General features: G+C 45.8%; 215 protein-coding genes, 2 tRNA genes, 1 other RNA gene, 11 pseudogenes and 1 riboswitch (2 of these 230 running past the window's edge). Of the genes and pseudogenes, 116 read left to right on the top strand and 113 right to left on the bottom strand.

Annotation, left to right across the window (positions count from 1 at the left end; all coding sequences use genetic code 11):
• The 3 genes in view from A9236_RS01745 to purN are tightly spaced (at most 28 nt apart) and all read right to left on the bottom strand, a layout consistent with a single transcriptional unit that may run on beyond the window.
• Positions 1–1,107 carry the 5' portion of an acyl-CoA desaturase gene (locus A9236_RS01745; RefSeq protein WP_071466040.1) on the bottom strand. The gene continues 87 nt to the left of window position 1, outside the view, so only the first 1,107 of its 1,194 coding nucleotides appear in the window; its start codon is at positions 1,105–1,107; its stop codon lies beyond the left edge, outside the window.
• Between the two features lie 28 nt (positions 1,108–1,135).
• Positions 1,136–2,695 carry an RsmB/NOP family class I SAM-dependent RNA methyltransferase gene (locus tag A9236_RS01740; RefSeq protein WP_071466041.1) on the bottom strand — a complete coding sequence of 520 codons (1,560 nt, stop codon included), beginning with the start codon at positions 2,693–2,695 and terminating at the stop codon, positions 1,136–1,138.
• Positions 2,692–3,321, bottom strand: coding sequence for a phosphoribosylglycinamide formyltransferase (gene purN, locus A9236_RS01735; RefSeq protein ID WP_071466042.1), 630 nt, complete (start codon positions 3,319–3,321; stop codon positions 2,692–2,694). The genes A9236_RS01740 and purN overlap by 4 nt, the downstream gene beginning before the upstream one ends.
• A 39-nt stretch (positions 3,322–3,360) precedes the next feature.
• Here purN and A9236_RS01730 point away from each other — a divergent pair, with 39 nt between their 5' ends.
• The 5 genes from A9236_RS01730 to dut are packed head-to-tail and all read left to right on the top strand — an operon-like array spanning position 3,361 to position 9,381.
• Positions 3,361–4,311, top strand: coding sequence for a bifunctional riboflavin kinase/FAD synthetase (locus A9236_RS01730; protein ID WP_071466043.1), 951 nt, complete (start codon positions 3,361–3,363; stop codon positions 4,309–4,311).
• Positions 4,286–7,165 carry an isoleucine--tRNA ligase gene (gene ileS / locus A9236_RS01725; protein WP_369821186.1) on the top strand — a complete coding sequence of 960 codons (2,880 nt, stop codon included), beginning with the start codon at positions 4,286–4,288 and terminating at the stop codon, positions 7,163–7,165. The genes A9236_RS01730 and ileS overlap by 26 nt, the downstream gene beginning before the upstream one ends.
• A 13-nt stretch (positions 7,166–7,178) precedes the next feature.
• A complete protein-coding gene (lspA, locus tag A9236_RS01720; RefSeq protein ID WP_071466045.1) occupies positions 7,179–7,667 on the top strand; it encodes a signal peptidase II in 489 nt (162 codons plus the stop codon).
• A 9-nt stretch (positions 7,668–7,676) separates the two neighbouring features.
• The gene (gene coaBC, locus A9236_RS01715; protein ID WP_071466046.1) at positions 7,677–8,888 is read left to right on the top strand and encodes a bifunctional phosphopantothenoylcysteine decarboxylase/phosphopantothenate--cysteine ligase CoaBC; all 1,212 of its coding nucleotides are present in this window, start codon (positions 7,677–7,679) and stop codon (positions 8,886–8,888) included.
• 43 nt (positions 8,889–8,931) lie between these two features.
• Positions 8,932–9,381 (top strand): dUTP diphosphatase, encoded by a 450-nt coding sequence (gene dut / locus A9236_RS01710; protein WP_071466047.1) that lies wholly within the window; start codon positions 8,932–8,934, stop codon positions 9,379–9,381.
• 68 nt (positions 9,382–9,449) lie between these two features.
• On the opposite strand, the gene A9236_RS01705 is transcribed toward dut, so the two are convergent.
• Genes A9236_RS01705 through clpS form a run of 3 tightly spaced genes read right to left on the bottom strand, consistent with a single transcriptional unit; the run spans position 9,450 to position 12,374 of the window.
• Entirely contained in the window at positions 9,450–9,683 is a 234-nt protein-coding gene (locus tag A9236_RS01705) for a hypothetical protein (RefSeq protein WP_071466048.1), read from the bottom strand.
• Positions 9,684–9,714: 31 nt separating this feature from the next.
• The gene (gene clpA, locus A9236_RS01700) at positions 9,715–12,021 is read right to left on the bottom strand and encodes an ATP-dependent Clp protease ATP-binding subunit ClpA (RefSeq protein WP_071466049.1); all 2,307 of its coding nucleotides are present in this window, start codon (positions 12,019–12,021) and stop codon (positions 9,715–9,717) included.
• The gene (clpS, locus tag A9236_RS01695; RefSeq protein ID WP_068949325.1) at positions 12,018–12,374 is read right to left on the bottom strand and encodes an ATP-dependent Clp protease adapter ClpS; all 357 of its coding nucleotides are present in this window, start codon (positions 12,372–12,374) and stop codon (positions 12,018–12,020) included. The genes clpA and clpS overlap by 4 nt, the downstream gene beginning before the upstream one ends.
• A 275-nt stretch (positions 12,375–12,649) precedes the next feature.
• Between clpS and A9236_RS01690 the strand changes: the two genes are divergently transcribed.
• Positions 12,650–12,853 carry a cold-shock protein gene (locus tag A9236_RS01690; RefSeq protein ID WP_011903586.1) on the top strand — a complete coding sequence of 68 codons (204 nt, stop codon included), beginning with the start codon at positions 12,650–12,652 and terminating at the stop codon, positions 12,851–12,853.
• An 84-nt stretch (positions 12,854–12,937) separates the two neighbouring features.
• A complete protein-coding gene (locus tag A9236_RS01685; protein WP_071466050.1) occupies positions 12,938–13,387 on the top strand; it encodes a DUF192 domain-containing protein in 450 nt (149 codons plus the stop codon).
• A gap of 54 nt (positions 13,388–13,441) precedes the next feature.
• On the opposite strand, the gene A9236_RS01680 is transcribed toward A9236_RS01685, so the two are convergent.
• The 3 genes from A9236_RS01680 to argF form a co-directional block, all read right to left on the bottom strand.
• The gene (locus A9236_RS01680) at positions 13,442–13,747 is read right to left on the bottom strand and encodes a pyrimidine/purine nucleoside phosphorylase (RefSeq protein WP_071466051.1); all 306 of its coding nucleotides are present in this window, start codon (positions 13,745–13,747) and stop codon (positions 13,442–13,444) included.
• Between the two features lie 36 nt (positions 13,748–13,783).
• Positions 13,784–15,016 carry an argininosuccinate synthase gene (locus A9236_RS01675; protein ID WP_071466052.1) on the bottom strand — a complete coding sequence of 411 codons (1,233 nt, stop codon included), beginning with the start codon at positions 15,014–15,016 and terminating at the stop codon, positions 13,784–13,786.
• 65 nt (positions 15,017–15,081) lie between these two features.
• Positions 15,082–16,032, bottom strand: a complete 951-nt coding sequence (gene argF / locus A9236_RS01670; RefSeq protein ID WP_201721701.1) for an ornithine carbamoyltransferase — start codon at positions 16,030–16,032, stop codon at positions 15,082–15,084.
• 152 nt (positions 16,033–16,184) lie between these two features.
• On the opposite strand from argF, the gene A9236_RS01665 reads away from it, so the two are divergent.
• The gene (locus A9236_RS01665; protein ID WP_071466053.1) at positions 16,185–16,499 is read left to right on the top strand and encodes a DUF3579 domain-containing protein; all 315 of its coding nucleotides are present in this window, start codon (positions 16,185–16,187) and stop codon (positions 16,497–16,499) included.
• A 75-nt stretch (positions 16,500–16,574) separates the two neighbouring features.
• Here A9236_RS01665 and rpsT read toward each other — a convergent pair whose 3' ends face one another.
• Positions 16,575–16,841, bottom strand: a complete 267-nt coding sequence (rpsT, locus tag A9236_RS01660) for a 30S ribosomal protein S20 (protein WP_071466054.1) — start codon at positions 16,839–16,841, stop codon at positions 16,575–16,577.
• Positions 16,842–16,992: 151 nt separating this feature from the next.
• Between rpsT and murJ the strand changes: the two genes are divergently transcribed.
• Both murJ and A9236_RS01650 read left to right on the top strand, forming a co-directional pair.
• Positions 16,993–18,546 (top strand): murein biosynthesis integral membrane protein MurJ, encoded by a 1,554-nt coding sequence (murJ, locus tag A9236_RS01655; protein WP_071466055.1) that lies wholly within the window; start codon positions 16,993–16,995, stop codon positions 18,544–18,546.
• Positions 18,547–18,551: 5 nt separating this feature from the next.
• Positions 18,552–19,394 carry a SirB1 family protein gene (locus A9236_RS01650; protein ID WP_071466056.1) on the top strand — a complete coding sequence of 281 codons (843 nt, stop codon included), beginning with the start codon at positions 18,552–18,554 and terminating at the stop codon, positions 19,392–19,394.
• Between the two features lie 6 nt (positions 19,395–19,400).
• Here A9236_RS01650 and A9236_RS01645 read toward each other — a convergent pair whose 3' ends face one another.
• The gene (locus A9236_RS01645; RefSeq protein ID WP_071466057.1) at positions 19,401–20,045 is read right to left on the bottom strand and encodes a VTT domain-containing protein; all 645 of its coding nucleotides are present in this window, start codon (positions 20,043–20,045) and stop codon (positions 19,401–19,403) included.
• 58 nt (positions 20,046–20,103) lie between these two features.
• On the opposite strand from A9236_RS01645, the gene miaA reads away from it, so the two are divergent.
• Positions 20,104–21,108: a tRNA (adenosine(37)-N6)-dimethylallyltransferase MiaA gene (gene miaA, locus A9236_RS01640; RefSeq protein WP_083393527.1), complete on the top strand. Its 1,005-nt coding sequence runs from the start codon at positions 20,104–20,106 to the stop codon at positions 21,106–21,108.
• Between the two features lie 14 nt (positions 21,109–21,122).
• Here the strand turns inward: miaA and purM are convergent, their stop codons facing one another.
• Positions 21,123–22,175: a phosphoribosylformylglycinamidine cyclo-ligase gene (gene purM / locus A9236_RS01635; RefSeq protein WP_071466058.1), complete on the bottom strand. Its 1,053-nt coding sequence runs from the start codon at positions 22,173–22,175 to the stop codon at positions 21,123–21,125.
• A 72-nt stretch (positions 22,176–22,247) separates the two neighbouring features.
• Between purM and A9236_RS01630 the strand changes: the two genes are divergently transcribed.
• The 6 genes from A9236_RS01630 to panB are packed head-to-tail and all read left to right on the top strand — an operon-like array spanning position 22,248 to position 27,530.
• Positions 22,248–23,237, top strand: coding sequence for an AI-2E family transporter (locus A9236_RS01630; protein WP_071466059.1), 990 nt, complete (start codon positions 22,248–22,250; stop codon positions 23,235–23,237).
• 24 nt (positions 23,238–23,261) lie between these two features.
• Positions 23,262–24,017 (top strand): DnaA regulatory inactivator Hda, encoded by a 756-nt coding sequence (hda, locus tag A9236_RS01625; RefSeq protein WP_083393528.1) that lies wholly within the window; start codon positions 23,262–23,264, stop codon positions 24,015–24,017.
• A gap of 19 nt (positions 24,018–24,036) precedes the next feature.
• On the top strand, positions 24,037–24,717 hold the full coding sequence (locus tag A9236_RS01620; protein WP_071466060.1) for an HAD family phosphatase: 681 nt from the start codon (positions 24,037–24,039) through the stop codon (positions 24,715–24,717).
• The gene (gene pcnB / locus A9236_RS01615) at positions 24,714–26,117 is read left to right on the top strand and encodes a polynucleotide adenylyltransferase PcnB (RefSeq protein WP_071466061.1); all 1,404 of its coding nucleotides are present in this window, start codon (positions 24,714–24,716) and stop codon (positions 26,115–26,117) included. The genes A9236_RS01620 and pcnB overlap by 4 nt, the downstream gene beginning before the upstream one ends.
• A 52-nt stretch (positions 26,118–26,169) precedes the next feature.
• Positions 26,170–26,697 carry a 2-amino-4-hydroxy-6-hydroxymethyldihydropteridine diphosphokinase gene (gene folK, locus A9236_RS01610; protein ID WP_071466062.1) on the top strand — a complete coding sequence of 176 codons (528 nt, stop codon included), beginning with the start codon at positions 26,170–26,172 and terminating at the stop codon, positions 26,695–26,697.
• Between the two features lie 17 nt (positions 26,698–26,714).
• Positions 26,715–27,530, top strand: coding sequence for a 3-methyl-2-oxobutanoate hydroxymethyltransferase (panB, locus tag A9236_RS01605; RefSeq protein ID WP_071466063.1), 816 nt, complete (start codon positions 26,715–26,717; stop codon positions 27,528–27,530).
• Here the strand turns inward: panB and dnaJ are convergent, their stop codons facing one another.
• The 5 genes from dnaJ to hrcA all read right to left on the bottom strand — a co-directional run bounded on the left by dnaJ (position 27,531) and on the right by hrcA (position 33,647).
• Entirely contained in the window at positions 27,531–28,649 is a 1,119-nt protein-coding gene (dnaJ, locus tag A9236_RS01600; RefSeq protein ID WP_071467732.1) for a molecular chaperone DnaJ, read from the bottom strand. It abuts the gene before it with no gap.
• A gap of 118 nt (positions 28,650–28,767) precedes the next feature.
• On the bottom strand, positions 28,768–30,699 hold the full coding sequence (dnaK, locus tag A9236_RS01595) for a molecular chaperone DnaK (RefSeq protein WP_071466065.1): 1,932 nt from the start codon (positions 30,697–30,699) through the stop codon (positions 28,768–28,770).
• A 190-nt stretch (positions 30,700–30,889) separates the two neighbouring features.
• Positions 30,890–31,438 carry a nucleotide exchange factor GrpE gene (gene grpE / locus A9236_RS01590; protein ID WP_071466066.1) on the bottom strand — a complete coding sequence of 183 codons (549 nt, stop codon included), beginning with the start codon at positions 31,436–31,438 and terminating at the stop codon, positions 30,890–30,892.
• Positions 31,439–31,504: 66 nt separating this feature from the next.
• Complete coding sequence (gene hemH / locus A9236_RS01585) at positions 31,505–32,596, bottom strand: ferrochelatase (RefSeq protein WP_071466067.1); 1,092 nt, start codon at positions 32,594–32,596, stop codon at positions 31,505–31,507.
• A 40-nt stretch (positions 32,597–32,636) separates the two neighbouring features.
• Entirely contained in the window at positions 32,637–33,647 is a 1,011-nt protein-coding gene (gene hrcA / locus A9236_RS01580) for a heat-inducible transcriptional repressor HrcA (protein WP_071466068.1), read from the bottom strand.
• Positions 33,648–33,684: 37 nt separating this feature from the next.
• Between hrcA and A9236_RS01575 the strand changes: the two genes are divergently transcribed.
• Positions 33,685–34,590: an NAD kinase gene (locus A9236_RS01575; protein ID WP_071466374.1), complete on the top strand. Its 906-nt coding sequence runs from the start codon at positions 33,685–33,687 to the stop codon at positions 34,588–34,590.
• Between the two features lie 26 nt (positions 34,591–34,616).
• The gene (recN, locus tag A9236_RS01570) at positions 34,617–36,287 is read left to right on the top strand and encodes a DNA repair protein RecN (protein ID WP_071466069.1); all 1,671 of its coding nucleotides are present in this window, start codon (positions 34,617–34,619) and stop codon (positions 36,285–36,287) included.
• Positions 36,288–36,293: 6 nt separating this feature from the next.
• Here the strand turns inward: recN and glnE are convergent, their stop codons facing one another.
• A complete protein-coding gene (gene glnE / locus A9236_RS01565; protein ID WP_071466070.1) occupies positions 36,294–39,092 on the bottom strand; it encodes a bifunctional [glutamate--ammonia ligase]-adenylyl-L-tyrosine phosphorylase/[glutamate--ammonia-ligase] adenylyltransferase in 2,799 nt (932 codons plus the stop codon).
• 78 nt (positions 39,093–39,170) lie between these two features.
• On the opposite strand from glnE, the gene A9236_RS11215 reads away from it, so the two are divergent.
• Genes A9236_RS11215 through A9236_RS01540 form a run of 5 tightly spaced genes read left to right on the top strand, consistent with a single transcriptional unit; the run spans position 39,171 to position 46,796 of the window.
• Positions 39,171–40,724 carry a hypothetical protein gene (locus A9236_RS11215; RefSeq protein ID WP_071467711.1) on the top strand — a complete coding sequence of 518 codons (1,554 nt, stop codon included), beginning with the start codon at positions 39,171–39,173 and terminating at the stop codon, positions 40,722–40,724.
• On the top strand, positions 40,666–43,290 hold the full coding sequence (locus tag A9236_RS11210) for a YhdP family protein (RefSeq protein ID WP_236638655.1): 2,625 nt from the start codon (positions 40,666–40,668) through the stop codon (positions 43,288–43,290). The genes A9236_RS11215 and A9236_RS11210 overlap by 59 nt, the downstream gene beginning before the upstream one ends.
• A gap of 18 nt (positions 43,291–43,308) precedes the next feature.
• Positions 43,309–44,130, top strand: a complete 822-nt coding sequence (locus A9236_RS01550; RefSeq protein ID WP_236638654.1) for a carbon-nitrogen hydrolase family protein — start codon at positions 43,309–43,311, stop codon at positions 44,128–44,130.
• Between the two features lie 20 nt (positions 44,131–44,150).
• On the top strand, positions 44,151–45,641 hold the full coding sequence (tldD, locus tag A9236_RS01545; protein WP_071466375.1) for a metalloprotease TldD: 1,491 nt from the start codon (positions 44,151–44,153) through the stop codon (positions 45,639–45,641).
• A gap of 30 nt (positions 45,642–45,671) precedes the next feature.
• On the top strand, positions 45,672–46,796 hold the full coding sequence (locus A9236_RS01540) for a 3-deoxy-7-phosphoheptulonate synthase (protein ID WP_071466073.1): 1,125 nt from the start codon (positions 45,672–45,674) through the stop codon (positions 46,794–46,796).
• 47 nt (positions 46,797–46,843) lie between these two features.
• On the opposite strand, the gene A9236_RS01535 is transcribed toward A9236_RS01540, so the two are convergent.
• On the bottom strand, positions 46,844–47,413 hold the full coding sequence (locus A9236_RS01535) for a cob(I)yrinic acid a,c-diamide adenosyltransferase (RefSeq protein ID WP_071466074.1): 570 nt from the start codon (positions 47,411–47,413) through the stop codon (positions 46,844–46,846).
• Positions 47,414–47,440: 27 nt separating this feature from the next.
• On the opposite strand from A9236_RS01535, the gene A9236_RS01530 reads away from it, so the two are divergent.
• The 5 genes from A9236_RS01530 to proC are packed head-to-tail and all read left to right on the top strand — an operon-like array spanning position 47,441 to position 52,975.
• The gene (locus tag A9236_RS01530; protein WP_201721699.1) at positions 47,441–48,946 is read left to right on the top strand and encodes an FAD-linked oxidase C-terminal domain-containing protein; all 1,506 of its coding nucleotides are present in this window, start codon (positions 47,441–47,443) and stop codon (positions 48,944–48,946) included.
• Positions 48,946–50,100, top strand: coding sequence for a glycolate oxidase subunit GlcE (glcE, locus tag A9236_RS01525; RefSeq protein WP_071466075.1), 1,155 nt, complete (start codon positions 48,946–48,948; stop codon positions 50,098–50,100). Before A9236_RS01530 ends, glcE begins: the two co-directional genes overlap by 1 nt.
• Before the next feature lie 8 nt (positions 50,101–50,108).
• The gene (gene glcF / locus A9236_RS01520) at positions 50,109–51,386 is read left to right on the top strand and encodes a glycolate oxidase subunit GlcF (RefSeq protein ID WP_071466076.1); all 1,278 of its coding nucleotides are present in this window, start codon (positions 50,109–50,111) and stop codon (positions 51,384–51,386) included.
• 15 nt (positions 51,387–51,401) lie between these two features.
• Entirely contained in the window at positions 51,402–52,109 is a 708-nt protein-coding gene (locus A9236_RS01515) for a YggS family pyridoxal phosphate-dependent enzyme (RefSeq protein WP_071467709.1), read from the top strand.
• The gene (gene proC / locus A9236_RS01510) at positions 52,106–52,975 is read left to right on the top strand and encodes a pyrroline-5-carboxylate reductase (RefSeq protein WP_071466078.1); all 870 of its coding nucleotides are present in this window, start codon (positions 52,106–52,108) and stop codon (positions 52,973–52,975) included. Before A9236_RS01515 ends, proC begins: the two co-directional genes overlap by 4 nt.
• Here proC and ubiA read toward each other — a convergent pair.
• A complete protein-coding gene (ubiA, locus tag A9236_RS01505) occupies positions 52,972–53,835 on the bottom strand; it encodes a 4-hydroxybenzoate octaprenyltransferase (protein ID WP_071466079.1) in 864 nt (287 codons plus the stop codon). The genes proC and ubiA overlap by 4 nt on opposite strands.
• A gap of 7 nt (positions 53,836–53,842) precedes the next feature.
• On the bottom strand, positions 53,843–55,912 hold the full coding sequence (recG, locus tag A9236_RS01500; RefSeq protein ID WP_071466080.1) for an ATP-dependent DNA helicase RecG: 2,070 nt from the start codon (positions 55,910–55,912) through the stop codon (positions 53,843–53,845).
• Between the two features lie 30 nt (positions 55,913–55,942).
• Between recG and queA the strand changes: the two genes are divergently transcribed.
• The 5 genes from queA to secF all read left to right on the top strand — a co-directional run bounded on the left by queA (position 55,943) and on the right by secF (position 61,466).
• Positions 55,943–56,989, top strand: coding sequence for a tRNA preQ1(34) S-adenosylmethionine ribosyltransferase-isomerase QueA (gene queA, locus A9236_RS01495; RefSeq protein ID WP_071466081.1), 1,047 nt, complete (start codon positions 55,943–55,945; stop codon positions 56,987–56,989).
• A complete protein-coding gene (gene tgt, locus A9236_RS01490; protein ID WP_071466082.1) occupies positions 56,986–58,143 on the top strand; it encodes a tRNA guanosine(34) transglycosylase Tgt in 1,158 nt (385 codons plus the stop codon). Before queA ends, tgt begins: the two co-directional genes overlap by 4 nt.
• Positions 58,144–58,276: 133 nt before the next feature.
• Positions 58,277–58,603 (top strand): preprotein translocase subunit YajC, encoded by a 327-nt coding sequence (gene yajC, locus A9236_RS01485; protein ID WP_071466083.1) that lies wholly within the window; start codon positions 58,277–58,279, stop codon positions 58,601–58,603.
• Positions 58,604–58,628: 25 nt separating this feature from the next.
• A complete protein-coding gene (gene secD, locus A9236_RS01480) occupies positions 58,629–60,488 on the top strand; it encodes a protein translocase subunit SecD (RefSeq protein ID WP_071466084.1) in 1,860 nt (619 codons plus the stop codon).
• A 3-nt stretch (positions 60,489–60,491) separates the two neighbouring features.
• Entirely contained in the window at positions 60,492–61,466 is a 975-nt protein-coding gene (secF, locus tag A9236_RS01475; RefSeq protein WP_071466085.1) for a protein translocase subunit SecF, read from the top strand.
• A 13-nt stretch (positions 61,467–61,479) separates the two neighbouring features.
• On the opposite strand, the gene A9236_RS01470 is transcribed toward secF, so the two are convergent.
• Together A9236_RS01470 and purB are read right to left on the bottom strand one after the other, a co-directional pair.
• Complete coding sequence (locus A9236_RS01470; RefSeq protein WP_071466086.1) at positions 61,480–62,841, bottom strand: 3-deoxy-D-manno-octulosonic acid transferase; 1,362 nt, start codon at positions 62,839–62,841, stop codon at positions 61,480–61,482.
• A complete protein-coding gene (purB, locus tag A9236_RS01465; protein ID WP_071466087.1) occupies positions 62,838–64,217 on the bottom strand; it encodes an adenylosuccinate lyase in 1,380 nt (459 codons plus the stop codon). The genes A9236_RS01470 and purB overlap by 4 nt, the downstream gene beginning before the upstream one ends.
• A gap of 95 nt (positions 64,218–64,312) precedes the next feature.
• Here purB and A9236_RS01460 point away from each other — a divergent pair.
• A pseudogene (locus tag A9236_RS01460) lies at positions 64,313–64,928 on the top strand (glutathione S-transferase).
• Between the two features lie 13 nt (positions 64,929–64,941).
• Here A9236_RS01460 and mnmA read toward each other — a convergent pair.
• Positions 64,942–66,055, bottom strand: a pseudogene (mnmA, locus tag A9236_RS01455) (tRNA 2-thiouridine(34) synthase MnmA).
• A 175-nt stretch (positions 66,056–66,230) separates the two neighbouring features.
• Here mnmA and A9236_RS01450 point away from each other — a divergent pair.
• From A9236_RS01450 to A9236_RS01435, 4 genes are all read left to right on the top strand, one after another.
• The gene (locus A9236_RS01450; protein ID WP_071466090.1) at positions 66,231–67,361 is read left to right on the top strand and encodes a Re/Si-specific NAD(P)(+) transhydrogenase subunit alpha; all 1,131 of its coding nucleotides are present in this window, start codon (positions 66,231–66,233) and stop codon (positions 67,359–67,361) included.
• Between the two features lie 26 nt (positions 67,362–67,387).
• Positions 67,388–67,729, top strand: coding sequence for a proton-translocating transhydrogenase family protein (locus tag A9236_RS01445; protein WP_071466091.1), 342 nt, complete (start codon positions 67,388–67,390; stop codon positions 67,727–67,729).
• 29 nt (positions 67,730–67,758) lie between these two features.
• Complete coding sequence (locus tag A9236_RS01440; RefSeq protein ID WP_071466092.1) at positions 67,759–69,126, top strand: NAD(P)(+) transhydrogenase (Re/Si-specific) subunit beta; 1,368 nt, start codon at positions 67,759–67,761, stop codon at positions 69,124–69,126.
• A 112-nt stretch (positions 69,127–69,238) separates the two neighbouring features.
• Complete coding sequence (locus tag A9236_RS01435) at positions 69,239–70,216, top strand: tripartite tricarboxylate transporter substrate binding protein (protein ID WP_071466377.1); 978 nt, start codon at positions 69,239–69,241, stop codon at positions 70,214–70,216.
• Positions 70,217–70,279: 63 nt separating this feature from the next.
• Here A9236_RS01435 and A9236_RS01430 read toward each other — a convergent pair whose 3' ends face one another.
• The 8 genes and pseudogenes from A9236_RS01430 to A9236_RS01395 all read right to left on the bottom strand — a co-directional run bounded on the left by A9236_RS01430 (position 70,280) and on the right by A9236_RS01395 (position 78,599).
• A complete protein-coding gene (locus tag A9236_RS01430) occupies positions 70,280–70,705 on the bottom strand; it encodes a hypothetical protein (protein WP_201721695.1) in 426 nt (141 codons plus the stop codon).
• Between the two features lie 190 nt (positions 70,706–70,895).
• Complete coding sequence (oxlT, locus tag A9236_RS01425) at positions 70,896–72,140, bottom strand: oxalate/formate MFS antiporter (RefSeq protein WP_071466093.1); 1,245 nt, start codon at positions 72,138–72,140, stop codon at positions 70,896–70,898.
• Positions 72,141–72,356: 216 nt separating this feature from the next.
• Complete coding sequence (gene groL / locus A9236_RS01420; protein WP_071466094.1) at positions 72,357–74,009, bottom strand: chaperonin GroEL; 1,653 nt, start codon at positions 74,007–74,009, stop codon at positions 72,357–72,359.
• Between the two features lie 28 nt (positions 74,010–74,037).
• Entirely contained in the window at positions 74,038–74,328 is a 291-nt protein-coding gene (locus A9236_RS01415) for a co-chaperone GroES (RefSeq protein WP_071466095.1), read from the bottom strand.
• A 453-nt stretch (positions 74,329–74,781) separates the two neighbouring features.
• On the bottom strand, positions 74,782–76,182 hold the full coding sequence (locus tag A9236_RS01410) for a carbohydrate porin (RefSeq protein WP_071467708.1): 1,401 nt from the start codon (positions 76,180–76,182) through the stop codon (positions 74,782–74,784).
• Positions 76,183–76,271: 89 nt separating this feature from the next.
• Complete coding sequence (locus tag A9236_RS01405; protein ID WP_071467707.1) at positions 76,272–76,622, bottom strand: DUF3147 family protein; 351 nt, start codon at positions 76,620–76,622, stop codon at positions 76,272–76,274.
• A gap of 9 nt (positions 76,623–76,631) precedes the next feature.
• Positions 76,632–77,205: pseudogene (locus tag A9236_RS01400) on the bottom strand (TMEM165/GDT1 family protein).
• Positions 77,206–77,211: 6 nt separating this feature from the next.
• Positions 77,212–77,388: riboswitch (yybP-ykoY riboswitch) on the bottom strand.
• Positions 77,389–77,612: 224 nt separating this feature from the next.
• Positions 77,613–78,599: a helix-turn-helix transcriptional regulator gene (locus tag A9236_RS01395; protein ID WP_071467706.1), complete on the bottom strand. Its 987-nt coding sequence runs from the start codon at positions 78,597–78,599 to the stop codon at positions 77,613–77,615.
• A 155-nt stretch (positions 78,600–78,754) separates the two neighbouring features.
• Between A9236_RS01395 and A9236_RS01390 the strand changes: the two genes are divergently transcribed.
• A complete protein-coding gene (locus A9236_RS01390; RefSeq protein ID WP_071467705.1) occupies positions 78,755–82,327 on the top strand; it encodes an autotransporter outer membrane beta-barrel domain-containing protein in 3,573 nt (1,190 codons plus the stop codon).
• Positions 82,328–82,427: 100 nt separating this feature from the next.
• Here the strand turns inward: A9236_RS01390 and A9236_RS01385 are convergent, their stop codons facing one another.
• Positions 82,428–82,922, bottom strand: coding sequence for a hypothetical protein (locus A9236_RS01385; protein WP_071467704.1), 495 nt, complete (start codon positions 82,920–82,922; stop codon positions 82,428–82,430).
• 149 nt (positions 82,923–83,071) lie between these two features.
• Between A9236_RS01385 and A9236_RS01380 the strand changes: the two genes are divergently transcribed.
• Positions 83,072–84,649, top strand: coding sequence for a diguanylate cyclase domain-containing protein (locus A9236_RS01380; protein WP_071467703.1), 1,578 nt, complete (start codon positions 83,072–83,074; stop codon positions 84,647–84,649).
• A 75-nt stretch (positions 84,650–84,724) separates the two neighbouring features.
• Positions 84,725–85,030: a hypothetical protein gene (locus tag A9236_RS01375; RefSeq protein ID WP_143070562.1), complete on the top strand. Its 306-nt coding sequence runs from the start codon at positions 84,725–84,727 to the stop codon at positions 85,028–85,030.
• A gap of 162 nt (positions 85,031–85,192) precedes the next feature.
• Here the strand turns inward: A9236_RS01375 and A9236_RS01370 are convergent, their stop codons facing one another.
• The 3 genes and pseudogenes from A9236_RS01370 to A9236_RS11510 all read right to left on the bottom strand — a co-directional run.
• Entirely contained in the window at positions 85,193–85,816 is a 624-nt protein-coding gene (locus A9236_RS01370) for a tyrosine-type recombinase/integrase (RefSeq protein ID WP_071467701.1), read from the bottom strand.
• Positions 85,817–86,007: 191 nt separating this feature from the next.
• Positions 86,008–89,835 (bottom strand): autotransporter outer membrane beta-barrel domain-containing protein, encoded by a 3,828-nt coding sequence (locus tag A9236_RS01365; RefSeq protein ID WP_236638663.1) that lies wholly within the window; start codon positions 89,833–89,835, stop codon positions 86,008–86,010.
• Positions 89,836–89,883: 48 nt separating this feature from the next.
• Positions 89,884–89,979, bottom strand: a pseudogene (locus A9236_RS11510) (ESPR domain-containing protein); the annotation flags it as partial.
• Positions 89,980–90,272: 293 nt separating this feature from the next.
• On the opposite strand from A9236_RS11510, the gene A9236_RS01360 reads away from it, so the two are divergent.
• The 3 genes from A9236_RS01360 to A9236_RS01350 are packed head-to-tail and all read left to right on the top strand — an operon-like array spanning position 90,273 to position 92,335.
• Entirely contained in the window at positions 90,273–91,313 is a 1,041-nt protein-coding gene (locus tag A9236_RS01360; RefSeq protein WP_071467699.1) for a hypothetical protein, read from the top strand.
• Between the two features lie 2 nt (positions 91,314–91,315).
• Positions 91,316–91,558: an acyl carrier protein gene (locus tag A9236_RS01355; protein ID WP_071467698.1), complete on the top strand. Its 243-nt coding sequence runs from the start codon at positions 91,316–91,318 to the stop codon at positions 91,556–91,558.
• Between the two features lie 9 nt (positions 91,559–91,567).
• Positions 91,568–92,335, top strand: a complete 768-nt coding sequence (locus tag A9236_RS01350; protein WP_071467697.1) for a hypothetical protein — start codon at positions 91,568–91,570, stop codon at positions 92,333–92,335.
• Between the two features lie 208 nt (positions 92,336–92,543).
• Here the strand turns inward: A9236_RS01350 and A9236_RS01345 are convergent, their stop codons facing one another.
• Positions 92,544–93,281, bottom strand: a complete 738-nt coding sequence (locus A9236_RS01345) for a hypothetical protein (protein WP_071467696.1) — start codon at positions 93,279–93,281, stop codon at positions 92,544–92,546.
• Between the two features lie 422 nt (positions 93,282–93,703).
• Between A9236_RS01345 and A9236_RS01335 the strand changes: the two genes are divergently transcribed.
• The 11 genes from A9236_RS01335 to dacB all read left to right on the top strand — a co-directional run bounded on the left by A9236_RS01335 (position 93,704) and on the right by dacB (position 105,427).
• Positions 93,704–94,063, top strand: a complete 360-nt coding sequence (locus tag A9236_RS01335) for a hypothetical protein (RefSeq protein ID WP_071467694.1) — start codon at positions 93,704–93,706, stop codon at positions 94,061–94,063.
• Between the two features lie 201 nt (positions 94,064–94,264).
• Positions 94,265–94,963 (top strand): TnsA endonuclease N-terminal domain-containing protein, encoded by a 699-nt coding sequence (locus A9236_RS01330; RefSeq protein WP_071467693.1) that lies wholly within the window; start codon positions 94,265–94,267, stop codon positions 94,961–94,963.
• Entirely contained in the window at positions 94,960–95,487 is a 528-nt protein-coding gene (locus A9236_RS01325) for a hypothetical protein (RefSeq protein ID WP_071467692.1), read from the top strand. The genes A9236_RS01330 and A9236_RS01325 overlap by 4 nt, the downstream gene beginning before the upstream one ends.
• Before the next feature lie 121 nt (positions 95,488–95,608).
• Positions 95,609–96,967 (top strand): Mu transposase C-terminal domain-containing protein, encoded by a 1,359-nt coding sequence (locus A9236_RS01320; RefSeq protein WP_071467691.1) that lies wholly within the window; start codon positions 95,609–95,611, stop codon positions 96,965–96,967.
• Positions 96,954–97,814, top strand: a complete 861-nt coding sequence (locus A9236_RS01315; RefSeq protein ID WP_071467690.1) for a TniB family NTP-binding protein — start codon at positions 96,954–96,956, stop codon at positions 97,812–97,814. Before A9236_RS01320 ends, A9236_RS01315 begins: the two co-directional genes overlap by 14 nt.
• Before the next feature lies 1 nt (position 97,815).
• The gene (locus A9236_RS01310) at positions 97,816–98,808 is read left to right on the top strand and encodes a TniQ family protein (RefSeq protein ID WP_071467689.1); all 993 of its coding nucleotides are present in this window, start codon (positions 97,816–97,818) and stop codon (positions 98,806–98,808) included.
• A complete protein-coding gene (locus tag A9236_RS01305) occupies positions 98,784–99,596 on the top strand; it encodes a TniQ family protein (protein ID WP_071467688.1) in 813 nt (270 codons plus the stop codon). The genes A9236_RS01310 and A9236_RS01305 overlap by 25 nt, the downstream gene beginning before the upstream one ends.
• Before the next feature lie 357 nt (positions 99,597–99,953).
• Entirely contained in the window at positions 99,954–100,796 is an 843-nt protein-coding gene (locus A9236_RS01300) for a diguanylate phosphodiesterase (protein ID WP_071466115.1), read from the top strand.
• A complete protein-coding gene (locus tag A9236_RS01295; protein WP_071466116.1) occupies positions 100,796–101,419 on the top strand; it encodes a response regulator transcription factor in 624 nt (207 codons plus the stop codon). The genes A9236_RS01300 and A9236_RS01295 overlap by 1 nt, the downstream gene beginning before the upstream one ends.
• A 19-nt stretch (positions 101,420–101,438) precedes the next feature.
• Complete coding sequence (locus A9236_RS01290) at positions 101,439–103,847, top strand: ATP-binding protein (protein ID WP_236638653.1); 2,409 nt, start codon at positions 101,439–101,441, stop codon at positions 103,845–103,847.
• Positions 103,848–103,894: 47 nt separating this feature from the next.
• A complete protein-coding gene (gene dacB, locus A9236_RS01285; protein ID WP_071466118.1) occupies positions 103,895–105,427 on the top strand; it encodes a D-alanyl-D-alanine carboxypeptidase/D-alanyl-D-alanine-endopeptidase in 1,533 nt (510 codons plus the stop codon).
• Here the strand turns inward: dacB and A9236_RS01280 are convergent.
• The 7 genes from A9236_RS01280 to A9236_RS01250 form a co-directional block, all read right to left on the bottom strand.
• Positions 105,373–106,461, bottom strand: coding sequence for an L-threonylcarbamoyladenylate synthase (locus tag A9236_RS01280; protein ID WP_071466119.1), 1,089 nt, complete (start codon positions 106,459–106,461; stop codon positions 105,373–105,375). The two genes, dacB and A9236_RS01280, sit on opposite strands and share 55 nt — an antisense overlap.
• 2 nt (positions 106,462–106,463) lie before the next feature.
• Positions 106,464–107,648, bottom strand: coding sequence for a 5-(carboxyamino)imidazole ribonucleotide synthase (locus A9236_RS01275; protein WP_071466120.1), 1,185 nt, complete (start codon positions 107,646–107,648; stop codon positions 106,464–106,466).
• 4 nt (positions 107,649–107,652) lie between these two features.
• On the bottom strand, positions 107,653–108,147 hold the full coding sequence (purE, locus tag A9236_RS01270; RefSeq protein ID WP_071466121.1) for a 5-(carboxyamino)imidazole ribonucleotide mutase: 495 nt from the start codon (positions 108,145–108,147) through the stop codon (positions 107,653–107,655).
• A 51-nt stretch (positions 108,148–108,198) separates the two neighbouring features.
• Entirely contained in the window at positions 108,199–109,095 is an 897-nt protein-coding gene (locus tag A9236_RS01265; RefSeq protein WP_071466122.1) for a phosphoribosylaminoimidazolesuccinocarboxamide synthase, read from the bottom strand.
• Between the two features lie 7 nt (positions 109,096–109,102).
• Positions 109,103–110,167: a class II fructose-bisphosphate aldolase gene (fba, locus tag A9236_RS01260; protein ID WP_071466123.1), complete on the bottom strand. Its 1,065-nt coding sequence runs from the start codon at positions 110,165–110,167 to the stop codon at positions 109,103–109,105.
• 63 nt (positions 110,168–110,230) lie between these two features.
• Entirely contained in the window at positions 110,231–111,667 is a 1,437-nt protein-coding gene (pyk, locus tag A9236_RS01255; RefSeq protein ID WP_071467686.1) for a pyruvate kinase, read from the bottom strand.
• Positions 111,668–111,669: 2 nt separating this feature from the next.
• Complete coding sequence (locus A9236_RS01250; protein WP_071467685.1) at positions 111,670–112,881, bottom strand: phosphoglycerate kinase; 1,212 nt, start codon at positions 112,879–112,881, stop codon at positions 111,670–111,672.
• Positions 112,882–113,090: 209 nt separating this feature from the next.
• Here A9236_RS01250 and A9236_RS01245 point away from each other — a divergent pair, with 209 nt between their 5' ends.
• The 5 genes from A9236_RS01245 to A9236_RS01230 are packed head-to-tail and all read left to right on the top strand — an operon-like array spanning position 113,091 to position 116,381.
• On the top strand, positions 113,091–114,014 hold the full coding sequence (locus A9236_RS01245) for a branched-chain amino acid transaminase (protein WP_071467684.1): 924 nt from the start codon (positions 113,091–113,093) through the stop codon (positions 114,012–114,014).
• Between the two features lie 24 nt (positions 114,015–114,038).
• On the top strand, positions 114,039–114,221 hold the full coding sequence (locus tag A9236_RS10830; protein ID WP_083398909.1) for a zinc-finger domain-containing protein: 183 nt from the start codon (positions 114,039–114,041) through the stop codon (positions 114,219–114,221).
• A 46-nt stretch (positions 114,222–114,267) separates the two neighbouring features.
• Complete coding sequence (waaF, locus tag A9236_RS01240) at positions 114,268–115,302, top strand: lipopolysaccharide heptosyltransferase II (RefSeq protein ID WP_071466127.1); 1,035 nt, start codon at positions 114,268–114,270, stop codon at positions 115,300–115,302.
• Between the two features lie 20 nt (positions 115,303–115,322).
• A complete protein-coding gene (locus A9236_RS01235; RefSeq protein WP_071466128.1) occupies positions 115,323–115,757 on the top strand; it encodes a nuclear transport factor 2 family protein in 435 nt (144 codons plus the stop codon).
• A gap of 6 nt (positions 115,758–115,763) precedes the next feature.
• The gene (locus tag A9236_RS01230) at positions 115,764–116,381 is read left to right on the top strand and encodes a DUF2946 family protein (protein ID WP_071466129.1); all 618 of its coding nucleotides are present in this window, start codon (positions 115,764–115,766) and stop codon (positions 116,379–116,381) included.
• On the opposite strand, the gene A9236_RS01225 is transcribed toward A9236_RS01230, so the two are convergent.
• Complete coding sequence (locus A9236_RS01225; RefSeq protein ID WP_071466130.1) at positions 116,374–118,074, bottom strand: M48 family metalloprotease; 1,701 nt, start codon at positions 118,072–118,074, stop codon at positions 116,374–116,376. The genes A9236_RS01230 and A9236_RS01225 overlap by 8 nt on opposite strands.
• Positions 118,075–118,097: 23 nt before the next feature.
• On the opposite strand from A9236_RS01225, the gene moaC reads away from it, so the two are divergent.
• Entirely contained in the window at positions 118,098–118,571 is a 474-nt protein-coding gene (gene moaC, locus A9236_RS01220) for a cyclic pyranopterin monophosphate synthase MoaC (protein ID WP_071466379.1), read from the top strand.
• Between the two features lie 57 nt (positions 118,572–118,628).
• Here moaC and A9236_RS01215 read toward each other — a convergent pair whose 3' ends face one another.
• From A9236_RS01215 to A9236_RS01175, 9 genes and pseudogenes are all read right to left on the bottom strand, one after another.
• Positions 118,629–119,150, bottom strand: coding sequence for a pilin (locus tag A9236_RS01215; protein ID WP_071466131.1), 522 nt, complete (start codon positions 119,148–119,150; stop codon positions 118,629–118,631).
• Between the two features lie 124 nt (positions 119,151–119,274).
• Positions 119,275–119,973 (bottom strand): TerC family protein, encoded by a 699-nt coding sequence (locus tag A9236_RS01210; RefSeq protein ID WP_071466132.1) that lies wholly within the window; start codon positions 119,971–119,973, stop codon positions 119,275–119,277.
• Positions 119,974–120,064: 91 nt separating this feature from the next.
• Positions 120,065–120,959: pseudogene (sucD, locus tag A9236_RS01205) on the bottom strand (succinate--CoA ligase subunit alpha).
• 15 nt (positions 120,960–120,974) lie between these two features.
• Positions 120,975–122,144, bottom strand: coding sequence for an ADP-forming succinate--CoA ligase subunit beta (sucC, locus tag A9236_RS01200; protein WP_071466134.1), 1,170 nt, complete (start codon positions 122,142–122,144; stop codon positions 120,975–120,977).
• A 187-nt stretch (positions 122,145–122,331) separates the two neighbouring features.
• Positions 122,332–122,712, bottom strand: coding sequence for a regulatory protein RecX (locus tag A9236_RS01195; RefSeq protein ID WP_236638652.1), 381 nt, complete (start codon positions 122,710–122,712; stop codon positions 122,332–122,334).
• 143 nt (positions 122,713–122,855) lie between these two features.
• Positions 122,856–123,947 (bottom strand): recombinase RecA, encoded by a 1,092-nt coding sequence (recA, locus tag A9236_RS01190; RefSeq protein WP_201721694.1) that lies wholly within the window; start codon positions 123,945–123,947, stop codon positions 122,856–122,858.
• A 119-nt stretch (positions 123,948–124,066) separates the two neighbouring features.
• The gene (locus A9236_RS01185) at positions 124,067–124,600 is read right to left on the bottom strand and encodes a DUF2878 domain-containing protein (protein WP_071466136.1); all 534 of its coding nucleotides are present in this window, start codon (positions 124,598–124,600) and stop codon (positions 124,067–124,069) included.
• 61 nt (positions 124,601–124,661) lie between these two features.
• Positions 124,662–124,738, bottom strand: a tRNA-Met gene (locus A9236_RS01180).
• 54 nt (positions 124,739–124,792) lie between these two features.
• Entirely contained in the window at positions 124,793–125,200 is a 408-nt protein-coding gene (locus A9236_RS01175; RefSeq protein WP_201721781.1) for a hypothetical protein, read from the bottom strand.
• 50 nt (positions 125,201–125,250) lie between these two features.
• Between A9236_RS01175 and A9236_RS01170 the strand changes: the two genes are divergently transcribed.
• Positions 125,251–125,862 (top strand): MOSC domain-containing protein, encoded by a 612-nt coding sequence (locus A9236_RS01170; protein ID WP_071466138.1) that lies wholly within the window; start codon positions 125,251–125,253, stop codon positions 125,860–125,862.
• Between the two features lie 63 nt (positions 125,863–125,925).
• Here the strand turns inward: A9236_RS01170 and A9236_RS01165 are convergent, their stop codons facing one another.
• A complete protein-coding gene (locus A9236_RS01165; protein WP_071466139.1) occupies positions 125,926–127,596 on the bottom strand; it encodes an MFS transporter in 1,671 nt (556 codons plus the stop codon).
• A 174-nt stretch (positions 127,597–127,770) separates the two neighbouring features.
• On the opposite strand from A9236_RS01165, the gene ggt reads away from it, so the two are divergent.
• Positions 127,771–129,369 carry a gamma-glutamyltransferase gene (gene ggt / locus A9236_RS01160; RefSeq protein ID WP_071466140.1) on the top strand — a complete coding sequence of 533 codons (1,599 nt, stop codon included), beginning with the start codon at positions 127,771–127,773 and terminating at the stop codon, positions 129,367–129,369.
• On the opposite strand, the gene A9236_RS01155 is transcribed toward ggt, so the two are convergent.
• A complete protein-coding gene (locus A9236_RS01155) occupies positions 129,356–129,985 on the bottom strand; it encodes a trimeric intracellular cation channel family protein (RefSeq protein ID WP_071466141.1) in 630 nt (209 codons plus the stop codon). The two genes, ggt and A9236_RS01155, sit on opposite strands and share 14 nt — an antisense overlap.
• 89 nt (positions 129,986–130,074) lie before the next feature.
• Between A9236_RS01155 and maiA the strand changes: the two genes are divergently transcribed.
• Positions 130,075–130,767 carry a maleylacetoacetate isomerase gene (gene maiA, locus A9236_RS01150; protein ID WP_071466142.1) on the top strand — a complete coding sequence of 231 codons (693 nt, stop codon included), beginning with the start codon at positions 130,075–130,077 and terminating at the stop codon, positions 130,765–130,767.
• Here maiA and A9236_RS01145 read toward each other — a convergent pair.
• Entirely contained in the window at positions 130,735–131,664 is a 930-nt protein-coding gene (locus A9236_RS01145) for an AEC family transporter (RefSeq protein ID WP_071466143.1), read from the bottom strand. The two genes, maiA and A9236_RS01145, sit on opposite strands and share 33 nt — an antisense overlap.
• A gap of 12 nt (positions 131,665–131,676) precedes the next feature.
• Positions 131,677–132,201, bottom strand: a complete 525-nt coding sequence (locus A9236_RS01140; protein ID WP_071466144.1) for a gamma carbonic anhydrase family protein — start codon at positions 132,199–132,201, stop codon at positions 131,677–131,679.
• Between the two features lie 103 nt (positions 132,202–132,304).
• On the opposite strand from A9236_RS01140, the gene A9236_RS01135 reads away from it, so the two are divergent.
• Both A9236_RS01135 and A9236_RS01130 read left to right on the top strand, forming a co-directional pair.
• Entirely contained in the window at positions 132,305–132,667 is a 363-nt protein-coding gene (locus tag A9236_RS01135) for a Rap1a/Tai family immunity protein (RefSeq protein ID WP_071466145.1), read from the top strand.
• Positions 132,668–132,714: 47 nt separating this feature from the next.
• Positions 132,715–133,002 carry a glycine zipper domain-containing protein gene (locus A9236_RS01130; RefSeq protein WP_071466146.1) on the top strand — a complete coding sequence of 96 codons (288 nt, stop codon included), beginning with the start codon at positions 132,715–132,717 and terminating at the stop codon, positions 133,000–133,002.
• Positions 133,003–133,046: 44 nt separating this feature from the next.
• Here the strand turns inward: A9236_RS01130 and A9236_RS01125 are convergent, their stop codons facing one another.
• Positions 133,047–133,436 (bottom strand): OsmC family protein, encoded by a 390-nt coding sequence (locus A9236_RS01125; RefSeq protein WP_071466147.1) that lies wholly within the window; start codon positions 133,434–133,436, stop codon positions 133,047–133,049.
• A 43-nt stretch (positions 133,437–133,479) separates the two neighbouring features.
• Positions 133,480–133,890, bottom strand: a complete 411-nt coding sequence (locus A9236_RS01120) for a rhodanese-like domain-containing protein (RefSeq protein WP_071466148.1) — start codon at positions 133,888–133,890, stop codon at positions 133,480–133,482.
• Between the two features lie 58 nt (positions 133,891–133,948).
• Here A9236_RS01120 and A9236_RS01115 point away from each other — a divergent pair, with 58 nt between their 5' ends.
• The 10 genes and pseudogenes from A9236_RS01115 to A9236_RS01075 all read left to right on the top strand — a co-directional run bounded on the left by A9236_RS01115 (position 133,949) and on the right by A9236_RS01075 (position 143,896).
• Positions 133,949–135,211, top strand: coding sequence for a putative Na+/H+ antiporter (locus tag A9236_RS01115; RefSeq protein ID WP_071466149.1), 1,263 nt, complete (start codon positions 133,949–133,951; stop codon positions 135,209–135,211).
• Positions 135,212–135,278: 67 nt separating this feature from the next.
• Positions 135,279–136,625 carry a tRNA (N6-isopentenyl adenosine(37)-C2)-methylthiotransferase MiaB gene (miaB, locus tag A9236_RS01110; protein ID WP_071466150.1) on the top strand — a complete coding sequence of 449 codons (1,347 nt, stop codon included), beginning with the start codon at positions 135,279–135,281 and terminating at the stop codon, positions 136,623–136,625.
• A complete protein-coding gene (gene ybeY / locus A9236_RS01105; RefSeq protein ID WP_071466151.1) occupies positions 136,615–137,094 on the top strand; it encodes an rRNA maturation RNase YbeY in 480 nt (159 codons plus the stop codon). The genes miaB and ybeY overlap by 11 nt, the downstream gene beginning before the upstream one ends.
• 37 nt (positions 137,095–137,131) lie before the next feature.
• Positions 137,132–137,968: an HlyC/CorC family transporter gene (locus tag A9236_RS01100; RefSeq protein WP_071466152.1), complete on the top strand. Its 837-nt coding sequence runs from the start codon at positions 137,132–137,134 to the stop codon at positions 137,966–137,968.
• A gap of 8 nt (positions 137,969–137,976) precedes the next feature.
• Positions 137,977–138,336 (top strand): hypothetical protein, encoded by a 360-nt coding sequence (locus tag A9236_RS11200; protein ID WP_236638651.1) that lies wholly within the window; start codon positions 137,977–137,979, stop codon positions 138,334–138,336.
• 10 nt (positions 138,337–138,346) lie between these two features.
• Positions 138,347–139,504, top strand: a complete 1,158-nt coding sequence (gene lnt / locus A9236_RS01095; RefSeq protein WP_236638650.1) for an apolipoprotein N-acyltransferase — start codon at positions 138,347–138,349, stop codon at positions 139,502–139,504.
• A gap of 59 nt (positions 139,505–139,563) precedes the next feature.
• The gene (gene glyQ, locus A9236_RS01090) at positions 139,564–140,448 is read left to right on the top strand and encodes a glycine--tRNA ligase subunit alpha (RefSeq protein ID WP_071466154.1); all 885 of its coding nucleotides are present in this window, start codon (positions 139,564–139,566) and stop codon (positions 140,446–140,448) included.
• Positions 140,445–142,585: pseudogene (gene glyS / locus A9236_RS01085) on the top strand (glycine--tRNA ligase subunit beta). Before glyQ ends, glyS begins: the two are co-directional and overlap by 4 nt.
• Positions 142,582–143,154, top strand: coding sequence for a D-glycero-beta-D-manno-heptose 1,7-bisphosphate 7-phosphatase (gmhB, locus tag A9236_RS01080; RefSeq protein ID WP_071466156.1), 573 nt, complete (start codon positions 142,582–142,584; stop codon positions 143,152–143,154). The pseudogene glyS and the gene gmhB overlap by 4 nt, the downstream one beginning before the upstream one ends.
• 7 nt (positions 143,155–143,161) lie before the next feature.
• A complete protein-coding gene (locus tag A9236_RS01075) occupies positions 143,162–143,896 on the top strand; it encodes a 1-acyl-sn-glycerol-3-phosphate acyltransferase (protein ID WP_071466157.1) in 735 nt (244 codons plus the stop codon).
• Positions 143,897–143,901: 5 nt separating this feature from the next.
• Here A9236_RS01075 and rsmA read toward each other — a convergent pair whose 3' ends face one another.
• From rsmA to A9236_RS01055, 4 genes are read right to left on the bottom strand one after another with little or no spacing between them, the layout of a single operon-like run.
• The gene (gene rsmA / locus A9236_RS01070) at positions 143,902–144,678 is read right to left on the bottom strand and encodes a 16S rRNA (adenine(1518)-N(6)/adenine(1519)-N(6))-dimethyltransferase RsmA (RefSeq protein ID WP_071466158.1); all 777 of its coding nucleotides are present in this window, start codon (positions 144,676–144,678) and stop codon (positions 143,902–143,904) included.
• Between the two features lie 3 nt (positions 144,679–144,681).
• A complete protein-coding gene (pdxA, locus tag A9236_RS01065; RefSeq protein WP_071466159.1) occupies positions 144,682–145,692 on the bottom strand; it encodes a 4-hydroxythreonine-4-phosphate dehydrogenase PdxA in 1,011 nt (336 codons plus the stop codon).
• Positions 145,664–147,118, bottom strand: a complete 1,455-nt coding sequence (locus tag A9236_RS01060; protein ID WP_236638649.1) for a peptidylprolyl isomerase — start codon at positions 147,116–147,118, stop codon at positions 145,664–145,666. The genes pdxA and A9236_RS01060 overlap by 29 nt, the downstream gene beginning before the upstream one ends.
• Entirely contained in the window at positions 147,115–149,634 is a 2,520-nt protein-coding gene (locus tag A9236_RS01055) for an LPS-assembly protein LptD (RefSeq protein ID WP_071466160.1), read from the bottom strand. Before A9236_RS01055 ends, A9236_RS01060 begins: the two co-directional genes overlap by 4 nt.
• A 33-nt stretch (positions 149,635–149,667) precedes the next feature.
• Between A9236_RS01055 and A9236_RS01050 the strand changes: the two genes are divergently transcribed.
• The 10 genes from A9236_RS01050 (at position 149,668) to ruvB (ending at position 159,242) form a co-directional block, all read left to right on the top strand.
• Positions 149,668–150,669 (top strand): aminoglycoside phosphotransferase family protein, encoded by a 1,002-nt coding sequence (locus A9236_RS01050; RefSeq protein ID WP_071466161.1) that lies wholly within the window; start codon positions 149,668–149,670, stop codon positions 150,667–150,669.
• 12 nt (positions 150,670–150,681) lie between these two features.
• The gene (gene murU, locus A9236_RS01045) at positions 150,682–151,398 is read left to right on the top strand and encodes an N-acetylmuramate alpha-1-phosphate uridylyltransferase MurU (RefSeq protein ID WP_071466162.1); all 717 of its coding nucleotides are present in this window, start codon (positions 150,682–150,684) and stop codon (positions 151,396–151,398) included.
• Positions 151,391–152,755, top strand: coding sequence for an aminopeptidase P N-terminal domain-containing protein (locus tag A9236_RS01040; RefSeq protein ID WP_071466163.1), 1,365 nt, complete (start codon positions 151,391–151,393; stop codon positions 152,753–152,755). Before murU ends, A9236_RS01040 begins: the two co-directional genes overlap by 8 nt.
• A gap of 3 nt (positions 152,756–152,758) precedes the next feature.
• Entirely contained in the window at positions 152,759–153,916 is a 1,158-nt protein-coding gene (locus A9236_RS01035) for an FAD-dependent monooxygenase (RefSeq protein ID WP_071466164.1), read from the top strand.
• Positions 153,917–154,069: 153 nt separating this feature from the next.
• Positions 154,070–155,086, top strand: coding sequence for a tRNA dihydrouridine synthase DusB (gene dusB, locus A9236_RS01030; RefSeq protein WP_071466165.1), 1,017 nt, complete (start codon positions 154,070–154,072; stop codon positions 155,084–155,086).
• Positions 155,087–155,132: 46 nt separating this feature from the next.
• Positions 155,133–155,372, top strand: a complete 240-nt coding sequence (locus A9236_RS01025; protein ID WP_071466166.1) for a helix-turn-helix domain-containing protein — start codon at positions 155,133–155,135, stop codon at positions 155,370–155,372.
• Positions 155,373–155,409: 37 nt separating this feature from the next.
• Positions 155,410–156,990, top strand: a complete 1,581-nt coding sequence (gene purH / locus A9236_RS01020; RefSeq protein ID WP_071466167.1) for a bifunctional phosphoribosylaminoimidazolecarboxamide formyltransferase/IMP cyclohydrolase — start codon at positions 155,410–155,412, stop codon at positions 156,988–156,990.
• A 30-nt stretch (positions 156,991–157,020) separates the two neighbouring features.
• The gene (ruvC, locus tag A9236_RS01015; RefSeq protein ID WP_071466168.1) at positions 157,021–157,539 is read left to right on the top strand and encodes a crossover junction endodeoxyribonuclease RuvC; all 519 of its coding nucleotides are present in this window, start codon (positions 157,021–157,023) and stop codon (positions 157,537–157,539) included.
• Between the two features lie 29 nt (positions 157,540–157,568).
• Positions 157,569–158,150: a Holliday junction branch migration protein RuvA gene (ruvA, locus tag A9236_RS01010; RefSeq protein WP_071466169.1), complete on the top strand. Its 582-nt coding sequence runs from the start codon at positions 157,569–157,571 to the stop codon at positions 158,148–158,150.
• 27 nt (positions 158,151–158,177) lie between these two features.
• Positions 158,178–159,242 (top strand): Holliday junction branch migration DNA helicase RuvB, encoded by a 1,065-nt coding sequence (gene ruvB / locus A9236_RS01005; protein WP_071466170.1) that lies wholly within the window; start codon positions 158,178–158,180, stop codon positions 159,240–159,242.
• A 13-nt stretch (positions 159,243–159,255) separates the two neighbouring features.
• Here the strand turns inward: ruvB and tyrS are convergent.
• A pseudogene (gene tyrS, locus A9236_RS01000) lies at positions 159,256–160,489 on the bottom strand (tyrosine--tRNA ligase).
• Positions 160,490–160,577: 88 nt separating this feature from the next.
• Here tyrS and A9236_RS00995 point away from each other — a divergent pair.
• Entirely contained in the window at positions 160,578–161,705 is a 1,128-nt protein-coding gene (locus A9236_RS00995) for an anhydro-N-acetylmuramic acid kinase (RefSeq protein WP_071466172.1), read from the top strand.
• A 20-nt stretch (positions 161,706–161,725) separates the two neighbouring features.
• Here A9236_RS00995 and erpA read toward each other — a convergent pair whose 3' ends face one another.
• The 4 genes from erpA to rplM all read right to left on the bottom strand — a co-directional run bounded on the left by erpA (position 161,726) and on the right by rplM (position 164,179).
• Positions 161,726–162,100, bottom strand: a complete 375-nt coding sequence (gene erpA, locus A9236_RS00990; protein ID WP_071466173.1) for an iron-sulfur cluster insertion protein ErpA — start codon at positions 162,098–162,100, stop codon at positions 161,726–161,728.
• Between the two features lie 68 nt (positions 162,101–162,168).
• Positions 162,169–163,227, bottom strand: a complete 1,059-nt coding sequence (gene argC, locus A9236_RS00985; RefSeq protein WP_071466174.1) for an N-acetyl-gamma-glutamyl-phosphate reductase — start codon at positions 163,225–163,227, stop codon at positions 162,169–162,171.
• A 112-nt stretch (positions 163,228–163,339) separates the two neighbouring features.
• Positions 163,340–163,741, bottom strand: a complete 402-nt coding sequence (gene rpsI, locus A9236_RS00980) for a 30S ribosomal protein S9 (RefSeq protein WP_071466175.1) — start codon at positions 163,739–163,741, stop codon at positions 163,340–163,342.
• 9 nt (positions 163,742–163,750) lie between these two features.
• Positions 163,751–164,179 (bottom strand): 50S ribosomal protein L13, encoded by a 429-nt coding sequence (gene rplM / locus A9236_RS00975; RefSeq protein ID WP_071466176.1) that lies wholly within the window; start codon positions 164,177–164,179, stop codon positions 163,751–163,753.
• 408 nt (positions 164,180–164,587) lie between these two features.
• Here rplM and A9236_RS00970 point away from each other — a divergent pair, with 408 nt between their 5' ends.
• The gene (locus A9236_RS00970) at positions 164,588–165,010 is read left to right on the top strand and encodes an OsmC family protein (RefSeq protein ID WP_071466177.1); all 423 of its coding nucleotides are present in this window, start codon (positions 164,588–164,590) and stop codon (positions 165,008–165,010) included.
• On the opposite strand, the gene rnpB is transcribed toward A9236_RS00970, so the two are convergent.
• The 13 genes from rnpB to A9236_RS00905 all read right to left on the bottom strand — a co-directional run bounded on the left by rnpB (position 165,011) and on the right by A9236_RS00905 (position 180,847).
• Positions 165,011–165,317: RNase P RNA component class A (gene rnpB / locus A9236_RS00965), an RNA gene on the bottom strand.
• A 56-nt stretch (positions 165,318–165,373) separates the two neighbouring features.
• Complete coding sequence (pyrC, locus tag A9236_RS00960) at positions 165,374–166,432, bottom strand: dihydroorotase (protein WP_071466178.1); 1,059 nt, start codon at positions 166,430–166,432, stop codon at positions 165,374–165,376.
• A gap of 1 nt (position 166,433) precedes the next feature.
• Positions 166,434–167,777, bottom strand: coding sequence for a glycerate kinase (locus A9236_RS00955; RefSeq protein WP_071466179.1), 1,344 nt, complete (start codon positions 167,775–167,777; stop codon positions 166,434–166,436).
• A gap of 9 nt (positions 167,778–167,786) precedes the next feature.
• On the bottom strand, positions 167,787–169,610 hold the full coding sequence (locus tag A9236_RS00950) for an ABC transporter ATP-binding protein/permease (RefSeq protein ID WP_071466180.1): 1,824 nt from the start codon (positions 169,608–169,610) through the stop codon (positions 167,787–167,789).
• Positions 169,611–169,634: 24 nt separating this feature from the next.
• Positions 169,635–170,078, bottom strand: a complete 444-nt coding sequence (nudB, locus tag A9236_RS00945) for a dihydroneopterin triphosphate diphosphatase (RefSeq protein WP_071466181.1) — start codon at positions 170,076–170,078, stop codon at positions 169,635–169,637.
• Between the two features lie 26 nt (positions 170,079–170,104).
• Positions 170,105–171,907: an aspartate--tRNA ligase gene (aspS, locus tag A9236_RS00940; protein ID WP_071466182.1), complete on the bottom strand. Its 1,803-nt coding sequence runs from the start codon at positions 171,905–171,907 to the stop codon at positions 170,105–170,107.
• Positions 171,908–171,923: 16 nt separating this feature from the next.
• Positions 171,924–172,577, bottom strand: a complete 654-nt coding sequence (locus A9236_RS00935) for a DUF502 domain-containing protein (RefSeq protein WP_071466183.1) — start codon at positions 172,575–172,577, stop codon at positions 171,924–171,926.
• A gap of 52 nt (positions 172,578–172,629) precedes the next feature.
• Positions 172,630–174,216 carry a ubiquinone biosynthesis regulatory protein kinase UbiB gene (gene ubiB / locus A9236_RS00930; protein WP_071466184.1) on the bottom strand — a complete coding sequence of 529 codons (1,587 nt, stop codon included), beginning with the start codon at positions 174,214–174,216 and terminating at the stop codon, positions 172,630–172,632.
• 2 nt (positions 174,217–174,218) lie between these two features.
• Entirely contained in the window at positions 174,219–174,839 is a 621-nt protein-coding gene (locus A9236_RS00925) for an SCP2 domain-containing protein (protein ID WP_071466185.1), read from the bottom strand.
• A gap of 53 nt (positions 174,840–174,892) precedes the next feature.
• A complete protein-coding gene (locus tag A9236_RS00920; RefSeq protein ID WP_083393535.1) occupies positions 174,893–175,810 on the bottom strand; it encodes a Tim44 domain-containing protein in 918 nt (305 codons plus the stop codon).
• Positions 175,811–175,878: 68 nt separating this feature from the next.
• Positions 175,879–176,622: a bifunctional demethylmenaquinone methyltransferase/2-methoxy-6-polyprenyl-1,4-benzoquinol methylase UbiE gene (ubiE, locus tag A9236_RS00915; protein WP_071466186.1), complete on the bottom strand. Its 744-nt coding sequence runs from the start codon at positions 176,620–176,622 to the stop codon at positions 175,879–175,881.
• Positions 176,622–177,008, bottom strand: coding sequence for a gamma-butyrobetaine hydroxylase-like domain-containing protein (locus A9236_RS00910; RefSeq protein WP_071466187.1), 387 nt, complete (start codon positions 177,006–177,008; stop codon positions 176,622–176,624). Before A9236_RS00910 ends, ubiE begins: the two co-directional genes overlap by 1 nt.
• The gene (locus A9236_RS00905; RefSeq protein WP_071466188.1) at positions 177,008–180,847 is read right to left on the bottom strand and encodes an FAD/FMN-binding oxidoreductase; all 3,840 of its coding nucleotides are present in this window, start codon (positions 180,845–180,847) and stop codon (positions 177,008–177,010) included. Before A9236_RS00905 ends, A9236_RS00910 begins: the two co-directional genes overlap by 1 nt.
• Before the next feature lie 134 nt (positions 180,848–180,981).
• On the opposite strand from A9236_RS00905, the gene ilvA reads away from it, so the two are divergent.
• The 3 genes and pseudogenes from ilvA to queF all read left to right on the top strand — a co-directional run bounded on the left by ilvA (position 180,982) and on the right by queF (position 184,276).
• Positions 180,982–182,502, top strand: coding sequence for a threonine ammonia-lyase, biosynthetic (ilvA, locus tag A9236_RS00900; RefSeq protein WP_071466189.1), 1,521 nt, complete (start codon positions 180,982–180,984; stop codon positions 182,500–182,502).
• Positions 182,503–182,517: 15 nt separating this feature from the next.
• Positions 182,518–183,432, top strand: coding sequence for a 5'-nucleotidase (locus tag A9236_RS00895; protein ID WP_071466190.1), 915 nt, complete (start codon positions 182,518–182,520; stop codon positions 183,430–183,432).
• Between the two features lie 15 nt (positions 183,433–183,447).
• A pseudogene (gene queF / locus A9236_RS00890) lies at positions 183,448–184,276 on the top strand (NADPH-dependent 7-cyano-7-deazaguanine reductase QueF).
• Positions 184,277–184,360: 84 nt separating this feature from the next.
• On the opposite strand, the gene ssb reads toward queF, so the two are convergent.
• On the bottom strand, positions 184,361–184,816 hold the full coding sequence (ssb, locus tag A9236_RS00885) for a single-stranded DNA-binding protein (protein WP_071466192.1): 456 nt from the start codon (positions 184,814–184,816) through the stop codon (positions 184,361–184,363).
• A gap of 80 nt (positions 184,817–184,896) precedes the next feature.
• Entirely contained in the window at positions 184,897–186,081 is a 1,185-nt protein-coding gene (locus A9236_RS00880) for an MFS transporter (protein WP_071466193.1), read from the bottom strand.
• Positions 186,082–186,118: 37 nt separating this feature from the next.
• Between A9236_RS00880 and uvrA the strand changes: the two genes are divergently transcribed.
• Positions 186,119–189,007, top strand: a complete 2,889-nt coding sequence (gene uvrA / locus A9236_RS00875) for an excinuclease ABC subunit UvrA (RefSeq protein WP_071466194.1) — start codon at positions 186,119–186,121, stop codon at positions 189,005–189,007.
• Positions 189,008–189,025: 18 nt separating this feature from the next.
• On the opposite strand, the gene A9236_RS00870 is transcribed toward uvrA, so the two are convergent.
• Entirely contained in the window at positions 189,026–191,008 is a 1,983-nt protein-coding gene (locus A9236_RS00870) for a monovalent cation:proton antiporter family protein (protein ID WP_071466195.1), read from the bottom strand.
• Positions 191,009–191,019: 11 nt separating this feature from the next.
• Between A9236_RS00870 and A9236_RS00865 the strand changes: the two genes are divergently transcribed.
• The 9 genes from A9236_RS00865 (at position 191,020) to rapZ (ending at position 197,460) form a co-directional block, all read left to right on the top strand.
• Positions 191,020–192,012: an SIS domain-containing protein gene (locus A9236_RS00865; RefSeq protein WP_071466196.1), complete on the top strand. Its 993-nt coding sequence runs from the start codon at positions 191,020–191,022 to the stop codon at positions 192,010–192,012.
• Between the two features lie 24 nt (positions 192,013–192,036).
• Positions 192,037–192,609 carry an HAD family hydrolase gene (locus A9236_RS00860; protein WP_071466197.1) on the top strand — a complete coding sequence of 191 codons (573 nt, stop codon included), beginning with the start codon at positions 192,037–192,039 and terminating at the stop codon, positions 192,607–192,609.
• A 3-nt stretch (positions 192,610–192,612) separates the two neighbouring features.
• Complete coding sequence (gene lptC / locus A9236_RS00855; protein WP_071466198.1) at positions 192,613–193,254, top strand: LPS export ABC transporter periplasmic protein LptC; 642 nt, start codon at positions 192,613–192,615, stop codon at positions 193,252–193,254.
• Positions 193,255–193,264: 10 nt separating this feature from the next.
• Positions 193,265–193,816 (top strand): LptA/OstA family protein, encoded by a 552-nt coding sequence (locus A9236_RS00850; RefSeq protein WP_236638648.1) that lies wholly within the window; start codon positions 193,265–193,267, stop codon positions 193,814–193,816.
• Entirely contained in the window at positions 193,813–194,580 is a 768-nt protein-coding gene (lptB, locus tag A9236_RS00845) for an LPS export ABC transporter ATP-binding protein (RefSeq protein ID WP_071466200.1), read from the top strand. The genes A9236_RS00850 and lptB overlap by 4 nt, the downstream gene beginning before the upstream one ends.
• Positions 194,581–194,764: 184 nt before the next feature.
• Positions 194,765–195,088, top strand: coding sequence for a ribosome hibernation-promoting factor, HPF/YfiA family (gene hpf / locus A9236_RS00840; protein ID WP_071466201.1), 324 nt, complete (start codon positions 194,765–194,767; stop codon positions 195,086–195,088).
• A gap of 33 nt (positions 195,089–195,121) precedes the next feature.
• Complete coding sequence (locus A9236_RS00835; RefSeq protein WP_071466202.1) at positions 195,122–195,583, top strand: PTS sugar transporter subunit IIA; 462 nt, start codon at positions 195,122–195,124, stop codon at positions 195,581–195,583.
• On the top strand, positions 195,580–196,566 hold the full coding sequence (gene hprK / locus A9236_RS00830) for an HPr(Ser) kinase/phosphatase (RefSeq protein ID WP_071466203.1): 987 nt from the start codon (positions 195,580–195,582) through the stop codon (positions 196,564–196,566). The genes A9236_RS00835 and hprK overlap by 4 nt, the downstream gene beginning before the upstream one ends.
• Before the next feature lie 3 nt (positions 196,567–196,569).
• On the top strand, positions 196,570–197,460 hold the full coding sequence (gene rapZ / locus A9236_RS00825) for an RNase adapter RapZ (protein ID WP_071466204.1): 891 nt from the start codon (positions 196,570–196,572) through the stop codon (positions 197,458–197,460).
• Here the strand turns inward: rapZ and mutY are convergent.
• Both mutY and mutM read right to left on the bottom strand, forming a co-directional pair.
• Positions 197,405–198,547 carry an A/G-specific adenine glycosylase gene (gene mutY, locus A9236_RS00820; protein ID WP_071466205.1) on the bottom strand — a complete coding sequence of 381 codons (1,143 nt, stop codon included), beginning with the start codon at positions 198,545–198,547 and terminating at the stop codon, positions 197,405–197,407. The genes rapZ and mutY overlap by 56 nt on opposite strands.
• A pseudogene (mutM, locus tag A9236_RS00815) lies at positions 198,532–199,369 on the bottom strand (bifunctional DNA-formamidopyrimidine glycosylase/DNA-(apurinic or apyrimidinic site) lyase). Before mutM ends, mutY begins: the two are co-directional and overlap by 16 nt.
• Positions 199,370–199,404: 35 nt before the next feature.
• Between mutM and A9236_RS00810 the strand changes: the two are divergent.
• The 6 genes from A9236_RS00810 (at position 199,405) to pth (ending at position 204,349) form a co-directional block, all read left to right on the top strand.
• The gene (locus tag A9236_RS00810) at positions 199,405–200,892 is read left to right on the top strand and encodes an outer membrane lipoprotein LolB (protein WP_071466207.1); all 1,488 of its coding nucleotides are present in this window, start codon (positions 199,405–199,407) and stop codon (positions 200,890–200,892) included.
• On the top strand, positions 200,885–201,769 hold the full coding sequence (ispE, locus tag A9236_RS00805) for a 4-(cytidine 5'-diphospho)-2-C-methyl-D-erythritol kinase (protein WP_071466208.1): 885 nt from the start codon (positions 200,885–200,887) through the stop codon (positions 201,767–201,769). Before A9236_RS00810 ends, ispE begins: the two co-directional genes overlap by 8 nt.
• 5 nt (positions 201,770–201,774) lie before the next feature.
• Positions 201,775–201,851: transfer RNA gene (locus tag A9236_RS00800), tRNA-Gln, on the top strand.
• A 54-nt stretch (positions 201,852–201,905) separates the two neighbouring features.
• Positions 201,906–202,871: a ribose-phosphate pyrophosphokinase gene (locus A9236_RS00795; RefSeq protein ID WP_071466209.1), complete on the top strand. Its 966-nt coding sequence runs from the start codon at positions 201,906–201,908 to the stop codon at positions 202,869–202,871.
• A gap of 134 nt (positions 202,872–203,005) precedes the next feature.
• The gene (locus tag A9236_RS00790) at positions 203,006–203,653 is read left to right on the top strand and encodes a 50S ribosomal protein L25/general stress protein Ctc (protein ID WP_071466210.1); all 648 of its coding nucleotides are present in this window, start codon (positions 203,006–203,008) and stop codon (positions 203,651–203,653) included.
• A gap of 105 nt (positions 203,654–203,758) precedes the next feature.
• The gene (gene pth / locus A9236_RS00785; RefSeq protein WP_071466211.1) at positions 203,759–204,349 is read left to right on the top strand and encodes an aminoacyl-tRNA hydrolase; all 591 of its coding nucleotides are present in this window, start codon (positions 203,759–203,761) and stop codon (positions 204,347–204,349) included.
• Here the strand turns inward: pth and A9236_RS00780 are convergent.
• Genes A9236_RS00780 through A9236_RS00760 form a run of 5 tightly spaced genes read right to left on the bottom strand, consistent with a single transcriptional unit; the run spans position 204,346 to position 208,472 of the window.
• Positions 204,346–204,612: a YfhL family 4Fe-4S dicluster ferredoxin gene (locus A9236_RS00780; protein ID WP_071466212.1), complete on the bottom strand. Its 267-nt coding sequence runs from the start codon at positions 204,610–204,612 to the stop codon at positions 204,346–204,348. The genes pth and A9236_RS00780 overlap by 4 nt on opposite strands.
• A 17-nt stretch (positions 204,613–204,629) precedes the next feature.
• Entirely contained in the window at positions 204,630–205,127 is a 498-nt protein-coding gene (gene coaD / locus A9236_RS00775; RefSeq protein ID WP_071466213.1) for a pantetheine-phosphate adenylyltransferase, read from the bottom strand.
• Positions 205,128–205,163: 36 nt separating this feature from the next.
• Positions 205,164–205,760 carry a 16S rRNA (guanine(966)-N(2))-methyltransferase RsmD gene (gene rsmD / locus A9236_RS00770; RefSeq protein WP_083393536.1) on the bottom strand — a complete coding sequence of 199 codons (597 nt, stop codon included), beginning with the start codon at positions 205,758–205,760 and terminating at the stop codon, positions 205,164–205,166.
• 10 nt (positions 205,761–205,770) lie between these two features.
• A complete protein-coding gene (locus A9236_RS00765; RefSeq protein WP_071466215.1) occupies positions 205,771–207,108 on the bottom strand; it encodes a pitrilysin family protein in 1,338 nt (445 codons plus the stop codon).
• Positions 207,105–208,472, bottom strand: a complete 1,368-nt coding sequence (locus A9236_RS00760) for a pitrilysin family protein (protein WP_071466216.1) — start codon at positions 208,470–208,472, stop codon at positions 207,105–207,107. Before A9236_RS00760 ends, A9236_RS00765 begins: the two co-directional genes overlap by 4 nt.
• Positions 208,473–208,535: 63 nt before the next feature.
• Here A9236_RS00760 and ftsY point away from each other — a divergent pair, with 63 nt between their 5' ends.
• Both ftsY and rpoH read left to right on the top strand, forming a co-directional pair.
• Positions 208,536–209,426: a signal recognition particle-docking protein FtsY gene (gene ftsY / locus A9236_RS00755; RefSeq protein WP_071467681.1), complete on the top strand. Its 891-nt coding sequence runs from the start codon at positions 208,536–208,538 to the stop codon at positions 209,424–209,426.
• 92 nt (positions 209,427–209,518) lie between these two features.
• Positions 209,519–210,439, top strand: coding sequence for an RNA polymerase sigma factor RpoH (rpoH, locus tag A9236_RS00750; RefSeq protein ID WP_071467680.1), 921 nt, complete (start codon positions 209,519–209,521; stop codon positions 210,437–210,439).
• 32 nt (positions 210,440–210,471) lie between these two features.
• Here rpoH and A9236_RS00745 read toward each other — a convergent pair whose 3' ends face one another.
• The 5 genes from A9236_RS00745 to A9236_RS00725 are packed head-to-tail and all read right to left on the bottom strand — an operon-like array spanning position 210,472 to position 214,506.
• Positions 210,472–211,062 (bottom strand): SCO family protein, encoded by a 591-nt coding sequence (locus A9236_RS00745; RefSeq protein ID WP_071466219.1) that lies wholly within the window; start codon positions 211,060–211,062, stop codon positions 210,472–210,474.
• A 1-nt stretch (position 211,063) separates the two neighbouring features.
• Entirely contained in the window at positions 211,064–211,957 is an 894-nt protein-coding gene (gene cyoE / locus A9236_RS00740) for a heme o synthase (RefSeq protein ID WP_071466220.1), read from the bottom strand.
• The gene (locus A9236_RS00735) at positions 211,954–213,057 is read right to left on the bottom strand and encodes a heme A synthase (protein ID WP_071466221.1); all 1,104 of its coding nucleotides are present in this window, start codon (positions 213,055–213,057) and stop codon (positions 211,954–211,956) included. The genes cyoE and A9236_RS00735 overlap by 4 nt, the downstream gene beginning before the upstream one ends.
• The gene (locus A9236_RS00730) at positions 213,057–213,713 is read right to left on the bottom strand and encodes a hypothetical protein (protein WP_083393537.1); all 657 of its coding nucleotides are present in this window, start codon (positions 213,711–213,713) and stop codon (positions 213,057–213,059) included. The genes A9236_RS00735 and A9236_RS00730 overlap by 1 nt, the downstream gene beginning before the upstream one ends.
• Positions 213,706–214,506, bottom strand: a complete 801-nt coding sequence (locus tag A9236_RS00725) for an SURF1 family protein (RefSeq protein ID WP_236638645.1) — start codon at positions 214,504–214,506, stop codon at positions 213,706–213,708. Before A9236_RS00725 ends, A9236_RS00730 begins: the two co-directional genes overlap by 8 nt.
• Positions 214,507–214,520: 14 nt before the next feature.
• On the opposite strand from A9236_RS00725, the gene A9236_RS00720 reads away from it, so the two are divergent.
• Positions 214,521–214,733, top strand: a complete 213-nt coding sequence (locus A9236_RS00720; RefSeq protein ID WP_071466223.1) for a twin transmembrane helix small protein — start codon at positions 214,521–214,523, stop codon at positions 214,731–214,733.
• A gap of 67 nt (positions 214,734–214,800) precedes the next feature.
• On the opposite strand, the gene A9236_RS00715 is transcribed toward A9236_RS00720, so the two are convergent.
• From A9236_RS00715 to A9236_RS00690, 7 genes are all read right to left on the bottom strand, one after another.
• A complete protein-coding gene (locus tag A9236_RS00715; protein WP_071466224.1) occupies positions 214,801–215,655 on the bottom strand; it encodes a cytochrome c oxidase subunit 3 in 855 nt (284 codons plus the stop codon).
• Positions 215,656–215,684: 29 nt separating this feature from the next.
• Positions 215,685–215,858, bottom strand: coding sequence for a DUF2970 domain-containing protein (locus A9236_RS00710; RefSeq protein ID WP_369821183.1), 174 nt, complete (start codon positions 215,856–215,858; stop codon positions 215,685–215,687).
• A gap of 23 nt (positions 215,859–215,881) precedes the next feature.
• Entirely contained in the window at positions 215,882–216,472 is a 591-nt protein-coding gene (locus A9236_RS00705; protein ID WP_071466226.1) for a cytochrome c oxidase assembly protein, read from the bottom strand.
• Between the two features lie 15 nt (positions 216,473–216,487).
• Complete coding sequence (locus A9236_RS11195) at positions 216,488–216,619, bottom strand: cytochrome oxidase small assembly protein (protein WP_236638644.1); 132 nt, start codon at positions 216,617–216,619, stop codon at positions 216,488–216,490.
• Positions 216,603–218,222: a cytochrome c oxidase subunit I gene (gene ctaD, locus A9236_RS00700; protein ID WP_071466227.1), complete on the bottom strand. Its 1,620-nt coding sequence runs from the start codon at positions 218,220–218,222 to the stop codon at positions 216,603–216,605. The genes A9236_RS11195 and ctaD overlap by 17 nt, the downstream gene beginning before the upstream one ends.
• Before the next feature lie 40 nt (positions 218,223–218,262).
• Positions 218,263–219,420 (bottom strand): cytochrome c oxidase subunit II, encoded by a 1,158-nt coding sequence (gene coxB, locus A9236_RS00695; RefSeq protein ID WP_071466228.1) that lies wholly within the window; start codon positions 219,418–219,420, stop codon positions 218,263–218,265.
• A gap of 180 nt (positions 219,421–219,600) precedes the next feature.
• Positions 219,601–220,401: a methyltransferase domain-containing protein gene (locus A9236_RS00690; protein ID WP_083393538.1), complete on the bottom strand. Its 801-nt coding sequence runs from the start codon at positions 220,399–220,401 to the stop codon at positions 219,601–219,603.
• Between the two features lie 23 nt (positions 220,402–220,424).
• On the opposite strand from A9236_RS00690, the gene A9236_RS00685 reads away from it, so the two are divergent.
• Together A9236_RS00685 and trmL are read left to right on the top strand one after the other, a co-directional pair.
• The gene (locus A9236_RS00685) at positions 220,425–221,168 is read left to right on the top strand and encodes a ComF family protein (RefSeq protein WP_071466229.1); all 744 of its coding nucleotides are present in this window, start codon (positions 220,425–220,427) and stop codon (positions 221,166–221,168) included.
• Positions 221,169–221,182: 14 nt separating this feature from the next.
• Positions 221,183–221,653, top strand: a complete 471-nt coding sequence (trmL, locus tag A9236_RS00680; RefSeq protein ID WP_071466230.1) for a tRNA (uridine(34)/cytosine(34)/5-carboxymethylaminomethyluridine(34)-2'-O)-methyltransferase TrmL — start codon at positions 221,183–221,185, stop codon at positions 221,651–221,653.
• Positions 221,654–221,670: 17 nt separating this feature from the next.
• Here the strand turns inward: trmL and A9236_RS00675 are convergent, their stop codons facing one another.
• Genes A9236_RS00675 through A9236_RS00660 form a run of 4 tightly spaced genes read right to left on the bottom strand, consistent with a single transcriptional unit; the run spans position 221,671 to position 223,950 of the window.
• Positions 221,671–222,693 carry an NAD(P)H-dependent glycerol-3-phosphate dehydrogenase gene (locus A9236_RS00675; protein ID WP_071466231.1) on the bottom strand — a complete coding sequence of 341 codons (1,023 nt, stop codon included), beginning with the start codon at positions 222,691–222,693 and terminating at the stop codon, positions 221,671–221,673.
• Positions 222,694–222,717: 24 nt separating this feature from the next.
• Positions 222,718–223,242, bottom strand: coding sequence for a protein-export chaperone SecB (secB, locus tag A9236_RS00670; protein ID WP_071466232.1), 525 nt, complete (start codon positions 223,240–223,242; stop codon positions 222,718–222,720).
• 29 nt (positions 223,243–223,271) lie between these two features.
• Positions 223,272–223,526: a glutaredoxin 3 gene (gene grxC, locus A9236_RS00665; RefSeq protein WP_071466233.1), complete on the bottom strand. Its 255-nt coding sequence runs from the start codon at positions 223,524–223,526 to the stop codon at positions 223,272–223,274.
• A 10-nt stretch (positions 223,527–223,536) separates the two neighbouring features.
• A complete protein-coding gene (locus A9236_RS00660) occupies positions 223,537–223,950 on the bottom strand; it encodes a rhodanese-like domain-containing protein (RefSeq protein ID WP_071466234.1) in 414 nt (137 codons plus the stop codon).
• Between the two features lie 22 nt (positions 223,951–223,972).
• Between A9236_RS00660 and gpmA the strand changes: the two genes are divergently transcribed.
• From gpmA to A9236_RS00645, 3 genes and pseudogenes are all read left to right on the top strand, one after another.
• Entirely contained in the window at positions 223,973–224,662 is a 690-nt protein-coding gene (gene gpmA / locus A9236_RS00655; RefSeq protein WP_071466235.1) for a 2,3-diphosphoglycerate-dependent phosphoglycerate mutase, read from the top strand.
• A 9-nt stretch (positions 224,663–224,671) separates the two neighbouring features.
• Positions 224,672–226,106, top strand: a pseudogene (locus A9236_RS00650) (S41 family peptidase).
• A gap of 21 nt (positions 226,107–226,127) precedes the next feature.
• Positions 226,128–226,880, top strand: a complete 753-nt coding sequence (locus A9236_RS00645; protein ID WP_071466237.1) for a HesA/MoeB/ThiF family protein — start codon at positions 226,128–226,130, stop codon at positions 226,878–226,880.
• A gap of 4 nt (positions 226,881–226,884) precedes the next feature.
• On the opposite strand, the gene ptsP is transcribed toward A9236_RS00645, so the two are convergent.
• From ptsP to gshA, 5 genes and pseudogenes are all read right to left on the bottom strand, one after another.
• Positions 226,885–228,636, bottom strand: a complete 1,752-nt coding sequence (ptsP, locus tag A9236_RS00640) for a phosphoenolpyruvate--protein phosphotransferase (protein ID WP_071466238.1) — start codon at positions 228,634–228,636, stop codon at positions 226,885–226,887.
• A gap of 2 nt (positions 228,637–228,638) precedes the next feature.
• A complete protein-coding gene (locus A9236_RS00635) occupies positions 228,639–228,908 on the bottom strand; it encodes an HPr family phosphocarrier protein (RefSeq protein ID WP_071466239.1) in 270 nt (89 codons plus the stop codon).
• Positions 228,909–228,924: 16 nt separating this feature from the next.
• Positions 228,925–229,347: a PTS sugar transporter subunit IIA gene (locus tag A9236_RS00630; RefSeq protein WP_071466240.1), complete on the bottom strand. Its 423-nt coding sequence runs from the start codon at positions 229,345–229,347 to the stop codon at positions 228,925–228,927.
• Between the two features lies 1 nt (position 229,348).
• Positions 229,349–230,290, bottom strand: a complete 942-nt coding sequence (gshB, locus tag A9236_RS00625) for a glutathione synthase (RefSeq protein WP_071466241.1) — start codon at positions 230,288–230,290, stop codon at positions 229,349–229,351.
• Positions 230,291–230,320: 30 nt separating this feature from the next.
• Positions 230,321–230,686 (bottom strand): annotated as a pseudogene (gene gshA / locus A9236_RS00620) (glutamate--cysteine ligase); it runs 934 nt beyond the window's last position.

The raw sequence follows: 230,686 nt of genomic DNA, 5'->3' as shown, positions 1-230,686 counted from the left end.
TGACACCAACTGCTCTCTGCTTGCACTAGAGCGACCCCAGATTGCCTGTAGGTCACGACGCATCTCAATCATCTTGCGCAACTGAGCATTACTTGCCATCAACTCTTCTAGCTTAGCTTTCTCTTCCTTGCTTAAGCGAGACTCATCTTTGGAAAGCCAAGTACGAGCATCACTCAAATGAGACGCCAGAACTTGCATATGTTGTACTTCGTTACTAAAGAAGCTGCGCAATGTCTTGCTATAGCGCGCCATGATTTCATAACGGTTAGCAATGATGGCTTCAAGCGTATTCTGATCAGCAGGACGTAGATCGCTCAACACTGGTTTAGGTGGAGTCTTCTTCACTTTTGCCAGACCGACTGCACTCATCATCCGAATGTAGAACCAACCTATATCAAACTCGTACCACTTATTTGACAGCTTAGCGCTCGTTGCAAAAGTATGGTGATTATTATGAAGCTCTTCGCCACCAATCAAAATACCCAAGGGAAAAATATTCCTAGACGCATCTTCGCAATCGAAGTTGCGGTAGCCCCAAAAGTGACCGATACCATTAATAATGCCTGCAGCAGTAATAGGGATCCATAACATCTGGACAGCCCATACGGTTAAGCCAATGCCGCCGAATAAAAAGACGTCGATGATGAGCATGATGGCGACACCCTGCCAAGAAAACTTGGAATAAATATTGCGCTCGATCCAATCATCAGGTGTGCCGTGACCGAACTTATCCATCGTCTCTTGATTCTTAGCTTCATTTTTATAGAGTTCTGCGCCGCGCGAGAGAACGGTGCCGATACCCAAAATTTGTGGGCTATGGGGGTCGTCTACAGTTTCACATTTGGCGTGATGCTTGCGGTGAATCGAAGCCCATTCTTTGGTCACCATTCCGGTAGTGAGCCAAAGCCATAATCGGAAGAAGTGTGAAACGATTGGATGGAGGTCTAAAGCCCGATGTGCCTGGCAACGGTGCAGGAAGATCGTGACTGCCGCAATCGTAATGTGCGTTACAGCCAAAGTGAACAGCGTGATCTGCCACCAAGACCAATCTAAATATCCATTGGCAAGCCAATTGAGGAATACATCAAAACCTGAAACTGTGTTCAAAAGGGAATCCCTAAAGAGGTCTAAAGCTCTATTTTAGTTCTTTAGGGGTCTTCTTGTTTTTGACCTTAGTCTCTTTTTGATCGTCTTTTTCTGCTTCAGGGGCAGGGTCGGCAGCCTTCTTCTGGAATACAGCTCCAAAAAAGCCATCTGTGCCGTGAATATGGGGCCACAACTGCCACCAAGGATTATCTGTAGAACAACCTAAAGGCAATTTATCCTTTGGAAACAATGGCTTAAGAACCTCAGCAGCTGAAACAGCCTCAAATTGAGGGTGTTTTGCCAGAAAATCCTCTGCAATTGCTTGGTTTTCCTGAGGCAAAAGGCTGCAAGTGGCATAAACCAAACGTCCGCCAGACTTAAGCAAGCGGGCAGCAGAGGCCAAGATACTCATCTGCTTCTGATTTAGCTCCAAGACCCCAGCTGGGGTTTGACGCCACTTCAGATCAGGATTACGGCGCAATGTACCCATGCCACTGCAAGGGGCATCCACTAGGACTCGATCAATCTTGCCAGCCAAGCGCTTGATCTTGGCATCGTTCTCACTATCAATCCAAACGGGATGAACATTTGAGAGGCCGCTACGGGCCTGTCTTGGCTTTAAATTAGCCAAGCGACGCTCTGATGTATCAAAAGCATAAAGACGGCCTGTAGAGCGCATCAAGGCGCCAATTGCCAAAGTCTTACCTCCGGCACCGGCACAGAAGTCAACCACCATCTCGCCACGTTTAGGGGCAAGCAAATAGGCCAAAAGCTGACTGCCTTCATCTTGCACTTCAAACATGCCAGCCTTAAAACCGGCGGTATTCTGCAAGGCAGGTTTACCCATAATGCGTACACCATCAGGTGCATAGGGAGTTGGTATTGCTTGATAGCGACCACCCAATGCATTCATCTGCGCCAGCAATTCTTCGCGATTGGTTTTCATGGTGTTTGCACGCAAGTCGAGAAGCGCTGGATGCATTAATGATTTCGCAAGCTCTTCACGCGTTTCTTCACCAGGATATTTTCCAAAAGCATCCCACAACCATTCTGGCAAATTATTGCGAACCAAAGGATTTAAAGCAGTAGGGTCAACGGTAGCAAATCGTTGCAGCCATTCGTATTCTCCAGCCTTGAGAACGTGAGCGAGGTCCGCAATTGCGCTCTCTGCACGGTTCGCAGAACCTAACCCGCCTTCCGATAGTGCGGACAGCAAACCCAATAGGGCTAAGCGTCTAGACTGGGAACCTTCACCGCTCACCGCAAATTGAGAGAACTCATTTTTACGACGCAGAATTGCAAATGCACTCTCCGCAATGAGTGCGCGATCACGATTGCCGAGCTGAGGTTCAGCACGGAAATAACGACTCACTACGCGATCGGCTGGCTGCTCAAAGCTGAGCAATTCTGGAAGCAAACGCTCTAAATGAATTGCATGTTGAGGCAATGCTTTGGCATTAGAAAAATTCTTTTGACCTTCGGGTGCAATGAGATTGCCGCTAGCATTACGTCGCTCCGGGCGACGCAAGGGATCTTTAGATTTGGTTGCGTAGCTTTTATGTGGCGCTAATCTGTTGCCAGATTTCCGGGGTGGGCGTTCTGCACTCATAATTTAAAAAATTGCGACTCTGGGGGTTGTAACTTCACTTGATTACCTTCTATTCGCAATCGTCCATCAAGGAACCATTTTACGGCCCGCGGATAAATCTGATGCTCGGCAGTCAAAACACGTGCCGCCAAAGTATCCGCATTGTCGCCAGCGAGCACTGGCACAGAGGCCTGGCAAATGATTGGACCCTCATCTACCCCCTCATTTACAAAGTGAACTGTCGCCCCATGCTCCTTGACGCCAGCTTCTAAAGCCCGCTCATGGGTATGCAAACCGGGGAATGCCGGCAATAGAGCCGGGTGAATATTGATCAATCGACCCTCGAAATGGCGAATCAAGCCTGGGGTCAGAATTCTCATAAAGCCCGCCAAGACCACCAAATCAGCCCCCAGTTCATCGATTTTCTGAATGAGGGCGGCATCAAAGGATTCACGCGTAGCATGCTGCTTGTGCTCAATAGCAAAGGCAGGAATACCCTGCGAGCGAGCAAAATCAAGGCCCTTGGCTGCAGAGTGATTGGCTATAACCCCTGCAAACTTGACTGGCCATTGCTCTTTTTGAGCAGTTTTAACGATGGCCTCGAAATTTGATCCGCGGCCTGAGATTAAGGTAACGATAGAAAGCATGCCCACAATATAATTGATGGCTACCCTGAAAGCGATTTTGTGAACGTATTCCGTGGCCCGACCCAGTTTTCTGCAGGACCAGCTTGTGCCCTAAGCATCGGTAATTTCGATGGTGTGCACAGGGGTCATCGCGCCCTACTCAAACAGCTCGTGGATGGCGCCAAAGAAAGGGGTCTGGTGAGCTGTGTCATGACCTTCGAACCACATCCCAAAGAATTTTTCTCTCCTGAGCAAGCACCCCCTCGTATTCTGAATCTGCGCGACAAATTAGCGGCGCTATCTGAACTGGGAATCGATCGTGCAGTAGTCGAACATTTCAATGCTGCTTTTGCGCGCCTCTCTCCCGACGAGTTTGTTTCTGAGATTATTGTTAAGCGTCTGAATGCTAAATGGATTTTGATTGGCGATGATTTTTGCTATGGTGCAAAACGGGCTGGTAATTTTGCAAGCCTTAAAGCGGCCGGTGAAAAATACGGCTTTGAGGTATCTAGTATTCAAACCATCTTGGAAGATGGTGAGCGCATCTCGAGCTCAGCATTGCGAACTGCACTTGCTAATGGTGATATGACGCATGCAGAAAAATTATTGGGGCGTCCTTATGCCATTTCTGGTCACGTTATTCATGGACAGAAACTCGGCCGCACACTTGGCTTTCCGACTTTGAATTTAGCAGTTGCCAATCACTTGCATCACCGCAAACCAGCGACTACTGGCATCTTTACTGCGCAGGTTTTGGGTTTAAGTGATAAGCCCCTGCCAGCCGTAGCCAGCCTAGGCGTAAGACCTACAGTAGAAGACGAAGGTCGGGTACTACTTGAGACCCATATCTTTGACTATCAACAAGATGTTTACGGAAAAATTATTACCGTTGAACTCTTAGAAAAAATTCGTGACGAGGCCAAGTATGACGGTCTTGATGCCCTAACAAATGCGATTGCATCAGATGCAAAGCATGCCAGAAATTATTTCCAGAAAAAAGCGTATGTCTGAAAAAGAAAATTCTTACCCCGTCAATCTGCTTGATACCTCATTTCCAATGCGAGGGGATCTAGCTAAGCGTGAGCCACAATGGGTTGCTCAATGGCAGAAAAATAAGCTGTACGAAAAAATTCGTGCGGCACATGCCAATCAACCAAAATTCATTTTGCATGATGGCCCTCCCTATGCAAACGGTGACATTCATATTGGCCACGCGGTCAACAAGATTCTGAAAGACATGATTGTGAAGTCCCGCTGGCTCATGGGCTTTGATTCTGCTTACGTGCCAGGTTGGGATTGTCATGGGATGCCAATTGAGATTCAAATTGAAAAACAATTTGGCAAGAACCTGCCAACTGCGGAAGTACAGGCCAAAGCCCGCGCATATGCCCAAGCCCAAGTAGACAAGCAAAAGATTGACTTTGAACGCTTAGGTGTCTTAGGCGACTGGAATAATCCTTACCTCACCATGAACTATCGCAATGAGGCCGATGAAATCCGCGCCTTAGGCAAGATCTGGGAAAAAGGCTATGTGTTCCGCGGCTTAAAACCAGTGAATTGGTGTTTTGATTGCGGCTCAGCGCTCGCTGAAGCTGAAGTTGAGTACCAAGATAAAACGGATCCAACGGTCGATGTCGGCTTTGGCTTTGATGAGGCCCAGCGCCCACAGCTTGCCAAAGCATTTGGACTTTCTGAGCTGCCAAACAAGCCCGGTCAGATTGTGATTTGGACAACGACCCCGTGGACCATTCCTGCCAACCAGGCAATGAACGTTCATCCAGAAGTTACTTATGCATTGGTGGATGTTGGTGACAAGCTTTTGATCCTGGCTAAGGATCGTGTGGAAACTTGTCTACAAGACTATGGCCTAGAAGGTAAAGTGATTGCAACTTGTAGTGGTGCTCAATTAGCAAACATCTCTTTCTGGCATCCGCTAGCACCATTGCATGAAGGCTATAAACGCCTGTCCCCAATTTATCCAGCTGAGTACGTCACACTCGATACAGGTACCGGCATCGTTCACTCTGCCCCCGCCTATGGTGAGGAAGACTTTAAGTCCTGCAAAGCAAATCAATTAGCCGACAAAGATATTCTCAATCCAGTCATGGGCAACGGTGTGTATGCCTCTTGGTTGCCACTCTTTGCCAATGAATATATCTGGAAAGCCAATCCAAAGATTGTAGAAGCTATGCGTGAGGCGGGAAGCTTATTGCGTGATAAGACCTATACCCACTCATACATGCATTGCTGGCGCCATAAGTCCCCAATTATTTATCGCGCTACTTCACAGTGGTTTGCGAGCATGGATAAGAAGCCAGCTGATGGCAAAACTAGCTTGCGTGAGACTGCTCTAGCAGGTATTGACGGCACTGAATTCTTCCCTGCTTGGGGCAAGCAGCGCTTACACAGCATGATTGCCAACCGTCCTGACTGGACCTTGTCTCGTCAACGTCAGTGGGGCGTGCCGATGGCCTTCTTTGTGCACAAAGAAACTGGTGATCCACATCCGCGCACCGTTGAGTTACTCGAAGAAGTCGCTAAGCGTGTAGAAAAAGGCGGTATAGAAGCCTGGCAACAACTCGAAGTTTCTGAATTACTTGGTGATGAAGCCGCTCAGTACGAAAAAAATCGCGACACACTAGATGTTTGGTTTGACTCTGGCACAACGCACTGGCATGTGATTCGCGGCTCACACCGCAATGAATTGCTGACTGCTGACGCCGAAACACCTAATGGCCGCTTGGCTGATTTATACCTTGAGGGCTCAGATCAACATCGTGGCTGGTTCCACTCTTCCTTGCTAACTGGCGCCATGCTCGATGGTAAGCCACCATACAAAGCATTGCTCACCCACGGATTTACTGTGGATGGCCAAGGTCGCAAGATGAGCAAGTCTGTAGGAAATGTCATCGCCCCACAACAGGTCGCCGACAAACTCGGCGCTGAAATCATTCGCCTTTGGGTCGCCTCAACCGACTACTCTGGTGAGATGACCATCTCCGATGAGATTCTCAAGCGCGTTACTGAGAGCTATCGTCGTATTCGTAATACTTTGCGCTTCTTGCTAGCCAACCTCTCTGACTTTGATCCAATCGAACATGCGATGCCTGCGGAGCAATGGCTCGAAATTGATCGTTATGCAGTGGCACTCGCAAATCAATTACAAGGTGACATCGAAGCGCATTACAAGGCTTATGAATTCCACCCAGCGGTTACTCGAATGCTCAATTTCTGCTCAGAAGATTTAGGTGGTTTCTATTTAGACATCCTGAAGGACCGCCTCTATACCAGCGCAGCAAATTCACCCGATCGTCGTGCCGCCCAGAATGCGCTCTTTCACATCACCAAGAATCTCTTGAAGTGGTTATCACCCTTCCTCTCCTTCACTGCCGAGGAAGCATGGCAATCATTACCGTATGGCTCAGGTAGCAAGCCCTCTGAATCCATCTTCATGGAAGAGTTTGGCGCTTTACCTGCTATTAATAATGCTGATGAATTGCTTGCCAAGTGGCATCGTATTCGCGAGATTCGCTCAGAAGTCACGAAAGCAATTGAAGTGGAACGCGAAGCTGGCAATGTTGGCTCATCCCTACAAGCCGAGCTCACAATTAAATTAGGCGATGTCGACTTTGCTATCTTGCATTCACTGGAAGATGACTTACGTTTTGTCATGATCACCTCAAGCGCTAATATTGAGTTAAGCAATGCGGGCTTAGAAGTTCTCGTGCGCGGCAGTCAATACAAGAAGTGTGGGCGCTGCTGGCATCACACCCAAGATGTTGGTGCCAATACGGATCATCCAGAACTTTGCGGGCGCTGCATTAGCAACCTATTTGGCGATGGTGACCATCGCTTGTTTGCCTAAATATTAAACCTTGATGAGCATAACTTTTTTACGCTGCCTAGCGATTGCCACAGTAACTTTGCTGCTGGACCAATCAACCAAGTGGATAGCACTGAGTCACTTGCAGATGGGCATACCAGAGCAGGTACTTCCCTTTCTCAATTGGTTGCTACTGTTTAATCCAGGCGCAGCATTTTCTTTTCTGGCTCAAGGTTCTGGTTGGCAGCGTTGGTTTTTTACTATTCTCGGTTTAGCTGCCTGTATTTACATTGTGATTGTTTTACGGAAACATCAAAAAGACCGTCTGCTTTGTGTGGCCCTGAGCCTCATTCTTGGCGGAGCCATAGGCAATGTATTGGATCGGCTGATGTATGGCGCAGTGGTCGACTTTATTGATGTGCACTATGCCCATTGGCATTGGCCAGCATTTAATGTGGCCGATAGCGCTATTTGCATCGGGGCTGTACTAATCATTTTCGGTGAATTGCACAAGTCATTTGGCAAATCCCCTCAATCCCATTAAGCTGGCGCCATGCAATCCCTTTTAAATAAGAAAATCGTTCTTGGTATCTCCGGTGGTATTGCCGCCTATAAGACGCCAGAGCTCGCGCGCCTCTTGATGCAAGAAGGTGCATCAGTGCAGGTAGTGATGACAGAAGCAGCTCAGCAATTTGTAACTCCTGTAACTATGCAAGCCCTCACCGGCAACCCGGTTTACTTGAGTCAATGGGATAGCACCATTCCAAACAACATGGCACACATTGAGCTGTCTCGCTCGGCAGATGTCATTCTGATCGCACCTGCAAGCGCTGATCTCATGGCGAAGCTTTCTCTAGGCCTCGCAGATGACTTATTGACTACACTTTGCCTAGCAAGAGATTGCCCCCTCCTACTCACACCAGCAATGAATAAGCAGATGTGGGAACATGCGGCCACCCAAAGAAGTGCTGAGCGACTCGAAAAAGATGGTGTGACATTACTTGGTCCCGCTAGCGGTTTTCAGGCATGCGGTGAAGTCGGCATGGGTCGCATGCTAGAACCCGCTGAAATTACAGAGCAAGTCATTGCCTTTTTTCAGAAGAAAACGCTACTCGGGAAAAAAGTACTGATTACTGCTGGCCCAACATTTGAAGCAATTGATCCAGTTCGAGGCATTACTAACCATAGCTCTGGCAAGATGGGTTTTGCTATCGCGAGAGCAGCCCTAGAGGCTGGTGCAGAGGTTCATCTGATTGCAGGCCCTTGTGATCACTCTACTCCACTAGAAGCTACCGGTAATATTACGCGCACGAATGTAGTAAGCGCTCAAGAGATGCATGTTGCGACATTAGCGGCAGCGGATTGTGATCTATTCTTTGCAGTGGCTGCAGTAGCGGACTGGGGTGTTGCCAAGCCCGCGAAGGAAAAGATTAAGCGCAATGGCAAAGAAGCTCCAAGCATCGAATTTATAGCCAACCCAGACATTCTTCTTGATGTTGCCAAAACAGTCAAAACTAAAAGTGGCAAACCTTACCCATACTGCGTAGGCTTTGCAGCTGAATCGACTGATCTAGAGCATCATGCTGATGAAAAAAGAAAGCGTAAAGGCATTCCGATGATTGTTGGCAATATTGGTCCCGACACCTTTGGTAGCGATCTAAATCAATTACTCGTAATAGATGCTAGTGGAAGCAAAAAACTTGCCAAGGCTGAGAAACTACATTTGGCTCGCCAATTGATTCAGCTAGTTGCCAAGAAAATTTAACTTCAAAGTTTTCTCATTTTCACCTCCAGTTTTAGGACATTCCATGCAAGCTCTTCAAGTCAAAATTCTCGATGAACGTATGCGCGATCAGTTGCCTAGTTATGGCACACCAGGAAGTGCCGGTCTAGATCTGCGCGCTTGTATCGATGAAGCCATTGAGATTGCCCCGGGCCAAACTGTATTAGTCCCAACCGGGCTTGCCATTTACGTAGAAGATCCTCGCTATGCCGCCTTTATCCTGCCACGTTCAGGCCTGGGACACAAACACGGCATTGTGTTGGGCAACTTAGTTGGCCTAATTGACTCGGACTACCAAGGTCAACTCATGGTGAGCACCTGGAATCGTGGATCCACCCCATTCAAACTCGAGCCAATGGAGCGTTTGGCTCAATTGGTAGTGATGCCAGTACAGCAGGTTGAACTCAAAGTAGTGGAAGAGTTTACTGAAAGTAGTCGTGGTGCTGGTGGATTTGGCAGCACAGGTCGTAGCTAATAATCAATTCAGCAATAGCCAATAAAAAAGCCACCCGTAGGTGGCTTTTTCTTTTTAGAAACTCCGCCTTACTTACGAATATGCGCATGACGAGCAGCGTCTTGCGACATGCCAGCACCAGCACCTTCACGAGATTCTTTTTCAGCAGTGATTTCTTTGCGACGCTCTTTGCATGAGCCAGCAATTTCTTGCAAGGCCTTGCGAGCACGCGCTGCAGATGCTTTGATTCCTTTACCTTGAAACTTTTCGTTCTCCGCTTTGTAAGTTTCAAAAGCTTCCAGCAATTTATCGTGATGAGACATGTTTTCCCTTTATTAGTAAATCTAGTGTGGATTAAATTTCTTCTGCAGGAGCTATATCAGCCTTAGCAGCCTTACCTGGTAATTTTGGGGTATCAAAGTTCAACAGCACTTTGCCATCTGCATCGATATCCACATCTACATGACCGCCCTGAGCCAACTTACCAAACAGTAATTCATCAGCAAGGGCCTTGCGTACAGTATCTTGAATAATCCGCTGCATTGGTCTCGCGCCCATGAGTGGGTCGAAACCATGTTTAGCCAAGTGTGCACGTAATGCTGGGCTAAAGGTAGCGTCGACCTTCTTCTCATGCAATTGCTCTTCTAGCTGCATCAAGAACTTATCAACCACACGCATGATGATGGTTTCATCAAGTGCCTTGAAGGAAACGATAGCATCTAAACGGTTGCGGAACTCAGGCGTGAAGAATTTCTTAATATCAGCCATTTCATCACCAGTCTCACGGACATTGGTAAAGCCCATGGTGGATTTCTGCATCGCTTCAGCACCAGCATTCGTGGTCATGATGATGATCACGTTACGGAAGTCAGTTTTGCGACCATTGTTATCCGTCAAAGTACCATGATCCATGACCTGCAAGAGGATGTTGAAAATATCTGGATGGGCTTTTTCAATCTCATCGAGCAAGAGGACGCAATGCGGCTTCTTATTGACGGCTTCAGTAAGCAGACCGCCTTGATCAAAGCCAACATAACCTGGAGGGGCGCCAATTAAACGGCTAACGGCATGACGCTCCATGTACTCAGACATATCAAAACGTAGAAGCTCAATACCTAGGATATAAGCCAGCTGTTTTGCAACCTCAGTCTTACCAACACCTGTCGGCCCTGAGAATAAGAATGAGCCAATTGGGCGATCAATCTTGCCAAGACCGGCACGAGTCATCTTAATGGCGCTAGCCAAAGCCTCAATGGCAGGATCTTGACCAAAAACCACGCTCTTAATATCGCGATCTAAGGTTTGCAGCTTGCTACGATCGTCCACAGTGACAGATTGGGGCGGGATACGAGCAATCTTGGCAACAATCTCTTCGATCTCGGGACGACCAATGGTTTTCTTCTGCTTGGACTTCGGCAAAATACGTTGAGCAGCACCTGCCTCATCAATTACATCAATTGCTTTATCAGGCAAGTGACGATCATTGATATAGCGGGCAGAAAGTTCTGCTGCAGCCACTAAAGCGCCAGCTGCATATTTCACGCTGTGGTGTTCCTCGAAGCGAGATTTCAGGCCGCGCAAAATTTGCACAGTCTGATCAACGGTTGGCTCCACTACATCTACTTTTTGGAAGCGACGTGATAGGGCTGCGTCTTTTTCGAAGATGCCACGGTATTCAGTAAAGGTGGTTGCACCGATACATTTGAGTTGCCCATTAGACAGGGCTGGCTTTAATAAATTACTTGCATCTAAAGTGCCACCCGAGGCAGCGCCTGCACCAATCAGAGTATGAATCTCATCAATAAATAAAACGCCATGAGCGTGATCTTTTAGTGACTTAAGAACACTCTTTAAACGTTGCTCGAAGTCACCACGGTATTTGGTGCCAGCCAGTAATGCACCCATATCTAATGAATACACAGTGGCGTCAGCCAAAATGTCGGGCACATCTCCCTTAACGATTCTCCAGGCTAAGCCTTCAGCAATGGCAGTTTTACCAACACCAGCTTCTCCAACTAACAAAGGATTGTTCTTTCGGCGACGGCAAAGCACTTGAATCACACGCTCTACTTCGCTCTCACGACCAATCAGTGGGTCAATCTTCCCCTGGCGAGCCAAGGCATTTAGGTTCTGGGTGTACTGATCCAGAGGGCTCTCTTTGCCTGACGAGGCTGCCTCTTCTGTCTCTTGCGTAGTGTCAGCAGGCTTTACATGCTCAGTTTGGTCTTTACGAACGCCATGGCTAATGAAGTTCACGACATCTAAGCGAGTAACGCCTTGCTGTTGCAAGAAGTACACCGCATGAGAATCTTTCTCGCCAAAGATGGCAACCAATACATTTGCACCAGTCACTTCTTTCTTGCCATTGGATGTCGATTGCACGTGCATGATGGCACGTTGAATCACTCGCTGAAATCCTAATGTAGGTTGTGTATCTACTTCATCATTACCAGGGACTACTGGTGTGTTGTCATTGATAAAGTTTTTCAGTTGAGCGCGTAACTCTGCGATATTGACAGCGCATGCCTTGAGTACTTCTACCGCGGTAGCGTTGTCAAGCAAGGCGGCCAGCAAATGTTCCACGGTAATGAATTCGTGTCGGGATGCCCGTGCGTCAACAAACGCCATGTGCAGACTTACTTCTAGTTCTTGGGCAATCATGCTTCCTCCATAGTGCACTGTAGTGGGTGACCCGCTTCACGGGATAATTCAATAACTTGATGCACCTTGGTGGCAGCAACATCACGGGTAAATATTCCGCAAACGCCTTTACCAACCAAATGAACTTGCAACATGATGCGCGTTGCTGTTTCGTGGTCCTTATTAAAATACTCCTGAATGACCATCACTACAAATTCCATCGGCGTGTAATCGTCATTCAGTAACAAAACTTTGTACATGGAAGGAGCCTTAACTTGCTCGACCTGTTTTTCGAGCAAAAGGGTGTCTTCAACGTAGGGATTGGCGGGGACGCCAGTAGTGGGATTTTTGGGAGTGCGGCTCATGAGAAACATTCTAAACACAGATATCCAAACTTATTTAAGGAGGGTCTTGTTGCGAAAAACACGCAAAATGCCCCATTTAAACCATATTGGGGCATTTTTCGATAAAAAAAGGGGTCATTAATAGGGGGTAAGTGCATATAACTCCTTGACACCCCTACAAAAAGGGCAAACAATCAGGGGGTAGGCTTCAAAAGAGGTTCTATTTAGGCGTGTTGTGGATTGAGACTGATTAAAAAGTATTTACCCTCATCACGGTTGTTTTAAGTTTATGTAATGGAGTTCGCATGGCGACCGGAATTGTTAAGTGGTTCAATGATGCAAAAGGTTTTGGCTTTATCAAACCTGATGATGGTGAAGAAGAGTTGTTCGCGCATTTCAGCGCAATTACTATGCCTGGGTTCAAAACCCTTAAGGAAAACCAAAAGGTAACGTTTGATATTACCCAAGGTCCTAAAGGCAAGCAAGCTACCAATATCCAAGCGGCTTAATAGTCCTTAGATCATTATGGAAAACCCAGGATTCGTTCCTGGGTTTTTTTTCGTCTAAAAATTGGTTCACTTAAAATACAAGCGATGAACACAACTACTCAATTTTTCTGCAAGCTCATTGCAGCTACCTTTTTTATCGGATCGTCGCTGGCGTTAGCGCAAGTGAACGTAGGCTTACCGACTATTGAACTCAAGACCAGCATCTATCGCATTCAGGCAGAGCTTGCTGATACCCCTAAAGCAAGAGAAGTTGGCCTCATGAATCGCGCTAGCATGCCTACAAATTCTGGAATGCTGTTTATCTTTGAACAAAAAGCTGGTCATTGCTTCTGGATGAACAATACCAAGATTCCATTGTCGATTGCATTCATCGCAGACGATGGCAAGATTGTGAACATCGAAGAGATGCAAGCAGAGACAACCAACAATCATTGCCCAAGAGCCAATGTTCGTTATGCCCTCGAAATGAATAAGCAGTGGTTCTCCGACAGGGTGATTGTGCCGGGCAGTGTGATTACTGGATTACCCAAGTAAGTCACCATAAAAAACGCAGACCGAGGTCTGCGTTCTCTTTAAGCGATGTAGTACTTATTCAAAGTGGCAGACATAGTGCACTGGTTGCTCAGCGCGAATAATAAAGTAACCACCTTTTTCTACTTCCCAGCTTTGACCAGCCTTGAACTCTTGCTCTGGAGCGCCGTTGATGCTGACAAATGCGTTGCCATCAACCACTTCCATCACTTCTTTAGTGCTGAGGTCAAAGCGCAGAGTGCTTGGCAATACCACGCCAACAGACTTGCGTACGCCATTAGGCAAGGTCACTGTGTGTGAAACACATTTGCCATCAAAAAATACATTGGCTTTTTTGCCAACTGAAACTTGATCAAATTGCATCTGAGTTCTTTCTATTTCGTTTGGTTCTAATTGGGATTATTTCTGAGCACGCTTGCGCTTAGCAATTTCAGCAATACGCATACGCAATGCATTCAGCTTGATAAAGCCACCAGCATCTGCTTGGTTATACGCACCACCATCATCATCAAAGGTTGCAATATTTTGATCAAACAAAGTATTAGCTGAGTCACGTGAAATCACGGATACAGAACCTTTGTAAAGCTTGAGACGGACAACACCATTCACCATCTGTTGAGTATGATCAATTAATGTTTGCAGTGCGAGACGCTCAGGAGACCACCACAAGCCGTTGTAAATCAAGCTAGCGTAGCGAGGCATGAGGTCGTCTTTTAAGTGAGCTACTTCGCGATCTAGAGTAATACTCTCGATTCCGCGATGGGCCTTCAAAAGAATGGTGCCGCCAGGAGTTTCATAGCAACCCCGGCTCTTCATACCAACAAAGCGGTTCTCAACCAAGTCAAGGCGACCAATTCCATGCATGCCGCCAATACGATTGAGCTCTGCTAACAATTCATGTGGCTTATAAGCTTTGCCATTAATTGCCACAGGGTCGCCAGCTTTAAATTCAATCTCAATGATCTCTGGGGTATCTGGCGCCTTCTCAGGAGAAACTGTCCAGCGCCACATTGACTCTTCAGCCTCGGCATTTGGATTCTCAAGATGACGGCCCTCATAGCTGATATGAAGCAAGTTAGCGTCCATTGAATAAGGGGAGCCGCCTTGCTTATGCTTCATCTCAACTGGAATGCCATGCTTCTCAGCGTAAGCCATTAACTTCTCGCGGGAGAGGAGATCCCACTCACGCCAGGGTGCAATCACTTTAATTCCTGGCTCAAGAGCGTAGTAGCCCAATTCAAAGCGAACCTGGTCATTCCCTTTGCCAGTAGCACCGTGAGATACAGAGTCAGCACTAGTTAAGCGAGCAATCTCAATTTGACGTTTAGCGATCAATGGGCGAGCAATTGAGGTGCCCAATAAATACTCGCCCTCATAAATAGTGTTGGCACGGAACATTGGGAATACAAAATCGCGCACAAACTCTTCACGCAAGTCATCGATAAAAATATTCTCTGGCTTGATACCAAACTGCAGGGCCTTAGCACGCGCAGGCTCAAGCTCTTCGCCTTGGCCCAGGTCGGCAGTAAAAGTGACGATTTCACAACCATAGGTGTCTTGAAGCCACTTCAAGATCACACTGGTATCGAGTCCACCTGAATAGGCTAGTACGGCTTTTTTAATATCAGACATGATTTCTTATTCGATCAAAAAAATTTAACTTAAAAATGACTAAATACTTCTTTATTACTCTTTATTTATTTGTCCAAGCGACCACAGAGCAAATACTCCATCAGCGCTTTTTGAACGTGCAGGCGATTCTCCGCCTCTTCCCACACAATACTTTGTGGACCATCAATCACGCCCGCTGAAACCTCTTCACCACGGTGCGCTGGCAAGCAGTGCATAAATAAAGCATCTGGTTTTGCTACTGCCATCAACTCTTCATCAACCATCCAGTCTTGGAAAGCATTCATACGCAAAGTATTTTCAGCCTCATAGCCCATGCTGGTCCAAACATCGGTTGTGACTAAATCTGCGTCCTTGCAGGCATCCTTAGGATCAGTACAAACTGTTAAGTGTTTTGCTGCATTCTGCGTCAAACGCGCAGGATCTAATTGGTAGCCTGCAGGCGCCGAGAAGCGCAATTGGAAATCTAAGCACTCAGCCGCCTGAATCCAGGTGTAAGCCATATTGTTGGCATCGCCAACCCAGGCGACTGTTTTTCCTTGAATCGGACCACGTGCCTCTACAAAGGTAAAGATATCGGCCAAGACCTGACAAGGATGGTATTCATTTGTTAGGCCATTGATGACTGGGACCCGTGAGTTCGCAGCAAAACGCTCAATAATCTCTTGGCCAAAGGTGCGAATCATGATGATGTCAGTCATGCGTGAGATCACCTGCGCTGCGTCCTCTACAGGCTCACCACGACCTAATTGAGTATCGCGAGTGTTCAGGTATACCGCATGACCACCAAGCTGATGTATGCCCGCCTCAAAGGACAGGCGAGTGCGCGTGGAATGCTTTTCAAAAATCATCGCCAAAGTACGGTCATGCAAAGGATGCCAAGTCTCATAACTCTTGAACTTGGCTTTGAGCCAGGCTGATCTTTTTAGTAAGTATTCATATTCCTCACGAGTGAGGTCAGAAAACTGCAGGTAGTGCTTTACCTGACCAGGCACTTGAGGCTTTGCCAGAGATGTCATAGTTGAGCTTTCTACTAAAGTTTTGGCTTGCATTTTTTTCTTAAACCATTCAACTGCACGAAAATAGAACATAAAGCCATCTTACGGCCACCTCAGGCTGTTAAGCTAGAGGGCTTAGTAATACTGATTCTTACGAACTTCTTTACGCCAACTTGAACCACAAAAAGCTTTTCATTCAAGGCATTACCACTTCTGGCAAACCATTTCGGCCCAGTGATTGGGCGGAGCGTCTTTGCGGGGTGATGGCTACCTTTCGCCCTCCAGGAGATTCTGGAGACCCTCGCTTCACTTATTCGCCCTATGTCAGACCAGTGCTTATTGCCAAAGTGAAATGCGTTGTTATCGATACTAGACTGCGCGATCTCGATCCTCGGGCGCTAGACTTTGTCATGAACTTTGCCAAAGACAACGACCTACCAATCGAAGAGGCCTGCGAGTTCAACCCAAGACCCTCAGCTCAGCCTTAAAAACAAAAACCCGCTCTGATAAGGAGCGGGCTTAGGTCGAAATGATGATTCGACCAGCCTAAAACTTTTGCTAAATTACGCTGCCATCGCCTTGATAGCTGCAGACAAACGTGACTTTTGACGTGCTGCAGTATTTTTATGAGCAATCTTCTTGTCAGCAATCTTGTCGATTGTTGCTTGAGTTGCTGCGAATACTTTCGCTGCAGAAGCTTTGTCACCAGTTTCGATTGCTTTACGAACTGCCTTAATGGAAGTGCGGAGCTTAGAACGCAAACTGGAGTTATGCTCGTTCTGTTTTACTGCCTGGCGTGCGCGCTTGCGCGCTTGTGCTGTATTGGCCATCTTTAAACCTTGCCTCTATAAATTGCAAAATGCGATTAGTTAAAAATCTCGCGGACTTGCTAGATTCATAAGCAAGCTCGCCAAAACCCAAGATTTTACCTTAAAGGGGCAAAAAAGCCCAGTCCACCCACAAATAGGTGAAAATCGGCTCATGAATCTGCTTTCTGCCGCCGCCAAGGTTAGCTCCCTCACTATGCTTTCCCGTATTACGGGCCTGCTACGGGAGACCCTGATTGCCCGTAGTTTCGGGGCTTCAGAGTGGACTGACGCCTTTAATGTCGCTTTTAGGCTACCCAATTTACTTCGCCGACTCTTCGCTGAGGGGGCCTTTTCCCAGGCATTTGTCCCTATTTTGGGCGAAATTGCCACCCAAGAGGATCAAAGCAAGGCCAAAATCCTCATTAATGCGGTCGCCACGCTCTTATTCTGGGCTTTGCTCCTAACGGTACTACTGGGGGTTATTGGCGCGCCCTTGCTCATTTTGGTGATTGCTACAGGCTTTCAAGGTGGGCCGGCCTACGATGCCAGCGTTGTGATGACCCGCATCATGTTCCCTTATATCGGGCTGATTTCCATGGTGTCTCTCTCAGCAGGGATTTTGAATACCTACCATCGCTTTGCGCTTCCCGCCTTTACGCCTGTCTTGCTCAATCTCGCTTTGATTGGTAGTGCCATCCTTTTAGCGCCTCACTTAGAGCAACCGATTTATGCGTTAAGCATTGGTGTTCTTTTGGGCGGCATTCTGCAACTGGTAATTCAGGTTCCAGCACTCTCTCGCCTCGGTCTTTTGCCGCGGATTGGTTTATTGCCTGGAGCCATCAAAGCAGCCATCACCAATCCTGATGCAAGACGCGTCTTGAGACTCATGGGGCCAGCTGTATTTGCCGTGTCAGTTGCGCAAATCTCTTTGATCATTAATACCAATATCGCATCGCGCTTACAAGCCGGTAGCGTCTCATGGCTTTCATATGCAGATCGCCTGATGGAATTCCCAACGGCACTACTCGGGGTTGCACTCGGCACCGTTCTGCTACCAAGCCTGAGTAAGGCCAATGCAAAAAATGATTTAGTACATGCTGGTGAACTGTTGGTATGGGGCTTGCAACTGACTTTCTTGCTTGCAGCGCCTTCTGCAATTGCACTCTTTATTTTTGGTGAGCCATTAGCTGCAGTCTTGTATCACTATGGAAAATTTAATGCGCTTGATGTGTTGATGACGCAACGCGCATTAGCTGCCTATGGAGTGGGTCTCATTGGATTAATCCTAGTGAAGATTTTGGCACCGGGCTTCTACTCGCGCCAAGACATTCGCACCCCCGTCAAAATTGGCCTATTGGTTCTAGTCGCCACTCAGCTGGCAAACCTAGTATTCGTTCCTTGGCTTGGTCATGCTGGTCTGGCCTTATCCGTGGGCACCGGCGCCTGTCTCAATGCCGCCCTGCTCTGGTTTGGCCTACACAAACGAGGAGCTCTTCCAGGCGCTTCATGGGCCAAGTATTTGGGGCAACTTCTTGTAGCTTTAATTCCCTTTTCGGCAGTCCTTTTTTATGCCGCAGGCGCCCACAATTGGATTGCCCTTCAAGCGCAACCTTGGCTGCGCATTGGCCTAGTTGCTTTATGGTTGGCTGCCGCAGCCATTGTTTACTTTGGTGCCCTAGCTTTAGTTGGAATTCGCTGGCAAAAATTCCTGCGTCATGCAAAATAGGATGTATGCCAACACAACAACTTGACTACTTCACTTCCCTGGTCACTGAGGACGAACACTTCCCATTAACGGAAGCTGCCATCGCTGTAGCGCAGCATGCTTATCCAGATTTGGATGTTCAAGGCGTTCTCGATCATCTTGATGAGCTGGGCAATAAATTAAAAACACGTATTACACCCGATACTTCACCAGTTCAGCGCTTGCAAATTCTGAAGCACTTTTTTTATACCGAACTGGGTTTTGGTCCCAACCCAAATGATTTTTATGCCCCTGAAAATTCTTATTTGCACTATGTGCTTGAGAATCGTAGAGGCATTCCTATCTCCCTAGCAATTCTGATGATGGAATTGGGCCAACAGATTGGTCTGAAAATTCGAGGGGTTTCATTTCCGAATCACTTCATGATGCGCATCTCCTTGCAACAAGGTGAAGTGATCATGGATCCTTTGACTGGAGAATCCCTCTCGAAGAATCAACTGCAGGAGATGCTTGATCCCTATCTCGATGCCAAAGGCTATCGTGGTGAGCTCAGCCTCCCGCTAAACGTCTTCTTAAGGGCCTCAAGCGCCCGTGAGATCTTGTCTCGATTCCTGCGAAACCTCAAGGTGATTTACTCAGAGCATGAACGCTGGGAGCGCTTGCTAGGCATTCAGGAACGTTTGGTGATTCTGCTGCCAGACTCTATTGAGGAGATCCGAGATCGTGGCCTCATCTTTGCACAGCTAGAGTATTTACGTCCCGCCTTGGAAGATATGCATCGTTATCTCAGCGAATCTCCTGAAGCAGAAGATGCTAGCGACATACGTGAGCATATCGCTACTTTAGAAAGTCAAACTAAGCTGCATTAATTCAGCTTAGATTTTCTTGCGCTGAAATAATTTATAGAGTGCAGCAAATACTACTGGCACTGCTGCCGCACCGATACCTATCAGTACGATCACATTTAAGTTTTGACGAATAACAGGGATATTTCCAAAAAAATATCCGGCGATCACTAATCCAAAGACCCACAGTGCTGCACCCGTGACATTAAATAACTGAAAGCGTGTGAAGTTCATCTCCGATACACCAGCAATGAATGGCGCAAAGGTTCTGATGATAGGAAGAAAGCGCGCCAGAATAATGGTTTTGCCACCATGCTTTTCATAAAAGGCATGCGTTTTAAGCAAGGCGCCCTGATCAATCCAACGCGATTGACTGCTAAAGATCTTCTTCCCAATCCAACGACCAATGAAATAATTTACGGTATTACCCCCTACTGCGGCAATCAATAGTCCGGTACTTAAAGTCCAAATATTGAAGTGCTCTGTAGCGCAATAGGCGCCCGCGATAAACAAAAGAGAATCGCCAGGCAAAAATGGAGCCACTACTAAACCCGTTTCAGCAAAGATGATGGCAAAAAGCAAGCCATATGCCCAAGGACCATATTGAGAAATGACAACGTCTAGGTGTTTATCAATATGAAGCAATAAATCACTAATTTGCAAAAGGGTATCCATCTAGTCGCTCTCTAACATGTAGTTTGTTGCGGATATTAACAGGCTCTTATAATGAAGTATGCAAACTGAACCCTACATTCAGCCCATGCAGTCGCCAAAAGCCAGTCCAATACTTTGTATTGTGGGGCCTACTGGTGCAGGCAAAACCCATCTCGCTATGTCATTAGCTGAGCACGCTAAATCCATTGGTATCACCATTGAATTAATCAGCATGGACTCGGCCTTGGTGTATCGCGGTCTCGATATCGGGAGCGCAAAACCAATTCCAGCAGAACAAGCTGCTGTAATTCATCACCTCATCGATATCCTTGAGCCCACCGAAGTATATTCAGCGGCGCGATTTGCTAAAGATGCTAAACGGCTCTGTGAAGAAATTCGTGCTCGCGGAAATATTCCCGTCGTAGTAGGTGGCACTATGCTGTATTGGAGAGCTTGGGCGTATGGCCTCTCTTCATTACCAACCGCTAATCCAGAAATTCGAGTCCGCTTAGATGAAGAAGGTAAAACATTGGGTTGGCCTGCGATGCACGCCAAACTTGCTCTAGTTGATCCAGAAACTGCAGCACGCTTAATGCCTAATGACTCTCAACGAGTGCAGCGCGCCCTAGAGGTATTTGAAATCACTGGCAAGCCAATGTCCACACTGCTAGCAGACTCACCCAGCGAAGATGGCAGAGAAGGATCAACCATTCCGGATTGGATCAAATTGGTATCGCTTGAACCGAGTGATCGCAAACGACTTCACCAAAATTTAGAAAAGCGTTTTGATGCAATGCTGCTTGCCGGCTTTTTGGAGGAAGTTAAAACACTACGCAGCAATTCTGCATTGCATGCGGATCTGCCTGCTATTCGCTCAGTAGGCTACCGTCAGGCTTGGGAATTCCTGAATGGGGAAATTGATGCGGAGCAAATGCGCTATAAAGCGTTGGCTGCAACAAGACAACTCGGAAAACGTCAGCTGACTTGGCTCAGAGCCATTGCCGGTAGGAATACTTTTGACCCCTTCAACCCAGTAGATCTAAAGGCAGCCTTAGATTACTGTAAAACCAATTTAAAGATGTAAGTTGCGTTGAGCGCTTAAATCACGATCGTTTGTGGAGCACCCTGAGGACGCTCAAGCACTTCACCAACTGTCCACGCTTTTAAACCTTGCGAGGTTAATGATTTGATCGCAACATCTGCTTGGCTTGGGGCAACGATCACTACCATGCCGATACCGCAGTTAAATACACGCACCATCTCTGCATCCGCAACGCCACCCTTCATCTGCAACCAACGGAAGAGTTCTGGCATTTGCCAGCTGTCACGATGTAAAACTGCTTGAGTGTTTTCCGGCAAGACACGTGGTACGTTATCCACTAAGCCACCACCAGTAATATGGGCCATTCCTTTAACGTCAATCTCAGAAATTAATTTCAATAATGGTTTGACATAAATTTCTGTAGGAGCCATCACAACATCGCCCAAGGAGCGACCACCTAAGTCATCGCTAGGCTTTGCACCTGCACGTTCAATAATCTTGCGCACCAAAGAGTAACCATTGGAGTGCGCGCCACTCGAACCAATTGCCAACACCACATCACCAGGAACAATGGTTTTGCCGGTAATAATTTTGGATTTTTCAACTGCGCCGACTGCAAAGCCAGCCAAGTCATATTCGCCAGGAGGATACATACCAGGCATTTCTGCAGTTTCACCACCAATAAGTGCGCAGCCAGATAATTCGCAACCTTTGGCAATCCCGCCAACAACAGTGGCTGCTGTATCCACGGTTAACTTACCGCAGGCAAAGTAATCCAAGAAGAACATCGGCTCTGCTCCCTGAACCAAAATGTCATTCACACTCATCGCAACTAAGTCTTGACCGATCGTATCGTGACGATTCCACTCAAATGCCAAACGTAGTTTTGTTCCCACCCCGTCTGTGCCAGATACCAAAACGGGCTCTTTATAACGCTTTGGAATCTCAAAAAGAGCGCCAAACCCACCAATGCCAGCCAAAACACCTTCTCGCATGGTCTTTTTAGCCAAAGGCTTAATGCGGTCGACTAAGTCATCACCAGCATCAATATCAACCCCCGCATCACGGTAGGAAAGGCCTTTTGAGGAAGAATTGGTAGATGAAGTCATATTTGAGCTGGAATAATAGTAAAAAATGCTACTGGATCAGTAGAATCATTGAATTCTAGAGGATTACTCGTAATGGCTGAAATTTTTACCCCTTTTTTGACGGCATTCATCCTGGCATATGCCCTGCGCCCCCTTTGCCTGTGGCTGGAGAGGCGTCAGATTCCCCGTCCACTGGCCGCAGCGCTCAGCATGGTGGTTGGCCTATCTCTGATTTTTGGCATCTTTGGACTCTTAATTGGTCTTCTGAAATTTGAGATTCCCCTGATTAAGGCCCAACTCCCGGAATGGATTGCCAGCACTCAGTCTTGGCTCGGACCCAAACTAGTCCAAATGCATATTGATATTGATTGGGGCGCCTTCAAGAGTAATGTCACAGAAAAAATTACTGAACATATTAGTGATAACGCAGATACCTTAATTGGTAGCACGATAGATACCGTACTCGTATCTGGAAGCTCTGTCCTTTCTGGATTTGTAAACGGTGTCTTAATTATTTTTGTGATGTTTTATTTGCTGATTGATTGGGAACATTTTTTTGATCTGATCAAAAAATTGGTTCCGCCACGCGCACAAGAAACCGTACATCACTTAGCCATGCATACCGATGGTTTGCTATCCCAATATTTGCGCGGGATGTTGATCGTCATCTCTATCATGGCCGTTTTTTATAGTGTCGGCCTAAGCGTAATCGGAATTAAAGGAGCTGTTGCACTAGGCGTCTTTACTGCCATCATGATTGTGATCCCTTATATTGGAATCACTTTAGGCTTAAGCCTTGCAGTTCTTTCTGCGTTACTGCAATTTGGTATGAGTACTCAACTAGTTGGAGTCCTTGCCCTGTTTGGTCTGGGACAATTTCTAGAGGGCTTCTTCCTGACCCCGCGCCTAGTGGGTGAGCGCATTGGGCTTCACCCAGTAGCAGTAGTTTTTGCTTTGCTACTCTTTGGCAAGATCTTTGGTTTCTTTGGCGTGTTGCTTGCCTTGCCAATTAGCGCCGTCAGCTTAGTGCTCGTTCAATACCTTTGGTCTGTCTATGCACAAAGTTCTTGGTATCAAAAATAATTTCGCTTTAATGATTACCTCTTCGTGAATATACCTCCGCTTCCAAGACAATTCGCCTTAGATATTAGCCACGCACCTAAAGCCAGTCTAGACAACTACCTGCCAGGAAAAGATCGCGCATTAGTAGCGACATTACAAAGACTGTGTCAATCTTGGGTAAGCCCCTCTAAAGAGGAGCCTAATAATCCACTCAACCATCGGTGGATCTATTGGTGGGGACCTGAAGGCTCTGGCCGATCACACTTACTTCAAGCCATGGAACAGGCTGCAGAAAATGCCAGCCTTCAATCATTCTCGTTAAATCCGAGTGAGCCTGTATCTTGGGTGCGCCTTGAGGAAAAATTACCTACTCTTGTGCAAAGCGATACCGCCTCAATAATCACAGTAGATGATGTTGATCGTTTAGATGAACGCTTGGTTGGCGCCCTCTTTCGGATTTTGAATGAGGTTCATGCCAGTAAAAATATTCATATCTTCATGACTGGCAAAGCGGCGCCGACCAATTTGACACTCCGAGAGGACCTCCGAACGCGTCTAGGCTGGGGTTTGATCTTCCAAACCCAACTTTTAGACGATGATGAGAAAATACAAGCATTGGAGCAGGCAGCCAAAGAGCGTGGATTAGTCTTATCTCCAGACGTCTTGCCATGGTTGCTAAATCGCTTTTACCGTGACATGCCTAATTTAATGGCTTTAATTGATGCTTTAGATGCTTATTCATTAGAAACAAAACGTGCTGTAACCTTGCCCCTGGTGCGCGAACTCTTACAGCCCAAATAATCCATTCATTACTCTATTTGTGACCCAGCTAGCCCTTTTCGATTTAGACCACACCCTACTCCCTTGCGATAGCGATTATGAGTGGGGCCAATTTTTGGCTCGCATCGGCGTAGTTGATAGCCAATACTATGCTCGCCAGAATGAACGCTTCTATCAGGACTACAAAGACGGTAAGCTCGATATTCATGAGTTTCTGCGTTTCGCATTAAAGCCTCTCTCTGAACACTCACGCGCCCAATTAAAAGAATGGCACGACGCTTTTATGGAAGAAGTGATTCATGGTCAATTGCGGCAACAAGCTATTGATTTAGTAAAGCGCCACCAAGATGCAGGCGACTTATGCTGTGTGGTCACCGCTACCAATAGCTTTGTGACTCGCCCGATTGTTGAAAGTTTTGGGATTGAGCATCTCATTGCTACTGAGCCAGCGACTAGCGATGATCACCCTCTGTCAAATTACACCGGTGAAGTCAAAGGCATTCCAAACTTTCGCGAAGGCAAGATTCAGAATCTGCATGATTGGCTAGCGAACCAAAAACTGAGCTTGAGCACATTGCCGCGCAGTTACTTCTACTCTGACTCGATGAATGATTTACCATTACTTGAACAAGTAAGCCATCCTGTTGCCACTAACCCTGATGATCGGCTGCGCAGTGAAGCGCAAAAGCGCGATTGGCCCATTCTTGAATTGTTTGCATGATTACTAAATTTATTAAGCGCATCTTGCGTCGTGACCCTATGGTCAAACATACGCAAGCGAACAATGCGGGAGCCCCTAAGCGTATCCCAAAAAAATCGCATCGCATTGATCCACACTTACTCTCTAAGAATGCCGTCAAAGTAACTCAAACCTTGCAAGAAGCAGGTTACGAAGCATTTATTGTTGGCGGCGCTGTACGCGATCTTGTTCTCGGAATTGGCCCTAAGGATTTTGATGTAGCAACCAATGCAACCCCCGATCAGGTGCAAAGACTATTCCGCAAAGCGCGCCTCATTGGTCGGCGCTTTCAGATTGTGCATGTGACCTTCTTTGGCAAAGGTCATCCAGAAATTATTGAGGTATCAACCTTCAGAGCCTTGCTAGATAACGCCGGTGACCATGTTGCTGAAAGCGGTCGCATTTTACGTGACAACGTTTGGGGATCTCAAGGTGAGGATGCGGCACGTCGTGATTTTACGATTAATGCAATGTATTACGATCCTTCAAGTGAGACAGTCTTGGACTATCACGGCGGCATGGTTGACATGCAAAAGAAAACATTGCGCATGATTGGCGATCCTGCAAAACGCTATCGAGAAGATCCTATCCGCATGCTCAGGGCGATTCGTTTTGCAGCTAAAACTAAATTTACCTTGGATGCTGCTACCCGTGCGCCAATTGCCAAGCTGGGCAAGCTATTACAAGATGTGCCATCAGCAAGACTCTTTGATGAAATTCTCAAACTCTTAATGTCAGGCTACTCTTGGGCTGCTATTCAAGGACTACGAGATGCTGGTTTACATCATGGCTTATTACCGCTTCTTGATCACATCCTAGATAACAATGAAGCCTCTAAAGGTGCCAACGATTTTGTAAAGCTAGCCCTTGCCAATACGGATGAACGAATCCAGTCAGGTAAAAGTGTTTCAGCAGGCTTTTTATTTGCCACATTACTTTGGCCCGATCTCCTCCAAAACTGGAAAGCAAATATCGCTAAAGGAATGGCTAATATCCCAGCACTGCACGATGCCATGGATGATACGATCGCCACACAAAGTAGCGGCATGACGATCCAGCGCCGCTTTGAGAGTGATATGCGGGAAATCTGGTCCATGCAGCCTCGTTTCGAAAAACGGGTGGGGCGCTACCCTTATCGCCTCATTGAATCCCCACGCTTCAGGGCGGGTTATGACTTCATGCTTCTGCGCTGCGCCACAGGCGAACAGAATCCAGCCATCGGCGAATGGTGGACTAACTTCATTGCGGCCGACCCTGTTGGCCAAGAGGAGCTGATGGCCAGGGCTAAAAATGAATCTGGCTCGACAGTAGGCTCGCCAGTGAAAAGACGCCGACGCAGGAAACCCAAAGCAGCCAGCCCAACAGAACCTGAGGCAAGCTAAGCAGACTTAGAGAAATTTCAGTAAAGTAGTTTCATCTCTAGTTTGGAATCGTATGGCACGAGCATTTATCGGATTTGGTGGCAATATCGGCGACACGCGTCAACTCATCACTGACGCCATCGTTTGTCTGGCACAGCGCTCAGAATTACATATTCTGGCCAAAAGTTGCTTTTATCAAAGTGCACCTGTCGACGCACTTGGTGGCGACTACATCAATGCCGTTATTGAAATTGAAACTCAATTAAGCCCTTACGGCCTTCTTCATGTCTGCCAAGCTATTGAACAAGAATTCGGTAGAGAGCGTCCATATGCAAATGCGCCGCGCACCCTGGATCTTGATATTTTGTCTTTTGAGGGCGTTGTTCAAAATGAAACTGAGTTAATGCTTCCTCATCCCAGAATCATCGAACGCTCATTTGTATTGCTCCCTTTACTCGAAATCGCGCCAGATTTCTTCCTGCCGAATCTTGGCGAACTAAAGGCCTACCTCCCAAAAGTAGCCCATCAAAGAATCGAAAAACTCGCTTGCCGTAACTGCAATTGCGGGGAAAAAGACGCTTATAGCCAAACGGCGCATTAATTCATTAAACTCACGCCATGGGTTACTTACAAGGCGACAAGCCACTCTCAATTACCAAGCTGCTGGCGATGCATGCCGAGCATGAAAAAATCACCATGCTCACTGCATATGATTCGACTATGTCTGCATTGCTAAATCGCTGCGGGGTTGAGGTCATCTTAGTTGGTGACTCTTTGGGAAACGTCATTCAAGGCCACTCCAGCACAACGCCGGTGACTATTGAACAAATGGCGTATCACACCGAATGTGTCGCCCGCGCCAACACCCACGCATTTTTGATCGCTGACTTACCTTTTGCCAGCTATGGTGACCCCATGCAGGCTTTGGATTCTGCAGCAATGTTGATGCGTGCTGGCGCTGATATGGTCAAACTAGAAGGTGGAGACTGGCAAGTCGACATCATCCGTTATCTGGTAGAACGCAGCGTTCCTGTCTGCGCTCACCTTGGCTTGCTTCCTCAGTCCGTGCACGTACTCGGCGGCTACAAAGTCCAAGGCAAGTCCAAAGATGCTGCTACGCATATGTTGGAGCAAGCACTTGCCTGCCAAGAAGCAGGGGCGCAAATGGTTGTGCTTGAAGCTATCCCTTCCTCACTTGGCGAAAAGATTACCTCTGAACTCCATATTCCGACCATAGGAATTGGAGCGGGCCCAGATTGCTCTGGTCAGGTATTAGTTCTGCAAGATATGCTGGGCATTAGCCCCGGCAGACCTCCCAAGTTTGTTAAGAACTTCATGGAAGGCCATCACTCTGTAGAGGCCGCAGTTAAGGCCTACGTGCGTGAAGTCAAGTCCGGAAAATTTCCCGGACCTGAGTACGGTTTTGCTGGCTAGTTAACTAAAGAAACTCTTTACACCGTCAAACCAACCCTTTTGCTGTGGGCTATGTTTGTCACCAGCAGATTTAAGACTGTCATCAAACTTCTGCAGCATTTTCTTTTGCTCATCAGTCAACTTCACAGGCGTTTCAACGACAACGTGAACAAATAAATCACCCACTAAGGTTGAGCGCAAACCTTTAATACCTTTATTACGCAAGCGGAAGGTTTTGCCTGTCTGAGTTCCCTCGGGGATGGGGAACTCAACCCGACCTGAAAGTGTTGGCACTTCTATCTCACCACCAATAGTGGCTGTCGCAAATGAGATTGGCATCTGCACATGCAAATCGCTGCCATCTCGCTCGAATACTTTATGGGGCTTAACGCGCACCTCTACATATAGATCGCCCGCTGGACCGCCATTAATACCTGGCTCACCATTACCGACCGAACGTACGCGCATACCATCATCGATGCCCGCTGGAATTTTGATTTCTAGGGTTTTTTGTTCTTTATGCTTACCGGTGCCATGACAAGTTTTGCAAGGCTTAGGAATGTACTCGCCAGTACCACGACATTTAGGACAAGTTTGTTGCATAGAAAAGAAGCCCTGCTGCACACGGACCTGACCATGACCATTACAAGTAGTACATGTCTCAGCCTTAGATCCAGGCTCTGCGCCAGTGCCATGGCATGGCTTACAGTTACTCCAACTAGGCACCCGAATTTGAGTTGTATAACCCTCAGCTGCTTGCTCAAGGCTAATGTCCATGTTGTAGCGTAAATCTGCGCCTTTATAGACTTGTGGACCAGACTGACGGCCGCCGCCTTGACCAAAAATATCACCAAAGATGTCGCCGAAGGCATCTGCAAAGCCGCCGCCGCCAAAACCACCTCCACCGAAACCGCCGCCCATAGATGGGTCTACGCCAGCGTGCCCATACTGGTCGTAAGCTGCTCGCTTATTAGGATCTGTCAGTGTTTCGTAGGCTTCTTTAACTTCTTTAAATTGGGCTTCAGCCGTTTTACTATCGGGATTGCGATCTGGATGATATTTCATTGCCATCTTGCGATAAGCCTTTTTCAACTCATCGTCACTGGCACCTTTTGCTACACCAAGCACTTCATAAAAAATCGCGTTTACCTTTAGACACAGCCTATTCCTCTCAACAACCCGAATGACACAAGTCGGCACGAGGCCGACTTGTTATTTAAGTACATCAAAACTACGTTAACGATACGTGTTGACTAGATTATTTCTTGTCATCAACTTCTTTGAAGTCCGCATCAACAACATCAGCATCTGGGGCTGCTTTTGGCTCGCCACCAGGAGCTGCGCCTTGAGCAGCACCTGCTTTAGCTTGTTCAGCAGCCATGACTTTCTCGCCCAGCTTCTGACTTGCTTTACCCAAAGCTTCGGTCTTGGCTTCAATGGCTTCTTTATCGCTACCTTTGATTGCTTCATCCAATTCTTTGAGGGCCGCTTCAATCGCCTCTTTTTCAGCGGCTTCTAAGCTAGCACCATGCTCTTCCAAGGCCTTCTTGGTAGAGTGAGCTAAGGCATCTGCAGTATTGCGTGCAGTTACCAGCTCCAATGCTTTCTTATCTTCAGCAGCATTGGCTTCAGCATCTTTCACCATGCGTTGAATTTCTTCTTCAGTCAAACCAGAGTTTGCCTTGATGGTGATCTTGTTCTCTTTACCGGTGGTCTTGTCTTTTGCAGTTACATGCAAAATACCGTTGGCATCGATATCAAAAGTCACTTCAATTTGTGGCATACCGCGTTGCGCAGGTGCAATACCTTCGAGATTAAATTCACCGAGCAATTTATTTGCAGCCGCCATCTCACGCTCACCTTGGAAGCATTTGATGGTTACCGCAGGCTGATTATCTTCTGCAGTAGAGTAAACCTGTGAATGCTTGGTAGGAATCGTTGTGTTCTTCGGAATCATCTTGGTCATCACGCCACCAAGAGTTTCGATACCCAAAGACAATGGAGTCACATCCAAGAGCAATACGTCTTTGCGATCGCCAGACAATACGGAACCTTGAATAGCAGCACCAACGGCAACCGCTTCATCAGGATTTACGTCTTTACGTGGCTCTTTGCCAAAGATTTCTTTTACTTTGTCTTGAACTGCAGGCATACGAGTCTGGCCACCGACCAAAATCACGTCGTCGATATCCGCTACGTTTACGCCGGCATCTTTAATGGCAGTTAAGCAAGGACCAGCGGTACGCTTGATCAACTCTTCTACCAAAGATTCCAACTTAGCACGGGTCAACTTCAAGTTCAAATGCTTAGGACCGCTAGCATCAGCTGTCACATAAGGCAGATTAATTTCGGTTTGTTGCGCGGATGACAATTCGATCTTGGCTTTTTCTGCAGCATCTTTCAAGCGTTGCAATGCTAAAACGTCTTTGCTCAAATCAACGCCTTGCTCTTTCTTAAACTCAGCAATGATCCAGTCAATGATGCGTTGGTCAAAGTCCTCACCACCCAAGAATGTGTCACCGTTGGTGGAGAGCACCTCAAACTGCTTCTCACCATCAACGTTAGCAATCTCAATAATGGATACGTCGAATGTACCGCCGCCCAAGTCGTACACAGCAATCTTACGATCTACTTTGTCTTGCTTATCTAATCCAAACGCCAATGCGGCAGCGGTTGGCTCGTTAATGATGCGCTTGACATCTAAGCCAGCAATACGACCAGCATCCTTAGTAGCTTGACGTTGGCTATCATTAAAGTAAGCAGGAACAGTAATTACCGCCTCGGTTACTTCTTCGCCAAGATAGTCTTCGGCAGTCTTTTTCATCTTGCGCAAGATCTCAGCAGAAACTTGCTGTGGCGCCATTTTCTTATCGCGTGCTTGAACCCAAGCATCGCCATTGTCTGCTTGAATAATTTCATAAGGCATCAGGCTAATGTCTTTTTGCACTTCAGGATCGGTAAACTTACGACCCATCAAACGCTTGACTGCATAAATTGTGTTTTTAGGATTGGTCACTGACTGACGTTTTGCTGGCGCACCAACCAATACTTCACCATCTTCAACATAGGCGATGATGGATGGAGTTGTACGACCGCCTTCTGCGTTCTCGACAACTTTAGGTGCATTGTTTTCAACGACTGAAACGCACGAGTTAGTGGTTCCTAAGTCGATTCCGATAATCTTTCCCATAATTACTCCAAAAAATTAAGTTACTTTGTTGTACTTCTAAGTTGATTGAGGCAATTCATCTGAACTGCCGCGAATATTCCATTACCCAATAAATGGGGTCTAAAAAAGGGAATTCAAGGGGTAGAAGAGCAAAAAAGGCAGAAATCTGCCTTTTTTATGCTTTTTTCGGGATTTAAGCCTCTTTTTGGGCTTATTTCGGGGCGCTAACGGTCACCAAAGCAGGTCTGAGAACCCGATCTGCCACGGTATAACCCCGCTGAAGCACTGAAACTACCGTATTAGCCTCTTGCTCAGATGGCACTGAGGCAATGGCCTGGTGATGGTGCGGATCAAATTTATCCCCCACCGCAGGGTTAATTTCTGTCATCCGACCCTTTTCAAAAGCAGATAAAAGCTGCTTTAAGGTGATTTCCAGACCTTCTTTAAAGGCCTTAGCATCGCCTGCATCAGTACTCAAGGCGGCATACAAACTGTCGGTCACTGGTACTAAGTGCTCAGCGAAACTTTCAATCGCAAACTTATGGGCCTTCGCAATATCTTCAACTGCACGGCGACGGATATTTTCACCTTCAGCTTTGGCACGCAGGAAGTTGTCTTGTAAGTCGGATACCTTCTGATTGAGTTCAGCGATCTCTTGTTCAGGTGTTTTTACTGCAGGAGTTTCTGCTGCAGTCTCAACAACTGGATCAGCCGCAGGGCTCTCCTGCTCTGGTGTTGGGTTTTGATTTTCTTGTGTCATGGACGCTAATTCACTTTTCTGTAGTTGAGGCTGTTACTTTGCTATGTGGGGTCAGTGTATTCAATTTCAAGACCTATTCTTCGCTTGCTCGGCTCTTTCGTTCCGCTTAGCAAGCTCTTCTGCAGACTCTGTACCCAAGGACCAGCCCAATAAATGCTGATAGGCAATATCGCTCAGAGCCTCTATCCACTTAGGGTTGCTGTTCATGCAGGGAATATAACGGTAGTCTTTTCCACCATGTGCCAAGAAGTCTTCTCTGGCCTCCATAGCGATCTCTTCTAGCGTTTCAAGACAATCCGCCGGAAATCCAGGGCAGAAAATATCGACTCGCTGACAACCTTCTTTCGCTAATTTTTCAATAGTTGGTGCGGTATACGGCTTCAACCATTCGGCTTTTCCAAAACGAGATTGGAAAGTTACTAGATACTGCCCTGGCTCTAATCCCAGAGATTCACCAAGCAAGCGTCCTGTTTTTAAACACTCGCAATGGTATGGGTCACCCTTCATTAAATTGCGTTTTGGCAACCCATGGAAAGACATCACAAAACGATCGCCACGTGCAAAATCTGGGCGTCCATCTTTATCCCAACTACTAAGCACCTGATCACGTAAAGCAGCAATGTAGGCAGCATTGTCGTGATAGTGCTTCACCAGACGCAACTCAGGTTGATCGCGCCAAGTGCCGAGTACGCGAAAGACTTCATCAAAGCTTGAGGCGCTAGTAGTGGCTGAGTATTGTGGGTAAAGGGGCAATAGCAGCAAGCGCTCCATTCCCTGGGCCTTCAGGTCTTCTAGGACCTCTTGGGTCGATGGCTTGCCATAGCGCATCGCTAAATCGACCAAAATAGTATGGCCCTCATTGGCAAATTTCTCGCCCAACTCCTTCGCCTGTAAACGCGAGTAATGCATGAGTGGTGAGCCTAATTGTGGCAACCAAATAGAAGCGTATTTTTTAGCAGAAGCGCCACTGCGAATCGGCAGAATAATTCCGTTCAAAATCATCCACCAAATAAAACGTGGAATTTCTACGACTCGCGGATCGGAGAGAAATTCTTTTAAGTAAGCTCGCACTGCTTTTGGTGTTGGAGCAGATGGCGTGCCTAAATTCAATAACAATACCGCCGTTTTGGAGGCGCGTAAGTGTGGATTCTGATTCAAAATAAGTGTCTCTAGTTAAAAATAGTATTCAGTTCAAAGCTCAGGAGCTTAATGCGCCCGATAATAATTTAGAGGTGATATCGACAATCGGTATCACCCTGTCATAAGCCATCCGAGTTGGGCCAATCACCCCTAGGGTTCCTACGATTTGCCCATCAACACTATATGGGGCGCTGATTACTGCTAAATCTTCGTAAGGCAAAAGATCGCTCTCTCCGCCAATAAAGATCTGAATACCATCAGCATGACTCGATACATCTAGTAATTGCATCAGAACTGATTTTTGCTCCAACATGTCAAACATCTTGCGCAACTTATCAAGGTTGGAACTTAAATCGCCGACATTAAGTAAGCGACGTTCACCGGAAAGCACCATGTCACCCCGACTCATGTCGTAATCAGCAACACCACTCTGCAATGCTAAAGCCATCAAGCCAGAAATGTCTGCACGTAAATTATCTAAATCCGATTTGAGATGCAAGCGTACTTGCTCAAAACTTTTTCCAGCAAACTGGGCGTTAATGTAATTACCCGCCTCAATTAATTGACTGGGCGTGTAATCTTGAGTGGTCGGCAAAATGCGGTTTTGCACATCACCCTCTGGAGTGACCATAATGAGCAAAATCTTGCCCTCACCCAAACGCAGAAACTCGATATGCTTAAACACTTGGGCACGCTTTGGGGTCATCACGACACCGGCGAAATGGGTGAGATTGGACAAAATCTGAGCCGCTGAATTCAGAACCCGCTGTGGAGAATCTGGCAAAAGTCCCTTTTCAACTTCACGAGCCGCCATTGCCTCTAAGGGGCGGACAGTCACCATGGTGTCGACGAAGAGGCGATACCCCCTGGGGGTTGGAATACGGCCAGCAGAGGTGTGGGGGCTAGTAACTAGGCCCATGTCCTCTAAATCAGCCATGACATTGCGAATAGTGGCAGCTGAGAGGTCTAAACCTGAGAATCTCGATAGCGTGCGCGAGCCAATAGGCTGACCCTCCTCGATATAGCGCTCGATGAGGGTTTTAAGTAAAGCGCGGGAACGTTCATCCATGTTGGAAGGGATTTTATGCCTATGGTTTAATCGTTATATGTTAAGCCCATCCCCAAATTCCTCCAAGAAGGCTTTTAGCCGGGTGGCGCTCGTCGGCAAACTGCAGACAGACGGCATCGAGGAGCACCTTCAGGATCTAGCCAAATTGGTCTCCGGATTGGGTTGCGAGGTCTTTATTGAGGCTGGTACAGCCGCTCATCTGGGCTTAAGTGACTACCCCACTAAAACGGCCCAAGACTTTGCTGGAGCCATTGATCTGGTAGTGGTGTTGGGCGGTGACGGCACCATGTTAGGTATTGCTCGCCAATTAGCAGGTAGCAACGTTCCCCTAGTTGGTATCAATATGGGTCGCCTTGGTTACATGACCGACATTCCAATTCAGTCCGTCAAAGAGACTTTGCCAAAAATCATCGCCGGTGAATATGAAGCTGATACTAGAACTCTGCTCGACGCTGTCGTGCTGCGCGATGGTAAGGAAATTAATCGCGCCTTAGCACTCAATGATGTAGTCGTAAATCGCTCTGGCATTTCTGGAATGGTTGAGCTGGCAGTTCGCGTCAATGGCTCCTTTATGTACAACCAGCGTTCGGATGGTTTGATTGTCTCTACTCCAACAGGATCTACTGCCTACGCCTTATCAGCTGGTGGGCCCATCTTGCATCCACACGTCGCCGGAATTTTGCTCGTACCGATTGCGCCGCACTCACTCTCCAATCGCCCGATTGTCCTGCCCCAAGATAGTCTTACGGTAATTGAGGTAATTAATGGACTTGAAGTGATTGTCAACTTTGATATGCAGTCGCAAACTAATCTGCAAAGTGGTGACAAGGTTGAAGTGCGTCAATCTGATAAAACGATTGCTCTTTTGCACCCGAGCAATCATAGTGACTACAAAACTTTGCGCGAGAAGTTGCATTGGAATGAATACCCGTCGACATTCTGATGTCGAGTTCTTTGCTACGCTAATACATGCTTCAAACCATCTCACTTCGTGACTTTGTCATTGTTGACCAACTTGAGCTCGACTTTGCAAGTGGCTTTACGGTTCTCACTGGAGAAACTGGTGCCGGCAAATCTATTCTGCTAGATGCCCTAAGTCTTGTGCTGGGCGAGCGCGCAGATAGCAGTCAAATTCGAGAAGGTGCTAGTCGCGCCGAGATCTCCGCCCTCTTTCGGATTGATCCAGAACTCATTCAGTCCTTTAGCCAATGGCTAGATGATCAGGGCTTTCCCGTGGAAGATGATGGTCAAAGCCTGTTACTCAAACGAACGGTTGAAAGTGGCGGTAGAAGTCGTTCTTTTATCAATGGCAGCGTTGCAACATTAGCGCAGCTACGTGAGGCTGGTGATCAGCTAGTTGATATTCACGGGCAACATGCGCACCAACTACTTTTGAAGGGTGGCGCGCAACGCGCACTCTTAGATCGTCATGCAGGTTTGTTACCGCTCTCTACAGAAGTAGGATTCGCATTCAAAACCCTAAGTGAATCGCGTCGGCGCTTACAGCAAGCAGAAAATGCGGGGCAAGATGTCGAGCGCGAACGTGAACGTCTACAGTGGCAACTAGAAGAATTAACAGAGCTCTCTCCTCAAGAAGGTGAGTGGGCAAACATTCAAAGTGAACATGCAAGATTGGCCAATGGAGCCAAACTCATTGGTGGATGCCAAGAAGCCATTGAAATCTTAAGTGATGCCGACAATTCTCTAGAGTCCTCACTATCCAAAGTCAGCGGTAATATCGGCGCATTAGCTGAACATGATCCTGCATTGGCTAGTATTAGCGAATCTCTGGAGAGTGCGCAAATTCAACTGGATGAGGCCATTCATGGGCTCAATCGCTATCTACAAAAAATTGATTTGGATCCAGCCAGACTTGAACAAGTTGAAGAGCGGATGCAGGCCTTGCATGGCGCCTCCAGAAAATATCGCACTGAAACTGATGAGCTCCCGACTTTACTTATTGAGACTGCTGAGCGCTTAGAGGCATTAACTGCATCGCAGAATATTGACGCCCTGAGAGAAAAAGTAAATCAAGAAGAAGAAGCCTTTCTGAAGTTAGCAAAGCAAATCTCACAGAAGCGCGGCAAAGCTGCAACCGAACTTGGTCAGCTGGTAACCGATGCTATGCAAGATTTATCTATGGCTGGTGGTCGCTTAGAAATTGCTCTCACACCACTACAGGAAGGTGGATCACACGGCCTAGAACAAATTGAGTTTTTGGTAGCAGGTCACGCAGGCAGTACACCGCGATCATTAGCGAAAGTAGCCTCCGGCGGTGAACTTGCTCGTATCAGCCTAGCCATTAGCGTCATTACTAGTAAGGCTTCCTTTACGCCGACTCTCATATTTGATGAGGTTGATGCCGGCATTGGCGGGGCTGTTGCTGAAACGGTTGGCAAGCTCTTACATCAACTGGGTCAGACTCATCAAATTCTATGCGTCACCCATCTTCCACAAGTTGCCGCACAGGGTAATCACCATCTCAAAGTGAGCAAGTCTCAAAATGGGGATAAAACAGTTTCACAAGTTCAGCCTTTAGGCAGAATTGAGCGGGTCGAGGAGGTTGCCAGAATGCTGGGTGGCGCAACTATCACCGATACCACTCGACGACATGCACGCGAGTTACTAGAACAACATTAAATTCATTTAAATGCCCGATGGTGCCCTAAAGATGTCTTGCCACAGCAGCAAAACATCATCTCGAGCCCTAAGCAGTTCAGGCTGATCCTCCAAATGAATGCGCGTCTTTTCTGCGCCATCCAAACGTAAACGGTGTTGATGCGCCCTTAATAAGCGATAAGCATCTCCAACCTTTTGAGCGGCAAGCGCTTGAATTAAGCCTACTTCACCAGCAATCCTCAAAAGAGCAATATTGCCAAGATTAGCAATCAATTGTGGGTATTGGTGCGCATAAGCCAAGACTAAAAATTGAACAATAAATTCAATATCAACCATGCCGCCAGCATCATGCTTTAAATCAAAGCGCTCGCCCAGATTCGGATGACCTTCATGTACCTTACGGCGCATCTCCAAAATTTCAGATCGCAATTGGTCAATATTGCGCTTCTGACTCAATACTTCTGATCTGACAATATCAAACTGAGTACCTACCGCAAGATTGCCAGCAGCAAAGCGGGCGCGCGTTAAAGCTTGATGTTCCCAAACCCAAGCGGCGTTATCGCCCTGGCGCAATTGATATTTTCTAAATGCCTGTGCATTAGTAACCAAAAAGCCTGCTGATCCATTGGGGCGAAGTCTGGTGTCAACCTCAAACAAACTACCCGTCGCAGTAAAAGCAGTCAACCAATTAATCATGCGCTTCGCCAAGAGCGCATATATTTCTTGAGCAGCATGATCGTTTTCATTGGCTTGATATAAAAACACCAAATCTAAATCAGAGGAGTAACCTAATTCCTTGCCACCCAACTTACCGTAGGCGATGATTGCAAAGGATGGGGTAGTGTCATACGGCAAGTCATACTTCTTAGCTACCGTAGGCCAGACTCGCTCAAAGGTGACTTGCAACATCAAATCAGCCAAAGCCGACAAGTGATCACTCACCTTTTCAACAGAAAGGGCTTGCTCTACCCCGATTCCTAAATCAGCTAGCAGCGTAATAAAGGTCTCTGTATGGTGGGTCACCCGTAAGATATCCATGGCCTGCTCTGAGGCATCGCCCTCAGCCATAACATCGTCTAAACGCACATTTAGGTTGGCTCTTACTTCGCGCCAATAATCCTCAGGGTGATCAATCAGCGCTCTCTCTGCATGAGAGTTCAATAAATAATCCAATAGATGGGGATGCAGCGTAAGGTATTGCGCGCCCCACTGGGATGCCTGTAACAAAGCCAACACATTAAATAAAGCTCTGGGGTACTCAGCCAATATCGATAAGTAGGCACTACGTCGTGCAACTGCTTCCAGTAAGTCAAAAAAACGCAATAGGATCTGATCTACTGTTGGCAAATGACTTTGATCAGCCATCAAAATATCAGCAGCACTACGCATTAAATTATCAAAAATTAAGCGGCTTTTTTCTGGCAGCTGCCTTGCCTTAGGGCTAGCTATCCAGGTCTGCCATCGAAGCAGAGATTGAGGAAAATACTTTTCATCTGGCATCCAATCCTGCGGTGCAAGGTCAAGCCTTTCCTCATCGTCCAATAAAAATGCTTTTTCAAATAAACGAGCAACATTATTTTGGTGCCGCTCCAACTGGGCAAGAAAACTCGCATCATCTGCGAAGCCCATAGCTTCAGCTAAGCGTAGTCGAACAGCAGAATCATCAGGAAGGTAGTGCGTTTGCTGATCATCCCAAACCTGAATACGGTGTTCAAGACGTCGTAGAAAAATATAGGCATCACTGAGCGCTTCTACCTCTGGTAAAGGCATGATGCGACGGCGCCCAATCAGATTGAGCACTTCTAAACTTGGGCGCACTCTAAAACGAGGGTCGGTACCACCACGCATCAACTGAACCATTTGCGCTAAAAACTCAATCTCCCGAATGCCGCCACGTCCCAACTTAATATCATGGGAGCGTCCTTGATGACCAGCAGAACGCTTCTCCGCTTCACGCTGAATTTGCACATGCAGATCACGAATAGAGGCGATAACACCGTAATCTAAATGCCGGCGATAGACAAATGGTCGGATGATTTGATTTAGAGATTTTTCACAATGGGCATAGTCATGCGATCCGGGCAATGGCGCAATAAGCCTGCCCTTAATCCAAGCGTAACGCTCCCACTCCCTACCCTGTACGAGCAAGTATTCTTCGAGCATATCAAGACTGCAAACCAAAGGACCAGAATCACCATTGGGTCGCAAACGCATATCCACCCTAAACACAAACCCATTGGCATCATGCTCAGATAGCATTTTGATTAAACGCTGACCCATGCGTGTAAACCACTCATGATTCGATAAGGTTTTGAGACCTCCTCGCGTCTCACCCTCATGCTCATAGAGAAATATCAAATCTATATCGGATGACAGGTTCAACTCAAAACCACCTAGCTTCCCCATGCCAACTACCATGAGTGGCATTTCAGTATTGCTTGAGCTGCTCCAAGGCAATCCAAAGCGACTTTGCAAATCTCTGCGGATAAATGCAATAGAGTCGGTGGTAGCCAGTTGCGCAAAATGGCTAAGACAATGAGTAACCTCATCCAGACTGGCCATGCCATTTAGATCACGAAAGGCCAGCCATAGCATCAGACGCTGACGAGCCAAGCGCAAATCAGACATAAATTGCGCCTCATCATGCCCCTCGCTCAAGAAATCAATCCGGCAGGGATCAAGAAGGTCCTTAATCCCAGCTAAATCAATTTTTTGCTGCCCATGGGCTCTGAGCCAATCAAGCCATTCCGGCTTGGCATGAAGCCAACGCCTTGCATAATTGGAGTGTCGCTCTAAAAACTCGATTTGCCTTGAAAAATCATCCATCCCCCCATCTTAATCCCGACTAAAAGTTGAGCAAGAGATGATTGCCGATCGTACAGAGCCTGACGGATAATAGAGGTCATGCTGCAAAACATCATTCCACCTCGCCTTAAGAGCGTGCTTGCAAAACGTCCTCCAGGTTTGGGTAGGAATTGGCGTAAGCGCGCCCTGATTTTGGGTGGAGTTGTGTTGGCGCTCTTTGTCATTGGGCATCTTGGGGTGCGATATGTACTTTGGCCTCAAATTGAAAAATCTAAGGCATCCGTTGAAAAACTCATCAGCACCCGCACAGGCATAGATGTCACCATTGATGATCTGAAGGTTTCTTGGACGGGTATTAGGCCAGCATTTGAAATGAATGGTTTGCGTTTTAACAGTCCCAACAAAACGAAAGCCCTGCTCTCCATAGAAAAGATATATGGCGAACTCAGCTGGAACTCTTTCTATCACTTAGCGCCTTATTTCCATGAGATTCATTTCGAAGGCGCAGAAATTTATGCGCAACGCAATACTAAGGGCGCCATCTCTGTAGCAGGCATTCCTCTGGACAGCAACTCAAGCGATTACTCTGCTGAAAATTGGTTGTTTGCACAGGACAGTATTGAGGCCAAAAAGGTTAAACTTTTTTGGGATGATCAGCAGAATAAGAAAGCCATTACATCGATTGAGGTTCTCAATTTAGACCTTACCAATGGTATTCGTAGACATGATGGCTCGCTCATCGCCATTACCCCATGGACAAAAGGACCAACTGAAGTCAAAGTAAACTTTGTCCCACACTTAGGCGGGCAAGCAGGAAACTGGCGTGACTGGATTGGTACGATCTCGTGGAATTTAGCAGACCTAGACCTAAAGCAAGTATCTAAAGAGTTCAATCTTGGCATTCATACACTTGAAGGTTTATTGAGCTCGAATGGCAATCTCAAAATTGATAATGCTCAGCCTGATGGTGGTGAATTTTATGTTGCAGTCGATAAGCTGGTTGTTCAATCCGCAAAAAGTGAAGATGCAATTGCACTAGGCAGGCTCGAAGCTAATCTCGTGCAAGAAACAAATGATGGCTTGATCGCAATCTCAACGAAAACATTTGCCTGGCGCGATATGGACAGCCCAAAATCTGCGCCACTGGAAAAATTGAGTCCGATGACCTTTCGCTGGCGCCCTCCCGCAGCTGATGGAGAGATTAAAGAGTTCGGATTTTCTTCACCCAAGATTTCAATAGATGATGCAACCTTATTTGCACTGAACCTACCGCTCTCTAAAAAAGTGCATCAATGGATCAAGGCTGCTCAAGCTGAGGGCGATTTGGAGGATGTTGATATTCATTGGTCAGAGAGTAAATCCGCTCTTTCAGCGCTGAATATTCCTGGAGATTGGTTCAAGTCCAATAAACTGGATTTCACAGTGAGCGCCAAACTGATTAATCTGAGTTTTATTGGCGTCAATAAGTCGATGCCCTCCGTATCCAATCTGTCCGGCTTTATTTCCAGCAGCCAAAACGAGGGGAGTTTCTCCCTTAACTCCAAAGACCTTGGATTAGAAATTAATGACTTCCTCGAAGACCCGAAGATTCAACTTGACCGCGCAAGCGGGCAGATTAGCTGGGCCAAAAAAAAGAGGGCGCTGGGTCGTTAACACCAACAAACTCTTGCTAAGTAATCCTGAAATCAATACCAATTTGAGTCTTAACTACATTATTGGTACACCGAAAGAGGCTGACTTTATGGCCTTAGATATGCAGTTCCTGCATGCCAATGCAAAAACAGCATATCGCTATTTACCTGTTGGTATGGGCAAAGATGCGAGAGTGTATTTAAGCAAGGCGTTTAATGCTGGCACTATTCAAAATGGCACTCTGCATATTAAAGGAGATCCCAATCAAGTACCGTTCCCTGATAAACAACAAGGTGAGTTCAGCTTAAATCTTCCAATCTCTAGCGCAGCGTTTACTCCAGTACCGCTCTTACCAAGCAATCAAGGAACCTGGTCTACCTTTACCAATGTCAATGGCACTGTCGCCATGAGCAATTCTAGTTTTGCAGTGGATATTCCGACCGCAAGCTACAAGCAGGTAGCTCTGAGCGGCTTTCATGCAGAAATTCCCAATGTCAGCGCTAATCAATTAACGCTATCCGTAACTGGCAAGGCCCAAGGCCAGGCACCAGAACTACTGGAGTATTTTTATGCTTCACCAAGCGGAAAAAAACAAGACAAGATTGCGCAAAGTCTACGTGTTACTGGGCCTATTGATCTGGGCATTGGTTTAAAAGTTCCCCTATCTGGATCCGCCGATACCAATATTGATCTGAAATTAACGCTCCCGGGTAACCGTGCTGAATGGGGTGACTTCCCCCCATTTGAAGATCTCAAAGGAAATATCCGCATTACCGAAAGTAACCCAGAGTTTGAAGATGTTTCTGCAAACTTCCTAGGTGGTTCGATCAAAATTTCTAGCAATGACAAAAATAGCAATAAACAAAATTTCAATATCGCTGGGGACATCCAGGCTAGTTTTCTAAAGGCCTATCTTGCGAACTCCTCACGTTCACAGCCAAATCCCATGCTCAATGCTATGAATGGCACCATCAAATACGATGGCACCATTAGCTTTAATAAGCTTGGCAGCGATTCAAACCTTCGCTTTGATCTTCGGGATTGGTCTATCAACGCCCCAGCACCAGTTAAGAAATTAGCAGGCGCCGCAATGACTGGCGAAGTCAATATAAAAACATTTGCTAGCGAAAAAAATAATGCTAATCGCGCAAGTTGGTCTGGCAAGATTGGTGAACTTTATTCCACACAAGGAGTCCTGAGCCGCGATGATGAATTGCGCTATAGCCTTGGAATCGGCGCCCCACCTAATCTGCCGCAGGAAGGCTTCAACCTCAATTTAGTAAGCAGCGAACTTAACCTAGATACTTGGCGGGATTTCTTGGCAGCTAAATCACCTTCACACGCACAAGAAGCTGAGTCTAATACTGGAAACATTCAAATCACAGCGCAAGTTAAGAAGCTCACTTTATTTGATCGACTGTGGCAGGACGTGAACCTGTCAGCAAATAACAAAAAAAATGTCTGGGATGTCAAACTTGGATCTCTCCAGGCATCCGGCCAATTTCAATACCAAGCGGCTAATAAAAACAACACAAGTGGCCTGATCAGTGGACGCCTTACTAAACTGAAAATTCCGGATGTCATTTCAAACCTGCCCACAAAACCAGGCTCATCAAACCAAGCAACATTTACCCCGGACTCTATTCCGAGCTTAGATATCTCCATTGATGATCTGAGCTGGAGTAAGGCGCGACTTGGCCAGATCAAAATTAAAACCAGAACCAGCGATCACACGCTAAAAATTGATTCGATACAGAGTGATAATCCTCAAGGTTCCAGCCAAATGAATGGTCAGTGGAATGGGAGTACTAAGAATGAAGCTGAACACAGCACTCTGAATATCGATATGGATGTCAAAGATGCTGGTCAGATCATTGCACATTGGACATCACAAAAATCCATTGAGGGTGGACACGGCAAAGTAAGCGCCAATGTGGAATGGGATGGCTCACCGTTTAATCCGCAATATGAAACCCTCTCCGGCAAGGCAAGTCTGAATCTTGAAAAAGGACGTCTGTTGGAAGTCAATACCAGCGGCGCGAAAATATTAGACGTACTGAGTCTGCAAAGCTTGTTTAAATTTGCCACTTTAGATATCCAAGGTGGCCTTGGTAATATTGTTACTAAGGGCACACCTTTTAATTCGATTACAAGCAACTTTGATATTAGTAACGGTGTTGCACAAGCTAAACAATTCAATATGAATTTAGATCAAGCGCGTGTTGCAATGGCTGGACAAATCAATCTTTCAAAGCAAACGCAGGATTTGCGCATCACTATTTTTCCGACAATTGATGCGACTGCAGGATCGCTTGCTGCATTTGCAATCAACCCCATCGTGGGTCTGGGTGCCCTAGTTGGTCAATACCTCCTTACAAGTCAGATTAACCGTAGCTTTCAATCCGATTATTTAGTGCAGGGATCATGGGATAACCCAGAGGTCATTCCATTGGATCAAAAAGGTCAACCGATTGATACTCAAACTTTTGACTCCATTCGAAAAAAAGAGCTGCTCATGGAGCAAAGTAAGCCCAGCTCCAATAGCACCCCAAACAATTCGGGTAACGACGCACAAACCACCAACTAGATTGAGATGAGTAATCCTATGAACTCGGCAGAACTGAAAATAGCCTCTATTCAGATGGTTTCCAGTCCAGACATTCAGGAAAATCTCAATACAGCGAGGAGGCTTATTGACGCCTCTGCCAAGGATGGGGCTCGATTGGTAGTGCTCCCAGAATATTTTTGCTTAATGGGGCTAAAGGATACTGACAAAGTTGCTGCTCGCGAAGCACTTGGTAGCGGTCCAATTCAAGAACAGCTAGCAAGTTTTGCCAAAGATAATCAGATTTATTTGGTGGCCGGCACTATTCCGCTAGAAGCAAAAGATCCAGGCAAGGTGCTCAATACCATGCTGAGCTACGATCCCAGCGGCAAAAAAATTGGGCGTTACGACAAGATTCATCTTTTTGGCTTTCAAACCAAAACAGAGCGCTATCAAGAGTCTGAGACCATTGAAGCGGGCAATGCTCCTCAACTTCTCAAAATCCATCACAACAATGAAGACTGGACTTTTGGTCTGAGCATTTGTTATGACCTCCGTTTTCCAGAACTGTATCGTGCGATGGGTCCAGTGGATTGCCATATCATTCCAGCGGCGTTTACTTACACGACAGGCAAAGCTCACTGGGAAATTTTGCTACGTGCTCGTGCCATTGAAAATCAATGCTACGTCTTATCCTCGGCACAGGGGGGCATACATCCCAATCAACGCCGCACTTGGGGCCACAGCATGCTAATTGACCCTTGGGGGGCAATATTGGCAGACCTCCCTGAAGGGGAAGGCTTTATCTCAGGGACTTTAAGCAAAGATAAATTAAACGAGGTACGCTCTCAGTTACCTGCACTTGCACACCGCAAGCTTTAATGAAAGATTTGCCGAATCACATGAATGCACCAGAAGCACTATTTCCTGCCAGTTGGACAAAAGCCAAAAAGCAAGCAGACCTCATTAAATTAGCCAAGTCCATCTTGCTTGAACCAACCGGACTATCCGAGCAAGATTTACACCGCACTTTTGGCAATATGTTTACGCATCGCTTGGATGATGCTGATTTATATTTTCAACATACCCGCAGTGAAAGCTGGAGCCTTGAAGAAGGTATTGTGAAATCTGGCAGCTTCAATATTGACCAAGGCGTTGGTGTGCGGGCCATTTATGGTGATAAAACGGCATTTGCTTACTCAGATGAAATTAATCTGGAGGCTTTAAATAAGGCTGCAAATGCAACTCGCGTGATCGGCCCCGAAGGTGGCAAGAGAGCAGTGGCTAGCAAGCTATTTAACCCGCTATCCAATAAGCTGTACTCTGATCTCAACCCCCTAGACTCATTACAGCCCAATGAAAAAATTGCTCTACTAGAAAGTATTGAGCGTCGCGCAAAAGCACGAGACCCTCGCATCATTCAAGTCATGGCTAGTCTTGCTGGTGAGTTTGATGTTGTTTTAGTAGCAAGAGCTGATGGTCTTCTTGCGGCAGATATTCGCCCCCTCGTTCGCGTCTCAGTTCACGTGATTGCCGAACAAAATGGTCGCCGTGAATCTGGCTCCTCTGGTGGTGGCGCACGTCACGACTACCTTTACTTTGATACTGAGTTAATTAATCGCTATGTTGATGAAGCTGTAGATGGAGCTTTAGTTAATCTTGAATCACGACCAGCACCCGCAGGCCCAATGACCGTAGTCATGGGTCCAGGTTGGCCAGGCGTGCTTTTACATGAAGCAGTAGGACATGGTCTTGAGGGTGACTTCAATCGAAAGGGATCTTCTGCTTTTGCTGGTTGCATCGGCCAACGTGTTGCCGCCAAAGGAGTCACTGTAGTTGATGATGGCACATTGTCTGGACGTAGAGGCTCGCTCAATATTGATGACGAAGGCACGCCTACACAGTGCACCACCTTGATTGAAGATGGAATCTTGAAGGGCTATATTCAAGATAGCCTGAATGCACGTCTGATGAAGATGCCACTCACAGGTAATGGACGCCGTGAGAGTTTTGCCTCCTTACCAATGCCTCGCATGACAAATACTTATATGCTGGCCGGCAAAGACGATCCCCAAGAAATTGTGGCAAGCATTAAACGAGGTCTATATGCGGTCAATTTTGGCGGCGGCCAAGTGGATATCACTAGCGGCAAATTTGTCTTTTCTGCCTCCGAAGCCTATTGGGTAGAAAACGGAAAAATTCAATACCCTGTCAAAGGCGCCACGATTATCGGTAGCGGTCCAGAGTCCTTAAAACAGGTCTCCATGATCGGTAACGACCTTAAATTAGACGGCGGAATTGGGGTTTGCGGCAAAGAAGGCCAAAGCGTGCCGGTAGGGGTTGGACAGCCTACTTTAAGGATTGATAGCCTGACTGTTGGCGGAACAGCCTAAGACGGCTTAATTACGGCTTAAAATAGCCGTATGAGCCAACAAAATACTAATCCCGCTAATTGGTACTCCGCCGTTGATAAAACGTCCGATACCGACGATCAACGCATTAATAACATTACTGTTCTGCCACCGCCAGAGCATTTGATTCGGTTTTTTCCAATCTCTGGAACACCGACAGAATCGCTCATCAGTAAAACTCGCCAAAAAATTCGCGACATTATTCATGGCAAGGATGACCGCTTACTCGTCATCATTGGACCTTGCTCGATTCATGACCCAAAAGCTGCATTGGAATATTGCCAACGTCTTTTAGCAGAGCGTACACGCTTTGCTGGTGAACTCGAAATCGTGATGCGTGTCTACTTTGAGAAACCACGCACTACGGTTGGCTGGAAAGGGTTGATTAACGATCCTTACCTCGATGAGTCCTACCGTATTGAAGAAGGCCTGCGCCTGGCTCGTCAAGTCCTCATGGAAATTAATCGCCTTGGTATGCCAGCTGGCAGTGAATTCTTGGACGTCATTTCTCCGCAATACATTGCTGACCTCATTTCTTGGGGTGCTATTGGTGCACGCACAACCGAAAGCCAAGTTCATCGTGAACTCGCTTCTGGTTTATCTGCACCGATTGGATTCAAGAATGGCACCGATGGGAATATCAAAATTGCAACCGATGCTATTCAAGCTGCGGGGCGCCCACACCACTTTTTATCTGTTCATAAAAACGGTCAAGTATCGGTTGTTGAAACCAAGGGCAATAAAGACTGTCACGTTATTTTGCGCGGCGGTAAGGAGCCAAATTACGAGGCTCAGTTTGTTCAAGCAGCCTGCGCTGAGCTAGAGGCCTCCAAGCTTCCAGGCAGTTTGATGGTTGATTTGTCACATGCCAATTCAAGTAAAAAACATGAGCGCCAAATCATTGTGGCTGATGATGTTGCTCAGCAAATTGAGTCCGGTTCACATCAGATTTTCGGTGTCATGGTAGAGAGCCATCTGAATGACGGCGCCCAAAAGTTCACGCCTGGTAAAGATGATCCAAGCAAACTCGAATACGGCAAGAGCATTACCGATGCCTGTATTAATTGGGATGATTCTGTTCAAGTGCTCGAACGACTTGCGGCTGCAGTCAAAAAACGCAGAAGCCAGAAAAAGTGATGTGCTATTGCTAAATTAAATTAGCCATCCTACTGAAAGAGACTAATTTATTTAGTCTCTTTTTTTTCGTGCTTCCACAATACGTCTGTACCACCTGCGGCACGATTCAGAATACGTGACAAGACAAATAGTAGATCGGATAAACGATTGACGTATTGACGAGGCGAATCATACAAAGGCTCTTCCCAACCTAAACGCACAATTGAGCGCTCTGCTCTTCTGCAAACTGTGCGGCATACATGTGCTTGTGCAGCGGCACGTGTACCACCGGGAAGAATAAATTCTGTCAAAGGCGGTAACTGCTGATTGTATTTTTCAAGCCAAACATCTAATTGAGCAACATGATCTGGATTGAGCAGCTTGTAGTTGGGAATGCAAAGCTCGCCACCCAAATCAAATAAATCATGCTGAATCTGCAAAAAGAGGGCTTTTAACTCTTCGGCAATGCCTTGAGGGATCTCTTCGGTCATCAAAACGCCGATTTCAGAATTGAGCTCATCAACGTCACCCATGGCGCAAATGCGTAAATGATCCTTTTCAACACGACTTCCGTCTCCAAGACCAGTCATGCCAGCATCGCCCGTTCTAGTAGCGATTTTTGATAGTCGATTTCCCATGAGCCTAATTATAGGTAAATGGCTAAAATGATTGTTATGAATATGGTGACCCCGCCCCCCGATTTGGCCGCTATTAGCGCCCTTCAGACCAAACTTGTTTCGGCCCTACGACCGATCCTCCCTGAGCATGCCCTGCTTTGGGAGCCTGAAGACACGATTCCCTATGAATGCGATGGTTTGGCAGCATATCGGCGCATGCCATTAGCTGTAGCTCTGCCAGAAACTGAAGAGCAAGTTGCCCAGATTCTGAAGGTTTGCTTTGAGATGGCAATTCCAGTAGTACCTCGTGGATCTGGAACGGGTCTCTCCGGTGGTGCCATGCCTTTGTCACAAGGTTTAGTGCTGTCACTTGCCAAACTCAAAAAGATTTTGAGTACTGATCCATTTACCCGTACCGCAGTAGTACAGCCTGGTGTTCGTAATTTAGCCATCTCTGAAGCGGTAGGTCACTTAGGTTTGTATTACGCACCAGACCCATCATCACAAATTGCATGTTCGATCGGCGGCAATGTTAACGAGAACTCTGGTGGTGTGCATTGTCTAAAGTATGGATTAACCCTGCATAACGTTTTGCGAGTTCGCGGTGTTCTCATGAATGGCGAGATCATCGAGTTTGGCAGCTTGGCGCCCGACTCTCCAGGATTAGATTTACTTGCCATCATGATGGGTAGCGAAGGCATGCTCGCCGTTGTTACTGAAGTGACTGTCAAATTAGTTGCTAAACCAAAACTAGCGCGCGTCATCATGGCCAGCTTTGATGATATTGAAAAAGGTGGCAATGCCGTTGCCGCCATCATTGCTGCCGGCATTATTCCTGCGGGCTTAGAGATGATGGATAAGGCCACTACTCGCGCAGTAGAAGAATTTGTTCATGCAGGCTATGACCTAGATGCAGCAGCTATTTTGTTGTGTGAATCTGATGGCACCCCAGAAGAAGTTGCTGAAGAAATTGAACGCATGACTAAAGTGCTTGAACAAGCAGGTGCAAGTGGAATTCAGATCTCTAAGGATGAGGCTGAGCGCTTGAAATTTTGGAGTGGTCGTAAGAATGCATTCCCTGCAGCAGGTCGCCTAGCGCCTGACTACTACTGCATGGATGGCACGATTCCACGGCGTCATATTGCCACCCTACTTAAACGCATTCAGGGAATGGAAGAAAAGTACGGTCTTGGCTGTCTCAATGTTTTCCATGCAGGCGATGGCAATATGCATCCACTCATTCTGTTCAATGGCGCCGATCAAGAAGAGTGGCATCGCGCTGAAGAATTCGGCACAGAAATTCTAGAAGCCTGTGTGGAGTTAGGCGGTACGATTACTGGCGAACACGGTGTTGGTATTGAGAAAATTAATTCTATGTGTGTGCAGTTTGGTGAAGGTGAGCGTGAATCGTTCTGGGGCGTTAAGGCTGCATTTGATCCAGAGAAACTCCTCAACCCAGATAAAGCCATTCCGACGCTGAGCCGTTGTGCGGAATACGGCCGTATGCGCATCAGTGGCGGCAAGCTGCCCCATCCTGAGTTGGAGCGCTTCTAATGACTAACTCCAATTCAAGCAATACCCAGATCAACGCATTCCGTGAACAGATCCTAAATGCTGCCAAGACCAATACACCGCTTTCCATTGAAGGTGGTGGCACAAAGGGTTGGTATGGCAACCCTAACCAGTTTGAAAAATTAGATACTCGCTCTTATGCGGGCATTTTGGAATACCAACCTGAAGAGCTGGTAATCACTGCTTGTGCAGGCACACCCCTTAAAGAAATTGAAGCCGCGCTTAAAGAAAAGAATCAAGTACTTGCTTTTGAGCCGCCACACTTTGGCGAGCAAGCTACTTTTGGTGGCGCAATTGCCGCAGGACTTGCTGGGCCTGGCCGAATCAGCGTTGGCAATTTCCGCGACTTTGTTTTGGGTGCTCGGATCCTTGACGGCAAAGGTCAAGACCTCGCCTTTGGCGGCAAAGTCATGAAGAACGTCGCAGGCTATGATGTTTCTCGTTTGCTGCCAGGATCTATGGGAACGCTTTCCTTATTGCTTGAAGCATCCGTCAAGGTATTGCCAAAGCCAGCAGCAACAGCAACCCTGCGCTGCCAAATCTCACAAGAGGGTGCATTGAAGGTCCTAAATGAATGGGCTGGTCAGCCCCTACCACTCTCAGCTAGCTGTTGGATTGGTAATGACAAAGATGCTGATGGTGAGTTGACGATTCGTTTGGCAGGAGCTGCGGCTGCAGTTAAGGCGGCTACTCCATTGATGAGCGCACTCGTTAACGCTCATGAAATTTCTGCAGAAACTGCAGAAACATTTTGGAATGATTTACGTGAGCAAAGATTATCGTCTTTCAATAACCTGGGCGCTGATCAAACCCTCTATCGTCTGGCGCTACCGGCAGCATGTGGGCCCTTAACCATTCCAAACTCGAGCAATGATGTTGTTCTCGAATGGCATGGTCAGCAACGTTGGATTAAAGCTGCCGGTGATGAAACAACCTTTACGTCTATCAAGAAACTAGCCAATAGCCATGGTGGTCATGCGACTCGCTTTAGGCAAGGCGCCAATGTGAATCCCTCTTTTGAGCGCTTTACTTTACTCAGCGAACAAGCCCACTCCAAAGCCCTTGAAGCAGTACAAGCACGCCTGAGATCTGCATTTGATCCAGCCGGTGTATTTGCCACTAAACGTCTTCCATAAGTTTTTCTATGCAAACTCAACTCGCTCCTCAATTTGCTAATACACCTGAAGGTATAGAGGCAGCCCGCATTCTAGGCAAGTGTGTTCACTGCGGTTTTTGTACTGCTACTTGCCCAACTTATCAACTGTTAGGCGATGAGCTTGATGGCCCCCGGGGTCGCATCTATTTAATTAAACAAATGGCAGAAGGACAAGCGCCAACTGAAAAGACGCGCCTACATTTGGATCGCTGCCTAACCTGTCGCAATTGCGAAAGCACCTGCCCTAGTGGTGTGCAATATGGGAATCTGGTAGATATTGGCCGCAAATGGGCCGAAGAAAATACCCCAGCTCGCCCCCTACGAGAGCGCTTAACGCGCTGGGCTCTTAAGGAGGGCTTAACAAAGCCGGCATTATTTAATTCAGCAATGACATTGGGTCGCTTGGTGCGCCCACTGATGCCAAGTGGCATCAAGCGTAAGATTCCACTTGCCAAGAATAAGGCCTTGAATCAAGCAACCGATCCTTATGCTAGGCCAAATACCCAACATGCACGCAAGATGCTCATTCTTGAGGGTTGCGTTCAACCGGGCATGTTGCCCAATATCAATTCAGCAACTGCAAGAGTTCTAGACGCTCTAAAAATCCAACTGATTAGTGCAACAAATGCTACTTGTTGCGGAGCTTTGCGTTATCACCTAAATGATCAAGCGGGTGGCCTCGAGAATGCCCGACAAAATATTGATGCATGGTGGCCAATAGTTGAAGGTGGCGTTGAAGCGATTGTGATGACCGCCTCTGGCTGTGGAGTGATGGTGAAAGATTATGGCCATCTACTTGCCGATGATCCCACTTATGCAGCTAAGGCTAGGAAAATTTCAGATCTCACCAAAGACATCGCAGAGATTTTGCCCTCATTACAAAATGAGTTAGTTCAATTGATTGGCTCCGATCAAAAACCAGGCGTTGTTTATCATCCACCCTGCACATTGCAACACGGTCAACAGATCCGCGGAAAAGTGGAGGCCTTGCTTTCCGGATTAGGTATCGGCGTACGCCTCTGTAATGACAGCCATCTATGCTGTGGCTCTGCAGGCACCTACTCTGTAACGCAACCAGAGCTTTCGGAGCAATTGCGTAAGAATAAATTGACTCACCTTAATGCTGCCTGCGAGGAATCTGGCGCTGAAGTCATTGTCTCCGGGAATATTGGCTGTATCACCCATCTCCAGCAAGACGACACACCCGTACTACACTGGATTGAAATCGTGGACCAACTAATTGGGAAGCAAACCAAGACTCAATGAGCTCTCTTATTTTTAATTCTGATTCAAGTTAAAGAGCGCATTGAGCTAGCCGCCTTGGCTGCCAAGCGGGAGCCTGAAGAAATTGAACTGCTGGCCGTCAGCAAGACCTTTTCTGCATCAGCTATCGAAGAAGCAATGCATGCTGGTCAGTCTGCGTTTGGTGAAAACTATGTGCAAGAAGCAGTTGAAAAAATTACTCAGCTCGAAAAGCTGCGTCCTTGGTTGGTCTGGCACTTTATTGGGCCACTCCAAAGCAATAAGACTAGAGAAGTTGCTGAACATTTTGACTGGGTACATAGCGTAGATCGTCTAAAAATTGCTGAGCGTTTATCTGCCCAACGTGGCGAGTTTCCAAATCTTCCGGAATTGCAACTTTGTGTGCAAGTAAACGTAAGTGAAGAGGATAGCAAAAGTGGTGTAGCACTTGCCGAAGCAGAGACCCTCTGTAATGCAGTCAGCAAACTACCAAACGTAGTCCTCAGAGGCTTAATGGCAATACCTGCACCAAACCCAGACCCCCAAGTCCAGCGCGAGGCGTTTGCGGCGGTACGTAACTGCTTTATGCGCATTCAATCGAGCCATTTGCTTGACCCAGCCTATCAATTCTTTGACACCCTATCAATGGGAATGTCTGATGATTTAGAGTCGGCGATAGCCGAAGGTAGCACTATGGTGCGAGTTGGAACAGCTATTTTTGGGAAGCGCGATAAGATTACTAAATGAGCCAACAAAATAATATGCAAAACAACAGTAATGCACACATCACCTTTATTGGTGGCGGCAATATGGGTCGCGCATTAATTAGTGGCCTTCTGGCTAATGGATTTGAGCCAAACCAAATCTCAGTAGTTGAAGCAAACCCATCCACCGCTCTGAAACTACATGAAGATTTTGGGGTACAAGGTATTGCTGCCTTAGAGCAAATTGCATTTGATTTGTCAAAAAATAATGTGCTTGTCATGGCCATCAAACCACAAGACTTTAATGTGGTTGCTAAAGGCCTAGCCTCTAAGCTTAAGCATGCAAGCGCTCCTGGCCCACTCATTTTGAGCATTGCTGCAGGTATTCGCTTAAAAGATATGAGTCGCTGGCTAGACCATACTCGATGCGTACGCGCTATGCCCAATACTCCCGCACTCATTGGCAAAGGTATTACTGGCCTATTTGCAGATGCCGCAGTCAATGCACCTGATCGCGCTCTAGCAGAAACTATTTGTAATGCCGTTGGTCAAGCGGTTTGGGTTGCTGAAGAAAAATTGATGGATGCCGTTACAGCAGTATCTGGTAGCGGCCCTGCGTATGTATTTGCATTCTTAGAAGCAATGCAATCTGCCGGGGAAAAACTTGGGCTAGATGCGCAAACTGCTCGTCAATTAGCTTACGCCACTCTTGAAGGCGCCACCCAGCTAGCACATAACTCAGATGAACATGCGGGCATCTTACGCGAACGCGTTACCTCTAAGGGCGGCACTACCGCTGCTGCTCTTGAGGTGATGAAACAACATGGCTGGCATGAGATCTTAGAAAAAGCGATTGATGCCGCCAGTCAGCGTGGCAAAGCGATGGGCGATGAGCTAGGTCAAAGCTAATTCAGACTGAGCCCCAACACAATTCCTAGGAATAAAAACCCGCCCAACCAGTTGTTATGACGAAAAGCTAGAAAACACTCTTCCCGCTTCCTGGTGGAAACGAGTTTGACGTGATAGATCGCACAGGCTAAGGCCATCACCCATCCAACTAAAAAGTAATTGCCAAGTTCTGCCAGCGCTGCTACCCACAGCTGACTAAGGAACAACACAGCATAGCTCAGACCAATCGCGAGCACCTCATATTTGCCGAAAGTAATTGCAGATGTACGCAATCCTAGTCGTAAATCATCTTCACGATCCACCATTGCATATGCAGTGTCATAAGCAATTGCCCAAAAAATATTACCTCCAAATAAAATCCAAGCCTCGAAGGGAATGTAGTTCAGAACTGCTGCATATGCCATAGGAATACCAAAGCCAAAAGCAATGCCAAGGACTGCTTGTGGCATTGCAAAGAAGCGTTTAGTAAAGGGATAGATAAAAGCAATCAATAGTGCGAGCACTGAAAGTTGCTTTGTGAATGCATTAAGTGGCTGTATCAATAAAAAAGCAACCAGCGCTAAGCAAGCTGCTACGGCAACCGCCTCTTTCCCAGAAATTTTTCCACTAGTAACAGGACGCCCCTTAGTCCTCTGCACATGACGATCAAAGTCACGATCCGCATAATCATTGATAGCGCAACCTGCACTTCTCATCAGAAATGTGCCAAGCACAAAAATAAATAAGGTTTCTAGGTCAGGGATTCCCGAGCTTGCCAACCAAAGCGCCCAGAGCGTAGGCCATAAAAGAAGGAGTGTGCCAATCGGCTTATCTAAGCGAATGAGATAAGCGTAGGCTTTAAGGCGATCTTTCAGAGGCATAGCCGAATTATGCCTTCAGAAATTCTGCTCTAGACCCCAGCCAGCGCTCTAAATGACGCTCGACAATGTCGCCATGATCAGCCAATAGACGATCGGCAGCTTGCTGAGCCAACTCAATCAACCAAGCATCTCGCTGGAGATCCACAAAGCGCAGCATGGCATCGCCTGACTGCTTGGCCCCCAATAATTCACCAGGACCACGTAGAGATAAATCTCGCTCAGCAATGACAAAACCATCCGATGTCTCGCGTAAGGTTTGTAAACGCTCTTTGGCGGCAAGTGATAAGGGCTCTGCATACATCAAGATACAGACTGAATCTGCCGATCCGCGACCCACACGTCCCCGTAATTGATGAATTTGAGCATACCCAAAACGTTCAGCATGCTCAATTACCATCAGTGCTGCATTAGGAACGTCCACACCAACTTCTATTACGGTAGTAGCTACTAGCAATTGAATTTCATTTGCCTTAAAGGCCGCCATCACAGCGGCTTTTTCATCTGCTTTAAGGCGTCCATGTACTAGACCCACTTTAAATTCTGGCAAGGCCTGGGTTAATTGCTCAAAACTCTCTACAGCAGTTTGTAATTGCAATGCTTCTGACTCTTCAATCAATGGGCATACCCAATAGGCCTGCAAGCCTTTGGATAGCCAGCTCTGCAATCCAGCAATCACTTCATCACGACGACTAGCCTTGACTACTTTGGTAGCGATAGGCTTGCGTCCCGGAGGTAATTCATCAATTACTGACACATCTAAGTCAGCGTAGTAGGTCATTGCCAATGTACGTGGAATTGGGGTGGCGGACATCATCAGTTGATGGCAGTAAAACAGCTCTGAACCAACGCGCTGCTGAATCTCTAAACGCTGACGTACTCCAAAGCGATGCTGCTCATCAATTACCGCAAGGCCTAACTTAGCAAACCGTACGTTCTCCTGAATCAAGGCATGCGTACCAATAATGAGTTGAGCGCTACCACTTTCAATCTTCTCTTGAGCAAGCCTTTTTTCTTTTGCTTTTAGACTACCTGATAGCCAGGCGACTTCGACTCCTAAGGGCTCAAACCACTCCTTCATTTTGAGATAGTGCTGCTCAGCCAAAATCTCAGTAGGTGCCATTACTGCAGCCTGATAGCCATAATCCATCACTCGTGCTGCCGCCAAAGCAGCCACCACAGTCTTGCCACTACCCACGTCGCCCTGAAGCAGGCGATTCATAGGAAAGGACTTGGAGAGATCCTTGCTAATTTCATTCCAAACACGTGTCTGGGCGCTAGTTAATTGAAAAGGCAACGCCTTGATCAATCCCGCCTCCAAGCTGTTGCTACCCACAGTTTGCTCAGCAAAACTGGGTGCATGTCGCTCTCGACGAATAGCATGTGCCCGCTTTAAAGAAATTTGTTGCGCTAGGAGTTCTTCAAATTGGACCCGACGCCAAGCGGGATGTGTGCGCTCTAGCAAGGCATTTGTATCAGCATCTGCCGGTGGTTGATGCAAGTAAGTAATTGCAGTCTGCAAGTTGGGCCATTCATTACTTGGTAGTAGCTCTGCCATGAGTTTTTTAGGTAGGAACTCCGCCAAACTATCTTGCAAACTTGGATCACGCATTGCTTGAGTAACCGCCTTACGAATGACTGTTTGCGATACTCCAGCGCTTGCTGGGTAGACTGGGGTCAAGCTCATTGGTAATGGCGCATCTGGAGTCACCGCACGAACTGTTGGATGAACCATCTCAGGCCCCTGAAATCCTTCGCGTACATCTCCCCGCACACGAATATGTGCGCCAACGGCCATTTGCTTTTGCTGACTAGGGTAGAAATTGAGAAAACGAAGGTTTAGGGTCTCTGAATCATCTTCAATAGTGACCAGCATCTGCCTTCTGGGGCGAAAGAGGACCTGATTACGAATGACAATACCCTGCGTCTGCACTGAGCTGAAACGTCCCTGAAGGAGGCTTTCTTCTATAGTGAGCAACTCAGTCTCATCTTCATAGCGGGATGGAAGATGCAAAGCAAGGGCCATTGGGCTATCTAAACCCATTTTTTGGAGTGTGTTTGGCGCTTGCTTAGTAGTCATCGTTAAAATCTAATACCTGATGGTAATGCTATGCAACTTTCCGACTTCAATTACGACCTTCCACCCGAACTAATCGCCCAACACCCCTTGGCGAATAGAACCGATAGCCGCCTCTTAGAGGTGAAGGCTGAGGGGGAAAATCACGTCCAGTTACTAGATCGCCAGTTTAAAGACATTCTCAACCTGATTAAGCCAGGGGACTTATTGGTATTTAACGATACCAAGGTGATTCCGGCTCGACTGCATGGGAAAAAAGAGACTGGCGGCAATGTCGAGCTCCTCATTGAGCGCATTAGCGGTGATAAACAAGCCTGGGTCCAAATCCGCGCCTCTAAAGTGCCTAAGACTGGCTCCACCGTTCATATTCACAACCAAGCGGGCGAAACATTTCCTGTTGAAATGATTGGTTATGACGGGCGCTTTTATGAAGTCCAGTTTCCCGAGAATGTATTTGCCTTACTTGAGCGTTTTGGTGAGCTACCTTTACCACCCTATATTGAGCATCAACCCGATGGTGAAGATACGCAGCGCTATCAAACTGTTGTCGCCAAGAATCCTGGAGCAGTTGCAGCGCCAACTGCAGGCCTTCATTTTGATGAGAACATTCTTCAACAACTCCATACCGCAGGAGTTGAACAAGCTACCGTGACGCTACATGTTGGGGCTGGAACCTTCACACCAGTTCGCGAAGAAGATTTATCAAAACACAAAATGCACTACGAATGGTTCTCCATTCCAGAAGCCACCTTGCAAGCCATTGAACAAACTAAGCGCAATGGTGGAAGAATTGTTGCTGTTGGCACTACCAGTTTGCGAGCCTTAGAGAGCCATGCAGCAACCGGTCAAAAAAGCGGCGAGACGAATCTATTTATTACTCCGGGATTTCAATTTAAAACGGTAGATTATTTGCTAACTAACTTTCATCTACCAAAATCTACTTTATTAATGTTGGTGAGCGCCTTTGCGGGTATGGACAATATCCGCACTGCTTATCAACATGCCATTCATCAAAAATATCGTTTCTTCAGTTATGGGGATGCGATGTTTCTGAGTCGACTTGAGAATACAAAGCCATGACCAAACCCGTTCACTTTAATATCTTGGCGCGCGACTCCCAAAGTCCTGCGCGTCTTGGTCAGCTTGATCTGCCACATGGCAGCGTGCAAACACCAATCTTTATGCCAGTCGGAACATATGGCACTGTGAAAGCGATGACACCGCGCGATCTTCATGAGGCCAAAGCACAAATTATTTTAGGGAACACGTTTCATCTTTGGTTGCGCCCAGGCTTAGATGTCATTAAAAAACATGGTGGCTTACATCGCTTCATGGGCTGGGATAAACCTATCTTGACTGACTCTGGCGGCTTTCAGGTATTTAGTTTAGGAGCACTACGTAAGATCTCTGAAGAGGGTGTCACTTTTGCCTCACCAATTAATGGCGACAAACTTTTTATGTCCCCTGAAGTGTCGATGGAAATTCAGGCGGTATTAAATAGTGATATAGCCATGCAATTTGATGAATGCACCCCTTACGAGATAAAGGGTCAACCTACATCAGAGAAAACGGCACGTGCCTCCTTGGAGATGTCATTGCGCTGGGGTGATCGCTCACTCAAACGTTTTAGAGAACTCAATACTGGTAATGGGCTCTTTGGCATTGTTCAAGGTGGGATGTTTGAAAACCTCCGCGAGTTTTCCTTAGATGCAGTGAGTCAGCAGGGTTTTGACGGCATCGCCATTGGCGGCTTATCTGTTGGCGAACCAAAACCAGAGTTTGAGCGCATCCTCAATTTCACGGCGCCTAAATTACCAGAGCATATGCCGCACTACCTTATGGGTGTAGGCACTCCTGAAGATCTAATGTTGGGGGTGAGCCTAGGTATCGATATGTTTGATTGTGTAATGCCTACCCGCAATGCGCGTAATGGTTGGTTATTCACTCGCTTTGGGGACCTCAAGCTACGTAATTCTGGCTATAAAGACGATGATCGCCCACTGGACCCTACCTGCACTTGCTATACCTGTCAGAACTTCACCAGATCCTACTTAAATCACCTCCAGAAGGCTAATGAGATCTTGGGCTCCCAACTCAATACCATCCACAATTTGACGTATTACCTCCAACTCATGACTGAAGTCAGGGAAGCCCTCAGCAAGGATCGTTTTAGCGCCTATCGTGAGGAATTTCACGCCAATCGGCAGCGGGGCGTCGAACCCGGGCAAGATTAACAGCCTCAAAGGGGGATTAACCCCCTCAAATCAGCTCCAAAGCCCCATACAGTTTAGAATTGCGGGTTTACGGCTTTCTATTTCAAGCCTAAAAATGAAGCAGTTTCCAATTGGTAATTAACGGAGGTTTTGTATGTGGATTAGTAACGCTTTTGCCCAGGCTTCAGCCGGGGGTTCTGATGCAGGCGGCTTGATGAGCTTCCTACCTTTAATTTTGATGTTTGCGGTACTGTACTTCATCATGATTCGCCCACAAATGAAGCGTCAAAAAGAAACCAAGGCAATGCTCTCAGCTTTGGCTGTTGGCGATGAAGTGGTGACTGTTGGCGGCATCTTCGGCAAAGTAAGCGCTTTGAAAGATGATGTAGTGACTGTTGAAATTGCTGCCGGCACACAAGTGCAATTGCAAAAAGGCGCTATCACTACAGTATTGCCTAAGGGCACTTTGAAGTCTGCTTAATTCGTTTGTTTAAAAGTATCTCGATATGAATCGCTACCCTCTCTGGAAATATATTGTTATCGCCGTTGCTTTACTGATCGGCGGACTTTACTCATTACCCAATTTCTATGGTGAGGCTCCAGCGGTTCAAGTCTCGTCCGCCAAACCAACCATTAAGGTTGATTTGGCGACACAATCTCGTGTTGAAAAAATTCTTGCTGATGCTGACATTAACAACACCGGCCTATTTTTTGAAAATGCCGGCAATGTAGGCTCGATCAAAATTCGCTTTAACAATACTGATATTCAACTACGTGCTCGCGATCTCTTGCAGCAAAAATTGAACATTGATCAGAATGATCCCAATTACACGGTTGCCTTAAACCTGCTATCAAATACACCGGGCTGGTTAAATGCAATCAATGCCCTACCAATGCCATTAGGCCTAGATCTGCGTGGCGGCGTCTACTTCCTTTTACAAGTAGATATGAAAGGCGCCGTACAGAAAAAGGTAACCTCTTTAGCGACAGATATTCGCAGCCAATTACGCGATAAGAATCTTCGTCATCAAGGCATCGATCGCAATCCAGAGTCAATCTCCATTAATTTCGGTAGCAGCGATGAAGCCGAGGTGGCTCGCACCCTCTTAAATACTTCCCAGCCTGATTTGATTTGGCTGGTGAAAACTAGCGGTGGCTCTGCGAAGTTATCTGGAGAATTTAAGCCTAAGGCTTTAAAGGATATTCAAGATAACGCTGTTAAACAAAACATCATCACTCTGAACAAGCGCGTGAATGAATTGGCAGTGAAAGAACCCGTGATTCAACAACAGGGTGCTGAGCGCATTGTTGTTCAGTTGCCTGGCGTACAAGATACCGCACGTGCCAAAGATATTATTGGTCGTACAGCAACATTGGAATCCCGTCTTGCCGATCCTCTAGTCTCCTCAATCGGAATTGGCGAAACACCACCTCCTGGAATGGACACCTTCCGCTTTGGAGAGAATCGTTTAGGCGTATTTAAGAAGTCAGTGATTTTTAGTGGTGATCGCATCACTGATGCAAGTGCTGGCTTTGATCAAAACCAACGCCCTGCAGTCAACATCTCCTTAGATGCCGCTGGTGGTCGAGTGATGCAAGAAGTAACTCGTGAAAATATTGGCAAACCCATGGGCATGATTTTGTTTGAAAAAGGCAAAGGTGAAGTTCTTACCATTGCCACGATTCAAGGTGAATTTGGGTCTAAGTTTCAAATTACCGGGCAACCCACTACCGAGAGTGCAAACGACTTGGCCCTCTTGCTGCGCGCTGGCTCGCTAGCTGCCCCAATGGAAATTATCGAAGAACGCACGATTGGACCAAGCTTGGGCGCCGAGAATATTGAAAAAGGCTTTAAGTCACTTTTAATTGGTTTTACTGCGATTTCTATCTTCATGGTTGCCTATTACTTATTGTTTGGCACCTTCTCTGTAGTCGCATTGGCTGTGAACTTATTACTGCTCATTTCTGTCTTATCAATGCTGCAGGCAACCCTTACGCTACCAGGCATTGCTGCGATGGCATTGGCATTGGGTATGGCGATTGACTCTAACGTGTTGATTAACGAGCGTATTCGTGAAGAGCTTCGCAATGGCTCCTCACCCCAGGCTGCCATTTCAGTTGGTTTTGACAAAGCCTGGGCAACTATTTTGGATTCCAACGTCACTACTTTGATCGCTGGTCTTGCGCTCTTGGCTTTCGGCTCTGGCCCTATCAAAGGCTTTGCGGTAGTTCACTGCTTGGGTATTTTGACCTCTATGTTCTCGGCCGTCTTCTTCTCACGTGGTCTAGTCAATCTTTGGTACGGCAGACACAAGAAGATTCAAAAACTCGCGATCGGCCAAGTTTGGCGTCCACAGGAGAAATAAGTCATGGAATTTTTTAGAATCAAAAAAGATATTCCATTTATGCGCCATGCATTGGTGCTCAATGCCATTTCCTTGATTACTTTCTTAGCCGCAGTCTTCTTCCTTTGGCATAACGGCCTGCATCTTTCGATTGAATTTACAGGCGGTACAGTGATGGAGGTTACCTATCCTCAAACTGCACCACTGGAGTCAATTCGTAGCAAAGTTGAAAAACTCGGCTATGCAGATACCCAAATTCAGAACTTTGGTAGCTCACGCGACGTAATGATTCGCCTGCCTTTGCAAAAAGACGCTGAAGGTAAGTTGATTTCATCTGCCGACCAAAGCAATGCTGTCATGCAAGCGCTTGATCCAGCCACTTCTGGCGTCAAACTACAGCGCGTTGAGTTCGTCGGGCCACAAGTCGGTCAAGAATTAGCGATTGATGGTCTAAAGGCACTTATCTTTGTGATCATCGGTATCGTGCTCTACCTGTCTTTCCGCTTTGAGTGGAAGTTTGCCCTTGCCGGCATCATTGCGAACTTACATGACGTCGTGATTATTCTTGGCTTCTTCGCTTTTTTCCATTGGGAGTTCTCACTCTCTGTTTTGGCAGCCGTTTTAGCAGTTCTGGGCTACTCCGTAAACGAGTCAGTGGTGATCTTTGACCGTATTCGAGAAAACTTCCGCAAATATCGCAAGATGAACACGCGCGAGATTATTGATAATGCGATCACTAGCACCATCAGCCGAACTGTCATTACCCACGGCAGTACCGAAATGATGGTTCTTGCAATGCTGATTTTTGGTGGTCCAACACTCTTCTACTTTGCCTTAGCGCTGACTATCGGCATCTTATTTGGTATTTACTCTTCCGTCTTCGTGGCTGCAGCCCTAGCAATGTGGCTAGGGGTTACTCGCGAAGATTTAGTGAAGGGTGATAAAAAGCCTGATGACAATGCCCGCAATGATGATCCAAATTTCGGAGCGCGGGTTTAAGCCTTTGTCTGGATCAGCTTAAGGCGAGCATTTCTTGATCAAGGGCAGCTAAGATTCGTCTAGTTGCCCCTTGATGTTCAATGGTGTAGGTCTTAGCAGCTTCGCCCATCTTAGTAAGCTCAGAAGCATTTAAGAGCATTCCCTTCAAAGATTCTGTCAAAGCAATCGTTTCGCCCAGTAGTAGCTCACCTTTGATGCGCTTGGCAGCGCCGATTGCAATTGCGTCTAAGGCGGCTTGCTGGAAGTTATAAGTGTGCTCACCGAGCAACACAGGGCAACCTGCAGCACAAGCTTCAATTAAGTTCTGGCCACCAAAGGGTAATAAGCTACCACCCATTACCACTAGATTTGATGCGCTGTAGTACAGCGGCATCTCACCCATTGAGTCGCCCAGGATGACATCTAGGTCTATGCTATCTTTTGGCAAACCAGCCCATTCAGAGCGACGGCGGAATTTGAAACCAGTAGCATGAATCTGATTTGCCACCTCGTCAAAACGCTCAGGGTGACGCGGAACCAAGCATAGCAAGGGCTGTATCTCGAAAGCATTGCACAGCAATAGATCCTTCCAGGCCTTAAGAATAATTTCTTCCTCACCGTCACGCGTACTTGCAGCACAGATCATGAGGCGTTTACTTGCATGCAAATGTTCTTGCCACTCCTTTCCTTGAGCAACTAGATTTGCATCCAAAGGAACATCAAACTTCATATTGCCGGTAATCACTACGTTTTTCACACCTAGACTACGATAGCGTTGTGAATCAAATTCTGTTTGAGCCAATATTCCAGCAAATGCTTGAAACAATGCACGCCCAGCTTCACCGAAACGATTTACTCGAAGTGCGCTTCTTTCGGACAAGCGAGCATTGACTAAGAACAAAGGCAAACCAATTTCTGCACAACGAAATACAACCGTTGGCCAAGCTTCGGTCTCCATGAAGAGCCCAAACTTTGGCTTAAAAGTTCTTAGAAAATGCTCTACACACCAACACAGGTCATAAGGCAGATATACCTGACGAATTTTCCCGGCGGCTATGGCTTTGCTAAAGAGCTGTTTTCCAGTTCGACGGCCATTCAAGGTCATGTGGGTCAACAGGATAGATTCGCCACGAGCAAGATAAGCCTCAATCAGGGGCTGAGCTGCGCGGGTCTCCCCAACAGATACGGCATGTATCCAGATTGACCCTTTGCTATTGGGTTTGTCATACCCAAAACCAAGGCGCTCCGGAATGTGATGCAGGTAGGCAAAGGAGTGTCGTGCACGCCAAGCTAAACGCACAAAAGCTAATGGCAACAGAAGATGCCATAGCAGTTGATAAACAGCAAACCAGAACCGAGGACGCGCCCCGTATTCTGAATTCGAGCTCACACTCACTTTTTGAGGCGTTCGGTCAATTCAACCGCCTTACCTAAGTAAGAGGAAGGTGTCATTTCAAGCAAGCGGGCTTTTGCATCTTCTGGAATCTTCAAACCACGAATGAAGTTTTGCAAGTCGGCTTGATTGATACCTTTGCCACGAGTTAATTCTTTCAATTGCTCATACGGGTTCTCGATGCCATATCGACGCATCACCGTCTGTACTGGCTCAGCCAATACTTCCCAGCAGGCATCTAAATCAGCAGCGATAGCAGCATGATTGACTTCTAACTTACTTAGACCACGCAGAGCGCTGTCATAAGCTAAAACGCTATGGCCAAAAGCAGGGCCAAGGTTACGCAAGACGGTGGAGTCAGTTAAGTCGCGCTGCCACCGAGAGATCGGTAATTTTTCTGCTAAGTGACGTAGCAAGGCGTTAGCAACCCCCAAGTTTCCTTCGGAGTTTTCAAAATCAATTGGATTGACTTTATGCGGCATAGTGGAAGAGCCAATCTCACCAGCCTTAGTGCGCTGCTTAAAGTAGCCCACTGAAATATAGGCCCAGAAGTCACGATCCATATCCAAGAGAATCGTATTGGCGCGAGCAATTGCATCAAAGAGTTGGGCCATACCATCGTGCGGCTCGATCTGAATTGTGTATGGGTTAAAAGTGAGACCAAGACGCTTCTCAACGACATTTTTAGAAAAATTTTCCCAATCAAAATCAGGGTAGGCAGACAAGTGTGCATTGTAGTTACCTACTGCACCATTCATCTTGCCAAGTAATGGCGCTGCCGCAATGGATTCAATCGCACGCTCTAAACGTTTAGCAATATTGGCAATCTCTTTTCCTAAGGTGCTAGGGGAAGCTGGTTGACCATGTGTGCGAGAGAGCAAGGGCACCTTAGCGTGCTCAATTGCCAAATCAGTTAATACAGAAAGGACTTTTCGAAGTTGTGGCAAGAGTACTTCATCGCGTGCACCACGCAACATCAATCCATGCGATGTGTTGTTAATGTCTTCAGAGGTACAGGCAAAGTGAATGAACTCACTCGCCTTTAATAAATCAGGGCGACCCGCTACCTTCTCTTTTAAAAAATATTCGACGGCTTTTACATCATGATTAGTGACTGCCTCGATGTCTTTAATACGTTGCGCATCGGCATCAGAAAAATTTTCTGGCAATGAAAGTAAAAAAGCCTCATCTGCAGCATTAATCTTTGGGACATCTGGCAGACCTGCGGAAGCTAAGGCCAAAAGCCAATGGATTTCTACAAAGACACGCTGGCGCATAAAAGCAGCCTCAGACAGCCAAGGGCGTAAGGCATCCAACTTGCCGGCATAGCGGCCGTCTAGAGGAGAAAGGGCGTTGAGGGTAGAAAGCGGCTGACTCACGAATATTGCCTTTACATTGAATATATCAATAAAACCTGATTTTAATGCGTTCTAGGCTTAGGCAAACCCCAATCTAGATAGCTATACTGTGCCCTATGAAACTTATCGGATCCCTCACTAGCCCCTACGTACGCAAAGTACGCATTGTTTTTCTGGAAAAAAAAGGTTGATGTTGACCTCGAAATAGACAATGTATGGGCCGCAGACACCAAAATTACCCAATCTAACCCCCTGGGGAAGGTTCCTTGCCTGATTTTGGACGATGGAGAGGCTATTTACGACTCTCGTGTCATCGCTGAATACGCAGATGCCCTCAGCCCTGTAAGCAAACTCATTCCTGCCGATAACCGGGAGCGGGCTACAGTAAAAACCTGGGAGGCCTTGGCTGATGGCGTTTTAGATGCCAGCATTTTGGCTCGCCTGGAGATGACTTGGAAACCAGAAGACCAGAGAAGCTCTGCTTGGATTGACCGTCAAACAGAGAAGATTCAAAACTCACTACGTCAAATGTCTGAGCTACTGGGTGGAAATGCTTGGTGCCATAGCAATCAAATGACTTTGGCTGATATTTCCGTTGGATGCGCTCTAGGATATTTACTGTTCCGCTTCCCAAATATCAAATGGCAAGCGCAATATCCAAATTTAGATCGTCTCTATGAAAAATTATTACAGCGATCTTCATTTATTGAAACTGAGCCGCCCAAGGCGTAATCTGTTTTTTGGTTTAGGCGGAAATAATTCCACCGCCTAAGCAAATATCACCATCGTATAAGACAGCAGATTGGCCAGGTGTTACTGCCCACTGTGCATCTGGAAAATTTAAACCAAAGCTCAATAGGTCATCGCCTGCATTCAGCACACAAGCCGAATCTGCTTGGCGATAACGCGTCTTAGCGGAATAATTTCCGGGGGTTGGCGCTGCACCAGCAACCCAGCTAGCGTCAATAGCCTCGAGCCTGTTAGCCAATAGCCATGGGTGTTCGTGGCCCTGCACTACATATAAGGTGTTGTTAGCAACATCTTTCCGAGCCACATACCATGCATCGCCATTACCATCTTGGCTGCCACCCAGACCAATGCCCTTACGTTGCCCAAGAGTAAAAAATGCCAGGCCCATATGCTCGCCGACCACTTTTCCTTCGGGCGTTTTAATTGGTCCGGGAACACGAGGTAAATAACGATTTAAGAATTCTCTAAACGGGCGCTCGCCGATGAAACAGATTCCGGTGCTATCTTTTTTCTTAGCGTTATGTAAGCCAATTTTTTCTGCAATGGTTCGCACTTCTGTTTTTGGGATCTCACCCAAAGGGAATAAAACATTCGCTAGCTGTTGTTGAGTTAAGCGATGCAAAAAATAACTCTGATCTTTACTGGCATCCAATGCTTTCAATAATTGGACTCTGCCACCCTCATGGCGTACTCGCGCATAGTGACCTGTTGCGATCGCATCTGCACCCAAGCTCATGGCGTGATCTAAAAAAAGCTTTGAATTTAATTTCAGCGTTACAAAGAACATCCGGATTAGGGGTTCGCCCTGCGGCGTATTCGCGTAAAAATTCAGCAAATACACGCTCACGATATTCAGCAGCGAAATTCACGGCCTCCACATCAATTCCGATCAAATCGGCTACTGAAACCACATCTAGCCAATCTTGACGGGCTGAACAATACTCATCGTTATCGTCATCTTCCCAGTTCTTCATAAAAAGGCCTACAACTTCATAACCCTGCTCTTTAAGCATCCAGGCGGCAACCGACGAATCCACCCCTCCAGACATGCCAATAACGACTTTCTTGGGATTTGTAGGTGGGATTGCTGAAGAATTGAGGTGGATCATCAAAAAATGCGAAAATTCAATATAAGCTGACAGATCACATTGTAGAAGTCTTAGTCTTTTTTGACAGAAATTTAGGCAAAAACGATGTTCTGGACTTAGACGTAAGTGAGTGGGCAGATTTTGACCCAATTAACTAAAATAGATTCTTTATAAATTTTGCTTTTGGAGACATGCCATGCGCATAGGAGTGCCACTGGAAACCAGGCCTGGGGAAACTCGAGTAGCTGCCACACCAGAAACCGTTAAAAAACTGATTGGCCAAGGCCACACTGTTGTCATCCAAAAAGGTGCTGGCGTACAAGCTAGCCAACCAGATTCCGCTTTTGAGGCCGTAGGGGCTTCTATCGGCAGCGCTGCTGATGCCTTTGGTGCTGAGATTGTCCTCAAGGTGCGTGCGCCTGAAGCAGCAGAACTCAAACAGATTAAATCTGGCAGCGTGCTCATTGGCATGCTCGACCCATTTGATAACGACAACATTGCTGCCATGGCCGCACAAGGCGTTACTGGCTTCTCTTTAGAGGCTGCACCTCGCACCACTCGTGCACAAAGCATGGATGTCTTGTCATCTCAAGCAAACATCGCTGGTTACAAAGCGGTGATGGTTGCTGCAAATGAATATCAACGTTTCATGCCAATGTTAATGACGGCTGCAGGAACTGTTAAGGCAGCTCGCGTATTAATTCTTGGTGCCGGTGTTGCAGGTTTACAAGCAATTGCTACAGCCAAACGTTTGGGCGCCGTGATCGAGGCATCCGATGTACGTCCTGCTGCAAAAGAACAAATTGAATCTTTGGGTGCCAAGTTTGTTGATGTGCCTTACGAAACAGATGAAGAGCGCGAAATCGCTCAAGGCGTTGGAGGTTATGCACGCCCAATGCCAGAATCTTGGATGAAGCGTCAAGCAGCTTTAGTTGCCGAGCGCGCTCAGCAAGCAGATATCGTCATTACTACTGCGCTGATTCCTGGTCGCAAGCCACCAGTTCTTTTGCATAGCGATACTGTTGCCAATATGAAGCCAGGCTCTATTGTGATTGACTTAGCAGCTGGTAAAGGCGACAACGGATCAGGCAACTGTCCTTTAACGCAAGCTGACAAAGTCGTTGATGTAAATGGCGTGAAGATTGTTGGCTACACCAATTTAGCCAGCATGGTAGCTGCTGATGCATCCGCACTTTATGCGCGTAACTTACTCGACTTCATGAAGTTAATCATCGATAAAGAAGCGAAGTTAGTTATCCCAAGTGATGACGACATCGTTACTGCTTGCTTAATGTGTCGTGACGGCCAAGCTGTCCGCAAAAACTAATAGAACATTCATACTAAGGAAACATCATGGATCTCGCTGCTTTTCAAAGCATCCTCACAGTCCAAAACATCACCGTGTTTGTATTGGCTATTTTTGTTGGTTACCACGTTGTTTGGAACGTAACCCCTGCTCTGCATACTCCTCTGATGGCGGTTACTAACGCTATTTCTGGAATCATCATTGTTGGCGCCCTTTTGCAGACTGAAGTCATTGGTGGCGATGAAATCACCCTCACCAGCATCATTGGTGCGGTTGCCGTTTTCTTGGCCTCAATCAATATTTTTGGTGGCTTTATGGTTACCCGTCGCATGCTAGAGATGTTTAAGAAAAAAGCGCCTAAGGCAAATGCGGCCGATGCTGCTAAATAAATAGAACAAGACTTTTAGAGACCAAAATAATGTCAAACATAACTGCTATTTCTTATCTGATTTCTTCGGTGTTGTTCATCCTCGCTTTGCGTGGCTTGTCTTCACCAACTACCTCACGCCAAGGCAATACCTTTGGCATGATTGGTATGTTGCTCGCCGTCATCACCACCTTCTTCATTCCCGATTTCAAGCCAGCAGTCTCATTAATTGCTGCCGCTGTTGTGGGTGGTGCAATTATCGGAACGCTTGCAGCCAAACGTGTACAGATGACTAAGATGCCGGAGCTGGTTGCTTTGATGCACTCTTTCGTTGGCTTGTCAGCCGTATTGATCGCAGTCGCAGCCGTATTTAATACTACACACGACCATACCGGTGCCCAGAAGATCGAACTCTTCATTGGTGCATTCATTGGTGCAATTACATTTACCGCTTCAGTCATTGCTTTTGGCAAGCTATCAGGCAAAGTGAGCGGTAAGCCAGTTAGCTTTTCTGGTCAACATTTGCTCAATTTAATATTGGCTGTTTCCATGATTGGCGCTGGTATTGCTTACTACATGGTTGATAGCCATGTTGCCTTCTTAGTAATGTGCGCTATTGCATTAGTACTCGGCATTACCTTGATCATTCCTATTGGCGGTGCTGATATGCCGGTGGTTGTATCAATGCTAAACAGCTACTCTGGTTGGGCTGCAGCAGGTATCGGCTTTACTTTAAACAATCCAGTGTTGATTATTGCTGGTGCTTGTGTGGGCTCATCAGGCGCAATTCTGTCTTACATTATGTGCAAGGCGATGAATCGTTCCATCCTTGCAGTATTGCTTGGCGGCTTTGGCGCTGAATCTGCTGCTGCCGGTGGCGATGATGGCAGCCCCAAGAATTACAAAACAGGTTCACCTGAAGATGCAGCATTTCTCATGGAAAATGCGGACACTGTCATCATTGTTCCAGGCTATGGTCTTGCGGTTGCTCGTGCTCAACACGCCTTAAAAGAATTAACAGAAAAGTTAACCCATCATGGTGTTACCGTGAAATATGCGATTCATCCAGTTGCTGGTCGTATGCCTGGTCATATGAACGTTCTCTTGGCTGAAGCTGAAGTTCCATATGATCAAGTATTTGAGATGGAAGATATCAACAGCGACTTTGGTCAGGCTGACGTAGTGTTGATCTTGGGTGCTAATGACGTGGTGAACCCTGCAGCACGTACACCTGGAAGCCCTATTTTCGGTATGCCAATTTTAGAGGCCTTCAAAGCTAAAACCATCATCGTTAATAAACGCTCAATGGCAGCTGGCTATGCAGGTCTAGATAATGAACTGTTCTACATGGATAAAACCATGATGGTCTTCGGCGATGCCAAGAAGGTCGTAGAAGACATGGTGAAGTCGATCGAATAGTAGCCAAGATATGCTCTCTTCAGAAAACCGCCTACGGGCGGTTTTTTATTGAGCTAAGATATAGCAAAGAGGCATCTCTAGAATGCTCAATCAAAATGAATATCGAGACAAAATGCAAACCAAGCCATTCTTTCTTACCTTAGCTTTATTACTGGCCAATCTACTTTCAGTAAATTCAGTTAGCGCTCAAAGTAATTACCCAAATCGCACTATTCAAACCATCATGCCTTTACAAGCTGGTAGCGGTGTCGATATTTTGATGCGGCCTATTGCACAAAAGATGGGCGAGAGCTTAGGTCAAGCCATCACCATTGAAAATATTCCAGGCGGGGCTGGGATCATTGGTGCAGCCAAGGTTGCGCAGAGTCCTGCAGATGGTTATGTCTTAGGTGTATTTAATGACAGCATTCTCACTATGCTTCCCAATCTATACAAAAAGATTGACTACGATCCCATACAAAGTTTTTCACCCATTTCAGAAGTGGCCGCAATTACCTTTGTGCTGGTCGCCAACCCATCTTTTCCTGGCAATACCGCAGCAGATTTAGTCCGAATCGCAAAAGAAAAACCTGGCAAGATTGATTACGCCTCTGGTGGCAATGGCTCACCACAGCACATTGGTATGGAAATCTTTCGCCAGTACACCGGCGCCCCAATCGTTCATATTCCCTACCGCGGCGCTGCAGCGGCAGTCACCGATGTCATGGCTGGTCAAGTACCAGTCATGATTAGCGCCTTATCTGTCGTGCTTCCGCATATTCGGGCTGGCAAGCTAAAAGTATTAGGGGTTGCAAGTAAAACGCGCTCTCCATTGCTACCAAATACGCCAACCATCAATGAAAGCGTTAAAGGCTATGAGTTCTCAACCTGGGGCGCACTCCTAGCACCTAAGGGCACCTCTCCAGCAATTATCGATAAGATCAATGAATCATTAGCAAGCACATTAAAAGATCCCAAGTTACGCGAACAACTCATTCAGCAAGGATTTGAATTTGTGCCACTTGGCCCAGATCATTTAAAAGAAATGATTGCGCAAGGATTGGTGAAGATGAAAAAAGTTATTAAGGACGGCGGTATTCAGCCTGACTGATGCGAGAATCTCGAAAAATAAAAAGGCTGCCAGTGCGCAGCCTTTTTATTCGTCTGAACCTATTTAGCTTTTAGTCTGCTGAACAGGAGTAGCTGTTGGTTGAATAGGTGCTTGAGTTGTAGGTGACGAATCCGTTGGTTGCGCAGGAGAAGTGCCGGTAGCGGGAGTCAATGAGATGACTTCAACAACAAGATTATTGCTGTCATATCTCACTTCGTATGCCATGACATTGCCATCGGCAATTGACTCTACTGGGGTGGTAATGACCTCTGCGGCTCCCAAAGTCATCACATCTGCAACTCCCTCAGCAAATGCGCGCCCAGCCTTTGCTCCGCCACTATAGCCCTGAGTAAATCGAAAAATTTCATAGGTCTGGCCATTTCGTACTTCGCTTGATACTGGTTGACCGAATTCTGCAAGCAAGAAGCTTCTTGGTGTGCCCACTTTAAATAGCCCTACATTTTTTTCGCTGGGCTGATGCGAAGCCATATATACCGAACAGCCTCCTAGCAAAAGAACCATAAAAAGTACTAAGCTAAGTTTTGCGAATTTCATTAAATGCCTCATATTGATATCTATTGGAGGAGTTTATTCGAAACTAGAATGAATGCGGGGAACCCCTATGCAAAAAGGCTGCCGAAGCAGCCTTTTGTTTTGATCTGAAACCACTACATCCAAATTACGCCGCTTGAGCCTTCATATATTTAGCGCGCATTGGACGTAATACAAAGAAAGCTAATAAGGCAGCAGTAGCATCGAGGGCAATCATGATGCCAAATACTGGGATCCAACTATCAGCAACGCCATGAATATAAGCTGCTACTGGTGCGCCAATAATAGAACCTACACCCTGCGCCATATACAAAAAGCCATAGTTCGTAGTGGCATGCTTGGAACCAAAGGTATCAGTCAAAGTGGATGGAAATAAGGAGAAAATCTCACCCCAACCAAAGAACACAACACCAGACATCAGTACAAACAACACTGGGTCTGAGCGGGTAGAAATCCAGATGAACATCGCAATAGCCTCAAGACCAAAGGCGATTGTCATCGTGTACTCACGACCAAGCCTGTCAGAAATCCAACCAAAGAAAGGTCGAGTTAGACCATTGGTCACACGATCAATCGATAATGCCAATGGCAGTGCTGCCATACCAAACACCATAGCACCAGTAACACCAAAGTCCTTAGCAAAGGCACCCATTTGAGAAATTACCATCAGACCAGATGTTGACATCATGGACATCATCAAAAACATGAGCCAAAAAACGGGTGTCTTCAACATTGTTTTTGGTGCCACTCCTGAAGCTGCAGCTTCGAGCTGGCCAGCTGTTTGAGTAACGCCTGAATGTGGCACACGAATCCCTTGGGCTGCGAGCAAACCAACTACGCCAATAGCATAACCAAAGAAAGTCAGCGTTCCTTGTAGACCTGTCTCAGCCAAGCTGGTAGAAATTGGGAAGGTTGTTAGTAGAGCGCCAATTCCGTAACCTGCGGCCACCATGCCTACTGCAAAACCACGATTATTCGGGAACCAACGCACCATTAAGCCAACAACACCGATGTAAACAATGCCGGTACCTAAGCCACCCAATACACCATAGGTGATGTAAAGACTAGAAACTGAAGTCATATTTGCAGACAATACCCAACTCAATCCAGTCAACGCAGTACCAATGGAGAGTAATAGTCTTGGCCCAAATTTTTCTACCAAGTAACCCTGAAATGGAGAGAAAAATGTTTGCAGCACAATCAAAATTGAGAATGTAACTTGTAGCTCAGTTAAGGTGACGCCTAGCTGGCCCATAATGGGTTTAGTAAGCAAAGCCCATACATACTGTGGGCTCGAGATGGACATCATGCAAATGACGCCTAAAGCCAGCTGGACCCACTTTGACTTCAAAGGGTTCGTAATCTCACTCATTATTTATCTCCTAATGATTAAAACCAATTTAATTTCGATTAATTCATTTTATGGATTCACTACGGGTTTCTACTGGCAATTGCTCCAGCTTGGTGCACTATGCTTCTTTTTGAATCATAGGCCAATTCAGCAAGTGGCGCATAAAAAAACGCCTGGTCTTTTGAACCAGGCGTTTTTACTTCTACGGCTAAGTTGCCGATGAAAGGGTTACAGCATTTACATCATGCCGCCCATTCCACCCATGCCACCCATACCGCCCATATCAGGCATACCGCCACCAGCAGAATCATCTTTTGGTGCTTCAGAGATTGCGCAATCAGTAGTCAACAATAAGCCAGCGACAGAGGCTGCATTTACCAATGCGGTCTTTGTTACCTTAGTTGGATCGATCACACCTTGTGCAACGAGGTCGCCATATTCACCGGTAGCTGCGTTGTAACCGTTATTACCCTTGCTCTCTTGCACGGCATTCACAACCACACCAGCGTCTTCACCAGCGTTGCTAACGATAGTACGTAGAGGCTCTTGCATAGCGCGCAACACGATGCTGATACCAGCATCTTGATCAGCGTTATCACCTTTCAAGCCCTTGATACCTTGCATAGCACGAATCAAAGCTACGCCACCGCCAGGAACAATACCCTCTTCCACAGCGGCACGAGTAGCGTGCAATGCATCATCAACACGGGCTTTCTTCTCTTTCATTTCTACTTCAGTAGCAGCACCAACTCGAATCACTGCAACACCGCCTGCCAACTTGGCAACGCGCTCTTGCAATTTTTCTTTGTCGTAGTCGCTAGTAGCTTCTTCGATCTGAACACGAATGTTCTTCACGCGTGCTTCGATCGCCTTAGCATCGCCAGCACCGTCAATGATGATGGTGTTTTCTTTACCTACTTCGATACGCTTCGCCTGACCCAAGTGCTCAAGAGTTGTTTTCTCAAGTGTGAGGCCAATTTCTTCAGCGATAACAGTGCCGCCAGTCAAGATAGCAATATCTTCTAACATCGCTTTACGACGATCGCCAAAACCAGGAGCCTTAACAGCACAAGTTTTGATGATGCCGCGAATGTTGTTTACAACCAAAGTTGCCAAGGCTTCACCTTCAACATCTTCAGCAATGATCAGCAATGGACGGCCAGACTTAGCAACTTGCTCGAGTACCGGGAGTAAATCACGGATGTTAGCGATCTTCTTGTCGAACAAGAGCACGTATGGGCTCTCTAATACAGCCACTTGCTTCTCAGGTTGATTGATGAAATATGGAGAGAGGTAACCGCGATCAAACTGCATACCTTCAACTACTTCTAGCTCGTCTTCTAAAGATTTACCATCTTCAACAGTGATAACACCTTCTTTGCCTACTTTTTCCATTGCTTCTGCAATGCGTTGACCAATGCTGTGATCGCTGTTTGCAGAAATAGAACCTACTTGGGCGATTTCTTTGGTCGTGGTGCAAGGCTTGCTGATTTTTGCGAGCTCTGCAATTGCAGCTGTAACTGCCTTATCAATACCGCGCTTCAAGTCCATTGGGTTGTGGCCTGAAACAACATATTTCATGCCTTCACGAACAATTGACTGCGCCAAAACAGTAGCGGTAGTTGTACCGTCACCAGCGATATCAGCAGTTTTGGAAGCAACTTCCTTCACCATCTGAGCGCCCATGTTTTGAAGCTTATCTTTGAGTTCGATTTCTTTTGCTACGGACACACCATCTTTAGTGATAGTTGGGCCGCCGAATGAACGCTCGATAACAACGTTACGACCTTTTGGTCCTAAAGTTGTTTTAACTGCGTTCGCAAGAATATTGACACCCTCGACCATCTTGGTGCGAGCGTTATCTCCAAATACAACGTCTTTTGCTGCCATGATTAAATTCCTCTCTTAAATACCGAAATTACTTCTGTACAACAGCCATGATGTCGTCTTCACGCATCACGATGAGTTCGTCGCCGTCGACCTTAACGGTTTGACCAGCATATTTGCCAAATAAGACGCGATCGCCTACTTTGACATCAAGCGCATTAAGCTTGCCTGCATCATCACGCTTGCCTGGACCAACTGCCAATACTTCGCCTTGATCAGGCTTTTCTGCAGCAGCGTCAGGAATGATGATTCCAGATGCAGTTTTTGATTCTTGATCCAAACGCTTGATGATTACGCGATCATGTAAAGGACGCAAATTCATCTCTTCTCCTATGTTAGTAAGTGTTAACTAATTAAAAATATATATAAATCAGTGCTTTATAATCTCTCACATGGAAACTAAGCCAAAATTGCTTAAAAACAATCAGTTTTAGCACTCGCATGTAGGGAGTGCTGATTATATAGGTCCGGATCCCGACATTTCAAGGGTCGATGTTGGAGTTTCTTAGGGATTGAACTCTGGATACCCGTGATTGAACTGAGAAATCCATAGAAATCATAGAGATATGATTTTTCTGCAAATTTTGACACTAAATATATAGGCGAATATTTATTTAGGGAAGTTACCTCGTTTTTCTGTAACTAATGCCCAAGCAACCAAAGTCATGACAACGGTTAATTAGGTACAGGCCGTTTTTCGTTCAATTACAGTCATTCAAAATGGGATATTCGGGGTTCCTATGGGGCAGAAACCGGCCAATAAGCGTCATTCCCCTTAAAACTCAGCGTGAATCCTAAAGGAAAGAATATTTACAGGGCCACGAGCGGAGTTATAGGCTGGGTTAATGATGTGTTGAAAGTTTAATCCTGCAAGCACATTTTTAATCACGGTGGCGTTGTAGTAAACCTCGCTAATACGCTCAGGACTATAGGAGATTGTTTGGTTAGGGCTTGCGTAGTCGCCAATGAAGTAGGAGACACCGCCAGCCTGAAGGTAGTTTCGGCGATAGCTTGATAGCCCATTTTGCATTAAGGAGATCCCGATACTGTCATGTGGACGTTTCCAGCTTGTTCCATTCATTCCCAAGCCAATTGAGATGGAGTTATCTGCCTCTGTAAAGGACATGGTTTCGGTATGTCCATCTGAAGTAAAAGCACGACCGTAGATGCCTAAATCTTTTGTGAGTGCTTGTTCTGCATTAATACCGATACCAGTTTTTATCTGGTTGCTACTACGAACATTATTAATGGCTTGTGTTCCTTGAGCATTATTGGCAATTACATAGTTTGTAGCATCCTGAAAGCGTGCCAATATCATGCGGTTGCGATAACCCAATACACTGACCTTGCCAGGTAAGTCAGCAATATTATGTTGCCGCTCTACTTCTATTTGGTCGCCATAAGCATTAAAGATTTGCCAATTCAAATCACGACCATTTGGGGTTTTAGGGGCAAGCATTCGAGAGGCACGCATTACCCAATTATCGAGATACCACTCTCCCGCCAAGCCCCAGCTATATCCACGAGCATCGGCTGCGTAGTCATAAGCTAGATAGGTCATATTGCCCCAGTTCATAAATTGAACTCGTGGGTCTTTAGCATAGCGACTATCATCGAAAATATCGAGTGTTGAAAATTGACCACCTGTCAGCACAACTCGATTACTGCTCACGGTTTGAGTAATTTGATTGGCTTCATTTTCAAGAACGACCTTATCGCCATCTTGATTAATCGTTTGACGCACAAATGCACGAGCAGAATAAAACTTGGCTTGCGCACCATTTGCCTTTGTTGCCTCGCCATTGGTAAATCCACCTAAACCTGCTAGGTCTGAGAATGGGACTCCAGAAACAACTTCGGGATTAAAATATACATCTGTATTAGGAGCAATTCGTGCGCCAAAGAATAATGTGCCCGACCATGTGTAGCTCATTGACTTCAGAGAATCTAAGCTGTTCTGACCAGAATAAGAGGATGTGAAATTGTTATATCGCTGATTGATATAGGTAGTCTGACCATGAAGATTCACGGGCATACCCCAAATACTGCCCTCGGTTGGCAATCCAGCGATGGGTTCAGCAAAAGTTTCTACTTGGTCTGCGCCAGAACCTGCCTTTTGAGCATAAGTCTGTAGCGGCAGCACTAGTAATGCGGCAGTGAATAAGAGTCGGTGCATAGGTATTGCAATGAATTTGGGATAGTGTCACTGTATGTCAAACATGTGACGGTTATGTGTAAAAGTGATGTCTTTGTATTGGTGAGGGTCTACAGTAATTCAATCCCAAAATTCTTCATCAGTACGGTAAATAAGCCAAAGCAGACAACCGTCACCACAATGCTTGCCCCCATCGTTAGCCAAAATCCTAGCTTGGGTAGCAGGTAGGGGAATAACAAGAACATAGGTAGTGTTGGTATTACATACCAAAAAGTGTAATAGGCGTGATTAGCTATCTTCCCTTCTGGCTGGCTCTCAATGTAAAGCCAAGTCAGAGTTAGTAAAGTCATCAAAGGCAGGGCGGCAATAAAACCACCCAACCTATCACTTCGCTTGGCTACTTCGCTGATGAATACAACCATCCCCGCTGTCAGCAAGTATTTTGTGATTATCCAAGTCATTGTATTTCCTTAAAATAGCTTATCAACTTCAAGTAACGTCAACACACCCATAATCGCAAAAATAGCAGCGGCAATGGAGTGAACCAACTTCATTGGAATCTTTGCCGCAAACTTATTACCTACAAATACTGCTGGTACATCCGCAATGAGCATTCCTAAGGTTGTTCCAACTACAACAGCAAGTGGTGCTGCATAGTGAGCCGCTAATGCGATGGTGGCTAGTTGTGTCTTGTCTCCCATCTCCGCTAAGAAGAAGGGTGATGAAGGTTGCGCCAAATACACCTAAGTGTTTTGCCACTTGAGTCTCTTCTTCCTCAATCTTGTCGGGTATCAAAGTCCAAATTGCCATGCCAATAAATGATGCACCAAGAATCCATCGCAAAACTTCAGGATTAACCATTGAAGTAATCCAAGCCCCTAGAGCACCAGCTAAGCCGTGATTGATGATAGTTGCGGCAAGGATACCCAAAATGATGGGAATCGGTTTCTTAAAACGAGCCGCAAGAATAAATGCCAGCAATTGGGTTTTATCGCCCATTTCAGCAAGAGCCACAACGCCAGTAGAGATTAAGAGTGAATCCATTTTGATAGTCCTCTAGGCTGTGACATAAACAAATGACTACAACACACCCACAGCCTAAGTAAGTGTTTGTAGTCAAAAGTCTTGCCAAGTATTTAAACCGCTTACACCATAAGCCTAAGCTCAAGTATGTTGATGTAAGCCATCTTCTGTAGAGAAGAGAGGCTACTCCCTAGTGACAATTAAATTATAACAAGATCAATATGACGAACTTATGACTTCGCATTGACTGCTATGGGTCATTTTGAGCTAGCCATTAGCAAGTAGGGTGACGGACTGCTTTGCAGTCAACATCAGCCCATCGCAGCCCTGACGATTTAGTGTCGGTTTGACCTGACTCGGAGGTGTCCGGTTACGAGACGTTCAGGTGGCTCTTATGGGGTGGCAGAGAACGGCCAGAATCGGACGTGCTACTTGCGCAATGTTCCAGGTGAATAACCAAACTTATTCTTAAAAGCGGTGATGAAGTGATTCACGTGTGAATAGCCCAAGTTATCAGCTAGAACTTTCATCTGTAGGTTTGTGGTTTCAAGGACCATGTGAGCTTGATTGAGGCGATGATTCACTACAAATGAATAAATTGATTCACCATACTCTTTAACAAATTCAGCATTCAGAAGACGGACCGATATTCCATGCTGTTTTGAAATCTCGCTCAGGGTAGGTAGGGCGCCTTCTAAACCCAATAGATATTGATGTAAACCTCTTACTATTACTCGTCGTTTTTGATTTACTGATGTTTTGCTGGGCTCAGTATTGGAATGAACCAATAAAGCGCTTAAATACTCAACAACCTTTGCTTGGGAGAATAGTTTTTTGGCTTCTCCATGCATTTTGTTTGTATGAGTGCTGCGCAATAGGTTGGAGATGAAGATTGGGCATGTTTTGACTAAGGCCTGTGGTGCAGGTGTTAACCCAAGCCATTTCAAAAGCGTTTCACTAGACTCTTCACCAAGAATTGAATCAAGCACAGAGCGACCGATGAACATGGCCGTCATCTCACTATCGTTTGACCCATCAAGATAGGATTGAGTATCCACCTTGTCGCCGTATCTAAATAAGTCATTGCCTTGATTAAATATTAAGTTGACCTTGGGAAATTGCTCGTGATGAGCAAACTGGCCATGCGTTGCAACTTGTACGCTCAATGTGGGTTCTGGAAAGTCGGAGGTAAATGCCGTGAGTGGAACAAGCGCTCCCTTTGCAGCAGGCTCAAACGTATGGACCCCGTGAAATAAAGTCATCCCCATTGTGAGTCTCTGAACTTCCATCGATCCTTTGCCTAGTTCTGGGCTAATAGGCATAGGCATTCGCTCAACACTAGCATCAGCATCAATACGAAACGCAGGGGTATTAGTGAGCCATTCTAGGTTGTAGCTAGAGAATCTTGATTTCATGACGACATTCTAGCTAGCGGATTTAACAATACAACCAGAAAGCATTAATTCGTAGAAATAAGGCTTTAATTCGTAGAGTTTAGGAGTGAATTCGTAGATGGAAAAAATGAACGGAAAAATAAAATTCTGTAATACCAATCCTTGTTCCATCACTCATGAATTCTCGGCTCCAAAACGTCAATGCACGGGCATTTACTCAAAATATTCTAGTATTTTTCGTCACATTAATATTAAGTCATGTGGCGTTAGCAGCAAACTCTGCTTGCATTACCAGCCCTGGTGTAATAAATAGTCCTTGTAATGATGTGGTATGGATTGCTAATGACCTTACTGTAAACAGTTCAGTCGGAGCTACAGGAGCGTTTGCTCTTAAGGCGAATTCAAATGGAACCTTCAATCTAACTAATAATGGATCTATATCTAATTCAACCTCATCAGGGATTTCTTATTTAAGTCCCCATGGTGGAGATATTACAAATAGCCTAAGTAAAACAATATCTGGGGGCGTAATTTCTGACGGCGGTTCTGGAAATTACACTGGAGGCGCAATAAATAATCAAGGACACATTGGTAATATTCAAAATCTGGGCTCAATTGATGGCGGCATAGTCTCTTGGGGTAACCAGGGCCCCGTGATCAATAAAATCCAAAATTCTGGGTCTATAACTGGCGGCATCCAAAGTGATGGCACTATATCCAGCGCTTCAATTGTTCATGGGATTGAAAATAGTGGTTTTATTATCGGCGGCATCGCTAATACCGGAAGCAGTGCTCCATTTTTTTCGGTTATTTCTGGTGGAATTATAAATAGTGGCACTATCGCTGACGGCATCAGTAATTTTGGGGGGTCCCAGATTGATTTGATTCGGAACTCTACCAGCGCAAGCATCATTACTGGGGGTATATCCAATAGCACTGGATCCACAATTGAAAATATCAGCAATTCTGGCGCTATCACTGACAGCAATAATGCTATTTACAGCGACGGTAGGATTGGAGCCTTAAGCAATAACTCTGGTGGCTTGATTCAGTCGCTTGCTACTAGTGGCGTTGCCTTAAATTTAGATGTTAATTCAAGCATTCCGACTTTAACGAACGCCGGAACAATAAGTGGTGGGGCAAATGCGATTTACAGTGGCGGCTCAATTGGCGAGTTGAACAATAATCTTGGCGGTGTAATTGAGGCTACTGTCCCTAGCAGTAACGCCCTATCACTGGACTCGGGATCAATCATTAACACCTTGAATAATAATTTTGGAGGCGAGATTCGAGCTAATGTAAGCGGTGGTACTGCTATTACCCTGGATCCCGGCTCAAGTATTACGACCTTAAAAAATGCCGGAACAATTAGTGGTGGTGCAGATGGCATATCTTTAGTCGGAGCCACCATTACAAAATTAACTAATACGGGTTCAATAATTGGTACTTCGGGTTACGGTATTCGATCGGATGCCTACAGTTCCATTGTTACCCTGAACAACTTGCAAGGTCAAGGTAATATAGCTGGTCCGTTAACTTACACAGGCACGCTTCCTACTAACTACAACATCATCATTAATGACACGAACCATTACGGTCAACTTGCTGGATTTTCTATTACTGGCGGTTTAACTTTTGGTGTCGATTCTTCTTCTATCCTTTCGGCGCAAACTTACCTTGCTGTCTTGTCAGGGTTAACAAGTTCAAACATTACCAACTACAGCTCAATCTTTAACACCTGGACTAACTTCAATAGCTCATACAAGTGGGAGTTAATCGCTGGTGCGAACCCTACAACTTGGGATTTGGTGGTTGCTGCACTCGCACCTCCACCACCAGTTGCAACCAATATTACTGGGGCAGGAACTATCTATCAGTCTTCCAATCTTGGCACGACAGTAAACCCTGTCTTTGATGGTGGCACCTTGCAGGTATCTAATGCAGGATCGGTTACCCCATCATTCACTATCACTAGCAACAACGGCGTGATTGATCAAAATGGAGTTGCATCAAACTTCACCGGCAACATCACCAATAGTGGAGCAGGCGTTAATGGAAAGCTCACGATTGTTAATAGTGGGGCTGGCGGTTCTGTAGCCCTATCAGGCAACAATACATACTCTGGCGGAACGGAAGTACAAGCCGGCGCTAATCTTTCTATTAGTTCAGCCAACAATATTGGCTCAGGCACCTTAGCGTTGGTCGGAAGCAGCACCATTCCAGCTACCTTAACTACGACTGCCTCAATGACACTGAATAATCAATTAACCGTGTCTGGCGACCCAGTATTTAATGTAGCATCTGGCACAACGACAACCATTAGCAGCCCAATTACCAATGGGGTTACTGCAGGCGATGTGGTGGTGGAAGGTGGCGGTATCTTGGCCTTAACTGCTGCCAATACATATACTGGACTGACTAGTATCACTGCCGGCTCTACCTTAGCTTTATCTGGCGCCGGTTTAATTGCCGCATCAAGCAACGTTACCAATAACGGCACGTTTAACATCGCTGGAAAGACTAGTAACGTGAGTGTTGCTAGTTACACCCAAGGTACTACTGGTACTTTGGCGATGGGCATAGCACCAAGCAATACACCAAAATTAAATGTAGCTGGCGTAGCGTCATTAGCTGGCGGTCTATCTCTAACTGCTAGCTCTGGATCTTATGCTCCGGGTAAGTACACCTTACTAACTGCTAATGGCGGTGTCACAGGTTCATTTGGCAATCTAACAACCAACCTGTCTTCTTACACAAGGTTGGGTTACGGATTAGCCTACGATGCCAATGATGTGTATTTGGTATTCACTCCTAACGTAGCTGACACCCAGCAATCTTTAGTAAACACCGCATCAGCATTACAAAACATCTACACACTGCAAAACTCTGTTCTGGCAAATAGCTTCTCTTACGACTGTAATGAGTTTGGCGCTAACGGGGTTTGTATCTCAGTGGGTGGTCGTAACACTGCAGTATCTGCTGCCAATGGCCTGAACAACACGAGCGGTTTATTGATTGCAGCTTATCGCCCACATCAAAACTATCGTATCGGCGCGTACGTTGATCAAAACCTATCGGTAAACAATGCTGGATCAACGGTTAACCTCGGCAATAACACGCCGCTAATTGGCCTGTTTGGTGCTTGGAATGAGCGTCTTGATGGAACTGGTGCAGAAGTAAAAGTATCCGCAGCTTACGGCCAAAAGAATACGACCATCAATCGTCAAGTGGTCGGTACATCTGAGGCGGGCTCCGGTTCTTCGCAGCTAAACAGCCAAGGTGCACAAGTAACGGCTAAGTATGGCTTTGGAGTTGTAGAACACGTAATTGTTGCTCCATACGTCGGCATTCGTTATACCCAGAACAATATGGGCGGCTATACCGAAGGCACTAGCGCCACAGTTACAGCACCACTAACTTACTCAGCGCTTAATACCAACGCAACAACTGCCTTGGCTGGCCTTGGCGCTTCCTATAGGTTTATTCCTCAAGCAGGGGTCTTTGGAAGTGTTGGTGTAGAAACAGATACCAATACAGCTAATGGTACTTACTCTGCTACTGGAGTAACTGGATTAACGCCAATCAACTTTAATGCTAATCCCGTTAAAACCAGGCCAACCGCTACTATTGGGGCTTATTACGATATAGAGAAGAACCAGCGTTTAGGTATCAATGGCATCTACCGCCAAGAGCCATTTCAAGCAGTGTCTACTACCAGTGTGATGGCGACTTATACGATTGGTATGTAAAGGGCTTAATGACTCAAATGGGTCGGAAACTGTCCAATGGGGTGCGCTAGACCCAGATGCCTCAAATCGGCCAACTGCAGACTCAAATAGATCCTTACATTTAAGACTTTTTGTTTACTGCGTCCACAATCTCTCTGGCTTGGTTGGATAAACGTACTGCCTCAGCCGCAGAATCAGCCGCCATCCTTGATGCCGCTGCGGCCTCGGTAGACGCTTTTAGCAATGACTCCTCTGCTTGGTGGGCAACCGCTGCTGAAGCCGCCGCCGCAGCCGCGGCAGCTGCTGCTGCCGACTCTACAGCTGCCAAAGCCGCTGCAACTGCTGCCGTGACTGCTGTTTCAACAACCTTGTGCAATGTTGGATTTCCTGAGGCTTCTTTTGCGGCCATCATGGCATTCATTGCGGCTATTCGAGATTGCTCGGTCGATTTAGCTGCGCGCTTGGCAGCTTCAGATGACTGAAGGGTTAGTTCATTTAGTGATGACAGGGCAACCAAATAGCTTTTACTAACACCCTTATAGGTATTGCGTAGATCTTCTAAATCAGCCTGCATTTCTGCTAGTTTTTTATAGACTAGCTCGAGTTCTTGACTCATTATTTATTTCCTTATTGATGTTATGTGTCAACAATACTCCCTTAAGAGTGCCAATAGGAAGTATTCAAAAATGTTCTGAAGCGGTGCATAAACCAATAAATATTCAACAGAATAAGTATTCACGTCATATTCAGGCGTATTCTGAGTAGATGAAGGATAAAGGTCGAGCAACAAAATCAAACGGTAGCAGCCGACAGAGACTATCTGACTTATTAAGGTCGGTTGATGAACTAAATGCGTCTATCAAATCAGAGAAAAGAAAGCTGGTTGAAATTGCATCGCCACTAGACCTAATGGAGTTGCGGGCTGAAAAGGCTGAGAAAGCTGCAAAAGCTGGTGACGTTGCGCTTGAAGCTTTAAAAATCCTACAAAAAAATAGTCTGGAAATTATCAGGGCTGGTGACATTGCTATGGCCGCCTTGCGCGCTACTATCAGGGAGAATGACGCTGATGCTGCTGAGAAACAAATGGCACTTGAGGAGCTTGCCAAAGTTATTGAGAAAAATACCGTCAGCCTAAAAGCATCGGCATTGGCATTTAGTGCAGTAAATGAGTTGGCTTTCCATGATGAGTTAACGGGCCTGCCAAATAGAAGATTGCTAAATGATCGGCTATGGCAAATTATTGCCAACAACAAACGTTGGGATAGTTATAGCGCCGCTATTTTTATAGATTTAGACAAGTTTAAGCTCCTTAATGATGAATTTGGACATGAGGCAGGTGATGAACTTTTAATAGCAGTTGGAAAACGATTGCAACACTGTGTGCGCGAAACAGATACGGTTGCCCGTTATGGTGGCGATGAGTTTGTAATCTTGTTAAGCAGACTGAATGGCAATCTAGTAGAAGCTAGGGCTGAAGCTGAAGAGGTCGCAAATAAAATACTTGCTAGCATGGCTGCGCCTTATAAAGTGCATGTTCATCAGAATCATGATCCAGTTGCGGTAATTGATTATCAATGTTTTGGCAGCATTGGTGTTGCTATGTTTGGCGGTGATGACACTGAGGCAAATAGCATTCTTGATTGGGCTGATGAGGCTATGTATTGGGCTAAAAGTGAGGGTGGAAAGACGGTACGCATTTACGATGCCAAAAACTCTACGGAACAAACCTTAATAGGGCTTTATGAATTAGCAACTCACAATGATATTGAGACGGCTAATCATGGAATAAGGACGCGGCAATACGTCAAGACGTTAGCCAATAGAGCCAAGGACATGAACCTGTTCCCCGGAGAGCTTACCAACCAAATTATTGAGCGCTTGTTTAAAACCACCCAACTTCACGATATTGGTAAAACCAAGATACCGTATGCAATTATTCATAAGAAGGAGAAGTTAACGCCAGAGGAGTGGGTTGAGATGAAAAAGCACACTACTTATGGCGCAGACATTCTACGGGCTGCCAAGAAGCAAAACACTAGCTTGAGCGACTTTCTTAATACCGCAATAGATGTGGCAGAGGCGCATCATGAGCGCTGGGACGGAACAGGATACCCAAAAGGTTTAGCCAAGGATGACATTCCATTAGCGGGACGACTTATGGCAATTGCCGACGTTTATGACGCCTTAATCAGTAAGCGAAGTTATAAAAACGCATGGACTCATAAGGATGCGGTTAACGAGATTGTGTCCAAAGTCGGCACTCAATTTGACCCCCTTTTAGTAGAGGCATTCAAATTGGAAGAAGATCACTTCAATTTAATAGCTGAGAATGCAATAGACTAAAAAGACGTAATACAAATCAATGATCAGCCTGAAAATAAGATTAATGCTTATGCGCAGCACTTGCTAGATAGAGTGGTGGCGTTAAGGCATGAAGTCGACAATCTAAGTCACGCTTATGTGATCGTCAATGAGCGATTTACTAAACTATCTTCACATACTCATTTGGCTACCATCGCCTCGCTTAAAGAGGCAATTAACGCTGAAGAATTAGCAAGACTTTGTCTTGTATCTTGCAAAATTGCTCACAATGCCGCACTTGTGCTTGACGATCCAGTGCTTATTGAGGTTACAAGCAATTCTGTATCAAAGGCTGAAACTGCTTACACAACCTCTCAGGCCTCATCCTACGCTAATGTTGCAAGACAAGCTGGTGAGTCATGAAGATAAATTGGCAGCCAATTATTTAATTTGGTTAAGTAATTGCTTTGGGCTTTGAACGGCCGCTTAGGGTCGGATTGAGCCTATCGCCCAAAGTCCATCTGATTGTCTGCTTATAAGAGAGGGGCAGACTGCGGCGATGGCATTAACGCAGCCTCCCCAATTTCAAACCTCAGTTTGTTCTGCCATCTCTAAAGCGTCGTCTACTTCAATGCCTAGGTAACGAACTGTGCTTTCTAGCTTGGTATGGCCGAGCAGTAACTGAATTGCTCGTAGGTTTTTAGTCCGGCGATAGATTAAAGAAACCTTAGTGCGGCGCATGGTGTGCGTTCCATAGTTTGCTGACTCCAAACCAATAGAGCAAACCCAACTATGCACAATCCTAGCGTACTGCCTAGTCGATAAATGTGGAGATTCTTTAATCCGACTGGGAAAGAGATAATCCTCCAAGTGCAAACTATCTGCCCGAATCCATTGCTCAACTGCAGTCCTTGTTAATTCGGTAATTTCAAACTGAACTGGTCGATGGGTCTTTTGTTGCAATATGTTGGCTCTAGATGAAACATGGTCTCCAGTCGCGATATCTCGAACTTTTAACTTAACTAGGTCACAAGCTCTTAATTTGCTGTCGATAGCCAAATTAAAAAGAGCCAAATCTCGCTTACTGCCATTGAGTTGCAATCGGACTCGAATGGCCCAAATATCTTTTAACTTAAGCGGTGCTTTCTGCCCTGTCAGTTTGCCTTTGTTCCAGGGTTCTTTATGCGTAGTTGCAATAAGCTGTTCCATGACATTCTCCTTGTGTGAAAGGGAATACCACTTTGCGCTGAATTAATGGCATCAGCAAGGACTCTAGAAATCTCAAAAGCAGTCATTCAAGCTAGTTAGCTACTGGAGGCAAATATCGACCCAAAGCAGCCTTTTATAGACAAGAAAAAACCCGCCGAAGCGAGCTTCTCTTTGAAGCTAAATCAGTTTGATTACAAACCCACCGTATAAGTCGCCATCACCGTAGTTGATTGAACGGCCTGATATGGCTCTTGTCTGTAGATGCCGGTAATACCTAGACGCTGGTTCTTCGCAATGTCATAGTAAGCGCCAATTGTAGCTGTGGGTCTTGTTTTCACCGGATTAATATTGAAATTAATCGGGGTTAAACCACTAACTCCGGTAGCAGCATAAGTGCCATTAGCAGTATTGGTGTCGGTTTCCACACCGGCACTTGCAAAGACAGTTGCTTGCGGAATATATCGGTATTGAGCACCAACACCAGCCAATGCAGTTGTAGCGTTGGTATTGAGTGCCGAGTAAGTCAATGGGGCCGTTACAGAACTTGATGTACTTTCGGTATAGCCATTCATATTGCTCTGGGTGTAGCGCATTCCAATATATGGTGAGACGATGACATTCTCCATAATGCCAAAGCCATATTTAGCAGTCACTTGAGCTCCTTGACTGTTGATTGGAGCACCTCCGCTACCCGCCTCAGAAGAACCCGAACCAGTACCAACCACTTGTCTTGTTACGGTTGAATTCTTTTGACCATAGGCGGCTGATACCTTAACTTCAGTGCCGGTGCCATCCAGTCTTTCATTCCATGCACCAAACAGACCGATCAATGGAGTGTTGTTACCAAGATTGACTGTAATGCCAGCATTATTAGTTGAAAGGTTTTGGTCAGCATAGACGCCAATACGATAGTTGGGATGCGGACGATAAGCGGCAATCAGCAATGCACTGGTGTTATTTAAACCATTGTATGCAGATACTGCCGTATTACGACCACCAGCAGAAATACAAATATTATTTCGGTCAAAAACTTGGCAGTCGTAGGTAAAGCTATTAGTCAGCGCAGTATTGAGGATAGTAAAGGTACCTTGCAGTGCCTGAGATGTATTGACTAAAGATTGCTGAGTATTGACAGTGGAAGGTCCATTACTAAAGAGGCTGAGGTAAACATCATTCGCATCATAAGAAAGTGCATAAGCCAAATTAGTGTAATTGGATAAGTTAGCGTTTAGTGAGCTAAAAGTACCTGTAACGCCACCAGCCGAAGTCAACAGAGTGTACTTGCCAGCAGAGTATGTTCCGGCAGTCGCTGTTAGGGCTAGACCGCCTGCCAATACTGCGGCTCCTGAAACATTCAGGCGTTGATTGGCAGCTGGGGCAAAGCTCATCGCCAGATTACCCGCAGAGCCTTGTGTGTAGTTCGCTACGGTAACGTTGCCTGTTTTGCTCGCAATGTTGAAGGTGCCGTTGTTAGTCACTCCACTAGAGTTGGCAATAGAACCTGATCCTGCTAAAGCCAAAGTAGAACCAGCGCCTACTGAAGTTAAGCCAGTATAGGTATTGGTAGCCGTTAAATCTAAAGTACCCCCTCCTGCCACAACAACATCTCCGGGTGCATTGCCTCCTACACCACCATTTACGATAGGTGAAGAGACGGTAGTAGTGGTGCCTGTTGCAATATTAAAGACGGGATCGCCAGCAACGGTAATAGCATTAGCGATGGTGGTTGTACCGGTTACATTCAAGGTAGCCGGAACAGTGCTGCTTCCCACCAAAGCCAATGTGCCAGTACCCAAAGCGCTAGCTGCTGGAATCGTGAGGGCGGCGCCTGACTGAACCGAAACACCACCCGTAAAGCCAGAGTTATTTCCTGATAGAGTTTGATTGCCGCCAGCGATATTGATAGCACCAGAGCCAGTGACTGCACCCGATAAATTACCGGTAGCATTGGTAATGGCTAGGGTTTGAGTGCCTAAATTGGTTGTGCCAGTCCCTGAGATTGCTTTAACGCTTGCACCACTAGTTGTATTGGAAATATCAAATGTGCCGTTATTAGTAACTCCGCTAGAAGTAGCAATGGAACCTATGCCTGCCAATGCCAAGGTGGCGCCGCTATTAATGGTAGTGGAGCCAGTATAGGTATTAATCCCGCTAAACGTAACGGAACCGCCGCTACCAGTATTGGTAATTGCAATTGAGCCAGGAGTGCCACTAACCGCATCGGAAATGATCCCTGTGAAATTAGAAGCCACACCATTTTGATCAATCACACCATTGTTACTATTGACGGTAAAGTTATTAGCAATAATTCCAGTTGAAGAAACTTGTAAGGTGCCGCCATCAAAAATAGGGTTAACTGAAGTACCTAGGTCGGAAGATTGGTAGATGGTACCGGCACCAGCAATATCAGTGGCAGGCAATCGATTAAAAGCAAGATCCCAAATTCCAGAACTACCTTCTTCAAGCAAGCTCCAATTAGCAAGGCCAAAGGATCCCAAAAGGTCCGAAAAGTAGCCCGAGTTTACACCGGATATAACCCCGGTATAGAGTAATTGTGTAACGTATGAGCCAGTAGCAACACCAAAAATTGTTGTGCTGGGAAGGCTTGATGGATCGTAATTTAACTGCCCATAATAAGTTGGGCTATTAATGATAATGTTGTAGTTAGCTGGCAAAATACCACTAAAAGTTAGCGCAGTTTGTGCAGCAGGACCGCCTGAAGCAATACCACCTTGAGCATTATTTAGAGTGGTGATTACTCCGGCGTTTGTAATTCCGAAAGTACCAGTACCACCCGCAGTAACGCTACCCAAGTTAGTTAAGGTCGTTAAGACCCCGCCCGTCTGAACCTCAACACCTGCGCCCCCGTTGCCTCCAGAGCCTCCGGTAATAGTGGCACCAGCATTATTTGTAATCGAAAAAAGTGAACTACTACTCACGCCAGCCCCAGCACTCGCCGATCCGCCAGCGTTGCCCCCTATGATGGAGCCGGAGTTTACAAGAGAAAAGTTGTCACCTAAGACACCGGCACCGCCAGCGCCATCGCCGCTTCCGCCCAAAGATATGCCGCCAGAACCGCCCGTAATAGTTGCACCCAAGTGATTGGTAAGCGCAAAGTTTGACCCGCCAACACCAGCACCACCTGCACCTAAGAAGTTAGCATACAAACCGGCGCTACCCGCGCCACCATTTATTGAACCATCATTAATCAAAATAGATGTAGTAAGGGATGAAAGTATACTGACGCCATTTCCACCCGCCCCAGATGTTAGGGCGCCTCCGCTACCGACTCCGCCAACTCCGCCAGAAATAGTAGCACCGAGATTATTTGTTAAGCTAAGTCCAGCGCCGCTTAATCCAGCACCACCCGCCCCACTTGTGCCGCCAGTATCCCCCCCCACCCCTCCGGCACCGCCAATAATTCTTCCGTTGTTAACTACATTAATGGCATCTCCAAATACGCCGGATCCACCATCGCCAGCCCCTGCAGCAGCCCCGCCTAATCCGCCAGCCCCTCCAGTAATGATCCATGGCCCATTAGTCAAAAGAGATCCTGGTGAGCCATATACTCCAACGCCACCGCCACCGCCACCGCCAGCACCCAGGATATTAGGAGCCAACATACCGGCATCGCCGCCAGCCCCGCCGGTAATATCTTGTGAGGTTGTAACGGCTCCACTTGCAGAACTGATAACTAATTTTGTTGAACCACCACCACCGGCGCTATTGAGTGAGCCTGGTGAGCCGTCCACGGCACTACTGCCGACGGCTCCCAGACCACCAGTGCCTGTAGAACCATTCCCGCCATTACCACCATTTGATACTCCACCACCACCGCCACCACCACCTATTTCGCTTAAATTGATACCGCCTATACCCCCACTGCCACCACCGCCAGCTCCTAGCCCGGCAACACCAACGCTAGGGCCTGATGCGCTGCCCCCATCGCCCCCGGGAGCAGTCTGTGCAAACGCTTGACTGGAAGCTACCCCACAAAAGCTAGTAATAGCGACAGTCAAAACATGGTGCTTGAAGTTAAAAATAGGGGGCTTTTCTCTATTTGTTGAATTTGATGAGCACTTAGAGCTTGACTTGACCAACTCCGAACATACCTGTAGGACCCCAAGGGACTTATTAAAGATAAGGCGATAGGTTTTATTCACGGAGGTCTACTTGGAGTTAAGCAAGAATTTTATAAATGAATGGTGAGTGAACGTATATTACCAAATACAGCAAAAACCCATAAAACCGATTCAATTTGGAGTATTAGTTCTACCTAGAATGCACTTCAGGCTCTTATTATCAAAAATTGTATAACCAAAGTTGACCAATATAAATAGAAAATTGCCCCCGGGGATCGGTAGAAATCAAAAGGAATCACCACTTTTTCTAACGCATACAATATAAAAACTTATATAAATTCTTATTGCTAGTCGTTTGTCTAATTAACCAAACTATGTCTTATCTACTTCGCCTTAGGCAATACATAAATGAGCCTAGCTCACTAAATCTGCAAAATGAATGGATAGCCCTAGACAACTCAGACCAGCCAGCAATCTTAGTTTACGGTGAGAGCTTATCTTTAGCTCTGCTTAAGTCAGATAAGCTTGCACCCACCAATTTTATTGAGTACTACAAAAAGCTGCTTAGACTTCCCGATCGAAGCCTCCCAACAATTGATAATATTTTTAAATGGTCTCCAGTTCTACTTCACGGCGAAGATCACCTTCAGTCTCGAAAAATCTTTTCCAAGAAATATAGATTAATCGAAGAGGAATTGCAGATTTGGTTGCCAGACTATACAACCAATTTTTTTTCATCAATCTCAACGGATGATGTAATCAATCCAATTCAATTAGTGGCTAATTATATTAGCGGATTCTTCCGTGAAATTTTGGCTCAGGATCTAAATATTAGCCAAACTGAAATCCCTCCTCTACCCCCCAAACTTTTCTTTTTGACTCACCCATTGGTGAAAGTAGTCGATGTTGAAAGTAAATTAAATGCACTAAAAGAATTCCTAGAAAAAACTTTACTTCGTCAAAAAAGAGATCCTTCAGAAATATGGACACTTTTAGCCGTCATTGTTGCAGGCTTTGAAGCGCTTGAGGGAACCCTAATATACGGGGTGACGAAGGATCCAGACATTGGAGCGGCTTGGGATGCTAAAACATTAATTCGAGATGCTGCAGCAGTTAACTTTATTGGAAGAAGGGCGCTGGAGAATTTTTCAATAGGTGACTTCACGATAGCAAAAAATCAAGAGTTGTATGTTTGCCCATCTCTAGTGCATAAACATATGGGCACAAATAACCTGGAGAGTAATGAGCGCTCATTTTCATTTGGCAAAGGAGTCCACACTTGTATTGGACAAACAATTTCAATAAGTGTCATTAATTCATTTATTGCAGAGTGGCATTTATTCCTCAGACACCACCCAAAGATTGCGCCCGTAAAATATTTAAGAGATTTCAACCTAACATTTACTTTAAGGTAAAAATGACCCCTACTGAAATTCATAGTTTTGAGAATCTACTAAAAATAGTCGATCAAGCTAAAGTCATTAATTTACCTGCTGTTGATGCGCTGCCCATGACGATGTTAGATTTAGGAATGGATTCATTGCACTTAATTAGCCTATCAGTAGCATTTGAGGATTCATGCAAATTAAAAATAGATATTGATAATTTGACCGATCAATCCACTCTAGCGGAATTACTGAATAACTTAAAGCTGCTTTAATTTGTTAATATGGATCCATATCAAGGACTATCACCAGTCATTGGCATCATTCGCGATGCCGTTAAGAGAGCCCTAAATCTCAATCCGAAACCCAATCTAGAAATTCTTTTTTTGGATGTATGGAGATTTGCTTCAAAGAATTTGGAAATTGCCCAACACTTGCCGGTCGGCAAGCTATTTTGTGATACACAGCTAACAAAAAATGAATTGCTTTTGCTGCTCATTGTTCAAATAATTAGGCAGTATGGACTAGATTTATGCCCAACCATCCAGCTGTCTAATAAAGAAACATTTGAAGAGCTTGGCAAGCTTGCCGGACCAGCTACCGTATGCGGCGTACATACTGGATTTGCTTTTCTACCAACCATTATGGCTCCGTTCGGAAGGAAGGTGTCCATTATTTCCTCCGATAATGATATACGTGACACCCTTACAAGATCAGGTAGAGAGGGGTATATTGAAGTTATTCCTCGCGATCTTTTTTCCTTTATACGCCTGAGAAACTCTATGCACAAGGCTAATTTATGCGTTTGCTCGGTTGACTACTCAGACGGAAAATTATTTCAGTTTATTAGCCCAAGCCTATTTGAATTTTCATCACTCAATAAATTCCCTGTTTATTTTTTTAAGAGCGAAGTTAATGACGAGGGCAAAGTTCAGGTTGGACTTAAAAAAAGTGAGTTCTTACAAGATCCATCAAAATCAGCTGAAGAATTTATCCTATACATAACTGCCAATCAAAATCCAGCACGAGAATTATCAATTAAGAAAATTTAAACACTAAATAGTAGGTAAATTTTACCCCTTACACCTCCTAAAACCAGCTTTGGTCAAATAATCTCTCTAGTCCACAAGTAAGACAATTAATAGCTGTGGTCTTTTTTTGCATATGACACTCATTGGCCGGTCTGAGACGACCAAATCTCTAAAATTACCCCGTCTTGAATGGCTGCAAGAGACTAAATAAGGGACTGAAGCTTGCTGGCTAGGACGGTTCAAAAACGCGAATTACCTGAATATTCTGAACTCTCTTGAGGGCCTCCAAAAAACACTCTTGGCCAAAATCCCCAAGCCTTTCTTCAAGATAGTCTTTTAATGAATCGGTATGTATCTTCAGTACCCGTTCAAAACGGGCCGATATTGTTGTTTTAGCAAAAAAATAATAAAGAATCATCAGATATACCCGAGTTATTTCATTTAAATCTGCGGCTTGTAGTCGCAACATTTCCATTGGATTGACTGGATGCTGAACATCGACATCTGGATTGCGTCCGTAGCGCCAGCTTTCTATCTTTGGAAGTGGATATCTTTCCACTCCATGCTCGCGAAATACATCATCAATACGGCTAAATATTTCTTGCTCGCTGATTGTTTTAAGTTCAAACAACTCCCAGAGTTTGGAATTAAAAACAATCGCTGTGCCTTCAAAATCAGGGTGATCATTAACCCCTTTTATCAATTCAGCAAGACTAATTCGGCCTTTACTACCCGGGGAAACACCATTGCGACTAATCTTTTCAAACACCTTTGGTGGCTCATCAAAAGTCTCCTCGGGATCACCTAAGAACATTTCATCTAAAGCCTTGTAACTAAGTTTGGTGCAGCTCTTTACTTCTAAGGCCCATAACCTAACGCGCGCTTTTTCGAGGGGCGCCTTCTTTTGCCCTCCACGGAGTTTTTTCTGCTTCAACTCTTCGACTGGGGACGTTTGAATCGGATTCATGGTTCCTTGAGTTTAGGTGAACCCTATTTCAAAATGAGAATTCTTTAAATATTCATACCAAGTGACCAAAAGATTAAATAAACCAGTTCGGTATAGCCTGTCTGGCCATACCCCTGCTCCTACGCATTGCCACTTAGCCCTCAAAACCTCCATTGATTCCTTAATGGTTAAGGGGATTGGTGTTGTATGTAAATCTAAAGAGGCTTTATGAAAGTGCCACAAGAAAACTCAGTCTGGATAAGCCACTTAATAGCCAAAGAGAATCGAAAATTATTTTCAAAAAAATTAATAAAACTATTGACATTAACTGGGTTTTACAATCTCCGCTTGACAAATACCCTTACAAGGCCTATAATTGAACCTCACTCAAATATAACTGCCGTCCTTCAAGGGGATGGTCCTTCGGAAAGTAGTCAAGCAATATGAATGCATCTAGCATCATTACAACTGGTCTTAAGGCCTGCATAACCAGGTCTTTCCATCAAATTGACCCAGATCTACGCAATAGCTTTTGCAACGAAGCCATTAAAGACTTCCCATGCAATGCTCGCGATATCAAAAAGTCTCATCCTTTATTTCAGCGCGTAACAAAAGCTGACCTCAATGGATTACGGACAACATTTTTCCAACAGCAATCTCAGTATTTCATTCTATTAAAGAGATATCTCCGCCTTGGTGAGAAATCCTTCAATGCTCAATTGAACAGCTTAGCCGCGAATCTAGCCACGTGGCCGGTAGACGTAGCCACCTCTTTAGAAGAAATGGGGGCAAGCAAAATGTAAAAAGCCAACTCGACCCTGAGGGTTAAATTGGCTTGACCGATTAAATCGGGTTACTACGTCTGTAAACAAAGTATATCCGTTTCTTTGTGACAAGCAAATAGATTCCCTCAGTTTTTTAGATAAACCGCTCACGCGGTCAGGGGGAGTTTTTGCCTAAAAAACCGCGAACTCCCAAATCAATATGTCACAAAGGAGTTATCCATGTTTCAGTTCTACCAAGAAAACGGGAAATACTATTCTCGCACCAACAACTTTCAACACAAGCCCCTGCCTTTAGCAAGACAGCCAGGAGGTAAGCGTAAAGCCCCGCATCGCCGCATTACATATCTCAACATTCCCTTTCTTCAACGTGATTTGATTGTTTGTGAATCTGATCTGGAGCGTGATTGCGCCATTATTGTTTCTCTTAACCCCGAGGTTTTGCGGATAGATGCCCAACCTCAAACATTTGACTTGGGTATCTATGGTCAGTACACGCCAGACTTTCTCGTGACCTATAAATCACTGCCGCCTTCCTATATAGAAGCTAAACCAGATGTATTTGCACAAGAACCCCAGACATGGGAAAAGATTTTGGCTGCACATCGTTATTTCAAATCCAATGGGGTTGTTTACGAATTGATGACCGATCTAGATATCGAGAAAAAGAATCGTCACCTCAATGCGACCTATATCCATCGCTGTGCAAAGTTAGCCATACCAGCGCAGCAAAGCCAGGCCATTATTGATGTAGTTAATCGCTATCCCAAAGGTATTCGGGTCGAAGACTTACAGGCGATAACTGGTCTATTAACAGACCATATTTTGCACTGCGTAGGGCAGCGTCAAATCACCCTGAATCATTGTTTTGAATATCAACCCTTGAGCATGGTGTACCCATTGCAAGGAGAGTGCAAATGATGCCATATGCCATCCAAAGCGGCTTCTCTGTTTTGTACGAAGAAACTGAATATGAGTTTGAGCGCGTTAGCGTTGATCGGTTTGGCGAACAATCGATCAGTCTGATCAATCGTAGGCTCAATTTACCAACTACCTTTTCCGAGGCTGAGATTTGTCAAAAGATTCAATCAGAGGAAATGAAGTTACTTACCAGTGGGTTGCACATTAAGCCTGGAGTAGTAGCAAAGCCAACCTTATTTAAGTCTTCTAGCTATCTATGTAAGTATGAAAATCAGGTTCACGCTTACTGCATAGGCATGGAGCAGCGTGGCATCACTAAAGGTATGCGCAAAAAGGTTCGCTGGGCAATTTCTGAAATCGCCAAGGAAATTAACGATAACGACCCGCCAAAAGACTCCACCGTAATGCGTTGGCTAAGAATCACAGGAGGCAACTCGAAAAAATTACAAACTCGTTACAGAAAGCTTTATCGCCCAAAAAAGAGCCTCACGCAAAGCGCCAGAAGTAATCGCTGTAGCCAATGAAATCTTAGATAACTACTATTTCATTAGCAAATTACATGCGCAAAAACCAGAAGACATTGAAACATGTACAGCCCGCATCAATGCTGAATTGGCCAACCGTGGAATTGTGGGGACTATCAGCATGAGCACAATTAAGAAGATCATTTCTAAGCGACCCGCTTATGAGAGAGACCGCATGCGCCTAGGCGCAACCGAAGCCAAACACAAGCACCACCATTCATCCGGGGGTAAATGGCCGACGAGGGCGCTACAACGCGTTGAAGTTGACCATACTACGTTGGATATAAAGGTACGCGATCGTTTAACTGGAAAAGATATTGATAGGCCAACCGTAACTGTTCTAAAAGATTGCTATACCGGCTATCCGCTGAGCATCTGGATCTCCTTTCAAGGTGAATCTATCGCTCGCATCATTAAGGCTATTCAATATGCGCTGGAAGACAAATCGGGTATCAAAGCTAAATATGGCCTAGAGCATGACTGGCTAACAACTCCTGCCATTTGGGAGAAGTTGGTAATGGACAACTCATTAGGGCACCATGCAGAAGCGATGCATTCTCTTGCAAGAGATTTAGGGTGTAGTTTTGAGTTCTCAACCGTCTGCTCGCCATGGGAAAAAGGTGCAATTGAAAACTTCATGGGCCGCATGAACCAAGCCCTCCCACTCCAAGGAAGACCCACAAAACCGCATGAAGTTAAATCTAAGCAATCAAAAAAGCTCAATGAAGCGGTCGTTTATTTTGATGATTTAGTGAAATACCTTCACCAGTGGTTAGTAGATCTTTATCCGCACAAAATCGTTAAACGTAAGAGCACAAGCCCTTATATGGAAATGGAAAAAGCCATTAAATCATATGATGGTCTTCCAAAAATTCACTTTACCCCAACCTCAGAGTTACTAAGAATGGCCATCTCAAAATCGACCTTTCATAAGATTGGTTCGGGTGGCTATGAAACAAATGGGCTTACTTATCGCAGCCGTGAGCTATCTCAACTGGTGCAAACGATTGGTCAAGATATTAAATTCGAAATTCGCCAAGACATCAACGATATTGGCGAGATATTCGTATGCAATCCAGCCACCAATGAATGGATTGTGGTGCCGGAAATGGATTATGCCCTTTCAAAGCGTAAGCCACTTTATCAACACAAGCTCGAGCAGAAAAAGAAACGCAATGATCTTGTAACCAGCGGGGCAAAGCAAAAAGATTGGAATGCGCGCGTTGCACAATCTGACGCTGCAAGGAATTTGGTTCTTGCCGGAAAAAAACCTATCAATCCTAAAAAGTCCGCTAAATCAAATCGTGCCGATGCTCGGGCAAGAGGAATTTCTCAAGACAACCCCCATGGCACCGTGATTGATATCACCAATCAGACTACCGAAATTAAACCCAATCGGCTGCTAGACCCAAAAGCCGTTGGGATATTCAACAACGTCATCATCACATCAAAGCGGAAAATAAATCATGAATCAATCTAAACTAATTAGCATTGCAGAGCAGGTCGGCAAGCAAATCATCCCCCATAACGCTTACTCAAAGGCAGTCAATGGCTGCATCAATATCATTAATATGGGGATGCGCACCAATCGGCCTAATAGCGGAATGGTCATAATGGGTCATGGTGGCACAGGGAAAACGACGGCCATCGAACAAATTCGTGAATACATAAACAACGAATACTCAGGAAAATTTAATACCCCCGTTTTATTAACTAAGATCTCCAGCGATACCACGATCAAATCGTTTTACACCAATCTGCTAAGCGAGTTAAATCATCCAATCATTCTGAGTCGTGAGGGTGATAAAAAAATTACAGCAGATAAGCTTCAAAAACTAGTGATTGGTGCATTAAAAGGTCACGTATGCACCTTGTTTATTGACGAAGTCAGTGACGTTTTTAACAATCGTCAAAAAAAGCAGTTTGCATCTGACTTTCTCGTAATGATTAAGCACTTACTCAGTGATACGTCGATCAATATTATTTTGGTAGGTACGCCAGCTCTTAATCAGTTATTTCACATAGCAGATGCGCAATTTCGGACCCGGTTTCCATCGATATTCGAATTGCCTATTTTTGCGATGGATGAGGAGTGGTTAGCCTTGATAAATGGCTACGCCGCCCAATCTAAAGAAATGTTTGATTTAAGCATTCTCCCTCCCAACTACCCGGTACTGCATGAATGGACTGGTGGGAATCTGCGCTACTTATCAACCCTGCTTTACACGGCGGTTGATTTGGCCGAACAAGAGCAGGCAAAAAAACTAACGCTTGAGCACTTACATCAAGCTTTAGCCATGGTCTTTCCTACGTTGATGGCTGCCTAATATGCAATTCGATTGGCTAAAGCCCATTACCTTTCCCAATCATGATCAGATTCATGAAGATGAATCAGGGCCTGGCTATGTTCTGCGTATGTGTGATGCCAATCTTGTGCAATTTAGCGATATCTCGAATTTGCTGGGCCTCACTGGCTTTACTTACATCCCGGACAACCGCATTCCGGAAATATGTCGGTTATTTGGAGCAAGTTATCCCATCCTTGCGCCAAGATTTGTAGCTCAATTTAAGCAAAAGAGTGTTGTAACTACCTATCTTTTAGGTCATAAGCTTCAAAAGCCCTATTTGGTACGCCAGCGTCACCCCCAAATATGCCCGCACTGCTTGGCTCACATAGGTATAGCGCAATTAATATGGGATATCACTTTAGTGACTGCATGTCATATTCATGAGAACCAATTAATTGATAGTTGTAAACAATGCAATCGCAAACTCAATTGGCGCAGACCCAGTCTTAAAAACTGTCAATGTGGAGCTTCCTTGCTGCCCATGCATCAACCCACTAAACGAGCTAGTAAAGCAGAAATGAAGGTAGCCAAATTAGTTTGGAAAAAGCTATATCGCCTGTTTGAACCTAATGATGGTCTTTCCGTTTTAGGGGGCCTCGAGCTCGATACCCTTCTTCGATTAATTTGGTCCTTTGGCCAACTAGAGGACGATGGGCATAGCCTTTCTGTACGGCCTGGGAAGATTCCAAGTACAGCCATTGCGGGCAATGTTGTTAGAAAGGGGCTCGAGCGTATATATCGAACCTTAAACCACGTCGTAACAAATACAACCTTTTCATCGGGCATTTACATCAACGGCATTAAACAACTCAAAGAGGACACGCCATGGAATGATCAACTGAAAATTCACTACCTACTGAACTTAATTATCGAAAAAGACTTTCGGGCCTCCAGGCTTTCTAGCTTGGCCACACACAATCAATTAACACTTTTTGGAACTTCAACATCATGCGCAAAAACTTTAACTTATTAACAATGCCCCGCGTTATTCAATCGGAATCTCCGGCATCTTGGCTCATGCGGGCATGCCAACTTCATTGCTGCAATTTTGACTTCTTGTTCAAGGCACTAAGATTGGTTCCACCAAATGATGTGGATATCGTTTCTTATGACAAGGTTTTTAAACGCTTTGCTTATGGTACGGATATACTGCCCACTCACCTAAACGAAATCTCTAAATGGTTTGAGCCCTTGGTTGTATATGACAAGGCTGGCCAATCTCTTCACAAAGAAATTAATAAGAAACCATATACAAGCTTTTGCCCTCATTGCCTGGGAGAGGATAAGATTCCCCACTGGCGTCCAGAGTGGCGCCTCAAGTTTTGGCAAATCTGCCCAAAGCATCAATGCAAAATGGTTGAGGAATGCCCAAGCTGCGGAGAGCACCAACACACCAATAAAGCAAATCGCAACCTAAGATTAGATACATCTGAGCGCGCACTTCAATACTGCGTTCACTGCTCGTCAGATCTGACGCAAGCTCATGCAAGATCTATTATGGATAACGAGATGCACGACAAATTGATTGCCCAAGACCACCTTCTAAAAGTGTGTCGCCAGGGGAAATATTCAGTCCACCCCCAAAACCAGGAGCATTCGGGTGATGAAGTTTCTCTAAACCCCGGACAGGTTCTGACGCCCACCCAATTATTAATAGTCGATTTTCATATGGCTTACATTGAATACTCCGATAAAGAACGTCACTTTTATGGATTTAAAAATGCCATTAAAAAACGTTCCTTCTTCGAGTTGCGCCCATAAAGAGCCTTTGAGATAGACTAAAGACCGCATTTGCGGTCTTTTTTTTCGAATCCATAGGTAAAAGTTCAATCCTTAGGCAACTTTAGGGTAATTAATTCAATTCTTAAGAAGCTACTTCTAAAAGCCCTCATTTTGGGGTGCTTTGAACCTCGTTGTTTTTAAAAGAAAAAATTTTAGTTAAAGGTTCAATCCTTAAGAGATTCCAACAGTCGATCACCATAAATTCTTTAAGGATTTAATCCCTCCCTATACTGGGGACAGGCTGGTAGGAAGATTCCTACAGATAAATAAGCCCAAAGCCCTTACCGCTCCAATCCGTCCTGCCTAGACTGAACAGTCACCGATTGGAGAATGCTGATGAGCCCGAAATCCCGGCTGTACACGCTTGTAAAGGCATGGAAGAACAAACCCTTCCAAGAAGTACGCGACGCCTGTGGCGAACCTTGGCTTGGCTTGAGTAGCCAAGCCCTTGAAGAACACCAATCCTGGTCCAAGCGACAAGCGATTAGTCATGAACCCATTTTTAACTGTAAGGGGACAAAACTGACCGGCTCTTTATTTAGACCATTACTCGATATCTCGGATATGCAATTACTGCGCCTATTCATGGAAGGCCTAGATACGATTTCCTACTGGTATCGCAGTGGCCGTTTCATACCCGGTATTTTGCCAATCCCAACTCATGTGATTGCATCTAGCGGCTATGTGGATGCATTAAGCGACCTCATTCTCAATTCTCGACTACCGGTAGGTCTTGTAGCTCTAGGCATTCAATCCTTACCAGAACCCGAGAACGCAGATGCCTGCAAAGAAGGCTTACTCCGAATGCGAAGACTGGGGGTCTTACTCCACTTAATGAATTTCAGTGGCAAAGCAGAAGAGCTGCGTTGGACTGAAGAAATGCAAATGGAAGGCATTCATTTGGATATGCGTCAGCTTCGCGCACAAGCAATTTCGCATGATGTACTTGCAAAGATTAGACGCTCACCCTATTCATCTACGCAAATTTATGCCAGCAATGTTGCGCTAGTGAAAGACTTAGAGAACGCCTCTCATTGGCAGATTGATCACTGCTATGGCGGACTGATGATGTCACCCTTAAACCGTCATCAAATGCTACAGATCAACGATAGCCGAATTGCAAAAGCCATTTTTTCGCTGCACCCTCATCAACAACTAAACCCAAATGGAGACAAGTAATGAGAAAACGCGTGATGTTGGTAGATGACCATCCAGCAATGCTGATGGCTCTAAAAAGTATGTTGCAAGACCAATTGTTATTTGAAGTAGTAGGGCAAGCTCAGAATGGCGAGGAATGTCTAAGATCTATCAAGGAGGTCAATCCAAGCATGGTCATCCTGGATTTAGATATGCCCAAGACCGATGGCTTTGATGTCATTCGTCGAATTGGCCTAATGTATCCGGATGTTCGTATGCTGATTTTGTCCAGCATGGATGAAGCCGTCTATGGTGGTAGGGTTCGCTCTTTAGGGGGTCATGGCTTTGTTAATAAAACAGCAGGAGCTGATGTGATTCTGGCTGCTTGCGTTGCCATCTCTCAGGGTTATAACTTTTTTACTCATGGCAAAAATGGTAATACCTCTTTAACTGATAACGACAAATTGGCTCTGATCTCAGATCGTGAACTACAGGTCATGAAATACCTTGGTAAAGGCAACACCAATCAACAAATTTCAGACATGCTCCACATCAGCAATAAAACAGTGGCTACTTACAAGACGAGGGTCTTTGACAAGCTGGGAATTAACAATATTGCGGATCTAATCCTTTTCTGCAGAATGAATAACATCATCGAGAACTAAAAATCGTATGCGTCGATTCATGATTCGTAACATTGTTCTTTTAAGCGCCCTATGTAGCGGTGCATTACATGCGATGACACCGAGCGTCCAAGAACAGCGATGGATTGATGCTCACCCTATTGTTCATTTCAGCATTCATGAGAAATATGCACCCTATCTCAATACCTCAGAAGATGGGAGGGGTGCAGGTATTTTTCATCACCTCTTAGAAAGACTAAGCGGATTTACTCAGCAAAAATTTCGCCCCAAGTGGAGAAAATCAGAGCAAGAAGGTTTGAGGCAATTAGCTAACGGCGAGGTCGACTTCATCATTGATCCACCGCCTACAAATGATGATTATCTTCGCTTTGGATCTTTATCAGAGGCCATCTTCTGGGGACAAGATGCAGTTATCACAAAGCGCGCGCTGATAAGTGATGCCATTTCTTCTACAAATATTGCTCACTTTGATCGAGGCTATGAAAATCCTCCTTCAACCAATGCTTTACAAACTAGCGTCTCAAGCAAAACGGATGAACTCATTGCCAAGCTTTTAAAAAACGAGATTGAAGCGTTAGTTCTCCCCATTCGATTAGCCCACCAGCTGATTCAAGAGCTGAAAGATTCAGATCTACAAGTTGATGGTCTCTACAACCGAGAACCTTTTGCCTATCGCTGGCTAATTTCACATGAAGATGAACCACTCCATCAAGTGCTTGACCGTTTTCTAGAAAGCCTTGACCCCATCGAGTCACGTCAACTCTTTGCTTTTGCGCATGGCCATGCCGAACCAAGTAAACCTCACCTAAAAGTACTTCCCTGGTTATCCACTCTCTTGATATTCATTACCGGCATCATCTTAATTTGGCGGATGCGTAAGAAACAGTTATTACAAGAACAAGAAGCCGCGGGACTCCTCTCCTCTAAGGAATTGGCCGAAAAGGCTAATGCAGCGAAGTCTTCTTTCTTAGCAACCATGAGCCATGAAATTCGTACGCCTATGAATGCCATTCTGGGGGTCCAAGAGTTACTACTCAATAGCCAGCAATTTCCAGCTCACGAAAAGTCTTTACTGAAAATCGCTCATACTTCAGCCGAATCACTTTTAGGCATTCTGAATCAAGTATTAGATCTATCAAAGATTGAAGCAGGTAAGCTCACCTTGAATCTAGAGCCCTGCTGCTTGATCAGCCTTATCGATGACATTGATTCTGCATTTTCAGCAGTAGCGCATAAACAGAATCTGATCCTGCACACCTCGAAAGATCCCCGCATTGCACAGGTCCTCATGATCGATGCCCTACGCTTGCGTCAGATCTTGCAAAACCTCATTAGTAATGCAATTAAATTTACCGAACATGGAGAGATTTATTTCTCGATTAGCGTTTTAGCTGATGACCATGCGGGTCAACTGATTGAGTTTCGGGTAATTGATACCGGTGTTGGCATGGGTGCAGATCAAATTCAACTTGCCCTGCAAGCATTTGAACAACTACCTGGTAATAGCGAACAAGAGAATGGTACAGGTCTTGGTTTAACCATTACCAATCACCTTGTCACGTCCATGAATAGTCAGCTCTATTTTGAAAGTGCGCCAGGTTTTGGAAGCAATATTCATTTCTGTGTAGCATTTCCCCGAACCAGTATTGCCGCATCCAGAAGTGCGCTCTCTGAAAATACAAAAACCATCTCAAGACAGCTTATTTCTCGAAATCCCCAAGCAAGGAATCAATCTCTTTGTGCCTTAGTGGTAGAAGACCATCCCGCTAGTCGTCAAATCATTTCCCTGCAGCTTGAAGCCCTAGGGATACGTGTTTGTGTATGCGATAACGCAACTACCGCACTGAAAATAGTCAATGAAAAGCACTTTGACCTCTTAATCACAGATCAATCTATTCCAGGCATGCAGGGCTCTCAGCTAGCCCAGAAAATACGAAGCATAGGATGTAGTGAGCTCATCATTATTGGAGTGACAGCCGATATCTATGCCCTAGACTCTCGCCACCAGTTCTTGGCAGCGGGCATGAATGGGGTACTCATTAAGCCACTTAGCCTCATGAGCCTTGAAAATGAACTTACGCGCTATTTTGACTCTCAAGAAGTAAGTGCTCAATCCAACCCTGAAGAGACTTACTCCTTTGATGCATTCTCTGCCTTATTAAAAGATGACCCAAAGCAGATCCTAGTCATCCTTGATGAAATTAAAAAAGTGCATGATGAAATACTCACTGCCATCACCACCATGCCCATGGATTTTCATGCTATATCCGGCATGATTCATAAGGTGAAAGGAGGGGCTCAATTACTGAATGCCAAGCAATTTATTCAATCATGCGAATCTATCGAAAAAGAACAAGATTTTCATGTCAAGATTGCCTCTTTTCAGCGTTTACTAGAAGAGCAGAACCTGCTTATCGAGCGCTACCAAAAGATGCACACCGCTTCTTAAATCTAGGAAGATTTGTTTTCTGACTCCATGGGTTTATCCTATGGTGAATGAAAGCTGCCCCAAACTATTCACTCCGCCTGTTTTTAACAATTCTTTGGATTGCTAGCTATTGCATGCTGAATGCAGCTGTAGCTCAGGAAGGCTCCATTCCCGCGTCCATCAAAAACAGCTTAGAGCGCAATCAAATACCGCTTGATTCGATCAGTATTTCCGTAATGGAAATTGAACCAGGAAAACCTGGTAAGCAACTTTCCAAAAATATTTTGGACTGGCGTGCTCAAGAGGCTATGAATCCAGCCTCTACAATGAAACTCCTGACAACCATCGCAGGGCTAGATATCCTAGGCCCAAAGTATCGTTGGCGCACCAAAATCTATACTGATGGTGTTATTCGCCAAGGAACACTCAAAGGTAATCTTTATCTTCAAGGTAGCGGCGATCCTAAACTCATTCCTGAAGAATTTGCTAAGCTGATGAAAGACTTGCAAGGTCTTGGTATTCAGAAAATTGATGGTAATCTGTTTTTTGATCGCAGCGCCTATGCTCAGAGCGTCATGGAGCCTACTACGATTGATGGTGAATCGCTACGCGCTTATAACGTCTCGCCAGATCCTTTACTGTACGCATTCAGAACACTCTCATTTCAATTGGGGAAATCCAAGACGGCTGATTTTATTGACATCAGCTACACACCCGCCCTCTCGCAACTTAAAGTCGATAATCAAATGCAGTTAGCAGAGCGACCCTGTGATAACTGGAAAAGTAATATTCGTTTCAAATTAGACCCTGAAATTGTGAGCAGCACAGATCAAGCACTCACAGTGCAATTCTCCGGCACCTTCCCAAGCGCTTGTAAAGGTGTCACTTACAACATAGTGGCACTGGATGCCAATACCTTCCTCACACAAGGCTTTGCAGCGGCATGGGAACTGTCGGGCGGCACTTGGGCTCAAGCTCCTATTGGTAAAGATGGTGCCGCACCCCTTTCGGCAAGATTACTTTTGCAATATGAGGGCATCACGCTTGGTGATGACGTACAGGATATTAATAAGTACTCTAATAACGTGATGGCCCGCCAACTACTGTTGACACTAGCTCTAGAAAAAATGGGTAAACCAGCCACAACTGCTAATGGTGACTTAGTAATAAAAGATTGGCTCAGTAAAAACGGTTTAATCTTTTCAGGCTTAGTAATTGAGAATGGCTCTGGTCTCTCACGTAATGAAGCCATTTCTGCAGGGCAGATGAATCAACTTTTATTGACTGCCCGCAACTTACCAGTTGCAGAGGTTTTTTATAACAGCCTACCAATTGCCGGAGTTGACGGGACGATGCGTAATCGTCTGATGATTCAGTTACGTAAGTTTTTACATCTTCAGAAAAAGCCTGAAGCCAGAATTAAAACCGGATCACTTTCAGATGTCCGTGCAATATCGGGCTACGTCATTAGCAAATCTGGAAAGATGTATGCAGTTACTTCTTTTATTAATCATCCAAACGCCTGGAAGGGCTTAGATGCTCACGATCAATTACTATCGTGGCTACTCGAAGATGGTCCAGAGCCAAAACTTGCGCGCTGAAGTCGGTCTCGCACGCCATCCCACTCCTCCCCAGTTGGAGGCTCTGGGAACAAAATCAAATCCCAGCCCTGCTCATCCAAATCTCTAAGATTCCGATAGAGGCGGCTAGCAAAAATAGTGGCATCACTAGAGACAATGACTTCCTCCGCATCAATAGATGGGTGATCTTCTAGAACCAAGGAAGATTCTGAGTCCCACACCACTACAGCAACGCGAGATTTAATATCTGGAAACTCACTCAGCGCATCCAATACTCGCCCCGGAGAATATAAGCGCAATGGAGTGCTTGGTGCATAGTGCGCCTTCAAGCTTCCCGATACCCTAGGCAAGCTATTACCTTCTTTAATCTCTTCGCCCGCTTGATAGACCTTAATTCCAGTTTTGGCCAAAATCTCTTTCGGCGTAATTAATCCAGGACGCAGCAAGATAGCGTGATCACCGCTGGATAAATCTATGATCGTGGATTCAATGCCCACTTCACAATCGCCACCATCTAATACCATGAGACCGAGCTCACCCTCAAACTCATTCCGTACATCTGCAGCACTAGTTGGGGATACTTTGCCGAAACGATTGGCAGAAGGGGCAACCACACCACCTTTAAATTTACGTAATAACTCTTGTGCAAGTGGATGTGCTGGCGCACGGATCGCCACAGTATCTTGTCCGCCAGTAAGGTCAGCCAAGACACTTTTATCTTTCTTAAAAACTAGTGTTAACGGGCCTGGCCAAAATACATGAATGAGCTTGAGCGCATCTTCAGAGAGATCTCTTACCCAAGGCGCCAAGACTGATACCCAATCGACTTGCGCTTGATCGAATTTATCTGGAGCAGCAATATGCACAATCAGTGGATGATTGGAGGGCCGACCCTTGGTTATAAAAATCTTTTTAATGGCTTCAGGATTTCTGGCATCAGCACCTAAGCCATAAACCGTCTCAGTAGGAAAAGCGACTAAGCCGCCATCCCGCAAGCTTTGAACTGCTTCATTGATCACTGCAGAAGATTGCAGTGGCGTACTGTCGCTGGACATTTCTAGGGCTCGATGCCTAATTCAGTAGCAACAGCTGCACAATTTTGACGTGCTTCATTTAAGGCTTCACCTAAACAATTGATGTGGCCCATTTTTCTACCAATACGGGGCGCTGATTTTCCGTAAAGATGTAACTTTGCATCAGGATGCGCAAGCACCTTGTTCCACGCAGGCTCTTTTGCTTGATCTTCGCTTCCCTCAAACCAAAGATCGCCCAATAGGTTCAGCATTGAAACAGGTGCCAACTGACGAGTGTCACCTAAGGGCAAACGTGCCATTGCTCTGACTTGCTGCTCAAATTGGCTGCTGACACAAGCATCCATTGTGTAGTGACCAGAATTATGCGGACGCGGTGCAATTTCATTCGCAATGATGTCACCATTCTTGAGTACAAAGAACTCAACACAGAGAACACCGACATAATCAATTTTTCGAATGAGTGCTTTAGCAGCATCAACAATCTTCTTCTCTTGAGCGGGCTTGAGAGAAGGTGCAGGCACTGTAGAGGTATGCAAAATACCATCGCGGTGAATGTTTTGAGAGACTGGGTATGCAACTACTGCATCGTCATAGCCACGCACTACTAAAGCAGAGACTTCGAAGTCGAGCTCCATACGCTTTTCTAATACACAAGGGACCTTGCCCAATTCAGCCCAAGCAGCAGACAGGTCCGCGAGAGCACGAACAGTAATCTGCCCTTTTCCGTCATATCCCATACGGGCTGTCTTCAGGATTCCGGGAATGAGATCTACAGGAACATGCTCAATATCTGCGTCATGCTCAATCACAAAATTAGGGGCTGGGCCGATATTGGTCTCTGATTTCCAGGTAGCCAAGAAATTTTTCTCAGCAATACGATTTTGAGCCAACGATACACAGCTACTACGGGGTGCTACAAAAACCCCCAAGGACTCCAATTCATCTAATGCTTGAGCAGGAACGTTCTCAAATTCGGTACTTACGGATGCACAGAGAGAAGCCATTTCTTTTAAGGCAGCTGAGTCTGTGTAGTCGGCTTGGATAAATTTTTCCGCAATGGAGCCAGCAGGACTATCAGAGCCTGGATCCAAAACACAAACTTTGTAACCCATAGCTTGGGCGGCCTGAGTAAACATCCGCCCTAGTTGGCCACCACCCAATATTCCTAAATATGAACCCGGCAAAATGGGTTCCATACGATCTGCCATGTAATTAATATCCCGGCAAATTCATGGAGCGTGCAGTATCGGATTGCTTCACGCGAAACTCTTCTAAGCGCTTTGCTAAATCAGCATCATGCAACGCTAAACCGGCGATGACATGTAAAGCAGCGTTTGCTGCGCCAGCCTCACCAATAGCAAAGGTAGCTACTGGAATGCCTTTAGGCATTTGCACAATGGAATACAAAGAATCTTCACCACGCAAGTATTTACTAGCGACAGGAACCCCGTAAATGGGAACGATTGTTTTAGAGGCAAGCATGCCTGGTAAATGAGCAGCACCTCCGGCACCAGCAATGATGGCTTGCAAGCCATTTGCTTGCGCTTTTTCTGCATACTGGAACATATCGTCAGGCATCCGATGGGCGGAAAGTACTTTTGCCTCATGAGCAATACCAAATTGCTCGAGCATCTGAGCAGCGTGCTGCATAGTGTCCCAATCTGAATTGGAACCCATCACTATTCCGACTATTGGCTTCTTGCTCATCTAGCTCTCCAAATGCCCTAAATATTCACTTACTAACTTTTAAGGACTCTATTATCCCTGAGTTAAACGGGTTAGGGCTTCACGATACTTTTGGGCTGTCTTTTCGATGACATCAGATGGTAATTGTGGTGCAGGAGCAGTCTTTGGCCACAACTTACCATTTACCTGGGCAGTTTCTAACCAATCACGGACAAATTGCTTGTCATAGGACGGTGGATTTGAGCCAACATAGTAGGTCTCAGCAGGCCAGAAACGTGAAGAATCTGCCGTCAAAATTTCATCCATTAATACCAATTGATTGGCATCATCTAGGCCGAACTCGAACTTGGTATCCGCAATAATGATTCCACGAGTTGCTGCATATTCAGAGGCCTCTTTGTACAGACGTATGCTGACTTCACGAATTTGATTGGCAAGCTTCTCACCAATCAACTCAATGACTTTATCGAAAGAGATATTTTCATCATGCTCACCCACATCAGCTTTAGCAGCAGGAGTAAAAATAGGCTCAGGTAATTTTTGGGCGTTCTCTAAACCAGTGGGCAATGCAATGCCACAAACTTTGCCAGTTTCTTTGTAGTCTTTCCAGCCGCTACCGGCAAGATAGCCGCGCACTACTGCTTCAACCAAAATTGGCTTCAGGCGTTTTGCAACCACCGCACGCCCCTGTACTTGATCGATCTCATCAGCGCTAACTACAGTTGCAGGATCAATACCAGTCAAATGATTAGGAATGACCTTACCTAACTTCTCAAACCAGAAGTTGGCCATTTGATTGAGCACAATACCTTTTTCTGGAATGGGCTCGCCCATCACCACATCAAATGCAGAAAGGCGATCAGTAGTAATCATGAGGAGCTTGTCGTCGCCCAGTGCGTAGACATCGCGCACCTTACCCTTAGAGAGTAAAGGCAATGACTTAATTGAGGTTGCGTATAGAGCTGGCATATTTAAATCACTTCACGATCTGAGCTAACTTACCGCTTCTGTAAAGCTCCGCCATTTTTTCTAATGGAATAGGTTTGATTTTGGATGCCTGACCAGCAGAGCCAAAAGCCTGAAAACGTGCGATACAGACTTTCTTAGCAGCTTCGCGAGCTGGCTTTAAATAATCACGTGGATCAAACTTGCTTGGGTTCTCAAACAGGTATCGGCGGATAGCGCCAGTCATTGCCAAACGAATATCAGTATCGATGTTGATCTTACGAACACCATTCTTAATGCCCTCTTGAATTTCTTCAACAGGAACGCCATAGGTTTCTTTCATATCACCACCAAACTGACGAATCTCAGCAAGCAATTCTTGTGGAACGCTAGAAGAACCGTGCATCACTAAGTGTGTATTTGGGATACGTGCATGAATTTCTTTAATACGGTCAATTGCCAAAATATCGCCAGTAGGCTTTTTGGTGAACTTATAGGCTCCATGGCTGGTACCAATTGCAATTGCCAGAGCATCACATTGTGTTGCCTTTACAAAGTCAGCAGCTTGCTCAACGTCAGTCAGCAGTTGTTCACGCGTCATCTTGCCGTCAGCGCCATGACCATCTTCTTTATCACCTTGCATGGTCTCTAAAGAACCGAGAACACCTAGCTCAGCCTCAACCGTAACTCCAATAGAGTGAGAAAACTTGACTACTTCTCTTGATACATCGACGTTGTACTCATAGCTGGCAACCGATTTGCCATCAGCCTCCAAAGAACCATCCATCATCACGCTCGTAAAGCCACTCTTAATCGCAGCCATGCAGACTGCTGGGCTTTGCCCGTGGTCTTGGTGCATCACTACTGGAATATGTGGATAAGCCTCTACTGCTGCAGAAATCAAATGACGTAAAAATGCTTCGCCAGCATATTTGCGCGCACCAGCGGATGCTTGCATGATCACCGGAGAATCTGCCTCACTAGCAGCCTCCATGATCGCAGTAACTTGCTCTAAGTTATTGACGTTAAATGCTGGCAAGCCGTAGCCGTTTTCAGCCGCATGATCCAAGAGTTGTCTTAAAGATACTAAAGCCATGATGTTTTCTTAATATATTGAGTGTTTAAGGTTGTAATTCAATTTCTAAATAACGAAGCAGGTTTACTTCACCTGAATAATCTTGAGAGTATTAGTGCCGCCAGGTTCGCCCATTGGCTCTCCGGAAGTTAATACTACGGTATTGCCTTTTTTGACTGCACCCAGTTTCTTCAGGCAGGCCTCTACCTCTTGCAATGCAGTATCACGATCTTTGGTGTAATCCAAGCCAATTGGCGTGACATTGCGGTATGTGCTTAAAGCACGCTGGGTAGCTATCTTTGAAGTTAAGGCAAAGATCGGCACATGAATATTGTGGCGACTCATCCAGATTGCAGTTGAACCAGAGTCCGTTAAGGCCGCAATGGCATCTACATTCAAATGGTGAGCAGTAAACAAGGCACCCAAGGCAATCGTTTGATCAATGCGGGTAAATGTTTGGTCTAAGAAATCGGTATCCAACTTCACGCGATCTGATTTCTCAGCTTCAACACAAATCTCTGCCATCGCTTTAATAGTCTGAACTGGGTACATGCCGGCAGCGGATTCTGCAGATAGCATTACCGCATCAGTGCCATCCAAGACTGCATTAGCCACGTCACTAACTTCTGCACGCGTTGGCACTGGTGCATTAATCATCGACTCCATCATTTGGGTAGCAGTAATCGTAAATTTATCTGCCTCACGCGCCCAAGCAATCATGCGCTTTTGCAATGCAGGTACCGCCGCGTTACCAACCTCAATGGCAAGATCACCACGAGCAACCATGATGCCGTCGCTCTCCGCAATAATGCTCTTGAGGGCCTCAGGCTCAATAGCTTCTGCGCGCTCTACCTTTGCAATCGTTCTGACTTTGCCAACACCATACTTCGCGCTTGCTGCATCAGCCAGCCTGCGCGCGTAAGCCATATCAGCACCATCTTTTGGAAAGCTAATTGCTAAAAAGTCGACGCCCATCGCAATTGCTGCATCTAAGTCAGCAATGTCTTTTTCTGTTAATGCAGGTGCAGTCAAGCCGCCGCCAGCACGGTTGATGCCTTTGTTATTAGAGAGTGGTCCACCTTGCTCAACGAGGGTAAAAATTTCCCCGCCCTTCACACTCTCAACACGCAGCACTACTAAACCATCATTCAGTAGAAGACGATCGCCTGGTTTGACATCGTTAGGCAACTCTTTGTAATCAAGCCCTACTCGATCTTGATTGCCTAACTCACAAGCCACATCCAAAATAAATTTCTTACCCTCTTGGAGCAAAATCTTGCTGTCAACAAACTTGCCTACGCGAATCTTGGGGCCCTGCAAGTCAGCCATGATGCCAACCTCTTTGCCTGCTTCAGCAGAAATACTGCGCACTAAATCATGACGTGCCTTGTGATCTGCCACGGTGCCATGCGAGAAGTTCATACGCACGACATCAACACCTGCACGAATCATGTCACGCAATACTTCAGGCTTTTCTGATGCAGGCCCTAAAGTGGCAATGATTTTGGTTGCTCTCAGCATATTTAATCTTTCGCCCGTTCGGCCAGTACTGCAAAGGCTGGTAAGGTTTTGCCTTCAAGGAACTCCAAAAAGGCGCCGCCACCAGTTGAGATGTAATCTACTTGATTTTCAATGCCGTACTTCGCAATGGCTGCCAAGGTATCACCACCGCCAGCAATCGAGAATGCAGGTGAATGGGCAATTGCGGCAGCTAACATCTTGGTGCCGCCACCAAATTGATCAATTTCAAATACGCCTAGTGGGCCGTTCCAAACAATGGTGCCAGCGTGCGCAAGCATGATGGATAAACGCGCAGCAGTCTTTGGACCAATATCCAAAATCATATCGTCTTCAGCAACTTGATCGGCAGGTACACGGTTTGCACGGGCCAATGGAGAGAGTTCGTTTGCAACCACCACATCTTCCGGTATGGGCACATGAGCACCGCGCTTTTCCATGAGCTCCATAATTTCTCGTGCTTCATCCACCAAGTCTGGCTCAGCAAGTGACTTACCGATTGGCAAACCCTTGGCCAACATAAAGGTGTTGGCAATGCCACCGCCAACAATGAGCTCATCAACTTTTTCAGAGAGTGCTTTAAGAATCGTTAACTTAGAGGAAACCTTTGAGCCAGCAACAATAGCCACCAAGGGACGCTTCGGGCTTGCTAATGCACGACTCAAGGCATCCAACTCAGCAGCCATTAGAGGGCCAGCGCAAGCAATCGGGGCAAATTTCGCAACACCATTGGTGGTTGCTTCTGCACGATGTGCCGTACCAAATGCATCATTCACATACACGTCACAAAGAGCAGCAATCTTTTTTGCCAAATCATCACTGTTCTTTTTTTCACCAACATTCAAGCGGCAGTTTTCTAGAAGAACAACTTCACCTGGACTCACCTCAAAGTCACCGTTCACCCAATTACTAATCAGGGGGACTTTGCGATTGAGCAAAGTAGCAATTCGATCAGCTACGGGTGCCAAACTATCTTCAGGCTTAAATTCACCTTCGGTTGGGCGTCCTAGGTGAGAGGTGACCATCACAGCAGCGCCAGCATCCAAACACATCTGCACTGCAGGCATTGATGCGCGAATGCGAGTGTCTTCAGTGATGTTTCCAGCCTCATCTTGGGGGACGTTAAGGTCGGCGCGGATAAAGACCCGCTTACCCTTTAATAGGCCCGCTTCGGCTAATTCGCTTAGACGCTTAACTTTAAATAAGGATTCCGGCATGAGATAGGCTAAATATGGAGGTTTATGGGGAATGCTCCATTCTAAATCGTCTAGCTCTGAGACCCCAAAGGACCTCGATAACAGACTCCACCGCCTGCTCTACAATAGAGGCTTGGACGCGCCTTGAGTCAAGAAACCTCAAACCCCTTGGCCTGGCGCCCCATTAATTCACTATTACAGATAGTTAACAGACACAAAAGGTAGAAAAAATGTCGATGTCCGACCGCGATGGCTTTATTTGGTCCGATGGGAAGCTGATTCCTTGGCGCGAGGCCAATGTTCACGTCCTGACCCATAGTCTCCACTACGGAATGGGCGTATTTGAAGGCATCCGTGCCTACAAAACCCCTCAAGGCACGGCTATTTTCCGCCTCCCAGAGCACGTTAAGCGCCTCTTTAATGGCACCAAGATCTTCCAGATGAATATGCCTTACAGCCCCGAAGAGATCACCAAAGGGATTGTGGATGTGGTCAATAGCAACAAGCTTGAAGCTTGCTATATCCGCCCAATCATCTTCATTGGCTCCCAAAAGCTGGGGATCTCCCCTAAGGGCAACACCATTCATACTGCTATTGCGGCATGGGAATGGGGTGCTTATTTGGGTGAAGATGGCATCAATAAAGGTATTCGCGTGAAGACCTCTTCATTTACCCGTCACTTTGTAAACTCTTCATTGGTTCGCGCCAAAGCTTCTGGCTACTACATCAACTCCATTTTGGCTAACCAAGAAGTCACCGCCAATGGATATGACGAAGCTTTATTACTCGATACCGAAGGCTATGTGTCCGAAGGCTCTGGCGAAAACCTCTTTATGGTTCGCAACGGCATTGTCTATACGCCAGATCTCGCTTCTTGCTTAGATGGCATTACCCGTGACTCCGTGATTCAGATTGCAAAAGATCTCGGCTACGAAGTTCGGGAAAAACGTTTAACTCGTGATGAAGTCTATTCAGCTGATGAAGCCTTCTTTACTGGCACTGCGGCTGAAGTTACTCCAATTCGTGAATTAGATGATCGTACGATTGGTGATGGTAAACGGGGTCCAATCACCGAAAAAATTCAGAAGACGTATTTTGATGCGGTGTACGGTAGAAGTGATCAATACAAAGCGTGGCTCACTTACGTTAAATAATATTTAGCAATCAGGAAGCAGAACATGACTCAAGCAATTATGGTGAATGGCAAAGATCTACCATTGCATTGCCCCACCAATAACACCCCCGCGTGGAATTCACATCCACGAGTATTTTTAGACATTACTAAAACCGGGGAAGCGAAGTGCCCATACTGTGGCGCTGAGTACAAACTGATTCCCGGCACCGAGCCGCACGGACACTAAGCCTCATCAGCGCCCCTTCGCGGGGCGCTGAGTCGGGATACATCTCATGAAAAGTATTCTGATCATCGCCCCAAACTGGATTGGGGATGCCGTCATGACCCAGCCATTATTGGCAAACCTCAAGACGCAATATCCAAAATCAAATATCGATGTGCTTGCCAGCACTTGGGTGGCACCTATTTATCGTGCTTGCAATGAAGTCAATGAAGTTATTGAAGCAAAATTCGAGCACAAACAGTTGCAATGGGGCTTAAGAAAGCAATTAGCTAAAGAGCTTGCGTTAAAAAACTATCAAGCCTGCTTTGTTCTGCCTAATAGCTTTAAATCTGCCCTTATTCCTTGGTTGGCTAATATCCCATTTCGGATTGGCTATCGTGGTGAGTTCCGTTTTGGCTTAATCAACTTATCGCTCGAGAATCCAAGCAAAGTTAATCGCCCACCAATGGTTGAGCACTATCTCGCTCTAGGTAATCTTTTGAAAGATGATGAACAAGAGTTTTACAACTCTAGAACACCCCAACTTAATGTATCGCCTATTGCAAAGCAATCTGTAGAAAATAAATTAGCTGTCGCCAACATCAGCACCGCTTCTGTTTTTGTATTTTGTCCTGGTGCTGAATATGGGCCAACAAAACGCTGGCCCGTTGCGCACTTTGCAAAACTTGCTCAAAGTCTTGTTGAACAAAATTCACAAGCTCACATCATTCTCTTGGGCGGTAAAGGCGATCACAGTATTGCCGAGGATATTGCCTCTCAGGCAAAGCAACTCGCAAACATATCTAACTGGTGTGGCGATACCACCCTGGATGAAGCCATTGCCCTCATTGGCATGGCCAGCGCTGTGGTGAGTAACGACTCTGGATTGATGCATATTGCTGCCGCCCTTCAAACCCCTCAAGTGGCAATTTTTGGATCAAGCGATCCGGCACATACCCCGCCCCTATCAGACAAGGCTAAGGTAATCTGGCTAAATCTGCCCTGCAGCCCATGTCATCAGAAGATATGTCCATTGGGTCACTTACGATGCCTTAATGACATCCTCCCGCAGCAAGTTTTGGCTACACTCAATACATTGCAATAAATCCTTAGGAATCGTGAGCCATGACCAAACTAGCCAGACTCTTTCACAACGCAGATGATGTAGTTGAGGCTTGGCGTGATGCGTTAAAGCATCGTGACGTCAAAGGTGCCTTAGATATTTGGCTAGATGATGATTCTATTACTTGCGTACTACCTGAGGGTCATCGCCTCAGTGGTCACGCAGAGATTCGGGAAGGCCTAGAAAGGCTACTGTCAAAGCAAGCCTTATTTTTAGAACCAATTGCTTGCATTAGTCACTCTATTCTAGGCGCTGCTGTATATGACACAACTGAAGCCGTTCATTTAAGAGCGGATCAAGTTGAGGCAGAATTTTTTCTCAACATTACTTTAGTACTCCTACAAGACAGTCAGGGTTGGCGTATTGCCCACCTTCACGCCAGTCGCTCGACAGACGACACTTTTGACGCACCGTCAACACCTCACGGCTTACATTAATTCAAGATGGATGAGCAAGTACTGCGCTCACTCATTAAATGGCCAAATGTGCCAGATTGCTATGGCTGGCTTGCCTTAGATCGCAGAGGTCAATGGCGTATGTGTGATGAGTTTGCTCAGCAGAATCAATTACCCGGCCAGGTAATTAAACATGTTTCTTTAAATGAATTTATTTCCCGCAATTACGCTAGCGACACATCGGGAAGGTTCTTTTTTCAAAATGGTCCTCAGCGAGTATTTATCACGCTAGCGGCAACACCCTGGATAGTTCGCATGACCCCGAGCGAACGGGGCTCGAAATTGATTACCCAATGCCAAGGTGAAATCAAACCAAGTGCCGCGCTTAGCGATGAGCATGGCAATATTTATATTGTTGGATTACTTCAACAGACGGTTTACAAAGATTTGGACGCCAATCAATTTGAGGTTGAGGATTGCGAAGGTATTGCCCTCTTGCATGATCATGACTTAGACCAATTCTCCGAGTTAGCCAAACTTCATGAAGCAGCTTGTAGCTTTGGTGGATCGTGGAATTGGCATGGTGAGCAACTGCCTCTAGACCCCATTCACTCACAAGAATTAGGCAAACGATTTGGCTTTATCCAGAAACCACAGGCTAACTAGGTAGCTGCTTTTTCTCTTTCAGCTCGTCGTTGTACTGCCTTTGCATTTCTCTCAGGCGAGCATCAATCGTTGAGCCCTGATAAAAATCAGAGCCTGCTGCAGCTCTAGCAATTCTCATCTGCTCTAAAGCAGAGGGCCAAGCCCCCTCAAGCGCATATTTTTCACCGAGGGCATAGTGACGCATTGGCACATTATTAGCTTGATCATATGCTTTAGAAAGTAGACTCCACCAAATCACCTCATTTGGCTGGGTTTTAGTGCGAGCTTTTAGCCAAGTAATGGCATCATTTGTTTTTCCCAGCTTCAATTCTGCATTCACCATTGCTACAGCGGCGGCATAAGACTGGGGATATGCTCGCAAAGCAGACTGGGCAATCTGTAAAGATTCATCATTTTTGCCTTTAGCTAGCGCAAGCTCCGAAGAGGTGATGTCCAAGGAAAGACTTTGACGCTGAGCTGTTGAGCCAGTCGAACTATATTTCTGAGATAAATTGCGGGCCTGCTGTAAATTGGCCTCAGCCACATCTATCTTGCCCTGTCGTTGTGCAATGAGTGCCAAGCCATAGAATCCCTCCATCTGCTTTCCAATGGGGGCTTGTTTACTCAAACTTTCAAATACATTCTTGAGGTCATAAATACCGCTTGATGTACCAGCCTGCTCCATCCTTGCGCGGGCTTTAATGAAAAAGAATTCAGCAGTTGCAGGCACAGTATGCTGAGGCACACTACGAACTCGGTCTTGCATGTCAGCAATACGGTCGGTAGTTAATGGGTGAGAGCGCACATAGGTTGGCACACCCTTATCCATAATTCCAGTGATTTTTTGTAGGCGCTGGAAAAAATCTGGTGCGCCATTGACGTCGTAGCCACTCGCATTGAGAATCTGAAAGCCTACACGATCAGCCTCACGCTCAGCATCCCTCGAATAGGAAAGTTGATTATTGATTGCTGCGGCTTGGCCACCCTGCATCAAGCCGCCAGCCGCCTGAGGGTTGCGTGACATTGCCAAAGCACCAAGCACCATCCCAGCTAGTGCAATCATAGTATTAGTGGTTTGCCTATCCATCTGACGGGCAAGGTGACGCTGCAAAACGTGTCCAGTTTCATGACCCATCACAGAAGCCACTTCAGAATCTGTTTCTGCATCCACAATCAAGCCTGTATGAAAACCAATGAAGCCACCCGGCAATGCGAATGCATTAATACTGGAATCTTTAACGGCAAATATTTCAAAGTTATAGGCACCACTACCCTGTTCATTAGCACCACCAAGTTGTAATTTTTTGGCAGTCTGAATGAGGCGTCGTTCCATTTGATTCAGGTAGTCATATAGCGGCAAGTCATTGGAGTAATCCGGATCGGGCCGAATCTCGCGCATGATCAGTTCACCATACTTACGCTCATCAATACGACTTAAAGCATCACCACCAGGGTCACCCATATCTGGCAAAACAATATTAGGCTGAGTTTGAAGATTATTACGAGTGGGGGCATTAGCAGGACGAGCATCAGGAGACTGCATCGCTCGACCAATATTCTGAATAGCGGCGGAGTTACCCTCCACTGAGACATCGCCTACAGCCGATGCAGCAGATGAAACGCCAACCCCAGAAACCTCAAGGGATAGCGCTAGCAAAAATGCCAAAGCACGCTTAAATACAGATATTTTTTTGGATGACTTTATGTCTTGCATCCCTATATGGTAAAACTTATCCTATGAACAAACTAACTCATTTTGATAGTAGTGGGCAAGCCCACATGGTAAACGTTGGGGATAAGCCCAACAGCCACCGTATAGCTATTGCTACCGGCAAGATTACGATGCTCCCCGAAACCTTCAAAATGGTTGAAGTAGGCACTCACAAGAAGGGGGATGTTCTTGGGATTGCCCGTATTGCAGGCATCCAAGCATCTAAAAGAACCGCAGATCTGATCCCCCTCTGCCACCCACTCTCGCTTACTCACGTTAGCCTTGAGTTTCAGTTAGAGAAAAAAACTAGTAGCATTACCTGCCAAGTTAGAGCTGAAACCACTGGTCCAACTGGGGTGGAGATGGAAGCGCTCACCGCGGTCCAAGTTGCCCTACTCACAATCTACGATATGTGCAAAGCAGTAGACCGAGGCATGGTTATGAGTGACATCAAACTATTAGAGAAGAGCGGCGGTAAGTCTGGAGAGTGGAAGATCTAAATAAATAAGCCACTTATAGTGGCTTATTTATTACAGCGATATTTTTCTTATTCTCAATTATTTACTAATTCTGCACTCTGAAGGCAGAAGTTGAGAAATCAAATTGGTCTCAGTCGATCTGCATGACCAGCCACCAGCCCAAGTAGAACCTTCTGGTTTTGATAAATCAATTGGTCTTGGAGAATTAGCATCTGGCTCATTTGTTGGCACCAGATGTAAGGTATTTTTCCCCTCGGGAGCCACGCTAATTTGGTAGTCGATGGCGATTGCTCCCGATGGAGTCACTTCAATTAACTTCACACTACGTGTCGGAGTAAATGTAAATGATCCATTGGTAGCCTGATCCATTGCTACGGTACCGCGACTAGCAAAGGCCTCTGTCACCGCAAGCTTGGCGCTAGAAGAGAGATTCATGCCTTCTACAACGCGACTACGAGCTATGTAATCCTGATACTGAGGTACCGCAACCGCCACCAAGATTCCAATAATGGCAACCACCACCATTACTTCTATCAGAGTAAATCCAGACTCTTTCTGGCTCTCTTGATTAACTCGATAATCTTTATTTGAACTTTGCATATTTTCTTGCTCCAAGGGTTAAACCCTCATCATCCACTCTATAGTTCTTTATTTATATAGAGTTAAATGCCAGAAAAGCCGACTTTTAGGGTCGGCTTTTCTTTTTTCTGAGCAGGGTAAATGACTAATGAACAAGTTTTTTTTGATTTCTCTTTTTTAAATACAAGCCCAAACCAACTACTATCACAACGCCTGCCACCTGGAAAAACTCCTCAACTTCACCAAAACTAGACAATACTAGTTGATGAATAAAAGGCTCCTCCACAAACATATCGCCAGCTAACATTCCCAGCAATCCCGCACCCATCACAATAATTGCGGGAAAACGCTCCATTAGTTTGATTAACATTGCGCTTCCAAAAATGATCACTGGAACGCTCACGCCAAGACCTAAGCAAAGCAAAAACAAACGAGCACCTTCAGGAGCCTTTTGAGCTGCAGCAGCTACTGCAATCACGTTATCTAAACTCATCACTAAGTTAGCGATCAAAATTGTCTTAATAGCATCCCATAAGCTAGCTTGAGAGGCTGTGTCGGGATCTTCGTCACCCTCGGACATCAACTTGACACCGACATAGATCAATAAAAATGCACCAAACACCTTAATGAAAGGAAGTTTTAAAAGGGTAACTGCCAAATAAGTAAAGCAAACCAAAATCACAATAGCGGCAACGCTACCCCAGATCATGGCTAATTTTTGCTGCGCTTTAGGTAAAGCACGTGAAGCCAAAGCAATCACCACTGCGTTATCGCCAGAGAGCAAGATATTCGTGAGAATAATTGATCCCAATGCAAACCAAAAACTTCCGGAACTTAAATCCATATTGTCTCCATTTTCATTTATATGACTACAGCCCCACGAGGGGCTGTAGCTATTCGTATTTATATTAATACGTCACTTTTGCCAAAGAAATTTATAACATAGCTTTTAATAAAGCAGCCATCTCAGATGGGTTCTTAGTTACTTTGAAGCCCACACTCTTCCATTACGGCGAGCTTGGCATCAGCAGTATCTGCACCACCGGAAATTAATGCGCCGGCATGGCCCATACGCTTCCCAGGAGGCGCAGTTACGCCAGCAATAAAGCCAACCACTGGTTTCTTCATGTTTTCTTTGCACCAACGAGCTGCTTCAGCCTCGTCTGGTCCACCGATTTCACCAATCATGATGACGGCATCGGTTTCTGGATCTTCGTTGAACATACACATGATGTCAATGTGCTTTAACCCGTTGATTGGGTCTCCACCAATACCAACTGCTGTTGATTGACCTAAGCCAATTGCTGTCAACTGACCAACTGCTTCGTAAGTCAAGGTACCGGAACGACTAACAACTCCGATGCGGCCTTTCTTATGAATATGGCCAGGCATGATGCCAATCTTCAGTTCGTCTGGAGTAATGATGCCTGGGCAGTTAGGTCCAAGCAATAAAGTCTTCTTACCGCCAGCCGCTTCTTTTGCGCGCATCTTGTTACGCACTTCAAGCATGTCACGCACTGGAATACCTTCAGTAATACAAATAACGAAGTCGAGGTCAGCGTCTACTGCCTCCCAAATCGCAGCAGCAGCACCGGGAGGCGGAACATAGATTACGGAAGTAGTTGCGCCAGTTTGCTGAGCTGCTTCTTTAACAGTTCCATAAATTGGAATATTAAAAATAGACTCGCCTGCTTTTTTAGGGTTCACGCCAGCAACAAAACAGTTTTTACCGTTTGCATATTCCTGACATTTTTCAGTATGGAACTGACCAGTCTTACCAGTAATACCTTGTGTAATAACTTTGGTGTTTTTATTAATCAAAATAGACATATCGAAATTCCCGGATTATTTGTTTTTGGCAACAGCAGCAACTACCTTGGTAGCAGCTTCAGCCATTGAATCGGCGCTAATAATTGGCAGGCCAGAGTCAGCCAGAATCTTCTTGCCGAGCTCTTCATTTGTGCCCTTCATACGCACAACCAAAGGTACCGTCAGGTTTACTGCTTTACATGCAGTAACAACGCCGTCAGCAATCACGTCACAACGCATAATGCCGCCGAAGATATTGACCAAAATGGCTTCAACGCTTTTGTTTTTCAACATAATTTTGAAAGCTTCAGTCACTTTTTCTGCTGTGGCACCACCACCAACGTCTAAGAAGTTTGCAGGCTCGCCACCGAATAACTTAATGGTGTCCATTGTCGCCATTGCCAAACCAGCACCGTTCACTAAACAGCCGATATTGCCGTCCAAAGAAATATATGCAAGATCAAATTTAGAAGCTTCGATCTCAGCAGCATCTTCTTCATCGATATCGCGGTATGCAACGATTTCTGGATGACGGAATAATGCGTTTGGATCAAAGTTGAACTTCGCATCTAACGCCTTAATCTTGCCGTTACCTTCCAGAATCAATGGGTTGATTTCAACCAATGAAGCGTCGGTTTCCCAGTAAGTCTTGTACAAGTTCTTAAATACATCGCGAGCCATAGGAATAGAGGCATCCGGAACACCAATGCCCTTAGCAACGATATCGCAATCCGCATCTGTCAATCCAATCAATGGATCAACAAATACTTTAATAATTTTTTCTGGGTGAGATTCAGCCACTTCCTCAATGTCCATACCGCCTTCGCTAGAAGCCATGATCACATTTTTTTGTGTGCCACGATCTGTAACGATACTGAAGTAGTACTCTTTTTTAATATCTGCGCCGTCTTCGATTAAGAGGCGGTTAACTTTTTGACCCTCTGGTCCTGTTTGATGGGTCTTGAGTTGCATACCCAAAATTTCAGAAGCATATTTCTTCACTTCGTCCATGCTTCTAGCCAACTTCACACCACCGCCTTTGCCGCGTCCACCAGCATGAATCTGAGCCTTAACAACCCAAACTGGGCCGCCTAGTTTCTCAGCAGCTTTCACCGCTTCTTCAACACTAAATGCAGGAATGCCGTTTGGTACAGGCACATTAAATTGGCGCAGAAGTTCTTTGCCTTGGTACTCATGAATTTTCATAATTACTCCGAAACGGTATCTTTTTTAGCAAGCAATGAGGATTAATAAAGCAATGTCGTCAAAATCCTATACTTACCCTGAATTTAGCTAAATTAGCTAATTTTGAATAAATGCGAGCGGTTTTACCGACTTCTCAAGTCTAGCATGCTGCAACGCGGCAAATTGCGTCCGCAGATCCGTAATTGCCCTAATCTGGACATTGGCCGCCGATCACCTTAGCGACCACATCGGCACCAAATCCTTTGGATGCCAAGAAGCGATATTGCCTAGTGCGCTCTTTTTGATCTTGCGCTTTTTCCCCATACTTTCTTGCCCACAAATCGTAAGCGCGCTGAAACTCAGTCTCCTTAAGGGCCCCAAGAAGTTTGGCAGACTGCTTTGTGTCTACACCTGCTCTCTCGAGCTCGTCAGCAATCTTACGCATGCCATAACGCTCGCTACGCCTTCGAACTAAAGCCTCAGCAAAGCGCTCATCCGATAACCAGCCTCTGGCCTCAAAATCATCTAAGACTGCCTCAATACTTAAGGCAGTCGCTTGCGGGGTTTGCTCGGGTTGCTCACCCCCCACGCTTCGCCCATCTTGCTTCTGATTCAGAAAGCTTCGCCTTCAAACCTTTGCGACTGTATTCTCGGAGAGATAAAAGGCGCAAAGCCCGAGCTTTGAGACTCGGGCTTTGTTTAGGTTTTTTGCTACCTAATTCTGACATCGAATTATTCGACTTCCTCTTCCTCGCTGAGCACGTCAGTCACTACTGCTGAACCAGACTTCACGCCTAATTTCTCGCGGATTCTTGTTTCTATATCTTTTGCAATTGCTGGATTTTCTTTCAAAAACTCACGCACATTGTCTTTGCCCTGACCAATGCGATCGCCGTTATAGCTATACCAAGAGCCTGACTTCTCAACGAGATCAGCTTCAACACCCATATCGATGATTTCACCTTCTCTAGAAATACCGGCACCATACATGATGTCAAAAATAGCTTCACGGAATGGGGGAGAAACCTTGTTCTTGACAACCTTCACACGAGTTTCATTACCGACAACCTCATCACCTTTTTTGATACTACCGATGCGACGAATATCCAAGCGCATAGAAGCATAGAACTTGAGCGCGTTACCACCAGTAGTAGTTTCTGGAGAACCAAACATCACACCAATCTTCATACGAATTTGATTGATGAAGATTACCGTTGTATTGGTACGCTTAATGGCACCAGTCAATTTACGTAAGGCTTGACTCATTAAGCGAGCCTGCAGGCCTGGCAATGAATCGCCCATATCGCCTTCAATCTCAGCCTTTGGAACCAATGCGGCAACCGAGTCAATGACGATTAAATCAATGGATCCTGATCGCACTAAAGCATCAGCAATCTCTAAAGCCTGCTCACCAGTATCCGGTTGAGAGATCAATAAATTATTCACATCTACACCAAGGCGTGATGCGTACTGCACATCCAATGCATGCTCAGCATCGATAAACGCACAAGTACCACCAAGCTTTTGCATTTCTGCAATCGCGTGCAAAGTTAAAGTAGTTTTACCTGATGATTCTGGGCCGTAGATTTCAATCACGCGACCACGTGCAAGACCACCAACTCCCAAAGCGATATCCAAACCGAGTGAACCACTCGACACCACTTGAATGTCTTGACTAATTTCAGCATCGCCCAATCTCATGATTGAACCCTTGCCAAATTGCTTCTCAATTTGCGCCAAGGCTGCTGTTAATGCTTTTTGTTTGTCTCCGCTCATTCCCTCAAATTCTGAGGAGGCTGATTTTCTTTTGTCATCCAAGGCCATTTTTAATTCCCTTTTCGCTATGTATTGGGCTTTTTCCCGAAGTTTTATCTACTGTGTAACAACTTATGGGTTACTGTATATAAAAACAGTAGTCTTTGCAAGCGACTTTTTAAAGGAATTTACAGATTTTCTACTAGGCCACGTTCGAGCGGAGTGCGATCCCAATAGAAAAACAAGGGAATGGCTACAGCCCAAACCACACCAACCAGGATAAATCCAATAGTTTGACCACCAGGGCCCCAGGCGCCAGCTCCCATCCGAATCCCTGCCTCATAAGACATGGGGCCACAAATCCCCCCTAAAAAAGCCCCTAAAATGGGTCTACCGCGGAGCCAAGATAAAGAGCCATTAATGGTGGTAGCTACCAAAACCCAGAGCACCCACATCCACGCTGGAGATATATAACTTCCAGGCCAGGCATCCTGAAAGTTTAAATAGCCCAAATGAACTATCAGGGTATCGGCCAGAATCCCATAAATTAGGGCCTTACTTAAGAGCCGCATTGAAGTGGCAGGCTCATCCAAGCGCCAAACGTGAAAGGCTATATAAGCCAAGGTAGCAAGAACAGCCCAAAACACCTGTTTATTAGCTGCGCCCAAAACACAGGCAAACCAACCGAGCTGGAAAAAGACAAAATTCCAAAATTTAGCCATATCAAAGCACCCAACCAGCCTAAGAAAAAGGCCACTGCCGCGGGGCAATGGCCTTTAGATTTGGTGGCGAATCAGGGATTTGAACCCCGGACCTGCGGATTATGATTCCGTCGCTCTAACCAGCTGAGCTAATTCGCCGAACTGGTAATTATAAATGATAGGAGAGACTCTGTCTAAATAAGACTCTGAGGTCTATTTAATCTTAAAAATACTGACCCCTTGGTCACGGCCATACTGAACATCAACCTCAATTGCCTTGGCTAAAAATAGCTTTTTCAGTACTTCGTCCTTGTTTTCAAAGGTGATGGCTGTTTGCTCTGGGTAATGCGAGAAGGGATCACTCATTGTTTCAACCGGCACCCCATCAATTTTGATCTGTTTAATAGAGCGCTTGTACAAACGATCCTTTTGGACAAAGATTAAGCGCTTTACATATTTATCAAGGACTAACTTTTGGCCTTGCTCATTCACCTTGAAGTAGTAGACCAACTCATCCTTGCCATTGATAGTCATGTCCCGCTCTTCATCCCATTTAGCAAATGCGACTGGAGCAATAAGCATGTAAAAGAATATCGTGGCTAGCAGCACAGAAAGGCGCATTATTTACTTTCATGGTTTTATAACGTAGATCTTATCAATCAATTTCATATATGCGCATCCTATCGATCTCGAGCGGAAAAGTACTCCCTCTATTTGGCAATCACCATCCTAACTACAAATCTGTTGCTTCAGCCATTCATAAAAAAAGCATCAGCAATCTAAAGAATCCCATCTCGGTTGAGATCAATCATCTTGGAGTTAAAGGTGATGAGCAAGCAGATCTGAGCGTACATGGTGGAATTGAAAAAGCAATTTATGTCTACCCAGCAGAACACTATGCATTTTGGAACGAACTACTTAATCGTGAAACTAAAAAATCCGTTTCTCTTGAGTATGGCGCAATGGGTGAGAATTTCACCATTGAAGGCTTACTAGAAACCGAAGTCTTCGTTGGCGACAAACTCATCATTGGGGAGCTCGCATTTGCCGTTGTCAAACTCCGTGAACCTTGCTTCAAATTTAATGCTGCCGTTGGCTATAAAGGCGCCAGTAAAGCGATGCTCCAGTCAGGCTATAGCGGCTGGTACCTACGAGTTCTCAAGACGGGGATGCTTACTGCTGGAGCCTCAATCACCTTGATTCCAGGATCAAGAGATACCTCGATTGCGCAGCAAAATAAAAATTTATTAGGCAATCGCAATCAAAAAGGCTTATGGGAATAAAAAACCCGATCATTTTGTGATCGGGTTTTTTCGTTACCGCAGACTAAAGATACTTAAATCTGATTAGTCACGTGCATAAATATCTACGTCTTTAGTTTCACGTATGAACAATGTACCGATAACCAAAGTCATTGCAGCAATGATGATTGGATACCAGAGACCGTAGTAAATGTTACCGTTTTGCGCAACCAAGGCAAAGGAGATCGTTGGCAATAAGCCGCCGAACCAACCGTTACCAATATGGTAAGGCAATGACATAGAGGTGTAACGAATGCGAGTTGGGAACATCTCCACTAACATCGCAGCGATTGGGCCATAAACCATAGTTACCAATAGCACCAAGTAAACTAACAAGAGCAATACAGCAACATAATTAATTTGTGCTGGATCGGCTTTAGCTGGATAACCCTCTTTGTCCAAAGCTGCGCGAATCGCCTTTTTGAATTCAGCATCTTTCGCTTTTGCTTCAGCAGGATCAATACCTTTTGATGTGTAACCAGGAATTTCAACATCACCGATTTTCACAACAGCTATAGTTCCTGCTGGAGCGGCAACAGTAGTGTAGCTAGCGGAGTTAGCAGCCATCACTTGCTTTGCAATATCACAAGAGCTAGTGAATTTCGCTGTACCAGTTGGGTTGAACTGGAAGGTACATTCAGCTGGGTCAGCAGTAATAGTTGCTGGTGCGGTTGCCATTGCTTTTTCTAACGCTGGGTTAGCAAAGTGGGTCAAGGCATTAAATACAGAAACTGGTGTGTTAGGGATGTAAGTAATCACAGCCAATAACAAACCACCCATAATGATGACCTTACGACCAATCTTATCCGACAAGCTACCAAATACCACAAAGAATGGCGTGCCGATTACTAATGAACCAGCAATCAACAAGTTTGCAGTCTTAGCGTCTACTTTCAACACTTGTGTGAGGTAAAACAAAGCATAGAACTGACCGGTGTACCAAACCACTGCTTGACCTGCAACCAAGCCAAACAATGCCAAGATCACAATCTTCAAGTTCTTCCACTGACCAAATGACTCTGTCAATGGCGCCTTAGATAACTTACCTTCTTCTTTCATTTTCTTGAAAGCTGGTGACTCATTCATGGACAAACGAATCCAAACCGAGACCGCCAACAATGCGATAGAAACGATGAAAGGAACACGCCAGCCCCAAACATCAAAGTCTGGGCCAGTGAATTCACGTGTGAACAAAATCACAAGCAAGGAGAGGAACAAGCCGAGAGTGGCTGTTGTCTGAATCCAAGCAGTATATGCACCACGACGACCGTTAGGAGCGTGCTCTGCAACATAGGTTGCAGCACCACCATACTCACCACCCAAAGCTAAACCTTGAAGCATACGCAAAGCAATCAAGATAACTGGAGCAGCAACACCAATCGTTGCATAGTTAGGCAAGATACCTACGATAAAGGTAGCGCCACCCATTAAGAGGATGGTGACCAAGAAGGTGTACTTACGACCAATCAAATCACCCAAGCGACCAAACACCAATGCGCCAAATGGACGCACGATGAAACCGGCAGCAAACGCTAGCAAAGCGAAAATGAAGGCAGAGCCAGCATCTAAGCCTGAGAAGAATTGCTTAGCAATAATTGCAGCAAGTGAACCGTAAAGATAAAAGTCGTACCACTCAAAAACCGTACCTAATGAGGAAGCAAAAATAACTTTGCGCTCTTCAGCGGTCATTGGGGCTGCTTTAGTTGATGTTGACATCAGTAGCTCCTAACTATTTTTTTTAATGAAGTAAAAACAACGGGTCGATTATGCTTTGAAAAAAATCAAAGAAATCCACTACTTAGGGTAATTCCTCATCAATTAAGGGTGGGGTTTTCCCGAGCTCTACAATGTAATAAATGCTAAACAACATTGAAAGCGGAGATTAAATAAATGCAAGCCAAATGGGGAATTCGAGGAATGGCTGTAGCGCCGCACTCACTCGCATCGGAGTCGGCGCTAGCGGTATTGAGAGAAGGCGGTAATGCCCTAGAAGCAATGGTTGCAGCGGCAGCCACTATCGCTGTGGTCTATCCCCACATGAACTCAATTGGCGGCGATTCTTTTTGGGTTGTCCACTCTCCAGGCAAGGCAATGGGCGGCATCGATGCCTGTGGCGCAGCTGCTGGCTTAGCCACCAAGCAATGGTATGCAGAGCGAGGCGTCACTAAGGCGATTCCATTTCGCGGCCCAGTCGCAGCCAATACAGTTGCTGGCACGATCTCTGGCTGGGGTGCAGCGCACAAATTATCTCAGCAGGGTCTAGGCGGCAAAATTCCCCTTTCACGTCTTTTGGCTGATGCCATCTATTACGCAGAAGCTGGTGTGCCAGTTACCTTTAGTCAATCGAGTCTAACCGCAAAAAAACGTGAGGAACTGAGTCCTATTCCTGGCTTTGCAAAAACGTTTCTCGTTAATGGCAAAGCGCCAGCGGTAGGTAGTATTTTTAAACAAGGACGTCTTGCTAAGACCTTGCGTCAAATTGCAGAAAAGGGAACTGATGATTTTTATCGCGGCGACCTTGCAACCATATTGGGCAAAGAGCTCGAGGCTATTGGTAGCCCACTGCGATTAAGTGACTTGCAGCGTCATCAGGCAAAACTAATTGATCCGCTTGAGCTCAAACACAGCCTTGGCAACGTTTACAACATGATTCCACCAACACAAGGCGTAGTCTCCTTGATGATTATTGGCATCCTTGATCAATTGAATTTAAAACGGTTCAAGGTAGATAGCGCTGAATATGTTCATCACTGCGTTGAAGCCACGAAGCAAGCATTTAAGATCCGCGACCAATTCGTTACTGATCCTGCTTATATGACAAAACATGCGCAATCTTTCTTGTCGCCTGCATTCTTGAAAAAACTGGCAAAAAATATTGCCCCAAATAAAGCTTTACCGTGGGGTCAAGGTAAAGGGCCTGCAGATACTATCTGGATGGGAGTGATTGATGGTGACGGTAACTGCGTGTCATTCATTCAAAGTATTTATCACGAGTTTGGTGCCGGAATTGTTTTACCAAAATCAGGCGTGAACTGGCAAAACCGTGGTTGCAGTTTTTCTCTAGATCCAAAAACACTCAATCATCTTGAGCCCTATCGCAAGCCATTCCACACCTTAAATCCAGCAATGGCCTTATTTAAAGATGGGCGTTCAATGGTTTACGGAACAATGGGCGGGGATGGTCAACCACAAACACAATGTGCAGTATTTACGCGTACAGCAACTTATGGGCTTGATCCACAAGATGCTATCAGTCGTCCACGCTGGTTACTAGGACGCACCTGGGGTCAAACCAGTGATAGTTTGAAGTTAGAGTCTCGCTTTAGTCCTTGGGTTGCAAAAGAGCTGCATGCAATGGGCCATGAAATTGAAATGCTCGATGCATTTGATGAGACTGTTGGTCATGCAGGCTGCATCATTAGGGAACCATCCGGCACATTACGTGGCGGCTGGGATCCTCGCAGTGATGGAGCTGTTAGCGCGTTTTAGTAATAAATAATTTTGGTACGCGCAGATCCCAATAAATTGCAGCTGCGCGTAATCCAAAGATTGCCAGCATGCACAACACTGAACCTTGAATCGCATATTGCGGAGCGAAGTTTAGGATCAATACATAGGCGCAACATCCTAACGTTACTGGAATCGCATACAGCTCATGCGACATGATGAGTGTTTTTCTGCCAGCCAAAATATCACGAATCAGGCCGCCACCAATCGCCGTAATCACACCGAGGATGACTGGGGCTATGGGCAAACCAAAATCCATACCCCATGCTTTATCTGCACCCTGAATTCCAAATAGCGCTGCCCCAAACCCATCGATGTACAGCATCCATCGATAAATTTGGGGTTGAGTAAAAAAGGATTCGGCAACAAAGGTCAATACACTCGCAGCCAATGCAAGCCAGACGTAAATTTGATTCTCTGACCAAAAAACAGGTACCTGCAAAATAATGTCACGAATGGTTCCCCCGCCAATTGCAGTAATGAGGCCAAGAACCAACACGCCAAAGAGATCGACTCCACGATCGGCAATCGCCAGAACGCCCGTAACAGCAAACGCCATTGTTGCGATCACACCAATCCAAAATTGAATCTGTTCCATAGCAAATAGTCTAAAGCACTTTGTCCAAACTCAACCTAAACTAGACATCATCAATATACTAATCAATACCAGCTCATTAAGAGATTGATATGAATGCAATTAAACCTAAGCTATATAGTTTTTGGCGCAGCTCTGCAGCCTTTAGAGTTCGTATTGCCCTCAATCTCAAAGGCATAGACTATGAAGTGATCCCCGTCCATTTAAATAAAAATGGCGGCGATCAACTTTCAGAGGCATACACCAGCAAGAATCCCAATCGTCTAGTACCGCTTTTCGATGATGGGAAAACTCATATTCATCAATCATTGGCGATCATTGAGTACTTAGAAGAAATGCAGCCCAATCCGTCGCTACTCCCTACCTCATCTATTGATCGTGCATGGGTACGCGCTCTTGCTTTAGATATCGCTAGTGATATTCACCCTATCGATAATTTAAGAGTCTTGCGCTACTTAATAAAACAACTGGGAATTAGTGTAGAAGCAAAAAACACTTGGTATCAACATTGGATAACCGTTGGCTTAGCTAGCTTAGAAAAGCGCCTCAGTAGCGACAGACGTGTGGGTCGCTTTGCCTATGGTGATCAACCGGGTCTCGTTGATATTTGCTTAGTACCGCAACTATTTAATGCCTTAGCCAGCAAAATAGATTTAAGTCCTTATCCAACACTCGTGCGTATCTTAAATGAATGCATGGGGCTTCCTGCTTTTATCAGTGCCTCATGGGAAAAACAAATAGATGCGGAAGGATTAAATCCCGCCATTCCACCACAGGCAAAATGACAGGGTAAGCAAGGAACCCACCGTGGTAATCAATACCACCCGAGAAATAATGCTGCCATCTGCTTTGTAATACTGGGCCAACATAAACGGTCCTGTACCCGTTGGTAAAGCACTCAAAATGACAATCGCATTTAACCAAAGTGTGGGTAATTTCAAAATCGGACCAGCAATTACCCATGCAATGATGGGTTGAATAATGAGTTTGGCAATACTAATACCCCATGCTTGACTAGGTACTGTTTTACTTTTTTGCAGCAAAAATAATCCGATCGACACTAAAGCGCAAGGAGTCGCAGCTGCAGCTAAAAATGAAATAATTTGTGCGATGGGGTCATACATCGGTGCATTGCAAGACGCCCACAGTAAGCCGGCAACTGGCGCAATCAAGAGTGGATTACTACAAAGTGATCTCAGCACACTCAAAATAACTTCATGGGACTTTTTATGAGACAAGATCCCAATCTCAATTAATACTGTAGCCAACGCAAACATCACAAAAACAATGAAAGTTGCAATGATGGCGGGCGCTAATCCATCTTGCCCCAAAGCTAGCGCACAAAGGGGGATGCCCATGTAACCCGTATTTGAATAGGAGGCGCTGAGGCCATTAAAGCTCGCTGCCGCTAAGTCCCCACTTCTCCAATAGCTCGCACCAAGTACCAAAACAAAAACAATCAGACAACTTAAAAAGAAAGCAGTGATGAATTCTGGTTGCCAAAGTGTTTGCCATCCACTATTGGCTGCAAAATTAAAAAGTTGGGCTGGTAAGGCCAACCAAACTACAAAGCGATTTAGCTCAATCGATGCACTCTCGCCTAATTTACCTGCGCGACCACAGACATACCCAATCAGTATGAGCGCAAATACAGGTAGGACTACATTAAATACGTAGAGCAATTGATTTAAATCTTAAGAGATCTTCTTCAAAGTTTTGATATAGCGCTGAGCATTTTTTACATAGCGCCCAGCAATCGCACCAATACTATTGATTTGCTCCGGACTTAACTCTTTAACTGCCTTAGCAGGCGAGCCAATAATCATTGAGCCATCAGGAAATTCTTTTCCTTCGGTGATGAGTGCACCAGCACCAACTAAGCAATGCTTACCAATCTTGGCACCATTCAAAATCACTGCGCCGATACCAACTAAGCTACCGTCGCCAATATGGCAACCATGCAACATGACTTGGTGACCGACAGTCACACCCTTACCAATGATGAGCTCATAACCAGGATCGGTATGAAGAACAGATGCATCTTGCACGTTACTGCCCTCACCAATTTGAATTAGGTCGTTATCGCCACGGATAATAACTTTGGGCCAAATATTGGCGTCCTTGTGAAGCTCTACTTTACCAATCACTTCTGCACTTTCAGCAACCCAAGCGCCCTCAGCAAGTTGAGGGACATTTCCATCTAGTTCAAATATGGCCATAAATTTATTATCAATTCTCTAGGGTCATCCCTAATCACATAGAGATATCATTATTGCAATGTCCTAGTTTATGATAGTTCCACATACATATAAGGGAGAACCCATGAAGAAAGTCCTCGTAGTTTTAGCCGCTCTTGCAGCATTTTCTGGCCTAGCGCAGGCACAAGAATCCGTCAAAGTTCTCAGTACACAAGAGCTCGTCAACGTTTGCAAGCTTCCAGCCAGCCCAGAATCACGTAGCTTCTGTATTGGTTATTCAACTGCAATTTATGACACGTATCTAGCTACACGTCATCCCCAGCGTGCAAAACCATTTATTTGTGTAAAACAGCCAGCTCCAGGTCGTGATGAAGTTATTGCTGATTTTGTAAAGTTTGGCCAAGCCAACCAACAAGTTGCTGATAAACCAGCCTCGGGTGTTTTCTTGGGCTTCTTGGCCGCACGCTTTCCTTGCGCCAGAAAATAATTCAGACAAGCAAATCAATTCAAAATTAATTTAAAGGATCCGTTGATATGAAAAAAATTATCGCGATTACCGCAGCAGTTCTTACAGTAGCTGGCTGCTCAAATATGAGCAATACTGAACAACGTACATTATCTGGCGCAGGTATTGGTGCAGCAGCTGGCGCTGTTGGTACCGCCATTTTCCATGGCAATCCAATTTGGGGTGCCGTTGGTGGCGCAGCGGTTGGTGCAGCATCTGGCTATGTATACGATGCTTACAAAAAAGAGCAGGCATCCGAATACAACGCTGGTTATAACGCTGGCAAGACTAACAAGCCTGCAAACGCACCAAACTAATTTAAAGCTTTAAAGTATTACAGCATCAGAATGCCCAGCTTGTATTAATTTACAAGCTGGGTTTTTATTTGGATGTCACCTGCCAAGGCCTTATGAATCGGGCACTTATTAGCAATTTCGATTAAACGTACTTTCTCTTCCGCACTTAAGCTGCCAATTAATTGGATATCACGGGTAAACGTCTCAACATCATCTAGACGCTCAATATCTACCGTCACAATCGCATTCTCCAAGCTCATCGACTTACGACCTGCATACATTTTTAATGTCATGCTTGTACATGCAGCCAATGCCGCACCCAGATACTCGTGCGGAGTAGGGCCAGTTTCTGTGCCGCCATTGCTGGTGTACGCATCTGATAAAAAATGTAAATCTCCTACCGTCAATTTTTGCTGTAAAGGTCCTTCACCGAACTGCGATACCACTTTTTTCATGATGTCTCCAATTATCTCAAGTCACTATTTTCTCATTACTCATTCAAGCCACAGTAGGCTTACTTACTTTTTCAGCTACTGGCAATCCAGCTTTTTTCCACGCGCTATAGCCACCCTCCAAATGAGAAACATTAGGAACCCCCATTCTCTGTAAGGTCTCAGTTGCTAAAGCTGATCGCCAGGCAGAAGCGCAATATAAAACTAAACGCCTACCTTCGCCAAAAATAGGTTTGTAATACGGGCTGTCTGGATCAACCCAAAATTCCAGCATGCCACGTGGTGCATGTAACGCGTTTGGAATCATGCCTTCACGCTCAAGCTCGCGAATATCCCGAATATCTACAAATACCGTATTGGGATCAGCCAATAATTTCTGCGCTTGATCTAAGGGCACCGTTTCAACCTGCGCCATTGCATCATTAATCAGCGCCTGATATCCAATCTTCAATTTCACCAAAATCTCCTAAAGTGAAAGCATCCCAAATCATTGGGCCACCTGCTAACATTCTGCTATGAACTTTACCCCTACAGAACTTGGCGCAAGCATTATTTTTGCAATTGCCGTCCTGCACACCTTTTGCACAGGTTATTTTGAGTCTTTAGCCAAAAATTCTCCAAGGCATGCCGGTCTTTGGCATCTCTTAGGTGAGGTAGAAATCGTCTTCGGTTTTTGGGCTGCTGTACTTGTGATCTATATGTCTCTTATAGACAGCCTGGGCTCTGCTAAAGCATATTTAGACCAACGAAACTTTACTGAACCCTTATTTGTTTTTGCCATCATGATTGTGGCGGGTAGCAAGCCTATCTTATTTGTTTCCACACAAATCCTACATAAGCTTGCACAAGGGCTACAGTTTTTATTACGTACCCGTAGCGCACCAACGCTTTATTTTTTAACGCTTGGCATGACCCCACTCCTTGGCTCACTCATTACAGAGCCCGCAGCAATGACACTGGCCGCATTTCTGTTGCGCGACTTAGTCTACCGTCACAAATGCTCGAAGACTTTACTCTTTGGAACTTTGGGTGTTCTTTTCGTCAATATCTCAATTGGCGGCACGCTTACTAATTTTGCCGCGCCCCCTGTGCTGATGGTTGCCTCTACTTGGCAATGGAGTTCAGCATTCATGTTTTCTAACTTTGGATTGGAATCATGCATTGCTATTTTTATCAATGCCCTAGCGGCAACTTTGCTGTTTCATCAGCAGTTGATTGAACCCAACACCGCTAATAAAGAAAATAGAATACCGTTCGCAGTAATTTTCATGCACCTCCTGTTTTTGTTTGGTGTGGTCATGTTTGCACACGATCCGATTATTTTTATGTGGTTATTGCTGTTTTTTATTGGTTACACCACCGCCTATCCAAAACATCAAAGCCCGCTAATTCTCAAAGAAGCTTTACTGGTGGGCTTCTTCTTGGCTGGATTAGTGGTCTTAGGAGGCCTTCAAGGGTGGTGGTTACAACCAATCCTTGAGATGATGAGTCCTACGGCGGTGTTTTATGGCAGCTTAACGCTCACAGCGATTACCGATAATGCTGCGCTGACCTATTTAGGTTCGCTTGTTACTGGAACCTCATTGGATTTCAAACTAGCCTTAGTGGGCGGAGCAGTGGCTGGTGGAGGCCTTACAGTCATTGCTAATGCACCAAATCCTGCTGGCATCGCCATACTCCGCAGCCATTTTCCTGGCGGCGCTGTGTCAGCTGTCTACCTGCTACTGGCCGCAATACCGCCCACACTGGTTGCAATTGCGGCTTACCGACTCTTATAAGAAGGTCAAACCCGTTCTCACAGTAAAATCTGAGCTTCGCCCCCAGCTATAAACCTGAGAACGGCATATGAAAAAGCTCTATATCAAAACCTTTGGCTGCCAAATGAACGAGTACGACTCGGGCAAGATGGCAGACCTCCTCCATGCTGATGAAGGCATGGTCATGACTGACACTCCCGAAGATGCGGATGTCGTACTCTTAAACACGTGCTCGATTCGAGAAAAAGCGGAAGATAAAGTGTTTTCTGATCTGGGTCGCTTACGTGAACTCAAAAAAACGAAGCCTGATTTATTAATTGGAGTTGGTGGTTGTGTTGCCAGTCAAGAAGGTCAACAAATCGTTAGTCGTGCGCCTTATGTAGATGTGGTGTTTGGTCCACAGACATTACATCGCTTAACAGACCTCATTGCTCAGCGTCGAAAAACTGGAGTTTCTCAAGTAGACATTTCTTTCCCAGAGATTGAAAAATTTGATCACCTCCCTGCCTCACGCCAGACCCGTGGCTCAGCTTATGTCTCGATCATGGAAGGCTGCTCAAAATATTGCAGTTACTGCGTCGTGCCTTATACCCGTGGTGAAGAAGTATCTAGACCGTTTGATGATGTCCTGACCGAGGTTGCTGGACTTGCCAGCAAGGGCGTCAAAGAAATTGTTCTTCTTGGGCAAAACGTCAATGCCTATCTTGGGAAAATGGGTGGCACCGAAGAGATTGCTGACTTTGCGCTTCTCATTGAGTACATTGCAGAAATTCCTGGGGTTGAACGCATACGCTTTACAACCAGTCACCCGAAAGAATTTACACAGCGCTTAATCGATGTTTATGCAAAGGTACCAAAGCTTGTAAGCCATCTTCACTTGCCCGTACAGCATGGGTCAGACACCATGCTATCGGCGATGAAACGTGGCTATACAGCGCTTGAGTACAAAAGTATTATTCGCAAGATGCGCGCTGTTCGTCCAGACCTCACCCTCTCTAGCGACTTCATTGTGGGTTTCCCAGGAGAAACTGATGCGGACTTTGAGAAACTCTTAAAGATGGTTAGAGAACTAGAGTTTGATAATAGCTTTTGCTTTATCTTTAGTCCGCGCCCTGGAACGCCAGCTGCAAACTTAAGCGATGACACGCCCTACGAAGTGAAGCTGAAACGCTTGCAAACATTACTTAGCGTGATTGAAGGACAAGCCAATCACATTAGTCAAAAAATGTTAGGTAATACCGAGAAGGTATTGATTGAAGGTTTGGCAAAAGATGGCGTAAACCTGCAAGGGCGCGCTGAAAATAATCGCGTGATTCACTTCAAAGCACCCGCTCAAAATATTGAGCCTTTCATTGGCAAAATGGCTGATATACAGATTACCGAAGTACTCAACTACACCCTGAGAGGGGAATTAGTAGGGGCCCATGCAAACTAATCCTAGGCCAAGTAACTCCAAGCTCGTTATCGACATTCAATTTGCAAGCCCTGCAATTGAGTCTACGATCGAAAAGACCGCCTCTAATGCGCTAATCAAGAAGTGGATTAAATCTACGACTAATAAAGAGGGTCTATTGACGCTGCGCTTTGTAAATGCAGTTGAGGGTAAAAAGCTGAACTTTGAATTTCGCAAAAAAGATTACGCTACCAATGTTTTAACCTTTCCTTATGAGCATTCGAAAGGTCATGTTGTAGCGGATATTATTTTTTGTCTGCCCGTGATTCAGAAAGAAGCGAAAGCACAAGGCAAGACGTTAAAGGCGCACTTAGCTCATTTAATTATTCATGGCTGCCTGCATGCCCATGGATTCGATCACGAAGTAGAAAAAGACGCCAAAAAGATGGAGGCTCTAGAAATTGCCCTCCTTAAAAAATTAGGCTTTGCTAACCCCTATCTGTCGCTGTAATTCTTAATCTGACACATTTCTACGCTATTCTTGCAAGATGTCTGACCCCAAATCCCTATTAGATCGCTTAGCTGATTTTTTATCTCCTCAACCGACTAGTCCTAGTGAACGTCGTCAAGAGCTGATTGATACACTCCGCGAGGCCCAAATAGAAGGCCTCATTGATGCCGATGCACTGTCAATGATTGAGGGTGTATTTCAAGTAGGCCAGCTATCTGCAAGAGATATCTTGGTGCCGCGCGCGCAAATCGATTGGATTGATATCAATCTACCCCTTTCTGAAATTGTAAAAAGCGTCATTGAAGCTGCACATTCTCGCTTTCCAGTATTTGAAGGAACTCGTGATAACGTCATCGGAATTCTGCTTGCCAAGGATCTACTGCGCCACTCCACTGAAAAAGATTTTCAGGTGCGCGACTGGTTACGTCCAGCAGTATTTATTCCTGAATCAAAACGTTTAAGTGTTTTATTGCGTGACTTTAAAGACAATCGCAATCACTTAGCTGTAGTCGTTGATGAATACAGCGGAATCGCAGGCATCATCACCATCGAAGATGTTCTAGAGCAAATTGTTGGTGACATTGAGGATGAACACGATATTGATGAAGAGGCGGATAACATCATTTCTTTGGATAACGGTGATATTCGCATCAAAGGAATTACTGAACTCGAGCAGTTAAATGCCAAGCTTGGCACTCACTTTGCAGTTGAAGACATTGAAACGGTTGCTGGTCTTGTAATTCAGCATCTAGGTCGCGTTCCTAAAATGGGCGAGCTCATTGAAATAGAAGGTATTGAATTTGAAGTGCAGCGCGCTGATCCACGGCAAATACATATCTTGCTGGCGCGACAAGCATCCAAAAAAGCTGACTAAGGACCCCCTTGCTTAAGCAGCAATCCTCTAAGAGTATTTATGCAGCACAAGTGCTGATCCTTTTTTCATTAGGCGCATTACTCGCTGGAGCTGCAGAACTGCCTTATGGCGGCTGGATTCAGATTCCAATTCTCAGTTTTATTTGGTGGCAACTAGATACTCAAAAATCTAAGTCCTTCAAAAACTTTTTTGCTCTTGGATTTGCTTTTGGGCTTGGCTACTTCGTAGTTGGCTTGTGGTGGCTCTATATCAGCTTGCACGATGTAGGTGGCATGAACTCGCTGCTTTCATGTGTGGCCGTATTTTTACTTTCAGCTTATGTAGCACTCTATTTTTTTGTCCGCAACAGCATCAATACGTCTTTTTAAAAACACCAGCATGCTTGGATTATTTCTAGCGTCTAGTTGGGTAGTAAGTGAGTATTTACGTGGCGAAATATTTACGGGTTTTCCATGGATGGGGCTTGCTGAGGCGCAAGTGAATGGGCCTTTCGCTGCTATTGCGCCTTATGTAGGCGGTCTAGGTTGCACATTTTTAACTGTCTATGTCTCTTGGCAAATCACCAGACTCAAAAATGCATTCTTAAATAGTGCTACATCAATAATCTTCATTAGCGCACTAACAATCATTTCAAGCCTATGGAGCTTTACCAAGCCAACTGGTGAACCCATTACCGTTGAATTAATTCAGGGAAATTTTGCTCAAAGCCTCATATTTAGACCTGAGGGTATATTGAAGCAAATTCAGTTCTATGATGCCTCAATATCGCAGTCACTGGCAGAGCTGGTAGTTGCTCCAGAGACTGCTTTTCCCTGGCCAGAACATGACTTACCTAGCGGTCTTATTGAGAACTTGCAAAGCCTATCGAATCGAACGGGCAATAACTTTCTCTTTGGAGTCATTGGTAGAGCTGCTGATGCAAGAAATGGTCGAGAGTATTCCAATCGTGCACTAGGCATCTCGCAGAATTCGCCAGCCTATCTCTATGATAAAAATCATTTGGTACCTTTTGGTGAATTTATTCCACCTGGTTTTCATTGGTTTATTAATGCTTTTAGCGTTCCCTTAAGCGACTTTGCAAGGGGCGGAAATGATCAAGCCAACTTCACTATTCGAAGAAAAAATCAACCCTCGCTTCATGCAGCCATCACTATTTGTTATGAAGATGTTTTTGGTGGTGAACTTGCCAGTCGAATTCGGCGCAATCCAGAACCTACCAATCTCTTGATTAACTTAACTAACTTGGCTTGGTTTGGTCAATCTCAAGCACCCGCTCAACAATTACGACTCTCGCAATTGCGCTCCCTAGAAACCGGTATGCCAGCTTTGCGTGCTACCAACACGGGCATTACCTCAGTACTGGGACCCAATGGGAAGATCTTGCAATCCCTGCCAGAATTCACCCAAGCAAGTTTAAGCGCCCAAGTGCAAGCCTATTCTGGTAAAACGCCTTATGTCCTCTGGGGAAATATCCCTATTTTGAGTATTTCCAGCCTCCTGCTGATCTGGGGCTTTATTCGTCATCGACGTTTTTAGTCATTTTTGACTCTGCAGCATCCTAGCCATGTAAAATCAATGGCTTAGCCAGGTTAATCATGCTTACTTTTCAGCAAATCATTCTCAAACTTCAAGATTATTGGGACCAACAAGGTTGTGCCCTATTGCAACCTATCGACCTCGAGGTTGGTGCTGGTACGTCTCATACCGCCACTTTCTTACGTGCCATCGGTCCAGAACCCTGGAAGGCCGCCTTTGTTCAGCCATCTCGCCGACCAAAAGATGGTCGCTACGGCGAGAACCCCAATCGCTTGCAACACTACTATCAATATCAGGTAGTTCTCAAACCTGCTCCAGAAAATATTCTTGAGCTCTACTTAGGCTCTCTTGCAGCACTTGGACTTGACCTCAAAGAGAATGACATTCGTTTTGTAGAAGACGATTGGGAAAACCCAACGCTAGGCGCCTGGGGATTGGGTTGGGAGGTTTGGCTCAACGGCATGGAAGTTACCCAATTTACTTACTTTCAGCAAGTAGGTGGCTTAGATTGCAAACCCGTATTGGGTGAAATCACTTACGGTATTGAGCGTTTGGCAATGTATATCCAAAACTGTTCAAACGTATATGACCTTGTTTGGGCTGAAGGAATTTCTTATGGTGACGTATATCACCAGAATGAAGTTGAGCAATCTTGCTACAACTTCGAACACTCCAACACTGACCTTCTGTTTGCCAACTTCAACAACTATGAAAGCGAAGCAAAGCGCTTAATGGAAGTGCCATTGGCATTGCCTGCATATGAGATGGTTCTCAAGGCTGCGCATACCTTTAATCTCTTGGATGCACGTGGCGCCATCTCAGTGACTGAGCGCGCTGCCTATATTGGTCGCATCCGAAACCTATCTCGCGCAGTTGCCCAAGCTTATTTCGAATCCCGAGAAAAACTCGGCTTCCCTATGTGTCAACGCCAAGCTAAAGTATGAGCACATCTAATTCCAACCCTCAATCAGCCAACTTATTGATTGAAGTATTCACTGAAGAGTTGCCGCCGAAGTCACTTCGTCGTTTGGGTGATGCCTTTAGTGAGGGTATTTTTAATGCCCTCAAAGCAGCTAATCTCACAACAGAATCATCTGTTGTTAATAGCTTTGCTACCCCCCGTCGTCTAGCAGTTCAGATTAGTCATGTACTCAGTCAAGCGCAAGACTATCCAGTGAGAGAAAAGTTACTGCCAACGACAATTGCTTATGACGCTGAGGGACAAGCTACGCCCCCCTTACTAAAAAAATTAGCAGCACTTGGCTATGGCGATATTGACCTTACTACTTTGGAAAAATCAGGCGAAGGTAAGAATGAGGCGCTTTTTCTAAACGTCATTGCAAAAGGTGCAGCGCTCGAGCAAACCGCACAAACTGCACTTGAGCAAACGCTGAGCAAACTACCAATCGCAAAAATGATGCACTACCAAGTGCTTCAAAAAGATGGCCAGTTAGCCGATGTTCAATTTGCACGTCCTGCGCATCGCATTATTGCCTTGCACGGCAATACGGTTCTCAAGATCAGCAGTCTTGGAATTCATGCTGATAAGCAAACCGAAGGGCATCGCTTCCTAGCGCCCGGGATACTTACTATTAGCGCAGCAGAGCAATACGAGCATGATCTGCAAAGTAAAGCAAAAATCATTCCTAGTTTTAGCAAGCGTCGCTCACAAATTGAAGCGGCTTTGTTGAAAGCGGCTGGGGACGATTTAGTCTTGATGCCAGGCAGCTTATTAGATGAAGTGACTGACTCTTGTTGAATGGCCAGCTATTTACGAGTGTCATTTTGTATCAAGAGTTCTTAGAGGTTCCGCAAGAGTGCTTGATTCTGACAATGCAAACAAATCAGAAGTACTTTGCTTTGACTGATCAGCATGGCAAATTACGCAATCGCTTCTTAATTGTTTCTAATATTGAAACTGCTACACCACAGGCCATCATCTCTGGTAATGAACGCGTTATACGCCCCCGTCTTTCTGATGCTCGGTTTTTCTTCCAACAAGACCAAAAGCGTCCATTAGCCTCACGGGTTGCTGATCTTGGAAAAGTGGTTTATCACAATCAACTAGGTAACCAACTTGATCGCACTAAACGCGTTCAGGCGATTGCTAGCAGCATTGCTCAAAAACTCCATGCAGATGAAAAATTAGCCAGTCGTGCAGCAGAGATTGCAAAGACTGATTTGTTGACTGATATGGTTGGAGAGTTCCCAGAGCTTCAGGGCATCATGGGAAGTTATTACGCCAAGCATGATGGTGAAAATGCTGAAGTTGCAGCAGCCTGCAGTGAGCATTACATGCCACGCTTTGCTGGCGATACTCTCCCACAAACTCAAACGGGCACAATCCTGGCTCTCGCTGACAAGCTAGAGACTCTCGTTGGTATTTGGGGCGTAGGTTTGGCCCCCACAGGCGATAAAGACCCCTACGCACTGCGTCGTCATGCACTTGGTATCTGTCGTCTACTTGCAGAAAAGAATCTTTCTTTAAGTTTGCCCGATTTAATCGAATTGGCGCGCGCACAATTTTCGCAAAATGAGGTTAAAGAGAAAGCCAAGGCAGCCGACATTTATGAATTCATCATTGATCGCCTTCGCGCTTATCTACGCGACCAGTCGGTGGCCGGCAAACCATTTACGAGTGCAGAAATTGAAGCTGTTCTCAGCCAATCACCAGCACAAATTAATGATTTAATTGAGCGTTTGACAGCTCTACGTGAATTTAATGCGCTACCTCAAGCGGCACAATTAGCTGCAGCTAATAAACGCATCAGTAATATTCTCAAGAAGACGGCTACTGCTATCCCTGCTGCATGCTCAAAAAATCTTTTACAAATCCCAGCAGAAGTTGCCGTATACCAAGCCTTGGAAACAGTCAGCCCAGCACTGAATGCTGCTTATGAAAAGCGTCAATTTGTAGAGCTCCTAAAAGCACTTGTGACTCTGAGCGCTCCAATTGATCAATTCTTTGCAGATGTGATGGTGATGGACCCCAATCCTGAGCTGCGCGATAACCGCTTGGCACTTCTGCAACAACTTCACCAGAAAATGAATCTCGTTGCCGATCTCGGCAAATTAGCATGAGCACTAGCTCTTCTAAGCTCATTATTCTCGATCGTGATGGCGTGATCAATGAAGATCGCGATGATTACGTTAAATCCGTAGATGAGTGGGTGCCGCTTCCTGGAAGCCTCGAAGCGATCGCACTACTGAATCAAGCTGGCTATCAGATTGCGATTGCCACCAACCAGTCTGGCTTAGGTAGAGGTTACTTTGCAATGAGTGATCTGCATGCTATGCATAGCAAGATGGAAAAGTTACTCCAGCCCCTAGGCGGCAATATCGACAGCATTTTCTTTTGTCCGCACACCGATGCTAGTGCATGCGCTTGCCGCAAACCAGCGCCTGGACTTATGAAAGAAATCGCCCTGCGTTACAAAAAGACGAACAGTACCCAACCGTTATTGGGTGTACCGATTGTTGGTGATTCATTACGAGATCTACAGGCTGGGATAGCTCTGGGTGCATCACCTCATTTAGTGCTGACCGGCAAAGGCACGAAAACTCTAGCTAAAGGTGGGCTACCAGAGGGCACGCAAATTCATGCAGATCTGATGGCTTTTGCAACTACACTGCTAGAAAACCAAGCTTAGGATATTCATGGTCTTGATTCGCTCCACCCTATTCGCACTTTTCTTACTGGTATTTACGCCAATTTGGTCAGTGCTATGCATACTGGTATTTCCTTTTTTGAGTCCAGAAAATCGCTATAGCTTTATCGGCTTGTGGAACAAGATTGTGATTTGGCTGCTATGGCATCTCTGCGATATACATTATGAAATTCGTGGCATGGAGCATATGCGCGCAGTTTTGAATGAGCCCGTCATTATTTTAAGCAAGCATCAATCCGCCTATGAAACGATTGCTTACATAGCGCTGTTGCCAAAGCAGCTCTGCTTTGTCTTCAAGCGTGAATTACTTTGGATTCCATTCTTTGGCTGGGCTTTGGCTTTACTCAAAATGATTCATATCAATCGTGCCGACAAACAAACAGCAGCTCTATCTGTAGCAAGCCAAGGGCGTAAGCGTTTAAGCGAGGGTAAATGGATCATGCTTTTTCCAGAGGGTACTCGCACTCCACGAGGTTCTACAAAGCCATATCGCAAAGGTGGAGCACGCTTAGCTAGTGCCACTGGAGCATTAGTCATTCCCATCGCCCATAATGCTGGTACTTGCTGGCCAAAAAATAGTTTTTTGAAGCAGCCTGGTACCGTGATTTTTTCAATCGGGCCAGCAATTACTTCAGAAGGTAAATCAGGGGAAGAGCTTCAACAAGAAGTAGAAGGTTGGATTGAAGCAGAAATGCGCGTAATTGACCCAAGCGCTTACAAGTAATTTTTTTAGTGGGCTAAAACCTTAGCCCACTCGATATACCGATCTACTGAGATATCTTGAGCTCTCGCCTTAAGCTCTATCTCCGAAAGCTTGAGTCTCTCAGAAAAGCTTTGCAGATTAGTACGTAGCATTTTCCTTCTCTGTGAAAAGGCTGCTGCAACTACCTGTTCTAATGCATTCCATTGCGACTGACTTAAATTGAAATCTTTTCTTGGAATCATTCGCACCACTGCAGAGTTGACCTTTGGGGCTGGATCAAATGCTTCTGGAGAGACCTCGAGAACAAGCTCCATATCATAGCGGGCCTGCAACATCACTGATAGCCTACTGAAATCGGAGCTCCCGGCCAAAGCGACCATTCGCTCTACAACTTCAGTCTGCAACATGAAGACCTGCTCATCAATATGAGCCGCAGCCGATACTAAATGAAAAAGTAAGGGAGATGAAATGTTGTAAGGCAAATTACCCACAACCTTACAAAGACCGGTTTTGCCTATACGATTCTGCGCCCACTCATCAAAATTAAATTTGAGAGCATCTCCCTCAATCACAGTTAATCCCTTAAGATTTTCCTGATTCCAATACGCCACTAAATCTCGATCAATCTCCAGAAGATCTAATTGATCAAGATTGCTCATTAGTGGTCTAGTTAAGGCGCCAAGTCCTGGACCGATCTCAATTACATGCATATCGGGACTAGGATTAATAAGGGCTACTATTGAATAAATAACGCCTTGGTCTTGAAGAAAATTTTGGCCAAATCGTTTGCGTGCGCGATGCATAGATTAGCGCTTCTCTTTTTGATTAAGTGCCAACTGATAAGCCAAACGGAGAGCCTCCAGCATACTGCCCGAGTCTGCAAGGCCTTTACCAGCAATATCAAGAGCAGTTCCATGATCTACAGAGGTGCGGATGATTGGCAACCCTAAAGTAACGTTGACCCCACCTCCAAAACTGACGAATTTAAAAGGTGCCAGCCCTTGATCGTGATACATCGCAATAAAAGCATCCACGTCCTCTAAGGCAGCCGGATCAAACATGGTGTCACCAGGATAGGGGCCAGACACATTGATGCCAAGATTTTTAGCGGCTTCAATTGCAGGGGTAATGATTTCAATCTCTTCATAACCTAAGTAGCCAGACTCGCCGGCATGAGGATTTAATCCTGCAACACGAATTGCTGGATTAATGATTCCAAACTTTGTATGCAAATCATGTTGCACTATTTGAATAGTTTCCAATACAAGCTCTTTGTTTAAAGCTGACGAAACTGTTTTCAGGGGCAAATGCGTTGTCACAAGTGCAACCCTCAAATCTCTTGACGTCTTAAGACCTAAAAAACCTTTGGCTAGCGTTGCGCAAAGCAGCATCACCACATGGTGAGTCTTGCAGCGCTGCGCCAAATATTCTGTATGTCCTGTAAATGGTGTGCCTGCTAAGTTAATGATACTTTTTTGAATTGGTGCCGTGACCATGGCATCAAACTGACCCTGCAAACACCCATCGATAGCTTGATTCAAGGTTTCAATGACGTATTGAGCATTTTGAGTATTTAATACCCCACGACTTACCGAGGCGCCTAAAGCAATGTCTCGAATGATTAAGCGCTCTATGGAGCTGAATTGATCCTGACCTGCCCCAGCTAGTAAATTGGCATTACCCAACAAAGTAATTTTTGCATTGGGGCACTCTCCCAAGAAAGATTGGGCAGCATCTACCGAAACCTCAGGTCCGATACCAGCAGGCTCACCGGTAGTAACTGCGATATTAACGAGGTGCGGAAGTTGCTGCATCATCTACATTCAAGATTTTTACGGTTGCCGTATCTCTTAACTCTCGCAGCCAATCTTGATAAGCTTGCTCAAATTTTCTTTCCCGAATAGCAGCTTTTGCAAATTGACGCTGCTTCTCTACTGTAAGTTGAGCATCACGACGCTCCAATACTTGAATCAAATGCCACCCGAATTCAGTTTTCACTGGATTACTCACTTCACCAATTTGCAAACGATTCATCGCCTGCTCAAATTCAGGGACTAAATCCCCGGGACCCATCCAGCCAAGGTTTCCACCATTAGATGCCGAACCATCCTCAGAATATTTTTTTGCAAGCTCACCAAAATCAGCAGTCTTAGCGCGCACCTGATCACGAAATCCTGCAAGGCGCCGCTCTGCATCTTGGTCAGTCAAGCCAGCACGATTTCTTAAAAGAATATGGCGCGCCATCGTTTGGGTAACCATAATATTTTGCGGTAAATTAGATGCGGCCTCTTGTGAAGTAGGCTGCTGCTGAGGATTGGCGCCAGCCATAACAGCACGACGATCCATAACCTTTAACACGTGGTATCCAGCTGGGCTCTTCACTACAGCATTGGCAACCTGACCGCCACCTGTATTCCGAATGGCCTCATAAAACAATTGAGGCAACCTATCTGGTGTGCGATAACCTAAATCTTGGAACTTAATTTTTGGATTGTCTTTCGCTGCCATAGCACCGAGTTGCAAAAAGTCAACATCCCCTTTTGCATCACGCAGCAATTGATCCGCTTGCTTTTTTGCCTCAGCCTGAGCGCCCACTCCAGCATCAGCAGGAATAAAAATTTGAGCCACATCAATTTCTTCTGGCTCCCCCTTGGCTGCCGGAGAAGGTCGTGAAGTGCTGCTACCACTCATGGCCCGCGTTCTCTCAGCTATAAAGTTATCGATCTCAGCGTCAGAGATCTTGATTTTACCCTCGACTTCCCGCTCGCGATATCGCGAAAGCATAACGTCGTCACGCAACAGTTGCTTGTAGCGATCAAACGTACTTCCAGAAGCAACTACTTTTTCCTTAAATTCTGCATAGCTAATTTTATTCTTTGCGGCAATATCACCAATAATCTTATCCAACTCTTTATTGGTAACAACAACCCCCTCTTGTTCAGCGTTTTGCAATTGAATTTTTTCAAGAATCAACCGCTCGAGAATAGCTTTACGCAAAGATCCATCATCAGGTAATTTTGTTCCTTGCTTTTTGAGGACTGCAATACGATCATCAATATCTTTACGAGTGATGTAGCCGGTATTTACAACAGCAGCTACTCCATCAATATTCCGAATCTTGCTGTCGTTAGAGGCGCTTGCTTTTGGTGCATCCTGAGCACTTGCAAAAGAACATAGCAGAAATGCTCCACAAATAAATAAGGATTTCACTGTTTTACTTAATCGTTTGCCACAAAGCATCATTGATAATTCTCATAAATAGAAGGTGGTATAGGCTTAGAAGTAGGCATATATCCGGGAACATTTAACTTCATGATATCAACTGGATTGCTTCCTGCGCTAGCAAAGCCTCTAAATTCCACCTGAAAGAGTACCTGGGTGGTGGTAATGAGCGAGGTATTGACTGCCTGCGAGTACGCCCCACGGAAAGTCCAGCAATCCCTTGTCCACTCCAGACCAACAAGTGTGTTTAATGTTTTAATCGTCAAAGCGTCGTAGCCCCAACGACCTAGAACAGAAACTTCACGCGTAATAGGCCATTGACCAGAGATATTGTATTGGTCAGTTGTAGTTGCTGAAGGCGTAAAAGTTTGATTATTTTGTGCCGAAGCTTGTATGGGAGGCGACCAAACATTACGGTAACCAAAATTAAGACTTCGACCGGTAGTGGGTCGCCAACTAGCGCCAACCGTAGTTTGCACAAAACGATTTAATTGCGTGTTGTATTGACCAAACATGTCAGCACTAAAGTTACCCAACAAGCGAACTGAGGCGGATCCCAATGTATCAGAGTAAGTAGAAGGATCAATTATGTTGCCATTAAGACCCACTTTTTGGGCTGCGAACTGTTGCTTCTGTGCAAGTGTTACGTTAGCTCGCTCAGCGCCAGTATTTGCCTCAATCATTCTGCTAGTCAATCCTACTGTCGCTGCATTGCTATCTGCAACACGGTCATTACCAATGAAATTGTTGGCAGTAAAAATCTGAGATACACCAAAACCGGCGTCAGCTGTATCAAACAAAGGGGTATTGGCCTGACTCTGATATGGCGTATATGCATAGAAAGCTCGAGGCTCCATTGTTAGCAGCATATCTCGACCAAAGAAACCATGAAGCTCAGCAGCATCTCTCTCGAACGACAATCCAGAATCTAAAGTGAATGTTGGAATAGTGAATCCTTGGGCATTTGGAGTTCCAAGGGTATAAGCAGTTGCGTTGTACGTGTTCGACTGAAAACTCACTGTTGGCGTAATGTAATAACCAGGCGTAATTTGTGGGAGGGATAAAGCGCCTTTGACGACAGTTCGATCAGCTTGCGTATAGCCCCCCGGAGGTGGCGCATTAAAGTTGCTGCCTAGGGCATAAGCGAAGCGAGTGTAATCAGTAGAAAAAGTGGTCTTTGGTCCGGCAGGTAATGCCAAATACCTACCGCTTGCATCAGACACCACTGGACTCAATTGACTGTTATAGGCAGCCGTAATGTTAGGCAACACGTTGTACGGGGCTTGAACCAAATTGTTTGGATCTGGCTGCAGTGTTTGAAAAGTAGATGCTCTAGCACCAACGGTCCAATTACTCAATTCACCCGTGAGCTGTTTAGTGGTTCCCACCTCTTGTCGAAACTGGCTAGTAACTTGTCCAGCAATACTTTGAGAAAAATCTGTTGGGTATAAGCTATCAGATACTCGGGACATATTGGCATAACCACTCCATGAACCAGGTAATGGTGCTCCACCAGGACCAACCCCACCTAAAAATACCTGTCTTTGCTGCCAATCGTATTTCCAGCGATTAGTACCTGTTTGTCTGTCATAAGGTAAATACTCACCAGTTGCTACACCCGAATATTCTCTATCCAAAAAGCGATAAGACGCGCCCAACATCACGCCGCGATGATTCATCTCTCGGGGCATGAGTAATAAATCCCGATTGGGCGCGATATTGACGTAATAAGGCTGCGTAATATCTAAGCCATTATTTGAGTTATACCCAACTACAGGAGCCAATAAACCCGTTCTTCGCTCTCCCGAAGTTGGGGCTGTGAAATAGGGAACATAAGCAATGGGTACATTAAAGAAACGCATCACGCCATTAGTGCCAACCATTTCTTTTTGCTCGTTATCGATCTCTAAATTACTTACTGTGAAATACCAATCCATATTTTCTGGAGTACAGGTAGTGTAAGTAGCTTTATCAAATACAAAGATGTCAGAGTTTTGAACCGTTAATTTATTTGCCGTGCCATTACCGCGCGTATCCCTAAGCTCATAGGTAGGCGTCTCCATAGAGCCCTCACGGGCGTCTACCTTAAACTGTCCTTTGGGGCCCTTAAAGGTAGTATTACCTTTAGACAACTCGGCATTGCCATTTAAATCTGCAATATCGGTATCTGGGTTGTAGGTAATTTCATCTGCTTTTAAAACAGCGCCATTACGTCGAATTTGTGCGCGACCTTTCAAATGCATATCGCGCTCAACAACCCCATCAATCACATCGCTGGATGTAAAAGTGAGCGCCTCACCATCGGCAATGGGTTTGCCCACACGCAGTTGATCATCTAACTTCAGGACAGTGACATTTCCGCGATCTGGCAAGAGGGTGAAATTCTGTGTAGCCTGTGAAACTGGGGGTAATGCAGCAGGTGCTTGAGCACTTGCTGAAAGCGCAAACGGGAGCAATACCACCCCGATCGTTATGCGCAGGGTTATGGCTAAAAAAAGAGGGGCGCGAAGGCCGGCGCGAAGGCGATAATGACTCATGGATCCAGACCCCGCTTATTATACGAATCGACCATGACTGACGCTCGCTTAAATACCCTTTGTGACTGGCTAAAAGGCCTCCAGCCTAGCTGGCAATTAGATCTTGATACTTTGGCGCCAGCCTCGGCTGATGCCAGCTTCCGGCGCTATTTCCGAATCGAGTCTAAAAACCCCGATTTTGGGACTCTGATCATCATGGATGCCCCTCCACAGCATGAACCTCTAGACGCCTTCATTCAGGTCGACTTTTTGCTCTCTGAAGCAGGCCTCAATGTACCTAAAATTTTGGAAAAAAATACTGCAAAGGGCTTTCTTTTATTAAATGATCTTGGCAATAAAACTTACCTTGCCGAACTGAATGATGAAACGGCAAACCACCTTTACCAAGATGCAACACATGCATTGATAAAAATGCAGTTAGCAAGTAAACCTAATGTGCTGCCAAATTATGATGAGGCGCTCTTGCAACGTGAATTGGATTTATTTCCAGAGTGGTATTTACGCAAACATCTTGAAATTGAATTGACTGATGTACAACAAGCGCAAATGACGCAATCATTCAAACTCATCATTGAAAATAATTTAGCGCAAGCAAAAGTCTATGTTCATCGTGATTACCATTCACGCAACCTCATGGTGACAGAGAAAAATAATCCTGGCGTATTAGACTTTCAAGACGCCGTCTATGGACCAATCACTTACGATGCCGCTTCTTTATGGCGTGATGCTTATATCGCATGGCCTGAAGAAAGAGTGATTGATTGGGTCATTAAATTTTGGGAACAAGGCCGCAAGACTGGACTTCCAATGCCGGATGATTTCGGCCAGTTCTATCGCGACTTCGAGTGGATGGGCCTGCAGCGCCACCTTAAGGTTCTGGGGATCTTTGCCAGACTCTTTCATCGCGATGGCAAGAATGGTTACCTCAAAGACATTCCTTTGGTTTTGAAATACGCTATTGCTACAGCCAATCGCTATATCGAACTTAAACCACTAGCACGACTATTAGAATCTACTCGCTTACACAAAGAATAATTAGAAAATAGAATGCATAAAAGCAATCTTCTTCCTTGCTTCTTGCTTGCTGCAGGTAGAGGTGAGCGTATGCGCCCACTTACTGATAATTTACCTAAACCTTTATTAAGCGTTCAGAACAAATCGCTTCTTGCGTGGCATCTAAAAGCGCTTGCGAATGCGGGCATTAAAAATGTAGTCATCAATCATGCTTGGCTTGGTCACAAGATTGAAGCTGCTTTAGGTGCAGGCGAGCAATTTGGTCTCGACATTCAATACTCACCAGAGGTAAGCGCTTTAGAAACTGCGGGCGGAATTGTGAAAGCATTACCCCTACTTAAGCCAGATGACTATTTCCTAGTCATTAATGGAGATGTCTTTAGCCCCAATCTACCAATAGAGACAATCTTGGATACAGCCTCTAATTTCAGCAAGGGTCCCAATAAACCCTTGGCGCATCTTTTTATGGTGCCAAATCCTAACCAACATCCCGAGGGAGACTTCTACTTAAAGGGTTCTCAAGTGAGCTCACATGACCTGGATGGCGCAGAAAGACTGACCTTTTCTGGAATTGGCCTTTATCACAAAGACCTCTTTCAGGGTCTAGAGTATGGCGCTCCTGCTAAATTGGCTCCAATACTCAGAGAAGCAATGGAGCAAAATAAAGTGACCGGTGAAAAATATCTCGGCCCATGGCACGATGTAGGTACGCCACAACGCTTACAAGAGCTTAACGCTGCATATGAATAAAACCGATATTTATCAGCTTCGTAGAAATGCCTTAGCAAAACAGATGTTTGCTAAAACTAGGGGTGGTATTGCCATTATTGCAACAGCACCTGAACTTGCACGTAACCGCGATAGTGAATTTCCCTATCGGCACGATAGTGATTTTTTCTACTTGACAGGTTTTGAGGAGCCAGGCGCAACCCTAGTGATGAAGGTTGAAGCAACTGGTAAAAGCTTTCAAGTTCAATCCCATTTATTTTGCAGACCCAAGGATCTTGAACGAGAAATTTGGGATGGTATTCGCTTGGGGCCTGAAGCTGCGCCAGCAGCCCTTGGCATTGAGTATGCGCACAGCAATCAAGATCTGGATCAAAAACTGGGCGAACTATTGGCCGATCAAGATTCAGTCTATATCCGTCTGGCTGAGAGCGCAGAGGCAGATAGACGTGTACGCCACTGGATGAAACAAGTGCGTGGACAAGCTCGCAGCGGAATAAATCCACCGTCAGAGTTTCATGATGTTGAAACACTCATTCATGAAATGCGATTATTCAAGGATGTTCATGAGATCGATATCATGCGTCGTGCTGCCGCTATTTCTGCACGTGCTCATGTACGTGCCATGAAAGCCTGTAAGCCCGGTATGCGTGAATACCAACTGGAAGCGGAATTACTTCATGAGTTCCGTCATAGTGGAGCTCAAAGTGTTGCCTACAACAGCATTGTTGCTGGGGGAGCTAACTCCTGCATTCTGCACTATCGCGCTGGCTCTACCGAATTACGTAGTGGCGAACTCTGTTTGATTGATGCAGGCTGTGAGCTAGATGGCTATGCCTCTGATATCACTCGCACCTTTCCAGTCAGTGGAAAATTTACTGGACCACAACGTGCGCTGTATGACATCACACTCGCCGCACAAGAAGCAGCAATTGCACAAACAAAATCGGGAAATACTTTTATGCAGCCTCATGAGGCCGCACTCAAAGTACTTACTCAAGGATTACTAGATGAAAAACTCATCAAACTTTCAGAAGTAGGTTCACTCGAAAATGCCATTGAAACTGGAGCATATCGCCGCTTCTACATGCACCGTACCTCCCATTGGCTAGGCATGGATGTTCATGATGTGGGCTCGTACCGCGAATCTATTGCTACAGCACAAGAAGAAAAGCCTTGGCGTATTCTGAAAAGTGGCATGGTCATCACGATCGAACCAGGTCTTTATGTCAGACCTGCCGATGATATTAATCAAGCCTTCTGGAATATTGGTATCCGCATTGAAGATGATGCAGTCATTAATGACTCGGGCTGCGAATTGATTTCTCGGGGTGTTCCAGTCAATGTCGATGAAATTGAAGCCCTCATGAAAAATATCTAAATCATGGGCTCAAAGAATTGCGATATTTTGATTCATGGCGGTGGCCCCGTTGGCCTTGCCTGTGCTGCCTGGATATTACAAAAATTTCCTGATGCAAATCTCATACTGCTTGACCGTAATCCAGCCGATGATGCTGAGCTAGCGGCCGCTGACAGCCGTGGCATTGCCCTTTCACATGGCAGCAAATTGTTGCTCAATACGATCAATGCATGGCCAACTGATTGTGCTGACATTCATCGTGTTCATGTTTCTCAAGCGGGTCGCTTTGGTCGCGCTTTGATGACTCGCGAGGAACTCCAACAAGATGCTCTCGGTCATATCATTCGCTATCGCGATATTCACCTCACTCTTCGTCAAGCATTAAGAGAGACAAAGGTAAAGAGTTCAAATTTTGCTTGGCAACACCTTGATGGTAATCATGAGCATCCAGTCATCAATGCTAGGTGTATCGTGCATGCTGAGGGCGGTCTCTTTACAAAACAAGACTGGGTTGAATCCGGTAGAGACTATGGTCAATCAGCCCTAGTGGGTTTAGTTGAAGTAGAAAATGCAGCCCCCCATCAAGCTTGGGAGCGCTTTACTGCTGAGGGTCCATTGGCAGTTCTGCCGAGTCACTATGGTTCCAATATTTTGAACCTAGTATGGTGCGGCACTCCAGAATCATCACAGCAACGTTTACAGCTGAGCGATGCAGAATTTCTCATCTCTTTACAAAATGAATTTGGCTCCCGCATTGGGCGTTTTCTAAAAATTCAAGATCGTCGCCTATATCAACTTGGTCTAAACTATCGCAAACAAATTACAAAAGCGAATGAAGTTTGGATTGGTAATGCCGCACAAACTTTGCACCCGGTTGCAGGACAAGGTTTGAACTTAGGCTTACGTGATGCTTTTTTACTTGCAGAAAAATTGGCTGAGCTATTTTCCGGCGCAGCAAATACGCAATCCCGAGAGCAGATTCAAAATACATTGGAAAGCTATGCGCAAAGTCGCAAGGCTGATAGAACAACAACCATTGGCCTGACAGACTTTATGGCCAGAGTATTTACGTCAAACTTAGCTCCAATAGTGATGGCTCGTGGATTAGCTTTATCGGCCCTTCAGTGGCTTCCTCCAGTCAAAACAGCCTTAGCTCGCCAGATGATGTTTGGAAGGCGCTAAGAGGCTTAAATAACCCTCTAAACCCAAGCTTTTCTTGTTTCACCCCTATCAATCCATCTGCCTAAAAAATAGGCAGATTTGAGCTAGATTGTGCTAAAGTGTCATGCTTTCCGCAACACTTTGACTGCGTCACACAAGCAAAACCCTCATTCGATGAAGATTGGTCCCCACCTCCTTGCAAATAGACTTTTTGTAGCCCCTATGGCCGGGGTAACGGATCGTCCATTTAGGCAACTTTGCAAGAAATTAGGCGCTGGTTATGCCGTTTCAGAAATGGTGGCCTCTAACGCCCTGCTTTGGAAAAGTGAAAAGACACAACGTCGCGCTAATCATGTGGGCGAATTTAAACCGATCGCAGTCCAAATTGCAGGTGCAGATCCGGCAATGATGGCGGCCGCTGCAAAAATCAATGTAGATCATGGCGCACAAATTATTGATATCAATATGGGCTGTCCTGCGAAGAAAGTATGCAATGTTGCTGCAGGCTCTGCATTACTGCGTGACGAGCCACTGGTACAACAAATCCTAGAAGCGGTGGTCAATGCGGTTGGTGTAGGTCCAGATGCAGTCCCGGTTACTTTAAAAATCCGCACAGGCTGGGATCGCGAGCACAAAAATGCCATTGAGATTGCGCGTCTTGCAGAAAAGTCTGGTATCTCGATGCTTACGGTTCATGGACGCACACGAGCTGACCTCTATCACGGTGAGGCAGAATATGAAACGATTACTGCCGTTAAAAATAATGTTGGTATTCCAGTAGTTGCCAATGGCGACATCAATACTCCAGAAAAAGCAGAGCTGGTCTTAAAGATTACTGGTGCTGATGCCATCATGATTGGACGCGCCGCACAAGGGCGCCCTTGGATATTTCGTGAAATCAATCATTATCTAGAAACCGGTGGCAAGCTACCCACTCCCGAGATTAATGAAATTCAGGCCATCATGAATGCCCACCTCCTCGATCACTACGAGTTCTATGGCGAGCACATTGGTCTTCGCACTGCCCGTAAACATATTGGCTGGTACTGCAAAGGATTGCGTGATTCACATGCCTTCCGTCAACGCATGAACACCGCTGATGATTGCAGAACACAGCTACAAATGGTGAATGATTATTTTGATGAGATGAAATCGCATTCTGACCGCTTACTTTTTTTAGAAGCAGCCTAGCAATCAAGTTATTTTTATTTTTAGCTTTAAGGATTTATAGAATTTTATGAGTAATAAGCACCCCATTACTGAATGCATTGAAATGCAACTCCAGGGATACCTTAATGACCTTAAAGGTACGCCACCAACCGATATATATGACATGGTATTAGCAGTAGTTGAGAAGCCGATGTTAGAGCTTGTCATGCAGCATGCCAAACAGAATCAATCTTTGGCTGCCCAGTACCTTGGCATCAACCGTAATACCCTCCATAAGAAATTGGTCGAGCACCAAATTCTGAAGTAATCCTAAAGCCATTTAATTATTCAATCTTTCGAAAACTATGATCCGTACAGCCCTACTCTCCGTCTCCGATAAAAGTGGCATCGTGCCTTTTGCCAAAGCTCTTCATGAGCAAGGCGTCAAACTCATTTCTACTGGTGGCACAGCAAAACTTTTGGCTGAAAATAACTTACCCGTAGTCGAGGTTTCTTCTTTGACTAAATTCCCAGAAATGTTAGATGGTAGGGTAAAGACACTTCACCCAATGGTTCATGGCGGCCTTCTCGCCCGCAGAGACTTTCCGGAGCATATGGCGGCGCTCAAGCAGCACGGCATCGATACGATCGATATGTTGGTCATCAACCTATATCCATTCAATGAGACTGTTGCCAAAGAAAGTTGCTCATTTGAAGATGCGGTTGAGAATATTGATATCGGTGGCCCAGCCATGCTACGTGCAGCCGCTAAAAATCATCAAGATGTAACTGTGCTTATCTCACCTGAAGATTACGCTCCGGTATTGGCTGAAATGAAATCTAACCAAAATGCGGTTTCTTACAAAACGAACTTGGCTTTAGCTAAAAAGGTATTTGCACATACAGCACAATATGATGGCGCGATAGCTAACTATCTGTCTGCACTGGGTGATGATTTGGATCATAAGGCACGCTCTGCTTATCCAGAAACTCTGCATCTGGCCTTTGAAAAAGTCCAAGAGATGCGTTACGGTGAGAACCCACATCAATCTGCAGCCTTCTATAAAGACATCTATCCAGTAGAGGGCGCCCTTGCAAACTATAAGCAATTGCAGGGCAAAGAACTCTCATATAACAATATCGCCGATGCCGACTCTGCATGGGAGTGCGTGAAGAGCTTTACTGGCAACATTGGTGGGGCTGCAGCTTGCGTCATCATCAAACATGCAAATCCTTGTGGTGTAGCTGTAGGCGCAACAGCACTAGAAGCCTATCAAAAGGCTTTCAAAACAGACCCCAGCTCAGCTTTTGGTGGAATCATTGCCTTTAACGTTCCTTGTGATGGTGCCGCTGCCCAAGAGATATCCAAACAATTTGTAGAGGTGTTGATTGCTCCTAGCTTTAGCGATGAAGCAAGAGCCATCTTTGCTGCCAAACAAAATGTACGTCTTTTAGAAATCCCATTAGGGAATGCATTCAATACCTATGACTTCAAACGAGTTGGCGGTGGCTTGCTAGTTCAATCACCAGATGCGAAGAATGTTTTGCAAAGTGAGATGCGTGTAGTTAGCCAAAGACAGCCTACACCTAGCGAGTTAAATGACATGATGTTTGCATGGCGGGTTGCCAAGTTTGTTAAATCAAATGCGATCGTCTACTGTGCAAATGGCATGACTCTGGGTATTGGCGCGGGCCAAATGAGTCGCGTGGATTCTGCGCGGATGGCTAGTATCAAAGCTGAAAACGCAGGCCTCAGCCTTAAGGGCTCAGCTGTAGCAAGTGATGCTTTCTTCCCATTCCGTGATGGCCTAGATGTAGTAGTCAATGGTGGGGCAAGTTGCGCGATTCAACCAGGAGGTAGCATGCGTGATGATGAGATCATTGCTGCAGCCAATGAACATGGGATCGCCATGATCTTCACTGGTACCCGTCATTTCCGTCACTAATAAACAAGAGTTGGAATACATAGAAGACTTATGCGCTGGATAGGAATTGATCCTGGTTTGCGTACTACCGGTTTTGGTGTCATTGATGTTGATGGCCAAAAACTGACTTACGTAGCCTCAGGGACGATTGAGAGCGGCGACCCTGCCAAAGGTTTACCAGAGCGCTTAGGCGCCCTCTATGCTGGAGTTAAAGAAGTTCTTGAAACTTATCATCCAGAGTCAGCGGCAATCGAAGAAGTCTTCCTCAATGTGAACCCACGCTCTACTTTAATGCTAGGTCAAGCTAGAGGGGCAGTTATTGCTGCTCTCGTTTCAGAAAAGCTCCCCGTTGCTGAGTACAGCGCCTTAAGAGTGAAACAAGCCATCGTCGGCACGGGTCGCGCAGCTAAGCCTCAAGTGCAAGAAATGGTCAAACGCCTATTAAGATTAAATCGCGCACCAGGAACTGATGCATCAGATGCATTGGGAGTCGCCATCTGCGCAGCTCATCATGCACAGATTCCGAAAGCAATTACTGCAGCCTTGGCTCCAAAAAAACGTAGCAAGTAAAAATACACATCACAGGTTAAGATCTCTACATGATTGGTCGCATTCAAGGAATTCTCGTTTCAGTTCATCCACCTCGCCTCTTGGTAGATTGCCAAGGCATTGGGTATGAGGTTGATGTGCCCATGAGTACCTTGTATCAACTACCCCAAGCAGGTCAAAAAATTACCCTGCTGACACACTTCCAAGTTCGTGAAGATGCGCAGCAACTGTTTGGGTTTGCTAACGAGACTGAACGTGAGGCGTTTAGGCAGTTAATTAAGATCAGCGGTGTTGGCTCTAGAACCGCCTTAGCCGTTCTATCTGGCATGAGCGTAAATGAATTAGCGCAAGCCATTGCCCTACAAGAGGCTGGTCGACTGACCCAAGTTCCCGGTATCGGTAAAAAGACTGCCGAGCGTCTTTGCTTGGAGCTCAAAGGTAAATTAGCCCCAGACTTAGGCATTGCCACAGACAAACCCCAAGCATTGGATTCCAATAGCGAAGTACTACAAGCACTATTGGCTTTAGGCTATTCAGAAAAAGAGGCTCTCTTAGCTCTCAAGCAAATCCCTCCAGACACCTCAGTTTCTGATGGCATTCGTATGGGCTTAAAGTATCTATCTAAGCCATAAGTAAGCAAACACCACTACACTTGCAGTATGGCAATTCACACTGACGACCTAAGCTCGATTCCTGAAGACTTACCGGAAGGTAATGACCGTATTGTCAGCGGTGCAGCAGGCAATTCTGAGGCTGTCTTTGAAAGAGCACTGCGCCCAAAACAACTCGATGAGTATGTTGGTCAAACTAAGGCTCGCGCCCAATTAGAGATTTTTATTAGCGCTACTCGAGCACGACAAGAAGCGCTGGATCATGTTCTCTTATTTGGCCCCCCAGGCCTTGGAAAAACTACCCTTGCCCATATCATTGCACGCGAACTCGGCGTGAACTTGCGTCAAACGAGTGGACCAGTTCTAGATAGACCCGGTGATCTCGCTGCATTACTGACCAATCTAGAAGCCAATGATGTGCTCTTCATTGATGAGATCCATCGCCTATCTCCTGTGGTTGAAGAGATTCTGTACCCAGCGCTTGAGGACTATAGCCTCGATATCATGATTGGCGAAGGTCCTGCAGCACGCAGCGTCAAGATTGATCTCAAACCTTTCACCTTAATTGGCGCCACAACCCGCGCAGGTATGCTGACCAATCCATTGCGCGATAGATTCGGCATTGTTGCAAGACTCGAGTTCTACAATACCGAAGAGCTCACTAAGATCATCACCCGTTCTGCAAGTCTATTGAAGGCAAACATTGATCCAGAGGGTTCAGTTGAAATTGCTAAGCGTGCACGTGGCACACCTCGTATTGCAAATCGGTTACTACGTCGCGTACGTGACTATGCAGAAGTAAAAGGTACCGGCACCATCACCAAAGCGATGGCTGATGCTGCATTAAAAATGCTCGATGTCGATCCAAGCGGCTTTGATGTCATGGATAGAAAATTGCTAGAAGCCATCTTGCATAAGTTTGATGGCGGACCCGTCGGTATTGATAACCTGGCTGCAGCGATTGGTGAAGAGCGCGACACCATTGAAGATGTCCTAGAGCCCTACCTTATTCAACAAGGCTATCTACAAAGAACCTCGCGCGGACGTGTAGCAACCCGCCAGGCCTATGAGCACTTTGGCTTAACGCCGCCAAGCAGCAGCCTAGATATCTAGGCCGCGCCCTAAATTAATTCAGCGTAACCTTAGCAAACTTACGCTTACCCACCTGCACCACATAGGTTCCGGCTTCAATTTTGGTCTGTTTATCAGAAACAGTTTCGCCATCAAGCTTTACGCCGTTTTGCTCAATGTTACGCATCGCTTCTGATGTAGAGGGTGCCAACCCTGCAGCCTTGAGAAGATTAGCAATTCCCATTGGGGCGCCGGAGAGATTTACCTCCGGAATATCATCTGGTACACCACCTTTAGCGCGGTGATTAAAGTCTTCTAACGCTTTTTCTGCTGCTGCCTGTGAATGAAAACGTGCCACGATTTCTTGGGCGAGCAATACCTTGCAATCCTTTGGATTGCGTCCAGCGGCTACTTCTTGCTTCATTAAATCAATTTCTGACATTGGGCGGAATGACAGCAATGTGAAGTAATCCCACATCAAATCATCTGAGATGCTTAAGAGTTTGCCAAACATATCACCAGCAGGCTCGCTGATGCCTATGTAATTACCTTTGGACTTGCTCATCTTCTCAACACCATCAAGACCAACCAACAAAGGCATAGTCAAAATACATTGGGGCTCTTGACCATACTCTCGCTGGAGCTCACGACCCACTAGAAGATTAAATTTTTGATCAGTACCACCAAGCTCTAGATCGCTCTTCAGGGCAACCGAGTCATAACCTTGCATCAAGGGATATAAAAACTCATGAATAGAAATTGGTACGCCACTGCGATAACGCTTAGTAAAGTCATCGCGCTCTAGCATGCGCGCAACAGTATGTTTTGCTGCCAACTGAATCATGCCGCGTGCGCCCAAGGGATCACACCACTCACTGTTGTAACGCACTTCTGTTTTAGTAGGATCTAAGACCATGCTGGCTTGACGATAGTAAGTCTCAGCATTCACTGCGATCTCTTCCGCAGTTAATGGTGGGCGCGTAGCATTTCGGCCCGATGGATCGCCAATCATGCTGGTGAAATCACCGATCAAGAAAATGACGGTATGCCCTAAATCTTGTAACTGCCGCAATTTATTGAGAACAACGGTATGACCCAAGTGAATATCTGGCGCAGTTGGATCTAAGCCCAATTTAATTCGCAAAGGGGTCTTAGTGGCTTGGCTACGAGCTAGCTTCTGCACCCAATCAGCTTCAACTAACAACTCATCACAGCCACGTTTAGTGACTTCGAGTGCCCGCAAAGACTTCGGGGGTCAAAGGATATTTTTGTTCTGGTTTAGCCGTCATGCTGATTCAGTTAACTGTTTAGGTTAAATTAGTATTTAAATTGCTAAAGCATAATTGTCGCATCACTGAGAGCTCAACCCTGAACCCTATGAACCAGCCCCACTCCCTCTACATTGGTCTAATGTCCGGTACCAGCCTAGATGGAATTGATGCTGTTTTAGCAAAGATTGGGGTTAATGGTGAAACAAGCGCAGTTGAGGCCGTTAGTCTCCCCTTTTCACCTACATTGCGCAAAGCCCTTTTTGAACTCCAGAGCCCTGGCCCTGATGAGCTCCATCGAGAAAAGCAGGCTGGCAATGCCCTAGCACTAGCTTATGCGGAGGCGGTAAGTCAGCTGCTCAAAAAGGCCAATCTACCGATTTCTGATATTGCTGCCATTGGTGCTCATGGCCAGACTGTTCGCCATCAACCCCATCTTGGAGATCTGGCCTACACCCACCAAACACTAAATCCTGCTCTTTTAGCGGAGAAAACTGGTATTGATGTGATTGCAGACTTTAGAAGTCGAGATCTCGCTGCAGGTGGTCATGGTGCACCATTAGTGCCCGCCTTTCATGCGCAGCAATTTGTAGAAGATAAAAATTTAGCCATTCTCAATATTGGTGGTATTGCCAATCTCACTCTTCTCCCCGCGAGTGGTGAGGTGACTGGCTTTGACTGTGGTCCAGGAAATATGTTGATGGATGCCTGGATACATGAGCATCAAGGAAACGCATTTGATGAGAATGGTAATTGGGCAGCACAAGGGAAAGTAAATGAAGAACTTCTTGAACGAATGCTCTCCGATTCGTTCTTTGCAAAAGCCCCTCCAAAGAGTACTGGTCGTGATGACTTTCATCTCGACTGGCTGCATGAAAAATTAGGCAAAGACAATCACCATGCCGAGGATGTGCAGGCCACACTATTACATTTAACAGCGCATTCGGCCTTAGATTCTCTAGTTCGTCACGCCCCGCAAACCCAGAAACTGATTGTCTGCGGAGGTGGCGCCAGAAATATTGCCTTAATGGATTTATTTAAAGTGAAGTCGCAGGGTTTCTTCAAAAATCCATTAGAAATTACTACAAGTAATTCTTCTGGCATCGATCCACAACTAGTTGAAGGTCTTGCATTTGCATGGCTTGCCTGGGCCCACAAAGAAAAACGGCCAGCAAATTTGCCAGCCGTTACGGGAGCGAAGGGTCCTAGAATTCTAGGTGCTTGCTATCCCGCTTAAATGATTAAGTGCTTTTTTAGTTAAGCAGAGAAAGAAGAACCGCAACCACAAGTCGTTTGTGCATTTGGATTCTTGATCACAAACTGTGAACCATTGATATCTTCTTTGTAATCAATCTCCGCACCAACTAAATATTGGAAGCTCATTGAATCCACCAACAAAGTAACACCATTCTTTTCAAAGAGCGTGTCATCCTCATTCACAGCGTCATCAAATGTGAAGCCATACTGAAAACCTGAACAACCACCACCTTGCACGAATACGCGCAACTTGAGCTCTGGATTGCCTTCTTCGGCGATCAAGTCAGCTACTTTTGCAGCAGCAGCATCCGTAAACACCAAGGGAGTCGGTGGCTCGGCTAAATCTTGTGCGGGTTGCGTAGCTAATTCGGTCATGATTCACTCCTAATTCAAAAGGGTATGTCTTATTTTAGGCTTTTAATGCCCAGTTTGCTGAAGGGTCATTATGGAGAAACTGCAATCTGGGTAAGGCCCGTTGTTTCGGGCAAGCCAAACATCAAGTTCATACACTGCACGCCTTGACCTGAGGCTCCTTTGACCAAGTTATCCTCAACCACCAAAATGACCAGAGTATCGCCACCGCCAGGACGATGGATTGCAATCCGAATGCCATTACTTCCTCTTACGGAGCGCGTCTCTGGATGGCTGCCAGCAGGCATCACATCGACAAAAGGTTCATTCTTGTAAAAAGACTCATAAAGCTGTTGATAATCAACGTCTTGTCCGGCCTCAGTCAAACGCACATACAAAGTCGAATGAATACCTCTCACCATTGGAGTGAGATGCGGCACAAATGTCAGACCAATTTGATCATGACCAGCGATCGCCTTTAGGCCCTGCACGATTTCAGGAAGATGGCGATGGCCTTTAACTCCGTAGGCTTTAAAGTTATCGCTAGCCTCCGATAGCAAAGTACCAATCTCAGCCTTACGGCCAGCACCAGAGGTCCCCGACTTAGAGTCAGAAATAATATGGGTGCCATCGATCAAGTGCTTACCACCAGTCGATTTTGGCGAAAGCAATGGTGCGAGACCGAGCTGTACTGAGGTTGGATAACAACCAGCCAATCCAACAACGCGTGCCTTTTTAATGGCTTCACGATTGATTTCTGCTAAGCCATAAACTGCCTCAGCCAAAATTTCTGGGCAGGTGTGTTCCATGCCGTACCACTTGGCAAACTCTTTAACATCTTTCAAACGAAAGTCTGCAGCTAAATCCAAAATCTTCACATTGTTAGCCAGCAATTCTTTAGCCTGCGCCATTGCAACACCATGTGGAGTAGCAAAAAACACTGCGTCGCATTCCGTTAACTTCGCTTCATCTGGAGTCGTAAATTTGAGATCAACACGACCGCGTAAAGATGGGAACATCTCAGCTACTGGCATACCAGCTTCTGTACGAGAGGTAATCGCAACAATCTTTACTTCAGGATGCTGTGCCAGTAGGCGCAATAGTTCAACCCCGGTATATCCTGTGCCGCCAACGATGCCAACTTTAATCATGCCATTCTCCAAAATGCCGACTGATGAATTTTATTTCTTTAATACCTAGATTGTAGAAACAAAAAGGGCCGCTTGCGCGACCCTTTCGATAAAACTTGAGCGACTGAAAGAATTAGCGCTTGCTGAACTGCTTACGACGACGCGCGCCGTGCAGACCAACTTTTTTACGCTCAACTTCACGAGCATCGCGAGTTACCAAACCTGCTTTAGACAGAGTTGGCTTCAAAGCGTTGTCATAGTCGATCAATGCACGAGTAACACCGTGACGAACTGCACCAGCTTGGCCAGTTTCACCGCCACCAGAAACGTTTACTTTGATATCAAAGGTCGTTAAGTGGGCTGTGAGAGCCAAAGGCTGACGAGCAATCATGCGTGATGTTTCACGAGCAAAATAAGCATCGATAGGCTTACCATTAACAATGATTTCGCCTTTGCCAGATTTAATGAATACGCGCGCAACAGAACTCTTGCGGCGACCAGTACCGTAATTCCAATTTCCGTAATTAATAGCCATTTGGTTTCCTTAAATCTCTAACGCTTTTGGCTGTTGAGCCGCATGCGGATGATTGGCGTCGCCGTAGACTTTTAATTTCTTGATCATGGCATAGCCTAGTGGGCCTTTTGGCAACATACCTTTTACAGCCTTCTCCAAAGCGCGACCTGGGAAACGGTCTTGCATCTTGTCGAAGTTAGTCGAGCTAATACCACCTGGGTATCCGCTGTGACGGTAATAGATCTTGTTCAAGCCTTTTGTGCCAGTGACACGGAGCTTAGAAGAATTGATGACAACAATAAAGTCGCCAGTATCAACGTGTGGGGTGTATTCAGGCTTGTGCTTGCCGCGTAGACGGTGTGCCACTTCACTGGCGACACGACCGAGGACTTTGTCCGTAGCGTCAATCACGAACCATTCATGCACTACCTCATGGGATTTTGCAGAAAAAGTTTTCATGATTTCTCAAATTGTTATAGTCAAAAAAATTACTCCAACCAAACTACGTCCACCTTGGCCCTGCTTATGTTTGCAAGCTCGCAGATTCTGCAATTTACTTGGTACAACAATTACCGCTGACTGGTTCGGTAATTCAGTAAAGCCTTGAATTGTAACCCAAAAAAAACCCAGGAACGAGTCCTGGGTTGGAATCCACCTATGTTTGGGTGGAGGAGACACTGGGAGGTAAGTCGCAGTCTTTTATAAGACTGACTACCAATGTGGTTATTGTACCTATAAGTAATGATGCAATGCAAGAAAATTGACCAAAATCAAGATTTTTATGTTGCTGTGCAGCAACTTAGTCTCCTTGAAAATTGGTAAACTATTGATAATATTGATTAATTTAGTAAGTTAGGGGTCACTAATATGGAATGTCGAGTATCTTGGTTGGGCAATGGTGGGATGGCCTTTTCAGCAGAAACTGGCAGCGGTCACCTAGTAAATATGGATGGCGCACCTGAAGCGGGAGGCAGAAACCTAGCCCCAAGACCAATGGAGCTCCTTTTGGCTGGCGCTGGCGGCTGCTCGGCATTCGATGTCGTTTTAATCCTACAGAGGGCTCGTCAGGCTATTAGCGGCTGCGATGTCACCCTTCAGGCAGAAAGAGCAGCCGAGGATCCCAAAGTCTTTACTAAGATCAATTTGCACTTCACGGTCAAAGGCAAAGATCTGGATCAAGCCAAGGTAGATCGTGCAGTAAAACTTTCACATGAAAAATACTGCTCAGCGACTACGATGTTGGCAAAAACCGCAGAGCTAAGCTATAGCGTCGAAGTAATTGCGGAATAAGTGCAGAGTCAATCGATAAGCCGGATTCTGTCGCCTAGACTTTCATCTAGGGGCAATCATTCCTCTAGGCCGTTAGTTACCTAACGGCTCAAGCTCCCTACCCGCAGACTCAGCGGGACGCCTCATCGTCTGCATACTTGGGATTGCTCCAGGTGGAGGTTACCGCGTTTCACCGTAACTAAATACGCTCGTCTCTGTGGCCCTGTTCCTCACGTCACCGTGGATGGCCGTTAGCCATCACCCTACCCTATGGAGTCCGGACTTTCCTCCCCCTCAATAAAGAGGCGGCGATTGCCTAATTGACTCTGCGCCTGCAGTCTAACGCAGACAGAGCAAATTGGCTTGTAAAAATAGAGTGAGGATTTAAATGAGCGACCAGGCGATGGTCTCACCAGCACGCAAAGGGACAATGGTTGCGTCACCCAGCGGCAATTCAGCAGGAATACTTTGCGCCTGTTTTACGAGGGTAATTTTTTTACTATTGCGGGATAAGGAGTAAAAATCAGGCCCAAAGAAACTAGCGAAGCCTTCTAATTTATCCAACTTACCAGCATTCTCAAATGCTTCTGCATATAAACCTAATGCATTAAATGCGCTGTAACAACCAGCACAGCCGCAAGCAGCCTCTTTGGCACCCTTAGCATGTGGAGCACTATCTGTACCTAGGAAGAACCGAGTATTGCCACTGGTAGCAGCTTCTAGCAATGCAATGCGATGTTCCTCACGCTTTAGTACTGGCAAACAATAATTATGTGGACGTATACCGCCAGCAAAAATCGAATTGCGATTCATCAGCAAATGTTGCGGGGTGATCGTCGCAGCTATCGTAGCCTTTCCTCCAGTCGCTGCATCACGCACATAGTGTGCTGCTTGCTTGGTAGTAATGTGTTCGAACACAATCTTGAGCTCAGGGAAGTCTTTACGCAAAGGCTCAAGAACATGATCAATAAATACCGCTTCACGATCAAAAATATCAATATCAGCGTGAGTCACTTCACCATGCACCAAGAGTGGCATCCCCACTGCTTGCATTGCCTCTAATGCTTTATAACAACGCTTGATATCACTAACACCAGCATCGCTATTGGTCGTAGCGCCTGCAGGGTATAACTTAAATCCAACAATACCTGCTGCCTTGGCCTTATGTACCTCATCAGCAGATGTATTGTCAGTGAGATACAAAGTCATCAGTGGTGTAAAGCTATCAATGCTTAATGACTTCAAATTTGATTCGATACGGGCTTGATAAGCTTTTGCCAAATCTACGGTTGTCACAGGCGGCTTTAGATTAGGCATGATGATCGCACGCGCAAATTGACGAGCAGTATCAGCCAATACATCCTTCATGACTTCGCCATCACGAATATGCAAATGCCAGTCATCTGGCTGTACTAATTGAATTTGTGTAGGGCTATTAGTCATATTATTTATTAAGCAAGATGATACGGAAATCATTCACATTCGTCAGTGTAGGGCCAGTTTCCACCAAAGCTTCCAATTGCGCAAAGAAGCCGTAGCAATCATGCGCCGCTAAGAATTTTTCGGGGACAAGATCCTGAGTCTTTCCAGCCTGACGTATATCGGGATCAAACCATGCGCCAGCATTCTTTTCGCTACCATCAATACCATCAGTATCAGCAGCCAAAGCAGCAATCCCAGGCAAATCCGAGCTGGCAGCTAACAGTGAGAGTAGATATTCGCTGCAACGACCGCCACGGCCCTTTACCCCAGCAGGAATAGTGACAGTACATTCACCACCAGAAATCAGAGCCAATGGCTGATCGCTCTTAGCCAGATAATCTCGAGCCAGCTGAGCCTGGCTGATTCCCACCTCTTGGGCTTCTCCTGTAATGGTGTCACCCAAAATAACCGATTCATACCCTTGACTACGAACGTAGTCAGCAGCTGCCTCTAAACTTTTATACGCTGTTGCGATGACATGATTCGCAACGTGTGCATCAACGAGATCCGGTTCTTTTAATGTCTCCGGTTTTTTTCCAGCCACACCTTGCTTCAGGTGATTCAAAACAGACATCGGAATTTCATCTTCCCCCAAACGATATTTTTCCAAGATATTGACTGCATCTAAATACGTTGAATAGTCAGCCGCACAAGGGCCGCTTGCAATATCTGCTGGAGAATCACCAGTCACATCAGAAATTAATAAAGCTTCAACTCGAGCACCACGCGCAATTGCAACTCTCGCTAAATTGCCACCCAAGATTGCTGATAAGTGTTTGCGCACCACATTCATCTCTTCAATCGGAGCACCACTACGCAAAAGTGCCTCGGTAGTCTTACGCATATCTTCGATAGAGATGCCGTCAATAGGCAGGGTCAGGAGACTAGAGCCTCCGCCAGAGACCAAAGCGATCAAAACATCGCCAGCTTGAAGCTGCTTAGCCAAAGCCAGCACCTCTTTAGCGCCATCCATGCCTGCCTGGTCTGGTACTGGATGACCTGCTTCGACAATCTTTATATGAGTAGTTGGCGAGCTGTGGCCATAGCGAGTAAGTACAACGCCACTTACCTGAACTTGTGGCCAATGTACTTTGGCATAAGACTCTAGTGCACTCGCCATGGATGCGCTAGCCTTACCAGCACCCACCACCAAGCATTTACCTTGTGGCTCTTGACCAGCTGGAAATATCTTTGCCAAATATTGGGGAACAATAATTTGCGGATCAGCTACCGCAACTGCAGCAGCAAAGGCATTTTTCAGAATAGCCTCTTCTGTAGTGGCTGATCGGTTACTTTGTTGGATCATCAGGCTATTCTAATCAAGTGCAGCACGCTCCTGCATTTGCCACATTTCAGCATATCTACCTCTAGCAGCAAGCAGCTCAAGATGTGTACCTCGCTCCACAATCTGACCGTGATCCATCACCAAGATTTGATCAGCATGAATAATTGTAGAGAGTCGATGTGCAATGATGAGAGTGGTACGATTTTTTGCCAGACTTAATAACTCCTCCTGAAAAGCTCGCTCTGTTTTAGAGTCCAGAGCAGAAGTAGCTTCATCAAAAATCAACATGGCCGGTTTTTTGAGTAAAGTCCTTGCGATCGCAACCCGCTGCTTCTCACCACCTGACAGTTTTAAGCCTCGCTCACCAACCTGGGTGTCATAACCATCTGGCAGGCGCTTAATAAAACTATCGATTTGGGCAGCTCTTGCAGCCTCATGTACCTCATCAATAGAAGCGGATGGGTCACCATAGGCAATGTTGTAGCCAATAGTGTCATTAAATAAAACAGTATCTTGAGGAACGATACCGATTGCTTTACGCAAACTCGCCTGTGTCACGTCTTGAATATTCTGTCCATCAATCAAGATCTTTCCAGACTGCACATCGTAAAAACGAAAGAGCAATCTAGCCAGGGTACTCTTGCCTGCACCACTCTGACCAACTACCGCCGTAATAGTGCCGGCTGGAATAGTAAAACTAATATCGCGCAAAATCTCGCGCTTTGCATCGTAATGAAAAGATACATTCTCAAAACGCACATCAGGTCCATGACCTTGATTATCAATACGCAAGGGATGAGCATCAGGAGAATCGGCAATTTCCTTATCAGCATTCAGTAAAGAGAACATGCGATCCATGTCTGTCAATGATTGCTTGATTTCACGGTAGATTACGCCCAAGAAATTAAGCGGAATATATAACTGAATCATCAATGTGTTGACTAAAACAAGGTCACCTAAGGTCATCGTGCCATTGACTACACCCAGCGTAGCTCGCCACAAAATCAGCATCAAGCCAATTGCAATAATGATTTGTTGGCCTAAGTTTAAGAAGGCTAGGGTCTTCTGAGACTTCACGGCAGCCGATTGATAACGCAATAGATTTTCGTCATAACGACGAGCTTCAAATGCTTCGTTACCAAAATACTTTACTGTTTCAAAATTCAATAAAGAATCAATTGCCTTTTGATTCGCTTTTGAATCCATATCATTCATAGTCCGGCGATAGTGAGTGCGCCACTCGGTCACAACAATAGTAAATACGATGTAAAGAACTAAGGCAGCCAAAGTAATTACAGCAAACCAAATATCATAGGAGTAGGCAAAGTACCCCAGAACCAAGCAAAACTCGATCAGTGTTGGCAGGATGCTGTAGAGCGAATATGAAATCAGTGACTGGATGCCACGTGTCCCGCGCTCAATATCGCGACTTACGCCACCAGTCTGTCTAGCTAGATGAAAACTCAGTGCCAATGAATGCAAATGCTCAAAGACTTGAAGTGCAACCTTACGAACTGCGTTTTGAGTCACCCTCGCAAAAAGAGCCTCGCGTAGCTCAGCAAATAATGATGCAGAGATTCTTAATAAACCATAAGCAAAAATGATGCCAACTGGAACCACCAATAACGCTTGCGGAGAGTCTGCCTTGACATCCAAAGAGTCAATCAACTCTTTCATCAAAATCGGAATGCCTAAATTGGCGAATTTAGCTGCAATCAAGCAGCTCAGGGCCAGGATGACTCTAAAGCGATACTCTAATAGATAAGGGAGGAGATCGCGGATGACTCGCCAATCACCCCTTTGCGATATCTTTGAATCCGAAGTGTTGTGATGGCGTCCCGATGAATGTCTCATCGTTCTATCTTATTCGCTTCTAGTTCAGCTCGCTGAAAACAATTTCAGAATCGCATCACCGTTGCTAGGAGAAAAACATTTCTTAGCGGCCTCTTTAAATGGGAGCCACTCATAAGCAACATGCTCTCTAGGGGCGAGCGTGATTAAGATATTGTCAGGCACTTGTAATACAAACCAATGTTCAATATTCCTGGTTACGCCGGGAGCATAACGAAAGCGCCACTCAGGATAAATTTCGTATTCGATCTGGTGGTGAAGATTACGAAGTGCACCTACTGGTAGTTGATCTACCGCAATCCCAGTCTCTTCAAAAACCTCGCGAGTAGCAGCTAAAGCTAGATCCTCATCTGGCGCGTCTAGGCTGCCAGTAACCGATTGCCAAAAGCCCGCCCTATCAGCGCGCTCTATCAATAAAACATCCCCATTCGATTTATAGATAACAACTAAAACCGAAATAGGGATTTTCAAAGTAGTGCTTATTATTACTGGATGACTTAAGCAGCTGGAGGAGCAGCTTGGCGCAAACGAATATGCAACTCACGCAACTGACGCTCATCCACTGGGCTAGGAGCCTGAGTTAGCAGACATTGTGCACGTTGTGTTTTCGGGAAAGCAATCACATCACGAATAGACTCAGCACCAGTCATCATCGTCACAATTCGATCCAAGCCAAAAGCAATACCACCGTGTGGCGGCGCCCCATACTGTAGAGCATCTAACAAAAAGCCAAACTTTGCTTGCGCCTCTTCCGCACCAATCTTCAATGCGCGGAATACTTGGCTTTGAACAGCCTCTTGGTGAATACGTACAGAACCACCACCAATTTCACTACCGTTCAGAACCATGTCATACGCTTTAGCCAAACACTTACCTGGGTCAGACTCTAGATACTTCATGTGCTCATCTTTGGGGCTGGTAAACGGATGATGGCAAGCAACCCAACGTGCTTCACCTTCGTCGTAATCAAACATTGGGAAATCCACAACCCACAACGGCTTCCAACCTTCGGTAAATAGTCCATGTTCTTTACCCCAAGCAGAATGGCCAATACGCAATCGTAAGTTGCCAATAGCATCATTAACGACCTTTTCTTTATCGGCACCAAAGAAAATGATATCGCCGTCTTTTGCACCGGTGCGCTTCAAGATTCCTTCAATCGCCGCATCATGCAAGTTCTTCACAATCGGCGATTGCAAACCATTGCGACCTTCGGCGACAGAGTTGACTTTGATCCATGCCAAACCTTTAGCGCCATAGATGCTTACAAACTGGGTGTAGTCATCGATTTCGCTACGGCTAATCTCGGCACCGCCTGGTACACATAAACCAACGACACGGCCACCCTCTTGGTTAGCTGCACCAGAGAAAACCTTGAAGTCAACATCCTTCATCAAATCCGTTAATTCGGTGAACTCAAAGTTCACCCGCAAATCTGGTTTATCGGAACCAAAACGCGCCATACCCTCCGAGTAAGGCATGGTTGGGAATGGGTTAGGCAATTCGACACTCATGGTTTTCTTGAAAATATGACGAATCATGTTTTCAAATAGCTCACGAATTTCAATTTCGCTCAAGAAGGCAGTTTCACAGTCGATCTGGGTAAATTCAGGCTGACGATCTGCGCGCAAATCTTCATCACGGAAGCACTTAGTAATTTGGTAGTAACGATCAAAACCAGCCACCATCAACAACTGCTTAAATAACTGAGGCGATTGCGGTAAAGCAAAGAACTGACCATCATGTACACGGGAAGGCACCAAGTAATCGCGCGCACCTTCTGGCGTGCTCTTAGTCAGCATTGGTGTTTCAATATCGATAAAGCCGGCGTCATCTAGATAGCGACGACACTCCATTGCAACGTTATAACGCAAACGCAAGTTCTTCTGCATTTGCGGACGACGCAAGTCAAGTACACGGTGAGTTAAACGAGTTGTCTCAGATAAGTTCTCATCATCAATCTGAAATGGTGGAGTAATAGAGGCATTCACAATCACCAAGCTATGACAAAGAATCTCTACTTTGCCACTGACCAAGTCATTATTTTCAGTGCCAGCAGGACGTGCGCGCACGAGACCTTTGATTTGAATGCAAAACTCATTACGCACTTGCTCAGCAAGAGCAAACATCTCTGGGCGATCGGGATCGCATACAACTTGAACAAAACCTTCGCGGTCACGCAAGTCAATAAAAATCACGCCTCCATGGTCACGACGGCGATTAACCCATCCAGAGAGAGTAACTTCTTGACCAATCAGTGAATCGGTTACTTGGCCGCAAGTGTGGCTACGCATTGACATAACAATTTCCTATAAATCAAAAATGGTGTGGCGACTCAACTGAAGTCAGACCGCTAGAATTATTTGGTGGAACGGAGCCCATAGAAACAATGTGTTTCAAGGCCTCTTCAACACTCATCTCCAGTTCAATTGTTTGCGCACGTGGCACGATCATAAAAAAACCAGAGGTAGGGTTTGGAGTGGTCGGCAGAAATACATTCACATATCCCTCGCCCAACTTAGTAGTCACTTCTTTTGCAGGGGCGCCCGTTTGAAATGCGATCACCCATGAATCTGCATGAGGGTAACGAATTAATAAGGCTTTACTAAAAGCCTGACCACTGCCAGAAAATAGAGTAGATGAAACTTGTTGAACGCTGGAATAGATGGAACGAACAACTGGAATGCGATTAACAAATTTATCCCAGACCTTTAGCCACCATTGCCCAGCAAAATTGATCGCAAGTACGCCAGTGACAACCACCACTGCAACCACAATTAATATACCCACCCCCGGTAACTCACGGAAGTGTTGGAGATCAGCTGCAAACTGGTGAGGGAATACAGCGATGATGGCTTGCATGACCGAGCCAAATACACCGTCGAGCAAGCCCAAGCCCCAGGTAATCACCCAAATGGTGACCGCCATGGGAGCCCATACAAGAATGCCAGCGATAAAGTATTTTTTCATGTGTTCTGCCTAACCCGCTATTTTAGCGGTTTAGCAGCCAATCAGCGATAGACTAATAAATGCCAAGGCCGATGATCAAAATCCCAGCCAAAAACCCACCTGCAAAGAGCAAAGCCCCTGCTACTAGGCGATGGGTGCGTCTTTCTTGCAATAAAAGGGCCTTTAAGACCTCCAATTCGCCGTTTTGGTCTTTAATTTGATGGCGGCCTTGAGCCAAGCTCTCGGCAATCAAACGGGGCAAAGTAGGCAGGATTTTGGCCCAGGTAGGTGCTTCTTCCTTTAAGCCATCTAGCAATCCGCGCCAACCCAGCTGCTTATCAACCCATTTTTCCAAAATTGGCTTGGCTGTTTTCCATAAATCCAAGTCTGGATCAAGCTGACGCGCCAGACCCTCTACATTTAAGAGTGTCTTTTGCAACAGGGTCAGTTGAGGCTGAATTTCAACCTTGAATCGACGTGAAGTCTGGAATAAACGCATCAACACCAGGCCCAAAGAAATCTCTTTGAGTGGACGATCAAAATAAGGCTCGCATACAGAGCGCACAGCACCCTCTAATTCTTCTACGCGCGTATTAGCGGGAACCCAACCGGATTCAATATGAAGCTCAGCAACCCGACGGTAATCGCGATTGAAGAAAGCCAAAAAGTTCAGTGCTAAATAATTTTTATCAGACTGATTTAAAGCACCAACAATTCCAAAATCTAAGGAAATAAAGCGTCCAAAAGTTTCTGGCTCCAAGCTAATCATGATGTTTCCAGGATGCATGTCTGCGTGGAAAAATCCGTATTCAAAAACCTGGGTGAAAAATATTTCTACACCATCAGCTGCTAACTTTTTAAAATCCACACCGGCTGCTCGCAGCTCTGCTGTACGTCCAATCGAAATACCATGCATTCTCTCCATGACAATCACATTGGTACGACACAGATCCCAGTACATCTCCGGAATCATGAGTTTTTTAGAGTCCACAAAATATCGCCGCAGTTGACTTGCATTCGCTGCCTCACGCATAAGGTCAAGCTCATCATGCAAATAGGTGTCGAACTCGGCCACGTTCTCGCGAGGCTTTAAACGGCGGCCATCTTCAGAGCTCTTTTCAATAATCTTGGCAAGGTCGTACATTAAAGCTAGATCACCATCAATGACTGGCAAGATGCCTGGGCGCAAGACTTTAATGGCAATCTCTCGACCTTCCCATTCAGGATGCTTAGTAGTACCTCGTAAAACTCCAAAGTGCACCTGTGCTACGGATGCGCTAGCGACAGGAGTTGCATCAAAGCTGATAAACACTTCTTCAATTGATTGACCCAGATCTTCTTCAATCAAACGACGAGATTCTTCATTTGAAAATGGCGGAACTTGATCCTGTAGCTTTGCTAACTCGTTGGCAATATCTTCTGGCAACAAGTCACGGCGCGTAGAAAGTACCTGTCCAAATTTTACAAATATAGGACCAAGCGCTTCTAACGTTAAACGAATCCGTTCGCCTCTAGGTAATTTGGTGCCAGGTGAAGTCCAGCACACAACCGTCAAGCAACTACGACCGATGCCCGGCTTGAGAACATCGCGCAATAAGGGCAATAGACCATACCGCCATGCGGTGAAGAAAATAAAACAAAGACGAGCAATACGACGCACGATTATTTGACCTTTTGCTCTATGTGTTGAATGCGCTTTTCTAGACGATCTACTGAATCGCGCAAGTCGTTTAATTCGGATTTACGAACCATAAAGTCTCGTTTGTTTAAAAGCACTTTTCTCTCTTCGCTCACATACTCCACTAGATTGTCCAGCAAATCACTTGCTGCAGATTGTGTAGCAGAGACAATTTTTTTACCTTGCCTTACCGCAAAGTGGGCAGGTGCATCCCCTATTAAGTGCGCCAAATCCTCTTCATACTCCCAGCGCAACTGAGCAGCCAAGCGTCCAATTAACTGAGCCAGATCAGCATCGCCCGTAATTTTGACCGCCTTGAAAGCTTGTTCACGTAAATTGCCAGAACTGCCAGCCAAGTCGCTTAAAGCTTTTGTAGACACTTCCAGCGCCAAAGATGGGGACTCCAACTCTTTCAAGCTACCTAATAATCCAGACGCATGAATTTCAAAACAGAGACGTCCAAAAGGAAGTTGGATAAGGACCGTCTTGCCAACATGTTTTGCTAGCTCAGCACAAGCCCAGGGTTCACCACTCAATACATGGTTTATCCCACGGCAAGCAGCGCTCGCGGCAATAGTATGGGTTGAAGAAGATAGTGTATTCATAAGTGTAAAAAACCCGCACTAGTGCGGGTTTTCCAACGGAAAGTACCTCAAGCTTAAACCAACTGAGAAATACCCGCCAGTACCCAGCCTCCAGGACCCTCTACTGGCTTACTTAAATTCCAGATTTCTGAGAAATCACTGGCTGCCGCCCCTGGCTGCTCACGAATAATGCCGCTAAATTGAACGCTACAAACATAATGCGCCTCACTAGTCTCAATCCCCAAAAGTCGGGCGTTGATAGTAATCACATCTGTTTGATTGGCGCTATCACTTCGCCCCGCCAAATCTTGTTGAATTGTTGAAAACATTTCAGGGGTAGTAAATTCACTTAAAGAAGCCAAATCGCCCAAATCCCATGCTTTTTGCAAAGCCACAAAATACTGTTTTGCATTTTCTAAGAATGTACGCTCATCGAAACCAGGCGGCAAAGTTGAAACAAAAGCCTCAGGTTCAGCATTCACGCCAGCAAATGCATTTGCAGCAGGCGTAAAACCAGGTTCTTGTCTACTTAATGCATCTACAGAAGTTCGTTGCATGCCCGAGGTAGGCACATTGGAATTCTGGGTAGCTCCTGATAACGCTGGAAGTAGGCGACGGATGATGAACATGATGACAAAACCGGCAAGCATAGCAATTAGCAAACCAGTAATGAGTGAGGATGCAGCTTCACCCAAACCAAAATGAGATAAGAGATAGCCGATACCAAGGCCAGCGGCCAGCCCACCCAAGATGCCACCCATACCACCAAACCTACTTGGGGCTGGAGCTTGTGGGGCTGCGCTTGGGGCTGCAGGTTGTGCCTGAGCAGGTTGTGCTGGCTTTTGAATAGGAGTAGCTTGCCTCTGAATTGGGGCGCTTGGTGCCCGTCCAAAACTTCTGCCGCCGCCCAATCGTCCTGCTTCAGCAGAACTAATGGATGCAAATACCAGAATCATGCTCAAGAAAACTGCTTTAAAAAAATGTAGATTCATTTTTACATACCCCTTCGAATAACTTCTGCACTGCTTTAGTTTTTAAAGGCTTAAAAACTATACATCTATCAGTATTTAATACCAATATGTAAAGCCACGATACCCCCGGTCATTCTGTGGGTTTCAACTTCATCAAAACCAACGCCTAGCATCATTTCTTTAAGTGCCTCTGCATCAGGATGCATGCGAATCGATTCAGCTAAATAACGATAGCTTTCTGAATCTTGTGCAATTTTTTCACCCAACCAAGGCAATACCTTGAATGAATATGCGTCATAGACTGGCTGCAAAAAGTCATCTGGCTTAGAAAACTCTAAAACCATCACTCGACCGCCTGGCTTGATGACGCGACACATTTCCCCCAGGGCAATATCTTTGTGGGTCATGTTACGCAAACCAAAAGCAACGGTTACAACATCAAAATGATTATTTGGGAATGGGATTTTTTCTGCATCAAATTGCACACAAGGTAACGCCATACCTTTATCAAGCAAGCGATCCCTACCAACGCCCAACATGGACGCATTAATGTCACTCAACCAAACTTGAGCCTCAGGGTTATGACCCCAAGCTGTCGCTTTCGCAAACGCTGCAGCCAAATCTCCGGTGCCGCCGGCAATATCCAATACTTTTTGACCAGGACGTATATTTGCTCTAGCAATCGTTATTTTTTTCCACACACGATGTAACCCAAATGACATTAAGTCATTCATCACATCATATTTGCTGGCTACCGAATGAAATACCTCAGCAACTTTGCCAGCCTTCTCGCCCTCGTCAACGCTTTGATAACCGAAGTGAGTTTTACTCATTAGTGGCTTCCACAAGAATGCCCCTGCTTAATCATGGGCGCATCACGATCAAGACCTGCAGCGGCTAATTTATCTAAATACTCTTTCCATACTTGCTCGTGGTTCTCGCACAAGAAATATAAGTAATCCCAAGAATAGAGGCCTGAATCATGGCCATCAGAAAACGTAGGTTTTAGGGCGTAATGTCCCACGGGCTCAAGATTCGCAATCAATACATCCCGCTTACCGGTCTGCAGAGTCTCTTGACCAGGCCCATGTCCTTGCACCTCAGCAGATGGTGAAACTACTCTGAGCAACTCAAAAGGCAGGCGATAAATACTGCCATCTTCATAAGCAAGCTCCAAGACCTTAGTCTGTTGGTGCACAACGATATTCGTTGGAATCATTAAACCAAGATCCTTTCGATGCCACCTTGGTTTGCTTTAGCGACGTAATCTTGCATCCAGTTTTCACCAAGTAGCTTTTGAGCCATCTCAACCACAATGTAATCTGCAGTGGTATCGCTATCCGCATCAAAGCGAGTTAAGCCTTGCAAACAAGAAGGGCAGCTGGTGAGTACTTTTACATCACCATTAAAGTTGTCCTTACGTAAATCGTTGGCGCCTTTTTCCATCTCAATTTGTTTGCGAAAGCGTACTTGAGTAGAAATATCAGGACGTGTGACAGCTAATGTGCCAGATTCACCACAGCAGCGATCATTCTTCGCAATTGCATTGCCATCTTCTAACTGAATTAACTCATTGACCGTCTTCAAAGGATCTTGCAATTTCATTGGGGAGTGACACGGATCGTGATACATATACTTCACGCCCTTGACTCCAGAGAGCTTAACGCCCTTCTCTGCCAAGAATTCATGAATATCAATAATGCGGCAGCCTGGGAAGATTTGATCAAACTGATAACCAGCCAATTGGTCATAGCAAGTTCCACAAGAAACAACTACCGTTTTGATATCTAAATAATTCAGAGTATTGGCCACGCGATGGAATAACACACGGTTATCCGTAATCATCTTCTCGGCTTTGTCAAAGTCACCATTGCCACGTTGTGGATAACCGCAGCATAAGTAACCCGGTGGCAAGACCGTTTGTACGCCTACATTCCACAACATAGCTTGAGTAGCCAAACCCACTTGGGAGAACAAGCGTTCAGAACCACAACCTGGGAAGTAAAACACCGCTTCAGTATCAGCAGAGGTTGTTTTTGGATCCCGAATAATCGGGACATAGTTCGCATCTTCGATATCCAAGAGTGCGCGAGCAGTTTTCTTAGGTAAGTTACCTGGCATCTTCTTATTTACAAAGAAAATAACCTGCTCTTTAATACTTGGCTTGCCTACTGTTGCAGGAGGATGGGCAGTTTGTTGCTTTGCAAACTTACGCAGAACATCATTGCCCAAGCGCTGCAGCTTATAACCCCAACCAATCATGGTCTTACGAGCAAGATGAATACTCTCAGGGCTGGTTGCATTCAAGAAAAACATCGATGCTGCAGTACCAGGATTGAAGCGCTGCTGACCCATCTTGCGCAATAAGTTGCGCATATTCATAGTCACATCACCAAAGTCAATTTTGACTGGGCAAGGAGTTAAGCACTTATGGCAGACGGTGCAATGTGCAGCAACGTCATCAAACATTTCCCAATGTCGAATCGACACGCCACGGCGCGTTTGTTCTTCATATAGGAAGGCTTCGATTAATAGTGATGTTGCTAGGATCTTGTCGCGTGGACTGTAAAGAAGGTTTGCACGTGGCACATGCGTTGAGCAAACGGGTTTGCATTTGCCACAACGCAAACAATCTTTCACACTATCAGCAATCGCACCAATATCACTTTGTTGCATGATGATGGACTCATGACCCATCAAACCAAAGCTCGGCGTATAGGCCATGCTGAGATCAGCATGCGGCATTAACTTGCCTTTGTTAAAGCGACCCTCTGGATCAACGCGATTCTTATAGCTACGGAAGTCTTTGAGTTCAGCTTCAGTCAAATACTCAAGCTTAGTAATACCAATACCATGTTCACCTGAAATCACGCCATCTAAAGAGCGCGCCAACTTCATAATGCGATCTACGGCACGATGTGCATCTTGCAACATCTCGTAGTCATCAGAGTTGACTGGAATATTGGTGTGTACATTTCCGTCCCCTGCATGCATATGCAACGCTACAAATACACGCTTACGCAAAATGTTTTTGTGAATCGCTTCTAACTCGGCAAGAATAGGTTCGAATGCTAAGCCCCCAAAGATGATACGTAACTCAGAACGGACCTCTTCTTTCCATGAAGCACGCAAACTGTAATCTTGCAGTTGTGGAAAATAAGTATCCATTTGCAAGAGCCAATCAGCCCAGCGGGTGCGTACCTTTGCAATGAGCTCGAGAGCCTGTTGAACGCGATCTCCAAGGATCTCTGCAGTCGGAATTTCATACTCAGCATCGCTCTTACCTAATGGCAAAGCACTCTTTTTCAAAAAGGTTTCGAGGCCATCCAAAACTTGTAGTTTGTTCTTAAGAGATAGCTCAATATTGATACGATCAATACCGTCGGTGTACTCACCCATGCGTGGCAAGGGAATGACGACATCTTCGTTGATCTTAAAAGCATTGGTATGACGGGCAATAGCAGCTGTACGGGCACGGTCTAACCAGAATTTCTTGCGAGCTTCAGCGCTAACCGCCACAAAGCCTTCCCCAACCCGAAGGTTGGCCATGCGAACAACTTCGCTAGTGGCAGCAGCTACTGCTTCCTCGTTATCGCCCGCAATATCACCAATTAATACCATCTTCGGTAAGCTGTTGCGCTTTGATTTTGTTGAGTAGCCGACTGCGCGTAAATAACGATCGTCTAAATGCTCAAGACCAGCCAAAATTGGACCGCCCTGCTTGCTTAAACCATCTAGATAGGCTTTGATCTCAACAATACTCGGAATTGCTTCGCGTGCTTGACCAAAAAACTCTAAGCAAACAGTGCGCATAAATTTAGGCATGCGATGCAAGATCCAAGTTGCGCTAGTAATCAAACCATCGCAACCTTCTTTTTGCACGCCAGGTAAACCTGATAAAAATTTATCAGTAACGTCTTTACCCAAACCTTCTTTACGGAAACGCTTACCTTCGACTTCTAATAATTCCGTTTTTAGAATACGTTGACCAGGCTCACCATTACCATCAGACCAAGTGAGCTGAAAACGCACAGTTGCAACATCGTGAATCTTTCCGAGGTTGTGCTCAAGACGTTCAACGTCGAGCCAATTTCCCTGCGGATCCACCATACGCCAGCTAGCTAAGTTATCGAGAGCAGTACCCCAGAGGACTGCTTTTTTACCGCCCGCATTCATTGCAATGTTGCCGCCAATGCAGCTTGCATCAGCAGAAGTAGGGTCTACCGCAAACACTAAGCCAGCATGCTCTGCAGCATCTGCTACTCGGCGCGTTACTACGCCGGCACCTGTAAAGATGGTTGACACTTCATGATCAACCCCTGGTAGATGTTGAGACTTCACTGCACCAATATCTTGCAATTTCTCTGTATTAATCACCGCAGACATTGCATACAGCGGAATGGCGCCACCGGTATAACCAGTACCACCTCCGCGAGGAATAATCGTGAGGCCTAATTCCACGCACGCTTTTACTAAGCCTGGAATTTCTGATTCGTAATCTGGCTTCAAGACAACTAATGGAAATTCAACGCGCCAGTCCGTTGCATCAGTAACATGCGCTGCACGTGATACGCCATCAAAACAAATATTGTCGCTAGCAGTGTGACGCCCTAATTCTTTGCGAGCACGTTTCCGTATTTGCTCGACCTCTTTAAAACCATTTTCAAAATTTTCGATTGCGCGATAAGCAGCCGCCAACAAAACTTCTACTTGCTCAGCAGAGTCACCTTTGTTGCGCTTCTTCACTTCGCCCAAACGATGCCATAAGGCATCAACTAATTGCTGACGACGTTTGGGGCTATCCAATAAATCATCTTGCAAAAATGGGTTGCGCTGTACCACCCAAATGTCGCCCAGAATTTCAAACAACATGCGGGCTGAACGTCCAGTACGGCGAACGCCACGCAGCTCATTCAGAACACGCCAAGACTCCTCGCCCAATAAGCGAATGACAATTTCTCGATCAGAAAAGGAGGTGTAGTTGTAGGGGATTTCACGAAGGCGGGGAGAGCCCGCTTCAGCATCCAACAACTGGTTCAAAGCTAGAGGTGCGTTCATAGCGACATATTTGATAAATAAGCATTTTAATAGAGCGAACCTGATAGTGGCAGGAAACAGAGAAAGTTGCTCCCCGAGAAGATAAACCCTTGCAAATCTAAGGGCTTAGGAGCCATCCGTGGTACGCTCATTGAATGGCAACGAACTATTTAAAGAAAATTTTATCGGCTCGCGTCTATGACGTGGCCAGAGAAACAGAGCTACAGCTGGCCCCCGAACTAACCAAGCGTTTGGGCAACCAAGTGCTACTGAAAAGGGAGGATAACCAGCCGGTTTTCTCCTTCAAACTGCGTGGCGCCTACAACAAAATGGCCCATTTACCCCCGGAAGCCCTCAAACGCGGGGTTATCGCGGCTTCCGCAGGTAATCATGCCCAGGGCGTAGCCCTTTCAGCAGCCAAAATGAAGTGCAAAGCCGTCATCGTTATGCCCGTGACGACTCCCAGTCTCAAAATCGACGCAGTAAAGGCTAGAGGCGGCTCTTGGGTGGAGATCATTCTGCACGGAGAGTCCTATAGCGACGCCTTTAAACATTCAGAAGCGATTGCCAAAAAACGGGGTTTGACCTTTGTGCACCCATTTGACGATCCTGATGTTATCGCTGGGCAAGGCACTATTGCGCATGAAATTTTTACTCAATATGAAAAACCAATTGATGCTGTTTTTGTTGCAATTGGTGGAGGTGGCTTAATTTCTGGCATTGGTGAATACATCAAAGCCGTTAGCCCAAAGACCAAAGTCATTGGCGTGCAAGCCTCAGACTCCGATGCGATGAATCAATCACTCAAAGCAAACAAGCGTATTGAGATGAAAGATGTTGGTTTATTTTCGGATGGCACCGCCGTCAAATTGGTTGGCAAAGAAACTTTCCGTATCTGCAAAAAAGTGGTTGATGAAATCATCACAGTCGATACCGATGAGATCTGTGCAGCTATTAGCGATGTTTTCACGGATACCCGTAGCATCCTTGAGCCTGCTGGAGCCTTAGCTATTGCGGGCATGAAGAAGTATGTAGAAAAGAAACGTATCAAGAAGAAAACGCTTGTAGCCGTTGCCTGTGGTGCCAATATGAATTTCAGCCGTCTACGCTTTGTGGCAGAGCGTGCAGATGTTGGTGAGTTCCGTGAAGCAGTATTTGCCGTAACCATTCCGGAAGAACGCGGATCCTTTAAGCGTTTTTGTGAACTACTTGGAAAGCGGAATGTCACCGAATTCAACTATCGCATCGGCGATCAAAGTGAAGCGCATATTTTTGTAGGCATTAGCACGCAAAAAGCTGGTGACAACGAAGTCATTGCGAAACATTTTCGTAAGGCTAAGTTTGCAACCATTGATCTCACGCATGATGAGCTAGGAAAGTCCCACTTACGCCATATGGTGGGCGGCCATTCTGCCCTTGCCAAAGATGAATTGCTCTACCGTTTTGAATTCCCTGAGCGTCCAGGCGCTTTGATGAAGTTCTTGACTAGCATGGCACCCAACTGGAATATCAGCTTATTTCATTATCGGAACCATGGCGCTGATTACGGCCGCATCTTAATAGGCATCCAAGTTCCTCAGAATGAACAGAAGAAATTTCAAAGCTTCTTAGCAACTTTGGGCTATCCGCACTGGGACGAGAGCAATAACCCTGCTTATCGCCTGTTTCTCAAATAAGGTGTAATTCGTAAGATGTCCTATACGCTCACCGGAAAACTTGTCGTTGCGATTTCATCGCGCGCCTTGTTTGATTTTGAAGAAGAAAATCGCATCTTCGAATCTACTGATGACAGCGCCTATATGAAGTTACAGCTTGAGCGCCTCAGTGAAGCGGCTCAAAAAGGGGTTGCCTTTCCGCTAGTTAAAAAACTGCTCGCATTCAATGATGAAGGCGAACAGCGCGTAGAGGTAGTAATTCTCTCTCGCAATGATCCTGTTAGTGGCTTACGAGTCTTCCGATCTGCAGAGCATCATGGTCTGCATCTAGAACGTGGCGTATTTACTAGAGGGCGCCCTCCTTATCACTACCTACGCTCACTGCACGCCAATCTCTTCTTATCTGCCAATGAAGATGATGTGCGGGCGACAATTGACGCTGGCTTCCCCGCAGCACGGGTTTACCCAGAATCTAGCAAGACAGCTGAATCACATCCGAATGAAATTCGTATTGCATTTGACGGAGACGCAGTACTCTTTTCCGATGAAGCCGAACAGGTCTTCCAGAAAAAAGGGCTCGAAGCCTTTGTGGATCACGAGAGCAAGAAGGTCGATATACCCTTGCCTCCAGGCCCCTTTAAACCACTACTAGAGGCGCTTCACAGACTACAACGCTCTACAAGTGAAAACGGTATGCGCATTCGTACTGCATTAGTGACAGCACGTTCTGCACCAGCACATGAGCGTGCGATTCGAACTCTGATGGCATGGGGGATCGATGTCGATGAGGCGATGTTCTTAGGCGGCTTATCCAAAAGTGAATTCTTGAGAGAGTTCGAGCCAGATTTTTTCTTTGATGATCAAACTGGTCATTGCCAGTCAGCAGCTTCAGTTGCACCAACAGGTCACGTTGTATCTGGCGTCTCTAATAAACCCAAGAACCAAAACTAAATTAAAAAGTATTTCATGGCAACGCTACCTCTCGGTCAATCAACACAGTACCCAGATCAATATGATCCGAGCTTACTATTTCCGATTCCAAGGGCTGAGAACAGAAAAAAACTCGGCCTCAAAGAAGGTCAGACATTACCGTTCGTAGGTGTTGATATTTGGAATGCTTTTGAGCTCAGTTGGCTCAATAAAAAAGGTAAGCCGCAAATTGCATTGGCAGAGTTTCAGATTCCTGCAGACTCGCCAAATATGATTGAGTCCAAGTCTTTCAAGCTTTACCTCAATAGCCTGAACGGCGCACGCTTTGAAGATGAGCATGAAGTTCAGGAAAGACTCATCACTGATTTATCCGCAGTTGCTGGCAGCAAGATCACTACTCGCATAAACCCCACAGAAAGCATTGCTAAAAAAAGGTATGCAGGAGATGGGTGGCATTTTGATGGATCGTCTTGATATTGAGGTTGACCCCAACCTGCCTGCCGACCCAAGTCTCTTGGGGGTGAATGAGTCCTTTGGTCCAATTGAGCAATGCTTAGTCTCTCACCTTCTCAAATCAAACTGCCCTGTCACAGGTCAACCCGATTGGGCTAGCGTACAAATACGCTATCAAGGCAGACCCATTTTGGAAGAGGGTTTATTGCGCTACCTTATTGGCTTTAGACAATTGGGCGAGTTTCACGAACATTGCGTAGAAACGATCTTTACTGATATCAAACGCCAGTGCAAACCTGAAAAATTGTCAGTCTATGCCCGCTACACAAGACGGGGTGGCTTAGATATCAACCCGTTCCGCACGGATCACAATTCACCTTGGCCAGAGAATATTCGGCACGCAAGACAGTAAATAAAAACCCCTTGTAGGAAATCCTAGAAGGGGTTTTTGCTATCCAACTCACCAGTCCGTGACCGATGCGTTGTTTAGTAATTCTTAAAACGGAATATCGTCATCCATGGCACCGAGTGATGCAGCATTAGATGAGGCTGGAGCAGACTGCTCAACCGGCTTTGAGCGCGCATAGCTCTCGCCGCCATCACCGCTTCCACCTACTGGCTTGCCGCCAAGCATTTGCATTGTTTCTGCAACGATTTCCGTGGAATACTTTTCTTGCCCACTAGCGTCAGTCCATTTACGTGTGCGCAAACGTCCTTCAACATAAACTTGTGAGCCTTTTTTGAGGTACTGACCAGCGATTTCTGCAAGCTTCCCAAAGAATGCAACGCGATGCCATTCTGTGGTTTCTTTCATTTCGCCAGTTTGTTTGTCTTTGTAGCGATCAGATGTTGCTACTGAAATGTTTGTAACGGCGTCGCCACTTGGCATATAACGCGTTTCTGGATCACGTCCTACGTTACCTACGATGATGACCTTATTTACCGAAGCCATGTTGTCTCCCGAAGAAAAATACTGCTGTTATTACTACTAAAAATAAACTGCTTGGCTTAATTGAATCAATGAAGCTGCGGCTATGTCTTTGTGGCTGCATCCTTGGAGTCTGTTGATCTCGTTGGCATTTCACCCATCGACCAAGCAATTATAAGCCAGCAAACCAAGAGGGATGCACCCATAGCAAAGACCGATAAATCACCATGGCTATCCATCAAATAACCACCAATAACAGCCCCTAAGAAGAGGCCAATCGATTGAGTAGTGTTGTAGATGCCCAAGGCAGTACCCTTAGATTCTTTAGCAAAACGTGACACCAGTGAGGGCTGTAATGCTTCGAGTAAATTGAAGCCCACAAAATAAACCAGCAATGCAGCTGCAATCGTCATTACTGAATTTGCTTGTGTAAAGATCAATTCTGCAATCAGCAATAAAACAATTGCGACTAACAATATCGTTCTTAACTGTTGCTTCTTCTCACCGTAAATAATAGCTGGGGCCATAAAGAAAAAAGAGAGCAACACAACGGGTAAATAAATTTCCCAATGGGATGAGAGAGGTAAACCCGCCTGCACCAATAAACGCGGCACAACCAAGAACATGGCTACTTGCGTAGCGTGTAAAACAAATACCCCAATATTCAAGCGTACTAACTCGGGCCTAAAAAATACTTCTTTAAGAGGGGCTTGCTGAATTTTGACTTCGGGCTTAGTGGTCGGCAAAACGTAATAAGTCACAAACATCGCCGTTACACCAAGTACTGCTAGGACGATAAAAATTCCGCTCAAACTAATCACGCGGTAGATCGGCGCAGCGATCACCAATGACAAAGCAAATGAGAGAGCAATACTGCCGCCGACCAGTGCCATTGCGCGAGTGCGTACTTGCTCACGCGTTAAATCAGCTACCCAGGCAGAAATTGCTGCTGAGACCGCTCCAGCGCCCATCACCCCACGCCCAATGGCAATCCAGAGTAAATCGTCCTTGGCTGCGCAGATCAGGGCGCCAGCCACAAATAGGGACAGACCCCATAAAACAACGGGTTTACGGCCAATTCGATCTGATAAACGACCTAAAGGGATATAAAAACAGGCCTGAACAATATTGAAGATCCCCAGAGTAAGGCCGACCCAAAGGGCATGCTCACCGCCTGGCAAGCCCCGCGCATGGATGCTAAAGACAGGCAAAAGCAAGAATAGGCCCAGCATTCGGAGGCCAAAGATGCCTGCTAAGGCCAGAGTGGATCGGAGTTCAGAAGGATTCATGGGAAAGAGCTATATTAACAAGTTACGCTAAAAAATCATGAATAACGAAATTAAGATCCGCGGTGCCCGCACCCACAACCTCAAAAACATCAATCTAGACATCCCTAGAGAGAAGCTCGTCGTCCTTACTGGCTTATCCGGCTCAGGCAAAAGCTCATTGGCTTTCGATACGCTGTATGCGGAGGGGCAACGTCGCTACGTTGAATCCCTCTCCGCTTATGCCCGTCAGTTTTTGCAGCTCATGGAAAAACCTGATGTCGATACGATCGAAGGTTTATCACCAGCCATCTCGATTGAGCAGAAGGCAACGAGCCACAATCCACGTTCAACTGTAGGCACTGTTACAGAAATTCATGATTACTTGCGGCTATTATTTGCACGCGCTGGTACACCACATTGCCCAGACCATGATCTTCCATTAGAAGCACAGAGCGTTTCACAAATGGTCGACACTGTATTGTCAATGCCTGAAGATACGAAGCTCATGATTCTTGCGCCAGTGGTAAGTGAGCGCAAAGGCGAATTTGTCGATCTCTTCCAAGACCTACAGGCACAGGGCTTTGTCCGTTTCCGCGTTCGCTCTGGTGGTGGCACAACGAATACCGCTAAAGCAGAAATATTTGAAGTGGATCAACTGCCCACGCTCAAGAAAAACGACAAGCATTCAATCGAAGTGGTAGTGGATCGCATCAAAGTACGCCCCGATATTCAGCAGCGTCTTGCAGAATCTTTTGAGACAGCCTTACGTCTTGCTGACGGTAAAGCCATGATTGTTGATATGGATACTGGCAAAGAAATGATTTTCTCAAGCAAGTTTGCTTGCCCAGTTTGTTCATACTCCTTGCAGGAACTAGAGCCACGTCTATTCTCTTTTAACAATCCGATGGGCGCTTGTCCTTCATGCGACGGACTTGGCCACCAATCCTTCTTCGACCCTAAGCGTATCGTTGCGCACCCTGACCTGTCTCTTGCCTCTGGTGCCATTAAAGGCTGGGATCGTCGCAATCAGTTTTATTTCAAACTCTTACAGACCCTTGCCAAGCATGGTGGCTTTGATGTGGAGAAGCCATTTGAAACGCTCAATAAGAAACAACAAGATTTGATTCTATTGGGCTCTGGCGATGTCACCATTCCTTTTGAGTACATCAATGAGCGTGGCAAGAACAGCATTCGTGAGCATGCATTTGAAGGTATCGTTGCAAACTTTGAAAGACGCTATCGCGAAACCGATTCCATGACGGTGCGCGAAGAGTTATCTCGCTATCAAAATGTTCAAACCTGCCCATCATGCAATGGCAGTCGTTTGCGCAAAGAAGCCCGCTTCGTTAAAGTAGGCGAGAAGAAACAGTCTCGCGCAATCTATGAGATTAGCGCTTTACCACTCAAAGAGGCTAAAGAATATTTTGAAGCACTTGAACTCAAAGGTGCCAAAAGAGAAATTGCCGATAAGATCGTTAAAGAAATTAGTGCGCGCCTACGTTTCCTAAATGACGTGGGTCTTGATTACCTCTCGCTTGAGCGCAGCGCCGACACACTTTCTGGCGGCGAAGCCCAACGTATTCGTCTTGCGAGCCAGATAGGCTCTGGCTTAACAGGCGTGATGTATGTACTCGATGAGCCCTCGATTGGCTTGCATCAACGTGATAATGATCGACTCATTGGCACACTCAAGCACCTGCGTGATTTAGGGAATAGTGTTTTAGTGGTTGAGCATGATGAAGACATGATCCGTGCATCTGACTGGGTTATTGATATTGGACCTGGTGCAGGAGTTCATGGCGGTGAAGTCGTTGCAGAAGGTACGCCCGCAGAAGTAGAAGCGAATCCGAAATCATTGACAGGCGCCTATCTTGCTGGACGCGAAGCAATCGCCGTTCCAGAAAAGCGTATCCCCGTAAATGATCGATTTTTAGAAATCATTGGAGCGCGTGGAAACAATTTGCAATCAGTACATGCAAAGATTCCTGTTGGACTTCTGACATGCGTTACTGGTGTATCTGGCTCAGGCAAGTCAACCCTCATTAACGACACCTTGCATCATGCGGTTGCGCAACATCTGTATGGCTCCAATGCAGAACCTGCCACGCATGATGCCATCAAGGGCTTAGAGAACTTTGACAAAGTCATTAGCGTTGACCAATCGCCGATTGGCAGAACACCACGCTCTAACCCTGCTACCTATACAGGCCTGTTTACACCGATTCGCGAACTCTTTGCGGGCGTGCCTGCATCACGTGAACGTGGCTATGAAGCTGGCCGCTTCTCCTTCAACGTCAAAGGTGGTCGCTGTGATTCTTGCGAAGGTGATGGCGTCCTCAAAGTAGAAATGCATTTCTTGCCAGACGTGTACGTACCGTGTGATGTCTGCCATGGCAAACGCTATAACCGCGAAACCTTGGACATTCGATATAAAGGTAAGAACATTCACGAAGTGCTCTCGATGACAATCGAACAAGCACATGAATTCTTTGAAGCAGTGCCAGTGGTTAAACGTAAACTCAAAACGCTCTTAGATGTCGGCCTGGGTTATGTAAAACTGGGACAAAGTGCGACGACCTTATCTGGCGGTGAAGCGCAGCGTGTAAAGCTTTCTTTAGAGCTCTCTAAGCGTGATACTGGCAGAACACTGTACATCCTAGATGAGCCAACTACTGGCCTGCACTTCCATGATATTCAGCTGTTGTTGACGGTGATTCAAACCCTCAAGAAGCAAGGCAATACGATTGTCATCATTGAGCACAATTTAGATGTCATCAAGACTGCAGATTGGATTATTGACTTAGGCCCCAAAGGTGGCGCTGGTGGTGGCCAAATCATTGCTACCGGAACACCTGAAGATGTTGCCAAGAATGAGGTCAGCTTTACTGGTCACTATTTAGCGCCATTGCTAACTCGTAAACCAGTAGCAGCCAAGAAAAAGAAATAGTCGCCTTAGGCGCAGATCTCAGAGTAATTTAGCTTCGGCCAAATCAGTTGCTTCTGAATTACCTGAGATCACCAAAATATCGTTAGCCTCCAGAAGCAATTCTGGGGCTAATGCCAACTTCACATAATCGGCGTTGCGACCTTTGCGACGGACCGCTTGTATGCTTACTCCTTCATTTTCTAAATGAAGCTCGCCCAGGGTTTTGCCGACCGCTTGAGAATTTGGCAACAAGGTAATGGAATGCAAACGCCAAGATTCGTTTGAACCAAAGTCATCATCACCTGCGCCTCGAAAATAGCCTCTTAACAAGCTATAGCGCTCCTCACGTGCAGTCGTAATACGCCGCACCACTTTACGCATCGGCACGCCCATGATGAGCAAAACGTGGGAAGCAATCATCAAACTGCCTTCGATTAATTCAGGAACAACCTCGGTAGCACCAGCTGCCTGCAACTTAGCAATATCAGCGTCATCTCGAGTGCGCACCAATACAGTCATCCCTGGACGCAAATGTTCAACTTGACGCAATACCCGCATACTGGCGGCAGTATCAGCATAGGTAATCACCACCGTCTTTGCCCTCGAAAGCCCAGCAGCAACTAGATAATTTTCCCGGCTCGCATCGCCATAGACCACATTATCGCCAGCAGCAGCCGCCTCTTTCACGCGATCAGGATCTAGATCTAATGCAATGTATGGAATCTTTTCTTGATCAAGCATACGAGCCAAGCTTTGACCTGAACGACCAAAACCACAAATGATGACGTGATTTTCATTGCGTACGCTTTTCGCAGCCACGCGCGTTAATGCAAGTGATTGCAGCAACCACTCATTACTAGAGAAGCGCATCGCAATACGATCGCTGTATTCAACCAAAAACGGTGCGCAAAACATCGAGAGCAACATTGCAGCAAGTACAGCCTGACTTAGCGTAGGGTCAATTAAATCTAAGCCATCAATTTGGGTCAGCAACACGAAGCCGAATTCGCCTGCCTGAGCTAGGCATAAGCCCGTTCTAATGGATATGCCGGGACTTGAGCCGAATAGTCTTGAAAGTATGGCAATCAAGCCAAACTTGAATATCAATGGGCCAAGCAAAAGTGCCAAGACCAGCATCCATTGCTCAAGAATGACATTAAAGTCGAGCAGCATGCCAATTGTTACAAAGAAGAGTCCCAAGAGAACGTCGCGGAACGGCTTGATATCCTCCTCCACTTGATGGCGATAAGGCGTTTCAGAAATCAACATTCCCGCCAGGAATGCACCTAGAGCAAGAGATAAACCAAAGTGTTCAGTCAAGGCTGCCATGCCAAGAACAATTAACAAGAGGTTCAACATAAACAACTCTTGAGAGCGTAACTTGGCAACCAATCTAAACCAGCGACTCATGAGTGACTGGCCGATAAAGAAAATCAGCCCTAATGCAATCGTGATTTTGATAGAGGCAGCCGTCAGAGCCACAAACAGATCCTTAGGATTTTTTCCCAAAGAAGGCAGCAAGATTAATAAGAAAACGACCGCCAAATCTTGGAACAGCAAAATACCGACTACATTACGACCGTGCTCTGTTTCCAGCTCGGATCGATCAGAAATGAGTTTTGTGACAATTGCTGTCGAGGACATAGCTAAAGCGCCGCCCAAGGCAATCGCTGCCTGCCAAGAAATGGGGTAAATCCAATTCATCAACAAGCTGGCAGGCACCGCCAAAAGCATTGTCAATAGAACTTGGCTGCCGCCCAGGCCAAATACGATATTTCGCATTGACCGGAGCTTATGAAGATTAAATTCCAAGCCGATCGAGAACATCAAGAAAACAACCCCAAATTCCGCTAAATACTTCACGGTTGCAGAGTCATTTGCTAAACCCAGGGCATTAGGCCCAATTAATACGCCAATGGCCAAATAGCCCAAAATAGGGGGTAAGCCAAAATAGCGGAAAATAACCACTCCAGCCACACCAGAGGCTAGGAGAATGAGGGTTAATTGAAGGACTGACGGCATATACTTACTCGATGATAGCTAAGACTCGTGAACGTACCCTAAAGCTTGCACGCGACACCCTCACCATTGAGGCTGCTGCACTGCAAACCATGCGTGATCGCCTAGAGGGCGTTAACGCAGACGCACTCGTGCATGCAGTGGAAATGCTCCATGGCTGTAAAGGCAGAATTGTGGTCTCCGGCATTGGCAAATCAGGTCATATTGCCCGTAAGATCGCTGCTACCTTCGCCTCCACCGGCTCCCCTGCATTCTTTGTTCATCCAGCGGAAGCCAGCCATGGTGATTTAGGAATGGTTACTCGTGATGATGTTTTTGTTGCGCTCTCCAATTCTGGTGAAACCGATGAGCTATTAACCATTGTTCCGATTGTTAAACGTACGGGCGCAAAACTGATCGCCTTAACTGGCGCACCGAATTCCTCTCTCGCTCAATTAGCAGACGCGCACTTAGATACCAGCGTAGAAAAAGAAGCGTGCCCATTAAATCTAGCTCCAACAACCAGCACTACGGCAGCATTAGCCATGGGTGATGCTTTAGCTGTTGCTTTATTGGACGCTCGTGGTTTTCAAGCTGAAGACTTTCAGCGCTCTCATCCGGGCGGTCGATTAGGACGAAAACAATTAATGCATGTCAGCGGAGTCATGCGTAGTCTTGATGACACGCCAAAAATTTCTATTCAGGCATCACTACAAGATGCCCTATTAGAAATGACATCAAAGCGTATGGGTATGGTCGTCACTTTAGATGAAAAACAAAAAGTATTTGGCATTCTGACTGATGGTGATTTACGTCGCCTCTTGGAAAAAAATACTAACTTGAGCGATATCACTCTTCAGAATGCAACTACCGCCAGACCTCGTACCATTCCACCAGAGCTATTGGCTGAAGAGGCGATCGAGATGATGGAAAAACATCGCATCAATCATTTAGTAGTAACAGATAAAGATGGCCACCTTTTGGGCGCCCTAAATCTACATGACCTCTTTGCAGCCAAAGTTATTTAACGTAGCGGACTATTTAATACAGCCATGCCTAGCGCTTTTAATCCCCACAACACCAATCCGCTGTCCCAATATCCACAAGCCTGGGAGCGCGCAGGCCAAGTCAAGCTACTTGTTTTAGATGTTGATGGCGTGCTCACCAATGGCCAAGTGTGGATTGGTAGTGATGGCAAAGAGTCTTTAAAAGCTTTTGACATTCAAGACGGTCTTGGAATCAAACTCTTAGAACAATGCGGCATTCCAACCGCAATTATTACTGGCAGAAACTCCAAAATGGTTTTGGCACGCTGTGATGAGCTTAGCATTAAACATGTGCACATGGGTGTTGAAAATAAAGCATTTGCTTTAGAGGGGGTGATTAAATCGCTCGGACTCACATCTGGTGATTGTGCTGTCATGGGTGATGACTGGCCTGATTTAGCTATGATGAAAAATGCAGGTCTCCGAATTGCCCCTGCTCAAGCGCATGAGGCCGTTAAAGAATTTGTGCATTTTGTAACCACTCGTACAGGTGGAAATAGCGCAGTACGAGAAGTGTGTGACCTTATTCTGAAAGCACAAAGTCGCTACGAGGAATTGCTAATTAAGGCTCGCAATTAAGCAATGCAACTGAATTCTCAGCATATCAAATTGAGTATTGGTCGTACGCTATTGCGTCTCATGCCATTAATAGTGATGGGTACTTTGACTCTAGCTACTTTTTGGTTGGTACAAAAAAATACTCCTCCAGAGAAAGCTGCGCTTGAACGCGTTCGTCTGCATGAACCCGACTATGTCATTAAAGATGGCACACTTTCAGCACTCAACGAATTAGGTAACACCAAGTATCGTGTTTTAGGCAATAAAGTGACCCACTATGATGATGACGCAACGATCGATATTGATATGCCTCGCATGCGCCTCTTTCAGGCCGACAAAGCGCCGGTCACAGTGAAATCAAATACCGGACACCTAGACGGGGATCTGACAATCCTAGAATTATTCGACAACGCCTCTATCTTTAGGCCAGCTCAGCCTGCTACCGCTACAGAGCCTGCAACTCTACGCATGCTCGCTTCATCAAGCTATTACAAGGTTTTAATTAACGATGACATTATCGAAACTGATCGGCCTATTACGCTTGAGCAGGGTATGTCCATCATGCACTCAACTGATGGCGGAACTTTCAACAATGTTCAGCAGAGCATGACCCTTTCTGGTCAGGTTAGAGGACGTATTGAACGTGCCCCGCGGAGTCCTCAATAGAATGTTGTTCATGAGTCGCCTACCCCTTCTCTTGCTTGCGTTGAGCATTCTGCTCATGAATAGTGCCGTCCAAGCTGAAAAAGCAGATCAAGACAAGCCTATCGTTCTTGAGGCCGAAAAAGTGTCAGTAAACGATGTGCAACAGATTTATGACTTACAAGGTCAGATCCTGCTAATCAAAGGCAGTATTGTTGTCACTGGTGAAGATGGGCATATTCAAGTTGATCCTGAGGGTTACGAGTTTGTAGATGTCAGAGGTTCGGCGGATAGCACTGCTAGCTTTAGACAGCGTAAAGAGGGCATTCCTGATGAATACATGCAAGGTCGCGGCACCCAACTAAGCTATAACGCCAAGACTGAAATGCTCACCATTACTGGTGATGCCAGTTTGCGTCGTTCTCTGAACATGCAAATGCTTGATCAGCTGCAAGGCTGGAAAATTGAGTACGATGATATTACCGAGCGCTATCGAGTAACGCCTCCTGCGGATGCAAAACCAGAGGACTTACCTTTAGCTAGAGCAATCCTTTCACCAAGACGAAAAGCCACACTAGAGAAATGACAACGGATTTAGCTCAAACCAATAACACTCCAACGCTGAGTGCCCACAACCTTCAAAAACGTTATGGCTCTAGAACGGTCGTGCGAGATGTTTCAGTCGAAGTAAAGTGTGGTGAGGTTGTTGGATTACTTGGGCCCAATGGTGCGGGTAAAACTACCTCGTTTTATATGATTGTTGGCCTGGTTCCGCTTGATGGCGGTCGCATTGTGCTCGATGGAACTGACATTACCCACTTGCCTATTCATGAGCGGGCTCGTATGGGTCTGTCCTACCTTCCACAAGAAGCATCCGTTTTTAGAAAACTTAATGTTGCTGAAAATATCCAAGCAGTCTTAGAGCTTCAAGTACAAGGTGGGAAGCCATTAACCAAGGCGGAAATATCCAACCGTCTTGATGAACTCTTAGGTGAGCTCCAAATTAGCCATTTACGAAATAACCCAGCTCTCTCACTTTCTGGCGGCGAGCGTCGACGTGTAGAGATCGCCAGGGCTCTTGCTTCGCAACCAAAATTTATCCTGTTGGATGAGCCATTTGCCGGTGTTGACCCTATTGCTGTTGGGGAGATTCAACGGATTGTTCGCTTCTTAAGAGATCGCCAAATTGGCGTATTGATTACTGACCATAACGTTCGAGAGACCCTTGGTATTTGCGATCACGCTTACATTATTAGCGAAGGAAGCGTTCTTGCAGAAGGTAAGCCAGACGAAATTATTAAAAATGATGCCGTCCGCCGCGTTTACCTGGGCGAAAACTTCCGGATGTAAGCCAGACAAGGCTTCTGCGCATATCTGCAATAAAAAGTACTTTCCCCTCTTGGTTTTCAGCAAATTCGCTGATACGCTGGAGGCTCATGGTTCATTTTCCAAAAAAAACTGCTCAACAAATTAATAGGGGCTTGCTGCGCACCCCAGCATGAGCTTGCGCACGCATTGATAAAAGGAGTTGCGAATGAATTTAAAAATTAATAGCCGCCATGTTGAGGTAACGCCAGCGATGCGTACGCACCTTGAGGCTGGTATGGCCAAAATTCGCAAACACTTCGACCACGTCATTGATGCCTCTGCTTTTTTGGTCGTTGATAACGCCAAAGAAAAAGATTTACGTCAAAGCGCCGAGATCACAATTCATCTCAAGGGCAAGGAACTGTTCGCTGAAGCACATAATGCGGACCTCTACCATGCGATGGATGCAGTGGTTGATAAATTAGAGCGCCAAGTCGTAAAACACAAAGAAAAGATTCAGGATCATCATCACGATAAGCATTTTGAGTGATCTAAACCGTCGGGACACCTATAATCATTTGTAATGAATGCCCTGACCAATCTTTTTAACCCCGACTGCATTGCATTAGACAACCCTGCAAAAAATAGGGCTGATGCATTTGCAGCTGCTGGGGAGCTTTTTGCCAAGCAAGTCGGCATTGATGCAAGTGCCGTAGTAGAGTTTCTGAACGCTCGTGAAGATCTAGGTTCAACCGCCCTAGGAGCAGGCGTAGCCATCCCCCATGGCCGCGTCAAAGGACTCAAGCAACCTGCTGCAGCTTTTATGAAACTTCGAGAGCCCATTGAGTTTGCTGCGCCTGATAATGAGCCCGTTTCTACCTTAATTTTTTTATTGGTTCCAGAAAAGGCTACTCAGCAACATTTAGAAATCTTGTCATCAATTGCCCAATTACTTTCAGATTCAGATGCAAGAAATACCTTGGGATCAGCCACGGACCCTTTAAAGGTATGCGCACTATTGCAACAATGGAGCGCGACAAAATGACTCAGCCCTTACTCCTAGAGGGAGTATCTGCTCAGCAGATTTTCGATGACAACGTTTCGGATTTAAAACTGTCTTGGATTGGCGGCCTTGAAGGGGCTGACCGTACGTTCCCGCCAGAGGCAGTTAAAGCTGCCGCAGCCAGCTCTGACTTGGTAGGTCATTTAAATCTGATTCACCCAAGTCGTATACAGATTTTTGGCGAGCAAGAAGTGGATTACCATGCAGCGCTCGATCCAAAACAAAAACAAGAGCAAATTGCTAGCCTGATTTCTAAAACACCGCCCTGTGTGATTGTTGCTGACGGCAAAGCTGCAGATCCCGACCTTCAACTCTTCTGCCAGCGCTCCTCTACCCCACTCTTTACTACTCATATTTCTGCAGCGGAAGTCATTGACCATCTGCGCATTTATCTCACCAAAATTGGTGCCCCGCAAATCACAATGCATGGGGTGTTTATGGATATCCTAGGTTTGGGCGTTTTGCTAACTGGCGAATCTGGACTAGGGAAAAGTGAATTAGGTCTTGAGCTCATTTCCCGCGGCCATGGTTTGGTTGCTGACGATGCGGTGGATTTCGCGCGCCTTGGTCCTGATTACATCGAGGGCCGTTGCCCGGTGATATTGCGCAATCTACTTGAAGTGCGTGGTCTTGGCTTACTCGACATTCGCACTATTTTTGGTGAAACCGCAGTACGCCGTAAATTGAAGCTACGCCTCATTGTTCAACTAGTCCGCAGAACTGATGGTGAGTTCGAAAGACTGCCGCTTGAAGCTCAACATATTGATGTCTTGGGCGTCCCCATTCGGACCGTCAAGATCCAGGTGGCGGCAGGACGCAACTTAGCCGTACTGGTTGAAGCTGCTGTTCGTAATACGATTTTGCAATTACGCGGTATTGATACCTTGAAAGAATTCATTGAGCGCCAGCGCGTTCAAATGAATGCAGAAGCAGATTCGATTAAATCCCAAGGGCGTCTGCTTTAATCCATGCAAATTAATCTGATTACCGGAATCTCAGGCTCAGGTAAATCAGTTGCCTTACGAGCTTTTGAGGATGCAGGTTATGACTGTGTAGATAACCTACCAGTATCGCTTTTAGAAAATCTCATTAGCACTCTTGTAAAAGAAAATAGCGAACGTGTAGCGGTTGCTATTGATGCAAGACGAGGTCAATCACTTGCTGAGTTGCCTTCCATTCTAGAAAATCTGCGCGTAGATCATCAAGTTCGCGTGGTGTTCTTAAACGCAAATACCAACACATTGGTACAGCGCTTCTCGGAGACCCGTCGTCGTCATCCTTTATCAACCGATGCTCAAAAAACACAACCCGCAACTCTCATTGAAGCAATTGATAAAGAACGTAGCTTGCTCGAACCCCTGCGAGCCCAAGCACATAGTATTGACACTAGCAATCTTCCCGCTCATGCCCTGCGTTCCTGGATTCGGGACCTTATCAAAGATAAGCCGGTTGGCTTGACGGTGATTTTTGAATCCTTTGGCTTTAAAAAAGGGGTTCCGAGTGAGGCAGATCTGGTGTTTGATGTACGCTGCCTCCCTAATCCCCACTATGACAATGTATTAAGGCCACTAACTGGCAATGACAAACCTGTAAAAGAATTTTTAGAAAAAATTTCTGAGGTCATCAGCATGGAAGGTGACATCACACAATTTATTGAAAAGTGGCTACCCCATTACATTGCTGATGGACGCAGCTATCTGACCGTAGCCATTGGCTGTACAGGCGGACAACATCGCTCCGTGTACCTCGTCAACCGAATTGGTGAGCACTTCCGTGCACAAAAAGATTTAAGCGCCCTGCAGCTTAATTTTTTAGATCGTCACCGCGAGCTAGACTCAATCCCTGCAGCAAAATCTTAATCGGCTGAGGCAAGCCGTATCGCCCCAACTGACTTAGGGGCACCCACCTAAGATTTGGATTTTCAAGCTCCAGGCTTCTGGAGGCACTTACTTCCCAAATTTGCATCCATAAACGTCGATGCGTAAATACGTGCTTAATTTGAGGGCCTTGATTGACTACTTTACAAACCTTCCCCCAGGCGGAAGGACGCTCATCGGGCAGGGCAGCCTGAATCAAGTCTTTTAAGTTTGGCAGGTTTTTTCTGGTGGCAGACTTTGCCACCCAAGGGGTTTCTGGCAAAGACCATAAGCCACCCCAAATAGCTTTGCTAGGCCGCTTTTGTAAAAGGATTGAATTACCCGATCGAATTAAAAGCATGTCGCAATCAAATTCAGGGGACTTTGCTTTGATGGTCTTTTGCGGAAGATCAAGAACCTGATTGCTGCGGCTTGCCTGGCACTCTTTTTCAAAAGGGCATTTTTTCTCATCGCTTAGGCACACTGGCTTACGAGACGTGCACCAGGTGGCACCAAAATCCATTAAAGCCTGGGTATACACAGGCATATCTTTAGCCTTAGTGGGCAACAGATCATTTGCCAAGCTCCACAACCGATCATTGACTGCCTTCTCTTGAATTCCACCCTCTACTGCAAATAAACGCGCCAATATTCTTTTGACATTCGCATCAAGAATAGGCGCCCTCTCATGAAAAGCAAATGCGGCGATAGCTCCAGCCGTTGAGCGGCCAATACCTTTAAGCTGCTCAAGCAATATCGGATCACTGGGAAATTGACCGGCGAACTCAGTCATTACTTGCTGTGCACAAGCATGTAGGTTTCGGGCCCGGGAGTAATAACCCAAACCAGCCCACTCCGCTAATACCTCATCAATATCTGCACTAGCTAATTTTTTAACTGTTGGAAAACGCTTCATGAAGCGGGGGTAGCGCTCTAGAACTGTAGCCACTTGAGTCTGTTGTAACATAATTTCAGAAACCCAAACTGCGTAAGGATCCCGATTGCCTTGCCATGGAAGGCCTGAGCGTCCACTACGCGCATGCCAAGCGATTAACTTTTCAGAGAAATTAGCGGTTAGCGCTTTTGACATGATGGGCAGAAATAGGTTGAGCGCTGCCCCTGAACGATTTGCTTAATCGGAGTTTTACAAACTTTACACGGCTGATCTTTGCGGTCATAGACTTTGGTTTGAACCATAAAGTGTCCTGGGTCACCATCGCTATTCACGAAATCTTTCAAGCTGCTACCGCCTGCAGCAATTGCTTTTTTCAAAATCAATCGCACTGCTTCTGCCAAGCGAGAACATTGTGGGCGAGTTAACTTTCCAGCGGCTTTGCTTGGATGAATTTTGGCTTCAAATAGACTTTCAGAACAATAAATATTTCCAACACCAACAACTGATTGTCCTGCCAAAAGAAATTGTTTCACCGCAACACTTCTCTTACGTGATGTTTGATACAAAATCTCGGCGCCCAGCTCACCAGCAAATTCTGGAGAAAAAAGGTTCCACTCCCAGCTTCTGTAAAAGCAAATTTTTCTCAATGGGCCCTTTCGATTTTGGATGCCACAACACAGCACCAAATTTTCTAGGGTCATGTAGGCGCAAACTCAATTTGCCAAACTCAAATGTCACGCGATCATGTAATTTCAAGGGGTCAGAGCATGGCAACACACGCAAGGTACCGGTCATTCCCAAATGGACCAATAAATATCCCGCATCTAATTCAATTAATAGATACTTTCCGCGCCTCTCAATGGTATGTACTTTTTGACCAGGCAGAGCTGTAGGCAGGCTCTTAGGAACAGGCCAGCGCAAGCGCCCATCAATAACGTTGACGGCACTAATGCTTTGCCCCAGAAGGTGGGGGGCAATTCCGAGTTTTGTGACCTCTACTTCTGGAAGTTCTGGCATAAATGGATTGTAGATTCGCGGATTAGAATGTGCTTATGAGCAAATTGATACTTAGATCCTTTTTGAAGGATTTATTCCTTGGTGCCCTGGCTAGTGGGGTCATACTATCGAGCCAAGCCTATGCGCAAGCAGAAGAGGCGCATACGGGGCAAGCCATTTTTGAAGTACTTGCCTCAGAAATTGCCCTCCAAAGAGGCGAAGCTGGGCTTGCCTACAGCACTTATATGGAAATGGCTCGCCAATATAAAGATCCTCGTTTGGCACAACGGGCCATGGAAATTGGCATTGCTGGAGGCTCCCCTGAATTGGCGCTCCAAGCTGCGCAAGCTTGGGATAGCCTAGCCCCTCCCTCCCAAACTAAGCCCAAGGAAGTACTCATTACCTTGCTGGTTTTGAGTAATCGCTGGTCTGACGCAGTCAAGCCCGCAATCGCCCTACTCAAGCAACAAAACCCTGCAGAACAAGAAAACACTCTCTTGCAATTACAAGCCTTATTAGGAAAAGCGAAAGATGAGTCTGAAGCCTTACGCGCTTTTTATGAAATAGCATCGACTGCAAAACCTGCTCCAAAAGATCCAGGCTTGCTATATACCTATGCCATGTCAGCGGAAAAAGTGGGGCGTATTGATGTGATGGAAAAAACCTTGCGTGAAATTTTGCGCAAGAACCCTAATGATGCAAACTCTTTAAATGCTTTGGGTTTCTCACTCGCCGACCGAAACATCAAATTACCAGAAGCATATGCGCTGATCAATAAAGCACATCAGCTATCTCCTAAAGATGCATTTATTTTAGATAGCCTAGGTTGGGTTAATTTTCGTCTGGGTAAAAATGCACTTGCCTTAGAACAATTGCAGCAAGCCTTTAATATGAAACCTGAGGCAGATATTGCCGCACATACTGGTGAAGTATTGTGGTTCATGAATCGTCGCACTGAAGCAGAGGCAATGTGGCAAGAGGGCCAAAAATTGGATGTCAATAATGCCACTCTTCAAGAAACTCTCAAACGCTTAAAACCAGATTGGACCAATTCAGATCAAGCCTCTAATGGCTCATGGGACGGGCGCTTTGCAGTAAAAATTACCGGCCTTTCTGACAGCCAGAATCAAGGTGGCTCAGGTGGCTTTACCTTGACACAAGAAGCCCTCAAAGATGTTTTAGAAATTCGCAATCCTGTTGGTGGTTCTATTGCAAAAATTACCATCACACCAGGAGAGGCAACTCTTGAACGTGATGGACAAGTGGTGACTGCAATTGATGCAGATACTCTTGTACAAAACACCTTGGGGCTTCCGCTGCCAGCACGGGGTTTATCAAACTGGCTTAGAGGCGAAGTAAGACCGGGCGGCGAAGCAAGCATCGAAAGAAATGCTAAAGGGCAAGTGAGCAAAATTAGTCAGGATGGTTGGAATCTGGTCTATAGCTGGAGCAATAAAAATCGTCTTGAAAAACTCATGATGACTCGTAGCTCTAACATCGGATCAATTGATATTCGTCTTGTTTTTGATCAAGCTAATGAGTGAAGTTCAGCACGCATCTCTGACGCTACGCTCACCAGCAAAGCTCAATTTATTTCTACATATAGTTGGGCGTCGTCCTGATGGCTATCACCTGCTGCAATCTGTTTTTCAATTAGTGGATTGGTGTGACACCATCACACTAAAAAACATCTCACAAAATGAAGTTCGTCGCATTAATCCGATTCCCGGAGTAGCGCCCGAACAAGATTTAGTTGTCATGGCAGCAAAACTGTTAAAAGATTTTTGCAAGATTGACTCTGGGATTGAGATTGATCTTCAAAAAGAAATTCCGATGGGCGCCGGATTGGGCGGAGGATCCTCGGATGCGGCCACTACCTTGATTGGCTTAAACGCACTCTGGAATCTCAAACTAGACCAAGCAACTCTATCTTCGCTCGGACTACAACTAGGTGCTGATGTGCCATTTTTCATTTTTGGCAAAAATGCATTTGTTGAGGGTATTGGCGAGCAAATTGAAGGGCTCACCCTTGAGAATCATGCCTTTTTAGTCATTTTTCCCAACCAAGGCATCTCAACCCTAAGTATTTTTCAAGACCCTGAATTGACCCGAAATCACGCTCGGATTACAATAGATGGCTTTCTTGCATCGCCATGGTCAAGTCTTTCCAATGATTGCCAGGCTGTAGCGATGCGGATTTGTCCTGAAGTGAAGCAAGCTTTGGATTGGATTAGTCAGGCTGTACCGGGCTCAGAGCCCCGTATGTCAGGCTCTGGAAGTAGCGTTTTTGCAGTCTTAGACCCTAAGACTGACATCGCAAATCTGGAAAATCTTCTGCAAAATCTTCCTCAGGGGTGGATAGGTCGGGTTGTTCGGGGGCTAAATAAAAATCCCGCTTACAATTTGGTTTCTTCAGATTGATCCGTAGGGGAATCGCCAAGCTGGTTAAGGCACTGGATTTTGATTCCAGCATGCGAAGGTTCGAATCCTTCTTCCCCTGCCAAATACTGTAGAAACGACAAAGATAACCTTTTGACCCTACAAAACCCTTAAGACCATGTCCTCCACAAACTCCGATTTATTGACTTTATTTACAGGCAACGCAAATCCGGTTTTGGCTGAGGCAGTAGCCAAAGAGCTCAAGCTACCTATGGGCAAAGCTTTTGTAGGCCGTTTCTCAGATGGTGAAATCCAAGTAGAAATTCAAGAAAACGTACGCGGCAAAAACGTCGTAGTTATTCAGTCAACCTGTGCCCCAACAAACGATAGCTTGATGGAGCTCATGATCATGATTGACGCACTGAAGCGCGCATCTGCAAGTCGCATCACTGCAGTGATTCCTTACTTTGGGTATGCCCGTCAAGACCGTCGTCCACGCTCTGCACGCGTTGCAATCTCTGCTCGTATTGTTGCCAACATGCTCCAATCTGTTGCCGGTATTGAACGTGTTCTGACCATGGACCTTCATGCCGACCAAATCCAGGGCTTCTTTGATATCCCGGTAGACAATATTTATGCCTCGCCAGTTCTCTTGGCCGACCTAGAGGCCCAAAAAACCAAAAAAGACCTGATCATTGTTTCCCCCGACATCGGCGGCGTAGTTCGCGCCCGCGCAATGGCTAAACAACTGGGCACTGACTTAGCAATTATTGATAAACGTCGTCCTAAAGCGAACGTATCTGAAGTAATGCACCTGATTGGCGAAGTAGAAGGACGTCATTGCGTCATCATGGATGACATCATCGATACCGGTGGAACGCTCTGTAAAGCCGCTGAAGCGCTTAAAGAGCGCGGTGCCAAGGGCGTTACTGCCTACTGTACTCACGCCGTCCTATCAGGCGGTGCTGTGGCTCGTATTGCTGCCTCTGAGTTGGACGAATTGGTTGTTACTGACACCATCCCCTTGACTGCAGAAGCATTAAAAGTGGGCAAAATCCGCCAACTGACTGTAGCCCCACTGCTAGCCGAGACCCTTTCTCGGATTAGTAAGGGCGATTCCGTCATGTCTATGTTTGCTGAATAAGCCAAAAAACATAGTTTTACCCCGTTTTTTGCTAGTTTTAGGTGGTTTGTAGGCATAAATATCCATTCCCAAGATATAATCGAAGGCTTTTCTGTTTGGTCGCGAACGGAAATTAACCTTAAAGGGAATTAATCATGAAAGTTGTAGCCTTTGAAAGAAGCGTACAGGGAACGGGTGCGAGCCGCCGTCTGCGCAATTCCGGAAAAACTCCGGGAATCGTTTACGGTAGTAAAGATCCAGCCTTGGTCATCGAGTTAGACCATAACGCGTTGTTCCATGCTCTCCGCAAGGAAGCATTTCACTCATCTATTTTGGATTTGGAAATTGACGGCAAAACACAAAAAGTGTTGTTGCGCGATTACCAGATGCATCCATTCAGACCAATCGTTTTGCATATTGACTTCCAGCGCGTATCTGCGACTGAGAAAGTACACATGCGTGTTCCATTGCACTTCACCAATGCCGAAACTTCTTCTGCAGTGAAATTGCAAGGCGCCGTTATCAGCCACATCCTCAATGACATCGAAGTTTCTTGCTTACCAGCAGACTTGCCAGAATTCATTGAAGTGGACTTGAGCAAAATTGAAGTGGGTCACGCTATTCATGCCAAAGATCTTGCATTGCCAAAAGGCGTTACTTTGGTATTGCATGTTGAGCAAGAGAACCCAGTGCTTGTAAATGCACGTATTCCAGCTGTTAAAGCTGCTGAGACTGAAGATGCTGCTCCTGCAGCCGCAGCTCCAGCCGCTGCTCCTGCTGCCGATGCAAAGGACAAAGCTTAATTCATTAAGCTGCGCTACTTGCTTGAGAAGGCCCGCGCAAGCGGGCTTTCTTTTTACCCCCTTCTTCTTTTTGAAGAAATAGTGTTAAGTCTTTAAACTCACGGTATGACTAAATTAATTGTTGGCCTAGGCAATCCAGGTGATGAGCACGAAGCAGATCGGCATAATGCTGGCTTCTGGTTTGTCGATGCCATGGCAAAACAGTTGAATGCCCGCTTTGAATCTGAAAAGCGCTTTCACGGGAAAGTAGCTAAAGCCAAATGGGAAGGTGAAGATCTCTTTCTACTGAAGCCAACCACTTACATGAACTTGAGTGGTCAAGCAGTAGGCGCACTTTGTCGCTTTCATAAAATCGCGCCTGCAGATATTTTGGTGGTGCAAGATGAGCTCGACCTCAAGCCTGGAATAGCACGACTCAAGCTGGGTGGTGGCACTGGTGGGCACAATGGCTTAAAAGATATTCAAGCGCACCTGGGTACCCCAGACTACTGGCGCCTGCGCCTTGGCATTGGACACCCAAGAGATATAGCAGGCGATGGTCGCCCCATGGATGTGGCAGATTATGTTTTGCGCAGGCCTCCATTAGCCGAGCAAAAACTGATTGAGGACAGTCTTGAGAATGGCTTGCAAATTGTGCCGCTATTTTTGAAGGGTGATACTCAAACCGCCATGATGGAACTGCACTCTAAAGGCTAGGTTGCAATTGCCTTTTTGTTTGCAGTCAAAATCTTAAACTTCACCATTAACTGCTCTTGGGTTTCAGTATGTGCTGGGTTAAACGGAATACAGTCAACCGGACAGACCTGTCGGCATTGAGGTGCATCATAGTGCCCTACGCATTCGGTACATTTATCGGGGTCTATTTCATAAATCTCTAGCCCCATATAAATAGCATCATTGGGGCATTCAGGCTCGCACACATCGCAATTGATGCATTCATCGGTAATCATGAGAGCCATGTTTTTACTTTACAACCTTACTTACTATTTTGATTGGCAGTAGCAATTTTTTTGACAAGCCATTTTTCCACTGATGGGAAAACAAACTTGCTCACATCACCGCCCATAGAGGCAATCTCACGCACAAAAGTACCAGAGATAAATTGGTACTGATCGGACGGCGTCAGAAACAAAGTTTCGACATCCGGCAAGAGATAGCGATTCATACCTGCCATTTGGAATTCATATTCAAAGTCGGATACTGCGCGTAAGCCACGCACAATAACGCGTGCATTGTGCTCACGTGCAAAATCTTTTAATAAGCCGTCAAAGCCGACGACCTTCACATTGGAATAGTGTCCAAGAACTTCTTTAGCAATTGCAATCCGCTCATCTAGCGCAAAGGAAGGGTGCTTGCTACGACTGGAGGCAACACCCACAATCAGCTCATCAAAAATGCTCGATGCGCGACGAACCAAATCCTCGTGTCCACGAGTGAAGGGATCAAATGTTCCTGGATATACAGCGACAGTCATAACTCTCCTAAGGCTTTATCAGCTACAGGCAAGAGTTTAGCCCCTTCCGCTCCGAAATAGACAGGCTTTTACCTGTCCAGCCTCTAAGTATTTTCCACAATGCCAGTCTGGCAGCAGGGATTCTATATCTTCACTGGGGCGATTTGACGGGAATTCGACATAAATTCCTCCTCCCCCAGAGTCATCACAGATTCTGCCGGCTTCACGAACAGCTCGATCAAGTAAGGCAGCCTCCTGAAAAGGAGGATCAATAAAAATGAGATTGCTTGATTGATCTGCTTGCTGTCTTAAAAATTCCAAACTGTCACGCTGCAAAATTTCTACAGATCCAGATACGGGGGAGGATTGAAGTAATGAAAAATTCGCCTTTAAGTTTGCATGGGCTTTTTTATCTTTTTCGAGCAGGACAACCAAACTCGCACCGCGAGAGGCAGCCTCAAATCCTAGTGCGCCTGTTCCAGCAAACAGATCCAGGCAACGTAAACCACTTAAGTCTTGACCAAGCCAGTTGAACAAAGTTTCCCGAATACGATCAGTCGTAGGTCGAAGACCGTGTAAATCGATCACTGTTAATAAGCGACTTCTCCACGTGCCGCCAATAATGCGAACCTTCTTAGGCGGCTCTGTCTTCAGAGTCTTCGGTTTATTTATTTTGAGCCCCTAAAACTACGATCTTCATGCGGTCCATCGCAAGATATTTTTCGAAGGCAGATTTCACTTGATCTAAAGTCACTGCCTCCACTTGCTTAGTCCAAACTTCCATCGTGTCGAGTGGTAAATCATTCCAGGCGATTGAAGAAACGTTATCCAATAATTTACGATTGTTATCGATTCGCAGGGGGTAGCCATTCACCAGATTTGCTTTAGCCGCAACAAGCTCAGAAGTAGTCGGGCCATCTGTAATGAACTTCGCAATCGTATCGCTCATCACCTGCAGCGCTACAGAAGATTGATCATTCTTAGTTTGTAGGCCCGCCTGAAAGATTCCCGTATCTTTGCCTGGGGCAAAATAACTAGACACACTATAGGCGAGGCCACGCTTCTCTCGAACCTCATTCATCAGACGCGAGACGAACCCGCCGCCGCCTAAAACATAGTTGCCTACCAACAAAGGAAAATAATCAGGGTTATTACGTGCCACAGCCGTCATACCCATAGCGATATGGGCCTGCTGAGAGTCAAAGGGGATCTGAACTTCACGTTGCGCCAATGGCTCTACTGGAGAGCGTTCAAATTCTGGCAAAGGTGCAATAACAGGGCCCGATTGGGGAATTCTTTTTAATAAGGCGCGAATAATTTCATTTGCTTCAGTTTGATCTACATCCCCAACAATACTGACAATCATACGATCGCTACGATAAAACTGTTTATGGAATTGAACTAAGTCTGTAGGAGTAATTGCGCCTACAGACTTAACAGATGGAGAATCTGCCAAAGGATAGGTGCCATAAACCATTTTTTTAAAACGGCGATCTAATACATATTCGGGTTTTGTTTCTGCCTCAAGCAAGCTAGTGATTGTTCTTTGCTTTTCGCGACCAACAATATTTGGGACATAAGTGGGCGCAGCTAACATTGCTGATGCCAATTGCACTGCTCGATCACGCAAATCTTTTCTACTAAGGCTACGAATACGCAAAATAGCGCGCTCACCACCAACTGAGAGACCAATACTGGCGCCTAAATCAGCGATCTCATCAGCGATTTGGGCCTCACTGAGCATCCTCTTATCATCCTGCACACCATAATTCATTAGGGTTGCGGTCATGTCTGCCAAACCACTCTTACCCACTGGATCATAACGATCACCAGCATCAATGCTCACCTCAATATCCACCATCGGCAACACTTTGGTTTGGACTAAATATGCTTTAGCCCCTTTGTAATTTTCGAGTTTTTCAATGGGAAGAATTGCTTGTGCACTAGTAATTACACCGAAAGCTAAAAGACAGCCTAAGATCATTTGATTGAAGGCTTTCATCGCTTGCCCTCCTTCACTACAGATTGACGTGCTTGTGGATCTAACACCGCCATCGTTAAACCTTCATCCACTAAATACTTTTGAGCTACCGCTTGAACTTGCTCTGGAGTAATCGTTTGCATTTTCTCTAACATGTAGTCGATATCTCGCCAGGAAAAACCTGCCATCTCAGTACTGCCAATTTCCATAGCCTGACCGAAGATGGAATCACGTTTATAAATTTGCTCTGACAGAATCCGCACCTTAATGCGCTTCAACTCAGAATCGAGGATTCCTTTTTGCTTTAGCTCATCTAACGCTTTTCGAATACTGACCTGCGCCTGCGCAACTGTTTTCCCTTTAGCCATAGTCGCAGCAATTTCAAATAATTCTGGACCACGAGAAATCATGTCGTAACCAACGCCAACATCATTCACTACCTTCTCTTGTTTGACCAAAACTCGGTTCAAGCGCGCATTGTCATAACCATCCAATACAGAGGTGAGGAGCTCCAAGGCATAGGGCTCTGGGTCATCCAACTTACCAACCTCTAGGCGTGGAACTTTCCAAGCCATAGTCAATTGCGCACTATCTGCAGGCGCTTTGACTTGAACCTGTTTTATTCCTTTTTGAGGTGGCTCAATCTGCGGTTTACGAACTGGCAATTCCTGAGCGGGAATGAATCCATAATACTTTTCGACTGCAGCCAAGACCTGCTTAGCATCAACGTCGCCTGTAATAACTACCGTTGCATTATTTGGTTTATACCAACTGCGATACCAATCCCTCGCATCGTTTGCTTTCATATTCTGCAAATCATTCATCCAGCCCACTACTGGATAGCGATAGGGAGAGCTCATGTAGGCGGTGGCCATAAGGGATTCATTCAGGAGGCTGCTCGGGTTATCTTCCGTACGAAGACGACGCTCTTCCATCACTACCTGGATTTCTTTTAAAAACTCTGAATCATCAAAATTCAGATTGGACATGCGATCTGCTTCTAGCTTAATCACTTCGTCTAATTTGGATTTCTCAACTTGCTGAAAATAAGCCGTGTAGTCACGATTCGTAAATGCATTTTCGCGCCCACCTAAGGCGGCAACCAAGCGAGAAAACTCTCCAGCCTTCACCTTGTCGGTGCCCTTAAACATCATGTGCTCCAAAACGTGTGCCAAGCCAGTACGGCCATTGACCTCATCCATTGAGCCAGCTCGGTACCACACCATATGCGCCACGGTTGGTGCGCGATGATCTTCTCTCACAATCAGCTTAAGGCCGTTGCTCAGCTGGTATTCATGGGTATCCTCATGGTCTTTAGCCATAGCGCAAGACAATTGAGTAAATATCAAAAATATGAAGGTAATTCGGAGTAAATTGAAGCGCATCTGCTAAATCACCATATCCCAAGAATTTAATTGATAAGATGCAAGGATTAAATTGTATCGATTATGTTCGGCCTACGTAAAACCCTTGGATCTCTATTTAAATCAAGCAAGACTGATGACGCTTGGTTTGATGCCTTAGAAGAGTCGCTCATTCAGAGTGATGTGGGATTGCCTACGACTGAGGATTTGATTAGCAAACTACGTAAAGCAGCGAAATCCGAAAAGGCTTCAAGCCCTGATGAACTACAAGCCCTTCTGATTCAAGAGGTTGCTACCTTATTAACAGTGCTTGAGCCATCCCCTAACCCACTATTTACAGGGTCTAAAGAGAATATCCCTGAAGTGTGGCTGGTTGTTGGCGTCAACGGTGCAGGGAAAACCACCACCATTGGTAAGCTTTGTAGAATTTTTCAATCCCAAGGTAAGTCCGTTCTCTTAGCCGCAGGGGATACCTTTAGGGCCGCTGCGCGCAATCAGCTACAAGAATGGGGCGGTCGCAATCAAGTGGACGTCATCACCCAAGAAGGTGGCGATGCTGCAGCCGTAGCTCATGATGCAATTCACTCCGCCATCTCCCGCAAAAGCGATATTTTGATCATTGATACTGCAGGTCGTCTTGCTACTCAAGACCACCTCATGGAAGAGCTCAAGAAGGTCAAGCGTGTAATTGGCAAAGCACTTCCTGGAGCGCCTCATCACACACTATTGGTTTTAGATGGCAACACAGGACAAAATGGTTTAAGCCAAGTGAAGGCCTTTCACATGGCTCTGGGCCTGACCGGAATTATCGTTACCAAGCTAGATGGGACTGCTAAGGGTGGTGTTATCTGCGCCTTAGCCCATACCCTTAAAGATGGCCCTAAACCAGCTGTTCTAGCACTAGGCAAGGGCGAGGGAATTGACGATTTAGCCCCCTTTACAGCCGGGCAATATTCCTCTGAATTATTCAATTAATTCAATAACTTACAATCCAAATAAACCATTAGCACTCTCTTGACAAGAGTGCTAAAATAGAACTCTATTAACACCTCATATTTATTTAAAAAATGGTTCAAAAGAAATCTGACAAACCGAATATGCAAAGGCTGCCTGTAGCGCAGGCTGCAGCGGCGTCCGCATTTCCAATGCTGCCATCCCTTGGGGTTGGCACTCTTGATTCGTATATTGCGTACGTGAATCGCGTACCCATGCTTAGTGCTGCAGAAGAGTTACATCTTGCGCAGGAATTTCGTCGCACTGAAAATGTTGAAGCCGCTAAAACCTTAGTGCTTTCCCATTTACGCCTCGTTGTTTCCGTTGCGCGCCAATATCTTGGTTATGGTATTCCACACGCTGACCTCATTCAAGAAGGTAATATTGGCTTGATGAAGGCCGTGAAACGCTATGACCCCAATAATGGTGCACGCTTAGTGTCTTATGCCATTCACTGGATCAAAGCAGAAATTCATGAGTACATTCTGAAAAATTGGCGCTTAGTGAAGGTAGCAACCACCAAAGCACAACGCAAATTATTCTTTAACTTGCGCAGTAACAAACCTACTTTAAGTGCACTTACTCCAGGTGAAGTGGATGCCTTAGCTAAAGCACTTGATGTCAAAGGTTCCGATGTTAAAGAAATGGAAATGCGCCTCGCTGGTGGCGATATTGCGCTTGAAGGCGATGATAGCGATGAAGAAACTGCGTATGCCCCAATTCAATGGCTCGCTGACAGTAGTCAAGAGCCTACAGAGCGCATCGCTAGTGCACAAGCAGACACACTACAAGGCCCGAAGCTAGATCAAGCCTTGATGGCTCTAGATGAGCGTAGTCGCAATATTGTTCAGTCACGCTGGCTAGCAATGGATGCTGATGGTAATGGCACCAAGACTTTGCATGATCTGGCCGCTGAATATGGCATCTCTGCAGAGCGCGTACGTCAAATTGAGACAGCAGCTCTCAAAAAAAATGCGCGGTATGTTGCAAGCTGAAGCGGCTTAATCAAGCCGCGCCTCTCTAGCTCTTACTTTAAAAGTTCTTTCAAGTCATGCGCCAAGGTCTCAGGACCTTGAGCATGTTTGATATAAAGACGCAAATGTCCCTCGGGATCAAATGCGTAGCTACCAGCTGTATGGTCGATGGTGTAGGAACCCGGGCTACTACCGGGTACTTTCTTGTAATAAATCTTGAAGTCTTTGGTCACTTTTTCTAGTGCCGCATCGTCTGCTGGACGCAAGCCTAGGAAACGCGCATCAAATGACGGAACGTATTGCTTGAGAATAGCTGCGGTATCACGCTCAGGATCAACGGTCACAAATAACACTTGTACCTTATCTGATTGAGGACCCAATAGTGCCATGACCTGCTGCATCTCAGTCAAAGTCGTCGGGCAAATATCAGGGCACTGGGTGTAACCAAAGAACATCACTACCACTTTGCCCTTAAAGTCGGCGAGCGTCCTTACCTTGCCATCAGGATCTAACAAGCTGAAATCCTTGCCAAATGAAGTGCTACCTGTAATGTCGATATTTTTAAAATCTGGCTTTGGGCTACAGGCCGACATCGCCATTAGAAAGGCGACGATACAGATATTACGTAAGAAGGTCATTTTCATCTCAAAGAAAGTAATGATCTATGAGCAACGCTGCAAACAGCAATGACAAATAGGTAATAGAAAAGCGGAATGTCTTCTTGGCTAATTCATCACTATAGTTAACAAATAGTGCAATTACATATGCCAAGAATATCAAGCCCAGAATAATCGCTGATACTAAATAAACCAGACCACTCATGCCATAGATATAAGGCAACAATGTTGCTGCAATCAAAATGAGCGTGTACAACAAAATATTAAGCAGAGTAAAGCGTTCACCATGGGTTACTGGCAGCATCGGCAAACCGGATTGCACATAATCATCGCGACGGTATAAGGCTAAAGCCCAAAAATGGGGTGGTGTCCAAACAAAAATAATCAAAACCAAAAGCCAGGCTTCAGCAGAAAGCGTATTGGTCACAGCAGCCCAACCCAGTGCTGGCGGCATCGCTCCTGACAGACCGCCAATAACGATGTTCTGGGGGGTGGCAGGCTTGAGTAGCCATGTGTAGATCACCGCATAACCAACGAAAGTAGCGAGCGTGAGCCACATTGTCAGTGGGTTACAAAAATTCCATAAAACAATCATCCCCAAAGAACCAAGAATGATAGAGAAAACAATAATATGAACTGGGGTCACTTCGCCTGTTGCAGAGGGGCGCCAAGAAGTGCGTTTCATCTTGGCATCAACAGCTTGCTCAATTAAACAGTTCACAGCAAAGGCTGCACCTGCCAATAACCAAATCCCAACAATTCCCCCAATGAGAATGGAATAAGGAACCATCCCTGGCGTGGCCAAGAACATGCCAATTACCGCACAGAAAACGGCGAGCTGCGTCACTCTTGGTTTAGTAAGGACCCAGTACTGACGCCAACGTGGCATCGCTGCAGGAGTAGATGTTTTTGATGTGCTCATAATGACTTCCAAGAAGTCCAGTAACTTAATCTGACCAAACAGAATACTAAAGCGGCTGACCCTGCGGTATGTAATAGAGCCGCAAGTAAAGGCCACTGAAAGACTACATTCGATATGCCAGTAACAAGCTGCAAGGCAAGCAAACTTAATAATAGTCTGGCAAAGCGTTTAAGGCCGGGTATTGCAGGAGTTGCCACCTCAAATGCTTTCCAGCCTAGAGTTCCTAGAACCAGAATGAGCAACACCGCAAAGAGGCGATGCGCCCAATGAATGGTTTGTAGCGCCACAGGAGAAATAAACTCTCCCTGGGCATTAAGACCCAATTGACGCCATAAGGTAAAGCCTTCAGCCCAATTGGTTTCTGGCCAAGCTGCGCCAAGACACGTCGGGAAATCAGGACACGCTAACACTGCATAATTTGTACTAACCCAAGCACCTAAAAAGACTTGAATGAACAGCGTCATGAAGGCCATTAATACTAAGCTTGCTGGCAAAGGACGAATGCGCATTACTCTGACTGTAGAAGATGGATCTTCCCAAGTCTGTTGAGCATAAGCGGTTAAACAAGCCAATAAAACCAAAGCCAAGATCAAATGGGTGGTGACAATAATCGGCTGCAATTTTAAGGTTACTGTCCAAGCACCAAATGCACCCTGTAAACAAACTAGGAAGAAGAGTCCGAGACTTCCAAACAATACGGACTTACCCAACACTTTTATCTTGCTAAATGCCAACGCTACTTGAACCACAATGAGCGTACCAACTGTCATTGCGAGATAGCGATGAATCATTTCAATCCATGCCTTCATGACAGTTACAGGCCCCGTAGGTAAGGCACTCTCGGCCTGGCGAATATCTCCAAGCGCATGAAACGGATTAGAAACACCATAACAACCAGGCCAATCGGGACAACCCAGGCCAGAGTCAGTCAAGCGAGTAAAGGCACCAAATACAATCAGGTCGAATGTCATAAAGACTAAAACCCAATTGAGCTTCTGGAAAAAACTATAAGCGGGTCTTGTCCACAAATATGCCAATGGCAAGCCTGCAAAAACGATCGCAATTGCTGCCAATTCTAGGAATAAAACAAAACTAGACATTAAAGACTTTCGCCTTTGTGGTTAAGGCGCAAGAGCTTTTCTAAATCTTTTTTAATGGCAGCAAACTCTTTTGGAGAATTGGTCGCTGGAATAAGCATCATTTTTGCGGGGCTTGGATCCACTAATTGAATTTGCTCTCCGGCACTCTCTTGATTGAGCCAAGATAAAAACTCTGCGCGCAACTTTGGATTCGTAGGCAGTGTAACTACCTTAATACCAGCAACCTGTTCGTCGTAGGCCTTAGCAACTTCTGGATCTACTGGCTTTCCATCCATATTGACCCACAACAATTGCACTCGACCACTCTCTCTACCAACGGCAACTTTCACTTGACGCATTAAAAATAGCGCTTCAATACATTTCTGATCTTTAACCTGGCACTCGCCTGCAGGACGAGCAAGCAAGAGGGTCCATTTGCCTTGTAGCGGAACATCAAACCAAGCATTGTTTGCTGCTTGAGCAGGATGAACTAAAGTGCCGAAATTGGTTTTCCCACCCTCTGGCTTAATCACGTAATAAGCAAAGTAGGAAGCGAGTACTGGGGCAGCACAGGCCAGTAGCAAGAGCAGCATTTGTATACGGCCACGACGAGTTCGCGCATTGATTGCAGATGAATCCATCTGCGATGCTGGTATTAATAACTCTTTATTACTCACCTTGACCCCTCGCTACATTACTTCGCCAATATTGGCGCAAACCACTGATTAACCAAAATAAGAAACCAGCAAACGCTAAAGCAAACCACTGGAATGCATAAGCATAATGGCGATCGACTCCCGTTGTCAGGGGCGCCCACTCTCGCAGTAGGCCATCAGCAACCCCCATCTCCTCTAAACGCAAAATAAAGGGGGCTTGTGGCCAACCATGTAGCTGTCCCTCCCGCTCTAAATCAAAGTTTTGGGCAATCCGAGGTTTATTCGGATCTATATCGCTCTCCTCTGAACCCAATGCATAAACTTTGCCAGGATGAGCGAACACTAAACCCTCAATATTGATCAAGCCTGTCGGCGTCTCAATGGGAGGCAAAGATTCGCGACTCTCATTATTTCGTGGAGCCCACCCTCGGTTTACCCAAAGCACCTCATTCACACCCTCCAGTCTGAAGGGCATCATCACAAAAAAGCCTGCTTGTGCGGCATTGCCAGTCCCACCAGCAGGAATCGGTCTAGGACGGTTATCCAACCAGATTGCCGCCTCGGGGATATAACGTCCACGTGCTGTCATACGACGCTCGCCAGCCTCTTCTAAGGTCCATGGGCCAGCATTGGCACTCAAAATGGGCATTTGTTGTCTAGCAGCTAAATTAGCCGCTAGAGCAATTTTGGTTTCAGCTCTTCTTAACTGCCAAACACCAGCTCCACAGCCAATCGCAATCACAAGCAAGGCTGATAAAGTAGCAACTGCGCGCTTTGCTATGAGAGTGCTAAAGAGATGATGTGAAGATTTCAAGATAAGGATATGAAATGAAGTGGATTATTCCGGTTGTTCTGCTGATGATTGTTGCCAGCCTAGGTTCGGCCCTCTACTTCATGATGAAGGATCGGGGCAATAGCTCCAGAATGGTCCGCTCTTTAATGCTACGCATTGGTCTGTCTCTAGTGCTCTTTATGGGCATCCTAGTCGCCTATCACTTTGGTCTGATTGAAGCTACCGGCATCAAGGTTGGAACTAACTAAAAGTTCATCCAAAGAACAGACAACTAAAAACGAATCGGGGCTTTAAAGCCCCGATTTTTTATCTTGCTTACATCCAGTAAACAGCGATGTACAAACCGAGCCAGACAACGTCAACGAAGTGCCAGTACCAGGCCGCACCCTCAAAGGCGAAGTGATGCTCAGCAGTAAAGTCACCGCGAATCATACGACGCAAAACAATCGCCAACATCGTGCCGCCCAGGAAAACGTGGAAGCCGTGGAAACCCGTCAACATGAAGAAGGTTGAGCCATAGATACCCGAGGTGAGTTTGAGGTTCAGCTCATGGTAAGCATGGTAGTACTCAAACATCTGGAAGCACAAGAAGATAAAGCCTAAGGTAACAGTGGCAGCCAATCCGTAGATGGCTTTCTTCATATGATTCTCAACCAATGCATGGTGAGCATAAGTAATCGTCACACCAGAACTGAGCAATAAGAAGGTATTGAGTGTTGGGATTGGCCAAGGACCCATGGTGGTGAATTTCTCAACCAAACCAGCAGGACCATCATTAGGCCAAACTGCTTGGAAATCAGGCCAAAGCAATTTGCTCTCAACGTCGCCCATCCAAGGCATTGCAATATTGCGCGCATAGAAAAGAGCTGCAAAAAATGCACCAAAGAACATGATCTCAGAGAAGATGAACCATGCCATCGACCAACGATAAGAAATGTCAACGTTTAGACCATTCTTGCCAGAGTTAGATTCAGCAATCGTATCGCCAAACCAGTTGTAAAGAACAAACAGGATCCATGCCACGCCAACTAGCGCTAGAGATCCACCCCAAGAAGTATGGTTGACCCAGCCGGTCATGCCGTAGCCAAAGGCGATTAAGCCAGCGGCCGCCATGGCAGGATGTCTAGATAGTCCAGGGACGAAATAGTAAGGGGTTGAATTGGATGACATCTTATTCTCTCTATTCAATCAAAAAATAATCAATGGGATACAACTGCTTTCACTATCACGAGCAAGATACCCATAAAAATCAAGGCACCAACAACACCCGCAATGATAATGTGAACGAAACTTAATGTAGCAACATCTTCCTGCAAACCAGACTTCTTACGCACTCCTAAAAAACCCCACATCACGGCTTTCATAGACTGCATAAAAGAACTTCTCTTTTTCTCCATCACACCCCTTTGGATTTAGGAGTCGTTGATCCAGCTGGTGGAACGCCAACACCTAACTCAAAGAAGGTATATGACAAAGTGATTGTTTTCACATCTTGCGGCAAACCTGCATCAATGACAAAAACAACCGGCATCTTTTTCATTTCATGAGCAGCCAGAGTCTGCTGTTGAAAACAAAAACACTCTAACTTCGTAAAAAACTCAGTCGCACTCTTCGGGGCATAACTCGGAATCGCCTGAGCATCTACTGAGCGATCCAAATTATTGGTCACTTCATACACAATCTCAGTCATCTCACCAGGATGCACTTCCAAGAAGTTTTTTACTGGCTTAAAAGTAAACGGGCCACGGCTATTGGAATCAAATTCAATGGTTACTTTACGAGAGTAATCAACCTGAGTATTACCAACTCTATTAGCACTAAAAGCCCGCACGCCGTAATCATTCTTACTGGTCACAACATTAATGCCTGTTGCCTTACATAAGGCTTGGTACATCGGCACCAATGCATAACCAAAACCAAACATCATTACTGAAGCAATCAAAAGCTTCAATAAAATTTGGCGGTTAGCAGAATGAGTAACTGTCATGTTGGCAAGGCGGGATTAACCCAAAACGCTCCACTTCATCACAATGCCAATAAAGAACACTACGGCAATGCTCAAAAGAATCAGCCCTAAGCGGCGATTATTCGCAGCTAGGGCATCTTTAGAGGGCGTATTAAATTCCTGCTTCACGCAACTGCTCCGCATTTGGAGGAGTTTCAAAAGTATGGTGTGGGGCTGGTGAAGGCAAAGTCCACTCTAAACCTTTGGCGCCATCCCATGGCTTGGCCGGAGCTTTCTCACCATGGCCACGGTATGCAGGCAATGCTACGCAGAACAAGAAGAACACCTGGGATAAACCAAAACCAAGTGCGCCAATAGAAGCAATCATGTTGAAGTCAGCAAACTGAGTTGGGTAGTCAGCATAGCGACGTGGCATACCTGCAAGACCCAAGAAGTGCATTGGGAAGAAGGTGATGTTAAAGAAAATCATGGAAGTCCAGAAGTGAATCTTGCCGCGAGTTTCATTTGCCATACGGCCCGTCCACTTAGGACACCAGTAGTAGAAGCCTGCAAACATTGCAAACAATGAACCTGCTACTAACACGTAGTGGAAGTGAGCAACAACGTAATAGGTATCTTGTAAGCCAATATCAATTGGCGCCATCGCCAAGATCAAGCCAGTAAAGCCACCCATCGTAAATACGAAAATAAAGCCGACCGCCCACAACATTGGTGTTTCAAAGGTCATAGACCCTTTCCACATTGTTGCAACCCAGTTGAAAATTTTCACACCCGTTGGAACCGCGATCAACATGGTTGCGTACATAAAGAACAACTGGCCTGTTACCGGCATACCAGTTGCAAACATGTGGTGAGCCCAAACGATGAATGACAAGATCGCGATAGACGATGTTGCATAAACCATGGAGCTATAACCAAACAAGGTTTTTCTGGAGAAGGCAGGAACAATTTCACTCACGATTCCAAATGCTGGAAGAATCATGATGTAAACCTCTGGGTGACCAAAGAACCAGAAAATGTGCTGGAACATCACTGGGTCACCACCGCCCACTGCAGAAAAGAATGATGTGCCGAAATGGCGATCAGTCAACACCATAGTGATTGCACCGGCTAATACAGGCATCACCGCAATCAACAAGTAAGCAGTGATCAACCAAGTCCAGCAGAACATTGGCATCTTCATCAGCGTCATGCCAGGAGCACGCATATTCAAGATGGTGACGATGATATTGATCGAACCCATGATGGATGAAGCACCCAATAAATGAAGAGCGAAAATAGCCATGTCTAAGCCAGGGCCCATTTGCGAAGTGAGTGGGGCATAAATAGTCCAACCACCTGCTGGTGCACCACCAGGAGCTAAGAATGAGCTCAAGAGCAAAGTTGCAGCGACTGGCAGAATCCAAAAGCTAAAGTTATTCATACGAGCAAATGCCATATCGGATGCGCCGATTTGCACTGGAATCATCCAGTTAGCAAAACCAACGAAAGCCGGCATGATCGCGCCGAACACCATCACTAAACCGTGCATGGTAGTGAGCTGATTAAAAAACTCAGGACGGAAGAATTGCAAACCAGGCTGGAACAATTCCAAGCGAATTCCTAGCGCCATCGTCCCACCAGCTAACAAGCTGATAAACGAGAACATCAAATACATCGTACCGATGTCTTTATGGTTGGTAGCGAACAACCAACGACGCCAACCATGTGGCGTGTGATCATCATGCGCATGGTCGTGTGCGTGATCGTGGGTAGTAGAGACTGTGCTCATGGATTACTCCGGTTTCGTTTTATCTAAATTAATTAATGGATTACTGGCCGCCGTGTGCGGTAATAATTTCTTGGGTTTGAATCACTTCGCCCGTTTTATTACCCCATGAATTACGGGTATAGGTAATAACTGCAGCGATATCGCCATCAGAAAGCACCCCACCCCATTTCGGCATTACGTTTTTACCGTTGAGCAAAATATTGAACTGGCCTGCTTTAGGACCATTCACAACTTTGCTGCCATCCAACGCTGGGAAAGCACCCGCACCTTTACCATTAGGTTGGTGGCAAGCCGCACAGTTCGCCGCATAGACTTTTGCACCGCGCTCTTTTTGCTCATCCAAGGTATAAATCTTGGAAGGATCATCAGAGGATGCAGACATTTCTTTCTTCTTCTCTGCAACCCAGGCGCTGTAATCCTCCTGTGAAACGACTTTGACAACAATCGGCATGAAGGCGTGCTCAGCACCGCACAACTCAGAACACTGACCGCGGAATGTACCAATCTTTTCAGCCTTAAACCAAGTATCACGAACAAAGCCCGGAATCGCATCTTGCTTTACGCCAAACGCTGGAATGGTCCAAGAGTGGATTACGTCATTTGCCGTAGTAATCAAACGGATCTTTTTACCAACTGGCACAACGAGTTCGTTATCAACTTCCATGAGGTAAGTCGGGGACTTAGGCTCTAAATTATTTACTTGTGTGCGTGGTGTAGAGAGTGTAGATAAGAAGCTAATACCTTCGCCCTCACCTTTAATGTAGTCATAGCCCCACTTCCACTGATAACCAGTAGTCTTAATAGTGATGTCAGAGTTAGTGGTGTCTTTCATTGCTACAACAGTTTTAGTTGCTGGCAATGCCATACCGATCACGATGAGCAATGGAACTACGGTCCAAACAATTTCAACCAAAGTGCTCTCATGGAATGAGGCTGATTTATGGCCAAGTGATTTACGGTGCTTCAAAATTGAGTAGAACATTACGCCAAAAACGCCTACAAAAATCAATGCGCAAATGCCCAACATCATCCAATGCAACCAGTGGATTTCTTGCATGATTTTGGTTGCAGGAGCAGCAAAATTCAGCTGATTTACAGCTGGGCCGCCAGGCATATTCTCGGCTGCGTGTGCAAAAGCAGTGCCGAAGGCTGCTACTAAATAGAGCGAAGCCCTAGTGACTTTTCCAAATAAATTCATCTTATTCTCTGTTTATTGTCGTGAGCAAAGCAGCAAAAAGCGCCACAAAATGCCCAAAATGCGGTCTCAAGCCAATACATCCAGCGGTGATTATAGGGTTAATTAGGCACAACAACAAACTGGGATAACGCAGTCTCATCCAATCTTTGCCGTGGTTTAAATGATAGTAAGTACTTACACTTAAGCAGGATCTGACCTAGTCTTGCGTCCAATTTGATTTGGATCGATATACGCAACATGGTCCTTGGTCTTCGCAAGGTGCTTTCCAATTGCCCAAGCATGGCCATAAACCACCTCTAAGGTGAGTTTTTGGGGCAAATTAGTAATTTCATTGTTGCTTGTAGTCGCGATATTTGCCAATTGCAGCGCCTGAATATCCGCCATTAAAAGCGCTGGCTTCTCATAATCCAGAGTCAAATATTCCATATCCATCACGGGATCTGAAAAACGCTCTGTTACCAGGGCATCACCCATATCGTGCATATCCCAAGGGCTTAATAAATTTTTCAGCTGAATTGGTGAAATTTGAAGGTCACGTAGCTCTTTACCCGTATCAGGCCCCAAGTAGCTAAATGCAATCAGACCGTCTTCACGAAGGACGCGCCGACACTCCTGCAAGAAATGCTTTGGATCTGCCAAATCTTGCAATAAGAGAACACTGAATACCAAATCAACTGAATTGTCAGGAAGATTAAATCTACCGGTCTGCAAATAGTCCTGCAAAGTATTCGTTTTAACCGAGCGAAATATGGAACGCCAATTAGCGATTGCTTTTCTACGCCATATCTGAAAACAGGATGCACCCTCCTCGGTAACGCTATGAATGCAGGCATTAGGAAAACGCTTTGCAAGAATTGCGAGATGCTCCCCAGGAAAATCGGGAACTACCAAAACATCCTTAGCTATTAATTTGACGATATCGAGTTTTTGCAACATACGAGTTGCAATTTCATCCTGTAACCATCTGATCGGCTGGGTCATTGGCTCAGTATACTCAGCGCCCCATGCGATTTCTAGAGAAAATTGTTCAGTCTATTAGCGAGCAAATCTTACCCACTGCTTGCATTTCTTGCCAGCAGTTTCAAACAGAAACGATTTGCCATGCTTGCCTGGAAAACCTACATTGGAATAGCCTCATTAACTATGAATGCTGTTTCCAATGCGGAATTCCACTTCACAGTTCAGAGCTACCCAGCAAACGCTGCGATCATTGCACCAAGAGCGAGCCATTTTTTGATAAGACATATTGTCTTGATCGATACGATGGCATTTTGCAAGACGCATTGCATCAACTGAAATACCAAAAGCGCATTGCATGTGCGCATGGGCTTGCAAGAGCCTGGAATAAAGTTATCGCCGATCCATTAGATTTCAATGAAGTAGGCTACCTGATCCCCGTACCACTCAGTCAAGAAAAGTTACATACCCGCGGCTTTAATCAAAGCTGGGAATTAGCGAGAAGGATTGATTGTGCCCCCATTCAAAAACTCCCGCGGCTTTTAAAGCGCCATCATCATGCCGAACATCAGGTTGGTAGCACCCTCACCGCACGACAAGATGCCGTCAGAGAAATGTTTTATATTGATGACCGATACATAGGCCTTATGAAGAATAAAACAGTTATTGTGTTCGACGATGTGATGACGACTGGTGCGACACTCAATGAAATTGCGCGTATTCTTAAAGAATCAGGTGTATCGCTCGTCATTAACTGGGTCTTACTTAGAACAACCAGGCCACCTCAATAAGTTGGAAATGCAGCATGTTTAATATTGTTTTATTTGAGCCAGAAATTCCCCCAAATACAGGCAACATCATTCGCTTGTGTGCAAACACGGGAGCAAAACTACACCTCATTGAACCTCTTGGCTTTCCAATGGAGGATGCTAAATTACGTCGCGCCGGATTGGACTATCACGAATTTGCAAGCATCCAAGTCCACGCTAATTGGTCAGAGTTTCTAAAAAATAAGCGGCCTGATGCACAACATCTTTTTGCCTTAACTACAAAGGGTAGTGGTAAGTTTCATGAAGGCACATATACGCCAAATGATTATTTTATTTTTGGCTCAGAAACGAAAGGCATCACAGAGGAAGTGCGCAGCTCGATTCCAAAGGAAAATCAAATGCGCTTAGCCATGCAAGACAACAGTCGAAGTCTGAACTTATCAAATACCGTGGCTATTGTGGTCTATGAAGCTTGGCGCCAGAATGGATTGCTTGGCGGCAAGTAAAAGCTAAAGTCTTGCTCTTAAGCTTCGATCTTTGGATCGCGCCCCATCAGCTTCTTTAAGCCCTCTTTGGGGGTTAGCTTGCCTGCAAGTACCTCACCCATCATTGCAGTGATTGGCATTTCTACATTCAAACGCTTAGCGAGGTCACCCACAGCGGCGGCGCATAAGACACCCTCTGCTACATGGCCGAGGCTAGCTAAGATTTGATCTAGAGACTTTCCTGCAGCCAATTCGAGACCAACACGTCGATTGCGAGAAAGATCTCCGGTCGCCGTCAGAATCAAATCACCGGCACCAGTCAGACCCATACACGTTTCAGATTTACCACCTGCCGCTTTAACTAGGCGCATCATTTCAGCAAGGCCGCGTGTTAACACTGCAGCGCGAGCATTTAAACCTAAATTTAATCCATCACCAATACCTGCAGCAATCGCTAAAACGTTCTTAACTGCACCACCTAATTCAACACCAATCAAATCATCATTTGAATAAACGCGCATATTGCCATGATGAAACGCAGCCTGAACAATTTCGCAAAGGTGCGGTGAGGCGCTAGCAATAGTCAATGCACACGGCATTCCTGCGCCAACCTCATGCGCAAAACTAGGGCCTGATAAAGCGCCATAAGCATGTTTTAAACCATGACTATGTAACTTATCCTCGCGCTCAACTACTTGATGAGGTAATAGAGCGGTTGTTGGCTCAAGGCCTTTGCATAACCAGATAATATTGAGAGGTTGATCAGCAACCTTCAGTACATTAGCAATCGTTTCTGAGAGCCCAGACATTGGGGTTGCAATCACGAGAAGATCATCTGCCTGTAATTTCTTAATTGCAGCAGTAAAGTCAGCCTCTAACTGCAATCCTTTAGGCAAAGAGATGCCTGGCAGATAAGCTTGATTCTCACCGCTACTACCAATAACTTGCAGTTGCTCCGGACTGCGAGACCACAAACAAACATCTTCTTCACGCAGTTGACGTGCTGCTTGAGAGGCCATTGCTGTCCCCCAGGCACCAGCACCAAGCAGGGTCACTTTCATAATATGTGACCTTGCTGATGGCGCTTAATTTGGAAGAATAATTTTGCTTTCATCTGCGGCATCATCGGCATTATTTCCGGCCGTATTATGGGCTTGCAATAATCTGTGCTCATACATTCCATGAAAATTAATTTCATTTAAATGGATGGGCTGAAAGCCAGCACGGCTAATGACATCAGCCATATTTGAGCGCAAGTATGGATACAAAATAGTTGGGCATGTAATACCTAACATTGGATCAACTTGTTCAGCAGGAATATTGTTAAATTCAAAAATACCAGCTTGATTAGCCTCAACCAAGAAAAGTACTTTTCCTTCTACACGCGCAGTCATGGTTGAGCTTAAGGCAACCTCAAAGAGTTCGTCGCTAATACGCTTAACTGCAACGTCAACCTCAATCTGGACTTGTGGCTCAGCTATTACCAAAAAAATCTCAGGGGAATTAGGCTGCTCTAAGGACAAGTCCTTTAAGTAAATACGCTGAATGCGAAATGAAGGGTCTTTGGACTCAGTATTTGCTGCGCTAGGTGCAGAAGATTGTTCAGTCATTGCAAACTTTCTTTTATGTTTTTAATCTATCAAACTAGTAGAGGATCCAGCTTGCCAGCTCGGTCCAAGGCAACCAAATCATCGTAGCCACCAACGTGGGTTTCACCAATATAAATTTGCGGAACGGTGCGACGACCGGTTCTTGTCATCATGATTTCGCGCTGGGCTGGATCACGATCAATCAAAATCTTTTCTAAGTGATTGACGCCTTTTTTCTGGAGCAACTTCTCTGCCATTACGCAGTATGGACAAACTTGAGTGCTGTACATTGTTACTTGAGGCATTTCACTTCTCCTACTTCACCAATGGAAGAGCGGCGACTCTCCAAGCCTGAACTCCGCCCTCTAAAACGCCAACTTCTTCAAAGCCCAGTTTTTTGACATCAGCCAAGGCCTTGCGCGAAAGGGATCCGGTATCGCATACCAACACTAGTGGGCGCTTACGATCCAACTTTAGAGCCTCAATTGCCGCGACCACCCCAGCTGCGCTAGCCAACTTTGATCCTGGCAAATGGCCTGCCTTGTAGGCATCTTCTGCGCGAAGGTCCAATACATGGGCTTTACGGCGGTTAATCCAGATAGTTGCCTCGGTAGGAGACAGCCCCTTCCCGCTAATAAGCGTAGATAATGTGGGGAGGAAGAGCGCTACGCCTGAAACAACCAAAAGGGCGATAAGCGCTAAATTATCAATTTGCGTGAGAAAGTTCATCACCGGATTATAGAATGGCTCTATGAAACAACTTGTCCTTATTCGTCATGGCGAATCCGCCTGGAACCTTGAAAACCGCTTTACTGGCTGGGCGGATGTCGACTTAACCCCTAAAGGTGCAGAACAAGCGCTCGCAGCTGGTGAAAGCCTTCGAAAAGCAGGCTATGAATTTGATGTGGCCTATACCTCCGTTCTACGAAGGGCTATTAAGACCCTTTGGCACGTTCAAGACGCCATGGATCTCATGTGGATTCCGGTTGTTCATAGCTGGAGATTAAATGAACGTCATTACGGTGCGCTCACCGGCCTAAATAAAGCGGAAACCGCTACCAAATATGGCGATGAACAAGTTCACATTTGGCGTCGCTCATATGATGTGCGCCCACCCCTGTTGGAAACCCATGATGAGCGCAATCCTCAAAATGACAAACGCTATGCAAAATTAAGCGCGGCTGACATTCCCCTTGGTGAATGCCTTAAGGACAATGTTGAACGAGTTCTTCCTCTTTGGAATGAATCTATCGCTCCTGCACTCAAAGCAAACAAACGCGTATTGCTAGTAGCACATGGAAATAGCATTCGCTCCTTAATTAAGTATTTGGATCAAATGTCCGACGAAGCCATTATGGAAGTCAATGTTCCTAATGGCGTCCCCCTTGTATACGAGCTAGACGATAACCTGAAACCAATTCAACATTTCTATTTGGACTAAAACAAAAACATGCGTCAATTTTTGAAGAACTTTGCTCTGATTGCAATTGGCCTCATTGCTGGTGTAGCCGCCACTATTCAGCTTTCAGCGACCGCCCAACAAGGCACGCAACTTCCCCTGGATGAACTGCGCACTCTCTCAAACGTCTTCGCTCAAATCAAGCGTGAATATGTAGAGCCGATTGAAGACAAGCAACTCTTAACCGATGCTGTCAAAGGCATGGTGAGCAGCCTTGATCCACACTCTACTTTCTTGGATAAGAAAGATTTTGCAGAGATGCAAGAGCAAACTTCTGGAAAGTTTGCCGGCCTTGGAATTGAAATCACCTCAGAAGACGGTGTCGTCAAAGTGCTGAATCCGATTGAAGATAGTCCAGCTGCACGCGCCGGTCTTCAGGCTGGTGACTTAATTACACGTCTTGACGATAAGCCTGTGCGGGGCATGTCTCTTGATAAAGCAGTGCGCACAATGCGTGGCACCCCTGGCACCTAAAATTACTTTGACTATTTACCGTAAGAGCGAAGAACGCAGCTTCCCGGTCACAATCACTCGCGCCGAAATCAAAGTGCAATCTGTTAAGGCCAAAGTTTTGGATAACGATATTGCCTGGGTACGAATTACTAGCTTTCAGGAGCGCACCGTTCCTGACTTAGCTAAAAAATTAACTGATTTAGCCAACCAAGATCCAAAACTCAAAGGCATCATTCTTGACCTGCGAAATAATGGTGGTGGATTGCTTCAAGGTGCAGTTGGCGTTGCAGCCGCTTTCTTGCCGGCAGATGCTGTCATTGTGTCGACTAAGGGTCAAGCTCCTGACTCACAACAAGTATTTAATGCCTCACCAGAGATGTATCGTCTTAGTGAGCCCGGCGATCCTCTAGCGGGTGTTCCAGAAATCTTCAAGAAATTACCAATGGTAGTTTTAGTTAATGCCTACTCAGCATCTGCCTCAGAAATCGTTGCAGGCGCCCTGCAAGATTACAAACGCGCAACCATTATTGGTAAAACTACTTTTGGCAAAGGTTCTGTACAAACAGTACGCCCATTAACCAATGACTCTGCGCTCAAGATCACCACAGCCTATTACTACACACCTAGTGGTAAATCGATTCAGGCATTCGGGATCAAGCCAGATATTCCTGTAGATCAAAATAAAGATGGCGATCCAGATGATGTGCTGATCACTCGTGAAATTGATAGTGAAAAACACTTACGCAATAAACAATCAGCAGAAGATAAGCTGATTAAGGATCGTGAACAGCGCCGCCTTGAAGAGATGCAGCGTATTGAAGAAAAGAATGCCAAGAAAACTCCTGAGGAAAAAGAGAAGGAGAAAAACAAAAAACCTACTGAACTCGGTAGTGCTGATGACTTCATGCTCTCTCAAGCCGTTGCCTTTATTAACGGTCAGCCAGTGAAGCGCTCTTCATCCAAGCTTGAGTAATTTCTTTCTCTTGACCTGCAAATGAATGATGCGCAGCTCCTTCGCTACTCAAGGCATTTACTGCTTGAGGATATTGATGTTGAAGGTCAAGAGAAGCTCTTAAACGCACATGTCTTAGTTGTTGGCGCTGGCGGCCTTGGCAGTGCTGCTGCCCCCTACATAGCAGCTGCTGGGGTTGGGCACATCACCCTGCTTGATCATGATGAGGTAGATCTGACAAACTTGCAGCGCCAAATCATGCATACCGAGGGGACTGTTGGAAAAAGTAAGGTTGCCTCTGGTAAACAATTTTTGCAGCAACTCAATCCCACGATCCAAGTTGAAACAATTCAAGCAAAGGCGACTTCATCATTGCTGGATGATCTATTGCCCAGCGTCGATGTTGTTTTGGACTGTACCGATAACTTTCAAACTCGCCAACTCATTAACGCAAGTTGCGTCAAACATCAAAAGCCTCTTGTTTCTGGATCGGCTCTACGCTTCGATGGGCAAGCATCTGTCTTTGATTCACGCGATACGAGCTCTCCCTGCTATGCCTGTATTTTCTCTCCCGATGCAACATTTGAGGAGATAAGCTGCGCCAGTATGGGCATCTTCTCGCCATTAGTGGGCATCATTGGCAGCATCCAGGCAGCACAAGCGCTGCAGGTGGTGATTGGATTTGGGAAGTCTTTGGTGGGGCGTATGCTGCTATGGGATGCGCGGAATACGCAGGTGGATCAGATTCGCATCAGTCGCAACCCTGATTGCCCGGTCTGCGGCAAACCCCATTAGGCTTTTAGGCCAGCAAACGCTCTAAGGCTTTAGCTTGAGCCTCCGGCTCATAGGCTTTTAATACCCTTGGGAATCGGGCTTTTAGCATTCCCACATTAGCCTGAAGAATCTCACGTTTTACCAACAAGAGTTGACTGAAATGCATGGAGAAATCGGTTAATCCCATCGCTAGTAACAACTTGGTTAAAGCAGGGTCACCGGCCATCTCACCACAGACTGCTACCGGAACATTGGCACGTTTAGCTTGATCAATAATATTGGCGATGAGATTCAGAATAGCGGGATGTAAAGGGTCGTACAAATGAGCTACAGCATGGTCTGCTCGATCAATTGCCAAGGTATATTGAATTAAATCATTCGTACCAATCGATAAATAATCAAAGCGATTGATAAACAAAGGTAGTACTAAAGCTGCCGCTGGAATCTCAATCATCGCACCCACTTGAATATTGGGATTAAAAGATTGTCCACGCTGGAGTAATTGCTGCTTTGCCTTTTCAATTAAGCGAAAAGTTTCATCAATTTCCTTAGCATGTGCCAGCATCGGGATCATAATCCGCGCTTGGCCATGAGCTGAAGCCCGCAAGATGGCTCTTAGTTGCGTTAAGAAAATTTCTGGCTCTGTTAAAGACCAACGGATGGCCCGCAAACCCAATGGAGATGTACCGGTTTGAGAAACATCGCTGCCGCCAGCACCCAATGCCTTATCAGCCCCAACGTCGATAGTTCTAATGTTGACTGGCAAGCCATGCATCAATTCGATGACGCGACGGTATTCCTGATATTGCTGCTCTTCATCTGGCAAGGCATGCTTGCGGTCCATAAACAAAAACTCGGAACGAAATAGACCGACACCTACCGCACCCAACTTAACGGCCTGGATCGCATCTTCTGGTAGCTCAATGTTGGCAAAAAGTTCAATATCAACTCGATCCAGTGTTTCCGTTTTGGCATGCTTTAGCTGCTGTAGCTTACGAGCCTCTTTTAAGGCTTGGCTTTGAAGTTTTCGGTACTCTGCTAATAACTGCTCATCAGGTGCAACTACGACTACGCCTTGTTCGCCATCGAGAACTAACCAATCACCATGGCGAATCATTTCGCTAGCATGGCGCACACCCACAACAGCTGGAATTTCCATGCTACGGGCTACGATAGCTGTATGAGATGTTTTGCCTCCAAGGTCGGTAACGAAACCGGTGAAAGCATGCTCTTTAAAACGCAACATGTCATGAGGCGCAATATCGTGGGCCACAATGATTGATTCCACGCCAATCTCACTGGATGGCAAAAACTCAGATTCATGTAGCGCATCTTTTTGAGCATTTAGCGCCTTGATAACGCGCTCAGCTACCTGACGAATATCATTGGCACGCTCTTTTAAATAAGGATCTTCAATCTCAGCAAATTGCTCTAAGAGATCATTCAGTTCGGTAGTTAAAGCCCAGGCAGCATTTAGACGCTGTGTACGAATTAACTTGATTGGCTTTTCAGCTAGGGCTGGATCGGCCAAGATCATGCCGTGCACATCCAAGAATGCTGCCATCTCTTGAGGCGCATCCTTGGGCAACCCCAAACGCAACTGTTCGAGCTCTAAGCGAACTTGATTGAAGGCATCTAATAATTTTTGGGCTTCCGCCTCTTCTTTACCGGGCTCAACTAAGTAATGGCTGACCTCTAATGCTGCGCGCGAAATCAGTACTGCCTTGCCGATAGCAATTCCTTTTGATACTGGAATTCCGTGCAAGGCAAAAGTCATACTTACTCACCCTCTCCGAAGCGATCGTTAATTAAAGCAGTGAGCGCAGTCATTGCTTCATCCGCTTTTTCACCAACGGTTTCCAAGGTGACTGTACTACCAATACCTGCGGCCAACATCATGACACCCATAATGCTCTTGGCATTAATTTGACGCCCATTGCGTGACAACAATATTTCACAAGGAAACTGGGCAGCTAATTGCGACAACTTAGCCGATGCCCTAGCATGAAGACCCAACTTATTAATGATCTCGATTTCAGCGACTGGCATTACGCAAAAACTCCTTTTATTCTTGATCTACCTTTGCGCCGAGACGCAAAATTCCCTGCTGTCCACCTGCTAAAGCCTTTTTGGCTAACTCTTCTAGGCTTTCGCCACGATGAGAAATACATCGCATGAGCATCGGCAGATTTAATCCCGCTAAAACAATTACCGGCGCATTCAGTCCTGATAAGGGGCCCAAGCTTTCTAACTTCGATGCCACATTGGCAGGTGTAGCGCCCATGACATCGGTCAAAATAAGTACCCCATGGCCAGTATTAACACCATAAGCCGCTTTTAAAACGCGATCAAAGCTTGCCTTTGTGTCTTCATGTGGCGGAATATCTACCGCCCTTACACGCTCAGGCAACTCACCAAAAGTATGCTCAACAAAACCCAGCATTGCGCTTGCAACAGGGGTATGTGCAACGATTACGATTCCAGGCATATCAGGACAATACCCTTTCAAGCGCTTTTAACCAAAACTGTGGAACATCAAATTGACTTTGGTCGGTGATTTCAACAAAACAAGTTGGGCTAGTGACATTAATTTCTGTGAGATAGCCACCTATCAAATCTAGGCCAACTAAAAATAAACCGCGCTGGAAAAGGATAGGCGCCAGTTTTTCAGCAATGCTCTTTTCAGCATCACTTAAAGGCATTGCAACACCTTTTCCGCCAGCAGCCAAATTACCGCGAATTTCTTTACCCTGAGGAATACGCGCCAAGGCAAATGGCACAACCTCACCACCTATCAACAGAACCCGCTTGTCACCATCAGCGATCTCAGGCAGAAAACGTTGAACCATCAGAGTACGAGCGCCATTCTCACCCAAGGTTTCCACAATGCTAGCAAGGTTCAGGCCATCAGGACCAACTCGAAATACGCCCATGCCCCCCATACCATCAAGGGGTTTAATCACAATATCGTTATGCTTGCGATGAAATTCCTCAACCGCACTCAACTCACGAGTCACCAGCGTAGGTGGAATCAAATCTGGAAATTCGGTAATGGACAGTTTTTCTGAATGATCACGGACTGCTGCAGGATCATTAAATACTTTGGCACCCTGCCTCTTCGCCGCAGACAGCATCCAGGTTGTATTGAGATATTCAATATCAAACGGTGGATCTGTTCGCATCTGTACTGCAGAAAAAGAGTGGAGTGGTTTTGATTCCATTTCACCCAACTCAAACCAGGATGAAGAATCTAAGGTAATTCGCAAAGACCGGCAATCAGCAACAACAAGATTGTCTTTCCACAAAATATTGCAGCTCTGACAAAACCACAGACGATGTCCTGCTTCTTGCGCAACTCGCATCATCGCCAAAGTGGAATCTTTTTTTATCTTGAAAGATTCAAGAGGGTCGGCAATGAATAAAAGATCCATATTGTTCTAGCGAGTAATCAACACTTGAAATTAGGCTACTTCCATGTCTGGATCCGTTCTCTCAAGCTCAAGAGAAGAGGCAAGTAAAGCTAAGCGAGCCACAACACCATACAAATAGAAGCGGTTTGGTGGTGCGCTACCAGGCTTAGCACCCAGATCTGGCATAGAGTTTTGTTCAAATGCTAAGGGTACAAAATGCATCCCAGGAGCATTGAGGTTCTCATCTGGGCCACGATCGGTATGAACGCGATAAAAGCCGCCAATAACGTAGCGATCAATCATATAAACCACTGGCTCAGCAACTGCCTCATTCACCTTCTCAAAGGTATACACGCCTTCTTGTATGAGTACGTCGCTGACTTCAAGGCCTTCCTTGACAACACTCATCTTATTGCG

Source organism: Polynucleobacter sp. QLW-P1DATA-2 (assembly GCF_001870365.1).
In the GTDB taxonomy this organism is placed as follows: Bacteria; Pseudomonadota; Gammaproteobacteria; order Burkholderiales; family Burkholderiaceae; genus Polynucleobacter.
Note: the sequence above shows the minus strand (reverse complement) of the source record. Positions and strands in the feature narration are given on the sequence as shown.

Bases quoted from the DNA above. Each gene is read 5' to 3' on its own strand.
- A9236_RS01680 (WP_071466051.1), bottom strand. From the start codon at position 13,747: ATGCAATTTGATCAAGTTTCAGTTGGCAAAAAAGCCAATGTATTTTTT.
- A9236_RS00835 (WP_071466202.1), top strand. From the start codon at position 195,122: ATGAATGCCCTGACCAATCTTTTTAACCCCGACTGCATTGCATTAGAC.
- A9236_RS01645 (WP_071466057.1), bottom strand. From the start codon at position 20,045: ATGGATACCCTTTTGCAAATTAGTGATTTATTGCTTCATATTGATAAA.
- dnaK (WP_071466065.1), bottom strand. From the start codon at position 30,699: ATGGGAAAGATTATCGGAATCGACTTAGGAACCACTAACTCGTGCGTT.
- rplM (WP_071466176.1), bottom strand. From the start codon at position 164,179: ATGAAAACTTTTTCTGCAAAATCCCATGAGGTAGTGCATGAATGGTTC.
- gpmA (WP_071466235.1), top strand. From the start codon at position 223,973: ATGAAACAACTTGTCCTTATTCGTCATGGCGAATCCGCCTGGAACCTT.
- ruvB (WP_071466170.1), top strand. From the start codon at position 158,178: ATGGCAATTCACACTGACGACCTAAGCTCGATTCCTGAAGACTTACCG.
- A9236_RS01445 (WP_071466091.1), top strand. From the start codon at position 67,388: ATGGATCTCGCTGCTTTTCAAAGCATCCTCACAGTCCAAAACATCACC.
- coaD (WP_071466213.1), bottom strand. From the start codon at position 205,127: ATGACTGTCGCTGTATATCCAGGAACATTTGATCCCTTCACTCGTGGA.
- A9236_RS01295 (WP_071466116.1), top strand. From the start codon at position 100,796: ATGAGAAAACGCGTGATGTTGGTAGATGACCATCCAGCAATGCTGATG.
- A9236_RS01330 (WP_071467693.1), top strand. From the start codon at position 94,265: ATGTTTCAGTTCTACCAAGAAAACGGGAAATACTATTCTCGCACCAAC.
- groL (WP_071466094.1), bottom strand. From the start codon at position 74,009: ATGGCAGCAAAAGACGTTGTATTTGGAGATAACGCTCGCACCAAGATG.
- A9236_RS10830 (WP_083398909.1), top strand. From the start codon at position 114,039: ATGACTCAAGCAATTATGGTGAATGGCAAAGATCTACCATTGCATTGC.
- A9236_RS01355 (WP_071467698.1), top strand. From the start codon at position 91,316: ATGACCCCTACTGAAATTCATAGTTTTGAGAATCTACTAAAAATAGTC.
- A9236_RS00935 (WP_071466183.1), bottom strand. From the start codon at position 172,577: ATGAAAAAATACTTTATCGCTGGCATTCTTGTATGGGCTCCCATGGCG.
- gmhB (WP_071466156.1), top strand. From the start codon at position 142,582: ATGAGCACTAGCTCTTCTAAGCTCATTATTCTCGATCGTGATGGCGTG.
- A9236_RS00995 (WP_071466172.1), top strand. From the start codon at position 160,578: ATGAACCAGCCCCACTCCCTCTACATTGGTCTAATGTCCGGTACCAGC.
- A9236_RS01550 (WP_236638654.1), top strand. From the start codon at position 43,309: ATGAACTCGGCAGAACTGAAAATAGCCTCTATTCAGATGGTTTCCAGT.
- grpE (WP_071466066.1), bottom strand. From the start codon at position 31,438: ATGACACAAGAAAATCAAAACCCAACACCAGAGCAGGAGAGCCCTGCG.
- dacB (WP_071466118.1), top strand. From the start codon at position 103,895: ATGAAAGCTGCCCCAAACTATTCACTCCGCCTGTTTTTAACAATTCTT.
- A9236_RS00760 (WP_071466216.1), bottom strand. From the start codon at position 208,472: ATGCGCTTCAATTTACTCCGAATTACCTTCATATTTTTGATATTTACT.
- purM (WP_071466058.1), bottom strand. From the start codon at position 22,175: ATGACTTCATCTACCAATTCTTCCTCAAAAGGCCTTTCCTACCGTGAT.
- rpsI (WP_071466175.1), bottom strand. From the start codon at position 163,741: ATGGCTATTAATTACGGAAATTGGAATTACGGTACTGGTCGCCGCAAG.
- clpS (WP_068949325.1), bottom strand. From the start codon at position 12,374: ATGTTTCTCATGAGCCGCACTCCCAAAAATCCCACTACTGGCGTCCCC.
- A9236_RS01135 (WP_071466145.1), top strand. From the start codon at position 132,305: ATGAAGAAAGTCCTCGTAGTTTTAGCCGCTCTTGCAGCATTTTCTGGC.
- A9236_RS01395 (WP_071467706.1), bottom strand. From the start codon at position 78,599: ATGAAATCAAGATTCTCTAGCTACAACCTAGAATGGCTCACTAATACC.
- A9236_RS00880 (WP_071466193.1), bottom strand. From the start codon at position 186,081: ATGAATCCTTCTGAACTCCGATCCACTCTGGCCTTAGCAGGCATCTTT.
- A9236_RS00720 (WP_071466223.1), top strand. From the start codon at position 214,521: ATGAAGTGGATTATTCCGGTTGTTCTGCTGATGATTGTTGCCAGCCTA.
- A9236_RS01325 (WP_071467692.1), top strand. From the start codon at position 94,960: ATGATGCCATATGCCATCCAAAGCGGCTTCTCTGTTTTGTACGAAGAA.
- maiA (WP_071466142.1), top strand. From the start codon at position 130,075: ATGAATGCAATTAAACCTAAGCTATATAGTTTTTGGCGCAGCTCTGCA.
- A9236_RS00925 (WP_071466185.1), bottom strand. From the start codon at position 174,839: ATGAATACACTATCTTCTTCAACCCATACTATTGCCGCGAGCGCTGCT.
- A9236_RS01075 (WP_071466157.1), top strand. From the start codon at position 143,162: ATGGTCTTGATTCGCTCCACCCTATTCGCACTTTTCTTACTGGTATTT.
- proC (WP_071466078.1), top strand. From the start codon at position 52,106: ATGAGCCAACAAAATAATATGCAAAACAACAGTAATGCACACATCACC.
- coxB (WP_071466228.1), bottom strand. From the start codon at position 219,420: ATGAATTTATTTGGAAAAGTCACTAGGGCTTCGCTCTATTTAGTAGCA.
- A9236_RS00955 (WP_071466179.1), bottom strand. From the start codon at position 167,777: ATGATCCAACAAAGTAACCGATCAGCCACTACAGAAGAGGCTATTCTG.
- recA (WP_201721694.1), bottom strand. From the start codon at position 123,947: ATGGCCTTGGATGACAAAAGAAAATCAGCCTCCTCAGAATTTGAGGGA.
- A9236_RS00910 (WP_071466187.1), bottom strand. From the start codon at position 177,008: ATGATTCCAACGAATATCGTTGTGCACCAACAGACTAAGGTCTTGGAG.
- purN (WP_071466042.1), bottom strand. From the start codon at position 3,321: ATGCTTTCTATCGTTACCTTAATCTCAGGCCGCGGATCAAATTTCGAG.
- aspS (WP_071466182.1), bottom strand. From the start codon at position 171,907: ATGTCAATGCGTAGCCACACTTGCGGCCAAGTAACCGATTCACTGATT.
- A9236_RS00690 (WP_083393538.1), bottom strand. From the start codon at position 220,401: ATGACCCAGCCGATCAGATGGTTACAGGATGAAATTGCAACTCGTATG.
- A9236_RS01390 (WP_071467705.1), top strand. From the start codon at position 78,755: ATGAATTCTCGGCTCCAAAACGTCAATGCACGGGCATTTACTCAAAAT.
- A9236_RS00905 (WP_071466188.1), bottom strand. From the start codon at position 180,847: ATGAACGCACCTCTAGCTTTGAACCAGTTGTTGGATGCTGAAGCGGGC.
- panB (WP_071466063.1), top strand. From the start codon at position 26,715: ATGGGTTACTTACAAGGCGACAAGCCACTCTCAATTACCAAGCTGCTG.
- gshB (WP_071466241.1), bottom strand. From the start codon at position 230,290: ATGGATCTTTTATTCATTGCCGACCCTCTTGAATCTTTCAAGATAAAA.
- ilvA (WP_071466189.1), top strand. From the start codon at position 180,982: ATGGCAACGAACTATTTAAAGAAAATTTTATCGGCTCGCGTCTATGAC.
- lptB (WP_071466200.1), top strand. From the start codon at position 193,813: ATGACAACGGATTTAGCTCAAACCAATAACACTCCAACGCTGAGTGCC.
- A9236_RS01280 (WP_071466119.1), bottom strand. From the start codon at position 106,461: ATGTCCAGCGACAGTACGCCACTGCAATCTTCTGCAGTGATCAATGAA.
- rapZ (WP_071466204.1), top strand. From the start codon at position 196,570: ATGCAAATTAATCTGATTACCGGAATCTCAGGCTCAGGTAAATCAGTT.
- uvrA (WP_071466194.1), top strand. From the start codon at position 186,119: ATGAATAACGAAATTAAGATCCGCGGTGCCCGCACCCACAACCTCAAA.
- glnE (WP_071466070.1), bottom strand. From the start codon at position 39,092: ATGGATGATTTTTCAAGGCAAATCGAGTTTTTAGAGCGACACTCCAAT.
- A9236_RS01410 (WP_071467708.1), bottom strand. From the start codon at position 76,182: ATGCACCGACTCTTATTCACTGCCGCATTACTAGTGCTGCCGCTACAG.
- A9236_RS01540 (WP_071466073.1), top strand. From the start codon at position 45,672: ATGAGCCAACAAAATACTAATCCCGCTAATTGGTACTCCGCCGTTGAT.
- A9236_RS00790 (WP_071466210.1), top strand. From the start codon at position 203,006: ATGAAAGTTGTAGCCTTTGAAAGAAGCGTACAGGGAACGGGTGCGAGC.
- A9236_RS01380 (WP_071467703.1), top strand. From the start codon at position 83,072: ATGAAGGATAAAGGTCGAGCAACAAAATCAAACGGTAGCAGCCGACAG.
- ftsY (WP_071467681.1), top strand. From the start codon at position 208,536: ATGTTCGGCCTACGTAAAACCCTTGGATCTCTATTTAAATCAAGCAAG.
- A9236_RS01175 (WP_201721781.1), bottom strand. From the start codon at position 125,200: ATGCGCCTTTCTGTGCTGCTAGCCACGATATTCTTTTACATGCTTATT.
- ispE (WP_071466208.1), top strand. From the start codon at position 200,885: ATGAGTGAAGTTCAGCACGCATCTCTGACGCTACGCTCACCAGCAAAG.
- ctaD (WP_071466227.1), bottom strand. From the start codon at position 218,222: ATGAGCACAGTCTCTACTACCCACGATCACGCACACGACCATGCGCAT.
- lnt (WP_236638650.1), top strand. From the start codon at position 138,347: ATGCTTGGATTATTTCTAGCGTCTAGTTGGGTAGTAAGTGAGTATTTA.
- A9236_RS01370 (WP_071467701.1), bottom strand. From the start codon at position 85,816: ATGGAACAGCTTATTGCAACTACGCATAAAGAACCCTGGAACAAAGGC.
- A9236_RS01675 (WP_071466052.1), bottom strand. From the start codon at position 15,016: ATGTCTGATATTAAAAAAGCCGTACTAGCCTATTCAGGTGGACTCGAT.
- mutY (WP_071466205.1), bottom strand. From the start codon at position 198,547: ATGTCAAAAGCGCTAACCGCTAATTTCTCTGAAAAGTTAATCGCTTGG.
- queA (WP_071466081.1), top strand. From the start codon at position 55,943: ATGCAACTTTCCGACTTCAATTACGACCTTCCACCCGAACTAATCGCC.
- pth (WP_071466211.1), top strand. From the start codon at position 203,759: ATGACTAAATTAATTGTTGGCCTAGGCAATCCAGGTGATGAGCACGAA.
- A9236_RS01130 (WP_071466146.1), top strand. From the start codon at position 132,715: ATGAAAAAAATTATCGCGATTACCGCAGCAGTTCTTACAGTAGCTGGC.
- A9236_RS00895 (WP_071466190.1), top strand. From the start codon at position 182,518: ATGTCCTATACGCTCACCGGAAAACTTGTCGTTGCGATTTCATCGCGC.
- pdxA (WP_071466159.1), bottom strand. From the start codon at position 145,692: ATGATGCAGCAACTTCCGCACCTCGTTAATATCGCAGTTACTACCGGT.
- A9236_RS00810 (WP_071466207.1), top strand. From the start codon at position 199,405: ATGAGCAAATTGATACTTAGATCCTTTTTGAAGGATTTATTCCTTGGT.
- A9236_RS00660 (WP_071466234.1), bottom strand. From the start codon at position 223,950: ATGAACTTTCTCACGCAAATTGATAATTTAGCGCTTATCGCCCTTTTG.
- A9236_RS01265 (WP_071466122.1), bottom strand. From the start codon at position 109,095: ATGCCAGCTCTATACGCAACCTCAATTAAGTCATTGCCTTTACTCTCT.
- A9236_RS00675 (WP_071466231.1), bottom strand. From the start codon at position 222,693: ATGAAAGTGACCCTGCTTGGTGCTGGTGCCTGGGGGACAGCAATGGCC.
- A9236_RS01165 (WP_071466139.1), bottom strand. From the start codon at position 127,596: ATGTCAACATCAACTAAAGCAGCCCCAATGACCGCTGAAGAGCGCAAA.
- A9236_RS01430 (WP_201721695.1), bottom strand. From the start codon at position 70,705: ATGGCTTCGCATCAGCCCAGCGAAAAAAATGTAGGGCTATTTAAAGTG.
- A9236_RS01210 (WP_071466132.1), bottom strand. From the start codon at position 119,973: ATGGATTTAAGTTCCGGAAGTTTTTGGTTTGCATTGGGATCAATTATT.
- A9236_RS01385 (WP_071467704.1), bottom strand. From the start codon at position 82,922: ATGAGTCAAGAACTCGAGCTAGTCTATAAAAAACTAGCAGAAATGCAG.
- A9236_RS01170 (WP_071466138.1), top strand. From the start codon at position 125,251: ATGCGCATCCTATCGATCTCGAGCGGAAAAGTACTCCCTCTATTTGGC.
- argF (WP_201721701.1), bottom strand. From the start codon at position 16,032: ATGACATCTCTGGCAAAGCCTCAAGTGCCTGGTCAGGTAAAGCACTAC.
- lptC (WP_071466198.1), top strand. From the start codon at position 192,613: ATGCAACTGAATTCTCAGCATATCAAATTGAGTATTGGTCGTACGCTA.
- glcE (WP_071466075.1), top strand. From the start codon at position 48,946: ATGACTAACTCCAATTCAAGCAATACCCAGATCAACGCATTCCGTGAA.
- A9236_RS01250 (WP_071467685.1), bottom strand. From the start codon at position 112,881: ATGCCGGAATCCTTATTTAAAGTTAAGCGTCTAAGCGAATTAGCCGAA.
- lspA (WP_071466045.1), top strand. From the start codon at position 7,179: ATGAGCATAACTTTTTTACGCTGCCTAGCGATTGCCACAGTAACTTTG.
- A9236_RS01140 (WP_071466144.1), bottom strand. From the start codon at position 132,201: ATGGCCATATTTGAACTAGATGGAAATGTCCCTCAACTTGCTGAGGGC.
- A9236_RS01305 (WP_071467688.1), top strand. From the start codon at position 98,784: ATGCGCAAAAACTTTAACTTATTAACAATGCCCCGCGTTATTCAATCG.
- hrcA (WP_071466068.1), bottom strand. From the start codon at position 33,647: ATGGATGAACGTTCCCGCGCTTTACTTAAAACCCTCATCGAGCGCTAT.
- A9236_RS01405 (WP_071467707.1), bottom strand. From the start codon at position 76,622: ATGACTTGGATAATCACAAAATACTTGCTGACAGCGGGGATGGTTGTA.
- ubiE (WP_071466186.1), bottom strand. From the start codon at position 176,622: ATGAGTAAAACTCACTTCGGTTATCAAAGCGTTGACGAGGGCGAGAAG.
- A9236_RS00970 (WP_071466177.1), top strand. From the start codon at position 164,588: ATGGAATGTCGAGTATCTTGGTTGGGCAATGGTGGGATGGCCTTTTCA.
- A9236_RS01535 (WP_071466074.1), bottom strand. From the start codon at position 47,413: ATGGGAAATCGACTATCAAAAATCGCTACTAGAACGGGCGATGCTGGC.
- coaBC (WP_071466046.1), top strand. From the start codon at position 7,677: ATGCAATCCCTTTTAAATAAGAAAATCGTTCTTGGTATCTCCGGTGGT.
- folK (WP_071466062.1), top strand. From the start codon at position 26,170: ATGGCACGAGCATTTATCGGATTTGGTGGCAATATCGGCGACACGCGT.
- A9236_RS01345 (WP_071467696.1), bottom strand. From the start codon at position 93,281: ATGAATCCGATTCAAACGTCCCCAGTCGAAGAGTTGAAGCAGAAAAAA.
- rsmA (WP_071466158.1), bottom strand. From the start codon at position 144,678: ATGCATCGCGCACGCAAACGATTTGGCCAAAATTTTCTTCAAGACCAA.
- A9236_RS00710 (WP_369821183.1), bottom strand. From the start codon at position 215,858: ATGCAGTCTATGAAAGCCGTGATGTGGGGTTTTTTAGGAGTGCGTAAG.
- A9236_RS01025 (WP_071466166.1), top strand. From the start codon at position 155,133: ATGAGTAATAAGCACCCCATTACTGAATGCATTGAAATGCAACTCCAG.
- A9236_RS00860 (WP_071466197.1), top strand. From the start codon at position 192,037: ATGCCTAGCGCTTTTAATCCCCACAACACCAATCCGCTGTCCCAATAT.
- A9236_RS01575 (WP_071466374.1), top strand. From the start codon at position 33,685: ATGTTAAGCCCATCCCCAAATTCCTCCAAGAAGGCTTTTAGCCGGGTG.
- A9236_RS01275 (WP_071466120.1), bottom strand. From the start codon at position 107,648: ATGGCAGATCGTATGGAACCCATTTTGCCGGGTTCATATTTAGGAATA.
- A9236_RS01060 (WP_236638649.1), bottom strand. From the start codon at position 147,118: ATGATGCTTTGTGGCAAACGATTAAGTAAAACAGTGAAATCCTTATTT.
- oxlT (WP_071466093.1), bottom strand. From the start codon at position 72,140: ATGAGTGAGATTACGAACCCTTTGAAGTCAAAGTGGGTCCAGCTGGCT.
- A9236_RS01740 (WP_071466041.1), bottom strand. From the start codon at position 2,695: ATGAGTGCAGAACGCCCACCCCGGAAATCTGGCAACAGATTAGCGCCA.
- dut (WP_071466047.1), top strand. From the start codon at position 8,932: ATGCAAGCTCTTCAAGTCAAAATTCTCGATGAACGTATGCGCGATCAG.
- A9236_RS01055 (WP_071466160.1), bottom strand. From the start codon at position 149,634: ATGAGTCATTATCGCCTTCGCGCCGGCCTTCGCGCCCCTCTTTTTTTA.
- A9236_RS01360 (WP_071467699.1), top strand. From the start codon at position 90,273: ATGTCTTATCTACTTCGCCTTAGGCAATACATAAATGAGCCTAGCTCA.
- A9236_RS00685 (WP_071466229.1), top strand. From the start codon at position 220,425: ATGCGATTTCTAGAGAAAATTGTTCAGTCTATTAGCGAGCAAATCTTA.
- A9236_RS00780 (WP_071466212.1), bottom strand. From the start codon at position 204,612: ATGGCTCTCATGATTACCGATGAATGCATCAATTGCGATGTGTGCGAG.
- A9236_RS00715 (WP_071466224.1), bottom strand. From the start codon at position 215,655: ATGTCATCCAATTCAACCCCTTACTATTTCGTCCCTGGACTATCTAGA.
- A9236_RS01630 (WP_071466059.1), top strand. From the start codon at position 22,248: ATGGCTGAAATTTTTACCCCTTTTTTGACGGCATTCATCCTGGCATAT.
- A9236_RS00950 (WP_071466180.1), bottom strand. From the start codon at position 169,610: ATGAGACATTCATCGGGACGCCATCACAACACTTCGGATTCAAAGATA.
- A9236_RS00765 (WP_071466215.1), bottom strand. From the start codon at position 207,108: ATGAAAGCCTTCAATCAAATGATCTTAGGCTGTCTTTTAGCTTTCGGT.
- A9236_RS00870 (WP_071466195.1), bottom strand. From the start codon at position 191,008: ATGCCGTCAGTCCTTCAATTAACCCTCATTCTCCTAGCCTCTGGTGTG.
- trmL (WP_071466230.1), top strand. From the start codon at position 221,183: ATGTTTAATATTGTTTTATTTGAGCCAGAAATTCCCCCAAATACAGGC.
- A9236_RS01115 (WP_071466149.1), top strand. From the start codon at position 133,949: ATGAACTTTACCCCTACAGAACTTGGCGCAAGCATTATTTTTGCAATT.
- A9236_RS00705 (WP_071466226.1), bottom strand. From the start codon at position 216,472: ATGACAGTTACTCATTCTGCTAACCGCCAAATTTTATTGAAGCTTTTG.
- A9236_RS00635 (WP_071466239.1), bottom strand. From the start codon at position 228,908: ATGCCAGTCGCTGAAATCGAGATCATTAATAAGTTGGGTCTTCATGCT.
- ggt (WP_071466140.1), top strand. From the start codon at position 127,771: ATGCAAGCCAAATGGGGAATTCGAGGAATGGCTGTAGCGCCGCACTCA.
- A9236_RS01685 (WP_071466050.1), top strand. From the start codon at position 12,938: ATGAACACAACTACTCAATTTTTCTGCAAGCTCATTGCAGCTACCTTT.
- clpA (WP_071466049.1), bottom strand. From the start codon at position 12,021: ATGATTGCCCAAGAACTAGAAGTAAGTCTGCACATGGCGTTTGTTGAC.
- A9236_RS01245 (WP_071467684.1), top strand. From the start codon at position 113,091: ATGTCGATGTCCGACCGCGATGGCTTTATTTGGTCCGATGGGAAGCTG.
- secD (WP_071466084.1), top strand. From the start codon at position 58,629: ATGAATCGCTACCCTCTCTGGAAATATATTGTTATCGCCGTTGCTTTA.
- ybeY (WP_071466151.1), top strand. From the start codon at position 136,615: ATGCAAACTAATCCTAGGCCAAGTAACTCCAAGCTCGTTATCGACATT.
- murU (WP_071466162.1), top strand. From the start codon at position 150,682: ATGCATAAAAGCAATCTTCTTCCTTGCTTCTTGCTTGCTGCAGGTAGA.
- erpA (WP_071466173.1), bottom strand. From the start codon at position 162,100: ATGACCGAATTAGCTACGCAACCCGCACAAGATTTAGCCGAGCCACCG.
- A9236_RS01440 (WP_071466092.1), top strand. From the start codon at position 67,759: ATGTCAAACATAACTGCTATTTCTTATCTGATTTCTTCGGTGTTGTTC.
- A9236_RS00735 (WP_071466221.1), bottom strand. From the start codon at position 213,057: ATGTCTAGTTTTGTTTTATTCCTAGAATTGGCAGCAATTGCGATCGTT.
- A9236_RS01350 (WP_071467697.1), top strand. From the start codon at position 91,568: ATGGATCCATATCAAGGACTATCACCAGTCATTGGCATCATTCGCGAT.
- fba (WP_071466123.1), bottom strand. From the start codon at position 110,167: ATGGCTTTAGTATCTTTAAGACAACTCTTGGATCATGCGGCTGAAAAC.
- A9236_RS01290 (WP_236638653.1), top strand. From the start codon at position 101,439: ATGATTCGTAACATTGTTCTTTTAAGCGCCCTATGTAGCGGTGCATTA.
- ptsP (WP_071466238.1), bottom strand. From the start codon at position 228,636: ATGACTTTTGCCTTGCACGGAATTCCAGTATCAAAAGGAATTGCTATC.
- A9236_RS00745 (WP_071466219.1), bottom strand. From the start codon at position 211,062: ATGAAAATGACCTTCTTACGTAATATCTGTATCGTCGCCTTTCTAATG.
- hprK (WP_071466203.1), top strand. From the start codon at position 195,580: ATGACTCAGCCCTTACTCCTAGAGGGAGTATCTGCTCAGCAGATTTTC.
- A9236_RS00865 (WP_071466196.1), top strand. From the start codon at position 191,020: ATGATAGCTAAGACTCGTGAACGTACCCTAAAGCTTGCACGCGACACC.
- A9236_RS01215 (WP_071466131.1), bottom strand. From the start codon at position 119,150: ATGCAAAGTTCAAATAAAGATTATCGAGTTAATCAAGAGAGCCAGAAA.
- dusB (WP_071466165.1), top strand. From the start codon at position 154,070: ATGAAGATTGGTCCCCACCTCCTTGCAAATAGACTTTTTGTAGCCCCT.
- sucC (WP_071466134.1), bottom strand. From the start codon at position 122,144: ATGAAAATTCATGAGTACCAAGGCAAAGAACTTCTGCGCCAATTTAAT.
- A9236_RS01230 (WP_071466129.1), top strand. From the start codon at position 115,764: ATGGATGAGCAAGTACTGCGCTCACTCATTAAATGGCCAAATGTGCCA.
- glyQ (WP_071466154.1), top strand. From the start codon at position 139,564: ATGCTTACTTTTCAGCAAATCATTCTCAAACTTCAAGATTATTGGGAC.
- A9236_RS01310 (WP_071467689.1), top strand. From the start codon at position 97,816: ATGCAATTCGATTGGCTAAAGCCCATTACCTTTCCCAATCATGATCAG.
- pcnB (WP_071466061.1), top strand. From the start codon at position 24,714: ATGATTACTAAATTTATTAAGCGCATCTTGCGTCGTGACCCTATGGTC.
- A9236_RS01705 (WP_071466048.1), bottom strand. From the start codon at position 9,683: ATGTCTCATCACGATAAATTGCTGGAAGCTTTTGAAACTTACAAAGCG.
- A9236_RS01530 (WP_201721699.1), top strand. From the start codon at position 47,441: ATGATTGTTATGAATATGGTGACCCCGCCCCCCGATTTGGCCGCTATT.
- A9236_RS00850 (WP_236638648.1), top strand. From the start codon at position 193,265: ATGAGTCGCCTACCCCTTCTCTTGCTTGCGTTGAGCATTCTGCTCATG.
- grxC (WP_071466233.1), bottom strand. From the start codon at position 223,526: ATGCCTCAAGTAACAATGTACAGCACTCAAGTTTGTCCATACTGCGTA.
- A9236_RS01125 (WP_071466147.1), bottom strand. From the start codon at position 133,436: ATGAAAAAAGTGGTATCGCAGTTCGGTGAAGGACCTTTACAGCAAAAA.
- A9236_RS01185 (WP_071466136.1), bottom strand. From the start codon at position 124,600: ATGGCTAAATTTTGGAATTTTGTCTTTTTCCAGCTCGGTTGGTTTGCC.
- pyrC (WP_071466178.1), bottom strand. From the start codon at position 166,432: ATGACTAATAGCCCTACACAAATTCAATTAGTACAGCCAGATGACTGG.
- A9236_RS01415 (WP_071466095.1), bottom strand. From the start codon at position 74,328: ATGAATTTGCGTCCTTTACATGATCGCGTAATCATCAAGCGTTTGGAT.
- A9236_RS01435 (WP_071466377.1), top strand. From the start codon at position 69,239: ATGCAAACCAAGCCATTCTTTCTTACCTTAGCTTTATTACTGGCCAAT.
- rpoH (WP_071467680.1), top strand. From the start codon at position 209,519: ATGGTTCAAAAGAAATCTGACAAACCGAATATGCAAAGGCTGCCTGTA.
- A9236_RS00795 (WP_071466209.1), top strand. From the start codon at position 201,906: ATGTCCTCCACAAACTCCGATTTATTGACTTTATTTACAGGCAACGCA.
- ruvA (WP_071466169.1), top strand. From the start codon at position 157,569: ATGATTGGTCGCATTCAAGGAATTCTCGTTTCAGTTCATCCACCTCGC.
- ubiA (WP_071466079.1), bottom strand. From the start codon at position 53,835: ATGCCTCTGAAAGATCGCCTTAAAGCCTACGCTTATCTCATTCGCTTA.
- A9236_RS00920 (WP_083393535.1), bottom strand. From the start codon at position 175,810: ATGAATCTACATTTTTTTAAAGCAGTTTTCTTGAGCATGATTCTGGTA.
- A9236_RS00645 (WP_071466237.1), top strand. From the start codon at position 226,128: ATGAATGATGCGCAGCTCCTTCGCTACTCAAGGCATTTACTGCTTGAG.
- A9236_RS01225 (WP_071466130.1), bottom strand. From the start codon at position 118,074: ATGCAAGACATAAAGTCATCCAAAAAAATATCTGTATTTAAGCGTGCT.
- ruvC (WP_071466168.1), top strand. From the start codon at position 157,021: ATGCGCTGGATAGGAATTGATCCTGGTTTGCGTACTACCGGTTTTGGT.
- A9236_RS00630 (WP_071466240.1), bottom strand. From the start codon at position 229,347: ATGCCTGGAATCGTAATCGTTGCACATACCCCTGTTGCAAGCGCAATG.
- A9236_RS01035 (WP_071466164.1), top strand. From the start codon at position 152,759: ATGGGCTCAAAGAATTGCGATATTTTGATTCATGGCGGTGGCCCCGTT.
- purH (WP_071466167.1), top strand. From the start codon at position 155,410: ATGATCCGTACAGCCCTACTCTCCGTCTCCGATAAAAGTGGCATCGTG.
- argC (WP_071466174.1), bottom strand. From the start codon at position 163,227: ATGATTAAAGTTGGCATCGTTGGCGGCACAGGATATACCGGGGTTGAA.
- A9236_RS01100 (WP_071466152.1), top strand. From the start codon at position 137,132: ATGTCTGACCCCAAATCCCTATTAGATCGCTTAGCTGATTTTTTATCT.
- A9236_RS11215 (WP_071467711.1), top strand. From the start codon at position 39,171: ATGCTGCAAAACATCATTCCACCTCGCCTTAAGAGCGTGCTTGCAAAA.
- ssb (WP_071466192.1), bottom strand. From the start codon at position 184,816: ATGGCTTCGGTAAATAAGGTCATCATCGTAGGTAACGTAGGACGTGAT.
- A9236_RS01315 (WP_071467690.1), top strand. From the start codon at position 96,954: ATGAATCAATCTAAACTAATTAGCATTGCAGAGCAGGTCGGCAAGCAA.
- A9236_RS01650 (WP_071466056.1), top strand. From the start codon at position 18,552: ATGCCAACACAACAACTTGACTACTTCACTTCCCTGGTCACTGAGGAC.
- secF (WP_071466085.1), top strand. From the start codon at position 60,492: ATGGAATTTTTTAGAATCAAAAAAGATATTCCATTTATGCGCCATGCA.
- cyoE (WP_071466220.1), bottom strand. From the start codon at position 211,957: ATGAGCACATCAAAAACATCTACTCCTGCAGCGATGCCACGTTGGCGT.
- recG (WP_071466080.1), bottom strand. From the start codon at position 55,912: ATGACTACTAAGCAAGCGCCAAACACACTCCAAAAAATGGGTTTAGAT.
- moaC (WP_071466379.1), top strand. From the start codon at position 118,098: ATGAACAAACTAACTCATTTTGATAGTAGTGGGCAAGCCCACATGGTA.
- A9236_RS01320 (WP_071467691.1), top strand. From the start codon at position 95,609: ATGAGCACAATTAAGAAGATCATTTCTAAGCGACCCGCTTATGAGAGA.
- recN (WP_071466069.1), top strand. From the start codon at position 34,617: ATGCTTCAAACCATCTCACTTCGTGACTTTGTCATTGTTGACCAACTT.
- rpsT (WP_071466054.1), bottom strand. From the start codon at position 16,841: ATGGCCAATACAGCACAAGCGCGCAAGCGCGCACGCCAGGCAGTAAAA.
- A9236_RS01690 (WP_011903586.1), top strand. From the start codon at position 12,650: ATGGCGACCGGAATTGTTAAGTGGTTCAATGATGCAAAAGGTTTTGGC.
- secB (WP_071466232.1), bottom strand. From the start codon at position 223,242: ATGACTGAACAATCTTCTGCACCTAGCGCAGCAAATACTGAGTCCAAA.
- A9236_RS01235 (WP_071466128.1), top strand. From the start codon at position 115,323: ATGACCAAACTAGCCAGACTCTTTCACAACGCAGATGATGTAGTTGAG.
- miaA (WP_083393527.1), top strand. From the start codon at position 20,104: ATGCAAACTGAACCCTACATTCAGCCCATGCAGTCGCCAAAAGCCAGT.
- tldD (WP_071466375.1), top strand. From the start codon at position 44,151: ATGAATGCACCAGAAGCACTATTTCCTGCCAGTTGGACAAAAGCCAAA.
- A9236_RS01155 (WP_071466141.1), bottom strand. From the start codon at position 129,985: ATGGAACAGATTCAATTTTGGATTGGTGTGATCGCAACAATGGCGTTT.
- A9236_RS01450 (WP_071466090.1), top strand. From the start codon at position 66,231: ATGCGCATAGGAGTGCCACTGGAAACCAGGCCTGGGGAAACTCGAGTA.
- purE (WP_071466121.1), bottom strand. From the start codon at position 108,147: ATGAGCAAGAAGCCAATAGTCGGAATAGTGATGGGTTCCAATTCAGAT.
- pyk (WP_071467686.1), bottom strand. From the start codon at position 111,667: ATGCTGAGAGCAACCAAAATCATTGCCACTTTAGGGCCTGCATCAGAA.
- miaB (WP_071466150.1), top strand. From the start codon at position 135,279: ATGAAAAAGCTCTATATCAAAACCTTTGGCTGCCAAATGAACGAGTAC.
- hpf (WP_071466201.1), top strand. From the start codon at position 194,765: ATGAATTTAAAAATTAATAGCCGCCATGTTGAGGTAACGCCAGCGATG.
- A9236_RS01300 (WP_071466115.1), top strand. From the start codon at position 99,954: ATGAGCCCGAAATCCCGGCTGTACACGCTTGTAAAGGCATGGAAGAAC.
- A9236_RS01040 (WP_071466163.1), top strand. From the start codon at position 151,391: ATGAATAAAACCGATATTTATCAGCTTCGTAGAAATGCCTTAGCAAAA.
- A9236_RS01335 (WP_071467694.1), top strand. From the start codon at position 93,704: ATGAATGCATCTAGCATCATTACAACTGGTCTTAAGGCCTGCATAACC.
- tgt (WP_071466082.1), top strand. From the start codon at position 56,986: ATGACCAAACCCGTTCACTTTAATATCTTGGCGCGCGACTCCCAAAGT.
- A9236_RS01050 (WP_071466161.1), top strand. From the start codon at position 149,668: ATGACTGACGCTCGCTTAAATACCCTTTGTGACTGGCTAAAAGGCCTC.
- murJ (WP_071466055.1), top strand. From the start codon at position 16,993: ATGAATCTGCTTTCTGCCGCCGCCAAGGTTAGCTCCCTCACTATGCTT.
- glcF (WP_071466076.1), top strand. From the start codon at position 50,109: ATGCAAACTCAACTCGCTCCTCAATTTGCTAATACACCTGAAGGTATA.
- waaF (WP_071466127.1), top strand. From the start codon at position 114,268: ATGAAAAGTATTCTGATCATCGCCCCAAACTGGATTGGGGATGCCGTC.
- yajC (WP_071466083.1), top strand. From the start codon at position 58,277: ATGTGGATTAGTAACGCTTTTGCCCAGGCTTCAGCCGGGGGTTCTGAT.